We start from the raw sequence: 230,686 nt of genomic DNA, 5'->3' as shown, positions 1-230,686 counted from the left end.
GTGGCCGAACAACCCGACGCAGGACTGTGGGAATACCGCGGGCGCGTGGCCGTCCATACTTACTCGGCAGCGATGTGCTGGGCCGCCTGCGACCGGCTGGCGCACATCGCCACCGAGCTGGGCCTGGACGAGCGCGCACGCTACTGGCACGAGGAGGCGGTGCAATTGCATGGACGCATCGAGGCCCGTGCCTGGAACGGGAAACTCGGCCACTTCGTCGACGCCTACGACGGCGAGCACCTGGACGCCAGCCTGTTGCTGCTGGCCGACATCGGTTTTCTCGAAGCCACCGACCCGCGCTTCGTGGCCACGGTCGACGCGATCGGCGTGGCGCTGGGTCGCGGCGACTACCTGTTCCGCTACATCGCCCCGGACGATTTCGGCGCGCCGGAAACCAGCTTCAACATCTGCACGTTCTGGTACATCGAGGCGCTGGCCGCCACCGGACGCAGGGAACGGGCGCGGGCGCTGTTCGAGCACATGCTGAAACAGCGCAACGCACTGGGCCTGCTGTCGGAGGACCTCGCCCCGGCCACCGGCGAACACTGGGGCAACTACCCGCAGACCTATTCCCTGGTCGGCCTGATCCAGGCGGCGATGCGCCTGTCGCGGCGCTGGGAGGAGGCCCTGTGATGACGGCGCGCAAGGCTGGCGGCCGGCTGGTGGTGGTTTCCAATCGCGTCGCGCTGCCCCGCCAGGGCGCGCCCGGCGGGCTGGCGTCGGCGCTGCAGGCCGCGCTCGACGAACACGGCGGCCTGTGGTTTGGCTGGAGCGGCAAGGTGGCCGGCGAGACGGCCGCGGAACTGCATCAGCAGCAGGAGGGAAAGATCGACTACGCCACCATCGACCTTTCCCGCACCGACCACGACGACTTCTACACCGGCTTCGCCAACGGCGCGCTGTGGCCGCTGCTGCACTACCGGCCCGACGTGGTCGACTACCGGCGCAGCCATCTGGCCGGCTACCTGCGCGTCAACGAGGTGTTCGCGGAAAAACTGCAGCAGCTGATCAAGCCGGACGACGTCATCTGGGTGCATGACTACCACCTGATCCCGCTCGCCTCGATGCTGCGGCGCCGGGGCGTGCACAACCGCATCGGATTCTTCCTGCACACGCCGCTGCCCGCCGCCGGCCTGCTGATCGCCCTGCCGAATCACCGAGAACTGCTGGAAACCCTGGCCAGCTACGACCTGGTCGGCGTGCATACCCGTCGCGACCTGCGCGCGCTGGAAGACTATTTCCTGCACGAGGCCGGCGCGGTGATGCGCCTGGCCGGGCGCATGCGCATGCCGAACGGTCGCCAGTTCCGCGCCGGCGCGTTCCCGATCAGCATCGACACCCGGGGCATCGCCGACGTGGCGGCCAGGGCAGCCTCGATCCGCGAAATCACCCAGCTGCAACACAGCCTCGAAGGGCGCGCGCTGATCATCGGCGTGGATCGGCTGGATTACTCCAAGGGCCTGCCGCAACGATTCCAGGGTTATGCGCGGCTGCTGGAACGCCACCCCGAACTGCACCAGCAGGTGACCTTTCTGCAGATCGCGCCACCCTCGCGCGGCGCCGTGCTGGAGTATCGCGCGATCCGCCACGAACTCGAGCGCAGCGCCGGCCACATCAACGGGAAGTACGCCACGCCCGACTGGGCGCCGATCCGCTACATCAACAAGTCGTTTCCGCACCGATTGCTGGCCGGCTATTACCGCAGCGCCCGGGTCGGCCTGGTGACGCCGCTGCGCGACGGCATGAACCTGGTGGCCAAGGAATACGTGGCCTGCCAGGACCCGGCCGATCCCGGCGTGCTGGTGCTGTCCCGCTTCGCCGGCGCCGCGCTGGAACTGGAAGACGCCCTGCTGGTGAATCCCGCCGACACCGAGGAAGTCGCCGACGCGCTTGCACTGGCCCTGAAGATGCCGCTGGCCGAGCGTCGCCGCCGCTGGGAGGCGATGATGGACGTGCTGCGCACCAACGACATCACCCTGTGGCGCAGGAATTTTCTGGGCACGCTGCGCGCCTAGCGATCAGCCGCGGTCGAGCCAGACCAGGCTGGCGAAGCGCCCGCTGCGGGCGCCATCGCGACGGTACGAGTAGAACCGCGCATCGGCGAAGGTGTCGAACCCGCCGCCGTGGATGCGTGCCACGCCGGCCGCGGCCAGCCGCTGCCGGGCCAGGCCGGCCAGGTCGCACAGCCAGTGGCCGGGCCGCGTCGCCACGAAGCATCCGGCCGCGGCCGCATCGTGCGCCACGAAGGCGGCGCGCACCTCGGCTCCCACCTCGTACGAGGCAGCACCGATGCACGGTCCCAGCCACGCCAGCAATCGCGACGACGGCGTGATCATCTGGCCCACCGTGGCCTCCAGCACGCCGCCGGCCAGGCCACGCCAGCCCGCGTGAGCGGCACCGATCTCGCCGCCATCATCGGCACAGAACAGCACCGGCAGACAGTCGGCGGTGAGGATCGAAAGCACGGTGCCGGGGATGTGCGAAACCGCCGCGTCCGCCTGGGGTTCGGCCTTGCCGGGCAGTGGCCCCAGCTCGGCCACCTCGCAGCCGTGCACCTGCTGCAACCAGCGCGGCTCGGCCGGCAGGCGCAGCGACTGCAACAAGGCGCTGCGATTGGCGGTCACCGCGTCAAGGGCGTCACCGCTGCGCAAGCCCAGATTGAAGCGATCGAACGGCGGCGCCGAGACGCCGGGGCCAAGCCGGGTGGTGATCGCGGCCCGCACCTGGGGTGGCGCGGGCCAATCAGGGAAGATCCAGCTTTCAGTCATCAGGCCGGGTATCGGGAAATGGGGAGCCACGAAGCATCGCACACTCGTCACCCGTGTTCCCGCAGCCGGTCAATAGTGCTCCGAACCGTGCTCGGCCAGATCCTCCCGCAAGGCCTCGATCAGCACGCGCTGGTCTGCGGGACGTTCGGCGCTGAAGGACATCTCCTCGCCCGTGGCCGGGTGGATGAAGGACAGCTTCTCGGCGTGCAGTGCCTGCCGCCGAAAGCCGCGCAAGGTGCCGATCAATTCCGCGCTGGCTCCCCTGGGCAGCTTCAGGCCGCCGCCGTAAAGCGGATCGCCGATCAGCGGATGGCCGATGTGCGCCATGTGCACCCGGATCTGGTGGGTGCGACCGGTCTCCAGCTGGCATTGCAGCAGGCTGTGGGCGCGGAAGCGCTCGCGCAGCCGGTAATGGGTGACCGCCCGCTTGCCGTCTTCCTCGTCGCGCACCGCCTGGCGCAGCCGGTCACCCATGCTGCGGCCGATCGGTTCGTCCACCGTGCCGCCGGCCACCATCGTGCCCAGCACCACCGCCTCGTACTGGCGTTCCACCTCGTGCCGCGACAACAGGTCGACCAGCGCGGTGTACGTGGGCAGGGTCCTGGCCACCACCATCAGGCCGGAGGTGTCCTTGTCCAGCCGATGCACGATGCCCGCACGGGGCAACTCGGCCAGCTTCGGATCATGGTGCAGCAGGCCGTTGAGCAAGGTCCCCACCGGGTTGCCCGCGCCCGGATGGACGACCAGCCCAGCCGGCTTGTCCAGCACCAGCAGGTGTTCGTCCTCGTGCACGATCGCCAGCGCCATCGCTTCGGGGGCGCTCGACACCTCGTTCTCCAGCTCCACCTCCAGCCGCACCAGCTCGCCGCCGCGCAGCAGCTGCCGCGCGGCCACCTGCGCCCCGTCGAGGCTTACCGCGCCGGACTTGATCCAGCCGCTGAGCCGCGAGCGCGAATAATCGGGGAACATCTCGGCCAAAGCCTGGTCGAACCTGCGTCCCGCCGCGGTCAGCGGGACCTGTGCCTCGTGCCGGATCGTGGTCATGCGGGCATCCGCGGGGGACGGCCGGTTTCGGCTATCATGCCTGTTCGCTCAAACATCTGAATTCCTTCCTTATGCGCCCAACAATCGACTCGCCGAAGCTGCCGATGTCCAAAATGACTGTGATGAAATTGCTCGTGCTGCTGGTGGCCGCGATGTCGATGAGCGCATGTTCGATGTTCAAGTCGAAGCAGAACATCGACACGATGCCGCTGGAGGCGCTGTACGACAACGCGCACAACTCGCTGGAAAACGCAGATTACGCCGCAGCCACCAAGGCCTACCAGCGCCTGATCGCCCGCTTCCCGTCCGGCGAGTACAACGAACAGGCCCAGCTGGACCTGGCCTATTCGCAGTACAAGGACAACCAGCCCGATGATGCCCTGTCGACGGTGAACCGCTTCATCAAGACCTATCCGGCCAACAAACACGTCGATTATGCCTATTACCTGCGCGGTCTGATCAATTTCGATCGCACCGGCACCGTGCTGGAGCGCTGGTTCCCCCGCTCGGACAAGGATTCGCGCCGCGACCAGGGCTACAACCTGCAGTCGTTCGACGACTTCTCCGAGCTGTCGCGGCGTTTCCCGGACAGCGCCTACACCGCCGACGCGCGCCAGCGGATGATCTACCTGCGCAACATCCTGGCCCAGTACGAGATCAACGTGGCCGAGTTCTACCTGCGCAACAAGGCGTACGTCGCCTCCGCCGACCGTGCCCAGTACGTGGTCGAGCATTACCAGCAGGCGCCGCAGACCGGCGACGCCCTGGCCATCCTCACCCGCAGCTACCTGGCGCTGGACCAGAAGGCGCTGGCCGAGCAGAGCCGCCAGGTGCTGGCCATGAACTACCCGAATCACCCCTACCTCACCGACGCCAAGTGGCCGCATCCGCCGTCCACCCTGCGCAAGATGGTGCCGTTCTCGGGCCATCACTGAGTCGAGGCGAATGCAGTCAGAAAGCCGGCGAGCGATCGCCGGCTTTTTTTGTGCCCGCTCAATGCCAGCCGGAAGTGATCGGATAACGCCGCTCGCGACCAAACGCGCGGGTGGTCACGCGCGGTCCCGGCGCGGACTGGCGGCGCTTGAACTCGTTCAGCAGCACCAGCCGCACCACCCGGCGCACCGTCTCGGCCGCAAAGCCCTGCGCCACGATCTCCGCCTGCGACTGTTCGCGTTCGATGAAGCGCTCGAGGATCGCGTCCAGTTCGTCGTAGGCCGGCAGCGAATCCTGGTCGGTCTGGTTGTCGCGCAACTCGGCAGAGGGCGGGCGCTCGATGACTGCAGACGGAATCATGTCGCCACGATCCGCGGCGTCTGCCTGCGCATTGCGCCAGCGCGAGAGGCGATACACCACGGTCTTGTAGACATCCTTCAGCGGCGCATAGGCACCGCACATGTCGCCGTACAAGGTCGCGTAGCCGACCGCCATCTCGCTCTTGTTGCCGGTGGCCAGCAGCAGCCGGCCGTGCTTGTTGCTCAGCGCCATCAGCATCACGCCACGGGTGCGCGACTGCAGGTTTTCCTCGGTGGTGTCCGCGGGTTTGCCGGCGAACGCGGGAGTCAACGCGTCGACGAACGAGCGGTAGGTCGGTTCGATGTCGATCACGTGGTAGTCGACGCCGAGTTTCTCCGCCTGGGCGCGCGCACCGTCCAGCGACAACTGCGAGGTGTAGCGCGTGGGCATCATCACCGCGGTGACGCGCTCGGCGCCCAGCGCGTCCACCGCCAGCGCCAGGGTCAGCGCCGAGTCGATGCCGCCGGACAACCCCAGCAGCACGCCGGCAAAGCGGTTCTTGTCGATGTAGTCGCGGGTGCCGCGCACCAGGGCGGCGTACAGCGTGGCCTCCGGTAATTCGTCGACCGCGACCGGCCAGTCCTGCGCCGCGAGCGTGCGCGTGGCCGGATCGAATTCGGCCCACAGCAGCGCATCGACGAAGGCCGGCGCGCGCGCGGCAATCGAACCGTCGCCGTTGACCAGCATCGAACTGCCGTCGTAGACCACCTCGTCCTGGCCGCCGACCAGGTTCAGGTAGACGATCGCGCAGCCGGTTTCCCGCGCCCGTGCCTGCAGCACCGCCTCACGCTCGACCTGCTTGCGTGCATCCCACGGCGAGGCGTTGGTCACCACGATCAGCTCGGCACCCGCAGCGGCAGCCTGCGCGGCCGGCTCGGCTTGCCACACGTCCTCGCAGATCAGCAGGCCGATGCAGGTGCCATCGATCACCGTGGTGAGCGAGGCATGACCCGGGCGGAAGTAACGCTTGTCGTCGAACACGCCGTAATTCGGCAACGCCTGCTTGTGCGCGGTGCACTCGACCCTGCCGTCACGCAACACGCTGGCCGCGTTGAACACCTCGCCCTCGCTGTGCGGATGGCCGACCAGGGCCGCGATGCCATGGGTGGCTGCAGCCAGCGCCGCCAGCTCGCTGTCGCAAGCGGCGAGGAAGCTCGGCCGCAGCAGCAGATCCTCCGGCGGGTAGCCGCTCAGGGTCAGCTCGGGAAACGCCACCAGCGCGGCGCCGCCGGCGCGGGCGAGCGCAATGAGCTCGCCGACCTTGGCGGCATTCGCCGCCACCGCACCGACCGAAAAATCGTGTTGGGCCAGTGCCAGACGCAACTTTGCCATGACGGCGTGCATTCCTTGGGAGTTATCCGGGCAATGGTAATTCAAGAAGGGGAGCGTGCCCCCATCCGCCCTGTCGGGCACCTTCCCCCGCGTTGCGGGGGAAGGAAGCACGCGGCCATTTCCTTCCTCCGCTTGCGGGGGAAGGTGCCCGACAGGGCGGATGGTGGAAGCGCCCTACCCCAACGCCCCCAGAATCACCTCCAGCACCAGCTCCGTGCGATCAAGCACGTCATGATTCCAGCAGCGCACCACCGTGAATCCGTGCTGCCGCAACCAGTCATCACGCCCGACGTCGGCCACCGAATCCAGGTGCCCAGAGCCATCGACCTCGACCACCAGGTGTTTTTCCAGGCAAGCGAAATCGACGATATATGGACCGAGCGGATGCTGGCGGCGAAACCGGCAGCCGCCCAGCTGTCGCTGCCGCAGGCGCGCCCAGAGATGGTGTTCGGCCGGTGTCATGGCGCGGCGCAGCTGGCGCGCAAAGGTGGTCTTGGCATGGTCGCGCATGCAGGCTCTCGTTCGGCGGTGTTCGAGGGCCCCCAGCTTGGCGAGTACGGTCGGGTTCGGGCAGAGGAGTCTTCCACGGGGAGTGTGGGGTTGTATCGGGAGCTTGTGAGAGCGCCCCCCATCCGCCCTGTCGGGCACCTTCCCCCGCTAGCGGAGGAAGGAAACAACAGCAGCGTCACGATCTCCCTTCCCTCGCTCACGGGGGAAGGAAACAACAGCAGCACCACGATCTCCCTTCCCCCGCCAGCGGGGGAAGGTGCCCGAAGGGCGGATGGGGGCACGCACCAAAACAAAAGGCCGCGCAATGCGCGGCCTTTCATCAACATCACGCCACCAGGCTTACTTCATCAGCTTCGCGAGCGTCTTGCCCAGGTCGGCGGGTGACTTCACCGTGGTGACGCCGGCCTTCTCCAGCGCGGCGAACTTCGCCGCGGCGGTGCCCTTGCCGCCGGAGATGATCGCACCGGCATGGCCCATGCGCTTGCCGGCCGGGGCCGAAGCGCCGGCGATGAACGAGACCACCGGCTTCTTCACGTACTCGCCGATGAACTCGGCCGCGTCTTCCTCGGCGCTGCCGCCGATCTCGCCGACCATGATGATGCCTTCGGTCTGCGGGTCGTCCTGGAACAGCTTCAGGCAGTCGATGAAGTTGAGGCCGTTGATCGGGTCGCCGCCGATGCCGATCACCGTGCTCTGGCCGAGGCCTTCGTTGGTGGTCTGGAACACCGCTTCATAGGTCAGCGTGCCGGAGCGCGAGACCACGCCGACCCTGCCCTTGCTGTGGATGTGGCCGGGCATGATGCCGATCTTGCATTCGCCGGGGGTGATGATGCCGGGGCAGTTCGGCCCGATCAGCACGATCTCCGGATGTTGCTGCAGCACGTTCTTGACGCGCAACATGTCCAGTACCGGGATGCCTTCGGTGATCGCCACGATGGTCTTGATGCCGGCGTCGATCGCTTCGAGGATCGAGTCGGCCGCGAACGGCGGCGGCACGAAGATCACCGACGCATCGGCGCCGGTCTGCAGCACGGCTTCATCGACCGAGTTGAAGACCGGCAGGCCGATGTGCTCGGAGCCGCCCTTGCCCGGGGTCACGCCGCCGACGACCTGGGTGCCGTAGTCGAGGCACTGCTGTGCGTGGAAGGTGCCCTGCTGGCCGGTGAAGCCCTGCACCAGCACCTTGGTGTTCTTGTTGACGAGTACGCTCATGTTTCGATTGCTCCTCAGGCCTTGGCCGCAGCCACGGCTTTCTGCGCCGCGTCGTTGAGATCGTCCGCCGGCGTGATCGCCAGGCCGGAGTTGGCCAGCAGTTCGCGGCCCTGATCGACATTGGTGCCCTGCAGACGCACCACCACGGGGATCTTCAGGCCCACTTCCTTGACCGCGGCGATGATGCCCTCGGCGATCATGTCGCAGCGGACGATGCCGCCGAAGATGTTGACCAGGATGCAGTTGACCTTGTCCGAGGAGGTGATCAGCTTGAACGCCTCGGTCACGCGTTCCTTGGTGGCGCCGCCGCCCACGTCGAGGAAGTTGGCCGGCTCGCCGCCCGCCAGCTTGATCACGTCCATGGTCGCCATCGCCAGGCCGGCGCCGTTGACCATGCAGCCGATGTTGCCGTCCATCGTCACGTAGTTGAGGTTGCTCTGCTGCGCGGCGGCTTCGGCGGCGTCTTCCTGGGTCAGGTCGCGCATCGCGGCCAGGTTCGGGTGACGGTATTCGGCGTTGTCGTCGGAGTTGACCTTGCCGTCCAGCGCGGCGAGGTTGCCGTCTTCCAGCACGGCCAGCGGGTTCAGCTCGACCAGGGCCAGGTCCTGCTCGTTGAACAGCTTGTACAGGCCCAGCATGATCTTGGTCAGCTGGTTGACCTGCTTGTTGTTGAGGTCCATCGCGAAGCCGAGCTGGCGGCACTGGTACGGCTGCAGCCCTTCGACGAAGTCGACCACGATGGTGTGGATGTCTTCGGGGGTTTCTTTCGCCACCTGCTCGATGTCCACGCCGCCGTGCTTGGAGGCGATGAACGAGACGGCCTTGGAATCACGATCGACCAGGATCGACAGGTACAGCTCGCGGGCAATGTCGGTGGCGTCGGTGACCAGCACCAGGTTCACCGGCAGCGCGCGGCCGGCCGACTGGTAGGTTTCCATGTTGGTGCCCAGCATGCCCTTGGCGGCGGCACGCACGTCGTCGAAGCTGCGGCAGAACTTGACGCCGCCGGACTTGCCGCGGCCGCCGGCGTGGATCTGCGCCTTGACCATCCACTGGGAACCGCCGAGCGCCTTGGCGGCATCGACGGCGGCGTCGGGGGAGTTGGCGACCTTGCCCGGCGGAACGGCGATGCCGTACTGCGCGAACAGTTCTTTGGCCTGGTATTCGTGGAAATTCATTCGATACCTCGAGCGAACGGAAAAACGATGGCGGCCGCACGCGTGTCGCGATGCGTGGGTCAGGAAGGTCGGACGGCGGAGGAGCGCGCTGCCGAAGGCAGTGCGCCTGCCGGATGGAACCGGGCATACCGCGCCATGCGGCCGCCCATTTTCGCGGAAGCCGGCCCCGATGGAAAGGGCCGCCTGCCCGAAACGGCCGCGCGGCGCTCTCCCATGCGCTTTCGCGGTGGCTCACAGCGCCGATCAGCCCGTCTATACTCGCCCGGAATCGCCAGGGAATAGCCCAAGTGCCCAACAGCGCCCCGTTCGTAGCCACCCCTGCCGCCACTGCGACGATTCGCCACGAGCTGTCGTTCCTCAACGCGTTCCGGGTGGTGCAGGCGCTGGTCTACGCGGGCCTGGCCTTCAGCCCGCCCGGGCTGGGCTGGCCGCAGCTGAACGCCCCCGACCTCGCCCATGGCATGGTCACGCTGTATCTGGTGTTCGCCCTGGTCATGCTGCTGTTGAACCGGCGCAGCATGCCCCACGCGCTGGTCGTGGTGGGTGCGACGCTGGTGGTGGACATCGCCGTGGCGGTGATGGCGATCGCCGCCATGCACGATGCGCGCATCGGCATCGCGATGATGCTGGCGGTGAACCTCAGTGCCGGCGCCCTGATCCTGCCGCTGCGGCTGTCCAGCTTCTTCGCCGCGCTGGCCACGCTGGGCATTCTGGGCCACACCTTTTTCGGCGATTCGGCGAGCAATCCCGGCGACCGGGACCTGCTGGAGGCGGGACTGTTCGGCTTGGCCTATTTCGCCACCACCAGCCTGTGCAACGTGCTGGGCCGCCAGCTGCGCGCCACCGAGGCGCTGGCCGAGCAGCGCAGCACCGACCTGGCCAACCTGGCCCAGGTCAACGAGCTGATCATCCGCCGCATGAAGACCGGCGTGCTGCTGGTCGACGATGCCAACCGCATCCACCAGATCAACGAGTCCGCCTGGATGCTGATGGGCAACCCTGGCGCTGACCAGCGCGACCTGGGCCAGCTGGCGCCGGAGCTGTCACGCCGCCTGTATCACTGGATGACCTCGGGCAAGCTGGACGAAACCGCCACCCAGCTCGCCGACGGCGTGCCCGAGGTGGTGCCGCGCTTCACCCGGCTGGCGCCGAACGACGACTCGCACGTGCTGATCTTCCTCGACGACACCTCGCTGCTGTCGCGCCGCGCCGAGGAACTCACGCTGACTTCGCTGGGCCGGCTGTCCGCCTCGATCGCGCACGAGATCCGCAACCCGCTGGCGGCGATCCGCTACTCGGCGCAGCTGCTGGCCGAATCGGACAGCATGGACGCCACCGACCAGCGCATGGTCGAGATCATCAACAATCACTGCATCCGGCTCAACGAGATCATCGAGAACATCCTGCAGCTGTCGCGCCGCGAACGCTCGCGGCCGGAAACGCTGGACCTGGGCCACTGGGCCCAGGCCTTCGTCGAGGAGTACGTGCAGGGCAACGACCTGGGCGCCGATTCGCTGCGTGCGATCGCCAGCAGCGGCACGCCGGTGGCCGCGGTGGCCGACCCGCAGCAGTTGCAGCAGGTGGTGTGGAACCTGGTGCAGAACGCGCTGCGCTACGGTCGCCTGCCCGGCGAGCCGGCGCGAGTGATGGTGGTGACCCGCCAGGGCGAACACGGCGTGCCGATCCTCGAAGTGATCGACCGCGGCCCCGGCATCGCGCCCAAGGTGGCCGCGCAGATCTTCGAGCCGTTCTACACCACCCACGAATACGGCACCGGGCTGGGCCTGTATCTCGCGCGACAGATGAGTGATGCGAACCAGGCTGCACTGGAGTACGTGCGGGTGGCCGGCGGCGGCAGCTGTTTCCGGCTGGTGCTGACGCCGCCGGCACGCAGTCCGGCGGAAACCAGCGAGGCGGTGCAGACCGCCACGCGTTGACCTTTTGGCCCGCCCTAGTACCCTTCAACAGCCTGCTTCGGGAAACATGGACCTCCTATGACCGCACAGACCGTACTGGTCATCGACGATGAACGCGACATTCGCGAGCTGCTGACGATCACGCTGGGCCGCATGGACCTGCAGGTCGATGCAGTGGGTACGGTCGGTGATGCACGCCGCGCCCTGGCCGAGCGCACGTACGATCTCTGCTTCACCGACATGCGCCTGCCCGACGGCAACGGACAGGAAGTGATCGAGCTGATCGCCAGCGAACATCCGGACATGCCGGTGGCGATGATCACCGCCTACGGCAACGTCGACGCCGCGGTCAACGCACTGAAGGCTGGCGCCTTCGACTTCGTCTCCAAGCCGGTCGACATCCAGATGCTGCGCGGACTGGTCCGCACCGCCCTGCGCCTGGCCGAGGAAAAACGCAACGGCGGCGCGACTGCCACTCCCGGCGATGGCGGCAACCGGCTGATCGGCGATTCGGCGGCGATGCAGCAGGTGCGCGCCACCATCGGCAAGCTGGCACGCAACCAGGCGCCGGTGTACATCGCCGGCGAATCCGGCGTGGGCAAGGAACTGGTCGCCCGGCTGATTCACGAGCAGGGTCCCCGCGCCAGTGGACCGTTCGTGCCGGTCAACTGCGGCGCGATTCCGTCCGAGCTGATGGAAAGTGAATTCTTCGGCCATCGCAAGGGCAGCTTCACCGGCGCCGGTGCCGACAAGGAAGGCCTGTTCCAGGCCGCCCAGGGCGGCACGCTGTTCCTCGACGAAGTGGCCGAGCTGCCGCTGCACATGCAGGTGAAACTGCTGCGCGCGATCCAGGAAAAGGCGGTACGCCCGATCGGCGGCCGCGACGAGATTCCGGTCGACGTGCGCATCCTCTCGGCCACCCACAAGAACCTGGGCCAGCTGGTCGAGCAGGGCCAGTTCCGCCAGGACCTGTTCTACCGCATCAACGTGATCGAACTGCGCGTGCCGCCGCTGCGCGAGCGCCGTGGCGACGTGCCGCAACTGTCGGCCTTCATCCTCAAGGCGCTGGCCGGCAAGAGCGGCGAACCGGTGGGCCAGCTGGCGCCGGCCGCACGCGATGCACTGGCGGCCTATGACTTCCCCGGCAACGTGCGCGAGCTGGAGAACGTGCTCGAACGCGCGATGGCGATGTGCGACGGCAACACCATCGAGGCGGTCGACCTGATGCTGCCCCAGCGCAGCGCCCGCGTCGGCACCGAGCAACTGGCCGGCGCCACGGCGACGGCGCCCGCCCCGGCTGCTGCCGCCGCGGGTGCGGACGGCGGCCTGGACGACTACATCAGCAATCTCGAGCGCACCGCGATCGTCAAGGCGCTGGAAGAATCCCGTTACAACAAGACCGCGGCCGCCCGCAAACTCGGCATCACCTTCCGCGCCCTGCGCTACAAGCTGAAGAAGCTGGGCATCGACTGAAGGCTTGAGCCCGCGCGAGGGCTCGCGCGCTGCGTGACGCGCGGGTTCACTCCGCAAACGCTTCCGCAACCGTCGCTCGCGGGCACGGAAAGCGCGATCGGCCGCGCGTTCAACCGTTGCCGGAAATCACCGCATTCAGCGCCTTGCGCAAACTGCGCAACAATACCTGGGTGGTCACCGGTTTCTCGACCATGTGCAGGTGTTGCAGCGGCGGCAATTCCTGCAGGTCCGGCACCGCGCCCGGACGGGTCAGCAGGATCACCGCGCCGGCATAGCCCTGCTCGATCAGCGCCGACAACGTGCGCACGCCGGTGAACAGGTTCATGTCCGCGTCCAGCACCACCAGGTCGGGCAGGCCGCCGGCCTCGATCCACTGCAGTGCCGCCGTACCGCTCTGGCTGGCGTGCGCCTGGTAACCATAGGCGTCCAGCGTGTCGGCCAGCAGGGACAACTGACCGGCCTCCTCCACCACCACCAGCACCCGCTCGGCCGCACCTTCCAGATCGTCGTCGCCGTCAGCCCCGAGCGCGTCGGAGCCCATTTCCTCCAGCGGGATGTACAGGTCGAAGCGGGTGCCGCGACCCGGCTCGCTCTCCACCCGCATCACGCCGCCGTGGCTGCCCACGATGCGCTTGCATGACAGCAGCCCCAGGCCGGTGCCGGTTTCCTTGGTGGTGAAGAACGGCTCGAACATGTGTTCCAGCACCGCCGGCTCCATGCCGGGGCCGTCGTCCTTCACGCTGATGCACAGGTAGCGTCCATTGCGCGGCTGCTCCTCCGGCAGGAAGAAGTCATCGTCCAGCGTGGTCTGCGACGTCTCGATGTGCAGCTTGCCGCCGTCGGGCATCGCCTGGATCGCATTCAGGCAAAGGTTGAGCAGGCATTGCTGCAGCTCGGTGTGATTACCCTCGAACGACAGTTCCGGGTCGTCGATGACCAGCTCCATCGCCACGCTGCGTGGCACGCTGCCCTGCATCAGCAGGTCGAACGCGCTGAACAGGGGGCCCAGTTTCACCTGCTCCGCGCGACGGGCGCCGCGGGCGAACGACAGCATCGAGTGCACCATGTCCAGCCCGCGCCGCCCGCAATCGCGCACCAGCTTGCCCAGTCGTGCCAGGCGCGGGTCGTCCTGGTAGTCCTGCAGGCTGTCGCCGGCCAGCAGCAAGGGTTGCAACAGGTTGCGCAGGTCGTGGCTGAGGCCACCGGCGAGCATCGCCAGGCTCTCGAAGCGCTGCGCTCGGATCAGCTCCGACTCGGCGCGGCGATTGGCCCGGTGCGCCTCCGCCTCGTCCAGCGCCCGTCGCACCGCACTCGCCAGTCGCGCCGGATTCTGCTTCAGGATGTAATCCGTCGCGCCGTTGCGCAACGCGCCGATCGCCGCTTCCTCGCCCAGCGTGGCCGAGACGAAGATGAAGGGAATGTGCTCGTCGCGTCCCCGCAACAGCTCCAGCGCACGCATGCCGGAAAACCCGGGCATGCTCAGATCGGATAGCACGATGTCCGGGTGGAATTCTTCCAGCGCCGCAAGATAGCGCTTCTCGTCGTCGACCAGGCGCACCTCGTAGGCGATCGCGTCCGCATCAAGCTCGGCCAGCACCAGCTCGGCATCGAGTTCGCTGTCCTCGACCTGCAGGATGCGCACGGTCGGCATGTTTCGCAGCTGCCGGTTTGGCATGGTGTTCCTCGTTCCTTGTCCTTGGTCCTGTCCGTTCAGTCGTTTTCCGGCGCCTGGTTGAGCAAGGCCCAGAACTGGCCAAGCGTGCGCACCGCATCGAAAAACTGGTCGACGTCGACCGGCTTGATCACGTAGGCGTTCGCGCCGAGATCCCAGCTGCGGGCCAGGTCGCTTTCCTCGCGCGACGAGGACAGGATCACCACGGGGATGCGCCGCATCCGCTCATCGGCGCGCATCGCGGTCAGCACGTCCAGTCCGTTCATCCGGGGCATCTTGATGTCCAGCAACACCACCGCCGGGTTGCCGGGTTCACGCCCGGCCCACGCGCCCCGCTGGAACAGGTAGTCCATGCATTCGACGCCGTCCTCGACGTGCACCACCGGGTTGGCCAGGTGCGCCTCGCCCAGCGCATCCATCGCCATCTCGGCGTCCGCCATGCTGTCTTCGACCAGAAGAATGGTACGCAGGTCTTTCTTGTTCATGCTTCGCTCTCGATGCTTGCGCCAGCCGCGTCGGTGGCCGGCAGGGAAAAATGAAAATGGGCGCCCTGGCCCGGTTCGGCCTCGGCCCAGACCCGGCCACCGTGACGGGCCACGATGCGCCGCACGTTGGCCAGCCCGATGCCGTTACCGGGAAACTCCGAGGCGCGATGCAGGCGCTGGAACACGCCAAACAGCTTGTCCGCGTACTGCATGTCGAAGCCTGCGCCGTTGTCGCTCACGGTGAATTCGTAATTGCCGTGGCGCCCCTGCCGCACGCTCACCTCGATCTTCGCCAGCTCGCATTGTCCGGTGTATTTCACCGCGTTGCCGAGCAGGTTCTGCCATACGGTGCGCAACATGTTCTCGTCGCCGATCACCATCGGCAGCGGCGCGATCGTCCACGCGATGCGGCGCCCCTCGGCGCCCGTCTCGGCCAGCGCGCGGGCCTCGTCGACCAGCGACTGCATGTCCACTCCCTGCAGCCGCAAGGCGCCCCGGCCGAGTCGCGAGAACACCAGCAGGTCGTCGATCAGCAGCGCCATGCGCTGCGCCGAGTCGCCGATGACAGCCAGATAATGCGCCGACTTGTCGTCGATGCGTTCGCCCAGTTGCTGCTCCAGCTTGCGCGCAAAGCCGGCGATATGACGCAGCGGCGCGCGCAGGTCGTGGGAAACCGAATAACTGAACGCCTCCAGCTCGCGGTTGACGTCGGAAATCTGGCTCACCTTGCCCTCGAGCTGGCGGTTGAGCTCGTTCACCTGGTGCTCGGCCAGCGCACGGGTGGTGACATCGCTGACCGTCAGCAGCAGCGCCGGCACGTCGCTGTCCTGCTGCTGCAGGCGCCGCGCGTTGATCACCACGTTCCGCTCCATGCCGCCGGCGGTGCGCTGGACCATGTCGTAGTCCCACAGTTCGCGGTCACGCAACAGCACGTCGTTCAGGCGCTGCAGCAGCACGCTGTCGTTCCATGCACCGTCGCCGATCTCGGCCAGCGGCACGGCTCTTCCTGCCGGGTCCATTCCATACAGCTCGCCGAACGCATTGTTGACCAGCAGCGACTTGAGGTTGTCGTCGAACAGCGCGATCGGTTCGCGCACGGCCTGGAAGATCATCCGCGAGCGTTGCACGGCGCGCCCTTCGCGACTCTCCGCCAGCCGGCGCTGGCCGATCTGCCGCTCCGACATCATCACGATCACGGCGAGCAGGAACAGCTGCGCCAGCGCGGTCAACGCAAGCACCACGCCACCGTCCGTGGCCTTCTCCCGCGCGGCGGCCTCGCGGCTGGCAAGCAGGCCGTCTTCCGTATGCACGATTTCGTCGATTTCCGCGCTGATGCCGAACAGATCGCCCGCATTGCGCAACGACTGTCGCGCGCCGTCGGTATCGCCGCGGGCAATTCTCGTCCGGGCCTCCTTCATCAGGACGATGCGACCGGTCAATGCATTGTCCAGCGCGCCGATGCGGGTCTGTTGATCCGGGTTGTCCCGGGTCAGCGCCCGCAACTGGCGGATCAACGCGGGAATCTGCTGATCAGCGGCCAGCGCACGCTGTTGCGTCTGCTGGTCGGCATCACCGGCCAGCAGGCGGTAGCTGGCGCTCTCGCCATCGCGTGCCAGATAGGCCAGCTGATAGGTCACCGCCTTGATCTCGCTGGAATGGGCGACCCATGCAGCCGCCCGCTGCGTCTCCTGGATGCTGGTCCGGGTCACCACATAGGGCAGTGCCACGATGACCATCACGGCCAGCAGCAGGCCGGCCGTGCGCCAGCGCGGAAGTACATTTTTTTTCATCCGGCCAGCCACCTCGATCGAGCCACCACCGCTGGGCATTCTGGCCATTCTTGCATGTTTGCACGCTGACCAGAGCACCGTCGCGGCGCCCTGACGTGCTTCACATTGTCACGACAATCAGTGTGTTGCCGACCACGACGAGGCGGGCTGCGCCTGCATGGTGAAGTGCAATTCGCCACCGGCCACGATCTGGCCGTGACGCAACATCGGCCGGTCCAGCGGCTTGCCGTCCAGCGTCACCGAGCCCACGTACGGATGCGCGTCATCCAGCGGCGCGGCGGTGATCGTGAACGTGCGGCCGCCGTCCAGGTGGATCGCCGCGCGCGCCACGAACGGCCGGCCAAGCGCGTACTCGTCGCTGCCCGGCGCGACCGGATAGAAGCCCAGCGCGGTGAACACGTACCAGGCCGACATCTGGCCCAGGTCATCGTTGCCGGAGAGTCCGTCCGGCCGTGCCGCGTACTGGCTGTCCATGATCTGCTTCAGACGCTGCTGGGTTTTCCACGGCGCGCCGGCGTAGTCGTACAGATAGGCGATGTGATGGCTGGGTTCGTTGCCATGGGCATACCAGCCGATCAGGCCGGTGATGTCCTCGACGTGCTTGAAGTGGGCCGGGTCGACCTTCGCGTCGAACAGCGCATCGAGCTTGTCCACGAACTTCGCCTCGCCGCCCATCGCGGCGACCAGGCCAGGCACGTCCTGTGGCACGTACCACGAATACTGCCAGGCATTGCCTTCGGTGAAGTCGCTGCCATAGCCCGCCGCCGTGGGATCGAACGGCTCGCGGAACGTGCCGTCGGCGAGCCGGGCACGCATGAAGCCGGTCTTCGGGTCCCACGCGTTCTTCCAGTTGCCGGCGCGCTTCGCGAAGGCGGCCGCGATATCGGTCTTGCCCATCGCCTTCGCCATCTGCGCCAGCGACCAGTCGTCGTAGGCGTACTCCAGCGTCTTCGAGGCGCCTTCGGGTTCCTTGTCGATCGGCACGTAGCCGAGCTTCATGTAGTCGGCGAGATCCCCGTACGGCGCGTAGGTGGCACTGGCCACCATCGCCTGCAGCGCCTTGTCCGCATCGAAGCCGCGCACGCCCTTGATGTACGCGTCGGCGATCACCGGCACCGCGTGGTAGCCGATCATGCACCAGGTCTCCAGGCCCTGGTACGCCCACACCGGCAGGATGCCGAACGGGCTGGCCTCGCGCGCGGCGATCAGCGAGCGGATGAAGTCGGTGCTGCGCTGGGGATTGAGCAGGACCATCAGCGGCTGCTGCGCCCGGTAGACATCCCACAACGACCAGGTCGAGTAGAACTCGTAGCCGTCCGCCTTGTGTACGGCGTGGTCGGGGCCGCGATAGTCGCCGTTGACGTCCATGCTCAACGTGGGCGACAGCATAGCGTGATACAGCGCGGTGTAGAACTGCGTGCGGGCGGTCTTCGGCGCGTCGATGTCGACCACTGCCAGCACCTTGTCCCACGCCGCCGTGGCCTCGGCGCGACGGGCGTCGAAGTCCCAGCCGGCGCCGTCATGGTCGAGGTTGCCGATCGCGTTCGCCTCGCTCACCGTGGAGATCGCCACCTTCACTTCCAGCGGCTGCTTCAGCTTGCCGAAGTCGAACACGCCGACCAGGGCGCGGCCGTTCTGCGCGTCGTGATCCGCGGCGTGGTTGCCCGGACCGGCGAAGCCCTTGTAGGTCACGTCGGTCTCGCGGTTCAACAACTCGCGCGAGGTCATCGGCTGCGAGAAGCGCATGGCGAAACACAGCTCGCGTCCCGGCGCCCAGCCGCGGGTGGTGCGGCAGCCGGTGACGGTACCGTCGTCATGCACGCGCAGGCTGGACCACAGCACCTTGCCGGCGTAGTCGTAGATGCTCGGGCGCAGGTCCAGCAGCAGGTGCGCCGGCTTGCCGGTCGGGAAGGTGTAGCGATGCCAGCCGATCCGGCGCCCCGCGGTGAGTTCGGCGCGCACGCCGTAATCGCTCAGGGTCACCGCGTAGTAGCCGGCCTGCACCACTTCGCTGTCGTGCGAGAAGCGCGAGCGGTAGCCGCTGCCCAGTTTGGCCGGGTCGCCCGGTTCCAGCCGCACGTCGCCGGCGATCGGCATCACCAGCACGTCGCCCAGGTCCGAATGGCCGGAACCGGAGAAGTGCGTGTGCGAGAAACCCATGATGCTGCTGTCGCCGTACTGGTAGCCGGCGGCCCATTTGTACGCATGCTTGAAGTCCGGCATCGCGGTGTCCGGCGACAGCTGGATCATCCCGAACGGCACCGTGGCGCCGGGAAAAGTGTGGCCGTCGCCGCCCGTGCCGATGCGTGGATCGACCGCCGCCGCATGGCCTTGCACGGCATGCGCGCTGGCGGGTGCGAGGGCGGCGATGCCGAACGCGGCACCGAGCAGAGAGGGAAGCACAGCGCGCAAGCGGACGGTCATCTGATCTACCTTTGGAACGATTCAAGTCCGCACGCTATCATCCGGCAAGGGACATGGCATGCTGCGCTGCGACGTGCCGAACTGCTGCGATAAGCTAAATTTGGATCGTTCTAATGAGGCAAACTGCATGTCGAGTCATAGCCCGATCGGGCGCAAGGTCACCCTGAACGACATCGCCGCCGGCTGCGACGTATCGCGCGCCACGGTCTCGCTGGTGCTGCGCGGCAGCCCGCTGGTGAACAAGCACACCCGCGCCCGGGTCGAGGAAGAACTGCGCCGGCAGGGCTACGTCTACAACCGCGCCGCCGCCAACCTGCGCCGCCGCACCTCGACCAGCATCGCGCTGGTGCTGAACGACCTGGCCAACCCGTTCTTCGCCGAATTCGCCGCCGGCGTGGACGAGGCGCTGGCCGCCGCCGGCTTCGTCACCCTGCTCGGCTGCACCGGCGAATCGATCGCGCGCGAGCAGGCCGTGCTCGGTTCGCTGCTGGAACACGGCCCGGCCGGCATCATCCTGTCGCCGGCCGAGCACAGCAAGGCGCCGGACGTGCTGGCCGTGGTCGGACGGCGTGCACCGATGCTGCTGTTCAACCGCGAACTGGGCGGCACCCTGCCCGAGTTCGCGCACTGGGATCAGCTGATGCTGGACAACCAGCACGGCGCCCGCCTCGCCACCGAACACCTGATTGCCCGCGGCCACCGGCGCATCGCGTTCTTCGGCGGCCACCACGACTCCAGTTCGTGCCGGCAGCGCCATGCCGGTTACGCCGAGGCGATGCACACCGCGGGACTGCGCACCGAACCGTACTGGCGCGTCGAATGCGCGCCGACCCGGCTCGATGCCGCCCACCGGACCGAAGCCCTGTTCGCCGGCACGCTCGCACCGACCGCGGCGGTCTGCTACAACGACGCGGTCGCGCTGGGCCTGATGCTCGGCCTCAACCAGCGCGGGCTGCGCCCGGGCCACGACTTCGCGTTGACCGGCTTCGACGACATCGCCGAGGCGGCACTCGGCATGCCGCCGTTGACCACCTTGTCGGCTGCGCCGCACGAACGCGGCAAGCAGGCCGCACAATTGGTGCTGCAACGACTGCAGCAACCGCAGGCCGCCAGCCGCCGCACCGTCGCACCGGTGCGGCTGATGGTGCGCGAAAGCAGCTGCCCACCACCCGCCGCCTGACCCATCCGCTCATTCGCACAGGGGAATTCCATGGCCTTCGCTCAAGCTCCGTCACCGACGCCCGGCACACCGGCACACGGCGAGCGCTACACCGACTATCCGATGGCGCTGGGCGTGCTCACCACCATCTTCTTCATGTGGGGCTTCCTCACTTGCCTCAACGACATCCTGATCCCGCATCTGAAGTCGGTGTTCCAGCTCGGCTACTTCCAGGCGATGCTGGTGCAGTTCACCTTCTTCGGCGCGTACTTCCTGATGGCGTTGCCGGCCGGATGGATGGTCGCCGCGCTGGGCTACAAGAAGGGCATCGTGGCGGGGCTGGCGATTGCCGGCGTGGGCGCGCTGGGCTTCTGGCCCGCCGCCACGCTGCAGCTGTATCCCGCCTTCCTCGCCGCGCTGTTCGTGCTGGCCACCGGCATCACCGTGCTGCAGGTGGCGGCCAATCCCTACGTGGCGCTGCTGGGGCCGGAGCGCACCAGTTCCAGCCGGCTGACCCTGGCCCAGGCACTGAACTCGTTCGGCACCTTCCTGGCGCCGCTGTTCGGCGGCATGCTGATTCTGTCCAGCGTGGTGAAGAGTCCGGCCGAACTGGCCGCGTTGCCGCCGGCCGAACACCTGGCCTACCAGGCACAACAGGCGCAGGCCGTGCAGGGTCCGTACATCGGCCTGGCCGTGGTGCTGTTCCTGCTGGCCGTCTTCGTCTGGCTGTTCCGCCTGCCCGCGCTGAGCGAGGCCACCGACAAGGGCGACCACGACCGCCACAGCTTCGCCGAGGTGTTGCGCCACCCGCACGTGCTGTTCGGCGTGCTGGGCATCTTCTTCTACGTGGGCGCCGAGGTTTCGATCGGCAGCTTCATGGTGAACTACCTGTCGCTGCCCGAGATCGGCCACGTCAGCGAGCAGCAGGCCGCGAAGTACGTGTCGTACTACTGGCTGGGCGCGATGATCGGCCGTTTCATCGGCTCGGCGCTGATGGCGAAGTTCTCGCCGCGCAAGCTGCTGGCCGGCTTCGCCGCGATCAATGCGCTGCTGGTGCTGACCACCATGCTCACCAAGGGCGACGTTGCGATGGTCAGCATCATCGCGATCGGCCTGTTCAACTCGATCATGTTCCCGACCATCTTCGCGCTCGGCATCGAGCGGCTGGGGTCGATGACCAGCAAGGCCTCCAGCCTGCTGATCATGGCCATCGTCGGCGGCGCGATCATCCCGCCGCTGCAGGGCCTGCTCGCCGACCACATCGGCCTGCAGCACGCGTTCTTCCTGCCGCTGCTGTGCTACCTGTACATCGTGTTCTATGGCCTGAGCGGCTCGCGCATCCGGGGCCTGCCCGCCGACGCCTCGCAAAGGGGGTCGTGAGTGGCCTTCCATCCCATCCTGTGCTTCGGCGAGGCACTGATCGACCTGCACGCCGACGGCTTCGACGGCCACGGCTTCGCCGCCCGCTTCGTGCCCTTCGCGGGCGGTGCGCCGGCCAACGTCGCGGTCGCCGCGGCGCGTCTCGGCGGCGCCGCCCGTTTCGCCGGCATGCTGGGGCGCGACCGCTTCGGTGATTTCCTGCTGGACAGCCTGCAGCAGGCCAGTGTCGGCACCGACGACATCGTGCGCACCGATGCGGCGAACAGCGCGCTGGCCTTCGTCACCCTTGACGCCCGCGGTGAACGCAGCTTCAGCTTCTACCGCGACAACTCGGCCGACCTGCTGTTCCGGCCGGCGCATTTCCGCGCCGACACGTTCCGCGACGTCGCCGTGTTCCACGTCTGCTCCAACAGCATGACCGACCCCGCGCTGGCCGGAACCACCCGCGAAGGCATGCAGCGCGCACACGGCGTCGGCGCCCTGGTCAGCTTCGACCTCAACCTGCGTCCGGCGCTGTGGCCGCGCGACATCGATCCCCGCCCGCTGCTGTGGCCCGCGCTGCACCTGGCCGACGTGGTGAAGCTGTCGGCCGAGGAATTCGCCTGGCTGGCGGTCGACGGCGAACAGGCCGCGCTGGACCGCCTGTGGCTGGGCCGCACCCGGCTGGTGGTGGTGACCGACGGCGGGCAGCCGCTGCGCTGGTTCCACCCGGACGCCGAGGGCGAGCTGCCGTGCTACCCGGTCGAGGTGGTCGACAGCACCGCCGCCGGCGATGCCTTCGTCGGCGGCCTGCTGTGCTGCCTGGCCGAACTCGAAGCGGGCGCCGAACGACTCGATCACCTGGTGACCGAGCTGCCGCGCCTGCACGCGATGTTGCGCTTCGCCGCCGCCTGCGGCGCGCTGACCGTCACCCGCCAGGGTTCGTTCGCCGCGATGCCGCGCGGCGACGAAGTGCTGGCCTTCATGGAACAGCAGGCATGAACAGCAGCCCCGATTTTCCTTCCGCCGATTTCCGTTCCGCCGAGTTCCTGCGCGGACACATCGCGCAGACGATGGCGTTCTACCACCCGCGCGCGATCGACCCGCAGGGCGGCTTCTTCCACTACTTCCGCGACAACGGCACGATCTACGATCGCAGCCACCGGCACCTGGTCAGCAGCACCCGCTTCGTCTTCAACTACGCGATGGCGGCGATCGAGTTCGGCGACGACGCGACGCTTCGAGGCGAGTACCTCGACGCCGCCCGCCACGGCCTGCGCTACCTGCGCGAGGTGCATCGCGATCCGGCCAGCGGCGGCTACGCCTGGACCATCCGCGACGGCCAGCCGGAAGACCGCACCAACCATGCCTACGGCGTCGCCTTCGTGCTGCTGGCCTGCGCCAGCGCGGTGAAAGCCGGCATCGCCGAAGCCGCCGCCTGGATGGACGAGACCTGGAACCTGCTTGAACAGCGCTACTGGGATGCCGACGCCGGGCTGTACCGCGACGAGGCCGATGCCGACTGGCACTTCAGCGACTACCGCGGCCAGAACGCGAACATGCACATGTGCGAGGCGATGCTGGCCGCCTACCAGGCCAGCCGCGAGCCACGCTATCTCGATCGCGCATACACCCTCGCCGATCACATGACCCGTCGCCAGGCGGCGCTGGCCGGCGGCCTGGTGTGGGAACACTACGACCGCGACTGGGCCATCGACTGGGACTACCACCGCGACGACCCGAAGCACCTGTTTCGCCCGTGGGGCTTCCAGCCCGGCCACCAGACCGAATGGGCCAAGCTGCTGCTGATCATGGAGCCGCTGCTGCGCGAACGCGGTGCCGCGCCGGACTGGATGCTGCCCACCGCGCAGCACCTGTTCGACACCGCGCTGGCCCGCGCCTGGGACAACGAGTACGGCGGCATCTGTTACGGCTTCGCGCCGGACGGCAGCGTCTGCGACGACGACAAGTATTTCTGGGTGCAGGCCGAATCGCTGGCCGCCGCCGCCCTGCTGCACGAGCGCAGCGGACTGGCTGTCCATGACGACTGGTACGTGAAGCTGTGGGCGTACGCGTGGCAGCATTTCGTCGATCACCGCCACGGCGCCTGGTACCGCATCCTCACCCGCGACAACCGAAAGTACGACGACGAAAAGAGTCCCGCCGGCAAGACCGACTACCACACGATGGGCGCCTGCCACGAACTGCTGGCGCTGATCCGTCGCGGTGGCCAGCCGTAAAGCGTCTTCCCTTCCCCAAAGGCTTCGCATGAACAACCTCACGCTCACTCTTGCCGCCACCTTCGCCGCGCTTTCGCTGGCGCCCGCCTTCGCCGCCGACACCGCGCCTGCGCGCTTCGATCCCGCGCAGACGTTCGCGCCGTACAGCTACCCGCAACCGGCCAACGCCTACCGCTCCGCCAGCGGCAAGCCCGGCCCGATGTACTGGCAGAACCGCGCCGACTACCGGATCAAGGCCACGCTCGATCCCGCCACCCGGCTGCTGAGCGGCAGCGAGGTGATCAGCTACACCAACCACAGCCCCGACGTGCTCGACGTGCTGTGGCTGCAGCTGGACCAGAACCGCTATCGCAAGGACGCCCGTGGCGCGTTCACCAGCAAGTTCCCCACCGAGTTCACCGACGGCTACAGGATCAGCTCGGTCGAAGTCGAAGACGCGCAGGGCCACACGCAGCCGGTGAAGTGGATCGTCTCCGACACCCGCATGCAGGTGCAGCTGCCGACCGCGCTGAAAGCGAAGGACGGCCAGCTGAAACTGCACATCGCCTGGAGCTTCACCGTGCCCGGCGAGTTCGGCGGGCGGATGGACGTCAACCCGAGCAAGAACGGCGAGATCTTCGAGATCGCCCAGTGGTATCCGCGCATGGCCGTCTACGACGACCTGCGCGGGTGGGACACGGCGCCCTACCTCAACAGCGAGTTCTATCTGGAGTACGGCGATTTCGACTACGCGATCACCGTGCCGTGGGACATGATCGTGGCCGGCTCCGGCGAACTGCTGAACCCGCAGGACGTGCTGACCAGGACCGAGCAACAACGGCTGGAACAGGCGCGCCGCAGCGACAAGACCGTGATGATCCGCAGCGCGGACGAAGTCACCCAGCCGTCCAGCCGTCCAAAGCAGAGCGGCACGCTGACCTGGCACTTCGCCATGCACGACACTCGCGACGTCGCGTTCGGCGCCTCCAAGGCCTTCGTGTGGGACGCGGCGCGAATCAACCTGCCCGCAGGCAAGAGCGCGCTGGCGATGTCGGTCTATCCGGCCGAAAGCGGCGGCGACGCCGCCTGGGGCCGCGCCACCGAATACCTCAAAGCCTCCACCGAATACTTCTCGAAGCAGTGGTACCCGTACCCATGGCCGGTGGCGATCAACGAAGCCGGCACCGCCGGCGGGATGGAGTATCCCGGCATCACCTTCGACCACAAGCTGGCCAAGGGCCGCAGCCTGCACATGGTGATCGCGCACGAGATCGGGCACATCTGGTTCCCGATGATCGTGGGCAGCAACGAGCGCCGCGATGCGTGGATGGACGAAGGCTTCAACACCTTCATCGACGTCTACGAGGCCGACGCGTTCAACCATGGCGAATACGCGCCCAAGCGCGACGGCGAATACGCGCCGGGCAAGGGCAACCCGGCCGACGAGATCGCCAAGGTGCTGCAGGACCAGGACGCCCCGCCGCTGCTGCTGGGCGCCGACATGGTGCCGGAGAAATACCGCCACCCGATCAGCTACTTCAAGGGCGCGTTCGGCTTGGTGCTGCTGCGCGAGCAGATCATCGGCCCGGAACGCTTCGACCCCGCCTTCCGCCGCTACATCGCCACCTGGGCCTACAAGCACCCCAGCCCGTCCGACTTCTTCCGCTTCATGGAAAGCGAGACCGGCGAAGATCTGGGCTGGTTCTGGCGCGGCTGGTTCGACCACAACTGGCAGCTCGACCTGGCCGTGCAGAAAGCCGCCTACACCGACGGCGACTACCGCAAGGGCGTCGACGTCACCGTGGCGAACCTGGACCAGCTGGTCATGCCCGCCACCCTGCAACTGGTCTACGACGACGGCAGCAAGCAGGACGTGCGCGTGCCGGTGGAAACCTGGCAGCAACACCGCAGCTACGTGGTCCACGTGGATGGCACGCGCAAGCTGAAGTCGGTCACGATCGATCCGGCGCGGGCGTTGCCTGACGGCAATCGCGGCAACAACAGTTTCGCGATGCCGTAGGGGGAGCCATGGTGTCGGGGACAGCTTTACTCGTGGCAGCTGGCCACGAATTGTCCCTGACACCTGTTCCACGCTTTGCCATTGGCCAGGATGAGGCGACGTATCCATGCGATGCAAACCCCTGGTGCGAATGCTGTGATGCTTCAGCTGCAACACACGCCGCACTCCATCCAGCAAACGCGAACCCGCAGGACTGACCATACGGTTTATTCCTGCGTTTCCGGAGTCATAAGACATAGCACTTCACCTTGCGCGATATGCAAAGGCCGCAGCATCCGCAAGCACGCGTCAGGCCGCAGAATTTTCCTGCTTGACGCGCTGCAGGCCAAGCCTGAACATCCGTTGCATATACCCCGACGTGGGGTCCAATAAGCGTTAGGCATGCCATTCAACATTTCTGACGATGAAGCCCGAGAGATCGCCTTGACGCTTCGCCGTAGGCATAAGGATCTCGTGTGGAACGAGGAGTACCTGCTTAGTCTCATCGACGCCCAAGCGTCAAAGATGGATGTTTACTGGGCTGTGATTGGGCTGCGACACTGCGGCACCAGTCGCTGCATACCTGTTTTGAAGCGCTTAGCAACCCACCCAACTCAAGATGTAAAAGCCACGGCAATGCTAACTATTGCTCACATTGCCGGTCCGGATGAAACTCTCTATTACGCTGAGCGCCTCAACGATCCTGCGTATCGAGCGAAAGACTATGCACTATGGGCAATTGGCGATGTGGGCGACGCAAGAGCACTTGAAGCAGTTCATGCCTACATCAAGCGCAGAAAGAAATCATTGACCCAACCTCACCTAGATTGCCGGCTGCACATGGAACTGGTCGCATATATCTACCGGGCCGTGGGCGCAGCCGCCACCAAAGATTTGCTTCTCGGGCAGTATGCGTTCATTCGAGAGACTTTGGTCAGTAGCCCCACATTCAACCCATTCGCACGGGAGAATTTCTTGAAGCAGGTTCCGCAGCTTGAAGAGCTTTTTCAAGAGGGCATGCCTAACAATTCCTTCAAGCCGACGCCGCTTCGCGGCACGGCTTGAGTCAGGCGTTAGACGCCACAGGATTCGAGGCATGTCAAAAGAACCGACGGAGCAGCAGCGTTGCTTGGGTTTTTGCATCTGTATCGGTGTCGCCATCGGGTGTGGCCTCGGAATAGTCTTTGGCAATCTCGCTCTAGGTATCGGCCCTGGCATCGCAATCGGCATCGTGTTCGGAATTGCATTGGGCAAAAAGCACGCCGCAAAATCTGGCGACGGTGGCGGCAAAGATGATGCTGGCGGCGCCTACATTTCATTCGAGGCGGACGGCTGCGCCGCCGCTCAATTCCAGCGTCAGCCATGACAACAGCACTCCCCGCTCCCTACGTCTTAAGCAAATCGCGTCAGGCGCGTATGACGGAGGAGCTAGTCCATGCTCTTCGGCAAATTCCGCGAGAGCAGCTCAACTCTTGGGGTAGAGATTCTGCCGTGCTTTTTGGCAAGGTCACCTGGAGGCGTGCCAAAAATTTCGGCAGGCTTGTCGGACGGATATGCAAGGGCACTGTGGGCGAAATAACAGACGGCTACAACGCCCATCGCACCGGCAGTTTTGCGGACCACGCTAAAAGTCGCGCCCATGCAGCAAAAGAATCTATTTCCAGCGCCGGCGTCACAATTGCGGCATCAGCCAAGACGATCCAGGAAGATTTGCAATCAAATCCCCGAATCAACGCGCCAGCCCTTGTTGTGTCGACGTTGGCATTCTTGGTCGCGTCTGGAGGAGTGGACGGTGATGGCGGAGTACCCGATTTGGATCTGCTCGCAGGGATTGACGCGCATAGGTCCATCTTCACTCATTCAATTATCTCTGGCGCGGCCATTGAGACATTCTTACTGTCATCTGCTTCATTCGTAAGCATTGCTCATTCGTTTCTACCTGAGCGCCACGACCCGATCTGGGATTCAATAGCAAAGCACAAGGACCGTTACGTACTTGCTGCGTCCCAAGGTGCTTCGCTAGGTATTGCTTACCACCTATTCGTAGATAGCACCGCAGACATCGGCGCTTACCATGATTTGCCAGTGTCACTGCCTATTGAGGGGCACGAAGCAATTGCAGGCGCCAACGCAGCAGCAGAGGCCATTGACGTAAAGCACAAGGATCAAAAGCGTCATGGTTAACAGAGACTAAAGGGGACGTGGCTAATTAAGTTTGCACAGAGATCAGTGTCCGACGCGCCTGTGGGCTGCAAGCCCACGCAGACGTTTGACGCCGATCACATGCACGGTCGGGTAGTGCGGGAACGATCGCCGCGGGCCCGGGATCGACCGCACAGCGTCTGTCCATGACTCATACCAGCCTTTCGTGCGGGCGCCCACGCTCGCCATGCGTTTGCGGCTCAGCGCTGCGCAGGCCAGCCTTCGTGGAAACCGTGGCGACCAAGTCGCCGTCGATGCTCAGGCACTGGTCGGCGATCGTCGCCACGCTGGCCCGGTGCGATACCACGATGAGTATCGTGCGGGGCAATCGGCGCTTCATCGCGGCCAGTACGCGGATCTCGGCTGCAGCGTCGAGCGCGCTGGTGGCTTCGTCGAGCACGGCGAGGAACGGCTGGCGCAGAATCACCTGAGCCAGTAGCAGGCGTTGCAGTTCGCCGCCGGACAATCGGCTCGACGCGCTGTGCAGCGTGGTGTCCAGTCCATCCGGTGAATCGGCCAGCCGCTTGTCGAGGCCGACATCCAGCAGCGCGGCCTGCATCATCTCGTCGCTCGCTTCCGGCGCGGCCCAGTGCAGGCATTCGCGCACCGAGTATTGCCACGGACGCACGCTCTGGCTGACATAGGCGCCATGCCGCACCCGCTCGCGGTATTCGCCGAAGCCGATGGAATGTCCGTCGACCCGTGCCGCGAAAATCCCGGGCGGGCTCATGCCGGCCAGCACGTCGACCAGGCTGCTCTTGCCGATGCCGGAGTCGCCGGAAACCAGGGTCAGCTCGCCGGGCGCCAGGCGCAGGTGGCGGACATCGACAGCGGCCAGTGGCGGCGCCAGCTGCATCCGTTCGATGTGCAACGCTGTCCGATCCGCCGGCGCCGATGCCGCCGAAGAGCGCACCGCCTCCAGGCCCATGTAGCGCTGCCACAGCTCGAACGCGGGCGCAGCCGAACGCAATTGCTGGAAGCTCTGCCGGGTCGACACCAGGTACGGCAGCAGTCGCCCCAGCAGCAGGCAGGCCGCGATCAGCGCGGCCTGATCGACCCCGCGCCAGCGGTAGGCCAGCACGAAGACTGCCGCGATCCCGACCGCCGCCAGCAGCTCCAGCAGCAGCCGCCCGTTGGCGACGAGTTCCAGCTGGCGTCGATAGCCCTGGCCAAGCTGGGCGGAGATCGCGCCGTAGCTGTGCTTCTCGGCATCCTCGCGCTGGAACGAGCGCACGTGGCGCAGCCGTCGCGGGAAGTCCTCGCTGTGCCAGAACAGACGCGTCATGTCGGCGACGTACTGGCGACCGACCCGCGACTGTTCGCGACCGAACGCGCGCGAGGCGATCACGCCGAACACGGCAAACAGTGGCGTCGCCAGCATCAGCGGCGGACAGACCCAGAACGCCGCCGCCAGACTGACCAGCGAAGTGACGCCCGCAACCAGCAGTTGCTGCAGGGCGCTGAAACCCTGGGTAATGATTTCGACGTTGTAGGTGAGCACGTTGGCGATCTCGGCCGAGGTCGAATCCGCCAGCGCATCCAGCCGCGCGTCGAGCAGGCGCGCGTGCACCTGGCGGCGCCGGGTCATGCCGTAACGTGCGGTCAGGCGGGCGCCCAGGCGGGCGGTCGACCAGCGCAGCACGGCGAAGGCGAACGTGGCCGCCGCGAAGATCGCCGCCTGCAACTCCACGCCGCCGCGCGCGGCAAACACGCCGCCGGCGAACGTCCGCGCATGGCCGGGCTGCACCAGCGGCACCAGCAGCACGGCCGCGAGGCTGCCGGCCAGCGCGCTGGCCAGCGACAGCAGCACGTAGGCCGCGGTTTCCACCGTGTCGACGCGCGTGAATGTGCGTACCAGCGAACGCAGCATGTCGTAGCTGCGATCGCGCGTCGGCCGTGCTTCGGCGGACCGCTTCATGCGGGTGCGCCGACGGCAGGCAGCAGTTGGCGCAAGGCATCGACCGAAGAACGCGGATGGCGCCCGCGGCGCAGTTCGTGCACGCCTTGCGCGATCAGCTGCTGCTCGAAACGATGCCAGCCGGGCTGGCCGGACGCATACGGCTGATCCGTGCGCAGTCGCGCGGCGATCTCGCCGGCGGGAATCGGCGTGAGCAGGGCGGCGGGATCGTCGGCCAGCTGGCTGGACACGAACACCGCGCCGGCCAGCGCCAGCGGCTGCGGCGCCAGCCGGCCACGGGCCTGCCTCAGGTCGGCCTCGAATTTCTCGACGCCGCTGCGGCGGCGGATGACTGGCGCGCTCGCCACCCAGCGGCGGCTGCGCTCGTCATCGACGAACCGCAGCGCATCGGCCTGCACATGCAGGAAGTTGGCGACGCCGGTGGCCAGCATGCGTTCGGGCTGCACGAAGACGGCATCCTCGGCGAGGAAGTCCAGGCCGAGCAGCAGACTGTGCAAGGCCAGCGTCGACTTGCCCGCGCCGCTCGCGCCGAGCAGCAGGACGCCGCGCCCGTCGCGGCCGACGCAGGCGCCGTGCAGCGGCACCAGCCCCAGTCCACGCGTGGCCAGGGTGAACACCGCGAACTCGATGAGCTCGTAGCGCAGGTGGTAGGGGTGCAGCAGCATGTCGTCCGAGGCCACCACCAGCGCCTGCCGCTGCGCGGGGTCCAGCACCACGTAGTTCGCGGCGTCCATCACGCCGCAGATCAGGCCCGCGCCGGACTGCACCTGCACCGGCGGGGGTTCGGCCGTGGGTGATGGAGCCGGCCGCGATACCAGGCGCAGCTCGATGCGGAACGCCGCATCGGCCACCGGCAACCGCTGCGACGGCAAACCCGCGTAGGCGGCATCGACCAAGGCGAGCAGCGCCTCGCTGCCGCTCTTGAAGCGGAAACGGCCGCCCAGGATCTGTCGCTCCACCCAGGACACGGGGCCGCGCCGCTCCTCGAACGGGTCAGCAGGGATGTCGCGGACACCGGCGCAGGGAGTCAAGGTCATCGTCTCGATCAAGGTCCTGGTGGCGCGCCATGGCGAGGCCGAGGCGCCGCACGTAGCGGGCGTCTTCCTGCTGAGTGTCGCCGCGGGCGGCAAAGGTTGTGCCTGCACACCCCTGCGGACTTTTTTGCCGCGCGGGGCAACCGAAGCGGCGCGCTGGCGCACTCACCGGCAGCCAGCGCGGAAGCGGGAGCCGACGCGGCCCATGGCTGCCGTTGCTTCCCACGATGATCGAGGCCTCCAGCAGATGCTCAAGATTCAGGTCGGCCACTCCTACTTCCTGGCTTACGACCCGAAGCAGTGGGAGCGCGGCAAGCCTTATCCGCCGCTCGCCACGATCCAGGTCGCTGCCCTGCTGCGGCAGATGGGGCACCAGGTCGCGCTGTTCGACGCGATGCTGGCCGCGGGCGTGGAGGACTACCAGGCCGCGCTGCAGAGCACGCGGCCGGATGTGGTCGTCCTCTACGAGGACAACTTCAACTACCTGACCAAGATGTGCCTGGGCCGCATGCGCGAGGCGGCCTGCCAGATGATCGCCGAGGCCCGCGCCGACGGCGCGCGGGTGATCGTCGCCGGCTCCGACGCGTCCGACCACCCGGACGCCTTCCTGGCGGCGGGCGCGGATGCCGTGCTGATCGGCGAAGGCATCGCGGCCCTGATCGAACTGGTCGGGCGGCTGCAGCGCGACCCGGCCATCGACACGCCGCACTGGGTCGCGGGCATCGCCGGCGTGGCCACGCTGACCAACGGGCAGACACAGCTGACCCGCGTGGGCGTGCTGCCGCCGGACCCGCGGCTGGTCGGCCATCCCGCCTGGGACCTGGTCGACGTCGAACGCTACCGCGCGATGTGGCTCGAACGGCACGGTTACTTCAGCCTCAACATGGCGGCCTCGCGCGGCTGCCCGTTCCGCTGCAACTGGTGCGCCAAGCCGATCTGGGGCAACCACTACAACCAGCGCAGCGCCAGCGACGTGGCGGCGGAAATGACCTACCTGAAACGGACATTCCAGCCCGACCACATCTGGCTGGCGGACGACATCTTCGGCTTCCGCGTGGACTGGGTCGGCGAATTCGCCGGGCACCTGGCCGACGCCGACGGTTCGGTGCCGTTCACCATCCAGACCCGCGCCGACCTGATCAGCGAGCGGATGGCCGCGGCGCTGGAACACGCCGGCTGCGCCGAGGCGTGGATCGGCGCGGAGAGCGGCAGCCAGCGCGTGCTGGACGCGATGAACAAGGGCACCCGCGTGGCCGACCTCATCGCCGCCCGCGCACGGCTGGGCGAACACGGCATCCGGGTGGGCTTCTTCATCCAGCTCGGCTATCAGGGCGAACAACTCGTCGACCTGCTGGCGACCCGCGAGCTGATCACGCAGGCCGCGCCGGACGACATCGGCGTCAGCGTGTCGTATCCGTTGCCGGGCACGAAATTCTACGAACAGGTGAAGGCCCAGCTCGGCGCGAAGACGCATTGGCAGGACAGCGGCGACCTGGCCATGATGTTCCGCGGCGCCTACGACTCGGACTTCTATCGCCACGTGCGCGACCTGCTGCACGAGCAGGTCGTGCTGCAGCAGTCGAAAGCCGCCCAATCGCCGCAGCAGCACCGCGAAGCCCGCGCGGCGTTCGAGGCGCGATGGGCCGCGCTGATTGCCGACGAGCGCGCACACCGCAGCGAAGACGCCACCGCGCCAACACCCGCGACGACGCCCGACCATGCCGAACCGGCCCGCCATGCTGCCGCCGCTCAACATCGTTAAGGCGGGCCTGCGCCGCACCACCGAAGCGCTCGCCGTGGAGCTGGCGCTGTCGCGGCCGGGCGGCGCCACGCCGCCGTGGAGCGAAATCGAATGGCAGCTGGCCGCGGCGGTTGCCGCCGCGCACGGCGTGTCGCCGCTGCTCAGCCAGTGCTCGACCTGGCAGCGCCCGTCGTGGCGCCGCTTCCTCGACAGCCAGCGCGAGCATGTCGAACTGCGCCATCGGCGCATCGTCACCCTGCTGCAACGCATCGACGCCGCCGCGCGCGCCGCCGGGCTGGCCGTCTTGCCGTTGAAGGGTTCCGCCCTGCACGCGCTGGGACTCTACGCGCCGGGCGAACGACCGATGGCGGACATCGACCTGCTGGTGCGCGAAAGCGATGCCGCGGCGACGATCGCCCTGCTGCAGGAGCTCGGCTACGTGGAGTCGTTCGTGCAGTGGAAGCACCGCGTGTTCAAGCCGGCCGAGGGCGCGCCCGTTCCCGGGCTGGGCGAACACCGCGACACGCCGGTCAACATCGAGCTGCACACGCGCATCCAGGAGCGGCTGCCGGTCTCCACCGTCGACATCACCGGGCGGATCCATCCGCGCGTGCCGCAAGCGGGCTTGAACGACTACCCGTCGAGCGGCGCCCTGATGAGCCACCTGCTGCTGCACGCGGCGGGCAACATCTGCGGTCGCAGCCTGCGCCTGCTGCACCTGCATGACATCTCGCTGCTGGCCACGCGGATGGTCGCCGCTGACTGGGACGCCCTGTGGGAAGCCGCCGAGCCGCCCTGGTGGGCGCTGCCGCCGCTGCGGCTGGTGGCGCGCTACTACAGGAACGCGGTGCCCGAGGCGGTGTTCGCCCGGCTCGAGCGCGACTGTCCGCGCCTGCTGCGCACGGTCTCGCGGCGCCAGACCCTGACCCGGGTGTCGTGCTCGGAGCTGTGGCTGCATGCGCTGCCCGGCATCGAGTGGTCGCGCTCCGTGGGTGAAGTCGGGCGCTACGTCAGGAACCGGGTGCGACCGACGGAGGAAGCGATCCGGGAACGGGCCGACATGGTGCGGACCCAGTTGTGGCTGCAGGACCAGAGCTGGGTCACCACGAATCATGTGCGGCGCATCCTGACCTGGCTGACCCGGCCGGTGCCGCGGATGGACACCTTGTACGCGGTGCGCGCGGCGCTGGACTCCGCGGCGCCGGCGCCCTAGGCGCTTCCCGTCCATGATCGGGAAGCGAGCCGCGACGGATGCACGACGGTGGGACCTCCGGCTGCGCTGTCCCCGCTGCGGCAACGCCATCGACGCGCTGGACTGTGCGGCTTGCGGATATTCCATCGCGATGGACGATGGCATCACCCACGCGCTGCTGCCGGAATCGGCCACGCGCCTGGCCCGCTTCATCGCGGATTACGAGCGGATCAGGACGTCGGAAGGTCGCGGCAGCGAAAGCGAGGCGTTCTACCTCGCCCTGCCCTACCGCGACACCACGGCAAGGGATCGCGACCAGTGGCGGATGCGTGCGCGCAGCTACGACTACATCGTGCGGCGTCTGCTGGCAGGCAGTCGCGTGCTCGACCTCGGCGCGGGCAACGGCTGGATGAGTTATCGCCTGGCACTGGCCGGGTATCAACCGGTCGCGGTCGACCTGCTCACCAACGATCGTGACGGGCTGGGCGCGGCCCGCCATTACCGGACGCGGCTGCGGACACTGTTCCCGCGCTTCCAGGCCGAGATGCGCCACCTGCCGTTCGCCGACGCGCAGTTCGACGCCGCGGTGTTCAACGCCTCGTTCCACTACGCCGAGGACGGCGAGGCCTGCCTGCGCGAAGCACTGCGCTGCGTGAAAATCGGCGGCATGCTGATCATCGCCGACACGCCCTGGTACGCCCGCGACGAAAGCGGCCGGCAGATGCTGGCCGAGCGTCGCGAATTCTTCCTGCGCCGTCATGGCGTCGCGGCGGACGCGATCGCCAGTCTGGGCTACCTCACCGACGAGCGTCTGCGCCACATGGCGGACGCGCTGTCGATCCGCTGGGAGGTGCATCGCCCGTGGTACGGCCCGCGCTGGGCGCTGCGCCCGCTCATCGCGAAACTTCGCGGCCGCCGCGAGCCTTCAAGGTTTCGGCTCTACGTCGCCCGCAAGCCCGGCTGATGCCTGCGCCTCCATGCACACGTGGCGGTACAGCGCCTCGAACAGTCGCGCGGTGCAATCGGCGTCCTCGGCCAGCGCTCGGTGCTGCGCGGCCTCGGCCATGCGCTGGCGCCGTGGTTCGTCTGTAAGCAGCGCCCCGATCGCGTCGGCCAGCGCGCCCGCGTCACCGACCGGCACGCAGCACGCCGCCGCGGGCGACCACTCCACGAAGTGTCCGACCGCCGTGCCCACCGCCGGCACGCCGGCCACCGCGGCCTCCAGCAACACCAGCGGGCCGGCTTCATGCAGCGACGACATCACCAGCAGGTCGGCCGCCTCCAGCCACGGACGCAGTTCGCGTTGCGTCATGAAGCCGGGAAAATCCACGCAGTGTTCCAGCCCGAGCTGACGGGCCAGCTCCTGCATCTCGCCCTGCAAGGTGTCCACGCCGACGATGTCCATGTGGAACGCCAGCCCGGCGTTGCGTAAAACGGCCAAGGCCCGCAGCAGGGTCGGCTGATCCTTCACCCGGTTGAGGCTGGCGACGTGGATCAGCCGCGCCGGCCCGCCGCGCCGCGCGCGCGGTGCGAGCGGCGGCCACGCCTGCAGGTCGACGCCGAGCGGCACGCGTTGCGCCTCGATGCCGAGCGCCCGCAATGCGTCGATGATCGGCGCGCTGGCGGCCGTCACGACATCGGCGGCGCGCAGCACGCAGGCCTCGCGCAGGCGTCCCTTCCATTTTCGGCGTCCGCCGTAGTCGATCGCGTGCAGCGCGACCATCTCGCCGCCGGCGACATGCACCAGGCTGGGCAGCCGCAGCAGCCTGGCCGCGGCCACCGCGACCAGGCTGCACGAGCCGGAGAAGATCGCCTGGACCACGTCGAACGGCGCGCGGCGATGCTCGGCGCGGATCGCCGCGATCGCGCGCCACCGGGTCCAGCCGCTGCCGATGTTGTGGATGCTCGCGCCGGCGAGTTCCCAGCGACCCGGCGCAGCTTCCTGGTGCAGCGCGAAGACATGCACCTCGTGCCTGCGCGCCAGCCGCTCGATCAGCGCCAGCAAGGCCGGGATCACCCGGACCTCGCCGCTGCGATCCACCCCGCCCGGCAGCACCAGGGCGAGTTTCACGACGCGCTCCGGCGCCGCTCGGCGTGGACTTGCGCATAGGCCTCGGCCCACTGCCGGCCCACCGCGGCGAACGACAGCGCGGCGTCGAAATGCGCGCGCACCTGCGCTGGCGATGGCCGGCTGGCGGCGGCAGCGACCAGCGCTTGGGCCAGCTGCGCCGCATCACCACAGGGCCACAAGTGGCCGACGCCACTGCCGCCGAGCAGCGCGCGGAAGGAGGGAATATCCGTGACCACCGGCGTGACGCCGCAGGCCAGCGCTTCGAGCACGGCGTAGCCGCAGCTCTCGGCGCGGCTGCCCGAGACAAACAGATCCGCGGCGCGCATCAGCCCCTCGACCTGCGCGTGCGCCACCGTGCCCAGCAGATGCACGCGTCCGGCAAGTTGCGGATCACGCGCGACGCGCGCCTGCACCTCGCCGAGCAGCGGCGCGCTGCCGAAGGCGCACCACAACTGCAGGCCGGGCCGTTGTCGCGCCGCCAGCGACACGCCGTCGAGCACGCTCAACGGGTCCTTGCCGGGATTCAGGCGGCCCACCCACAGCACGCAGGGATCGCCCCGAAGACCCGTCTGCGTGCGCGCATCGGCGCGACTGCCCACGCTGAAGCGGCTGCTGGATTCGGGTATCGCGAAGTGGTGTGTGTGCGGACCGAACAGCCCGGCCCGGGTGAACGGTCGGGCCAGCTCGGGCGCGGTGAAGGCCACGCCGGCCAGCGCCGCATACCAGCGTCGCCACGGCGAACGGCGCCACCAGCGCGGCGGCCGATCGGCGTGGTCCTGCAGGATGATCGGCAGCCGCGGCAGGCATTGCGCGATCGCGAAGGCATCCTCGGCGAAGCCCAGGCTGTGCCCGTGCAGCACGTCGGCGTCGATGTCGCCGAGCAGGCTGGCGAACCGGCGGCCCCGGTTGGTCGCCGTTTCCAGTCCGCGGATGTCGACGAAGTGATAGTCGATGCCGTTGCGGGTGATCAGCTCTTCCCGCGCCGCCGCCTGGACCACCGACACCCGGGTGCCGGCGCTGGCCGCCGCCTCGGCGACGTCCACCAGCGAGTGCCATTGCTCAAGCACCTGGTTCGGCGCGAGGTCCTCGGGGGCCGGCAGGAAGTTGAGCTGCGCGACGTGCAGGGCCGCCATCGCTACGCGCCGGTGATTTGCGGCGTGCGCAGCTGCACGAAGCGATTGGCGATGTTGAGTTCCCACGGATGGTTGTAGCGCCGATGGCGATAACGCCACGACGCCATCGCGCTCAGGCTGCGCTTGGCCCAGTGGGGTGAACGCACATCCTGCACGGTGGGATAGCGGCAGCGCAGCACGGTGACGAAGTCGTAGATGCGCTGGCGCAGCTTGTCGCTGAGCCACGGCGCATCGGCATGGCAGGCGTAGTCCACCCAGCGACGTTGCGTCCATTCGTCCGGCGTGGAGGGAAACACCACCGGCTCGCCATGAAGGTCGAGCAGGGGCGCGGAAGGATGCTTGCCACGCTCCTTCTCGTGCTTGCTGCCCTCCGGCAGCGGCGTGTAGATGTAGGTGATGATTTCCGAGGCGGGATTGATGCGTTTCAATTCGCGGATGAACTCGAAGGTCAGTTCGGTTTCCTCTTCGGTGTTCACCGGCGGCGCCAGCATGAAGGAGAACTCGGGGATCACGCCGTGACGCTGACACAGCTCGGCCACCGCCAGGGTCTGGTCCGGCCGCGTGCCCTTGCGGATTTCCTTGAGCATCGCGCCGCTCGGTGACTCGGCGCCGATGTAGGCCATGCGCAACCGGCTCTTGCGCACCAGTTCCCAGGTGCTTTCGGAAAGCTTGAGCAGGGCGTCGGCGCGTGCGAAACACCACCAGGGCATTTCGAGCCGGGCCATGATCTCGAGCAGCGGGATCATGTCCTGTTCGCGGTCGAAGAAGTTGTGGTCGTAGAACAGGATGGAATCGGCACCGAGTTCGTACTTGAGGTAATTCAGTTCGCGCTCCAGCCGCTCCGCCGGCGGCAGCGCGGTCGCGCCGCCGAACATCGCCGCCACACCGCAGAACGTGCAGCGGAAGCGACAACCGATCGAGGCCTGGTGCACGGCGGTACGCCGGCCGAGAAAGGTGCTTGCCAGATACTTGTCCGGGTCGCCCAGCTTTTCATACGGCAGCACCAGCGCGGCATCGCCGTGCCGGAAGCTGCGATTGGGGTTGTGCACGACCTCGCCATCGCGGCGCCAGGACAAGCCACCGATCCTGCCCAGCGCCTCGTCGCCGCCGCCGCGGCCCAGCGCCGAGACCAGCTCGACCAGGCTTTCCTCGCCCTGCCCGCGCACCGCGTAATCCACATAGGGCGCAGCCAGCGTGGTGTCGGTATACAGCGTGGGGAAGTAGCCGCCCCAGATGATCGACATCGACGGATGATGCTCGCGGATCGCCTTCGACACGGCGATCGCCGGCGCCAGCTGCGGGCCGCCCATGATGCCGATGCCGATGGCGTCGTAATGCCGTTTCCCGGCGGCGGCCAGGGTCGCGTTCACCAGATCCCGATCGATGTTGCCGTCCACGATGTGGCTGTCGCCGAAGCGATCCAGTGCCGCGGCCAGGTTCAGCAGCGACAGCGGAAAGCGCGGACGCGTGGTGACCGTCGGGTTGATCAGCAGTGTATTGGGACGATGAGTCATCGGATGTCTCGGGTATTCAAACCGGCCGCCGCAGCCGGAACACCAGCGCCACGGGAACCTCCAGCGCGGCGCGGTCGAAGCGCGCATCGGCGGGGATGTCGGCCGGATCGAGCATCGGCTCCAGCACCTGCTCGATGCGCAGCCCGAGCGCGGCGCAGGCCGCGTGCCAGTGGCTGTACAGGTGCTGGGTGTGCTGCACGGCGTAGTGCCGGCCGTCCGACTTGAAATCGCGCAGCCAGCCCAGCGCATGCCCGATCGGATGCACGTCGCTGCACAGCAGCGTGCCGCCGGGCCGGGTCACCCGGCACAGCTCGGCCAGCGCTCGCTGCAGGTCGTCGAGATGGCCGACGACCAGGCCGCAGAGGGTCAGGTTCGCCCGCGCGTCCGGCACGGGCAGCGCCGCCAGGCTGCCCTGGATCAGGTCGACGTCTGCGGCGGCCTGCAACGCGGCCAGCTCCGCGTCGGCGCGCGCGAGCATCGGCGCCGACAGGTCCACGCCGATCACGCGCGCCGCGCCGCGGCGCAGCGCGTGCAGCATGTAGCGCCCGCTGCCGCAGCCGACGTCGAGCACGGCCGCTCCATGCAGCGTGTCCGGCATCAGCGCGAGCATGGCGCGCTCCTCCGCCCGCATCACCGGGTTGTGCGCACGGGCGGGATAGCTGGATGCCCACAGCGCATACGCCTCGGCCGGCATCAGCATCGAAGGACGCGGCCGCATGGCTAGCCGGCCTCCATGACGAGGTCGCGCGCGCGGTGCGCGGCCGCCAGTTCGAGGCCGGGTTCGAGCGCCACCAGCGCCGCTTCGGCCAGCGGTTTGGCCAGCAGTTTCGGCTTGCCGTCCAGCGTCACCGGCACGGTTTCCATGCCGGCGACGTCGAACCATTCGGCGAAATCCGGATCGGCGATGCGCGGCACGCCGTGGCGCACCACCGCACGGATCTCGCTGCGCCCGAGGCCGACCAGGCCGCAGCGTTCGTCGCCGCCGCGATCCTCGACGATCACCAGGTCCGCCGGCGTTCCCGCTGCCAGGCTGCCACTCGAAGGCAAGCGCAGGATGCGCGCGGCGTGGCTGGTGACCAGGCCGAGCAACTGGTCGGGACCCAGCTCGCCGCGAACGGCGATGCCGCGCATTTCATCGAGCAGGTCGCGCGCGCCGCTGAGCCGCGAGTCGCTGCCCAGCGCAAGCCGGCCCGCCGCGCACAGCCGTCGCGGGTCCAGCGATCGGCCGAGCAGGTTGCGATTGCTGGTCGGACACCAGACCACCGCCGCGTCGCGCTCGATCACCCGGTCGATGTCCTGCTCGCCCAGGCCGACCCCGTGGACCAGCACGCTGTTCGCCGCCAGGCAGCCCATCTCGTCGAGCCGGGCCAGTTCCGCCTGCGCGATCGCGTCGGTGCCCTCGGCCAGGTGGATCAGCCAGGGTCGGTCGGCGGGCGTGGCGGCGAAGCTCGGTTGCACCGGCGGACCGTAATCGGGCCAGCCCAGCGCGTAGCTCCAGCCGTAGTTGCGCAACAGCGTCACCGGAAAATTTGACTCGTCCAGCACCGGATGCCAGGGATCGTGATGCACCACGCAGGTGCTGCCGGCGAGCAGGTTCTTCAGCGCGCCGTGGCGCAGCCGCAAGGCTTTCGGCACCTGCAGCGCGGCGACCACCGCCGGCTCCGCGAAATGCTCACGGAAGGCGGCGATCCAGGCATAGCTGTTGGGGAACGGTGCGCGGGATGGCAGCGGCGGCACCGCGTTGACGTGCAGATGTTCGTGCGCGTTGATCAGGCCGGGAAAGACCAGGTGGTCGCGCAGATCGATCCGGTACGCCCGCGCCGCCAGCGAGGAACCGATCCGTCCGGCGCGGATCGGCAGCGGCACGCGCGAGCTGGCCTGTGCCGTGACCGAAACGGCCCGGCACAGGCTGACGTCCATCGCGGCCTGCAGGAAGTCCATGCGCTCAGCGCCGCCGCATCACGATCAGGAAATGGTCGCCCATGTCGCGCAGCAGCGGCAGCGCGCCCAGGCGGTCGTCGAGCCGGCCCAGCCGTTCATACCAGTGGCGCCGGCGACGGTAGTAGTCCACCAGGTACGGCGGCGGCATGAACAGGCTCAGCGCGCGATAGCCCTCCAGCGAAAAGTGTTCGGCAAACGCGCGATAGAACTCGCGCGGCAGGTAGTAGCGGGTCCAGATCGTGTGACGGTTCATGCCCACCGCCGTCGCGCCCCGCGCGGCGCGCACGCCGGCGCGCCGGAAGCGGCCGCGCAGCGCGTAGTGCCCCAGCTCCCACGGACAGATCCGGCCCATCACCGAAAACACCAGGCTGCCGCCGGGGCGCAGCAGGCGCGCGCATTCGGCCGCGACGGCGGCGAGGTCCGGCGCGCAGTTCAGCGGGCCGAAGTTCGAGTAGATGCCATCGAACTCGCCCTCGAGCCGATCGAGCTGCTGCACACCCAGATGCATGGCCGTGACGCGCGACTGCAGCGCCGCTGCCGCCGCCCGTGCCCGCGCCCGCTCGACCATCAGCGGCGACCAGTCGGTGGCGACGACGTGAAAGCCGCGCCGGGCGAATTCGAGTGCGTCGATGCCGGTGCCGCAGCCCAGGTCGAGCAGGCGTGCGCCTGGCGGCACCGCGCTGTGCACGGCGTCCCACAGGGTCAGCCGCATGCGCTGGATCAGCTCGTTGTTGCCGCGCGGCCCGTCGTAGTCGGCGGCCACGCTGTCGAACGCGCGCTGCGTGTCGAGCAGTTGCGCCTCGTCCGGCGGCGCGCGCCGCGGAGGCTGGCGGACACTTCCGGCAGGTGCCTCGCGCCGCCCTGTTTCCAGCTTGTGCCATCCGCGCATATCGAACCCACTCCGTTCCACCGTGATGCAGCCGTCCATTCGCCACGACATCCGCGCACCCCGTCTCGCAGCGGTCCCGGCAACTTCATGGAGCTGATCCGTGAGTGCCGGCCAGCGCCGTTTTGGTTGAATGGCGCCGGCGCCGGATGCATCGTCCGCGTCAGGCGGGCCGCCGCCTTCGTGCCATCACCACGGTCACGAAGGCGCCCAGGAACAGGCCCAACAGGAGGCCGATGCCCCAGGTCAGTTCGGGATTGGGAAACGCCTGCTTGTCGGGCACGTAGGCTGGCCACATCATCGACGTGCTGTAGGTGTAGGTGGGCCCGAGACGTTCCAGCAGATCGATCCGGCTCGCTCGCAGGCCGCGGATCTCTTCACTCTTGTTGGCCAGCAGCAGGCTGGCCAACATCGGGTTCTGCACGTCCTTGCGGTCCGCCCCGCTCTGGTTTCCCGGCATCGCCGCCTGCCGGTAGCGGGCCTGGTCGGCCAGCGCCGTCTGCAGGTCGGCCTCGAGCTGGCTGAGGCGCGCCCGCGCCGCCTTCAACGGCACCTCCTCGAGTTGCCGATGGACCTCGCTCAGCCGGGCGACCGTCGCGTTGGCCAGTTCGACCGCCTGCTGGCGCGAATACGCCCGCACCGTGAGGCGGATCAGCGGACCGGCATAGGGCATCGGCTCCAGCTTCAGGCTGTTGCGATAGAGCCTGGCCACCGGCGAGGTGTCGGCGTAGCCGGCGCTTTTCAGGATCTCGTTTTCGAACGGCACCCGTTCCAGCCGCTCGATCACCCGCAGCAGCGGCTCGACCTTTGGGTCCTGACCGGACATGACCTGCCCGACCTGGCCGATCTGGATCCACGCGGTCGCCTGCCATTGCCGTTTCACCGTGTGCGCGAAGACATAGGTGCAGGCCAGGGTCAGCAGCAGCACCCCGACGAACCACATCCAGCCACGGGTGAAGATCCGCCACAGATCGATCAGATAGATTTCGTCTTGTTCCATGGTTCTGCGCTCAGCGGGAAGAGGAAGGGAAAAGGGTGTGCGCGGCCGTCGGGGGCACCGGTTCGGGCGACCGCCGGTTCGGCAGCCACGCGGCGAAAACCTGCAGGACCAGGCACAGGCCGATGAAGCCGGCGTTCGTCCACGTGTAAGCCTGCGGCGCGAACGGCGCCATCACGCAGACGTAGGAAACCCGCAGGAAGATCAGCAGGGAAAACAGCGGCACCGTGGGCCGCAGGCGCTGCACGCTCCACAGCAGCATCGCGTACAGCCCCACGATGGAAACCACCGCGCCGAACGGACCGAGCGCCATCAGGAACGGGAAGAACTCCGTGCCCACGTTGATGTTCGACGCATCCAGCGGGATCGTCGTGCCGGCCGTCGCGACCGAACCGCTCAGCGGCACGACCTGGTGGATCAGGAAGTCGGCGTTGACGTACCCCTTGGCCAGGATCGCGCTGAAGTTGTAAGGCCCGGCGCTGACGTAGAGCAGCAGCCACTTGATTCCTTCCGGCGCCGCGCGGTACATCGCACCGAACGGCAGGGTGACGTGATCCAGCGGCCCCGAGCGCAGCATGCCGAGAACCGAGAAGACGCTGACGCCGACGACGCCCAGCAGGCCGACGGCCTTCCACGGCAGGGGCCTGGCCTCGTCCCGCCGCAGCATGATCAGCAGCGCAAACGCGAACACCGTGGCGAACACCCGGTTGCGATCGATCACCAGCACCGGGAACAGGAAGCCGACGGCGATCAGCGTGTTGCGCAGCCAGCGGTTCCTCGCGCACAGCAGCCCGATCGGCGGCAGCACCCAGCACATGTCCGACACGTGCCGGATGTGTTCGTGGCCGCCTTCCATCACCGCGTAGGCCGACGGATTATTGAACAGCGGGATCGGGAACAGCGCCAGGTCGAGCAGGCAGAAGGCGGCGACCAGTCCGGCCAAGGCCAGCGCCACGAACGCGTCGCGCGTGCCGCCGTAGCGGCGGGCGCGGAACCGCGCGGCCGGCGGAATCCTGACCCCCGCCTGCACGTCGAACAGCAGGATCGCCGCGGCCATCACCGCCAGCAGCAGCACGCCCGGCAGGTAGTCGAGCGGAAGCTCGTAGGTGAACAGCGTCACCGCGCAGGCCAGCAGCAGCGGCAGCGCGAGATAGGCCGAGGGCAGGCACACCAGGCGTTTCATGTCGCCTCCGCGCGGTGGTTCGCCGAGGGCGACGCCAGCCTCGACATCGCGGCCAGCCACGCATACGCCAGCAGATGGGCGGCCACCGGCAACGGCTGCCGTTGGAGGAACGAGATCTTGGCTCCGATGTAGTGCGACTGCGCCTGCAGCAGGGTCTTGTACGGTTCGTCGAACAGGCAGGCCCGGCGCTGCGCCACCTGCCGCGACTCGGCCAGGTTGGCGATCCGGGTCGCGGTGTGTCGCGTCTTGCTCAGGTTCGCGCCGTGGATGCGGTAGGCGCAGACGCTGACGTCGATGAAGCCCAGCGCATCGGCTGCGGCCAGGCGCAGGAACAGGTCCCAGTCCTCGATGCGCAGGCCTTCGCTCCAGCGGTCGACGGTGTCCAGCGCGCTTCTTCGCATCATCGCCACCGGCCCGCCGATGGCCCAGTGGCTGATGATGGCGCGGCGGATGCCGTCATCGGATCGATACAGCCGCTTGTCGGCACGGTGCAGCACCCGCATGCCGCTGTCGTGCATCCGGTTGCCATGCTGGTCGACGACGATCGAGTCACCGATCACCGCGCCCTTGTCCGGATGCGCCAGCAGGTAGCGCATCTGGGCGTCGAGCCCGCCGGGCAGCAGGTAGTCGTCGCTGGCGCCCGGGCGCAGGAAGTCGCCGTTGGCGCGCGCCGCCAATTCGTTCAGCGTCGCCGCGATGCCGCGGTTCTCCCGTCGCACGTACTCGATCGGGATGTCCATGCAATGCATCGCCACCCAGTCGGCGATGCGCTCGGCGGTGTGGTCGGTGGAGCCGTCGTCGATGACGATGAGCTCCTTGGCCGGATACGGATCTTCCAGCACGCTGTCCAGGCAGCGCTGCACGAAGCGCTCGTGGTTGAACGCCGGTATCAGCACGGACACCAGCGGCATCGCCGCCACGTCCATCGGCACGTCGCCGTCCATCATCGCAGCCCTCCCAGGTAGCGCCGGGCCACCAGCAGGTTGAAGCCCAGATACAGCAGGTAGTTGAGCGCGAACGCATACATCGCGCCGACCAGGCCGAAGCGCGCGGCAAGCACCCAGACCAGCACGACATAGCTGGCGGCGAACACGCATTCGGAAACGACGAACAGCTTCGTCATCGCCTTGGCCAGCATCAGGTAGGAAAGGATGAAGGAGGCGATCTTGATCACGTCGCCGACCAGCTGCGGCCCGTACAGCGCGTTGGCGGCGGCGAAGTCCGGCGTGAACAGCAGCCGCGTCACCCATTCCCGTGCCGCGTAGACCACCGCCGCCAGCACGACGACCGCCGGCAGCAGGATGCGGCAGGCGGTGCGCAGTTCGGCCAGCAGGGCCGCGCGCTCGTGCGTCGACGCCAGCCTGGGCAGGTAGTGGATGTTGATCGCCGTGGTGAAGAACAGCAGGTAGGCGTCCGACACCTTGCTCACGGCCTGCCAGTAGCCGACCGGCTCCCAGCCGAACTGCAGCGCCAGGTGATCGCGCACCGCGATGTTGACCAGCGGCGGCAGCAGGGCGGAGCTGAGCGTCATCACCGAGAACGTGGCCAGCCGCAAGCTCATCTCGCGGTCGTAGCGCAGCCGCAGCATGCCGCGGCGGAAGTACGAGCTGCGCCACCACGCCGGCAGGCCCACCAGCAGCCACGACAACTGGCCCAGCACCAGCGCCAGCAGCGCACCATCCAGGTGCTGCCAGCGCGCCAGCCAGACCATCATCACGATGCCGATGAGCGAGCCGCTGACCTGGATGAAGGCCAGCCGGCGCACGTCCATGAAGCCGTTGACCACCGCAAGGACGTAGTTGAGCAGCGCAATGCCGAGCTGCGCGACGGCGAGCACGCGGATCAGCCCGGCGTACTGCGGATCGCCCAGCAGCCATGTCGCGAGCTGCCGGCTGAGCAGCAGCGCCACGCCACCCATCAGGCAGGACGCGCAGAACGCGTAGCACAGCGCGGCGGACAGCAGGCGCGACAGCCGCTGCGGATCGTCGCGGTACTCGGCGACATGTTTCACGATGGCCGCGCCGATGCCGCCGCCGGCCAGCACCGCCAGCAGCGACATCAGGCTCATGAACTGGCCGAGCTTGCCCACGCCCTCGGGCCCGGCGAACCACGCCACCAGCTTGATTGCCACCAGCCCGGCGAGCAGCCGCGCCGCGGTGGCGATGCTGGTGTAGAAACCGGTGCGGACGATGTTCATGCGCCGCGCCCGAACGCGTTGCAGGCGTCGATCACGCGATCCACGTCGTCATCGCGCAAGGTCGGTCCCATCGGCAGGCTCAGCACTTCCCCGCACAGCCGCTCGGTCAGCGGCAGGTGGACGTGCTGCAACGACGGGTACGCAGGCTGCCGATGCACCGGCACCGGATAGTGCACCAGGGTCTGGATGCCCCGCGCGCGCAGATGCCGCTGCAACGCATCGCGCTGCGCGCAGCGCAGCACGAACAGGTGCCAGGCGTGCTGTTCCCCGCGAACCACGTGCGGCAGCCGGATCTGCGGATGGTGGATGCCATCGCGATAGCGACGCGCCACGTGGCGGCGCCACGCCACATCCGCATCGAGATGCTTCAGCTTCACCCGCAGCATGGCCGCCTGCATTTCGTCGAGTCGTGAGTTCACGCCCTGGTAGAGGTGGCGGTATTTCACGTCGGAGCCGTAGTTGCGCAGCGCCGCGATCCGTCGCGCCAGCGCGTCGTCGTCGGTCACCACCGCGCCGCCGTCGCCCAGCGCGCCAAGGTTCTTGGCCGGGAAGAAGCTGAAGGCCGCGGCATCGCCGAACGCGCCGGCCCGGCAGCCGTCGCGCATCGCGCCATGGGCCTGCGCCGCATCCTCGATCAGCAGCAGCCCGTGCTGCCTGGCCAGCGCCTGCAGCGCCGGCATGTCGGCCAGCTGGCCATACAGATGCACCGCCATGATCGCCCGCGTGCGCGGACCGATCGCCGCTGCCACGCAGGCCGGATCGATATTGAACGTCGCCGCGTCCGGCTCCACCGGCACCGGCACCAGCCGGTTCTCGCTGATCGCCAGGAAGCTGGCGATGAAGGTGTTGCCGGGCACGATGACCTCGTCGCCCTCGGCGAGCAGGCCGAGTTCCCGGTAGCCGCGCAGGATCAGCGACAACGCATCCAGCCCGTTGCCCGCGCCCACGGCATGGCGCACGCCGCACCAGGCGGCGAACTCCCGCTCGAACGCCGCCAGCTCCTCGCCCAGCACATACCAGCCCGAATCGATGACGCGCGCCGCCGCGGCCTTCAGCTCGTCGGCGTAACGCGCGTTGACCTCACCGAGATCCAGGAACGGTACGTCGACCCGGCGGGTATCCGCGATGGCGTCCATCACAGCGGCCACTCGTAGACATCGTGGACGATGGCGCGCGCGCCGAAATATTCCTTCTGCGTGACCAACCCGCCGTTGAGCACGGTGCCGGCCTGCTCGGTGGAGACACCGAAGGAAAAGTGATGCCGGTCCGCATACGTGTCGCCGATCAGCGCGGCGAGCAGGAAGCTGAGCGCATCGAGCGGCCGCCCCTGCTCCGAGGCGGCCAGATACTGGGTGTGCACCACGCGGCCAAAGTCGTAGACCAGGGCGCCGGCCAGCAGCACGCCGTTCCTGCGCGCCTCGTGCAGCACGATCTGCCCGGGGAAGCGCGCCTGCAGCAGGCGCAGCTCCTCCAGGCTGTGGGTCGGTGCGACGTGGTGCCTTTCCAGCACCTCCACCAGCAAGGCGTGGAAGTCGGCCGGGTCGGCGCCGACCTGCAGGTCGATGCCTGCCCGCGCCGCCTTCCTGACGGAACGCCGGCGCGCCTCTGTAAACCGGAACGGCTCCTGCAGCGCGATCACCGACGACAGGTCGCGACGGATCAGCCGCGCGCCCATGCGTTGGAGGGCATACAGATCCTCCTCGGCCGGATACGCATGGAACACATGGGGCACCGCCTTGTAGACGAGGCGCTCCACGCCGAGCGCGCGATAGTGCCCGGCAATCTGCCCGAACACGGCCAGCGTTGCCTCGGCGCGCAGGGTCTGACTGCTGATCAGCCCGGCATAGGTGAGGCCGCCGTGGCTGGTCGCCAGCTTGCCCGCGATGTTCGCCGGGAACACCGCCACGACTTCGCCATCGCGCTCGACCAGCACGGAGGCGTCGACGAAGCGGTCGGCGTGATAGTCCATGTAGCCGCGCCGATGCAGCAGGTTGCCGTTGCGCGAGCGCGCCACCAGCGCATCCCAGGCGCTCGCATCGGTAGGCGCATAGGGCCTGATGGTGAGCATCACGCGCCACCCTCGACAGGGGACAGGCGCGCCTCGGCCACGCCGAAGCCGTCCACGCCCATGTCGTTGCCGTTGTAGAACATCAGCAGCTTGTCGCGCTGGCGGATCAGCGCGGGATAGCAGAGGGTGCGCGAGTCCCAGCCGCTGGCAGAAAGCGTCAGCCCCAGCGACTCGTCGTGGCGTTCCCACTGGATGCCGTCGTCGCTGCAGGCCACGCCGGGAAAGTATTCGCCGGTGAGATTGCCCCGCGTGAAGTACATGAGGTATCTGCCGCCGAGCCGATAGACGCGCGGCCGCCCGATCCGGTACTCGCTGCCGCGTGGCAGCAGGCAGACCTGGTCTTCGCGGGGCATGGCGCGGAGATCATCCGTCTCCGCATGGCGGATGTGGTAACGCGGAAACGGCTGGCCGCCGATGATTTCCCAGTCGTCGCCCACGGCATACCACAGCCGCCAGCGACCGTTCTCGTGGATGGCCGCATGCACCGCGCCGATGGTGCTGCGACCCGGCGCCCGATCCAGGATCGGCGTTTCCTGCACGCGCCGAAAGTGATCGCCGCCGTCGGTCGAGACAGCCAGGCCGGTGAAGGCCAGGAACTTGGCACGCGCCACCCGCTGAAAGCCGACGTAGAACATGTGCAGGCCGCCCGGCGCGTCGACCACGTCGCCCAGGATCATCCCGTTGTCGTCGAAGCAGCCGGGGCGGCCGATGTCGAGCACCGGCTCGGCGCCGACCCGCACGATCGTCGCCGGGTCGTCCGCCTGCACGTCGACGTGGCCGATGCGACTGACGCCTTCGTCGTCGCGAAACCCCGCGTAGACGCGGATGGTCTCGTCGTCGAGGCGATACGGCGTGGGCGTGAGCGCGGAGTGGCGCATCCAGCCGCCCACGCCCTGTCGCGCGGTCTCGAACACCAGCCCCTTTTTCCTCCACGCGTACATGCGCGCTCAGAGCTTCACGTCGAAGCTGGACTTGTCCGGCACGGCACGCGCGGGCGAGCCCACGTAGATCCGCCCCGGCTCGGTATCGCGCGTCACCAGCGCACCGGCGCCGATCACGTTGTCGGTCGCCACCCTGACGTGGTCGTTGAAGGTGCTGTTCACGCCGATGAAGCTGTTCGCGCCGATCTCGCAATAGCCGGAAATGACCGAGTGCGAAGCGATGAACACGTTGTCGTGCACCACCGTGCGATGGCCCACGTGGTTGCCGCTCCACAGGATGCAGTTGTTGCCGACGCGCACGAACGGCTGGATCACGTTGCCTTCGAAGATGAAGCTGTTCTCGCCCACCTCGGCGTTGCGCCACACGAAGGCGCGCGTGCTGACATAGGTGGCCAGCCGATAGCCGCGGCGCTTCATGTCGAGGTAGAGGCGGGTGCGCAGGCGGTTGAGCTGGCTGGAGGGGACGGCGACAAACACGTCCACCTCGGCCGGCGGGTAATCCGCCTCGAGTGTCTCGAAGGCCACCACGGGACGCCCTGCCAGCGTCGGCTGCGTCAGGTAGTCGCGCTCGACACTGAAGGCCACCACGTCGTGGTCGCTGTCGTGCTCGAAGTATTCGCAGGCGATCTGCGCGAACTCGCCCGCGCCGATGAGGACTAGCGGCCCTGGCATGCCGTCATGCCCTCCAGCTGCGCGGCGCCGTTGACCTCGCGCTGGAAGTCGCCGTAGTCGGTGATGTAGTCGTCCGGGTCGTACGGATGGTCGGCCAGCACCATCAGCACGCAGTCGTCGCTGAAGTCGTACAGCTCGCGCCACACCATGCTGCCCAGCAGCAGGCCACGCGCGGGGTCGTCCAGCACGACCTCCGCCACGCCGTTGCCATCGTCCAGCAGGAAGGTCACCGATCCGCGTACCGCCACCGCCAGCTGGTTGAGGTGGCGATGCGCGTGCCGGCCACGATGCACGTCGCGCCCGGTGGCGAAGATGTAGTACACGCGGCGGATCGCGAACGGCACGTTGCCGTCCTGCTCCAGCGCGACGAGCATGCCCCGGCTGTCGCCATGTTTGTGCAACTGGACACACTGGATTTCCATGTTTCAGGCCCGGCTGCAAATCATGGGATGACGACTTACATCGCTGAGTGCCGCCTGGCCGGACAAAGGTTGCGTGGTGCATCGAAGGCGCGAACGACGACGCCTTGCCGACGCCGGCGCAACCTTTCGCGGCCGGCTCGGCACTTACCCGCATTCCTGCAGCGCGGCTGGCATGACCGGGGCGCCGGCGCTGACGGGCACATGACGCTTCGTTCATCGCCGTCCGATCACGACAAGGAAATCCCATGCTGCCTTTCCTGAACCGACCTGCGAACCGCCGTCCCCTGAACCCGTGGCTGTTGCGCGGCCTCGCGCTGTTGCTGCTGGTCGCCGGCAACAGCGCGCAGGCGACTCCCTCGTTTGCCCGGCAGACCGGCTACGTCTGCGCGGTCTGCCACGCCAGCGCCTACGGCGGCGGCGACAACGGCCCGGCGCTGACGCCGACCGGCATGCGCTTCAAGATCAACGGCTACACCGAGGCGAACATCCCCGGTGCACTGCCGCTGGCCGCGCAGCTCACGCTGGCGCATACCAACCCTGCCCGCGGCGAGGACCGGACCCGGCTGACGGAAGCCGACATCTACCTGGCCGGACGACTGACCGATCATGTCGGCGGCTTCGTCAAGATCGAGACCGACAATGTCGGCGGCGGCAAGTACAACACCAAGCTGAGCAACCTCGACCTGCGCTTCGTCGCCAAGTCGCTCAAGCTCGGCGGCAAGGACCTGACGCTCGGCGTGAGCGTCAACAACAACCCGGGCTTCAACGATCCGCTCGCCGTCCTGCCAGCTGCTTCGACGCTGGGCCCGCCGGGAGTCACCGGCACCCTGCTGAATCTTTCCAGTCCCGCCGCCCCGGCCAACCACGTGATCGGCGCCACGGTCTACGCCCTGTATGACTCGAACTGGTATGGCGAAGTCGGCACCTACAACTCGCTGCAGCCGTCGGTGCAGGATCGCCTGGGCTATTCCCTCGGCAGCGACCCGGGCCGGCTCAGCGACACCGGGTATTTCCGCTTTGCCTACATGAGGGAATTCGGGACCCAGTTCTTCTCCGCCGGCGTGGTCGGCTTGTCGACCCGCCGCCAGCGTCCGCGCCTGGGGCCGGCCGACGACATCACCGACCTGGGTTACGACCTGAGTTACCAGTACCTGGGCAACCGGCAACACATCGTGCAGCTCAGCTACGTGAACATCTTCGAGAAGCGCGATTACGGCAGCACGCCGCCCAGTCCGGTGGTGCCGGGCCTGCTGGCGCTGTCGCACGGCGACGCCCGCGACCAGATCGCCACCGCCATCTATACCTTCAAGCAGAGCTACGGCATCGCCGTGTCCCACATGGTCAGCACGGGCTCGCGCGACCCCGCCCGTTACATCCCGTATGGCAGCCCGGACACCACCAGCAATCTCGTCAGCGTGTTCTGGGTGCCTTTCGGCAAGGAGTCCTTCAACTCGCTGGCCAATCTGAGGATCTACGGGACCTGGTTCCGCTTCAGCCGGTTCAACGGCGCCGGCACGAACATCTTCGGTGCGCCGCCCGGAGCGCCGGCGACCAACGCCAGGGACCTGGACGCCTTCACGATTTCCGTGAGCGCGGCGTTCTGAAGGGCGCGGGCGACACCGGCGGGACATCCATCGCTCGCAAATCGGTTATAAGGCAGGCATGCCCCGGTGGTGCGGCAAGACCATCGGAGGCAACCCTGCCCGGTCGAGCGACTGACGAGACGATGTGGTTCAAACGCATGCAGCCCGATGCTCCTGCTGCCACGCGCCGCGACCACGCGCGTTCGCGGCACGGCCCTGCCGTCAGCGGCTCCGCCCGCAGCCGGGCGGGTCTGCTTGTCCTGGCCATCGTCGCCTGCCACCCCACGCCGGCGCATGCCGGGTCGTCCGCCACGAACGGCACGATCGCGCTCAGTTCGCAGCTGGTCGACCGCGGCCTGGCGATCACGCCGGCCACGCCCATCATCCAGGCGGCCGTTTCGTGGGCGTCGCCGGCGGGCTGGTCACTGGGCCTGTCCGGCAGTACCGAACTGCGCTCGCCACGACGCATCACCCAGAGCCTGCTGCAGGGCTCGCGCTCCTGGTCGCTTTCCGGCGACTGGCAGATGCAGGCCAGCTTGCTCTACTACCGCCACTCCGGCGACGCCCGTTCGACCGCCTACGACCGCGGGGAGGCGGGGATCAACTGGCTCTACCGCGACACCCTGACCTTCGGCGTGTCGGCCATCCGCCTCATCGGCGCGGGCGACCGCCGGACGCGTGCGGCCGCCGACCTCGATGTCCACTGGCCGCTGACGGAGCACCTGTTCCTTTCCGGCGGCGCCGGCGTGGCGCACGCTCCGCCGGTGCGTTACAGCTACAGCCGCTACCGGCACTACCGCTACCACGATCGCGAAGGCTTCTACCGCTACGGCCATGTCGGCCTGATGTGGGTTGACGGGCCATGGCGGGTCGAACTCGATCGCGTCGCCACGGACCTGGAGTCGTCGCGCTCGACGCCGGACCCCGGCGCATCGCCCTGGATGGCCACCATCTCGCGATCCTTTTGATGCGACGGCAACCTTTTGGGGCTGAAACGTCACCTACGCACTGACCGACCGGGGTCCGACCGCAAGCTGCGAAGCCATGAACGACGCTGATACCGATGCCGACACCGCCGACCGCATGCTGCTCCAGCGCATGGCGGCGGGCGACCGCGCCGCGCTGGCGGTGCTCTACCGCGGCTACCACGGCAGGTTGTGCCGCTTCCTGTCGCGTCTGACGCGGCGCGCCGATGTCATCGAGGAGGTCATCAACGACTGCTTCTGGATCGCCTGGCAGAAAGCGGACAACTTCCACGGCGACTCGCGGGTTTCCACCTGGATCATGGGCATCGCCTATCGCTGCGGCCTGAAGGCCCTGCGCCAGCATGGCGACGAACCCGTCGCGGACGACGCCGTACCGGAAGACCGCGTCCCCGCCCACAACCCGGATGAGGACCGCGAGCTGCGCGACTGGCTGGGCAAGGGACTCATCCACCTGTCGGTCGACCAGCGCGTCGTGATCGAACTGGTCTACGGCGTGGGACACTCGCTGGACGAGGTGGCCGCCATCATGCAGTGCCCGGTCGGCACGGTGAAGGCGCGGCTGTTCCATGCGCGCGTGAAGTTGCGCAACGTGTTGCCCTCCCTGGCTGGCGACTCGCCGATACATGAAGAGAGCGTGCCATGATGTTCCAGACAAATTCCGGCCGGGACTGCGCCCGCGCCTGGGAAGCCATGCCCTGGGTACTGCAGGGCAGCGCCCCGCAGGAACAGGGCGAATCACTGATGAGCCACCTGGTGCATTGCGAGGCGTGCCGCACCGAGTTTGCGCGGCAAAGCCGGCTGCAGCTGGCGCTGTCGTTGCCCTCGGACATTCCGCTGGACGCCAACGTGGGACTGAAGCACCTGCTGGGTCGCCTTGATGCGCCCGCTCCGCTGGAAGCGCCCGCCCGCTCGCGCACCGCAGGCTGGCTGACCCGCGCCCTGGTCGCCGCCGTGCTGGTCCAGGCGATCGGCCTTGGTACGCTGGGCATGCGGCTGTGGTCCGAAGACGCCAACCCCCGCTACCGCACGCTCAGCGAATCGCCCGTGCCCGGCACGCCGGGCTCGATCGCGGCGGGCTCCATCCACGTCGTGCCCGACGCCGGCATGAAGCTCGCCGACTGGGATGCGTTGCTGCATGCCCTTGGCCTGCAGGTGGTCGCCGGCCCCAATGAGGTCGGCGCCTATACGGTCGTGCCGCGAGGCCCGAACTCGACCCGGCAGCACGTGCTGCAGCAACTGCGCGCCACCCGCGGCATCCGCCTGGCCGAACCGGTGACCACCACGCCATGAAATGCGGCGTCCTGGTTCTCGCTGCCGCGATGGCCCTGAGTGCCTGCGCGCGCCTGCCGCCGGTGGCGGCAGCCGGCGATCACGCCGCGCCGGGCCGCGCCACCCTGGCCAGCGTGTCTACCATGGACAGCCAGCGCGACATCGTGCTGGCGGTGGCCAATCCGCTGGCGCCGCCTGCCACGCACGCGGGTTCCAGCCTGCTCGGTTACCTGCCATCGGCGAACTACGGGATCGGCCAGCGGGCGGCATCGACCCTCGCGGCGCTGAAGAAGATCTATGGCTGGCAGGAGGTGACCGGCTGGCCGATCAAGGCGCTGGACGTGTACTGCATCGTGCTGACGCCGCCCCCCGGCATGTCCCGCGACACGCTGCTCAAGGCGCTGGCCGCGGACGCCCGGGTGCGACTCGCCCAGCCGCTGCAAAGCTATTCGACCTACGCCGACCCGCCGCCACCGGATGCCCGTCGATACAACGATCCCTACGCCGACCTGCAGCGCGGCTTCGTCGAGACCAATGCCGCCGTTGCGCACAACCTCAGCCGCGGCGACGGGGTTCATGTCGCGATCATCGATACCGGCGCCGACCTGGCCCACCCCGACCTGCAGGGGCGCATCGGCGACACGCAGAACCTGGTCGACGCGGACCGCACGGCGTTCGACCGCGACAACCACGGCACCGAAGTCGCCGGGGTGATCGCCGCCACCGCCGACAACCACCAGGGCATCGTGGGGATCGCGCCCGGCGCGGTACTGAGCGTCTACAAGGCCTGCTGGTATCCGCCGGTGCCCGGCGCGGGCGCCCGCTGCAACACCTTCACCCTGGCCAAGGCGCTGGCGGCGGTGATCGACACCGATACGCGCATCATCAACCTGAGCCTGGGCGGCCCCGCCGATCCCCTGCTCGACGAATTGCTGAGCCGTCTGCTCGAGCAGGGCCGCATCGTGATCACGGCGATGCCGCCGGACGGCAACGTCGGCGGATTTCCCGACCGCGCGCCGGGCGTCATCGTGGTGCGCACCAGCCGTGCGACGGAGGCGCCGCCCGGCGTGCTGAGCGCCCCGGGCAGCGACATCCTCACCACCCAGCCCGGCGGCGGCTACGACTTCACCTCCGGCTCGTCGATGGCGGCGGCACATGTCAGCGGCATCACCGCCCTGCTGCTGGCGATGGCCCCCGCGCTGGATGCACGTTCGGTCCACGACCTGCTGCTGCAGAGCAGCCGCGTTTCCGACGGCATGCTCCAGGTGAATGCGGCGGCGGCCATGGCGCGCCTGCGCGAGAGGCGAAAAGCCGGCCGCTGACCCTGCCACCACATCAGCGAGGCCGTGATCTTCCGCCCCGCGCGTCGTGTCGCCCGCGGGCATCTTCGCCGGCACCCACGGAGGGACACCACGGCTCAGCCGCTGCGTATTTCCTTGTCGTTCGAACGTTCCGCCTGCTGCTCGGGCCGCGCCTTTTCGCCGCGGGCAGCGGACAGTCCGTGGGTGAGTTCGGCGCCCATCAGCACGATGGTCGAGGCGTAGTAGACCCAGGTGAGCAGCACCACCAGCGCGCCCGCCGGCCCGTAGGCGCCGCCCACGCTGGCATGGCGGATGTACAGGTCGATCGCGTACTTGCCGGCGATGAACAGCACGGTGGTCAGCAAGGCGCCGCGCCAGGCATCCGCCCACGCGATGCGCGCATCGGGCAGGACGCGATACATCGCGCCGAACGCCGCGATGAACACCAGCAGCGAAATCACCTGCTCGGCGATGCTCCAGATCCACGAATCCGTCGGCACGAAGAAACGGATCAGCGTGCTGACCACGAACGACACGATCAGCAGGAAGGTGACGCCGACCAGCAGCGCGACCGCCCGGGCGCGCGCCCACAGCCAGGCGGTGATGGCCTTGCCGGGGCGGGCCTGGACATCCCAGATGACGTTGAGCGCGCCCTGCAACTGGGCGAAAACCACCGAGGCGCTGAACAGCGTGATCAGCAGGCCCACCACCCCGGCGACGTTGCCCAGCGTCGGCCTGGACTTCGCGTTCTGCAGCACCAGGGTGATCGCGCCGGCGGCCTTTTCGCCCAGTATCCCGGCCAGCCCGTCGGTCAGCTGTTGCTGCCACTCCGGCCGCAACGCGGCCAGCAGCCACAGCAACAACACGATCAGCGGCGCGAACGACAGCGCGGAGTAGAACGCGATGGCCGCCGCACGGGTCAGCAGCGCGTCGTCGCCGATCCCTCCGATCGTCTTGCGCAGGATGCTGGCCAGTCGCGACAGCTGCATGGACTTCCCCGGTGGTTGATCGTTGGCGGCGCGTCTACGCAGAGCGCTTCTTCTTCAGCACGCTGAAGGAGCCGTCGCTTTCCAGGTACATCGCCCTGACCTCGTTGAGCCCCTCGACGTCGGACAGCCGCAACTGCGCTTCGATCTCCTGCTCGGTGAGGTTCTCGCGGCGCATGTTGCCGCGCTGCAGGCGGCCGTGGCGGACCATGAGCACCGGCGGTGCGTCGGTCAGCCGCGAGATCAGCGCGTAACGGCAACCCAGGTAATCCAGCAGATAGTTCCAGCAGACCAGGGTGGCGATCAGGGTCGCGCCGTCGGCCACCGTCTGGCCATCGCCGATCATGGCGTTCTGCGCCGCGTCGCCCAGCAGCACCACGAACAGGATGTCCGCGATCCCGGCCGATCCCGCGTTGCGGCGCAGGACGAAGCGGAAGATCACGAACAGGAACCAGTACATCAGGCTGCCCCGGACCAGGATCTCCAGGGGCGACATGCTGAACGCGAGAAAGGACATGTTCATCGGTCTGTCCACGAATGTCCGCGAGTTCGCGCGGCCCCACGCGAGCATCCGGCGGCGACGGTCACGGCCGGAAACCTGAAGCGGATGCCGGCGGGCATCGACGAATCAACCCGCACCCGTCTTGCGGCGGGACTCGCTGTCGATGTCCTGCTGGTCTTCGCGGACCTCGCGGTCGCGCTCTTTCTGGTTGGGGGCGTCCTTCTTCGCGACATCGTCGTCGTTGCGATCGCCGTCGCCATGCCTGCGGTTTCGAACCGGCTCGACCATGTCTGCGCTCTCCTGTCGAAAGCTGCACCTTGCACGCGGTCGCATCAAGAAAGGGTGACCACAAACCGCCCCCCAATCCGGTACCCGGCACCACCCGTCTTCATCATCGAACCACGGCCGGCGCGGTAGCGTCATCGCCCATCGATGACTTGTGGAAGCTCCATGGCCAGACTGCGCATCGGCATTTCCGGCTGGCGCTACGCGCCATGGCGTGGAAGGTTCTATCCGCAGGACCTGCCGCAGCGACTGGAACTCCACTACGCCTCACGCCAGCTCGACACCATCGAGATCAACGGTTCGTTCTATTCGCTGCAGCGCCCCGACAGCTGGCGCAGCTGGTATCGCGACACGCCGCCCGGTTTCGTCTTCGCCGTAAAGGCGCCGCGCTTCATCACCCACGTGCGCCGGCTGCGCGAGGTGGACAAGCCCCTGGCCAATTTCTTTGCCTCCGGTGTGCTGGAGCTGCGCCAGAAACTGGGACCGCTGCTGTGGCAGTTTCCGCCGAACCTGAAATACGACCACGGGCTGTTCGATGCCTTCCTGGCTTCGCTGCCGCGCGACAGCCAGTCCGCCCTGCGACTGGCCAGGCAGCACGACCATCACGCCCGCTACGTCGGCGACCTCTCGCCACGACGCAATCACCGCCTTCGGCACGCCATCGAAATACGCCACGACAGCTTCAGCAATCCGGCCTTCATCGCCCTGTTGCGCAGGCATCGCGTGGCCCTGGTGGTCTCCGACGCGGCCACGACGTGGCCCCAGCTGCATGACCTGACCGGAGGCTTCGTCTACATGCGCATGCATGGCGACCAGGTCCTCTATTCCAGCGGCTATTCCGATGCCGCGCTGGACGAATGGGCCCGGCGCATCCGCGCATGGATGAGCGGCGGGCAGTCCGCCGACGACGGCCACCGCGCCAGCAGCATGCCCCCGCCGCCGCGGAAGTCGCGCGACGTGTACTGCTACTTCGACAACGACGCCAAGGTGAAGGCGCCGTTCGACGCGATGAAGCTGCGCCGACGCCTGCAGGCCTGACGGCCGCCTTCAGCGCACCGTGAAGCGCTCGCCGTACTTGTCGGCGTGGGCGATCAGGTAGGCGTTGAAGAACTCCTGGTCGCTGTAGCCCTCGCCCCGTATCCGCTCCAGCAGGTCCGGGTCCATCTGGGAGCGGATTAGTGCCAGGTCGTGACGGCGTCCTTCATGGACGATGCCATGACCCTTGGTGGCGTCCGTCGCCTCGACCTCGGGCACCTTCGCCGGCACGAAGGGCGAAACCGGATCGCTGGCCGGGAAGGTTTCTTCCAGCGCCTCGTCCTGATTGTCGCTTTCCCTGGCCTTGCGTTGCGCACGCATGGCCGGCGTTTCCGGCGCGGCCGGGGTGTCCTTGCAATCGGGATGTGCCGGATCTTTGCGGTCATGGCTGGACATGGGCGTCTCTGCTGCGGGAGGGGGTCGCAGCGTGCCAGCCGGGCGGTTAAATCCCGATGTGCGTTCTGTCTAGAGCATGTGCCGACCGACCTGCGCAAACGGAAAGCCCCGCGCCGACGTGACGCCGTCTGCGCAAAACTTGCACGACCCATTCACCGGCGGGTGGGCATCGTCGGCTTTCCCCCAACCGGAGCTCCCCATGGACGCGATCACCCTGCTCAAGAACGACCACGATGCGGTGGAAAAGCTGCTTGAGGAACTGGCACAAAGCACGCCCCGCGGCGTCAAGAAGCGCACCGAACTGCTGGAGAAGATTCGGGTGGAGCTGAAGGCCCACACCACCATCGAGGAAGAGATCTTCTATCCCGCGTTCAAGGCCCGCGGCGACCAGTCCGATGACGACAAGATGTACTTCGAGGCGCTGGAGGAACACCGGGCCGCCGGCGACCTGGTGCTGCCCGATCTGCTGGCCACGCCCGTGGGCAACGAGAAGTTCTCCGGACGCGCCAAGGTCCTCAAGGAGCTGGTGACCCACCACGGGGACGAGGAAGAGAAGGAGATGTTCCCCCGTGCGAAGAAGTTGCTCGACAAGGCGACCCTGGCGTCGCTTGGCGAAAAGATGGCGATGCGCAAGGCCGAGCTGGTCAAGCAGTTGAAGTCGGATCGGGGATGAACCCTTCCCACCGCGTCTGATGGATCGCGTGGTGCCGTCGATGGCCTTCAGCACCGTTCGTCCGCTTTCCCCTGGCTACCCGACGACCCGATGACCGCGCCGATGACCGCAGCGGCGCGAACCCATCGCGCAATTCCGCCCGGCATGATCAGCATTCCGTTTTCCTCGGGAAGGCTTACACTCGTCAGGAAATGCACGAGCGCTGGGGCCGGGGATGATGTCGTTCGAAAAAGGAAAGCGGATCCTCGTGGTCGAGGACGATCCCGTCGTTGCCATGGTGGTGGAAGACAGCTTGCGCGACATGGGGCTGGAGGTGTTCGTCGACCTCTCGCTCATCGACGCGCTGGGCGACATCGAGAGCACCGACTTCGATGCGGCGCTGCTCGACGTGGGGCTGCGTGGCGAGACCGCGCATCCGGTGATGCTCGCGCTGCAGCAGCGGAGCGTGCCATTCATGGTGATGTCGGGCGGCGACCTGCAGGCACTGGCGGTGGAGTTCCCCGGCGTCCGGATGATGTCGAAGCCGCTGGACATGAAGTCGCTGTGCAAGGCCGTAGGTGATCTGCTGGCCTGACGTCGGCTTGGGCCGCCGGCGGTTCGCTGACCGACCGCGCGTTTCACGCGCTCAGGACAAGTCTCGCGCCCGGGAATCCCCCAGCATCCTGCGCAGCCGGCTGGCCAGCGCCTCGACGGTGAACGGCTTGGTGATCAGCTCCATCCCCGCGGCAAACCCTTCGGATGCCGAGGCATCGGACGCGTAGCCGGTCATCAGCAGGACCTTGAGGTCGGGCCGCAGGGCCCGCGACGCATCGGCCAGGGCCCGACCGTTCATGCCGGGCAGGCCGATGTCGGAAATCAGCAGGTGGACGTCTTCGCAGGACCTCAGCGCGGCCAGCCCTGCTTCGCCGTCGGCGGCCTCCAGCACCATGTAGCCCAGTTGATGCAGCACCTCGACCACCACGTGGCGCACCACCTCTTCATCCTCCACCACCAGCACGATCTCGCCATGGCCGGGCGTGGCCGGCGCGTGCCGTGTCGCCGGTGAGGTTTCCTGCCCGGCCTCGTCCAGGTGATACGGCAGATACAGCACCACGGTGCTGCCCTGGCCCGGCGTACTGCGGATGTCGCAGTAGCCGTTTGACTGCCGCGCAAACCCGTACACCATCGACAGGCCCAGTCCCGTACCCTGGCCCACCGCCTTGGTGGTGAAGAAGGGCTCGAACGCGCGGTCGATCACCTCGGGGCTCATGCCGGCGCCGGTGTCGACGACCTCGATGCAGATGTAGCGGTCGCTGTTCACTTCGTGCCACTGGCGCGTCTTGACGTCATCGACGGTCACGTTGCGCGAGCGGATGATCAGCCGGCCACCCTCGGGCATCGCGTCGCGGGCATTGATCGACAGGTTCAGTACGGCGCTTTCGAGCTGGTTGGGGTCGCACAGCGTCGGCCACAGGTCGGGCGCCAGATCGAATTCCAGGCCGATTTGTTCACCCAGAGTGCGTTGCAGCAGGTCGGCCATCGACAGCATCAGCGGATTGGCCTGTACGGGTCGCGGGTCCAGTGGCTGGCGGCGCGAAAAGGCCAGCAGCCGATGGGTCATTGCCGCCGCGCGGTTGGCCGAGTTCAACGCGCCATCGACGAAACGCGTCACCTCGCCCGTCCTGCCCGCATCCACCCGCAGCTGGATCAGGTCGAGCGAACCGATGATCCCCTGCAGAAGATTGTTGAAGTCGTGGGCAAGCCCGCCGGTCAGCTGGCCCACCGCCTCCATCTTCTGCGCCTGGCGCAGTTGCGCCTCGATCAGCACCTTCTCGCTGAGGTCGCGGATGAAGATGTTGGTGCGGTAGCCCTGGTGCAGGGACAGCGAGCTGACGCTGATCTCCACCGGAATCCTGCGACCATCACGACTGATCATCTCGATCGGCCGCACGGCCGCGCCCGAGGCACCACGCGCGGACGGCGAGCGCAGGCTGTCCTCGAAACGCTGGCGGTCCGGCTCCGCCACCACCAGGGCGGACAGTGGCTGACCGATGGCCTGTTCCCGCTGCCAGCCGAACAGGCTTTCCGCGCGCGGATTCCAGCGGACGATCAGGCCGCCCTCGTCCAGTTGCGCGAAGCCGTCCAGCGCGGTGTCGATCACGCCGCGAGCCAGGTATTCGCTTTCCACCAGCGCCGTCTCGGCCTGCATCCGCTCGGTGACGTCGCGGGTGATCTTGGCAAAACCGATCAGTCTGCCGCCGTCGTGGATCGGATCGACCACCACGTTGGCCCAGAAGCGGCTGCCATCCTTGCGCACGCGCCACCCTTCCGCGTTGTAGCGTCCTTCGCGGCGGGCGGTCTCCAGGGCGGCCGCCGGCATGCCCCTGGCGCAATCCTCGGGCGTGTAGAAGCGGGAGAAATGCGTGCCGATGACCTCTTCGGCGGTGTATCCCTTGATGCGTTCGGCGCCGGCGTTCCAGTTGGTGATCACGCCCTGCGGATCGAGCATGTAGATCGCGTAGTCGATCACGCTGCCCACCAGCAGGGCGAAATTGCGCTCGCTGCGATGCAGGTTCATCGACGTCGTTTCCGCCACCCGGATGCGTTCGGACACGCGCTGTTCCAGCCGGGCGTTGCGCCCCTGCAGGGCTTGCTCGGCTTCCTTTTGTCCGGTGACGTCGAGCAGCATGTTCACGCCGCCGCTGAGGCTGCCGTCGTCATCGAACAGCGGCGTGGGGTAAGTCGCCAGCGTGAGCCGGCTGCCATCGGACCGTTCGGCCACCACCATCTCGCCGTGCAACGGCCGTGCCTCGCGGAGCGCGATGGCCATCGGATACTGCTCTTGAGGCAGCGGCGTACCGTCCAGTCCGGACAGTTTCCACGAGGCCGCCCAGTTCTCGCCCAGCGAGGGGCGCCATCCGGCGAGATCGATCGCCGCCTCGTTGAAGAAGGTGAGCCTGCCTGCGGCATCGGTGGTGTAGACCGCCACCGGCAGGGCCTGCAGCACCTGGCCGGAAAACTGCTCGCGCTTGCGGATCGTCCGGCTCAGTTGCTCCTGCCCGGAGACGTCGACGGTGAAGCAGCGCGAGTGGACGAACTGGCCATCGGCAAAGCGGCCGCTGGAGCTGATCTGCACGTGCCGCACGCGACCGTCCGCACCCACCAGCCGGGCCGGATACCGGTCCACCGATTCACCCGCGCGAACCCGTTCGAGCAGCCGGGCCAGGTGGTCGCCGTCGGCATCGAACTCGCCCAGCTTGTGGCCCACGTATTCGTCGCGCCGGTAGCCAAGCAGGTCCAGTTCCGTCCGGTTCGCGCGCAGTATCGTGCCGTCCGCCGCCACCAGCCGCAACCCCACCGCGCCGTTCTCGAAAAGGTCTTCCGCGTCGTCGCTGGCACGAGCCAGCTGGAAGCACTTCAGCAGAACGCCGGAAGGAAGCTCGCCGCCCGTCACGGCCGAGACGCTGAGCGAAGCGCGCAGTCGCTCGCCGGCGGCGGCTTCCAGCACGATGTCGATGTCATCCGCAACATCGCTGGCCTGTGCTGCATGCGGCGATGCCCCGGCCGCGGTCCACAACGCGTGGTCGCTGCCGCCGATCCGCAGGGCATCGCCCCACAGCCGGGCGGCCTTCGCATTGCAGGCAAGCACCACGCCGCTGCCATCGCACAGATAGGCAGGCATCGGCATCGCCTCCAGCAATGCCTGGAAAGATCCGGTGAAATCCCCGCCCGCGGCAACCGTCCCAGCCATTCGGATAACCCCATGCCCATGTTTCATGCTTGTCGATCCGATTCGAAGACTCACCCACGGCGTGGTGTCGCCGGGTCGCGTGAGGCATTCACGACCCTCTCACGCGGCGTCTTCAATCTTCGATCTTCAACTATAACGCCCGCCCTTCCCGCCCCGCCAAGCATGCTGCCGTGACTGTTCACACGATGTGTCGACCCGAGCTGTTGATCGGCTGCGCCGGCTGGTCGATCCCTGCCGCCCACGCCGATCGCTTCCCCGCGGGAAGCAGCCATCTCGAACGCTATGCGCAGCGCTTCAACTGTGTGGAGATCAATTCGTCGTTCTATCGCCCGCATCGACCGGCCACATGGCGGCGCTGGGCGGCCAGCGTGCCGCGGGATTTCCGTTTCGCGGTGAAGATGCCCCGCACCATCAGCCATGAAGCCCGCCTGCGCCACGCCGAACCGGCATTGCGGGATTTTCTGGCTCAGGTCGATGAGCTCGGCGTGAAGCTGGGTTGTCTGCTGCTGCAATTGCCGCCAAGCCTCGTCTACAAGCCGCTGGAGGTGCTGCCGTTCCTCGATCAGCTGCTGCGCCTGCACGCAGGTCCGGTGGCCTGCGAGCCGCGGCATCCGTCGTGGTTCCATCCTGCCGTGAGCCGCGCCTTGCGCGAACGCGGCGTCGCGCGGGTGGCCGCCGATCCCGCCCGGCGCCCTCGCGCTGCCGTGCCGGCGGGCGATCGCCGTCTGCAGTACTTCCGTCTGCACGGTTCGCCGCGGATCTATTACGACACGTACTCCGAAGCGGCCCTGCGCCGGATCGAGCGCCGCCTGGGACGCCCCGACCCGGAGCCCTGCCGGCACTGGTGCATCTTCGACAACACGGCACTGGGTCACGCGGTAGCCAACGCGCTGGAGCTGAGGTCGCGACTGGGCGATGCCACGGACGTGAGCACGTCCGGGCGCGTACCGGACGTGCGATAGAAGAAAACCACAGGAAGCGGTTTTCTTCACAGGCTCTGAGCGCTTCACCTTTCCTGCTCGTTGCCCGTTGCACGATGGCCATCCTCATGTGCGGAAGCATCGATGCCGGAAGGCCCTTCCATCGTCATCCTGCGCGAACAGGCAGCCGCGTTCGCCGGGCGCACCATCCGGCGCGCCACCGGCAACGCGAAGATCGACCTGCAGCGCCTGCCCGGTCGCCGGGTGCTGGCCTTGCGCAGCTTCGGCAAGCAGTTCCTCATCGAGCTGTCCGGCGAGCTGAACGTGCGCGTCCACCTGCTGATGTTCGGCAGCTACCGCATCGACGAAGAACGGGACATCGCGCCGCGACTCGGCCTCGGTTTCGACGAGGGCGAGCTGAACTTCTACAACTGCTCGGTGCGCCTGCTGGAAGGCAGGCTCGACGAGTTGTACGACTGGCGCGGCGACGTGATGTCGGAGCACTGGGACCCGAAACTGGCCAGGGCGAAGCTGCGCGCCATGCCGCATACCCTGGTGTGCGACGCCCTGCTCGACCAGACCGTGTTCGCCGGCGTCGGCAACATCATCAAGAACGAGGTGCTGTTCCGCATCCGCGTCCACCCGCTTTCCACCATCGGCGCGCTGTCGCCGTACAAGCTGGCCCAGCTGGTGGAGCAGGCCCGCGTCTACGCGTTCGAATTCCTGGCCTGGAAAAAGGCCTTCGTGCTGGCCAGGCACTGGCTGGTGCACAACCGCGGGCGTTGCCCGCGCCACGACATTCCGCTGCAGCGCGCGTACCTGGGCAAGACCCATCGTCGCAGTTTCTTCTGCCTGCGCTGCCAGAAGCTGTACACGGACGACTGACCGGTGCCCGCGTCCGGCTCGCACAAGGTGGTCCTTGTCGCCCTGGGCGGCAACCTGATGATCGCGATCGCCAAGTTCGTGGCTGCCGGAATCACCGGCAGCTCGGCGATGCTCAGCGAAGGCGTGCATTCGCTGGTCGACACGGTCAACGAATTGCTGCTCCTCTACGGCTTGCGCCGCGCGGCGCGGCCACCGGATCGCACCCACCCGTTCGGTTATGGCAGGGAGCTGTATTTCTGGAGTTTCATCGTGGCCCTGCTGGTGCTGGCGATGGGCGCGGGCGTGTCGTTCTACGAGGGCGTGATGCACATCCGCCAGCCCGAACCGGTCGCACGGCCGCTGATGAATTACCTGGTGCTGGCGGTGTCGTTCGTGTTCGAAGGCAGCTCGTGGTGGGTGGCGCTGCGCGAGTTCCGCGCGCGCAAGGGCAGGCTGGGTTACTTCGAGGCGTTCCGCCTCAGCAAGGACCCCGCCACGTTCACCGTGCTGCTGGAAGACAGCGCGGCCTTGCTGGGTCTGCTGGTGGCGCTGGCCGGGCTGGTCAGCGCGCAACTGCTCGCCCAGCCCGTGCTGGATGGCGTCGCCTCGATCGGCATTGCCGCCGTGCTGTCGCTGTCGGCGCTGCTGCTGGCCCGCGAGACCAAGGGACTGCTGATCGGCGAACCCGCCCATCCGGTGGTGGGCGAGGCGATTCTCGCCATCGCGGCGGGCGACGCCGGCGTGCGTTGCGCCAACGGCGTGCTGACCGTGCAGATGGGGCCGAGCCAGGTGGTCGCCACGCTGAGCGCCGAGTTCGAGGATGCGCTGACCACGCCGCAGATCGAGGCCTGCATCAACCGCATCGAGAAGCAGGCCAAGCAGGCCCACCCGGAAATCGTCTCGCTGTTCATCAAGCCGCAGACCGCCGAAACCTGGCGCACGCGGCGCCACATGATCGAGGCCGAAGGCCGGCACCGGGCCCCGTGAAGCAAGCACCACGCCGATAGCACCAACGCACGCCCTGCCGTTTCTTCACACTGCCTGGCGCCATCGCGGCGGTAGCCTCGTGCACCCGTGGCCCGCAGGAGTCGGTTCGATGAATTCGCTGATGCACTTGTCCATGCCGTGGTGGCATTTCGCGCTGCGTGGCGCGGCGGTCTATCTCATCCTGCTGTGCCTGCTGCGCCTGGCCGGCAAGCGCTCGTTCGGCGAGATGTCGGCTTTCGACGTGGTGGTGCTGATCCTCGTCGGCGGAACGATGCGCACTTCCATCATCGGTTCGGATACCTCCTTCCTCGGCGGCATCATCGCGGTGGCCAGCATCCTGGCGGTCGATCGCGGCCTGGCCTGGATCTGCACGCGCAGCGCCCCGCTCAATCGCCTGGTCGAAGGCTGGCCGTCGATCCTTGCCCGCAACGGCCAGCGCAGCCCGGAAGCCCTGCGCCGCTGCAATTTGCCCGAAGCGGCGTTCGAACGGGCACTGCATGCCGCGGGGCTGGAGAACGAAGCCACCGTCATCACCGCGCGACTCGAACCCAATGGGCGGATCACCCTGATCCGCGAGCACCAGTCGTGATCACCGGACTAGCGAGCACGCCGTCATGGCGCAACTGAGCCTGTTCGACCGTGGCCCGCAACGGCTGCTGGACGACGCCAGCGGTCGCATCGTGCTCACCCCGGAGCTGGTGGATGGGGAGACTGCGGGGCGCTGGTTCGAGCAACTGCAGACCGGCGTGCAGTGGAAGGGCGGGACGCGACTGATGTACGAGCGCGAGGTGGACGTACCGCGCCTGCGAGCCCATTTCCGGCTGAACGATCCCGCACTGCCCAAGGCGCTGCAGGAGGCTCGCGACGTGACGACCGCCGCGATCGGCGCGCCGTTCGACAGCGTGGGACTCAACCTCTATCGCGATGAACGCGACAGCGTCGCGCCGCACAACGACAAGCTGGCCGACCTGGTGCGCGGCGAGCCGATCGCCCTGCTCTCGCTGGGCGCCACGCGCCGCCTGACCGTGCGGGCCAGGCAGCCGCCGCGCCGGGTGCTGCACATCGACCTGGAAGCCGGCAGCCTGCTGGTGATGAGCTGGGACACCCAACTGCACTATGACCACGCGATTCCCAAGCAGCGCACGCCGGTGGGTCCGCGCATCAGCCTGGCTTTCCGCGTGCGCGGCGAGCACCTCGCGTGAGGCGCCATCCGCCAGCGCCCGCGTCTAGCGTTCTCCTTGCTTCGCGCGTTCGCCTTGCTTCGCGGCTGGTTGCTTCGTGGCCGGGCGCCGCCGCGGGATGCGGCGCGAGGCGTCCGGGTCCGCTGCGTCGGGCAGGTGTTTCTGCCATTCGAGCGGCTCGGGAATCGGTGGATGACGGCCGTCCAGCACCGGCGGCACCGAGGACGGCGAATGGCTGCATGTGGGGTCGGCTTTCATGTCGATACTCCGCGTGGCAAGGTTTCGAAACCATCGATGCGCGGCCGCGGCGGAACAGCGCCCGGAGCGCGGGGACCGGATCACGCACGGGTGGGCGGTTGCGGCGGATCGGCCGGTGGATCAGGCGGCGGCACTTCGGGCTCGGCCGGGGCCTGGGGCGAGGGTTCGCCGGGATCGGGATAGGTGGGCGGCGGCGGATCGGGCGGCCGGTACTCGGGATCGCCTGGTGTGTTGGCGGCCACGGCTGCGGCTGGACGGTATGGATGCATGACCGGTCTCCCGTGCGAGGTGCTGCCGATCCTCGCCTCTTGCGCGCCCAGCCCGCGTGATATTCATGCAATGCCTTCGTGAGTGCCGTCGCCCGGGCCGGCCTCGCGGCTGGATCGAAACTCGGGCATCCGCCACGAGGACTCGCCGATGACTCCGCTGAACAAACTGCTGCGACGCGAACTGGCGATCGACGATCGCCGTTACACGCTGAGCATCGATCCCGCCGGGCTGAAGCTGGTGGAAAAGGGACACCGCAAGGGCGTGACGCTCGCCTGGAAGGATCTGCTCAACGGGGACGCCGCGCTCGCGGCGGCGCTGAAGGCGTCGCTGTCGTAGCGGCGGCTTGCTCTTCGCGCCCGCGTTTGCCGCGAATTTCATGGCGGGGAAGACATGCTCGTGCAGCACCCTCGAACGGCCGCTCCATGAACCTGCTTGGCTGGACCGCATCCATCGGATTCCTCCTGTTGCTGATGTCGCTGGCGTCGGGCTGGATCAGGCATCTGCCGGTGACCACCTTCAGCCTGTACCTCGCCGCCGGCATCGTGGCCGGCCCCTGGTGCCTGAAGCTGCTGGACATCGAGCTCACCGCGCACGCGCACGGCATCGCCCGGCTGACCGAGATCGCGCTGGTGGTGTCGTTGTTCATGACCGGGCTGAAGCTGCGCCTGGGCTTTTCCGATCCGTCCTGGCGCACCGCCGCGCGACTGGCCTTGCCCGCGATGGTGCTGACCGTGGCAGGCGTAGGCGTGGTGGCGCACTGGCTGTTCGCGCTACCGTGGCCACTGGCCATGCTGATTGGCGCGATCCTCGCGCCCACCGATCCGGTGCTGGCCAGCATGGTCGCGGTTGACGACGCCAGCGATCGCGATCGCCTGCGCCTCGCGCTGTCCGGAGAGGCCGGCCTGAACGACGGCACCGCCCTGCCCTTCGTGGTGCTGGCCTTGCTGTTGCTGGGCGACCATGGCTCGGCCACCGCGCTGGGAAAATGGCTGGGTCTGGACTTTGCCTGGCCGCTGGCCGGCGGCCTGAGCATCGGTTTTGCGCTGGGCTGGCTCATCGGCTGGATCGGCGTGCGGATGAAGACCGCCAGCGCGGATGTCACGCCGAATGATGTTCTGGCGCTGGCCCTGATGGCGCTTTCGTATGCCGCGGCCACGGCGCTGTCAGCCTCGGGTTTCCTGGCCGCCTTCGCCGCGGGACTCGGCCTGCGCCACGTGGAGCTGCACGTGGTCAGGCGCCACCCGCATCCGGATCCCGGCAAGGACGACGATCGCGGGACGGCAACCCATCCGCCAGCCGAAGTGCTCATCGATCCCCGCCGCCGCAACCCGGAACAGGCACGCAAGCCGGTGGCGTCGATGGGCATGGTGGTATCGGATGCGCTCTCCTTCGGCGATACGCTTGAGCGGCTGATCGCTGCCGCGCTGGTCTTCCTGCTCGGCGCCGCGTTCGCCAACCACTGGCACCCCGCCGCCGCGCTGCTGGCGCTGCTGCTGTTTGCCGTGGTGCGACCGCTGGCGACCTGGCTCGCCACAATCGGTTCGCAGGTCCCCCGTTCGCGACGCCTGCTGATCGGATGGATCGGCATCCGTGGCATCGGCAGCCTGAACTACCTGGCCTACGCCGCCACGCATGGCCTGGGGTCGACTGCGACATCGGTGGTGGCGGAATTCGTGATCACCACGGTGGTGCTGAGCATCGTCCTGCATGGCATCACCACGCCGCCGCTGATGGCGTGGCGGCAAGCCGGCGTGCATGGGCGTTGCGCATCGACGTCTTCCGTGAACATCTCGCGCGAGTCCTGAACGCGGGTGTTTCATCCACGTTCCGGCGACGCTTTGATTGCGATGCAATCTTCATGCGAGCTTGACAATCAGGGGTCAGCTCCATGCTCGCCAGCCGGGTTCTTCTGGTCGAAGACGACGCCGACATTCGCGAGCTCGCTGTGCTGTCGCTGGATCACGCCGCCTATGAGGTGATCGTGGCGGCAGCCGGATGTCGGCGTCCTGATGAGCGACATGCACCTGGGTCGCGGCAAGATGGAAACTTCGTTCATCCGCACGCTGCGCGACGATGGCCTGCGCAGGTCCATCGTGCCCACCTCGGCCAACAGCGAGCCTTCGCCGAAGCGCGCGAGCTGAACGCGACATTCTGCCCAAGCCCTGCGGTCGACAGACTCTGCTGTCGGTGGTGGCCATGGCCAGCGCCAGTGGTATTCGAGGCGCCGCCCGTCATCGTCATTGCACGCAGGCATCACGCCCGCTTCCCGTGGCAAGCGGTTTCATCAACGCTCCCCATGCAAACGAGGAAGCCCATCATGTTGATGCGACCCTTCATGCGAGCGGCGGCTGGCCTGCTGCTGTGCGGCCTTGCCTTCGCCGCCTGCGCCCAGTCCGGCCGCGACAAGACCCCACTGGGGGCCAACGCCGCGGACAGCAAGTTCATGACTAGCGCCGCCAGCGATGGCATGGCCGAAGTCGCGATGGGGCAGCTTGCGCTGGAAAAGTCCTCCCAGGCCAGCGTGAAACAGCTGGCCCAACGCATCGTGGACGACCACACCATGGCCAATGACAAGCTGCGGGCGTTGGCGCAGGCCAAACAGGTCGCCCTGCCCGCGGCGCCGGGCGACGAGGCGCAACAATCGGCCAGCGCCATGAAGGCGCTCGACGCGAAGAAGTTCGACAAGGCATGGGCCGCGACGATGGTCAAGGATCATCAGAAAGCCGTTGCGCTGTTCACCGCCGAAGCCGGGCGAACGCAGGACCCCGAGGTGCGCGCGTTTGCCCAGGCCACCCTGCCCACGCTGAAGACGCACCTGGAGCTGGCGCGTCAGCTGCAGGATCAGCTGGACATGCCTGCCGCACGGGACGATGCGATGAGCCACCGCGCCGCCATGGACGCCAGCTTCGACCACACTCGCCCGGCTGGCGCCACCACGGCCGCCACCCCCGCGGCGGCCGGCTCGACATCAACCGGGAGCCACTGAATGAACACGACCGACAAGCAGCGTTGCGCCCATCCCGCCTGCACCTGCGCGATTCCCGCCGGTGACGCCTATTGCAGCGAACACTGCCGCAAGCGGGTGGAATCGCCCACCTCCGACCAGTCCTCGGGCTGCCACTGCGGCCACGCCGAATGCCGGGGCAACCAGGCGACGCCGTCGGCTCAGCGCGAGCCGAAATAGTCGGCGCTGCGATACCAGTCCAGCACTTCGACAGGCACCAGCGCGGACAGATCCATGCCAAGCGCTGCGCAGGTGTCCAGCGTATCGCGCAGCGCCGCGGCGCCGCGGCCGCTTCCCGCCATGGCCGGCGCGTTGAAGTATTCGTACTCCAGCGCGTCGAGCATGCGCGCGGACCAACCGAACAGCGCCTCGGCGCGTTCGTCCTGGCGTGCCCGCAGCCACGTGGCCAGCGGCGCGTGCAAGGTGTAGCCCTGCTCGTCGCGCAGCCGGTGCGCCAATGCCTCGGCTTCGGGTGCGATGCCGCGAAACCATTCGGTATACCCCGCCGCGGCCTGGCGCACCACCAGCGGCGCCGGCGCCCGCTGTTCGGCGAACGTGGTGATGAACAGGCGCTCGACCTGGCGGGCCTCGCGCAGGCGTTCGGTGTCGATCAGCAGGCCGCGATCCAGGTCGAAGAACTCGAAGAAGCGCCGATGCAGGGTGCGGAAGCGCTCCAGCGGATCGCGCGAGTAGCCGACCTTGAGGATGTCCTCGTAGCGGCACGGCAGCACGTAAACGAAGGTGCGTCCGCGGCTGACATGACGGGTGGGAGGCGCTTCATCTTCCAAGGGATGTCCTGCTCGCGCGTTCATCGGAGCGTGACAACGCCCGCCCTAGTCTCGGTCGTCATCCCCCAGGCTGCAAGGCAACGATCATGGAAAAACGCGGCGAATCCGCAGCGTCCGGTCTCCGTGCATTCGGCATGAACTGCACGCTCAAGCGTGGTCCGGAAACCTCGTCGACCCAGAAGATCCTCGACCAGGTTCTGCAGGACCTGCACTCGTTCGGCGTCGACATATCCGATACCCGCGTCGTCGACCACGACGTCAGGCCGGGCGTGAAGACCGACGAAGGCGACGGCGACGCGTGGCCTGCGCTGCGCCGCAAGGTGCTGGACGCCAACATCCTGGTGCTCGCCACGCCGATCTGGATGGGCCAGCCTTCCAGCGTGGCCAAGCGCGTGCTGGAACGGATGGACGCGTTCCTGGGCGAAATCGATGAACAGGGGCGCTATCCCACCTTCGGCCGCGTCGCGGTGGTCGCCGTGGTGGGTAACGAGGACGGCGCGCATCATGTGACCGCGGAGCTCTACCAGGCGCTGGCCGACGTGGGTTTCACGATCCCCGGCGGCAGCTCCGCCTACTGGGTCGGCGAGGCGATGGGCAGCGTCAACTACGTCGATCTCGAGAAGACGCCGCCGAAACTCGCCGACACGATCCGCACGCTGGCCTGCAATGCCGCGCATCTGGCGGGCTTGTTGAAGCAACATCCCTACCCGGCACCGTGACGGCTTTGGCGCGCGGCAGCGGCGGCGTTTCTCAGGTGGCATCCGACGGGGAATGACCCGTGTTGGCGTGACCCGTATAAGCGGCCATGTCTGCGTCCCTGCCCGCTTTCACGGGCGGGTCTTTCGGCCGGTCCGGGGGCGTGAGCTCCTGTCCGTCATCGCCTTCCCTGCGCTGCCGCTCCGTGAGCTGGTCCGCTCCGCCCAGGGTATCCCTGCTGTTGCCGGTGTCCGCAGCGCCGGCCTGTGGCAGATTCGTGTTGCCCATGGTGTTTCTCCGTGAGACTGAAAACCAGGGCAAACAGTATGGCGCTCCCGTCGTTGCCGAAGCGTGCATGTCGAGGATGCTTCTGCCGGATGGATCGACGCGTCGTCGGCATGCCCGCACGAACGCTCAACCTGCCTTGCGGGTGGCCGCGCGCTTTTTGGCAGGCGTTTTTTTAGCGGCGGACTTCTTCCCTGCCGTCGACTTGCCCGCCGGCTTGTCCGTGCTCTTGCCGCGGGCGGTTTTGCCGGCGGATTTCGCCGCGGTCTTCTTCGCGGGCGTGCGCTTGTTGCTTGCCAGGCTCTTCTGCAGCAGCGACATGAAGTCGACCACGTTGGTGGTGGCGTTCTCCGGCATGTCGGCTTCGTCTTCCGATTCGGTGGTCACCACACCCTTCGACTTCATCCGCTTCTCGATCACCTTGCGCAGGCGGTCGCGGAATTCGTCGCGGTACTCGGCCGGATTCCACTCGTCGCTCATCGATTCGATCAGCTGTTCGGCCATCTGGATCTCCCTGGGCGAGATCCGGTATTGCGACGCGGCGCCTTCGGGAATCTTGTAATCCTCCGCGTCGACCAGCTCCTGCGGATAGCGCAGCAGCATCAGCACCAGCGCATTGCCGCGCGGCATCACCGCGGAAAGATATTCGCGGGTGCGGATCACCACCCGCGCGATGCCGATGCGGCCGGTGCGCTTGAGCACTTCGCGCAGCAGCACGTAGCCCTTCTCCGCCTTCTTGCCGGGCACCAGGAAGTACGGCTTCTCGAAATACTCGGGGCCGATCGAATCGGCCTCGACGAAGGCCTTCACGTCGACCACCTCGCGTCCGTCGGCGGCGGCGGACTTGATGTCCTCCGGCTCCAGCACGACGTAGCTTCCCTTGGCGTATTCGAAGGCCTTGACGATCTCCTTCCACGGCACCTCTTCGCCGGTTTCGGCATTGACGCGCTCGTAGCGCACCGGCGTGTTGCTGCGGCTGTCCAGCATGCGGAAATGCAGGTCGACGCTGCGCTCGCCGGACATCAGCGACACGGGGACGTTGAGCAGGCCGAACGAAAGGGTTCCGGTCCAGATGGGACGTGCCATGCGGGCGCTCTCCGGCGAGGGTTGGTTGGACCAGAACGCCGGCGCGTCGCGTTCCCACGCCGACGGCGGCACAACCTGGCGTTGAGCGCGGACTATCGCGGGGCGCGCGTGGACGCGCTGTCAAATGCGCCCTGACCCTTGCTTCACCTGTGGCGTACGCCGTAGCCGCTAGCGTGGTTTCCATCCCCACGCAACGGAGTACCGAACCATGGCAGCAACCACGCGCACCGCCAAAGCGGCCAGGGCGACGGTGGAGCGCCAGCGTGCGATCCAGGCCGCGACCGATCGCGACGACCAGCGCAAGAAGGCGTCCAAGGGTCCGGCGTCGAAGAAGGCAGCTCCGCAAAAGCCGACGGCCACAACGAAGAAGCCGGCAAACCCGCTGCCGCGGCAGCACCAGAAAAAGCCTGGCAGCGAACAGGACCTCGACCCGCGCCCCCAGTTCATGGCGCCCAACTACGCCGGCTCGGGCAAGCTGGCCGGCATGTCCGCCCTGATCACCGGCGGCGACTCCGGCATCGGGCGGGCGGTGGCGGTGCTGTTCGCCCGCGAAGGCGCCGACGTGGCCATCGTCTACCTGAGCGAGCATGCCGATGCCGAGGAAACCCGTGACTACGTCGAGGGCGAAGGCCAGCGTTGCCTGCTGATTCCGGGCGACGTCAGGGACCCGGCGTTCTGCCGCAAGGCGGTGGCGAAGACGGTGAAGGCGTTCGGCAAGCTGTCCGTGCTGGTCAACAACGCCGCGTTCCAGGAACACGCCGATTCGATCGAGGACATCACCGACGCGCATTTCGACGAGACCCTGCGCACCAATCTGTACGGCTATTTCCAGATGGCCAGGGCCGCCTCGCCGCACCTGGGCAGCGGCTGCTCGATCATCAACACCGGTTCGGAGACCGGGCTGTTCGGCAATGACAAGCTGCTCGACTATTCGATGACCAAGGGCGGCATCCACGCGTTCACCAAAGCGCTGGCCTCGAACATGGTGTCGCGCGGCATCCGGGTGAACGCCGTCGCGCCCGGCCCGGTGTGGACGCCGCTGAATCCCGCCGACCAGCCGGCCGAACGCGTGCGCGAGTTCGGCAAGTCCAGCGCGATGGGTCGCCCCGCGCAACCGGAGGAACTCGCCCCCGCCTACGTCTTTCTCGCCGCGCCCTCGTGCGCCAGCTACATCTCCGGCGCAGTGCTGCCGGTGATGGGCGGACCGACCAGCTGACCCGGAGCGATCATGGGCAACCTGCGGGATTACCAGCGCAAGCGTGACTTTTCGAAGACGCGCGAACCGGCCGACAACGCACCGGGCAAGGCCAACGGCCGGGCCATCTTCGTGGTGCAACTGCATCACGCCAGCCGCCGCCATTTCGACTTCCGCCTGCAGGTCGGCGATACGCTGAAGAGCTGGGCGGTGCCCAAGGGCCCCAGCTACGACCCCGAGGTGAAACGCCTGGCGGTGGAGGTGGAGGATCACCCGATTTCCTACGCGGGTTTCGAGGGCGACATCGAACACGGCTACGGCAAGGGCCACGTCGACCAGTTCGATCTGGGCGTGTGGACCACCGAGGGCGACGCCGAGGCGCAGTTGCTGAAGGGTCACCTGCGCTTCGAGCTGTTCGGCAAGCGGCTCAAGGGTGGCTGGCACCTGGTGCGAAGCGGGCGCAAGGAGCGCCAGCCCGCGTGGTTCCTGATCAAGGCGAAAGACGCGTTCGCCGGCGACGTGGAAGCGGACGACCTGCTCGACGCGAAGATGACCCGCAGCACCCGCGCCGCCGCGAAAACGCCGGCCACCCGGGCGGCAGCGAAAAAGTCCACCGCGCGCAGGAAGGCCGTGCCGAAAGGAAGGAAGTTGCCGCGGCTGCGCCTGGCGAAGGCCGCCGCCGCGCTGGACGGCGCGCGCCCGGCCACGCCCGGCGCGGAGTTCTTTAAGCCCGAGCTGGCGCGCCTGCGCGAGTTTCCGCCCGAGGGCGAGCAATGGCTGCACGAGGTGAAGTGGGACGGCTACCGCATCCTTGCCGCGATCGCCGACGGCGAGGTGAGGCTGTGGTCGCGCAATGCGCTGGCGTGGAACGATCGCCTGCCCGACATCGTGCAGGCGCTGGAATCACTGGGGCTGCAATCCGCCCGGCTCGACGGCGAACTGATCGCGCTCGATCCGCGCGGGCACAGCGACTTCAACGGCCTGCAGGCGACGCTGTCCGGCGAGGCGCAGTTGCCGCTGGTCTACATGCTGTTCGACCTGCCCCACCTCGAAGGCAGCGACCTGTCGCGGGTAAGCCTGCTGGAGCGCAAGGAGCTGCTGCAGCAGCTGCTGGCCCACGCACCGAAACACCTGGCCTTCAGCAGCCATGCGATCGGTGACGGCGAAGGCGCGTTCCGGATGGCCACCGAGCAGCAGCTGGAAGGGATCATCTCCAAGCGCGTGGATTCATCTTACCGGCCCGGCCGCGGCGACGACTGGCTGAAGATCAAGCGGCTGGAAAGCGACGAGTTCGCGGTGGTCGGCTACACGCCGCCCAAGGGCAGCCGCAGCGGTTTCGGCTCGCTGCTGCTGGCCAGGCCCGACCCGTCGGTGAAGGACGGCTGGGTGTACGTGGGCCGCGTGGGCACCGGCTTCAGCGACGAACAACTGCGGCAACTGGGCAAGACGCTTGCCGACAAGGGCAGCAGGAAGCCCACCGTGAAACTCGCCGCGATCGACCCGTTGCTGCGCGACGCGCACTGGGTCGAGCCGAAGGCCGTGGCCGAGGTGTATTACCGCGGCATCGGCAACAAGAACCTGTTGCGCCAACCGAGCCTGAAGACCATGCGTACCGACAAGACCGCCGCCGACCTGACCGACTCCGACCGCACCCCTTCCGCGCCCGCCGCCAGGACGTCCACTCGTCGCAAGCGCGCCAGGGCCGCCGACATCACCATCACCCACCCCGATCGCGTGGTGTATCCCGAGGACGGCATCACCAAGCAGGACGTGGCCGACTACTACGCCAGCGTGATGAGATGGTTCCTGCCCGGCGTGGTGGATCGGCCCACCTCGGTGATCCGTTGCCCGGAAGGCACCGAGAAGGCCTGCTTCTTCCAGAAGCACATGATCCAGGGACTGAAGCACGTGGGCAGCGCGAAGCTGAAGGAAGAGTCCGGCGCCCAGGCCACCTACATCTATCCGCGCGATGCCGATTCGGTGATCGAACTGGTGCAGTTCGGCGCGCTGGAATTCCATCCCTGGGGCGCGACCATCGCGCAGCCGGACAAGGCCGACCGCGTGGTGTTCGATCTCGACCCCGGCGAGGACGTGGCCTGGGATCGCGTGGTGGCCGCCGCGCGGCTGGTGCACAAGCTGCTGGCGCAACTGGGGCTGGAATCGTTCCTGCGCACCACCGGCGGCAAGGGCCTGCACGTGGTGGTGCCGCTCAACCCCGGTTGTCCATGGCCGCAGGCAAAGGGCTTCGCCCAGGCCTTCGCCAGCTCGCTGGCGCAGGCCCATCCGCTGGAGTTCATCGCCACCGCCAGCAAGGCGCGGCGGGGCGGCCTGATCTACATCGACTACCTGCGCAACAGCCGCGGCGCCACCAGCGTGGCCTCGTACTCGCTGCGCGCGCGAACCGGCGCGCCGGTGGCGATGCCGCTGCGCTGGAACGAACTGGGCAAGCTGAAAAGCGGCCATGACTTCGACATCCACTCCACGCCGAAACGGCTGGCGCGGCTGCGCAGCGATCCGTGGGAAAGCATCGACGAGCTGCGGCAGAACCTCGACGAAGTGATGGACAAGCTCGGCTGAATCCCGCCTTCGGCAATGGCCCTACGCGGTGGCGCTCAGTGCGTCGATGATGGCGTCGGCGAAGGCCGGGATGTCACCGGGCTTGCGGCTGGTGATCAGCTGGCCATCGCGCACGACTTCGCTGTCCTGCCAGTGCGCGCCGGCATTTTCCAGGTCCTTGCGCAGCGAGGGCCACGAGGTGACCTGGCGGTTCCTGACCAGGCCGGCGTCGATCAGCGTCCACGGCCCATGGCAGATCGCCGCCACCGGCTTGCCCGCGTCGTCGAAGGCCTTGATCAGGGCGATGGCGGCCGGTTCCAGCCGCAGCTTGTCCGGGTTCATCACGCCGCCGGGCAGCACGATCGCGTCGTACGGTTCGGGCGTGGCGTCTTTCAGCGCCACGTCCACGGCCACCTGCTCGCCCCAGTCGCCCTTGCTCCAGCCCTTGATCCGGCTGGCGCCACCGGGCGCGATCACGTCGGTCTGCGCGCCGGCCTGTTCCAGCAGGCGCTTCGGCTCGGTCAGTTCGGACTGCTCGAAGCCGTCGGTGGCGAGGATGGCGATGCGGCGACCGGTGAGATTGAAAGACATGACGTGCTCCATGATCGAAAGCCGCAGCATGTTCGACGGGCCGTACAGTCGATGTCGCCTTGCCGTGAGCAGCACGTGACCGGTGCAGGCGCCGAGCGCGTTGACAGCCCATGCACCGGTGGCCTGCGATGGTGCGGACGCGCCGCGGCGACCGTGGCGCGGAAGCTTCGTATCCCCGACCTGCACGGGCACAGCGACATGTCGATCTCACTGCCGATGGGGTTCCGCTCGTGATTGCGCTGGCAAAACCCGTCGAGCACGTGCCCACGGGCCGCCTGGCGACCTTGCGTCGCAAGGCGGCGGATTGCCGCGACTGTCCGCTGTGGCGCCATGCCACGCAGACCGTGTTCGGCCAGGGGCCGGCCCGCGCGCCAGCCATGCTGATCGGCGAACAGCCCGGCGCACAGGAGGACCTGGCCGGCGCACCGTTCGTGGGGCCGGCAGGGCAACTGCTCGACCGGGCGATGGCCGAGGCGGGGCTCGATCGCCGGGCGCTCTATCTCACCAACACCGTCAAGCATTTCAAGTACGAGCTGCGCGGCAAGGCGCGCCTGCACAAGCGCGCGAACGCCGCCGAGCAGGCCGCATGTCGCCAATGGCTGGCGGCGGAACTGGACCGGGTGCAGCCGCGCCTGGTCGTGGGCCTGGGCGCGATGGCGGCGCAGACGCTGTTCGGCAATGCGTTCCGCATCAGCACGCAGCGGGGGCAATGGCGCGACCTGGCCTCGCCGGTGCGCGGACTGGCCACCTGGCATCCGTCGGCGGTGCTGCGGATGCCGCGCGAGGAGCGCCGCCACGCGGCCTACCTCGAACTGGTCGCCGACCTGCACCAGGTGGCGCTGGCCCTGGCCGCGCTGGCCCGGCAAACCGGAGCGACGCGATGAATCGCCGGCGAGTGGCCTTGCGGGTGTTGCTGCTGGGCCTGATCGCGGTGCTGGCTGCCGGGTTCTACCTGGCCATCACCCACCAGGAGGCGCGTCCGGACGACCGTTCGCCGACGAGCCCCAGCCCGCAGCCCTGAGCCGCCAACGGCGCGGCTTCAACGCGTCGACCGTGCGAGCCCCTGTTGGAAGCCGAAGCTAACCGGCACGCAGGAAGCGCAGCACCCGCTGCTCCAGCTGGCGCGGATGCGCCGCGACGGCCGGCGGAATCGCCCGTTGCAGGCTGCCGTCCAGCCACCCTTCCAGTACGCGCGGATGGATGTAGGAACCGCGGCACACGGCCGGCGTGTTGCCCAGGATCGCGGCGACCTCGGCGACGGCTTTCGCCAGTGCGCTGCGGCGCGCCTGCTCGCCACCCTTGCGCGGCACAGGCGTGCCGGCGAGGATGCGCGCCGCGTGCACGGTGCCGCCCCAGGTGCGGAAATCCTTGGCGCTGAATTCATGCTCCTGGCCATTGCCGCAGGCCGCATGCAGATAGTCGTTGACCATCCCCGAATCCACCGGCTGGCGCTGGCCATCGTCATCGATGTACTGGAACAGTCGCTGCCCGGGCAGTTGCTGCACGCGGCGCACGATCCGCACCAGTCGCCGGTCACCCAGCTCCACCTCGCGCTCCTGCCCGCTCTTGCCCCGGAACGCGAAGCGCAGCCGCCCGCGCTGCGCGCGCACGTGGCGCGTGCGCAAGGTGGTGAGCCCGTAGCTGCGGTTGTCGCGGGTGTAGCAGTCGTTGCCGATGCGGATCAGGGTGTCGTCGAGCAGGCGCACCAGCAGGGCCAGCAGCTTGTCGCGGGGCAGGCCGTCCACGGCCAGGTCCCGCCGCACGCGCCGGCGCAACGCGGGCAGCACCTTGCCGAAGGCCATGATCCGGTCGAACTTGCCCAGGTCGCGGTACTCGCGCCAGCGCGGGTGATAGCGATACTGCTTGCGCCCGCGGGCGTCGTAGCCGGTGGCCTGCAGGTGGCCGCGCGGATGGCTGCAGATCCACACGCGGGTATACGCCGGCGGTATCGCCAGCGCGCGGATGCGTACCAGCTCGTCGCGATCCGTCACCGGCCGGCCATCCGCATCGTGGTAACTGAAACCCTTACCCCGCCGTCGCCGGCTCAGGCCCGGCTGCGCATCGCTGACATGGACCAGACCCATCGCACGCGTTTCGATTCGCGGGTCGGGAACGTTCGCATGCGCAGGATCTGTGGCCATTCGCGCCGAGTATGCGCAGGCCGGGTCAACGACAGGTGAGCCGCGCCGCGCAAAGAAAAAGCCCATGCAGTGCATGGGCTTTCCGGCTTGCCGCAGGGTGGCGCGGATCAGAACGGAATTTCGTCGTCCGCAAAACCGCTGTCGGCCGGAGCCGGCGCCTGCCGCGACTGGTTGCCGTAGTTGTCGCCACCGCGCGACTGCGACTGGCCGCCACCGTAGTTGCCGCCGCCCTGGCGCTGGCCGCCGCTCTGCGGACGCTCGCGCTGGTAGCCACCGCCACCGCCGCCGCCTTCGTTGCTGCCCAGCATCTGCATCTCGCTGGCGATGATGTCGGTGAAGTATTTCTCGACGCCGTCCTTGCCGGTGAACTTGTCGGTGCGGATCGAGCCTTCGATGTAGACCTGGCGACCCTTCTTCAGGTACTCGGCGGCGATTTCGCCGAGGCGGCCGAAGATCTTGATCCGGTGCCACTCGGTGCGTTCCTGCTTCTCGCCGGACTGCTTGTCGGTCCAGGATTCGGAAGTGGCCAGGCTGAAGCTGCAGATGCTGGTGCCGCTGCCGGTGCTGCGCAGTTCGGGGTCGGAGCCCAGGTTGCCGACCAGGATGACCTTGTTGACGCCACGTGCCATGGATGTGTCCTCGGTTGAGCCGGCCGCAAATTTTTCGATGGGTTGCGGGCGGAGTGATGAAACTGGCTGGCCATGATACCTGCGCCGCGGGACGAATCCACCGCCCCGGCCCGGAAATCCGTACGCCCGCGCCGGGGCGGGCTGTCTGCCCCGGGCGGAAGTTCAGGCCGGCAGATCGGCCGTCTGCGGGTCGGCCATCCCGGACGGCGGCGGCAGCCGCTCGATGCCGTAGCCGGCCGCGTCCCAGGCCTCCAGCCCGCCCAGCAGCGGACGCACCCGCCGGTAGCCCTGGCCGATCAGCACCTTGGCCACGCGGGCGGCGGAGACCTCGTTGGGGCAATTGCAGTAGACCACCAGTTCGTGGTCGAACGGGATGTCGTTCACGCTGCGGTCGATGCCGTGCTCGTCCAGCAGCAGGGCGCCGGGCAGCATCCGGGTATCGAGCAGGCGCGAGCCCGGCGCCCGCACGTCCAGCACCACCGGCGCCCGGGCGGACTGCATCGCCTGATGCAGTTCGTCCACCGAGATGCGCGCCATGCGCAGCGTGCGCAGCAACTGCCGGCGCTGCCACCAGCGCGCCAGCACGTACAGCGCCAGCAGCACCAGCATCGCCTCCAGCGCCAGCGTGCCGGCGTTGGCGATCGCGGCCAGCAGGTCGTCGATCTGGGCCGCGAACGCATAGCCCAGCCCGATCGCCACCGCGGCCCACAGCGCCGAGCCGATGCCGTCGAACAGCAGGAACCTGGAAAGCGGCAGGCCCATCGCACCGGTCAGCGGCGGCGCCACCGTGGCCAGCCCGGGAACGAACTTGGCGATCAGCAGGATCTGTCCGCGCCAGCGCTGGAAGTGCAGCTCGGAGCGCTCCACGCAGGAATCGGGCGACAGCGAAATGCGGCACAGCAGGCGCATCACGCCGCCGCCGTAACGCCGCCCCGCGGCAAACCACACCGCGTCGCTGAGCAGCGCGGCGGCCACCGCGACCGGCAACACCGCAGCCACGCTCAGCTGCCCGCCGGCCACCAGCGCACCGGCCACCACCAGGGTCGGCACCGCCGGCAGCGGCGCGCCCAGTTGGGTCACCAGCACATTGAGGAACACCAGCAGCACGCCGTATTGCGCCATCAGCGCGATGATTTCATGAGCCATCGGAGCGGTACTCCATGCAGCGAAGTCGCCGTGGCAACATCATTGGGCCGCCGATCCGTCATTGCAAACCCGGCGCAGTCCGAACGCCGGCGGTGCCGGGATGGCCGCTACGCGGGTTGGGCTTCGCCTGCGGCCTGGCGGCCCATCCGGCGCGCGCCGGCGATCACCAGCGGCAGCCACAGCACGGTGAACGCCGCGGCGCAGACGAACACGCCATCCGGCCCGAGCCGGCCCAGCGCCATGCCGCCCAGGGTGCCGCCCACGAAGGCGCCGATGAACTGGCTGGTCGAGTACGCGCCCATCGCGGCGCCGCGCAAATGCTCCGGCGCCAGCCGCGAGACCAGGCTGGGCAGTGCGGCCTCCAGCAGGTTGAAGGCAGAGAAGAACACCGCGGCGGCCACGCCGAACGCGGCCAGGTGGCTGCCCGAGAACGCGAAACCCAGCAGGGCCAGCCCGATCGCCACCACGCAGACCATCACGATGCGCAGGCTTTGGGCCACCTCGCGCATGTGGTGCAGGCTCGCGCCCATCACGAAGGCCGCCACCGTCATCACCGGCAGGTACAACTCCCAGTGCCGGCTCACCGGCAGGTGCAAGGTGTTCGCCAGCAGCAGCGGCAGGCCCACGAAGCTGGCGGTGAGCAGCGCATGCAGGAAGAACACCGAGCCGTTCAGCACCAGCATGCGGCCATCGCGCAGCATCGCCAGCACGGCGCCGAAGCCCGCCGCGGCGGGCGCCCGCGCACGTTCCGGCGTGGGCACGATCAGCCACAGCAGGATCAGCGACAGCAAGGCCAGCATCGAAGTGGCGCCGAACAGGCCGGGCAGCCCGGCGATCGCCTCCAGCGGCGGCCCCAGGATCAGCGCCAGCAGGAAGGCCAGCCCGATCGACACGCCGATGATGCCCATCGCCTTGCCGCGGTTCTCCTCGGCGGTGAGGTCGGCCACCAGGGCGATGCCGGCGCCCGCCACCGCACCCATGCCCTGCACCGCGCGACCGATCACGATGCCGGTGAGCGTGTGCGACATCGCCGCGATCAGTCCACCGATGGCGAACAGGATCAGGCCCAGGGTGATCGCCGGCTTGCGTCCGATGCGGTCGGACAGCAGCCCCAGCGGGATCTGCAGCAGCACCTGGCCGATGCCGTAGACGCCCAGCGCCAGTCCGATCATGAAGCCGGTGGAGCCGGGCATCGTCTTCGCGTACAGCGAGAACACCGGCATGATCAGGAACAGCCCGAACAGGCGCAGGCTGATCACGCAGGCCAGGGTCAGCGCGCTGCGCAGTTCGGGACGCGAGAGTTTGCTCACCGGAAGTCGGACATCGAGAAAGTCATGGCCGGCATTATAAGGGGAGGCCTTGTCACCCGTTTGCGGCGACATGTCGCGGCGCAGGTTCCTGCAGCCCGTATAATCGCGGTCTACGCCGCTGTGATGCCTCCATGAATTCGATGCCCGCCGACGCTCCCCGACCCGCCGACTTCGCCCAGGTGCGCGACCTCGCCGCCGCCGACATGCAGCGGGTCGACGCGTTGATCCGCCAGCGGCTGTCCTCCGACGTGGTGCTGATCAACCAGATCGCCGACCACATCATCGCCTCCGGCGGCAAGCGGCTGCGCCCGATGCTGCACGTGCTGGCCGCCGGCGCTGCCGGCTACCGCGGCGAGCACCACACCAAGCTCGCCGCGATCATCGAGTTCATCCACACCTCCACCTTGCTGCACGACGACGTGGTCGACGAATCCGACCTGCGCCGCGGCCGCAAGACCGCCAACGCGCTGTGGGGCAACGCCGCCAGCGTGCTGGTCGGCGACTTCCTGTACTCGCGCTCGTTCCAGCTGATGGTGGAACTGGACGACATGCGCATCATGCGCATCCTTGCCGACACCACCAACACCATCGCCGAAGGCGAAGTGCTGCAGCTGCTCAACATCGGCAACGCCGACGTCAGCGAGGCGGCGTATCTCGCCGTGATCGAACGCAAGACCGCCGTGCTGTTCGCCGCCGCCACCGAACTGGGCGGCATCCTCGGCGGCCTGCCGGAAAACCAGATCGCCGCGCTGCGCCGCTACGGCATGGAGCTGGGCTACGCCTTCCAGATCGCCGACGACCTGCTCGACTACACCAGCGACGCCGGCACCCTGGGCAAGAACATCGGCGACGACCTCGCCGAAGGCAAGCCGACCCTGCCGCTGATCTACGCACTGGAAAGAGCCAGCCCGGAACAGGCGCAATCGCTGCGTCACGCGATCGAACACGGCGGTCTCGATTCGCTGGACCGCATCATCGCCGCCATCGGCGAATCGGGGGCGCTGGAGCGCACCCGCGAGCGCGCCCTGCAGCATGCCGACGCAGCGCGTGACGCGCTGGCCATCCTCGCGCCTTCGGCGCACCGCGACGCGCTGGCCACCCTGGCCGACTACTCGGTGCAGCGCACGTTCTGAGTCGCCATCGGGGCGCTGCGCGTTTGCACGATGCCTGTTCGCAAGCTCGCACTTTTTGCGCCGCCACTGCGCACCGCATCTGGCCGAATATCTGCTCGCACATCTTTGGGGGCGCACCTCCACCCTAGTCATTCTGGCGAAGGCCGGAATGCAAGAGCTCAAGTGCAGAGCGGTCGATCGCCTGCGGCGACCGAGTCACTTTTCTCTTGTGTGGCCAAGAGAAAAGTAACCCAAAGAGAAGGCCACCCCGATGGCGCGCCTTCCGGGCATCCTGCCCTCCAGGTGCGCGGGCGGGCTACGGGGGTTCGCCGACAGTCCATCCATGGACTGACGTCGAACTGGCCGGCATCCCTGCCGGCCACCCCTGCGGGGCCTTTCCTCCGCCCGCCCGCCGCGCCATAGGGGCCCCGGGTAAAGCAGCGCGCTCCAAGCGCGCACTCGGTGATGAAGCTGAAAAGCAAAGGCAAAAACCAGAGCCTAGGCAAAAGCTCCGGGTCGCCGCAGCTCTGCTCTTGATCCGGCTCTTCTGAAAAGTACGCGCAGGATGCGCGTCGCTCTACCCGGGGCCCCTCTGCAGCGGCGAGGCGGGGGCGACAGGCCGCGTAGCGGGCTTGCGGACAGGATGTCCGCAAGGCGCGGAAGCGGGGTGGCCTTTCTCTTGGGTTACTTTCTCTTTGGCCACTCAAAGAGAAAGTGACTCGCCCTCCGTAGGAGGACGAAAGCTCTGCTCTGATGCACAAGGGCGCGGAAAAGCATCAAGCGCAATTCCCACCTTCGTCGGAATGAGGAACGCGCGGGGCGCCGTTACAAGGGGGCAGCAGGCATCGCCTCGTTCCAACCGAAGCCGGGCGCAGGATACGCCCCTCACCCGCCTCCGTGGGATCACCAGAGAAACCCACCGTTCACCCCCTGATGCTGGCAGCCGCGCCGCCGATCGGCCAGACTTCGCCCCATGTCCTGCTTGCGCCCAACCCGCTGGCTGTGGTGCCTTGCGGCAATGCTGTTGCCGCTGGCGGCGGCGCGTGCCGCGGAAAATACCTGGCGTTATGACACTGTGCACAGCCAGGTCGTCTTCAGCATCAGCCACAACGGCTACTCGCGGCCGTTCGGACGGCTGCACATCGCGCGCGGCTGGCTGCGTTTCGATCCGCAGGACTGGAGCAGCGCCGCGACCGAGCTTGATATCGACCTGGCTGGTGTCGACATGGGCGATGCCGACTGGAACAAGGCCGTGTGCAAGTCGTCCCTGCTGGATTGCGCGCGCCGGCGCCAGGCGCATTTCGTCAGCACCGGTGTCGAGCGCAAGGATGAGCGGCACGGCGTGCTGCATGGCCAGTTGACCCTGCACGGCGTCACCCGGCCGCTGGACCTGGCGTTCACCTTCAACCGGGCGGCCAGGACGATTTACGAAACCCATGAAGTCATCGGCTTCTCGGCCACCGCGATGCTCGACCGCAACGACTACGGCATCACCGCCAACCCCAACTCGATCGGCGCGCAGGTCAGCGTGTGGCTGGAGCTGGAGGCCGTCCGTGATGACCACGCCATGCCATCCAACAAGGAGAATCCATGAGCCTGCGCAGCAACGAACGCCAATGGGGCTCGGTCGCGAAGTTCTTCCACTGGACCATCGCGCTGGCGATCCTCGGCAACGGCACGTTCGGCCTGCTGATGGACCTGGCCCACTCGCCGATGCAGAAGATCAACTGGCTGGCCCTGCACAAGTCGATCGGCCTCACCGTGCTGGCCTTGGTGCTGCTGCGCGTGCTCTGGCGCTGGCGCGACGGTCGCCCACTGGAAGAGGCGGCGCCGCGCTGGCAGCAATGGAGCGCGCGCATCGTGCACGCGCTGTTGTACCTGCTGATCGTGGCGATTCCGCTCAGCGGCTGGTGGTTCAACTCGGTCACCGGCAAGCCGCTGCAATGGTTCAAGCAGTTCAACCTGCCCGCGCTGGCGGCGAAGAACGACGAGTTGCGCCACTTCGCGCATGGCGTGCACGAGTACCTGTTCTGGTTCCTCATCCTGGTGCTGGTGGCACACGTCGGCGCCGCGCTGAAGCATCATGTGTTCGACAACGACAACGTGCTGCGCCGGATGCTGCCATTTGGCCGTCCGACTTCCGAAGGAGACCGCTCATGAAACGATTCGCCATCCTGCTCGCCCTCGCCCTGCCCGGCATCGCCGCGGCCACCGACTACACCGTGCAGCCGGCGTCCAGCACGCTCGGCTTCAGCAACACCTTCCAGGGCGAATCATTCGACGGCCGCTTCGGCCAGTGGACCGCCGCAATCAGCTACGACGCCGCGAACCTCGCCAGCTCGAAGTTCGACGTCGAGGTGGACCTGGCCAGCGTGAAGACCGGCGACAGCGATCGCGACAGCGCCCTGCCCGGCTCGGATTTCTTCGACGTGGCGAAATTCCCCAAGGCACACTTCGTCACCACCGGCTTCCGCCAGGTCGGCAGCAAGGTGATTGCCGATGGCACGCTCACCCTGCACGGTATCAGCAAGCCGGTGAGCCTGGACGTGACGTTCAAGCCGCAGGCCAGCGGCGCCACGCTGGACGTGGCCGGCACGGTGAAGCGGCTGGACTTCGGCGTGGGCACCGGTGATTACGCCGACACCTCGGTGATCGGCGGCGACGTGAAGGTCACCGCGCATCTGCAGCTGGCGGCGAAGTAAGCCGCACGATGCCGAACGACAGCCTGTGGCGGCGCTTGCGCGGATGGGTCGGCAGCGGCCGTGCCGAACGGGCCACCACGCCGCCTGCGCGCGCGAACGCCGGCTCCGCCCAGGTGGCCGACAGCCTGCGCGCCCTGCTGGATGACCCGGGCATTCCGGCGTCGGTACGCAGCGAACTGGCCGCGGATTTCAGCCGCATCGAGCAGATGCTGGACAAGCTCCAGCGCGGCGAACTGCACGTGGCCGTGTTCGGCCGCGTCTCCGCGGGCAAGTCGGCGCTGGGCAATGCCTTGCTGGGCCGCGAGGCGTTCACCGTGGGCGTCCTGCACGGCACCACCACCGATGCCGAGCACGCCCTGCTCGATGAGGCCCAGCACGACGGCCTGGTGCTGATCGACACGCCCGGCATCAACGAACTCGACGGCGAGGCCCGCGAAAAACTCGCGTTCGAGGTGGCCGAGGTCAGCGACCTGGTGATCTTCGTCTGCGATGGCGACCTTACCCGCGAAGAACTCGACGCGCTGAAAAATCTCGCCGCGACCCAGCGCCCGCTGCTGCTGGCGCTGAACAAGGCCGACCGCTACGGCCGCGACGAACTGGACGGCCTGCTCGAACACCTGCGCCTGCGCGTGGCCGGGCTGGTGCGCGCCGAAGACGTGCTGGCGGTAGCGGCCCACCCGGCCCCGCAACGCGTGGTCGAAGTCGACGCCCGCGGCCACGAACAGCAACGCGAGCAAGCGCGCACGCCGGACGTCGCCGCGCTGCGCGAGCGCCTGCTGGCGATCGCCGCCCGCGAAGGCAAGACGCTGTCGGCGATCAACGCCGGCCTGTACGCCGGCCGGCTCACCGACCAGGTCAGCGCGCGCATCGCCGAAACCCGCAAGGCGGTGGCGGCAAAACTGATCCATCACTACTGCATCGCCAAGGGCGTCGCGGTCGCGCTGAACCCGATCCCGGTCGCCGACCTGCTGGCCGCCGCGGGACTGGATGCGGCGATGGTGGTGCAACTGTCACGCGTCTACGGCCTGCCGCTGACCCGCGCCGAATCCGGCCGGCTGGTCGCGGTGATCTCCGCCCAGCTGGCTGCCCTGATGGGCGCGATCTGGGGCATGCAACTGGTCGCCTCGGCCTTGAAAGGCGTCAGCGCCGGTCTGTCCGTCGTGGTCACCGCCGCGGCGCAGGGCGCGCTAGGCTGGTACGCCACCGTGCTGATCGGCCGCGCCGCGGAGCGTTATCTGGTCGGCGGAAAGTCCTGGGGCGAAGCGGGCGCCAAACGCGCCGTCGCCGACATCGTGGCCAGCCTAGATCGCGATTCGATCTTGCGCGAGGCGCGCGAGGAAATCCTGAAGCGCTTGAAAAGCCGGCGCGGGTAGCCGCTTTGCTCCTCCCCCTGCTTGCAGGGGGAGGTTGGGAGGGGGTTAGGCTTTTGACTTTGCAACCACGATCAAGAGCGAACCCCACCCCTACCCTCCCCTGCTGCGCAGGGGAGGGAGCTCACTTCGCCAGGAACGTGCGCACCGCGGCCGCATCGAACGGCCAGTCCAGCTCGCGCCCGTCGCGCGTATCGCGCAGCACCGGCACGCGGGTGCCATAGCGCTGCTCCAGTTCGGCCGAATCGTCCACCCATTCGCTGTCGAACTCCGGCGCGCGCGCCTCGGCCATCACCGCCAGGGCGAGGTCGCACAAGTGACAATAATCACGCTGGTACAGGATCAGGTCAGACATGCGGCTGCGAATGGCTGGGGACGCCGCGTAGAATAACCGGTCAACCCACACCCAAGCAGCGCACTTATGGCCGTCAGCGTATTCGACCTGTTCAAGATCGGCATCGGACCCTCCTCCTCGCACACCGTGGGCCCGATGCGTGCCGCCGCGCGTTTTGCCGAGCGCTGGCTGGACGAGAAGGGCGTACTCGACCGCGTGACCCGGGTACGCGCCGAGCTGTACGGCTCGCTGGCGATGACCGGCCGCGGCCACGGCACCGACAAGGCCGTGCTGCTGGGCTTCGAGGGCCAGCATCCGGACACCGTCGACGCCGACCAGATCCCCGCGGCGCTGGAGCGCATCCGCGGCACCGGTCGCATCCGCCTGCTCGGCAGCCACGAGATCGCGTTCGACGAGAAATCCGACCTGGTCTTCAACAAGCGCCAGAAGCTGCCGTTCCACACCAACGGCATGCGCTTCTCCGCCTACGACGCCGACGGCAACGAACTGGCCAGCCGCGACTACTACTCCGTCGGCGGCGGCTTCGTGGTCAACACCGACGAGGCGGCCGAAGACCGCATCGTGGCGGACACCACCGCCCAGCCCTACCCGTTCACCAGCGGCGACGAAATGCTGGCGCTGTGCAAGCAGCACAAGCTCACCATCGCCCAACTGATGATGGCGAACGAAAGCGTGTGGCGCCCGGAGGCGGAAACCCGCGCCGGCCTGCTGACCATCTGGCAGGCGATGAAGGACTGCGTCGAACGCGGCCTGCGCTCACCCGGCACCCTGCCCGGCGGCCTGAAAGTGACCCGTCGCGCACCGGCGATGCTGGAAGACCTGCGCAACCAGCCCGAGGCCGCGCTGAAAGATCCGCTGACCATCCTCGACTGGGTCAACCTCTACGCACTGGCCGTCAACGAGGAAAACGCCGCCGGCGGCCGCGTGGTCACCGCACCCACCAATGGCGCGGCCGGCATCATCCCCGCGGTCGGCCACTACTACCTGCGCTTCTGCCCCAAGGCCGACGACGAAGGCATCATCGAATACCTGCTCACCGCCGCCGCCATCGGCATCCTGTACAAGGAAAACGCCTCGATCTCCGGCGCCGAAGTCGGCTGCCAGGGCGAAGTCGGCGTCGCCTGCTCGATGGCCGCCGGCGGCCTCACCGCCGCGCTCGGCGGCAACGTGATGCAGGTCGAGAACGCCGCCGAAATCGGCATGGAACACAACCTCGGCCTCACCTGCGACCCGATCGGCGGCCTGGTGCAGATCCCCTGCATCGAACGCAACGCGATGGGCTCGGTAAAAGCCATCAACGCCAGCCGCATGGCGCTGAAGAGCGACGGCAAGCACCGCGTGTCGCTGGACAAGGTGATCAAGACCATGCGCGATACGGGGCGCGACATGAAGGACAAGTACAAGGAAACCTCGCGCGGCGGGTTGGCGGTCAACGTCATCGAGTGCTGAGGCTGAGTCGCGGAATTTCCGCCGACAAAAGCGAAGGGCTTTCGGGTGCCGCAGGCACCCGAAAGCTTCGGCTCTCGATCATTGCGATAACAACCGACGCGCAGCGGCTCAAGAAGCCGGATCAAGAGCCTTCCTTTCCCCCAGGAAAGGGAGCAAAACAGGCTTCATGACCACCGACAGGTGACATCCGCCGCCCGATTCTGCAACCATCGCCCCCTTTACGGCGTGCTCCGCGCCGCCACGGGAACCCTTCATGACCCAAGAACGCGCGATCCGCCGCGACGTCGGCCCATTCGCCCTGATGCTTACCGGCCTGGGCTCCATCATCGGTTCGGGCTGGTTGTTCGGCGCCTGGCGCGCCGCGCAGATCGCCGGCCCCGGCGCGATCTGGGCGTGGGTGCTGGGCGCGGCGATCATCATGACGATTGCGCTGACCTATGCCGAGCTGGGCGCGATGTTCCCCGAGTCCGGTGGCATGGTGCGCTACGGTCATTACTCGCACGGCTCGCTGGTCGGCTTCATCGCGGCGTGGGCGAACTGGATCGCGATCGTCTCGGTGATCTCGGTGGAGGCCGAGGCGTCGGCGCAGTACATGTCGTCGTGGAAGTGGCAGTGGGCGAAGGATCTGTATCACTCGGTGCCCGGTGGTCACGGTGAGTTGAGCACCAATGGCCTGCTGATCGCCGCCGCGCTGGTGGTGATGTATTTCCTATTCAACTTCTGGAGCGTGAAGCTGTTCGCCCGCTCGAACACGGCGATCACGCTGTTCAAGCTGGTCATCCCCGCGCTCACCGCGGTGCTGCTGATGATGACCGGCTTCCACCCGGAGAACTTCAGCGTCGGCATCCACGGCGAGCTGCACAAGACCGATTTCCCGTCGATCCTCACCGCGGTGGCGATCGCCGGCATCGTGTTCAGCTTCAACGGTTTCCAGAGCCCGGTGAACCTGGCCGGCGAAGCGCGCAACCCGGGTCGCAGCATTCCGTTCGCGATCGTCTGCTCGATCGCGCTGGCCACCGTGGTCTACGTGCTGCTGCAGGTCTCGTTCATCGGCGCGGTGCCGCGCGAGATGCTGGCCAACGTGGGCTGGCACGGCATCGACTTCTCGTCGCCGTTCGCGGATCTGGCGATCATCCTGGGCCTGCAGTGGCTGGCAACCTTGCTGTTCATCGACGCGGTGATCAGCCCCAGCGGCACCGGCATGACCTACACCGCCACCACCGCGCGCATGCTCTACGGCATGGAGCGCAACGGCACGCTGCCGAAGATCCTGGGCCGGGTGCATCCGAAGTGGGGCGTGCCGCGCCCGGCGATGTGGGTAAACCTGGCGGTGTCGTTCCTGTTCCTGTTCTTCTTCCGCGGCTGGGGTTCGCTGGCGGCGGTGATCTCGGTGGCCACGATCATCTCCTACCTCACCGGTCCGGTCAGCGTGATGACGCTGCGGCGCACCGCACCGGAACTGCACCGTCCGTTCCGGCTGTCCGGCCTGCCGATCCTGGCCGGCATCGCCTTCATCATGTCGACCGAGCTGCTGTACTGGGCGAAGTGGCCGCTGACCGGCGAGATCATCCTGCTGATGGTGGTCGCGCTGCCGGTGTACTTCTACTACCAGGCCAAGGCCGGCTGGCACGACTTCGGCCGCCAGATGAAGGGCGCCTGGTGGCTGGTCTGCTACCTGCCCGCGCTGGCCGCGGTGTCGTGGGCCGGCAGCACCACCTTCGGCGGCAAGGGTTACCTGCCGTACGGCTGGGACCTGCTGCTGGTCGCGGTGATCGGCCTGGCGTTCTACCTGTGGGGCGTGAAGTCCGGCTGGCGCACGCCGTCGGTGGAGGCGGCGCGGATGGAAGCGCATGACGATCCGGATGCGCCGCTGGTGCCGCCGGACGAGGAAACCGCCGAGCGGGTCACCGGGCACTGAAAACGGCCCCTTCGTTCCACCACAGCGCGCAGCCATCGGCTGCGCGTTTTTGTTTTTGTGCCGCGCCCATGTCGAAAATGCCCGTGGCCATTCGTCGCCATGGCAGACCCGCGCAAACCGCCACGCCGCCCAACCCGAGGAATCACCCATGTCACCCAAGGCCTGTCGTTCGCTCAACACGCTGTGCTTCGCCGCCCTGCTCGCCTTCGGCTCGGCGGTCAGCGCCGCCACGGTCAAGTACAACATCGATCCCGATCACACCTATCCCAGCTTCGAGGCCGACCACATGGGCGGGTTGTCGGTGTGGCGCGGCAAGTTCAACCACAGCAGCGGCACGGTGATGCTGGACAAGGCCGCCGGCACCGGCACGGTGGACGTCACCGTCGACATGAAGAGCGCCGACTTCGGCCAGGACCGGCTCAACGCCGGCACCCAGGGCGAGGAACTGTTCGACACGGCGAAGTACCCGCAGGCGCACTACACCGGCAAGCTGGTCGACTTCGTCAACGGCGCGCCGACCCGGGTCAGCGGTCAGCTGACCCTGCACGGTGTCACCCATCCGCTGGACCTGAAGATCAACAGCTTCAAGTGCATGCCGCACCCGATGTTCAAGCGCGAGGTCTGCGGTGCCGATGCGCTGGCCACGTTCAAGCGCGACGCGTACGGCATGGACGCAGGCAAGGCCTACGGTTTCGACATGACGGTGACCTTGCGCATCCAGGTCGAGGCAATCGCCGCACCGGCAAGCTGAGCGACCTCAACCCAGCGCCAGCACGTCCCCCAGCAAGGCCTGCGCGGTTACTTCCGGGCCGGCGCCCGGGCCTTGGATCACCAGCGGCTGGGTGTTGTAGCGGGTGGTGGTGAGGGCGAACTGGTTGTCGGTGCCGTACAGGCGCGCGGCGGGATGGGTGAGCGGCACTTCGGTCAGGCCGACGCGGGCCTGGCCGCGCTGGTTCAGGCGGGCGAGGAAGCGCAGCACGCAGCCGTGCGAGCTGGCCTCGGCACAGCGCGTGGCGAGTGCGGCGTCCAGTTCGTCCAGCCGCGCCATGAACGCCTCGGTGTCCAGCGCGCACAAGGACGGCGGCACCAGGCCTTCCACCTGCACCTCGTCGGTGCCCAGGGCGTAGCCCGCGTTGCGGGCGATGATCAGCAGCTTGCGCGCCACGTCTTCGCCGGACAGGTCCGAGCGCGGGTCGGGTTCGGTATAGCCAAGCTGGCGCGCCTCGCGCAGCAGTTCGGAGAACGGGCGGCTGCCGTCGTACTGGTTGAACAGCCACGACAGCGAGCCTGAGAAGACGCCTTCCAGGGTCAGCAAGGCGTCGCCGCAATGGCGCAGCCGGCGCAAGGTCGACAGCACCGGCAGGCCGGCGCCCACGGTGGCCGAGTCGCCGTAGCGCCCCCCCTGCGCCAGCGCGGTCTGCAGCGCGCGCCAGCCGGACAGCTCGCCGCCGGCCAGCGCCTTGTTGGCGGTGACCACGTGGTAACCCTGCGCCAGCCATTCGGCATGGCGCGTGGCCAGGGTCGCGCTGGCAGTGGCGTCGATGATCACCCTGACCGGCGCGCCGCTGGCGTCCAGCGCCGCCAGCAGGCCGGCATCGTCGCGTGGTGCGCCGTGCTGGTTCAGCTGTTCGCGCAGGTTGCGCTGGGCCAGCCGGGTCGGCTCGGTCTGCTGGCGCCGCGAATTGGCCGCGCCGACCAGCCGCAGGGCACTGGCCGACGAGGTGTTCAGCAGCTTCAGCAAGGCGCCGCCGACCACGCCGGTGCCCAGCAGGACGACAGCGATCGCAGGCGCGGACTCCGGCCGCGGATGCAGGGCCGGCTCGGCCAGCACGGCGCTCATGCAGGCACCCGGCGTTTGGACGTCTTTACGGCGATGGCGCGCTGCAGCCCCGCGTCCAGATCGCGCAGCAGGTCGTCGCCATCTTCGATGCCCACCGACAGCCGCAGCAGGCTGTCGGAAATGCCGGCGGTGCGGCGCGCCTCCGGCGCCATCGAGGCGTGGGTCATGCTGGCCGGATGGGCGACCAGGCTCTCGACGCCGCCCAGCGATTCGGCCAGCGAGAAATACTGCAGGCCATCGACGAAGGCCTCGACCTGGGCCACGTCGCCGTCCAGCTCGAAGCTCAGCATGGCGCCGAAGCCCTGTTGCTGGCGCCCCGCCAGCACGTGGCCGGCATGGCTGGCCAGGCCCGGGTAATAGACGGTGCGCACGGCCACGTTGGCCTCCAGCCGCTCGGCGATGCGGGCGGCGCTTTCCTGGTGCTGGCGCAGGCGCACGCCCAGCGTGCGCAGGCCGCGCAGGGTGAGGTAGCTGTCGAACGGCGCGCCGGTGAGGCCGTTGCAGTTGGCCCACCATTTCAGCTGGTCGAACACCGCCGCATCACGCGCCACCACGGCGCCGCCGACCACGTCGCTGTGCCCGTTGATGTACTTGGTGGTCGAATGCACCACCACGTCCGCACCGAGCAATAGCGGCTGCTGCAGCGCCGGCGAGAGGAAGGTGTTGTCTACCACCAGCAGCGCACCGACCGCATGTGCGGCCTGCGCCACGTGGCGGATGTCGGTGATCCGCAGCAGCGGGTTGGACGGGGTTTCCACCCACACCAGCGCCGGCTTGCGCGCCAGGCCGGCGGCCAGTGACACCGGATCGGTGAGGTCGGCGAACTCGACGGTGAAGCGGCCCTTCTTCGCCCACGCATCGAGCAGGCGCCAGGTGCCGCCATAGCAGTCATGCGCCGCCAGCACGGTGGCGCCGGCCGGCACCAGTTCCAGCGCCAGCGCCACCGCCGACATCCCGCTGGAAGTCACCACCGCGCCCACGCCCTGCTCCAGGTCGGCCAGAGCGTCGCCGAGCAGGTCGCGGGTGGGGTTGCCGCTGCGCGAGTAGTCATAGGCGCGCTTGCGACCGAAGCCGGCGAAGCTGTAGTTGGTCGACAGATGCAGGGCCGGCACCACGGCGCCGTGCTGGGTGTCGCTTTCGATGCCGGCGCGCACGGCGCGGGTACAGGGGGCGGTGGTATCGCTCATGACAATCTCCGGATCGTGTGCGTGGTGTTCTTGTTGCAGGGCGGGCGATGCCCATCGGCGCGTTGAGGAGCGAGCAATGTCCGCCGCTACAGGGCCAGCGCTTCGCGCAGCAGGGGGGCGAGTTGTTCGGGTTCTTTCAGGAAGGCGTCGTGGCCGTATGGCGATTCGACCACTTCCAGCGTGGCCGGGCCGCGCAGGCGACGCTGCAGTTCGCACAGGTCGGCCAGTGGCACCAGCCGGTCGGACGGAAAACCAATCAAGGTGGTCGGCGTCGGCACCTGCTCGGGCGCCACGTCGTGCAGGTCGATCGACTCGGACAGCGCAAGAAAGCGATCTGCGTCGAAGCGCTCGACGAAGCGGCGCCCCTGATGTTCCAGGTAATCCTCGACCGGGAAGTGGAAGCGGTCGTCGCGGAATGCCGGCGCGCCGGCAAAACGGCGGCCGAACTCGGCGCTGCCGCGGTAGGTGGTGATCGCCAGCTGCCGTGACAGCGCCAGCGCCTCATCGACGTTGCCGCTGGCTTGGCCCAGCCGCACGATGCCACGCTGCACGCTGCGCTGGGCGGTGCTGAGCGGATGGGCGCGGTGGGCGCCGGCCAGCAGCACCAGCCGTTCCAGCTGGCGCGGATGGCGGGCGGCGAAAGCCAGCCCCACCATCGCGCCATAGGACGAGCCGACGAAGGCATGCACCTGGGTCAGGCCCAGCTCGCGCAGCAGCGCGGCCAGCGCGTCAGCCTGGTCTTCGCTGGAGATGGACGCGGTGCCCAGTTGCGCCGGAGTCAGCCAGTCGATCGCCAGCACCCGGCAGCGGGTCAGGTCGATCGCCGCACCGTCGCCGACCAGCTCCTGCCACCAGCCCGGGGCCGCCGCGCCGGCCGGGCCGCTGACGTCGCGATCGGCCGAGATGCCGCCCTGCACGATCACCGTGGGCGCGCCCGCCGCGCCGTGCCACGCATAGCTCACCTCGACCGCGCGCGCGCCGGCACCGTACTTCGGGCTGAGCTGCAGCCGGCGCGTGCCGCGCTGGGCGGTGAGGCGGGCGCGCGGCTCGATGGAAGACGGGGACGCGCTGTCGGCGGCGCCGCTACAGCGCGTCTCGATACAGCGGGCTTCGGGCAGAAGGGTCATCTCGCGCTCTCCGGTCGACATCGCCCTGCGAGCTACCGGAAAGGTCGTCATCCATGGCACGACGGCAGCACGCCGCGAACCGGATCACGCCCATCTACCGGTGGATGCCGAAGCATCCCCGCAGGAGTTGGCACCGTGGCGGAAACGTTCCGCAGGTTGCCCCGGCTTCAAAGGGCCTGTCCCTCAGCCGGTCTCGATGAGTGAGGCGGATCTTGAGGCCTTGCCGATCACCTGTCAATAGACGTCTAAACATCTAGACGTATATATGGATACATTTAGCAAAAGACATAAAGAGCGCCTTTCGACCCAACATCCGGCCCGCTGAACCGCCTCGCAACCGCAGCCGCCCCGGGCGGTGCAAGGCCGTCGCCGCGACTTCCGTGTCCTGCTAACGTATGCCGATGACTCCCCACCCCGACACGTCCGCCCTGCATGCCCGGCTGCAGCGCGACGGCTTTGCCTTCGTCACCGCCGACATCATGCGCGACCTGCTGCCCGCCTCGGCGCTGACCGACTGGCCCACCTTCGTCACCAGCTGGAACGACCTGGCGCCGGACAGCTACCTGGCCGCCAGCGGTCGCCATCGCCGGCGCCGGCATGCCACCTTCTCCGCCGACGCCGGATACGGCGTGCGCGCCGAAGCGCACCAGCCGCACTACCAGAGCCTCCACTACAACCCGCTGCAGGGCGACATCCTGCGCTGGTTCGAGCCGGTGCTGCCGGCGATCGCCGACGGCGCCAGCCTGCGCCGGATCCTCGCGTTCTGCCACGAGCGTTTCGGCGCGCTGGCGCCGCACGTGCGCCACTGGCATGTCGAGGTGCACCAGTTCCGCATCGAGGCCCGCGCGGACGAGGCCGGCGAACCCACCCCCGAAGGCGTGCACCGCGACGGCGTCGACTACGTGCTGGTGCTGCTGATCGACCGCGAGAACATCGAGCGCGGCACCACCACCATCCATGCAGCCGATCGCAGCGAGGTCGGCCAGTTCACCCTGACCCACCCGCTGGATGCCGCCCTGGTCGACGACCACCGCGTCTTCCACGGCGTGACCGCGGTGACCCCGCTCGATCCCGCGCAAGCGGCACATCGCGACGTGCTGGTGGTGACCTTCCGGCGCGACGCCGCACCGGCCTGAGGGTCGCGATTGCGGGCAACCGGCTCGACTGCAACACTGCGGGCCAGCCATTCCTCTCGCCAGCCAGGGAACCCGCCATGTCCGTTGCCGCCAACATCGTGATCGCGCTGATTGCGCTGCTGCACCTGTGGTTCCTGGTGCTGGAGATGTTCCTGTGGACGCGGCCGTCCGGGCGCCGCGCATTCGGCACCACGGCGGAGTTCGCCGAACAGTCCAAGGCGCTCGCGGCGAACCAGGGGCTCTACAACGGCTTCCTCGCTGCCGGACTGGTATGGGGATTGCTGCTGGGCAACGGCGGCGCCAGCTTCAGCGTGAAGCTTTTCTTCCTCGTCTGCGTGCTGATCGCCGGCATCTACGGCGGACTGACCGCGGCGCGGAAGATCCTGTGGTTCCAGGCGCTGCCCGCGCTGGTCGCGCTGGTGTTGATCCACCTGGTCTGATGGTCCGTCACCCATGACTTCACTCCCCCGCGAAGCGGTCGGCCAGCGCTACGACCCGGCATTGATGCAGCGCGCCCGCGAGCGCAGCTGGGACGCCCTGCACGGCATCCGCCAGCGCATGCGTCCGGGCATCAGCGAGGACGAGGCCAGGGCCGAGGCGATGGAGGTGTTCCGCGAACTGGGCTGCGAGCGGCTGTGGCATCCGGTGCTGGTACGCATCGGCACGAATACCACCAAGGCCTACCGACAAGCCTCCGATCCGGACGTGCGGCTGGGCGAAAACGACAGCTATTTCATCGACCTGGGCCTGGTCTTCGACGGCCACGAAGGCGACGTCGGCGACACCTTCGTGATCGGGGATGCCCCGCAACAGCAGGCCTGCGCCGAGGCGGCGCGCGCGCTGTTCCACGAGGTAGCCGACGCCTGGCGTGGCCAGGGGCTGAGCGGCCAGGCGCTGTATGCGTTCGCCGAGGCGCGCGCCGCCGCGATGGGCTGGCGCTTCAACCAGGCCACCAAGGGCCACCGGGTGGGCGACTTCCCGCACGCGATCCACAAGGGCGGCGACCTGGCCGACCTGGGCGCGCCGCCGTCACGCGACCTGTGGATACTGGAGATCCAGATCGCGCACCCCACCGAACCGTTCGGCGCGTTCTACGAGGACCTGCTGTCCGGCTGACGGCGTGGCCGTCGCACCGCCTGCATTGAAAATCCCTGCAACAGACGGCATCTGAGCCGTCTGTTCCCGACACGTCATCGTGCCGCCCTATGGAGTTCTGCCCGTGGCCCGCAACAAACCCCTGAATCTGTACCGCAACATCGGCATCATCGCGCACATCGACGCGGGCAAGACCACGACCACCGAGCGCGTGCTGTATTACACCGGCAAGAAGCACCAGATCGTCGACGTGCACGACACCAAGGAAGGCAAGGGTTCCACCACCACCGACTACATGGAGCAGGAGCGCAAGCGCGGCATCACGATCCAGTCGGCCGCGGTGTCGGCGGTGTGGAAGGGCCACCAGATCAACGTCATCGACACGCCGGGACACGTCGACTTCACCATCGAGGTGAACCGCTCGCTGCGCGTGCTGGACGGCGCCGTGGTGGTGTTCGACGGCGTCGCCGGCGTGGAGCCGCAGACCGAGACCAACTGGCGCCTGGCCGACCAGTACAAGGTGCCGCGGCTGTGCTACGTCAACAAGATGGATCGCATCGGCGCCAACTTCGCGCATTGCGTGAAGGGCATCCGCGAGCGCCTGGGCGCCAACGCCCTGCTGTGCCAGGTGCCGCTGGGCAGCAGCGACGAATTCGTGGGCATGGCCGATCTGGTCGCCGGCGTGGGCTACATCTGGGCCTCCGACGACAAGGACAGCGTGTGGGAGAGCGTGCCGCTGGAACAGCTGAAAGACCGCCTGAAGTTCGGCTCCGACGCCGACAACGCGTGGATCGCCGACCTGCCCAAGCTGCGCGAGGACCTGCTGGAAAGCGCGCTGGCGCTGGACGACAACGCGTTCGAACACCTGATCAACACCGGCGAATTCGACCCGGCCGTGCTCAAGCGCTGCATCCGCAAGGGCACCGTCACCGGTGAACTGGTGCCGGTGCTGTGCGGCTCGTCGTACAAGAACAAGGGTGTGCAGCAGTTGCTGGATGCCGTGGTCGACTACCTGCCCTACCCCGGCGAGAACGGCGGCATCGCGATGGTCGACGAGGACGGCAACGTCGTCGGCGAACAGGCGGTGACCGACGACGCGCCGGCGCGCGCGCTGGCGTTCAAGGTGATCAACGACCAGTTCGGCACGCTGACCTTCTGCCGCATCTACTCCGGCGTGATCAGGAAGGGCGACACCCTGCTCAACGTGACGCGGGGCAAGAAGGAGCGCGTGGGCCGCATCGTCGAAGTGCAGGCCGACGACACGAAAGAGATCGACGAGGTCCGCGCGGGCGACATCTGCGCCTTCGTCTCGATGAAGGACACCGAGACCGGCGACTCGCTGAGCGACCCGGCGCACCCGGCGCTGCTCGAGCGCATGCGCTTCCCCGACCCGGTGATCAGCGTGTCGGTCGAGCCGAAGAGCCGCAACGACGTCGACAAGCTGTCCACCGCGCTCTACAAGATGGTCAAAGCCGATCCCTCGCTGCGCATGGAAGTGGACCAGGAAACCGGCCAGACCGTGCTCAAGGGCATGGGCGAGCTGCACCTGGAAATCACCATCGACCGCATGCGCACCGAACTGGGCGTGGAAGCGAGCATGGGCAAGCCGCGGGTAAGCTTCCGGGAGGCGTTCGGCCAGACCGTCGAGCACACCTATACGCACAAGAAGCAGAGCGGCGGCTCGGGCCAGTTCGCCGAGGTGAAGATGATCTTCGAGCCGGGCGAACCGGGCTCGGGCGTGGTGTTCTCCGACGAGGTGGTCGGCGGCCGCGTGCCCCGCGAATACATCCCCGCGGTAGAACATGCGATCAAGACCGAATCGCGCGAAGGCCAGGTCGCCGGCTACGAGGTGGTCGACTTCAAGGCGCGGCTGATCGACGGCAAGTTCCATGACGTCGACTCCTCCGCGCTGGCCTTCGAGATCGCCACCCGCCAGTGCTTCCGCGAGGCGCAGAAGCTCAGCAAGCCGAAGCTGCTGGAGCCGATCATGAGCCTGGAAGTGGTCACCGAGGCGACCTACCTGGGCGACGTGATCGGCGACATCAACCGCCGCCGCGGCACCATCACCGACCAGGGCCAGAAGGGTACGTCGGCCTTCGTGCAGGGCTTCGTGCCTCTGTCGGAAATGTTCGGCTACATCAACTTCCTGCGCTCGGCCACCAGCGGCCGCGGCAACTTCTCGATGATCTTCGATCACTACCAGGAAGTGCCGGCCAGCATGGTCGACAAGCTGATGGAGAAGGAGGCGAAGTAAGGCTTCGTTCTCAACCGCCACCTGATCCTGCCTCAGTGTCAAATGCGGAAGCCCGGGAGTTGCTCCCGGGCTTTCGTGTTCGTGTCGAAGGATGATGGCGATCCGGTACCGGCCAACGGATCAAGACGGCACAGGTGCACACATGGCCAACGGGAACTTCAACCGGCGCCGAGATGAGCCAGTTCAAAGCCGGTCAGGCCATTCGCGGCGATACTCGCCTCCAGCACCTGCCTGGCTTCGTCATTGACATAGATTCGGATGCGCGCCGTTCGCGGATCCTTGAAGACCGTTGGCCCGACCGGCAATGCATCGGCTCTGAAGGCCTCCTTGACGATAGACCCGGAGGAGCGTCGCTCGGAGCGATCAGGATCGATGCAGTCGATCACCCGCGTGACGTTGTAGAAATACTCGACCTTGTCGTCCACCTTTGCTTCAAGCAATTGCCCGAATTGCGCCAGAAAGGGCCCCAGCGCGTCGGCGGCTTTCTGGCTGAGCACCAAAGAGCCGGCCAGCAGCAGGCTGACATCGCCGCGAGGCAGGTGATTCTTCTTCCGGCCCTCCTGGTAAACCTCGACGACTGGCCGCCGCTTCCATTGCCTGGGCGTGCCGTCAAATTCGAAGACCCCCGAATTTACCTGCGCGTCGCTGGGCACGAGCGGAGCGAATTTGTCCGGAGACTGTGTCCTCAATTCCCAAATCGACATGTTCAAGCCCTTCTGTACGGGAGTTCCCGCGATCATGTCCGCACGCATACTCTGCAGCTCGGCCCGGCCGGCAGCCGCCCCGTCAGTGCGTCGACCAAGCAGGCGCGCCGCGACCGTGGCGTGATAGAGCTTGCTGTGAATGGGATCATGTGCGTTCGCCTTTTCCAAGCCTGCAATGTTGGCACCAGGCGCCCTCGGCAGGAATACGCGATTGTCCGCCACGCGGGCCTCACGCCGGCAATGTTCCGGCGCAAGCAAAGGCATGTGTGAAAACGTGCCGGGAATCTTTCCGGAAGTGACGTTCGCACTCGTCGCGTTTCGGTCTTCCGGAACCCCGAGCGGCGGCACGGGGCATGGAGCCCGGCACGGAGGGTCCTGTGTGACAGCTTGACCAACGGGGATGCGCGCAGCGCCGGAGCAGGCATCATCCGGCGTGAACCCGGACAGGGCCGCTGCTCCCCTACATCTCGATCTCTTCGCCGCCAAGGTCCGTGATCATCCGCTCGGCCTGCCGCACCAGGACCTGCGATGACTCCTTGTAGCGGTTCGCGATCTCGCGGATGCCGTCCGCGCAGCCGAGGAAGGCATCGACGATGTCCGGGTCGAAGTGCGTTCCGCGTCCTTCGCGGATGACCTGCACCGCCTCTTCATGGGATATCGCCCGTTTGTAGACGCGCTTGTTGATCAGTGCGTCGTACACGTCCGCCACGGCCATCAGCCTTGCCGAAATGGGTATCTCGTCTCCCTTCAGGCCCTTCGGATAGCCACTGCCATCCCACCATTCCTGGTGGCTGTAGGCGATCTCCTTGGCATAACGCAGGAAGCCGATCTCCTCGCCGATGGCGAGTTCGGCGTTGGCAATGGCGTTGCCGCCCAGCGTGGTGTGCATCTTCATGATTTCGAATTCGTCCGGCGTCAGCTTGCCCGCCTTGAGCAGAATCCGGTCGGGAATGCCGATCTTGCCGATGTCGTGCAGCGGTGCCGACTTGAACAGCAGGTCGATCGTGCCTTCGGTCAGGAAGGCGGCGAAACGCGGATGACGGGCGAGCTTCTGCGCCAGCAGCTTCACGTAATGCTGGGTGCGCAGGATGTGGTTGCCGGTATCGTTGTCGCGGGTTTCGGCCAGCGATGCCAGGGCGCGGATCGTCACCTCCTGGATCATCGTGACTTCCCGCGTGCGCCGCTGCACCTCGCGCTCCAGAAATTCGCTCTTGTACTTCAGGAAGTCGCGCGCCGCCTTGAGCTGCAGATGGTTGCGCACGCGCGACTGCACCAGCGGCGGACTGATCGGCTTGGTGATGTAGTCGACGGCGCCCAGCTCCAGGCCGCGGCGCTCTTCCTCGACCGAGCTCATCGCGGTCAGGAAGATCACCGGGATGTCCCGTGTCCGCGGGTCAGCCCGAAGCTGCCGCAGCACTTCGTAGCCATCCATCTCCGGCATCATGATGTCGAGCAGGATCAGATCCGGTGGCGTCGACGCCTGCGCCAGCTGCAATCCGCGCGCACCACCAGGGGCGACCTTCACCTTGAACTCCCCGCGCAACACCTCGCTGATCAGGGCGAGGTTTTCCGCAGTATCGTCGATGGCCAGCACGACTTCCCGGGTTTCCGATTCGCTCATTGCCTGTCTCCGTTGCTTCGCGGCTACATTCCCTGAGAACCTGTCTAACATACACGCATGGGTTCCGGGCAAAAAATCCGTGATCGGCGCGTTACTGCGAAAGCGCATCGAGCGCCGTCAGCGCTGCCTCAAAATCGAAAGCCGATATGGCACGCGCCACGTCATGAAAAGCGGATGCATGCGAAGTCCCTCCGGTGAGCCGGAGGATCTCCTCGATCACCGCGGCAGCCTCCGCGTCGCCATCGAGCAGCAGGATGCGCAGGCGCTGGACCAGTCCCTGCAGGTACTCCGGGTCCGCGCTGGCAGGCACGGCGAGCGCCTCCGGCTCATGCGTGGTCAGGGCGGCGAGGCCAGCCATGACCTTGTCCAGTTCGACGCAGGTACGCTGAAGCAAATCGACGATGCGGTCCGCGCCCGCACTGTTGATGCAGGCAAGTTCCAGTGCGGCGGCGCACGTCTCCAGCGCCCGTGCACCCAGGGTGCCGGCCAGGCCTTTCAGGGTATGCGCCGCACGCTGTCGATCGGCCGGATCGCCCTGCCCCGACATCTTCAGGAAGCGTGTTTCGAAATCGCGCTGACTGTCGCGGAACATCGTCAGCAGGCGCGTGTACAGCGCCACGTCGTCCATCGCCGCGGCGAGGCCGATCTTCGCGTCGATGCCCGGCAACGGCGGCAGCGAGCTGGCAGTCGGGCCGGTGATGCCGGACGACGGGATTTCCTGCGCCGGCATGGCGCTCTTCTGGACGACAGCAGATGACAAAGCGGAAGGCCTGATCCATTTCGCCAGCGTCGCGAACATGTCGGCGACGCGCAGCGGTTTGGCAATGTGGTCGACCATGCCGGCATCGATGACCTTCTCACGGTCGCCGATCATCGCGTTGGCGGTCATCGCGATGATCGGCAATCCCGCCAGCGCAGGCTGGGCGCGGATCGCCCGACTGGCTTCGTAGCCGTCCATCACCGGCATCTGGCAGTCCATCAGCACCGCGTCGAAATGGCTGTCCCGGCCGAGGATGTCGAGCGCCTCCTGGCCGTGACCGGCGACCATCACCTCCATCCCGGCCTGGGTCAGGATCTCCCTGGCCAGCTCCTGGTTGACGTCGTTGTCCTCCACCAGCAACACGCGGGCGCCACGCAGCCGACGCAAGGCCTCGCTGTTGCGTTCGGCCTTGCGATGGACGCGGGAGTCGACAACCTTGCCCTTGCCCAGCGCCTCGACCACGGCGTCGAACAACGACGAGAAGGTCACCGGCTTGGTCAGCACGGCCTGGACCCGGACGCCGCTTCTTGCCGCTGCATCGAGTGCTTCATCGCGACCATGGGCGGTCACCATGATCACCGCGGGGAAAGACGTCATGGCGGTGTATTCCTGCAGGCGGCGAATGGTTTCCACACCATCCATCGTCGGCATTTTCCAGTCCGTCAGCACCACGTCGTAGGGATGACCACCGGTCGCCGCCGCGGCCTCGGCAATCATCACCAGTGCCTGGCCACCGCCGCTGGCGGTATCGACGTCCACGCCGAACTCGGTGGCTATCGTCGCCAGGATTTCGCGTGCCACGGGGTTGTCATCGACGATCAGCAAGCGCAATCCGTTGAGATCGTCGGCATACAGCTCGGGGCGAAGCGAAGGCATGGCCTGTACGCCCAGCAGCGCATGAAAGTGGAAGGTCGAGCCCTGGCCCGGCTCGCTGTCGACCCATATCTCGCCACCCATCATGCCAACCAGCCGGCGCGAAATGGCCAGGCCCAGGCCGCTGCCGCCGTACTTGCGCGTGGTCGAACTGTCGGCCTGGGAGAACGACCGGAACAGCGCGGAGACCTGTTCGCCGGTCATGCCGATTCCCGAATCGCGCACCTGGAAATGCAGCTGGACCTGGTCGCCTTTCATGGCAACCCTCTCGACGCTGACCACCACCGCGCCCTTCTCGGTGAACTTGACGGCGTTGTTGCCCAGGTTGACCAGGACCTGCCCCAGTCGCAGCGGGTCGCCGACCAGCGCGGTGGGCACGTCCGGAGCGATTTCGAACAGCAGTTCGAGGTTGCGCTGTTCGGCCTTCAGGCCGACGAGGTTGGCAAGGTTGTCCATCACGTCTTCCAGACGGAAGTCGACCGATTCCATGGCCATCTTGCCTGCCTCGATCTTCGAGAAGTCGAGGATGTCGTTGATCACCCCCAGCAGGTTCTCGGCGGCGCGGTGGACTTTCTCGATGTAGTTGCGCTGGCGCGGGTCCAGCGCGGTCTGCAGGGCGAGGTAGGACATGCCGATGATCGCGTTCATCGGCGTGCGTATCTCGTGGCTCATGTTGGCCAGGAAGTCGCTCTTGGCGCGAGTCGCCTCCTCGGCAATGTCCCTCGCCCGCAGCACCTCGCCCTGGACACGCTTGCGCTCGGTAACGTCGACCAGCCAGCCGATGATGCCGTCCTCGCCATCGAACGACAGCGGAACGTAGGTGCCCTGCATGTCGCGAACGCTGCCATCGCGGACCAGCAGGTGGGTTTCCGCGTTCCTGGCGAATCCGTCGCGCCGGATGATCTCCATCAGGTCTTCGCGTTCGCGCAAGTCCACGTACAGACGACGCCAGTCGTCGCCCGGCCCCATTCCGAAGGTCTTCATGAACCGGGGATTGGCGAACTTGATCTTCCCGTCCACCGAGAAGTCGATATTGATCGGACTGGTATCCAGGATCATCTGGAGGCGCTCACGCTCGCCGGCCAGCTTGACGGTCTGCTCGCCGACCTTGGCCTCGAGTTCGTCGGCAAAGCGCCGCAGCGCCTCGCTGGCGCGAACCTCGGTGGTGTTGTCCACGCCGACGGTGGCCACGCCCACCGGCGCCTTCTCACCCGACACCTCGATGGGAAACCGCACCAACTGGTGGTGTCTGGTCTGGCCCTGGGCGTCGATGAAGCTGGTGTCGAATCGCGCGGGCTCGCGCGTCCGCAGCACTTCGTCACGCTGCCGCTCGCGTTGAGCCCGACCCTCCGACTCGGTGGTTTCGTAGCCCGCGGCATCGACGAAGACACCGATCAGTGGTGCTATCGAATCAAATCGGGAGTTGGTCTGCACATACCTCCCATCGGCGGCCTGGATGCACATGTAGGCGGGCGCGTTGCTGAAGAAGCTGACAAGCCGTGCCTCACTGCGCTGCATGTCGCGACGCAAACGTGCGTCGCGGTACGACAGCAGCAACAACAAGGTCACCGCGGTCGCCGCCAGGGCGTAGACCCAGAACGCGGCGAATCGGGAAGGTCGATAAGCCTCGGACTCGTCGATTTCCACGATCAGGCCAAGATTCATGCCCTGCAGCCATTGGCCCGCGCCCACCACCGGCACCCGGCGGTAGTCGAGGTAGTCGTCCATGAACCAGCTTTCGCCGCCGTTCGAAGCCAGCACTGCCTGCGCCAGCCGCGTCGGCGGATCGCTGCCCAACGGAAGCGGCAGCTTGTCCGATGTCGCCGAATGGCTCGATGGCACGCGGGCGTACAGGCGGCTGACATGATTGCCCTGCGGCGTCGACGGATTTCCTTCGAAAGCCGATTCGAAGCGGCTCGGCGTGCGCAGGCGCGCATCGCGCCCTATCAGCATCGCCTCGCCGGTTTCTCCCTGCCAGCCGGCCGCAAGCAGGGGGAACAGCAACTTGCGCGGGTTGGACCCGATGCAGAAGTAGCCCAGTACCTGCGCCCCGTCAGCCACGGTGCGGCAGGCCAATTGCACGAAGTCGCGGTCACCCTCTGCCTTCGCCCGACGTGACAGCTTGGTTGCGCGGAACGGTGCGGAAACCGCATAGCCGTCGGTGTCGAGCCTGGGCAGCATCGCGGTCAGTACTTGCGAAGTGTCGCCGACATGCACCGGATCATCCACGGCGAGGATCGTGCCCGCGGGGCTGTAGAGCACGTAGATCCTGAAGCCGTACTGGGCCTGGCGCTGGGCCGCCCACGCGGTCATCCTCGAACGCGCCCCGGCGTCTGCCGGACTCAGCGAAAACGCCCGGGTGAGGTCGATCAACTCGGGGTCTTTCACGATGGCGGCGGTAGCCTCGATCTGGTTCCTGTACAGCACCTGCAGGAGATCGGCGGCGGCATCGAGGCTGGCCTTGAGCTGGGAACGCACCGACTGCTGGTCGAGCACGCGAATCCGGTTCGCCGCGACGACGCTGAACAACACGATGACGATCGCGCTCGACGCGGCGACCAGGGGCAGCCAGTTGCGGAAGGGAGTGACGCCACCGCCACGCCCTTGAACGAACGAGATCAGGCTCGACACGAACTTCATTGGTGGCCCAGGCCGATGAGAACGGCCGCTGCCGGATTCCCGGCTGCCGTGCCGGGCATGGGCACCCACACGGGGCCGGCGCTGCCAGGGATGATCCGCGTCAGCGCGACGCCGTCCATCGACAGGATCGGGACGCTCTTTCCTTGCAGTCTCTGGCCCATATGGCCTCCCCGCAACGCGACAGAGATGGCATGCGCGATGGTGTCACTCGCGCCTCCACTCCACGTTCACATGCGCGGCGTGCATGTGCCATGAAGGTGCTGCGCGCGTGCCCCGCGCCGGCGTGACCTCAAGCCGACAGGTGCTCGTACACGATCACCGCGCCTACGCCGATCAGGATGATGCCGCCAATCACCTCGGCGCGTCGACCCACCATCGCACCAAGCACGCGGCCCAGCATGATGCCCAGCGTGACCATGCTGAACGTGCACAGGCCAATCACCACGGCAACCACGGCGATCGGCGTATCGACGAAGGCCAGGCCCACGCCCACCGCCAGCGCATCGATGCTGGTGGACAGGCCGGTCAGTGCAAGGCCGATGAAGCCATGCTTCTTCGTCTCGTCGGCCGGTTCGTCCGACTCCGGCTTCACGCCGTTCCAGATCATGTGCAGACCCAGCGCCAGCAGCAGGGCGAACGCGGCCCAGTGATCCCAGGCCTGGATATAGCGCGAAGCGCCCCTGCCCAGCAGCCAGCCGACCACCGGCGTGATCGCCTCGATGACACCGAAGATCAGCCCGGCGCGCATGGCCTGGGACAGCCGCGGGCGCGTCATGCCCGCACCCTTGCCGATCGCCGCGGCGAACGCGTCGGTGGACATGGCGAAGCCGAGCAACAGGATGGAAACAGGATTCATGCAATGCCTTGTGGTCGGGCCAGGCGCAACGGCAGCACGGCGCGCCCGACCTCCGTGGCGCCGTGAACCGCTGGTCTCGCCAACCGGAATCGGTGTCTTCGCCACGGCGGATGGACGCCGAGCATGTTGACGAAGACGCCTCGTCGCAACGAGGCAGGCTACTCCCCAAGGGGTGTGGTCGAGCCGGCCAAGCCGGCACAACCGGGGCAAGCGTAACACGGCGTCCGGGGCCATCGGCATTCCACGCTACAATTGCCGGTTCGCGTCCCCATTGACACACCTCCATGTCCAGCCATCTCCAGGAAACCCGCCGTCGCCGTACCTTCGCCATCGTCAGCCACCCTGACGCGGGCAAGACGACGCTGACCGAAAAACTGCTGCTGTTCGGCGGCGCGATCCAGCTGGCGGGCTCGGTGAAGAGCCGCAAGACGTCGCGCAGCGCCACTTCGGACTGGATGGCGCTGGAGAAGGAGCGCGGGATTTCGGTGACCTCGTCGGTGATGCAGTTCCCGTACGAAGGCAAGATCGTCAACCTGCTCGACACGCCGGGACACGCGGACTTTTCCGAGGACACTTACCGCGTGCTGACCGCGGTGGACTCGGCGCTGATGGTGATCGACTGCGCCAAGGGCGTGGAGGAACGGACGATCAAGCTGATGGAGGTGTGCCGGCTGCGCGATACGCCGATCATGACCTTCATCAACAAGCTCGACCGCGAGGGTCGCTCGCCGATCGAGCTGCTCGACGAGGTGGAGTCGGTGCTGGGCATCGCCTGCGCCCCGCTGACCTGGCCGATCGGCATGGGCAAGCGTCTGAAGGGCGTGTACCACCTGGCGCTGGACGAGGTGCACGTGTTCGAGCAGGGCAAGAATTTCACCCGGCAGGACTCCACCATCTTCAAGGGCCTGGAGGCCCCGGGCCTGGTCGAACGGATCGGCGAGGAGGCCATGCGCGAACTGCGCGAGGAACTCGAACTGGTGCAGGGCGCGGCGCCCTCGTTCGACCTCGACGAGTACCTGGCCGGTCGGCAGACGCCGGTGTTCTTCGGCTCGGCGGTGAACAATTTCGGCGTACAGCTGCTGCTGGACTTCTTTGTCGAGCACGCGCCGTCGCCGCAGCCGCGCGACACGACCTCGCGGGCGATCGAGCCGGAAGAGGAAAAGCTGTCCGGCTTCGTGTTCAAGATCCAGGCCAACATGGACCCCGCGCACCGCGACCGCGTGGCCTTCATGCGCGTGTGTTCGGGCACCTACAACGCCGGCATGAAGATGGTGCAGACGCGCACCGGCAAGGAAGTGCGCATCGCCAATGCGTTGACCTTCATGGCCAGCGATCGCGAGATCGTCGAGACGGCCTACCCCGGCGACGTGATCGGCCTGCACAACCACGGCACCATCACCATCGGCGACACCTTCACCGAGGGCGAACAGGTTTCCTTCACCGGCATCCCGAACTTCGCGCCCGAACTGTTCCGCCGAGCGCGGCTGCGCGATCCGCTGAAGATGAAGGCGCTGCAGAAGGGCCTGGCGCAGCTGTCCGAGGAAGGCGCCACCCAGTTCTTCCGCCCGCTGATGTCGAACGACCTGATCCTGGGCGCGGTCGGCGTGCTGCAGTTCGAGGTGGTCGCCTATCGGCTGAAGGACGAGTACAACGTCGACGCCAGCTTCGAGCCGGTCACCGTCAGCACCGCGCGCTGGGTGCACTGCGACGACGAGAAGAAGCTGGAGGAGTTCCGCGAGAAGAACGCGATGAACCTGGCCATCGACGGTGCCGGCGAGCTGGTCTACATCGCGCCGACCCGAGTCAACTTGCAGCTGGCGCAGGAGCGCTGGCCGCAGGTGCGCTTCGCCAACACGCGCGAGCATGCGGCGGCCGTCGACGTCTAGATCCCGGCGGCATGACGGTCGTCACTGGGCAACCCGGCGCCCGACCGCTAACCTGCGCTGATTCCAACCGGGGGAAACCAGCACATGCCGCAGCCAGCCATCGCCTTCGTCACGCCCGCCGATGCACCCGCGTGGAAACGCTGGCTGGTGTATTCGGCCGGGGCGCGCATCGTGATTTTCATCGCGCTCTTCATTGCGCTGAGTTTTGCCGCTGGCGCCGTGCTGCACCTGCTGGGTCTGGGCAAGGCCTCACCGCCGCTGGAACGCGCTTTCGGCCAGTTTGTCATCCGCGCCCTGATCCCGCTGCTGGTTTATCTGATCCTGGTGAAATGGATCGAGCGCCGGCGCATGAGCGAACTGGCGCCAGCCACGCTGCTGCCGCAAGGCCTGCTGGGCGTGGCGTTCGGCGTGGTGCTTTTCAGCATCATCGTCGGCGTGATGTACCTGCTGGGCAGCTACCAGGTGACCGGCACCAACCCGGATGCGGCATGGCTGCCGGCCTTGCTGGTGGTGGGGCTGGGCGCGGGCATCGGCGAGGAGATCATGTTCCGCGGCGTGCTGTTCCGCATCGTCGAGGAAGGCATGGGCACCTGGGCCGCGCTGATCATCTCGGCGCTGTTCTTCGGTGCGGTGCACCTGGGCAATCCCGGCGCCACGCTGTGGAGTTCGCTGGCGATCGCGATCGAGGCCGGCCTGTTGTTCGGCCTGCTGTACCACGTGACTCGCTCGCTGCCGCTGTGCATGGGCCTGCACGCGGCGTGGAATTTTACCCAGGGCACGATCTATGGCATCCCCGTTTCGGGCACTGACGCCGACGGCTGGCTGGTGTCCACCCGCAGCGGGCCGGACTGGCTCAGCGGCGGCGTGTTCGGGGCGGAGGCTTCGGTGGTCGCGCTCGCGCTGTGCTCCCTGTGCACGTTGGGCCTGCTGGTGATGGCACTGCGTCGGGGTTCGATCGTCCCGTTGCGCTCACGCCGCTGAGCGGCAGGCGATGGAACCGGTGGCTGGCCCGGGGCTGAATTCGCCATGGCACGCGGTTGGGGTTTGGTCGGCGTAGCAGCTACCCTGAGGACGGGTCGCCGACCGGCGACCCCACCTCGCCGGTATCGGACACCGCCATGGCCACCCACAATTCGCAGCAGCCCGGTTACCGCAGGAAGATCTCGTGGCTGGCCAACCAGCCACTGACGCGCAAGATGATGCTGGCCATCGGCCTGCTGCTGGGCGTGTTCCTGATCGCCAACGTGGTTACCCTGCACTCCCTGCAGACGCAGGAAAACAACCGGCACTGGGCCAGCCATACCTATCAGGTGCTGCTGCAGATCGACACGGTGCAACGCGCCGCGCAGACCGGCCAGGTGGGCGCGCGCGGCTATCTGCTGGCGGGTTCGGCCAACGAGCTCGAATTGTTCCAGAAGTCCACGCGCGAGCTGGACCTGCGCATTCGCGGATTGCGCCAGTTGGTGGCAGACAACCCCTTGCAACAGGGCCGGCTCGATGCCGTGGCCGCCATGGCCAGCCGCTGGCAACGCGAGGTGGTCGACCTGGGCATCACCCCGTTGAAGCGGTTGGACCTGGGCGCCCCGGACGCCGCCCTGGAGCGTCAGCGCATCCAGACCGGATACATTGCCGGGCGCACCGTGCGCGTCGAGGACATGTCCGCGGCGCTGGATCAGATGGCCGGCGAAGAAAACCACCTGCTGGCCCTGCGCAACCAGCAGCTGGACCAGACCCTGCGCAACACCAAGGCGCTCAACGCGCTTTCCATCCTGCTCGGCATCCTGCTCGGCATCACGGTCATCCGGCTGACCTCGCAACTGGTGATCCGCCCGCTGCGCCGGCTCACCGACCAGATGACCCAGCTCTCCCATCACAACCACGACTTCGAGATACGCCGGCTGGATCGCCGCGACGAGGTCGGCGAGATCGCCCGCGCGCTGCAGGTGTTCAAGCAGATGTCGCTGGATACCGATGCGCGGTCGTGGATTCGCTCCAGGGTGGCGGACATTTCCCAAGTGCTGTTGCAGGCCACCACGCACAAGGACTTCGCCCATTGGCTGACCAGCGAAGTGGTGCCGCTGTGCAACGCGGGGCTGGGCCTGTTCTACTCGTTCGACGACGCGCGTCATCGACTGGACCTGCTGGGCAGCTACGGCCTGCGCCTCAGCAACCGGTCCGCCGACCAGTACATGCCCGGCGAGGGGCTGGTCGGTCAGTGCGCGGTGGATCGCAAGGCGATCATCCTGGACCAGGTACCGGCCGATTACCTGCGCATCGATTCGGGCAGCGGCGAGGCGGTGCCCACCCATGTCGCGATCCTGCCGGTGATCTATCGCGAGACCCTGATCGGCGTGCTGGAGCTGGGCAGCTTCACCGCGCTGACCGCCCTGCAGCGGCAGCTGCTGGACGAACTGTTGCCGATCGTGGCGCTGGCGCTGGAGAACCTCAACCAGGCCGTGCATACCCAGGGCCTGCTGCAGCAGACGCAGGAACAGGCGGACGAACTGCGCCTGTCCGAACTGGTGATGCGCCAGCAGAAGGAGGTGCTGCACGAGAGCAACACCACGCTGCAGACGAAGACCGCCGAGCTGGAAGAGCAGTCGCAGCGCCTGATCGCGTCGGAGGAGGAGCAGCGCGTGCAGGCCGAGGAGCTGCGCTCCTCCAACGAAGAGCTGCGCGAAATGACCGAGAGCCTGAACAGGCAGAAGGTCGTGCTGGAAGAGCTGCAGCAGGAAACCGAGGAAAAGGCCGTCGAGCTGGCGCGGGCCAGCCAGTACAAATCCGAATTCCTGGCCAACATGTCGCATGAGCTGCGCACGCCGCTGAACAGCCTGCTGATCCTGTCGCGCAGCCTCGCCGACAACGACACCGGCAACCTCGACGACGAGCAGATTGAATCGGCGCAGATCATCCATGACGCCGGCAACAGCCTGCTGCACTTGATCAACGACATCCTGGACCTGTCCAAGGTCGAGGCCGGCAAGATGGAGCTGATGGTCGAGGAGGTTTCGCTCGCCGAGCTCGGCAGGCGCTTGCAGCGCAACTTCGCCCACGTCGCCAGCGGCAAGCATCTGGACTTCGAGCTGGCGATCGACACGGGGCTGCCCGACGTCATTGCCACCGATGGCGGCAAGGTCGAACAGATCGCCAACAACCTGCTCAGCAACGCGTTCAAGTTCACCGCCAGCGGAGCGGTGAACCTGCACATCGGTCGCCCGCGGACCGACCTGGAAATTCCTGCGGCGCTGTCCGGCCAGCCGCTGCTGGCGATCACCGTGAGCGACACCGGCATCGGCATTCCGCCGGACAAGCTGGAGCGCATCTTCAACGCCTTCGAGCAGGTCGACGCCAGCACCAGCCGCCAGTTTGGCGGCACCGGCCTGGGCCTGGCGATCTCGCGCCGGATGGCGCAACTGCTGGGCGGCGACGTGGTACTGCACAGCGAAGCCGGACGCGGTAGCCAGTTCTCTTTGTTGCTGCCGGAAACACCGCCGGCCACCGCCACGCCGGTCGTCGAGGCGGAAGCCGCCCGCGGCACGCAGACCCGGCGCATCGCTTCGCCGGCACTGCTGCCCGCCGCCATCGAGGACGACCGTCAATCGTTGCTGCAGGGCCAGATCACCATCCTGGTGATCGAGGATGACCCCGCCTTCGTACGTATCCTGATCGACCTGATCCACCGCCGGGGCTATCGGGCGCTGGCTGCGATGGACGGTGAATCCGGCCTGCAACTGGCGCGCGAGCATCATCCGTCGGGCATCCTGCTGGATGTGTCGCTGCCGGTGATGGACGGCTGGACGGTGCTGGACCGGCTCAAGGTGGATGAGGCCACGCGCTCGATCCCGGTCCACTTCGTGTCGGTCAGCGACGTCGGCAGGCGCGGCATGGAACGGGGCGCGGTCGGCTTCCTGACCAAGCCGGTCAGTCGCGAGGCGATTGCCGAAGCACTCGACCGCCTGCTGCGCTTCAGCGAGGGCAAGCGGCGCCGGCTGCTGGTGGTGGAAGATGACACCGCCTCGCGCAAGGCCATCCGCACCGCGCTGCGCGCCCACCACGTGGAGGTCGACGAAGCCGAGTCGGCCGAGGATGCGCTGCCGAAGATCGCCGACGTCAGCTACGACTGCATCGTGCTGGACCTGGGCTTGCCGGGCATGTCGGGCCTGGAATTGATGGAGCACCTGTCGGCCCGGCCGAAGGCGATGCCACCGGTGGTGGTGTACTCGGGGCGCGAACTGGACCCGGCCGAACAACTGAAACTGCGTCAGTACGCCGAAGCCGTCGTGCTCAAGGGCGCGCGTTCCAGCGAGCGCCTGCTGCAGGAAGTGGGAGCGTTCCTGCAGGACATTCCGCGACCCGCGGCGACGCCCGCAACGATGGAGGCGGCTCCCACAGCCACGCTGGCCGGTCACCGCGTGCTGCTGGTGGACGACGACATGCGCAACCTGTTCGCGCTGTCCAAGGTGCTGCGCGGCTGGGGTCTGCAGGTCGACATGGCCCAGGATGGCTACAAGGCGCTGGCCGCCTTGCAGACCGGCGAGCGGCCCGACCTGATCCTGATGGACATCATGATGCCGGGCATGGACGGCTACACGACGATACGCAACATCCGCGACATGGCTGACTTCAGCACCCTGCCGATCATCGCCGTGACGGCCAAGGCGATGACCGGTGACCGCGAGTTGTGCCTGCAGATGGGCGCCAGCGACTACCTCTCCAAGCCGATCGACATCGACAAGCTCGCCGTCATGTTGCGCCATTGGCTGCCGGACGCGCAGTCGTGAGCACTGTGCCGCAACGGGCGCTGACCTGCAGCGTCGCGTCGGTGGAAGCGGACCGGGTTCACGCCGCAAGACGGCCGCATCGGCTACGGTGGCTTCCCGGAAGCAGGGAGCAGCGGGCATGACCAGCGAATCGATGAAGCCGAAGATCCTGATCGTCGACGACACGCCGGCGAACCTGGTGGCGATGCGCCGCCTGCTCGCGCACAGCGGCGCGCAACTGTTCGAGGCGACCAGCGGCAACCAGGCGCTGGCGCTGTGCCTGGATCACGAGTTCGCGCTGATCCTGCTCGACGTCAACATGCCGGACATGGACGGTTTCGAAGTGGCCAGCCTGCTCGGCGACGCCGAGCACCTCAGCGGGACGCCGATCATCTTCGTCACCGCCGCCTACGCCGACGACATGAACCGGCTCAAGGGCTACCACTCCGGCGCGGTGGATTACATCGCCAAGCCGATCAACGACGTGATCCTGCAGTCCAAGGTGCGCGTGTTCCTGGAGCTCCATTCGGCGCGCATGGAACTGCGCGAGGCGATGGCCGAGCTGGCCGAGCGCAACGAGGAACTGCAACGCGAGATCGCCGAGCGCAAGCTGATCGAAACCATGGTGCGCCACCAGGCCAGCCACGACCCACTGACCGGCCTGCCGAACCGGATCCTGTTCCGCGACCGCCTGCAGGGAGCGATCCAGCGCGCCAACCGGCATCACAGCCGCTTCGCCCTTGCCTGCATCGACATCGACGGCTTCAAGGGCGTCAACGACCGCCACGGCCACGCCGCCGGCGATGCGCTGCTGCAGGAAATCGCCAGCCGCCTGCCCACGCACCTGCGCAGCAACGACACCGTGGCCCGCCTGGGCGGCGACGAATTCGCGCTGGTGCTGGAGGAAATCGACGACCCGCAGATGGCGCTGCAGCTGTGCGAGAAACTCTGCGCCGCGCTGGGCGAGCCCTACAGCCTGCGCATCAACAGCGAGCGGGTCGAGGTGCGCGTCGGCGCCAGCATCGGCGTCGCGCCATACACGCCGAGCGGACACGCCGATGCCGAAGAGCAGCTGATGCACGCGGCGGACAACGCGATGTACGAGGCCAAGCGCAACGGCAAGAACTGCTGCGTGCTGGCAAGGACGTGAAACGGGCCGCGCCACCCGTCAGGTGGCGCGGCGATCCTTCGAACTTACTGGCCGGCCGAATTCTGCGGACGGATCTTGAATGCGCGCAGTTCGTCGGTGTCGAAGTCATCCACCGAGATGAACTCGAACACGCCCTCGCGCACGCGGCGCAGCAAGTCCGTTTCGGCCTCGGAGATCACCCCGGCCTGCTGTGCCTCGGCGAGCTGGCCTAGGTAGTCATGTGACTTGAACTGGCCCGACTTCAGCGCCTTGCCGAACTTGCGGTCGACCGGCTCGGCGGCGATCACGTCGGGCAGCAGCGCCTTCATGCGGCCGATCGTGTTGTTCGCCGTGGGCGTGGTGTAGACCCAGTCGGTGAGGCGATCGAGCGCCTCGTTCGGCGCGGTGAGCAGCGCCGCCACGCGGCGACCCAGCCGATCGGACGGCGGCACTTCGCGACGACCCAGCGGGAACACCAGCACGCGCAGCAGCCACGCCACCGGGCGCACCGGGAAGTTGCGGATCGCGCCATCCAGCGCGTTCTGGATCAGCCACATGCACTGGTGGAAACCCCAGGCCAGGAACGGGCGATCCGCTTCCGGCCGGCCGTTGTCCTCGTACTGCTTGAGCATGGCGCTGGCGATGTACAGGTAGCTGAGCACGTCACCCAGGCGCGCGGACAGCTTCTCCTTGAACTTCAGCTTGCCGCCGAGCACGCCCATGAACACGTCGGCGCACAGCGCCAGCGCGGCGGAGTAACGGTCGAGCTTGCGGTAGTAGCGGCGCGTATAAGCGTCACCTGCGGTCTCGCCGATGCTCGCGCCACTGAGGCCCATCGCCAGGCTGCGCACCGCGTTGGAGATGCCGAATCCGATGTGGCTGAACAGCAGGCGATCGAACACTTTCAGCTGCTCGCCGCGATCGGCGATCGACAGCGCCTGCATTTCCTTCAGCACGTACGGATGGCAGCGGATCGCGCCCTGACCGAAGATCATCAGGCTGCGTGTCATGATGTTGGCGCCTTCCACCGTGATCGCGATCGGCACCGCCGACCAGCCACGCCCGGCATAGTTGCTCGGCCCCAGCTGCACCGCCTTGCCGCCGTGCACGTCCATGGTGTCGCTGGCGATCTGCCGCGCCCATTCGGTGGCGTGGTACTTGGCGATCGCCGACGGCACCGCCGGCTTCTCGCCGCGATCAACCGCGGCCGCGGTGGCGCGCGACAGCGCCGCAGTGGCATAGGTCAGGCCGCCGATGCGCGCCAGCGCCTCCTCGACACCCTCGAAGCGGGCCACGGCCAGGCCAAACTGCTTGCGCATGCGCGCGTACGCGCCGGTGGCCAGCGCCGAGGCGCGCATGCCGCCGGTGGCGTTGGACGGCAGCGAGATCGCGCGACCCACCGACAGGCACTCGACCAGCATGCGCCAGCCGTGGCCGGCCATCTGCGGGCCGCCGATCAGCACCGACAGCGGCGCGAAGACGTCCTTGCCGCGCACCGGTCCGTTCTGGAACGGGACGTTCAGCGGGAAGTGGCGACGGCCGATTTCCAGCCCCGGCGTCGAGCGCGGCAGCAGCGCCAGGGTGATGCCGAGGTCTTCCTTGTCGCCCAACAGGTGCTCCGGGTCGAACATGCGGAAGGCCAGGCCGACTACGGTGGCCACCGGCGCCAGCGTGATGTAGCGCTTGTCGAAGGTGAGCTTGATGCCCAGCGTCTCGACGCCGTCGACGACCTGCTTGCAGACGATGCCGGTGTCCGGGATCGAGGTGGCATCCGAACCGGCGTACGGGCCAGTCAGCGCGAAACACGGGATTTCCTCGCCCACCGCCAGGCGCGGCAGGTAGTGGTTCTTCTGCTCGTCGCTGCCGTAGTGCAGCAGCAGCTCGGCTGGCCCCAGCGAGTTGGGCACCGCCACCGTCGAGGCGACCGTGGCCGACATGCTGTTGAGCTTCTGCAGCACCGCCGAATGCGCCAGCGCGGAGAACTGCAGGCCGCCATACTGCTTCGGGATGATCATGCCGAAGAAGCGGTTCTTCTTGATGAAGTCCCACACGTTCGGCGGCAGGTCGGCCAGCTCGTGGGTGATCTGCCAGTCGTCGATCATGCCGCACAGCTCTTCCACCGGGCCGTCCATGAAGGCCTGCTCCTCCACGCTGAGTTCCGGCCTCGGCTGCTTCAGCAGCTCGTGCCAGTCCGGCTTGCCAGAGAACAGCTCGCCCTCGAAGCCCACCGTGCCCGCTTCCAGCGCGGTCTGCTCGGTCTCGGACAGTTTCGGCGTGACCCTGGCGAACATTTTCAGCAGCGGCGCGCTGACCTGCTTGCGGCGGAAGTCGACCAGCAGCAGCGGTACGGCGATCGCCAGTTCGATGATCAGCAAGATCGCCGTGGTCCACGGCGCATGCACCAGCAGGCCGACCACCAGGGTGGTGACGATGGTGGCGATCGCCCACGTGCGCAGGCTGGTGCGATGGTAGGCGCAGGCGCCGGTGGCAATCAGCGCCGCCAGCAGGGTCAGTAGCACGGACATCTCAACACCTCATTGCGATTGAACGGCGGCGGCGAGCCGGCCGACGGGTAATGAATCAAGACTCTGCACGAAGCGCACGACCTCGCGCGTGAAGGCATCGTTCGCGTCACCGGCCACCATGTGCGTGGCGTGCGGCAACTCGACGTGTTCGGCGTGCGGCACCAGTTGCAGGAACTCGTCGACCGTGGCGCGCGACACCACGTCGCTGCGGGCGCCGGACAGCAGCATCACGGGCACGGAAATCTTCATCGCGGCGGCCTGCAGGCGCGGCTGGTAGCGCTCGCTTTCCTGCACCAGGTCGCCCGCCAGCAGGGCCGGGTCCCAGTGCCAGCGCAGCCGGCCGTCGACGCCATCGCGCAACAACGGGCGCAGCTGCTGTTCGCTCTTGCGCTCGCGTCGCTGCGGCAGGTACGCGGCGATCTGCTCGGCCGCGTCGGCGTAGTTGTCGAAGCCGTCCGGGTGCGCCTGCATGAAGGCCAGGATGCGTTCCACGCCGGCGGTTTCCCAGCGCGGGGTGATGTCGACCAGCACCAGGGCGCGAAACGGCGAAGGATGGATCTCGCCAGCCAGCACCATGCCGAGCAGGCCGCCCATCGACGCGCCCACCAGGATCGGCGGCTGCGGTTGTGCATGGGCCAGGCGCAGCAGGTCATCGGCGAACTGGTCCATGTGATAGCCGACACCGTGGGGAACCCGGTCGCTTTCGCCATGACCACGGCTGTCGAATGTCACGCAGCGACAGCCCGCATCGGCCAGCGCCGTCGCCGCGCCCGTCCAGGCATGGCGGGTCTGGCCGAAGCCATGGGCAAACAGCAGGCCGGGATCGCCATCGGCATGGCGTGTCTCCACCGCCAGATCCAGGTCGGCGACGGAGAAGCGGGAGCGGGCAGCGGGGTGGCGATCACTCTGAACCATACGTAAGAGTATGGATTGCCTCGACGAACCTCGTCAACCGTGCCGCCAGCGCGAGTTGGTCGCCGCGCGCCCGGGTTCGGCGCCCACACACATTACAAATGCACGGCGTCTGGCTACCATACGGACATGAATGTCAGCAGCAAGCCAGAACGTACCCGGCTGTCAGCCGAAGATTGGGAACTTGCCGCCCTGCAGCTGATCGCCGAGCAGGGCGTGGGCGCGCTGGCGGTGGAGGCTCTCGCCCGCCAGCTCGGCGTCACCAAGGGCAGTTTCTACTGGCATTTCCGCACCCGTGAAGCGCTGCTGCATGCGGCGCTGGAACGCTGGGAACAGTACGGCGAGCGCGAGGTGCTGGGCCAGATCGAACAGATCAGCGACCCGCGCAAGCGTCTGCCTGAACTGTTCCGCCGGGTTGCCCACGAATTGCAGCCGCACCGCGTGTATGCCGCGTTGCTGAAGGCGCTGGATCACCCCCAGGTGGTACCGGTGATGGCGCGCGTGTCGCAGCGGCGGATGGAGTTCCTCAACACGGCCTACCGCGAGTCCGGCCTGCCGCCGCCGCAGGCCTTGAACCGGGCCCGGCTGACTTACGCCGCCTATGTCGGTTTCCTGCAGCTCAACTTCACCCTGGGGCTGCCGCGGCTGAACCTGGAGGAGTTCGACGCCTATGTCGAACACATGATCGCGACCCTGATTCCGGCCTGAACAGGAAGCCGCGGAAAGCCCCGAACGGCGCCATCTGGCGCCGTTTTTGTTGCATGAAACCTTGCAATACCAGTGCCTGCAAACTACCGTTTCAGATCACTTTTTGAAAAAACCTCAAGAGGACACGATGGCCAGCAAGCTGGAAGCGCTCGCGCAGTGGGTCGATGAAGTTGCCGCCCTGACCCGCCCCGCGGAGATTCACTGGTGCGACGGCTCGGATGCCGAATATCAATCCCTGGTGCAGCAGATGCTGGCCGACGGCACGCTGATCGAGCTGAACCAGCAAACCCATCCAGGCTGCTACCTGCATCGCTCCCACCCCAAGGACGTGGCTCGCGTCGAGCACCTCACCCTGGTCTGCCACCCGAACCAGGAAGACGCCGGCCCGAACAACCACTGGATGGACCCGGCCGAGGCGCACGCGAAGATCGACGCCCTGTTCGACGGCTGCATGGCAGGCCGCACCATGTACGTGATCCCGTACTGCATGGGCCCGATCGACTCGCCGCTGTCGCGCTGCGGCGTGGAGATCACCGACAGCCCGTACGTGGTCGCCAACATGAAGATCATGACCCGCATGGGCGCCGCCGCGCAGGCGCGCATCGAGCGCGAGGGCAGCTTCGTCAAGGGCCTGCACTCGAAGGGTGAACTCGACCCCGAGCGTCGCTGGATCATGCATTTCCCGGCCGAGCTGTCGATCAAGTCCTACGGCTCGGGCTACGGCGGCAACGCCCTGCTGGGCAAGAAGTGCCACGCACTGCGCATCGCCTCGAACCAGGCCCGCACGGAAGGCTGGCTGGCCGAGCACATGCTGATCGTGGGCATCGAGAACCCGCGGGGCGAAACGCACTACGTCGCCGCCGCGTTCCCCTCCGCCTGCGGCAAGACCAACCTCGCCATGCTGATTCCGCCGGAAGGCTACCGCCAAGCCGGCTGGAAGGTGTGGACCGTGGGCGACGACATCTGCTGGATGCGTCCCGGGGCGGATGGACGGCTATATGCGATCAACCCGGAAGCGGGTTTCTTCGGCGTGGCGCCGGGCACCAGCAACGCCACCAACCCGAATGCGCTGAAGAGCATTTCGCACGACACCATCTTCACCAACGTGGCCGTCACCGCCGACAACCAGCCGTGGTGGGAAGGCCTGCCCGGCACGCCGGTCACCGACTGGCAGGGGCGTCCGCATGACCCGGCCAATGGCCCGGCCGCGCATCCCAACTCCCGCTTCACGGTCAGCGCGAAGCAATGCCCGACCTGGTCGGAAATGGCCGAGGCGCCCCAGGGCGTGCCGATCAGCGCGATCGTGTTCGGCGGTCGTCGCCCCTCGCTGCTGCCGCTGGTGATGGAATCGCGCGACTGGACGCACGGCGTGCTGATGGGCGCCGCAATGGGTTCGGAAACCACCGCCGCCGCCACCGGCGCGGTCGGCGTGCTGCGCCGCGACTCGATGGCGATGAAGCCGTTTGCCGGCTATCACTACGGTGACTATTTCGCGCACTGGCTGTCGTTCGACCAGCCAGGCGCGAAGCTGCCGAAGGTGTTCCACGTCAACTGGTTCCGCAAGGGCGCCGACGGCAAGTTCCTGTGGCCAGGCTTCGGCGACAACCTGCGCGTGCTGGAATGGATGATCGATCGCGCCGAAGGTCGGGTCAGCGGTGTGGAGACGCCGATCGGCATCCTGCCGGCCGAGGGCGAGCTGAAGCTGGACGGCCTCAAGCTCGACCAGGCGCAACTGGACGAACTGCTCGACGTGGACCAGGCCGGCTGGCAGGCCGAACTGGCCGCCATCGGCGACTACCTGCAGACCTTCGCCCCGCGCCTGCCCGAGTCGTTGCAGCGGGAGCAGCAGCGGGTTGCCGACGCACTGGACAGCGCCGCTGACCAGCCGCGCCGCGAAGCAGCGGCGTCCTGAACTGACCGATCGCGGGCGGGCCGCCACGGCCTGCCCGCGCGGCTTCAAACCCTTTCGCGCGGTGGCGCATCCAAGCTGGCAAGATGAACGCCGCCTGCCCCGCTCTCGGAAGCACCATGTCGCCTGCCCCAGCGGGAACCAACGACAGCGATGACGTGCGCGCCGCGGCTGCCGGCGACCGCCGCGCGTTTCAACGGCTGTACCAGTTGCACGTGGGGCGGGTGCACGGCGCGGTATACCGGCTCGCCGGCTACGACCATGCGCGCGCCGAGGATCTCACCCAGGATGCCTTCATCCGCGCGTGGCAGAAACTGCCAGGCTTCCGCCATGAAAGCGCGTTCGGCACCTGGTTGTACCGGCTGGCGGTGAACGTGGCGCTGATGGACATCCGCGCCCGCGGCGCCGATCCGGTCAGCATGATGGACGAGGAAGACCTGCCCGACGCCGGCAGCACGCCGTTCTGCGCCGCCGAGCGCGAGGAGCTGGAACATGCCGTGGGCAAGCTGCCGCCGCGGGCCCGTGCGGTGCTGGTGCTGCACGACGTCGAAGGCTGGAAGCACGAGGAAATCGGTGCCGAACTGGGCATGGCGGTGGGCACCTCGAAGGCGCAGTTGCACCGCGCCCGCGGCCTGCTGCGCAAGGTATTGGGAGAAAGCTCATGAATGAATTCGAATGGCGTCGACAGATGCGCGAACTGCGCCAGCCGGTGTCGCCATCGCGCGACCTCTGGGCGGGCATCGACTCGGCGCTCGATCAGGCCGAACACCGCGAAGGAAGCGCAGGCAGCCATGCCCTCGCGCATCGGCGACGCTGGCTGTTCGGCGCGGCACTCGCCGCATCGCTGCTGCTGGCCGCCGGCATCGGCTGGCACGCCACCCGCGGCCCGGCCGACATCGTCACCACCCGGGTCGCCACGAATACCACCTCGTGGAAGCCGTCCGACCCACGGCTCAGCGGCGCCGCCATCGAACTGGATGCCGCCCGCATGGAACTGCAACTGGCGATCCGGCAGGCGCCTGACTCGCTCGCGCTGCAACGTCTGCTCGGCCGCACCGAACAGCAACAATCCCAACTTCGCCAACTGGCCAACCAGTCCGGCTGATACATCAAGGAACAAGCATGAAAACCGCACGCTATCTTCCGTTGCTGCTGTGCTTCTGCATCGGCCAGGCCCTGGCCGACACGCCGATCAACCTGCACCACGATGCCTCGGCTAACGCCAGGGTCAGCATCAGCAATGTCGCCGGCACGGTGAACGTGATCGCCTGGGATCGCAATGAGGTGCAGGTCAGCGGCCGCCTCGGCGAGGGCGCCAAGCCATTGGCGATCACCGGCAGCAAGGACCACCTGGAAATCAAGGTGGAACCCAAGGGAAGCTCCGGCGGCTGGTTCAACTGGGGCGGCGACAACAACATGTCCGCCACCACGCTGGAACTGCACGTGCCCAGGGCCGCCTCGCTCGAGGTCGACGTGATCAGCGCACCGCTGGTGATCGACGGCATGGACGGCGGCAGCATCGAGGTCAACACCGTGAGTGGCAAGGCGCGCATCAATGCCCGCACGCCCTCGCTGACGGTGGACAGCGTCAGCGGCGGCATCGAGCAGGCCGGGCATGCGGACAAGGTCGAACTGCAGACCGTCAGCGGCGACATCCTTGCTCCCTCGCTCGGCAACCAGGTCGAGCTGCAAACCATCTCCGGACGCATCCAGGCCAGCGGGGGCCCGTGGCAGAAACTCACGCTCAGCACCGTGTCGGGCAATGTGCAATTGAACGGCGGGCTGACCGCCGGCGGCAGCATCGATATCGACAGCATGAGCGGCGACGTGCAGCTGCAGGTCCCCGCCAGCACGGACGCCAGCCTGCACGCCACCAGCTTCAGCGGCAATCTGCGCAGCGACTTCGGCACGGCGACGCAGCCCGAACACGGCCCGGGCAGTTCGCTCGATGCCCGCCTGGGCAACGGCCAGGGCAAGATCAACGTCGAGACCTTCAGCGGTGACCTGCGCGTGCGTCGGCAGGACTGAACAGGCCGGGCGTGGCCCAGCCCGCCACGCCCACATGAAAACGCCGTCGCGCAAGCGACGGCGTTTCTGTTCTGGCTGCGACGAGCGCTGCCGCGCCGCTCAGAGATCCTGGTGGTACTGCACGTACGGCGTACGCGACTGGTCCGGCTCGGGACCCACCGGCGTGTTGGCCGGCGTACCGGAGGACCACAGGTTCTGCGCGCCGACGCTCAGCGAGCCGCGCCACGGCAGGCGCCAGGTCACGCCCAGATCGATGCTGTTCCAGCGGCGATCGGCGTTGAGGTCGCCGGGAATGGCCACTTGCGGCTGCATCGTGCGACCCGTCAGCACACCGCTCAACGAGCCGTGGTCGACACCGAAACTCAGCACCTTCTGGTCCAGCGTATCGACGCCGAGCAGATTGCCGGGAAGCAGGTGGATGCGGCCGACGCTGGCACCCAGATCGATGCCACTCTTGCTGCCCAGTGCGAGCCGGCCGCGGGCATTGAGCTGCGCGCTGTTGTCAAAACTGGAAAGGCCATCCACGCCCGGCGCCGCGCCCGGCAGGACGCGCGGCAACACATTGCCCGCGTTCGGTGCGCTGTTGGTGCCCACGCTGACGCCCACGCTGTAGCGGCCGGTCGCATAGGTGGCGCCCACTTCGCTGCCGCGCAGACGCTGCCCCGGATGGGTCCAGGAAAGCTCGCTCACCTCGGCATGCGCCTGCAAGCGGGGGCCGAGGCCGTATTCCACGCCGGTGCTGGTCACACTGGAGCCGTCCAGCACACGCAAGGCCAGCGGAGAATGACTGGCCATGGTTTCGGCCGTGCTGCTGCGATCGGTCTTCAGCGACAGCACGTGGCCATCGGCCGTGCGCCACAGCGGCACCAGCATGCCCGCTTCCGCCTGGGTGGCGGAGGCCGCCGGCTGCGCCAGCAGATCATCGGCCATCCTGTTGTCGGCACCCACGGACTGACCGGCCGCGGCAAGCGGCAACGCAACGGTCAGCAGGAGGGCGGAGAGGCGGCGCATGGTCGGAAACCGGTAACTCACTCGAGCGAAAGCGTGATTGGGTGCAAGTGTACCCCGTTTTACGTTTTACTAACACCCTGAAAAGCTGCCGAAACGCACATATTGGGACTCGGCGAGGACATTCGACCCCTGACCCGCGCCGGGGTTCCCCGGCTCGGCGCTAGCGGCGAAGCGGGCTTACACGATATAAAGGCGTGTCGTCCCGGCTCAACCAGGTCGTCCCGGAAGCAGCCTTTAGCCTCATGAGCGCCACACCGACGATCCGCCCCTCTTCGTCACCACCGGTGTCGCGAGACGCTGCGGCCCTGCACGCGGCGGTCGAACGCCTGTTCGAGGCGGCGGATGCCGCCGGCGTGATGGAGATTTGCGAGCTGGTGCTGACCCATTTCGGTGTCCAGGGACATCTGCGCTGGCGGCGGCGGGACGAACAGGTCGCGCACCTGGCCGGCCAGCTGGACCTCGCCGAAGATCCGCAAGGTTCGCGCACCCTGATCCTGGAATGGGCCGACCTGCCGCTGGCCGATGTCACGCGCGACCAGTTGGAGTGGCTGGGTCGGCTGGCCGACATCCGCCTGCGCCAGCTTGCCGAAACCAGCCGCCTGTACGAGGCCATTTCGCGCCTGGCCCTGGCCGAGCGCCTGCAACGCGCGCTCTACGCCATCGCCGAACAGGCCGGCGCAGGGCACGACATGCCCGAGATGATGCGCTCGCTGCATGCCATCGTCAGCAGCCTGATGTACGCGGAAAACTTCTACATCGTGCTGTACGACGCGGCGACCGACACGGTCCGCTTCCCCTATTACGTCGACATCGCCGACACCGATCCGCCGCCGCCGGACCAGAGCGTGCCGATGCACGAGCTGCTGCACAGCCTGACCTGGAACCTGTTGCAGGAAGGCCGGCCGCTGATGGGTTCCATCGACGAACTGAGGCAGCAGTTCGGCGACCGCTTCGTGCTGGTCGGCCCCAGCTGCGAGCACTGGCTCGGTGCCCCGCTGCTGCGTGCCGGTCGCGTGGTCGGCGGCATCGTGATGCAGAGCTACCGGCCGGATACGCATTATTCGCGGCACGACCTGGACCTGCTCAACTACGTAGCCCAGCACGTGCAGACGGCGCTGGAGCGACGCGAGGCGCACATCGAACTGGGCCGCCGCGTCACCGACCGCACGGCGGCGCTGCGCGAGGCCAACCGTGTGCTGCGCCAGCAGGTGCTGCAGCGGCAGCGCGGGGAACGCCTGCAGGCGGCGCTGTTCCGCATCGCGGAACTGGCCAACACCGCCGAAAGCCTGGAGAAGTTCTACGCCGCAACCCACCAGGTGATCAGCGGCCTGCTGTACGCGCGCAATTTCTACATCGCCCTGGTCGATGAGGAAAGCGGGCAGCTCACCTTCCCGTATTCGGTGGACGACATCGACAACGTGCGCCCACCACGGGCGCATGGTCGCGGCGCGACGGAATACGTGCTGCGCCACGCGAAGCCGCTGCTGGCATCGCCGGCCGAGATCGAGCGACTCAGCGCGCTCGGCGAGATCAGCCATTTCGGCACCCGCTCGGTGTGCTGGCTTGGCGTGCCGCTGATCTGGGGCGGCAAGGCGACCGGCGTGCTGGCGCTGCAAAGCTACTCGCCCGAACACACCTACAACGAGCGCGACCAGGAACTGCTGACCTTCGTCAGCTACCACATCGCCAACGCGCTGCAACGCAAGCAGGCGGCAACCTCGCTGAAGCAGGCCTACGCCGGGCTGGAACGCCGCGTCACCGAGCGTACCCGCGCCCTTGCACTGGCCAATCGCGACCTGCGTGAACAGATCGCCGAGCGCGAGCGCGTCGAGCGCCGGCTGAAGTACGAGACGCTGCACGACTCGCTGACCGGCCTGCCGAACCGCACCCTGCTGCTGCAGCGCCTCGAACAGGCAATGCAGCGCTACATCGCCAGTCCGAACGAACAGTTCGCGGTGCTGTTCATCGATCTGGACCGCTTCAAGGTGATCAACGATTCGGTCGGGCACCTGGTCGGCGACGACCTGCTGTTCCAGGTGGGTGGCCGGATTCGCGCCTGCCTGAAAACGCGCGACGTGGTGGCGCGGCTGGGCGGCGACGAGTTCGCCGTGCTGCTGGAGGGCATCGTGGACACCGCCAAGCCGATGCTGATCGCCGATCGCATCATCAGCGAACTGCAGACGCCGTTCCGGCTCGGCACCAAGGAGATCTTCACCTCGGCATCGATCGGCATCGCACTGTCCAGCCCGCATTACCGCCAGCCCGAGGAGCTGCTGCGCGACGCCGACGCGGCGATGTACAACGCGAAGGATGGCGGCCGTCACCGCGCGGCGATGTTCGACGACCGCCTGCGCCGCGAGGCGCTGTCGCTGCTGGACATGGAAAGCGACCTGCGCCACGCGCTCAGCCGCAACGAATTCGAGCCGTTCTATCAGCCGATCGTGGAACTCTCCGACGGGCGCGTCACCGGTTACGAGGCGCTGCTGCGCTGGCATCATCCCGAACGCGGCCTGCTGTCGCCGGGCGATTTCCTGCTGATCGCCGAGGAATGCGGCTGCGCCGAGGCAATCGACTGGCAGATCTTCGAGCAGGTGTGCACCCAGGCCGTGCGCCTGATCGGCACCGAAGGCTTCATCAGCATCAACGTGTCCGGCCGGCACTTCCGGGTGGCCGATCTCGACCAGCGCCTGCTGGCGCTGTTCAACCAGTACGCCGTGCCCACCCGCTGCATCCGCATCGAGGTCACCGAGCATGCGCTGCTGGAGAATCCGACCCAGGTCAAGCAGATGCTGCAGAACCTGCGCAGCCACGGCGTCGGCATCGCGCTGGACGACTTCGGCACCGGCTATTCCTCGCTCAGCTATCTCCACCAGTATCCGTTCGAGACGCTGAAGATCGATCGCTCCTTCATCACCGAGCTGCCGCCGGACGACACCGAAACCCAGGGCCTGGCACTGGTGCGCGCGATCCAGGTGCTGGCCGACTCGCTGCAGATGAAGGTGATCGCCGAAGGCATCGAGGAAGAGTCGCAACGCCAGGCGCTGATGCGCGTGGGTTGCCGCTACGGCCAGGGATTCCTGTTCGCCCGGCCGCAACCGGCCAGTACGTGGCTCAGTGCGGACAAGCCCCTGCTGCTGGCCTGAAGCAGTTCACTGGGCGGTATCCGGCGCCGCCGGCGCCGCACTTTCACTGAGCAGATGCTCGGCATCGATGCGGTCGAAGTGGTAGCGCTGCGCACAAAACTCGCAGATCACCTCGATCTCGTTGTCGCGGGCCAGCAGGGCCGCTTCCACTTCCTCGCGACCCAGCGAACGCAGCATCGCCGTCACCCGTTCGCGGCTGCAGCTGCACCCGAATGCCAGTGGCCGGGGTTCGAACAGGCGCACCGACTCCTCGTGATAGAGGCGGTACAGCAGCTGCTCCGGCGCAACGCCCAGCAACTCCTCCACGCCCAGGGTCGCGGTGAGCTGCCGCACGCGGTTCCACGCATCCTCGTCGTGCACGGCGTCGATGCCACCCTCACCGGGCATCTTCTGCAGCATCAGCCCGACGGCGTGTTCGCCATCGGCGACCAGCACGATGCGCGCCGGCAACTGTTCGGACTTCACGAAATAGTCTTCCAGCGAATCGGCCAGACCGGCGTGCCGCAATTCGACCAGGCCCTGGTAACGCTGGCCGCGATCCACGTTGCCGATGGTGATCGCCATGATCGCGTCGGACAATGCGTCCAGTGCCAGCGGAGCAGGCAGGGGTTCGTTCCAGCGTGCCAGTCCGCGCAGGTGTCCCTGATCGTTGCACTCGGCAAACAGCAGGCGCAGCGCGCCGGAGCTCTTCAGTTCCAGCGACAGCGCGCCATCGAGCTTGATGTTGCCGGTAAGCAGCGCGCTGGCCGCCAGCGCCTCGCCAAGCAGGCTGCGTAATGGCAGCGGATACTCCGCGCGCGTGGCCACTTCGCGCCAGGCCGGTCCGAGCCGGACCAGCGCCCCGCGCACGCCGGCGCGTTCCAGCAGGAAGCGATGCAACACGTCTTCGACAGGCAGGTTTTCCACAGGCGGTGATTCCGTTTCGATTCAATCGGCCGAGATGGGGTCGCCATGGCGCCCGCACAACGCCCCTTATACTGCCAGTCATGCCCGCCTTGTTCAGCCATCCCCTGCTTCGTCGCCTGCTGCGATCGCTCGCCATTCTGCTGCTCGGCTGGCTGGCGCTGAGCTGGCTGCTGGTGCTGGTGCTGCGCTTCGTGCCGCCATGGACCTCGGCCGTCATGCTGGAACGGCAGCTCGGTGCCCTGATCCATGGCGAGAAGGACTTCCACCTGCGCCATCACTGGGTGCCGTGGAGGCAGGTTTCGCCATGGGTGCCGCTGGCGATGGTAGCCGGCGAGGACCAGAAGTTTCCCTATCACCACGGCTTCGACCTCGACTCGATCCAGGACGCCCTCGATGCCGCCGATGACGGCAAGCGCCTGCGCGGCGCCAGCACGATCAGCCAGCAGACCGCCAAGAACCTGTTCCTGTGGAATGGCCGCAGCTTCGTGCGCAAGGGGCTTGAGGCGTACTTCACCGTGCTGATCGAGCTGACCTGGCCCAAGCAGCGCATCCTCGAGGTGTACGTGAACATCGCCGAGTTCGGTGATGGCGTCTACGGTGTCGGTGCCGCCAGCGATGTCTATTTCCACACTACGCCGGCACGACTGGGGCCGGCCCAGGCCGCGCGCCTGGCTGCGGTCCTGCCCAGCCCTCGCCGCATGCACGCGGACCGGCCAAGCGCCTACGTGCAACGCCGGACGAACTGGATCCAGCAACAGATGATGCAGCTGGGCGGAACCGGCTACGTCGAGGGCCAGGCCCCTGCACATCCGCCACGCCGGGGCCGCTGAATCCGGCGGCGGCCACGGGCTTCCTGCTGCGCGCCGCGATTCACAACTTCACTACACGCGCGAACGAAGGCGGCGCTAGACTCGGCACCGGACAGCCCGTCCGTAGCCGAATGGGGATCCGCGCATGAGTCAGGTCAAACATCTGCTGCAAGGCAAGGGCAATGCGATCTACCGCGTTGCACCGGAAACCCCCGTACTCGAAGCGATCAAGCACATGGCCGAACATCGCGTCGGCGCGCTGCTGGTGATGCATGGCGAGAAGCTGGTCGGCGTGATGTCCGAGCGCGACTACGCGCGCAAGGTGATCCTGCAGGGCCGCTCCTCTTCGCAGACCGCGGTGTCCGACATCATGACCGGCACCCCGCTCACCGTCGGCCCCGACACCGACGTATTCGACTGCATGCGCCTGTGCACCGACAGCCGCATCCGCCACCTGCCGGTGGTCGAAGGCGACACGGTGGTCGGGGTGATCTCCATCGGTGACCTGGTCAAGGCGGTGATCGATGCGCAGGCCGAGCAGATCGAGCATCTGGAGCGCTACATCACCAGCTGAGATTCGGGAGAGCACCGCCTCAAAGCGATGCTTTCGCATCCGCGTTCGCGCGCACTTTTTCTTCCGGCTCCAGGTCGGGCGACCAGCCCGCACGGCGGGACACCAGCGTCGCCAGCGCCGCCACACCCGCGCCGGCGAGGGCCAGTCCGCCGATGCCCCAGCCCAGCATTCGCAACCAGCTCACCGCGCTGGTCACCACCAGGTCGCCGAAGCGCCACACCGCGGTTTCGACGAAGTTCTTGCCCTTGTAGCGCATCTCGCGGGGCACCCGCGTATACAACGCATCCACCGCGGGCTTGGTCATGCCATAGGCAAAGCCGCGCGTGATCACCAGCATCACCGCCAGCAGCAAGGGCACGCTGTAGCCGAAGAACGAAACGCTGCCGCTGCCGATCAGCGCCACCGCAGCGAGCAAAACCAGATTCACCAGCGACGGCACGACCAGCCCCCAGCCGGCGCCGCGACGCACCAGCAGCCACGGCGTGATGCTCAGCTGCAAGGCTGCGCCAAGCAGGTTGGTGGCCAGATCCAGATTGTTGTAGAACGCCGTACGCGCCACGGCATCGGCGAAATTCGCCTTGGCGTAATCGGCCACCATCGCATACGCCAGCGTGCCGATGCCGTCACCAAACAGCATCAGCAAGGCCATGTAGCGCAGGAAGGGATGCGACCACAGCTGCTTGATTCCGGCCCACAACGAGCCGCCGATCACCTCGTCGCCCCGGCTGCCGGGCTGCCGATCGTGATTGGCGGAAAGACGCAGCAACAGGATCATCGACGCGGTCAACGATACCGACGACACCAGCAGCAGTGGCGCGACGCCGATCAGGTGCACCAGCAGCTTGGTCACCAGCGGCCCGAAGATCGCACCGGCCATGCCCCCCAGCGCGATCAGCGAGAACACGCGCCGCGCCTGGCCGCTGGAGAAGATGTCCGCCATGAAGCTCCAGAACAGCGACACCACGAACAGGTTGAACACGCTGACCCAGACGAAGAACACCACGCCCAGTTCGCGCGCACCGATCCGGTCCTGCGCCATGAAGGCCGGCACGAACCCGAGCAGGCACACGATGAAGAAGCTGTAGCTCCAGCCCAGCAGCTGGCGACGCGGGAAGCGCGCCACCAGGGCACCGAACAGCGGCGTCATCAGCAGCATCACCACGAACACCGCGCCGTAGAACAACGGCAGCGACTGCGAGCCGACCGCGCCGCTCAACTGGTCACGCACCGGCCGGATGATGTAATACGAAGTCATCACGAAGAAGAACGCCAATGCGGAGAGCATCGGCGCTGCAGCTTGTTTCACCATGGTCCGACGATACAGACTCACTTCGCACATCCGGCGTGGGGCGCGGCAAGCCTAGCACGCGACCATGTCCACTCTTCGGGGGCAGCAGATTGATGAATCGCCATGACTACATCATCGTCGGCGCCGGCTCGGCCGGCTGCGTGCTGGCCAACCGGCTCAGCGCCAATCCGGCCACGCGCGTGCTGCTGCTGGAGGCGGGCCCGACCGACTGGAACCCGTTGATCCACATGCCCGCCGGCATCGCGCGGCTGGCCAACAATCGCCGCCTCAACTGGAACTACCGCACCGAAGCGGAGCCTGCGCTCAACCAGCGCCGACTGTGGTGGCCGCGCGGCAGGACGCTGGGCGGTTCCAGCTCGATCAACGCGATGTGCTACATCCGCGGGGTCGCCGCCGATTACGACGAATGGGTCCGGGTCACTGGCGACCCGCGCTGGTCGTGGAACGAGGTGCTGCCCTGGTTCGTGCGCAGCGAAGACAACAGCCGCGGCGAAAGCCCGTTGCACGGCATGCACGGTCCGCTCGGCGTATCCGATCTTCGCCACGTCAACCCGTTGTCACGGGTGCTGATCGAGGCGACCGCCAGTGCGGGGCATCCGCGCAACGACGATTTCAATGGTGTCGGCCAGGCCGGCTTCGGCTTGTACCAGGTCACCCAGCGTGACGGCGCCCGCTGCTCGACGGCGGCGGCGTTCCTGAAACCGGTGCGCAGTCGCGCCAATCTGCAGGTACGCACGGGCGCGCTGGTCGAGCGCGTGCTGATCGAAAATGGCCGCGCCGTCGGCGTGCAGTTGCGCCGCGGCCGGCACGGAACGGAACGGATCGAGGGCGGCGAGGTGATCCTCGCCGCGGGCGCGATCAACTCGTCGCAATTACTGATGCTGTCGGGACTGGGCCCGGCCGATCACCTGCGCGACCACGGCATCGCGGTGCAGGCGGACCTGCCCGGCGTCGGCGGCAACCTGCAGGACCATCTGGACATCTGCACGCTCGATGGCAATGCGACCCGGATCAGCTACGACCACCTCAACGAACTGTCCGCGGGCCTGCGCTGGCTGCGCCACCGCGACGGACCGGGCAGCTCCAACGTGGCCGAGGCCGGCGGTTTCGTGCGCAGCCGCTTCGCCGGCGACGAGCGTTGCGACCTGCAGTTCCATTTCGTGCCGGCACTGCTCGACGATCACGGCCGCCACCGCCTGCCCGGCTATGGCTATACGCTGCACGCCTGTTACTTGCACCCGCGCAGCCGCGGCCGGTTGCGCCTGCACTCGGCTGATCCGGCGCAACCGATCGCGATCCACGCGAACTACCTGGGCGACCCGGAAGGCCATGACCTGAAGCTGATGATCGAGGCCGCGCGGCTGTCGCGCGAGATCCTGGACCAGCCCGCGTTCGCGCCCCATCGTGGCGCCCCGGTGTTTCCCGAACGCCGCATCGACACCGACGCCGAATACACCGACTTCATCCGGCGCAAGGCGGAGACCATCTATCACCCGGTCGGTACCTGCCGCATGGGCAACGACGATCACGCGGTGGTCGACAGCGAATTGCGCGTGCGCGGGATCGACGGCCTGCGCGTGGTCGATGCCTCGGTGATGCCGGCGCTTCCCACCGGCAACACCAATGCGCCCACGATCATGATCGCTGAGCGGGCAAGTGCGTTGTTGGCGGGAAGCGGCGCGAATCAGACAGCGGCCTGATTCACCTCGTCACCGAGCGGCACCGGACAGTGCAGGCTGGCGCAGATCACGCGCAGCAGTTCGGCTTCTTCCACGCTGACCAGGTCGTCGGCGTTGATTGCCGCCACGAGAGCCTGGATCACCAGCTCCTTGGCGATCGGCAGGAGGTCGTCCAGATCATCCAGCGCGCGCTCGAACGGCGCCTGCCAGGCCGCTGGCGGCGGCGTCCATTCGATCGCCTCGCCGGGGAAAACGCTCTGCATCGCCACCAGCCAGGCGCGCCGCGCGCCGGCTTCGTCGGAACAACCGCCCGCAGCAACCACGGCGCAAACCATGATCACGCTGGCGCGGCAAGCCGGCAGCTTCTTCGCACCATAGACCGGCGCTCGTCGGGGCTGCTGCGCCTCGCGCAACTGCAGACGCAGGAGCCGGGCCAGACAATACTCGTTGAGGTCAACCCGGCCATCGGCATTGACCACCGCATTAAGCGTGTTCTGCAAGGTCTGCTGACGCGCCGGCGGCAGCTGCTTCAGCGCGGGAAAGGCCAGCGAGGCCAGCGGCAGCCGGGCAATCGGCGGCAGCTTCGCCACTTCGGCGGCGAAGTTCCGCACCGCCTGATGCACGTCGTCGCCAAAGGCATCGGCAATGATGCGCCGTTGCGACGGCTGCGGTTCGGCCGCCGAGGCGGCCAGCGCCAGCACCACGGCAAGCGCCGGCTCGGGCTGCCGCACGGCTTCCCGCAAGCGGACGGGCAGCGCCTGATGCAATGCGGCGGCGCGCTGGAACTGTCCGCTGGCCGGCATGCCCGCGCTCGCCGGCGCGCCAGCCAGCAGCGCCGGCACGACGGGAGGAATCGCCACTCCGGGAATGACCCCGGCACGCATCGCTGCCACAGCCGGTGCCGATGCCGACAAGGGGCTGGCCGCGGCTCGCATGGCCGCGCGCTGCATCGCCACGCCAATCCGGACCAGTTCCTCTTCGCGAAAGCCCGGCTCCAGTGCACGAATGCGCTGCAGCAGCGGCGGGTGGGTGGCGAACAGCGCATTGAAACGGCCGGCCTCGCCGAACAGCATGTGTGCCACCTCCTGCTTGTTCGCCATCTGCAGGCGCGAGCCATCGCCGAGCGCCGCGATCTTCTTCAGCGCGCCGGCAATGCCGTCGGTCTGGCGGGTGAACTGCACGGCCGAGGCATCGGCCAGCGCCTCGCGCGAACGCGACACCGCAGCCTGGATCAACCGCGCGAAGAAGTAGCCGATGTAGCCGACCACGATCAGCGCCAGCCCGATCAGCACCACCTGCCCGCCACCGCCACGGCGACTGCTGCGGCCGCCGCCGAACCCGATCACCCGACGCCCTGCGATCGCCAGCACCAGGATGCCGAACAGCAGGCCCATCAGCCGGATGTTCAGTCGCATGTCGCCGTTCAGCACATGGCTGAACTCGTGCGCGATTACGCCCTGCAATTCATCGCGGGTGAGCTGGTCCAGGCAACCGCGGGTCACGCACACCGCGGCGTCCGATGCCGAATAGCCCGCGGCAAACGCATTGATGCCGAGCTCGTCCGCCAGCAGGTAGATGTCCGGCACCGGCACGCCGGCTGCAATCGCCACTTCCTCGATCACGTTGCGCAGCTGGCGCAATGCCGGGTCGCGGGCATTGGCGGGGACCACCACCGCACCCACGCGTTCGGCAACCGTCCTCCCGCCGCCGGACAGGCTCCTGATGCGGAACAACGAACTGAGGCCAATGCCGGCGACCACCGCCAGGCTACTGCCTAACAGCAGCGGCAGGTTCGATCGCGCCGACTCGCCGTTCGCCGGATGATGACCCAGCACCAACCACACCACGGCGTCGATCGCCGCCACGATGGCGGCCACCGCCAGCACGAACAGCACGACCAGGCGCCGGCTGCTGCTGCGCACGCGAGCCTGCTGCGCAAAGAAATCCATGGAGACTCCCGGATCTGCGCCGTGGCGTGCGCCACGACGCAGCAGCGATCAGCTGAAGGAAACCTTCGGCACGTCGCGCACGGCGGGGTTCTCGATCTTCAACGATTCGGCGGCAGCGAAACCGAAACTGTTGGCCACGAACGAGGCGGGAAACACTTCACGCTTGTTGTTGTAGGTCAGCACGGAATCGTTGTACGCCTGCCGCGCGAAGGCCACCCGGTTCTCGGTCGAGGTGAGCTCCTCGGATAGCTGCATCATGGTCTGGTTCGCCTTCAGGTCGGGATAGGCCTCCTGCAGCGCGAACAAATGACCCAAAGTCTGTGTCAAAGCATTTTCACTGCTGGCCAGCTGCTGCATCGCAGCCGCGTCACCCGGCTTGGCCTTGGCACCGGCCAGCCCGTTCACCGCCGCGTTGCGCGCCTGCACCACGGCCTCGAGGGTACCCCGCTCGTGGGCGAGGTAACCCTTGGCCGTCTCGACCAGGTTCGGTATCAGGTCATGTCGGCGCGTCAGTTGCACGTCAATCTGCGCGAACGCGTTCTTGTAGCCGTTGCGCGAAGTCACCAGTCCGTTGTAGATCGCCACGAAGTACAAGACAATCAGAACGACGACAATCAGAACAATGATCAGACCCATAGACAAATTCCCCACCCTGAGGCGCATCCCCACGCCGGAACCAGATCAGAATACCATGCAGTTTCATAAGCTCTTCCTGCTGGTCGCAGGCGCTCTCGGGTTGGCCTGTGCGCCGCTTTGCGCGAAGGCAGCGCCCTCTTCCGCCGCACCGGCGCCAGCGCCCACCAGCGTGGGTCAGACGCCGCAGAAGTTGCCGGCGGCACGCGTCAAGCAGACCCTTGCGGACTACCAGCGCTGGCTCAATCGCGTCGCGCAGCGCGATGCGGTAGCCGGACTCGCCACCGCGGTGGTGATCGACGGCAGGGTGGCCTACGAGGGCACGATCGGCTACACCGATGCCACCACGAAGGACCCGGTCACGCCGCAGACCGTGTTCCGCCTGGCATCGCTGTCCAAGGCCTTCGCCACCGCGATGACCGGCCTGCTGGTCGATGACGGCAAGCTCGGCTGGGACACGAAACTGCTCGACGTGCTGCCGTACTTCAAGCTGAAGGACATGCAGGCTGCCGCACGGGCCACCGTCGGCGACATCCTGGGGCAGCGACTGGGGCTGCCGCGAAACACCTACGACAACATGCTCGAAGGCGATACGTCCTACGAGGAGCTGGTGCGCAAGCTGGACGAGGTCGACATGGTCTGCGGCGTCGGTCAGTGCTACGGCTACCAGAACGTCGCCTTCAGCATGATCGGCGACGTGGTACTCGCGCGCACCGGCGACTTCTTCTATCACCAGGTCGACAAGCGCATCTTCTACCCGTTGGGCATGACCACTGCGAGCTATGGACGCGCCGCCCTGGAATCCAGCAAGAGCTGGGCACGGCCGCATCGTGGCAGCAGCCGCGGCTGGATCCCGTTCGATCCGAACGAGACCTACTACCGCGTGGCGCCCGCCGCCGGCGTCAACGCCAGCATCCGCGACATGGAGAAATGGCTGATCGCGCAGATGGGCGGACGCCAGGACGTATTGCCGACCTCGCTGCTCGACGTCCTGCATGCTCCGGGCGTATCCACGCCCAGCGAACTGCACGCCACGCCCTGGCGTCGCGCCCGGCTCACCGATGCCCACTACGCGCTGGGCTGGCGCGTGTACGAATACGGCGGTGAAACCCTGATCTATCACGCCGGCGCCGTAGCCGGTTACCGCACCATGATCGGTTTCTTCCCGAAGTACCGCGCCGGCGTGGTCACCTTGTGGAACTCCACCGGGCCCACGCCAAGCGGACTGATGCCGATGGTGCTGGACGGCCTGCTCGGCCTGCCACACGTCGACTGGGCCGAAATCGAAGGGCCGGCAAAGGCCGCCGCGCCAACCAGGGCCAGGAAACCGAAGCACAAGCCACGCGCGCGCCATCGGCCGGCACGCAAGCACTGAGAGGTTGTGATTTTTTCAACCTCGAAGCCCGGCCACCGCGAGGGCATGGATGCCCGAGTTGAGGCAACGCAGGAGCGGTTGCGCGATGGCCGGACGCGGATCGGTCACGCAAGTGACTGATTCGCGTGAGCACGTCCGGGCGCGTACCGGACGTGCGATAGAAGAAAACCACAGGAAGTGGTTTTCTTCACAGGCTCTGAGGGCTTGCGGCTTTCGCGGAGGGCGGTACCCGCTCACGCCGTGACCGTGCCCGCCGCGCGAGTGCGCACACCGACTGACTCGCGATGGAAGAAGGCGCGCGCAGCCGCCTTCTTCACGGCCCCGGATTTTTGCTGGTCGAAAAAAAGGCGGCGCGTGCAGAACATGCGCCGCCAGTCCATCGGTCACTTCCGGATCAGAGCTTGAACTCGATCCGCTGCTGCTTGATGCTGGACACCGCCTCACCGTTCTTCATCGCCGGCGTGAAGCGGTAGCGCTCCACGGCATCGATGGCCGCACGGTCGAACACATGGCGCGGCTGCGACTCGAGCACCTTCACGTCACTGGTCTTGCCGTCGGGGTCGACGGTGAACGTGACCACGACCCAACCCTGCTGGCGTGTGCGCATGGCCGCGGTGGGATAGCGTGCCGGAGCGGCCTTCACCAGCACGGCGGCGGTGTTGGCACCGCTCGCGCCGGACTGGTCCGCGCCTGCTGCCGCAGCGCCGGTCGAGTCGGCGGCGTTGGCCGTCGTCGAGGTCGGCTGACTGGCCTGTTGCGCCGTGCGTGCCTGCTGCGCCTTCTGCTGTTCGGCGGCCAGCGCCCTCTGCTGTTCGGCCAGCTGATCGGCCGCAGCCTTGTCCGCCGCCGCCTTCTGCGCAGCGAGCTGCGCCGCCTTCTCCTGGTCGAGGGCCAACTGCTGCTGCTTGTCCAGGGTCTTGCGCTGGGCATCCAGCTTCGAGCGCAGGATGGTCAGCGTGAAGTTCGCCGGATCCGCCTTGGCCAGCAGATCGATCTGGCGCTGGGCTTCGTTGAAGTCACGCGAGTTGATCGCCTGCTCCGCCGAATTGGCAGCGAACGGGAATGTCTCGCGCAAGGCATCCGACGCCACCTTGTTGCCCGGCTCCTTCTCCAGCACGCGCAGGTAGAACTCGAAGGCATTGTTGCCGGCCGGCGCCAGATAGCGCTGCTCGTTCATGGCCGTGCGAGCCTCGGCGAGCAACTGGTTCAAATCCATCGCCGCCACGTTGGCCGGTGGCGGCGCCGCCCGCGTTGCGGTGGAAACCGGCGTGGACGGATGGCCACCCGAGTCGGCCATCACCAGATCCTGGTGCGGCTTGATGATGAGGAACCACGCGCCTACGGCAAGCAGGACAACGATGGCGATGATGGCAATCATGGTGGGGCGAATGGCCCCGCGCGCATGCCGGCGCGTATCTAGTATGTATCGGGTATCCATGGTCTCTCACTGAGTGTCGACAGATACCCGCGCTTTTTCCCCCTGTACACCCAGGAGCGACGAATCCCCCGGATTCACCGCGGCGCGGATGTGCAGAAGGTAACTCCAATGGGACAGCACGGCAAATGGCGCGAATTCCGGACCGCCGGGGAAAGACGCCTCACCCGCCGGCGACTCGCCGGGCGCGGACTCGATGCGGGCCAGCTGGCCCCGCGCCTCCCGCCGGAAACTTTTCCGTCGCCGGAAACGAAGCGTCCCGGCCAGGCCGGGACGAATCTTTCGAAGTGCTCTCCCCGCGCTGGGCACCGCGGGGAGAGAAGTCGATTGCTTGTCTTATTGTTGGGTAACGCGGGTCGGCTTACTTCTTCGCTTTGGCTTTGGCGGTCTTGGTGGCCTTCACCACCTTGGCCGGTGCAGCTTTCTTGGCGGCAGCCTTCTTCGGCGCAGCCTTCTTCGCAACCTTCTTCACGGCAGCTTTCTTGGCAGCAGCCGGCTTCTTGGCAGCAGCCTTCTTGGCGGCCGGCTTCTTGGCGGCAACCTTCTTGGCTGCCGGCTTCTTCGCTACCGGCTTCTTGGCGGCAGCCTTCTTGGCGGCAACCTTCTTCACGGCGGGCTTCTTGGCGGCGGCCTTCTTGGCGGCCGGTTTCTTTGCAGCGGGTTTCTTGGCAGTGGCCATGGTTCGTCTCAGCTCCTCATCAGTTGGCAGTGGTTGCCCAGTAAAAGCGTGCAGGAACGCTTCGACCAACACGTCACTGTTGGTAGCGTGCCGAAGATTGTTCACTTGACGATGCGTGCGCAAATCAGAAAGCCGCCGCAATACATGCAGCGGAATCGAGACAGTGATCTTGCGTACTGCATTCGCCTTTTCACCGTGTTCGACGTACGGCTTGATGAATTTGGTTGTTGCCATAAAACGCATTCCCCGTGATCTGTTGCGAAAGCTATCCCTGAAGATTTCTGGTGTCAATTGATTTCAATCATGAAATCAACCCGCCCGACCGGCCGCGATCCGCCCGGAACCACCGCGCGACGCGGCCTGCGGGGTTTGCATGCATCTTTCAATTGGACGTCCATACTTCCAAACGGATTTTGATCAGAATTTGACCAACACCTTGAAAGCCTTGTCCTGCAAGGCTTTCGCCATTCGCGACGAAAAAATGTTGAAAATCTTCCGCGCGAAAGCGATTCTCTGGCGCGATGCAAAATGGCCACCGCAACACCGTCGCCGACAGATGAACGGAACGCGACTGAAATCATTTTTCCGACTAGCCGAAAGATGGCCCGATCCCGGGTCGGGCAGGCCCGGAATGCATCGTCGACCAGATGATGCGTCCCGACTTCTCCAGGAAGGACGACGTGCGAGCACGCGCTCGCGGACCGATCGATCGTCGCCGCGCTCCGTTCGAAGACTGCGTGACGGAAAATTGCCGGGGAAGATTGCAGCGAAAAATCCACGCGAACTTCCCGACGATTTATCACTGATCCTGCGCTACCCGTCCCGGGAAAGTGCAGCGCGATTGCCTTGCGAAAAGAAGGCTCCGACGCAGCACGGCGAACCATCCCGAGCGGGCAAACCGCTATCGCAAAAACGGCGCCGGCCGCAAAAGCGGCCGGCGGAACATCACTCGACGAGCGAAAGACTCAGTGGTCTTCGTTCTCGACCACATCCTGGTAGTCATTCGCATCCAGCAGTTCGTCGAGCTCGGCACGATCGCTGGGACGCACCAGGAAGATCCAGCCTTCACCGAAGGCATCCTCGTTGATGGTTTCCGGCTTGTCATTGAGCAGCTCGTTGACCTCGACAACCTCGCCCGAGACCGGGGAGTAGATGTCCGAGGCCGCCTTCACCGACTCCACCACGGCAGCGCCGGCGCCAGCCTTCACCGCCGAACCGACTTCGGGCAGCTCGACGTAGACGAGGTCGCCAAGCTGGCCCTGCGCGTGATCGGAGATGCCCACCCGTACCAGGCCGTCGTCTTCGACGCGGGCCCACTCGTGGGATTTGAGAAATTTCAGATCGCCGGGAATCTCGCTCATGATCGGGGTCCACTCGTTGGGTTGGGTTGCAGGCGGTGATTCTAGCCACATCCGCCTGCGGGAAGAATGTGCCGCGAGCGGCACGTGCATGACGACAACCTAGATCCCTTCGCAGGGTTTGCCGTCGCGCACGAAGGGATATTTCACCAGACGCACCGGCACCTCGCGACCGCGGATGTCGACGCGCACGTCACCCGGCGCGCCGGCCGGGATGCGTGCGAACGCCACCGCCTTGTTCAGGGTGGGCGCAAAGCTGCCCGAAAGGATCTCGCCCTCGCCGTTCGCGGTCAGCACCTTCTGGCCGTGACGCAGCACGCCCTTGTCATCCAGCACCAGCCCGACCATTACGCGCGGCACGCCCGCAGCCTTCTGCTGCTCCAGCGCGGCGCGACCGATGAAGTCGCGTCCCTCGTCCAGCGCGATGGTCCAGGCCAGGTTCGCCTCCCACGGCGTGACGGTCTCGTCCATGTCCTGGCCATACAGGTTCATGCCTGCCTCCAGGCGCAAGGTGTCACGCGCGCCGAGGCCGGCCGGCGCGACACCCGCCGCAGCCAGCGCTTCCCACAGGGCGACGGCATGCTCAGCGGGAACCACGATCTCGAAACCGTCCTCGCCGGTGTAACCGGTGCGCGCCACGAACAGTGGCATGCCGTGCGGCCCCTGCGCCGCGGCAGCGGCAAACTTGCCGAGCTTCTCGATGCGCGCGCGATCCACTTCATGCAACAGCCCCAGCACCTTGGCGCGGGCGGCCGGGCCTTGTACCGCGATCATCGCGAACTCGGGACGCTCCTTCACCTGCACCTCGAACGCCTGCGCCTGAAGCTCGATCCAGGCCAGGTCCTTGGCGCGGGTGCCGGCATTGACCACCAGCCGGTAGAACTCGTCGCCCAGGTAATACACGATCAGGTCGTCGATCACGCCGCCACGCTCGTCGAGCATGCAGGAATACAGCGCCTTGCCTTGCACCTTCAGCTTGTCGATGCTGTTGGCCAGCAGGTGGCGAAGGAAGTCGCGGACGCGCGCACCATGCAGATCGATCACGGTCATGTGCGAAACGTCGAACATGCCGGCCTCGCGGCGTACCGCGTGATGCTCCTCGATCTGCGAGCCGTAGTTGATCGGCATGTCCCAGCCACCGAAATCGACCATGCGTGCACCGAGTGCGCGATGGGTGGCATTGAGTACGGTCTTCTCGGTCATTGCGACGCAGCCTTGCGGAGGGGGTGGGCCATTATCCCCGCCAGCACCCGGCAATCCAAGCCGAGTCCCCGTCCCCGCCCGCTCAGTCCAGACCGGGCAGGCTGGCGATGACCTGTTCGGCCAGTGCCTCGGCGCGCCGACCGTCGGCCAGCAGGTGGACTTCCGCCGCCTCGGGTCTTTCGTAGGGTGCATCGATGCCGGTGAAATTGCGGATCGCGCCGGACCGTGCCTTGCGGTACAGGCCCTTGGGGTCGCGTCGCTCACATTCCTCCAGTGAGGCATCCACGAACACCTCGATGAACTCGCCCGGCTCGAACATGTCGCGCGCGGAACGTCGCTCGCCGCGATACGGCGAGATCGCGCTGACCAGCACGATCAGGCCCGCGTCCACCATCAGGTGCGCCACCTCGGCGATGCGCCGGATGTTCTCGACGCGATCTTCCGGGGTGAAACCCAGATCCTTGTTGATGCCATGGCGCACATTGTCGCCGTCGAGCAGATAGGTGTGGCAACCCAATGCATGCAGCCTGCGCTCGACCAGGTTCGCGACGGTCGACTTGCCCGCGCCGGACAGGCCGGTGAACCACAGGCACAACGGCTGCTGCCCCTTGCTGGAGGCGCGCACCTGCTTGTCGATGTCGACATGCTGCCAGTGCACGTTGGCCGAGCGCCGCAGCGCGAAGTCCAGCATGCCGCAGGCCACCGTGGCATTGTTCTGGCGGTCGATCAGGATGAAGCCGCCCAGGGTGCGGTTGTCGGCATAGGTCTCGAACGCGATTTCCTCGTCGAGTCCCAGCGTGCAGCTGCCCACTTCGTTCAACAGCAGCTGTCGCGCCGCCAGTTTCGCCTGGCTGTTGACGTCCACCTTGTGCCTGATCGACATCACCCGGGCACTGACCGTGCGCGTACCGAGCTTCAGCCAATAGTCGCGGTTGGGCAGCAATGGCGCATCGCCCACCCACAGCAGGTGGCAGGCGAACTGGTCGGCCACCTGCGCCGGATGCAGCGCGTCGGCCAGCACGTCACCGCGGATGATGTCGATCTCGCGATCCAGGCACAGCGTCACCGCCTGCCCTTCGCCTGCCTGGGCCAGGTCGCCATCTGCGGTGACGATGCGCGCGACGCGCGCACGCTGCCCGCCGGGCTGCACCACGATCTCGTCGTCGCAGGACACGCGGCCACCGCAGATCGTGCCGGCGTAACCGCGAAAGCTGTGATCCGGCCGGCTCACCCATTGCACCGGCATGCGGAAATCGGCGGCGCGAACGGGCGTGACGTCGGCGAATTCCAGCAAGCCGAGCAGGCTGTCACCGGCATACCAGGGCATGCGCGTCGAACGCGTACCCACGTTGTCGCCACTCAGCGCCGCCACCGGCAGGCAATGCACCTGGTCGATGCCCAGCTCGGCAGCAAGCTCGCGGTAGCTGGCGGCAATCGCCTCGAAGGCTGCCTGGTCGAAGTCGACCAAGTCCATCTTGTTCACCGCCAGCACCAGTTGGCGGATACCCAGCAGCGCGCATATGTAGGTATGTCGCCGGGTCTGCGTCAGCACGCCCTTGCGTGCGTCGACCAGCACCACGGCAAGCTCCGCGTTGGACGCGCCGGTGGCCATGTTGCGGGTGTACTGCTCGTGCCCGGGGCAGTCGGCCACGATGAAGTTGCGCCGCGCGGTATGGAAATAGCGGTAGGCCACATCGATGGTGATGCCCTGCTCGCGCTCCGCATCCAGGCCGTCGGTCAGCAGGGCGAAATCGAGCATGTCGCTGCCGACGCCATGCTGGCGACGGCTGTCCCGTTCCAGCGCGGCCAGCTGGTCGTCCGGCAGCATGCCGGCATCGTAGAGCAGGCGCCCGAGCAGGCTGCTCTTGCCGTCATCGACGCTGCCGCAGGTAATGAAGCGGAGCAGTCCCGGTACGCTGGGCACGGTCATCAGAAATAGCCTTCCTGTTTCTTGCGCTCCATCGAGGCGGAAGCATCCTGGTCGATCACGCGGCCCTGTCGCTCCGAACTGCGCGAATGCGCCATCTCGTCGATGATCTTCGCCAGCGTGTCGGCCAAGGACTCAACCGCACCGGTCAGCGGATAACAGCCGAGCGTGCGGAAGCGCACCTCGCGCATCTGCACCGACTCGCCCTCGCGCAACACGAAGCGTTCGTCGTCGACCATGATCAGCGCGCCATCGCGCTCGACCACCGGCCGGGGTTTGGCGAAATACAGCGGTACGACCTCGATGCCTTCGCGCTCGATGTAATGCCACACGTCCATTTCGGTCCAGTTCGACAGCGGGAACACCCGCACGCTTTCACCCTTGTGGATGTGCGTGTTGAAGGTGTGCCAGAACTCCGGCCGCTGGCTGCGCGGGTCCCAGCGATGCTGGGCGTTGCGGAACGAGAAGATGCGTTCCTTCGCGCGGGATTTCTCCTCGTCGCGGCGGGCGCCGCCGATCGCCGCATCGAAGCCGTGCTGGTTCAGCGCCTGCTTCAGCGCCTGGGTCTTCATCACGTCGGTGTGCACGGTGGCGCCGTGGGTCAGTGGCGAAATGCCCTGGCGCACGCCGTCCTGGTTGATGTGCACCAGCAGGTCGATCTCGCCGGTCGCGGCCAGGCGGTCGCGGAAGGCGATCATCTCGCGGAACTTCCAGGTCGTGTCGACGTGCAGCAACGGCATCGGCGGGCGGCCCGGATGGAACGCCTTGCGCAGCAGGTGCAGCAGCACCGAGGAATCCTTGCCGATCGAATACAGCATCACCGGGTGCCGGAAGGCCGCCTGCACTTCGCGCAGGATGTGGATGCTTTCGGCCTCGAGTTCGTCGAGATGGGATGCGGATGGAGCCGGTACGGATGTCATGCCATCAGACACTGGAGTTTCGCGATGTGGGATCAGGGGCCGCGTCGATGCGACAAGCACCGCATGTTATCCGATCCTCAGGCAAGCACCGGATAGGCCGGGTCGGCATCCAGCGTCGCTGCGCATACTGCCGCCAGTTCCAGCAGGCGCAGATCCGAACCACGCGCACCGACCAGTTGCAGTCCCACCGGCATGCCGTTGGGCAGCGTTCCCATCGGCAGGCTCACCGCGGGGCAACCGGCCAGGCTGGCGAAGCTGGTGAGGTCGGCCTGCGAATCGGGCACCGGGCCGTCCAGCGGGAACGCACCCTGGGGCGTGGTCGGCATGACCAGCACGTCGACCCGGGAAAATAGCCGGCGCATTTTCAGCGTGGCCGCATCCAGCACGCGGTCGGCCGCCGCATAATCCGCCGCGCTCTTGCGGCCGGCGTAGCCGAGCATCTGACGGAAGCGCTCCGATACCGGACGCTCGGTGTTGGCCAGGTCGGCGGCGAAGGTGCCGAGCATCTCCGCCTCCATCAGCAGCAGGCCGGCGCGGCGCGTGCGGGCGAAATCCCAGTCGGCGAAATCCACCGTGCGCCGATCACCCAGCGCATGCGGGAGTTTCGCCAGCGCCGACTCGAACACCTCGATCACCTCCGGCTGCACGCCCACGCCAGCGAGATCCGGCAGCAGGCCGGCGCGCAGGTTGCCCGGCTCCCAGTCCGGCAGGGCGAACGCGACACGCCGACGGCGCGAACGCGCATCGTCGGCGTCGTAGCCGGCCAACACCTGCAGCAGGACGGTCAGGTCGTCGGCGCTGCGCGCCAGCAGGCCGACGGCATCCAGTCGCCGCGCCGCCGGCACCAGGCCACGGGCGGAAATTTCGCCGTGCGTCGGCTTCAATGCATACAGGCCGCAGTAGCTCGCCGGGATGCGGATCGAGCCGAGGCTGTCCGAACCCACCGCGGCCACCGCCAGGCCCGCGGCGACGGCTGCCGCCGCACCGCCGGAAGAGCCGCCGGCGGTGTAGCCGTGCCGATGCGGATTGTGGGTGGCGCCGAAGTGCGGATTGTCGGTGGTGGCACCCAGCGCGCCTTCGTCCATGTTGGTCTTGCCCACCAGCAGCGCGCCGGAAGCACGCAGCCGCGCCACCACGTGGGCATCCTCCTGCACCGGTTTGCCGCGACCGGGGAGACCGACCCGTGTAGGCCAGCCGGCGATGTCGAAGTTGTCCTTCACCGCCAGCGGAATGCCGTCCAGCCGTCCGATCACGCCGTCGCGACGACGCCGGTCGGCCAGGTCCGCCTGATCCTGCAGCAGGCCCGAACGCTGGTCGACATAAGCATGCAGTTCGGGGTCCAGCCGTTCGATCGCCTGCTGGTAGACATCGGCCAGCACCCGCGGCTGCACCCGGCCGGTGGCCAGCCAGTGCAGCAATTGGCAAAGCGAGGCACGACGCAAGTCGAGATCGGCGATCGGCGGCATCGAATTCATGAAGACTCCCTGAGAATGCCCCGATTATCACCGCGTCCCGTGAAGTGAATGCAAGCGGTGGCGCAGCACGCGTTGCCGCGCGGCGCCCGAAACCGGACAATGGTCGCCTGATCCATACCCCGACGCACGGCAACCGCCTGCGCCCACACCTCGCATCCCGGAGTCCGCCATGAGCGAACGCGAAACCATGGAATACGACGTCGTCGTCGTCGGCGCCGGTCCGGCGGGACTGTCATTCGCGATACGACTCAAGCAACTGAAGCCCGACGTGAACGTCTGCGTGATCGAGAAAGCCTCGACCATCGGCGCGCAGATCCTCTCCGGCGCGGTGATCGAGCCGCAGCCGCTGGACGCCCTGCTGCCCGGTTGGCGCGACCGGCCACCACCTATTTGCGTGCCTGCTGGCGACGACGAATTCTGGCTGCTCGGCAAGGACGGCGGCCACAAGCTGCCGGTGCCGCCGGGCATGCGCAACCACGGCAATTTCATCGTGTCGCTGGGCGCGATGTGCGCATGGCTGGCGCCCCAGGCCGAGGCGCTGGGCGTGGACGTGTTCCCCGGTTTCGCCGCTGCCGACAACATCTACAACGAAGACGGCTCGGTCGCCGGCGTGCGCATCGGCGACATGGGCGTGGCGAAGGACGGCACGCACAAGCCCGGTTACACCGAAGGCATCGACATCAGGGCGAAAGTCACCGTACTGGCCGAGGGTGCCCGCGGCAGCCTCACCAAGCAGTTGATCAAGCGCTTCAAGCTCGACGCCGACAGCGATCCGCAAGGCTATTCCATCGGCATCAAGGAGCTGTGGCAGCTGCCCGCCGGCCGCGTCACGCCGGGCAAGATCGTGCACAGCTTCGGCTGGCCCGCCGACACGCATACCTATGGCGGCAGCTTCATGTACCACCTGGACAAGGATCGCATCGCGCTCGGCTACATCAGCGGGCTCGACTACAGCGACCCGGAATACAAGCCGTGGGAGGCCTTCCAGCAGTGGAAGAACCATCCGATGGTGAAGCCGGTGCTGGAGGACGGCACGATCCTGTCGGCCGGCGCGCGCGCCATCGTCACCGGTGGCTGGCAGTCGCTGCCGAAGTGCGAGATGCCCGGCGCGATCCTGATCGGCGACACCGCCGGCCTGCTCAACGTGCCCAAGGTGAAAGGCACCCATCAGGCGCTGAAGAGCGGCATGCTGGCGGCCGAGCATCTCGCCGCGAACGGCCTGGACGCCGCCGGCTTCGACGCGAAGCTGCGCGGCTCGGACGTGATGGCCGAACTGAAAAAGGTGCGCAACATCAAGCCCGCGTTCAAGAAGGGCCTGTGGTTCGGACTGCTCAATGCGGCGTGGGAAACCGTCACCGTCGGCCTGTCGCCGTGGACGCTGAAGAACAAGGCCGACTGGTCCTCGCTGCACAAGCTCGGCGCCCAGGAAGAGCCGAAGCGCGACTACGTGCAGCGCACGCTGGCCCCGCGCGATCGCCTGGCCGGCGTCTACTTCGCCGCCACCGAGCACGACGAGGACCAGCCGATCCACCTGCACGTGGCCGACACCGACATCTGCGCCACGAAGTGCGTCGAGGAATACGACAATCCCTGCACCCGCTTCTGTCCCGCCAACGTCTACGAGATGGTGGCCGACGAAAGCCAGCCGCACGGCAAGCGCTTGCAAGTCAACGCGGCCAACTGCGTGCACTGCAAGACCTGCGACATCAAGGACCCGTACGAGATCATCACCTGGGTCACGCCGGAAGGCGGTTCCGGACCGAATTACCAGAACCTCTGACCGATCGAGGGCAGTCCGCTGACCGGCAACCTGCACTGGCGCCTGAAACGCCTCGGCTATCTGTGGCAACGCACGCGTTCCAGCATCGCGTTGCGCGGCTGGAGCGGCACGCTGGCGCGCATGCGCCAGGAGTTCCAGGCGCGTCCCGCGTTCGACGAGGCGCTGGCGCTGTTGCCGCTGGACGAGCCGTTCGCACCCTTTGCGTTGCCCGTCAGCGGGCAGCCTCGTGTCTCGGTGATCATCCCGATCCACGGCAAGCTTGCCTATACCCTCGCCTGCCTGCGTTCGCTGGCGCGACATGGAGCACGGACGGCTTTCGAAGTGATCGTGGTGGATGACGCGTCGCCGGACGACAGCGCCGCGACACTCGCCCGGATCGCCGGCCTGCATCTGGTGCGCAACGCGGACAACCTCGGCTTCGTCGGCAGCTGCAACGCCGGTGCGGCCGCCGCCCGCGGCGAGTTCCTGCTGTTCCTCAACAACGACACCCAGGTCACGCCGGGCTGGCTGGATGCGCTGCTGCAGTGCTTCGCCGATCATCCCGACTGCGGCATCGCGGGCAGCAAGCTGGTGTATCCGGACGGCCGCCTGCAGGAAGCCGGCGCGCTGGTGTTCGCCGACGGCAGTTGCTGGACCACCGGTCGCTTCGAGCCGCGCCAGGCCGCGACGTTCCGCTGGCGTCGCGAAGTCGACTACGTCTCCGGCGCGGCCTTGCTGATCCGCCGCGAGGTCTTCCGACAGGTTGGCGGTTTCGACCTGCGTTACGCCCCGGCCTACTACGAGGATGTCGACCTGGCCTTCGCCGTGCGCCGGCTCGGCCTGCGCGTGTACTACGAGCCGGCCAGCACGGTGATCCATTGCGAAGGCATCAGCGCGGGTACCGATCTCGATCGCGGCATGAAACGCCACCAGCGCCTCAACCAGCTGACCTTCGTCGACAAATGGGCCACCGAACTGACAGCCCAGCCACCGGTTGGCACGGCGGTGGAACGGGCGATCCGCTGGCGCCAGCGCGGCCTCGTGCTGGTGGTGGATGCGATGACGCCGGAACCGGCGCGCGATTCGGGCTCGCTGCGGCTGTGCGCGATCCTGGGCCTGCTCGACGGACAAGGCTGGGGCACCGTCTTCCTGCCCGACGACGGCCGCGCCAGTCCCGCGGAGATGGATGCGCTGGGCGCGCTGGGCTGCGAGGTGCTGTGCCGGCCCGCAGTGGCCGACCTGCCGCATTGGCTGCGCCGGCACGGCCACGAGCTGCATGCGGTGATCCTGTGCCGCCACACGGTGGCAGGCCAGTACGCCGCCGCCGTCCGTCGCCACGCGCCGCAGGCCCGGCTGATCTTCGACACCGTGGACCTGCACTTCCTGCGCGAGGGCCGCGCTGCCGAAGTGGGTGGCAGCGCAGCGATGGCCCGCCAGGCGGAAGCGGCACGCCGCAGCGAACTGGCCCTGATCGAACAGTCCGACGTCAGCCTGGTGGTCAGTCCGCACGAACAGGACTTGCTGGCGCAGCTGCTGCCCCGGGCGCGGGTGGAGCTGCTGTCGAACATCCATACCGTGCAGGCTTGCCGGCGCGCTAACCACCAGCGGCGCGACCTGGTCTTCATCGGCGGCTACGGCCACCCACCGAACAGCGACGCGCTGCGCTGGATTGCCACGGAAATCCTGCCGAAACTGCGCGAGTTCTCACCGGAGATTACCGTGCACGTGCTCGGCGACATGCCCGACACCGCGCGGCGCGAACTGGCCGTGCCCGGCATGGAACTGCACGGGCGCGTCGCCGAGCTGACGCCGTGGCTGGATGCCTGCCTGGCGTCCCTCGCACCGCTGCGCTTCGGTGCCGGCGTGAAGGGGAAGATCAACATGGCGATGAGCCATGGCGTACCGGTGATCGCCACGCCGGTGGCGGTCGAAGGCATGCAACTTGTCGATGGTCGCGACGTGCTGGTGGCCAGCGACGCCGCCGGTTTCGTCGACGCGGTCCTGCGACTGCAACGCGACGAGGCGCTCTGGCGGCAACTGTCAGCGGGCGGCCAGGACAACGTGCGCCAGCACTTCTCGCCCGAGGCCGCCGACGCCACCCTGCGCCGGGTGCTGGATTGACCACCGGTCTCCCAGCGCCGATGCTTCGGCATTGCCCCTGATCCTCCGTCATGCCCTCCTCTCATTTCGCCAAGCGACTTCTGTTCACCGCACTGCGTACCGGCTTCCGCCTGACGCCGATGCCGGCGACCACGCGTGACCGGCTGCGCCAGCGATTTCTGGACCGCCACGCCGACCTGCTGCCGCCCGGTCCGCGCGGACAGGCGGGCAGCGGCTCGCAGGTCGAACACCGGCTGCGCACCAGCGCGGACGCGCGTGCCATCGGCTTTGCGCCGCATCGCGCCGGCAACCTGCCGGCATCGCTGCCCGCCACCGTGGTCGCGTTCTACCTGCCGCAGTTCCACCCGATTCCGGAGAACGACGCCTGGTGGGGCGCCGGCTTCACCGAGTGGCACAACGTGACCCGCGCCCTGCCGCAATTCGAAGGACACGCGCAGCCACGCCTGCCCGGCGAACTGGGCTTTTATGACCTGCGCCAGCCCGACGTCATGCGCCAGCAGATGACGCTGGCCCGCGAGTACGGCCTTGGCGCGTTCTGCAGCTATTTCTACTGGTTCGCCGGCAAGACCCTGCTGGAGCAGCCGCTGCAACAATGGCTGGCCGATCCCACGCTCGATCTGCCGCTGTGCCTGTGCTGGGCCAACGAGAACTGGTCACGCCGCTGGGACGGTCGTGCGGACGATGTCCTGATCGGCCAGCGCCACGACCATGCCGATGACCACGCCTTCATCGCGCACGTCGCGCGTTACCTCACCGACCCGCGCTACCTGCGCGTCGACGGCAAGCCGCTGTTGCTGGTCTATCGACCCGGCCTGCTGCCGGACGCGAAGGCCACCGCCGCGCGCTGGCGCGAGTGGTGCCGGGGCAACGGCATCGGCGAGATCCAGCTGGCCTATGTGCAGAGCTTCGATCGCGTCGATCCACGCACGATCGGCTTCGATGCCGCGGTCGAATTCCCGCCGAACAACACCACGCTCGACCCGATCACGGCCAGGCAGCGCCTGCTCAATCCGGACTATCACGGCGACGTGCATGACTGGCGCGAACTGGCCCGGCAGTCGATGGCGCAAGCCGATCCGCCCTATCCGCGCTATCCCGCGGTCAACCCGGGCTGGGACAACGAGCCGCGGCGCAGCGGGCGCGGCCGGGTGTTCGCGCATGCCTCGCCACGCGGCTACCGCGACTGGTTGCGTCATGCGGTGGCCACCGCGCGACGGCGCTTTCCGGCGCAACCGCTGGTCTTCGTCAACGCCTGGAACGAATGGGCCGAAGGCGCGGTGCTCGAACCGGACAGGCGGCTCGGCCACGCCTGGCTCGAAGCCACCCGCAACGCACTGCAGGCCGAAGCGACCCCGGACGCGCGACCCTGCGCGGTGATCCACATCTGGTACCCCGAACTGCTGGACGAGCTGGTCGCCGCGCTGCGCGCCAGCAATATCGACTGGCGCATCGTGATCACCACCGCGCACGAGCGCGAACAGGCAGTGCGCGAGCGCGCCGGGCAACTTGGCCTGGACGCCGAGATCGACGTGTTCGAGAACCGCGGGCGCGACATCCTGCCGTTCCTGCACGTGGCCAACCGCCTGCTCGACGAAGGCGTGACCACGGTGCTCAAGCTGCACGGCAAGCGCTCCACCCACCGCCAGGACGGCGAGGCCTGGCGCCGCGAACTGCTCGACAAGCTGCTTGCGCCGGAACGGGCCAGTCGCATCGCCGCCGCCTTCCGCGACGACGCGGGGCTGGGGCTGGTGCATGCCGAGGGGCATCTGCAGGTGCAGAAGGACTACTGGGGTGGCAACCAGGACAACATCGAGTATCTCACCCGCTGCCTGGGTATCCCGCCGCCGGCGGAGAGCGACAGCTTTATCGCAGGCAGCATGTTGTGGCTGCGTCCGGCGGCACTGCGCCCCCTGCTGGACGCGCATCTCGTGGTGGCAGGCTTCGAGGCCGAGTCGGGCCAGCTTGACGGCACGCTGGCCCATGCTGTCGAGCGGGTGCTTTGCCTAGCGGCCCGGAGCAGCGGGTTCGTCACGACGAGCGCAACCACGCTGCTGGGCCTCAAGGACACTACCTCCGGACCCTACCCGTACGCGACACGCAGCGGATGAACGCTGTACAAAATGTCGCGGAGCGCCACTTTCGTACGAATGTTTGAAGCCGGTTAGAATGGCGGCTCCCGCGCCCCCGCAGGGGTGGTCCATGAGGTCAAGGAATCGCGAATGAAAATTCTGGTCGGCTACAAGCGCGTCGTTGATTACAACGTGCGCATCCAGGTCAAACCCGACGGCAGTGGCGTGGTCACCGACGGCGTGAAGCTCTCGGCCAACCCGTTCGACGACATCGCACTGGAAGAGGCGCTGCGCCTGCGCGAGAAGGGCGTCGCCGACGAGGTGATCGTGGTCGGCATCGGTCCGGCCGATCTCACCGCGCATCTGCGCAACGGCCTGGCGATGGGTGCGAATCGCGCCATCCACGTGACCACCGACGATGCCGTGCAGCCGCTGACAGCCGCCCGCGTGTTCCTGAAGCTGGTCGAGAAGGAACAGCCGGGCCTGGTGATCCTGGGCAAGCAGGCGATCGACGACGATGCCAACCAGACCGGCCAGATGCTGGCCGCGCTGTGGGACCGCCCCCAGGCCACCTTCGCCAGCCAGGTCGAGATTGCCGACGGCAAGGCCACGGTGACGCGCGAAGTGGACGCTGGCCTAGAAGTGATCGAGGCCGAGCTTCCCGCGGTGATCACCACCGACCTGCGCCTCAACGAGCCGCGCTTCATCAAGCTTCCCGACATCATGAAGGCCAAGAGCAAGCCGATCGACACGATCGAGTTCGGCTCGCTCGGCGTCGAGGCGCACGACCACCTCAAGACCACCCACCATGCCGCGCCGGCCAAGCGCAGCAAGGGCGTGATGATGAAGGACGCGGCCGAACTGGTCGCCGCGCTGAAGCAGAAAGGGCTTTTGTGATCGTCCCTGATCAGGCCCCGGCCATCCATGGCCGGACTTTCGAATAAAGCTCCCCACGCTCCAAGTTTGAGGAAACCCCATGAGCAAGATCCTGGTCATCGCCGAACATCTCGGCGGCAAACTCAACTCCGCCACCGCACGCGCCGTGAGCGCCGCGATCGCCATCAAGGGCGAGGCGATCGACGTGCTGGTGCTGTCGGACGCGCCCGATGCGATCGCTGCCGAGGCCGCGCAGATCGACGGCGTGAGCCGCGTGTTCACCGTCGCAAGGCCCGAGAACGCGCATCCGCTGGCCGCCGTGCTGGCGCCGCAGGTCGCCAAGGCCGCGGCCGGTTACAGCCACGTGTTCGTGCCGTCCACCACGTTCGGCAAGGACGTCGCCCCGCGCGTCGCCGCCCTGCTGGGCGTAGCCCAGGTCAGCGACGTGATGAGCGTCGAGGCCGCACACACCTTCAAGCGCCCGATCTACGCCGGCAACGCCATCATCACGGTCGAGGCCGATGCCGCCCACACCGTCGTGGCGACCATCCGCTCGGCCTCGTGGCCGGCCGCCGCCACCGGCACCAGCAGCGCGCCGGTCGAGGCACTGGCCCTCGACGTCGCTCTGCCCACCCATACGCGCTTCATCGAACTGAAGCAGGGCAGCAGCGACCGCCCCGATCTGCAGAGCGCGAGCAAGGTCGTCTCTGGCGGCCGCGGCGTGGGCTCGAAGGAAAACTTCGACATCATCTTCAAGTTCGCCGACCGGATCGGCGCGGCCGTGGGTGCCTCGCGCGCCGCCGTCGACGCCGGCTACGTGCCCAGCGACCTGCAGGTCGGCCAGACCGGCAAGATCATCGCGCCCGAGCTGTACATGGCGATCGGCATCTCCGGCGCCATCCAGCACCTCACCGGCATCAAGGACGCCGGCACCATCGTGGCGATCAACAAGGATGCCGAGGCGCCGATCTTCGAAATCGCCGACTTCGGTCTGGTGGGTGACCTCTTCAAACTGTTGCCCGAAATCGCGCAAGAACTGACATAAGTTGCGCGCGCTCATGCGCATAACAGTTTAGCTGTCTGGTGTAGTCATCGACTTGAGAAGGCCTCGCCGCGCGCACATCGGTGCGCCCGGCGTCTGCACTCGCCTACACGAAAATGGGAGAGATTACCGCCTGGGGCGCATTACGGCACGGGGTGGAATATCTGATTCTCACTTTCCAGAGAATAGTATTTCTTCACCAAATCCACCTGATCATTAAATTCTTTCTGATACTTTGGTGGTATCTGATTCTCGTAGTACACCGCTTCCGGATCTGTCGCAAAGAACTGGTCGCCCAAGGCCGAAACACCAAACGGCAAGCCATTCGGCTCGAACAGCGATGTGCCAAGGAAGCTGTTGTAGTCCTTCTTGATACCCAAGAGCTGCAGCAATGTCGGCGCAAAATCCACAGACGTCCGCCCATGAGCATCGTAAACGGCGGGCAGTTCAAGACCAGGGTCGTATACGAGGAGGGGGATCTCACCAACAAAATAGGGCCGATAGTATGGACTGACCACCTTGCGAAAGTATTGGTCAGGATAGGTGGAATGGTCCGCGGTGAATACCAGAATCGTATTGTTTGCATAAACGCTCGCAAAGAAGTAGCGAAGGAACTTGCCGAGCTGATAATCGTAATTATGCATCCTGTTGAGTACTGGATTGCTTCCGTCACCATACTTCTTGTCGGCAGCGTCAACGTCAAGAAACGCATGCGTTCCGATATTGTAGGTTCCCACAAAAAATGACTTCTTCGAAGCCTGGAATGCAGGGGTGGAAAGAAGATTCTTCAGTGCGTTGAAAAGTCCCTCGTCACTCAGCGAACCAGCGGTCATGTGAGCAGAATTCGGGTGTAGCTCCTGCGTGATGGATTCATAGGAATAGACCTTGTCGAACGCCAGGGAACGCAGGAGGGTATTCAGCGCAACCGAATCGTGATGAGGCGACATGAAATAGGTCCTGTAATTCATGTCGCGCAAGATCATCGGGACAGATTTATAGTGTATTTTCGACAGCACGTCGCTGCGATTGCCGCTCTCCCACGCGGAACTGCTTCCGCTTCCACCCGACCGGGGATATCCTGAAATCATCTGACCCTGCAAGCCACGATAGGTTGCCGCAGTGTGGTTGTAGTAATTCACGATACGCATGGATCTTTTAGCTAGGGCATCGATGTTCGGGGTGATTCCCGGGTGACTACTGCCGTAAGATCCAAGCAATGCAGCAGACATGCCTTCGGTGAATATCACGATTACATTTTTTACCTTGGGCGCTGCATCCGTTTTGGAAAAGGGCAAGACACTCGAATAGATATTTTTCTTTTCGAGCGGAAATTTGTCCGTACTGCGGACAATGTCTTCGGATCGTCGACTGGGATAGGAGCTTTTTGACTTCAGATATTCGACATAGTTGTAGGAGAGCGAAGAAATCGGCACCTGTCTGTAGCTCGCACCTATCAAGCCGTAGCTCTGCTGCGTCGAAAACAGATATATCTGCCCCATGAGCAGGATTGCGGTGACCGCGGCAAGCGCCTTGATGGACGACTGCTTGCCGCCAGCTCCGTTACTCACAACGGGGGAAACCGGCTTCGTCTCGCAGCAAACTGCATACAACAGCCACCACGTCGCTGCGGCAGCCAGCAACGGATAGAGCGACGCCTTGTCGATGAGGCGACTTTCCGCACTGTTCTCGATCGCCAGTATGCTGATGAAATTATCGGATACATGGAGCGAATACACCTGCACCGAATATATCGCGGCCACGAGCAGCGGTATCAGCAAGTAGAGTATTTTACAGGTGACGTTTCCGTATCGCTCCCATACTTTGAACAGCAGACGACACAGAAACAGATAAAACCCCAGCTCCATGGCCGGGCCAAGGATCTTTGCGAGAAGTATCCCCGCGCCTTCATTTTGGCCAGAATCGCCCGGAAATATAATCAGCACATAGGCAAGATACGCAAAGTACGTTCCGACAAAAAACAGAACCTGACAGTTCCTTGTAGCGAACTTATGGAGCCTGTTTGACATCATTCAGCTACTCTCAATTTGAACCTGCGACCCTTTTATTAGTTAGTCCATCTGTCACAAATTTGCAACCTGCTCCAGAACACACCTTCCATGGGAAGGACACTCAGATGCTCCAATCCGCCCCATGAACTGATGAAGCGCGCTATGAGGAAGCGCTTTCCAACGGCCGCCCATCAGCTTTCCCCGGGACCCGCTTCGTCGACCCGCCTCACTTCCACGAGATCGGACAGACCCGTCTCACGGCACGCCCATGAGCAGGGTACCGGCCTGCTGAGCGCAGCGCCTTCAGCGCGTCCCGCGCAACGACAACCGCAAGCCCCGAAGGAGGGCCGTGGAAAGGCCTGGCGTGCCAAATCCCGCCGAGGCTTTCGCAACGGCTGGTAGCGGGAGCATACGGATAGGGTCCAGCCCTGAAGCGACCGATGACGCTACACGGAGCGGGCCGGGTGAATCCCGGGCGACCGCGGCACCTTTCGTACCGCGATGTAACTGCCAGTCGGTCTGATGGGAGTCATCGTCCGCTTACATGGCGCAACAACGATGCCGGAATAACCTTCTTCACCATCGCAGCAAACCCCGGCCGGCGACGGACGAATCTCTCCAACGTCGACATACCGGGATCCACCGGGATCTGTCTCGGCGAGCTGTCAAAATGCGCAATCACTTCGCCGAATTGCTCGAACGGATGCGGGATCATCGCCTTGAGTGCGGGATGACTCCGGTAGTAGCGACGCCAATCGGCGGGAATTGCCCGTCCATTCGGAAAATGGTCGTATTTCCCCAGAACGTCTCCAGGATTGGCCAGACGCTTGAGCTCGGAGGAATACCAGTCCGTCATCTCGCGAAGACACGCGTTGCCCGCATCATGCTTTGTCAGCATGTGTTCGTGGGTGCCAAGATCGAACCCCGAGAAGTGATAGAAACGCAGCGGAAAGTCGTGATTGACGACGATTTCTCCCAACGGAGACCTGCTGACTTGGCGGTAGTAAAGGTTCCACGTCGCGACGTTGTAGGACGGCAGACGGAAGATCTTCAGAGTCTGGAAAAAGCACGGCGCCAGGTCGATCCACTTCTGATCGGTAAACAAGCCACGCTGGTTGTCGTCAAAGCAGTATTCACGACAACGATCAAGCCACCATTGCAAAAACAGCGGCCCCTCACCTTCCTGCGTCAACGCGGCAAAACCCAGGTTGAATACGCCGTGGCGCAGACAACCGAGCATCTCCCCGTCGAGCAGGTCATCCGTATCCACTGCCGGCGTCGTGACATGGGGCGTCAGAACGATCGGATGCCGCTCCAGTTCCTGCTCCAACTCGGTGAGGCGGGAATAGAGCACCGTGTCCGGGTCCTGATAGACGATGCTGCGGTAGCCGTAGGTGTCGAACAGGTGCTTGAAAGCGAACGGCTTGACCGCCGTGCAAAGCTCTACAACGGTGTGCTCGAAAATCCAGGCGTCCAGGTTGGCCACCCCTTTGACCACGTCGGCAGGGCCAAGAACCAGATCGAAGTCGCCATAGTCGAGCCCAGGTGCACGCTCGTCACTCAGCATCAGCACCATTTTTGCTTCTGGGTGATGCTTGCGTACCGATGCGGCGAGAATGCGCGCCTTGGGAAGGTAGCCGTTGTTGATGGAAGTAAAGATGCAATCAATCATTTCATTCGTCTCAATTTTTCACGTATCTGCTGTGTAAGTGTCAACAGGCCCACGGTGTCCAGACCTGTTTTGGCGGCCCTCTTCCAACTTGAAGCACCGGGTTCGACTCTTCCTCTGAGCGCGGCAATTTCGCGCTTCAAGGCAGCAATCTGGTGCTGCAACTCGGTGTTCTGGTTCTTCAGAAGAACAGGATCCGTAATGCTCCACTGGCTGGAAATGCCGGCTACAGCACGCTGATAGTATGCGTCTTCGGGAGTGATGTTCGCCGTATTCTGATACCAGGGCAGATGGACGGCGGAATACGGCGGTGCAGTGCGAATGGACCTCCACCAACGGTCCTCATCACAATGTATCCCTGGCCGATACAGTGCAAAGGTCGTGTCGATGGCCGCTTCATAATGTCCGTCAGGAAGCTTCGTTTCCCAAAACGGCTTCTCCCAAGCCAGTACTTGATCCTTGAATGCATAGAAGTCCGGCAGATCATCTATGCGGAGCGAGAGACCAGCCTTCGTGTGGCGTGGGTAGCGCTCGAGTACTTCATCAAGCATTCCGGTGATGTCGACAGGGCAATTGGCTGCTGGCGCCACATCGCTGTCGTTCAGGATGAACTTCTCATGGTCGATGATTTTGGAGAACCGTTCGCTACGCCAAAGTGCGAGGTGGCCAAAATTCTGCGAAAGCCGAACCACCCTGTGCGGGCTTTTGTCGAGGTAGTCGAGCAATGGCTCATACGTCGAAGCGTTGTCGACAATCGTGAGGTTCTGAAATCCAAAGCCTTCCAGCGCATGGATAACCTCCCGGATGTAACTGACCCGATTGAACGAGATGATGAAAACAGGGACGCTTTCATTGGTTAGAGCACTCATGACTCCACCTTGAGCAGGTCAAAACCCCTTGCGAGCACCAGAGCACCGAAAAGTCTCTCCATGACGTGTTCCAGTCCGCCCTCCACCGAATGGCTGTTGATTTCGAAGTCATCCAGGCCTACGAACCCATCAAGCAGGGGCGCAAGCAATGAACTCCGCACCCAAAACATCGTACCCGCCACGAAAGGCATTCCAAGAGGAACGCCAAACTTCATGCATATTTCCTGATACAGCGCGACGTTTGCATCCGGAGCGCTGGTAACGAACGGAGCGGCGCCCACCATGCCCAGAGTCGGATCGCTATTCAGCCAGTGAAGGATGTTGGAGACCCGCTCTCGACTCCCGGCCAACGGTTCAATCAGCGCCCCTCTCCACTGATCGCCGTTCTCTATGTGAAGTCCAAAAAGCTCGGAAATCGCAGCGAAGTATGTCGCCGGATTGTGGCTCTTCTTGGAATGGATCTTCAACAAATAGTCGGAATCGAGCAACTCGTGTCGTTCGATCGCACGAATGAGCCCGCCTACATCCTTTCCCCGATTCGGCACCTGCTCGACACGTACGTCCGGACAGACTTCCTTGAGAGGTTCAAGGCTTGCCTCGAGGGCAGCGAGATCCCATGGCCCGGTGATCACGACCTTCTGCAGTCCAGAAACGTGCTGAAGGTAGCCAACAAGCTCAGGAGCAAGCTCCTTGTAATACAAGTGAACGTGGGCGGCGACGCGGGGAGTTCGATTGGTCGCCAGCTCCGACTCGCACACAACGCTGCGAAGTTGTCCGCAGCCCCGAACGACCTCCTTCAGTCGAAGCGGATCGGGGAACAGGGGACTTTCGACAGGGCGCAAGATCTCCATTGCACGGTCTCTCCATCCGCGCAACCGATGACGCTTCCACCTGTCCGCTTCCGCCTGATAGAGCGCGGCAAGTCCCTCGATTCTGGCCGCCCGGCACGCCGCCATATCCTTCTCCAGCACCGTGCATACGTGACGCCGATAAGATTGCGCGCGATGCAGTTCTTGCTCCAGACGCTCTCTCTCGATGGCCGCCTGCCTGGAGGTCAGAAGTGCCTCGAATTCGTTCCTGCTCGATTCGATTGCCAGGATGTCGGCGGTCAGGCCTTCAACACGATGCGCCGCCGCCTTGCGCTCGACTTCAATGAGTCCCTGGCGCTCCTCCAGCAGACTTGTGAGTCGATCCCGATCGGCCGTCAGTTCCGCGTACGAGACTTCCAGGCGCTTCGCGCGCCCGCTCAGATACCTGCGCAGCAAGCGGTCATTCCTACGCTGGCTCAAAACCAGGCTCTGCGGCACGCCGAAATGCGCGTGGCAAATCCGGCGTATTATCGATTGCGCCTCGATGGCCGCCACCGGCATTCCACCGAGAATGGTGTTCTTTCCGTGCAGTCGGTATTGCAGCAACTTCTGCTGGACGAACTGGACGTTCACGTCTTTGGCGAATACGCAGCGCAGCACAAAATCCCAGTCCAGGTTGTAACGATAATTTCTGAACGGACCGACCTTGGAGAACACCTCCCTGCGTAGGAGGAAATTTGACGTTGACACGGTGAGGTTGCCGTAAAGCAATCCGTCGTCCACACCGTGTTCGACAACCCGTTGACGAATCCGCGCAAGACTCGCATTCCACCAGAAAGCCTCATCGACGATCTCTGCTCCCTCCCCGTCGACAAGAATCGTGTCACTGAAAAGAAAGTCCCCGCCACCTCTTTTTGCATCCGCGAGCATCACTTCCAGTCGATCAACGGCCCATGCATCGTCCGAATTCAGGATCGCAATCCACGGGGCATTTGAAAGCTGCACGCCACGATTGATCGTGGCATGCGACCCTGCGTTGTCCTGCCGAAGAACTTTCAATCGTTCGTCGCCACGCGCCAAGCTCTCCAGCAGAGCGAACGAGCCATCCACGGATCCATCGTCAATGGCGATCACTTCGATGTCGCCAAAGGTCTGGCCCAGAACGCTGGTCACAGCCTCCGTGATGAACTTCTCGTGGTTGTACGAAGGGATGACAACACTAACTTCGGGTAAGCGCATATGTTTCTTCACGGCATGAGATATGAACGCAGTCAAGTCTATGGCTACTGCGCGGACTTATTGAGCCATGAATGCAACCTTGCTTCGTCGCCCAGCGGCAATATACGCGGATTCGCCGCTGGCCGAGCTGTCAACACATACTGAAAAACGTTTGCCGTGGGATGGCTGTCAAGCAACGCCCTTACATTGGCAGGCAGCTTGATCCAGCATTCATGGAACTGTTCATGCGAGCCCCCCGCGTCGACTGTTTCGCGATGGGTAACCTCCCAACCGGCCGAATTGAGCATCGATTCCAGGGAGTTCCATGTAAAGAATCGCAGATGTGTCTCGTCCAGAATGCCCGTGGCCTTATAGTCAAATCGACCGCACAACAATTCCGCGATGACCCCGGCATGCCCAACGTTCGGCACGGACAGGACGAGATATCCGTCTTCTCCGAGCATGCCGCGCAGCTCGCGCAACAACCTCAGGGGATCGCGCAAATGCTCGATGACATCAGCGGCGAGAACCACATCGAACGGGGGCGGGATATCCGTGGCCCACGAGGCATCCTCAAGGTCTCCGACGACCAGTTGGTCAAGCCAGGGCCGGGCGTGTTCAGCGCTGGCCGCATCGTATTCCACTCCGGTGACCGCGCATCCCTGCTCGACGGCAAGCTGGCGGGTGATGACCCCATAACCACAGCCCAGTTCCAGCACCCGGCGATCGGATCCCACGAGACGCGACAAGCGCGCCGCCGTACTCAGCCCGTCCGGATCGAAACTGTAGTCGTAAGGCGATATACGGGAATCATCCGTCATTGCCGTCGACCTCGATCTTCACATCCAGCATCGGAACGCCGACCAGACCGGTGGAAACGCTGCTGGACACTGAGCGAATCACAAGGACGTCATGCGCCCACAGCAACTGCTGATGGTCCATCTGCGTGCCATCCGCAATGGCGACGTCGAAACTGTAGTCTCCCACCGGCATGATGGGCATCGGAAACGTGAACTGCGCCCGCAACACGTTTCCCTTGATGGCAGTCGGCGGCGAATCTATATAGGTCAGGTACGTGTTGTCGCCAAAGAGGGTCTGCCCCAGCTTGTCCTTCAGGAAAAATCCGATGATGGGTTGGCGTATCGCCTCCAGACATCGTGCGTGAACCAGCAATGAAACCATTTCGCCGCCGACGACCCACGACAGGGGATTATCGTCTTCCCCGAGCAAGGCCACGTCCGCCAAGGTGACCCCTCCCTGGCCAAACGATTTGACATTCGGATTGAACTTGAAAACCTCAAGATCATTTCTGATTGACGAACGCATTACCAGGTCGCGACGCTGATCCCTCCATTCACGGGCGCCAAGCACCTTCTGCACGGCGTGATGATCGAGCCGCTCATCCTTTTGCGCCTGATTGAACAGGGACGCCAGGTACTTTTCCGTAACAGACTTGGCGTCACCTATGGCGCGCATTTCGCCCTTGTCGATCCACATCGCCCTGTCGCACAGACTCCGCACGGCCCCTGTGTCGTGACTTACGAAGATCAGGGTACCCGTCTCCTTGAAGTCGCGCAGAAACCTCATGCACTTTTGCGTGAATTGTGCATCGCCAACGGCGAGCGCCTCGTCAATCACCATGATTTCCGCATCGACATGCGCAATGACCGCAAACGCGAGGCGAACGAACATGCCACTTGAATACGTCTTCACTGGCCGATCTATGAAATCGCCTATCTCGGCGAATTCAATGATTTTTGGCAGTCTTGCCGTGATGTCGGCCGTAGAGAGCCCGTAGATGCCACCACTGAGAACGGCGTTCTGTCGGCCGGTGAACTCCGGATTGAAACCGGCTCCCAGTTCCAGAAGTGCAGCTACCTTGCCGGTGCAAGCGACCGTACCTGACGTGGCGGCCAAGGTGCCGCAGACAATCTGCAGGAGCGTGGACTTCCCGGATCCGTTCTTGCCAATGACGCCGAATGTCTGCCCCTTCTCGACCTCAAAGCTGATGTCTTTGAGCGCCCAGAATTCACGATACAGCCTTTTTCGGCCGCGCAGAAAGGACTGCCACAGCCGATGCACCGGCGCGTCGTACATCTGGTAGCACTTGGACAGACCGTGGGCACGAATGGAGACGTCAGAGGACATCAGGGAATCCCTTGCGCGCCTTTTGAAAGAAGACAAACCCCAACGCGGCCATTACCAGGGATATGCCGAGATAGACGGCCAGCACCTCGAAGTCCGGAAGCTCTCCAAACATCAACGCCCCGCGCGCCTCCTCCATTGGTATGGTCAACGGGTTCAACCTGATATAGGGCCTCGCCTTTTCCGGCAAGGTCGATATCTGGTAGAAGAGCGGCGACAGGAACATCGTGGCGCTGATGACCAAGGCGACCACCTGATTGACGTCCCTGACATAAGTCCCCAAGGCCGCAAGAAACCAGCTCAAGCCCAATATCATGATCAACAAGGGAAGTATGATGACCGGGATCCAAAGCCCCTGCCAATGCATCGGCGCATTGAGGAAAATGGCCATTGCCACGAGTACAAATATGGCAATGATGGCATTGAACACGGCCGTGACGAGTTGGATCACCGGCAATATTTCAAGGGGAAATACCACCTTTTTGACGTAATTCGCATTACTCAGTATCAAGGTAGGTGCACGATTGATGCATTCGGCAAAAATATTAAACAATATAAGCCCGGTAAATAGCGCAATAGTGTAGTTGCCCTGCACGTGTTCCCCCTGCGCCCATCGGCTCTTGAACAAGCTCCCGAACACAAACGAATAGAGCGCCAAAAGGAGCAGGTTTTGAATGACGTACCAGGACAAGCCGCCGTAGGATCCCTTGAAGCGCGCAGCAATTTCGCGTTTTGACAAGGCCCACAGAAGCTCCCTGTTTCTAACCAAGGCAGATATCATTCAATTAACTCCGTGATGCAGCGTTGTTGGCTCTGCAACTTGTTCTCCTCACGCTGTCAGCGCCAATGACGTCTCGCGTTCAAGTGGCGTGTCTAGCCATCCTGTCGATCACGCTTGCCTGGATGCTCAGGCCAGCGAGTTCTTCAGCTCAGCCATCAGATCGGTTACGTCCTCCACCCCGACCGACAGCCGGATCAGCCCGTCGCTGATGCCCAGCCGCTTGCGATTGGCTGCCGGCACCGAGGCGTGGGTCATGATCGCCGGATGCTCGATCAGGCTTTCGACGCCGCCCAGCGACTCGGCCAGCGCGAACAGTTCGCAGCGCTCCAGCATGCGCCGGGCCTTCTTCAGGCCACCCTTCACCTCGATCGTGATGATGCCGCCGAAACCGTGCATCTGGCGCTTCGCCAGCGCGTGCTGCGGATGGCTTTTCAGGCCCGGATAGATCACCCGCTCCACGGCGGGATGCTTTTCCAGCCACTTGGCCAGCTCCAGCGCGCTGTCGCAATGCGCCTTCATGCGCAGGTGCAGGGTCTTCAGGCCACGCATGGCGAGGAACGCATCGAACGGGCCGGCCACCGCACCGACCGAGTTCTGCAGGAAGCCCATCTGCGTGGCCAGTTCCTTGTTGCTGGCGACCACGATGCCGCCGACCATGTCTGAATGGCCGTTGAGGTACTTGGTGGCCGAATGCAGCACCAGGTCGGCGCCGTATTCCAGCGGTCGCTGCACCATCGGCGAGCAGAACGTGTTGTCGACCACCAGGATCAGACCGTGCTTCTTGGCGAACGCGGCAACCTTGCCCAGGTCGACCAGCTTCAGCATCGGGTTGGTCGGCGTTTCCGCCCAGATCATCCTGGTGTTCGGCTTCAGCGCCGCCTTCATCGCGGCGGTGTCATTCAGGTCGACGAAGCTGAAGTCCAGCCCCGCCGAGCGCCGGCGTACCTTCTCGAACAGGCGGTAGGTGCCGCCGTACAGGTCGTCCATCGCGATCACGTGGCTGCCCGAATCGAGCAGGTCCAGCACGGTCGCCGCGGCGGCCAGTCCCGACGCGAAGGCGAAGCCGGCGACGCCGCCTTCCAGATCCGCCACGCAGCGCTCGTAGGCCATCCGGGTCGGGTTCTGCGTGCGCGAATACTCGTAACCCTGGTGCACGCCGGGACTCTTCTGCACGTAGGTCGAGGTCGCGTAGATCGGCGTCATGATCGCGCCGGTGCTGGGATCAGGATGCTGGCCGGCGTGGATGGCGCGGGTGCCGAGGCCGTGGGGAACGCTGGAGTTCGACTTTTTCATTCGCGGATCATCCGGACTTGGTCAGGGCAAGTCATAAAAGACTGTTATCTTACTCGTTTGCCCCGTACCACCGAAACGCGGAAGCTACGCCTGTTCATTTTTCCTGACCCCCGGTCGACCCGCGGCCGTCGGATGTTCCACCTGGGCCGATAGTGCGGCAACATGCAGGGAATGGCATTCGTGACTGGCATGGGCCACCGCCGTTGACCGGAACCAGATGAAATTCCTTCTCCACGCTAAAGTCGATCAGCTCACCATCCAGGAACGGCTTGGCACTCCCGACTACAGCTACTTTTTCCTGCTGCGCGCCTTCAGCGGTGTGCTTTCACAGTTGGGTGAAGTGATCCATCTGCAGTATCCCGAACAGGCGGATCCGATCCACGCACAATGCCTCGATAACGGCGAAGCTTGCGTACTGCTGTCGTTTGCCCCGCCGCACAAGACTCCGCTGGATCTTGAATGCCCCACGATTCCGGTTTTTGCGTGGGAGTATCCCGACATTCCGGGGCGGATCGAGGAAAACTGCTGGCAGGGTGACCCCAGGCACGACTGGCGACAGGTGCTGGCCCGAACGGGCCGAGCCATCACGTTGTCCAACCACACGGTGGACGCGGTCAAGCGCAGCATGGGGCGTGACTATCCGATCGTGGCGATTCCCTCGCCACTGGCGATCGCGCAGGTCAGCGAACGGTCGTTGCCGAGTCCGGAGGATACCCTGCTGAGAGTTCACGCCAGCGTGGCCGATAGCGCCAAAATGGGGCTCAATCCGAATGGCCTGCTTTGCCTCGAAGAGGAAGACGGAACCCCTTTCGATCCAGGTGACGACGCTGCGTTGCCCGGATCCCTGGCCTGCCAGAACGGCAACGCCACTGACATGCCAGCGCCAGCGGCCGTGCCGTGCGCGCCGGATGAATCGGAGCCTGCCATTTGTGGCTGGGACTTGCCTGCCGCCGCACAGATACGCATGCGCCTGCGCGGCGTGGTCTACACCTCGGTGCTGACCCCCTCCGCCGGGCGCAAGAACTGGGAAGATCTGCTCACCGCGTTCTGCTGGGCGTTCCGGGATACCGCGGACGCCACCCTCATCCTCAAGCTGGCCGGCACCGAGCTGACCTTCCACCATCACCAGCTCCTGATGCTGCTCAGCAAGTTGTCGCCCTTCCGGTGCCGGGTCATCGCCATCAACGGTTACCTGTCAGACCAGGACTATGCCGCCCTGCTGGATGCCACCAACTATTACGTGAACGCGTCATTGTGCGAAGGCTTGTGTCTTCCGTTAATGGAGTTTCTCGCTGCCGGAGTGCCAGCCATTGCCCCCGACAACACAGCGATGGCGGACTATATCCAGGATGATCTGGCGTTTGTGGTGGCGAGCTATCCCGGCCTGCCCAAGCCATGGCCGCACGGTGACAACGAATCCCACCGCACCAGTTGCCATCAGCTGGATTGGCACTCGCTGATGCAGGCCTATCGCCAGAGTCACCAGATTGCCATGCATGACCCGGGACGTTACCGGCAGATGTCACGTCGCGCGCGGGAGGCGATGCTGGCGTATTGCGGCGAGGACGCGGTGAAGTCGCAGCTGCGCGGGTTCCTGTGTCCTTGGCTGCCCACGCAGGAGCGGTCCGGAACCTCCGCGCCCAGCGTATTGAAAAAGCCGACGCCGATCGAATCGTGATCATCATCATCCATACCAGCACGCCCGGCGGTGACCTGCGCCACCAACTCGGGCGCCCCGAGTACAGCTACCGTTTCGTGGTGGAGGAATTCCGGCCGCTGCTGCAGGAACTGGGCACGATCATCGAAGTGACCTATCCGGAACACGAGGTCGACGCCATCTACGCGGACTGCCAGCGGGACGGCGAGTCGTGCGTTTTCCTGTGCTTCCTGCCGCCAAACAAAGTGCCGTTCGGGCTGGCCTGCCCCACCATCCCGGTGTTCGCGTGGGAATACGATACGCCGCCGAATGAGGCCTTCGGCGGCAAACCGCGCAACGATTGGACACGGGTACTGGGTAAACTTGGATCCGCCCTGACCCACTCAAGTTTCACCGTCGAGCGCGTGCATGACGCACTCGGACCGGATTTTCCCGTGTGTTCGGTGCCCGCACCGCTGTGGAATCGCATGCAGACACTGCGCGCCGGCAGTGCGGGACAGTTGCGATTACCCGCGAACAGTCTGCTGGTGGACAGTCGCCACACCGATCTCGGCGCGTATCGGATGAGCCTGATCGAGGCGGCCCTGCCAGACCTCCTGCCGATGCCCGAGCGTGCCGGTGGGCAGGATCTTGTCCTGGACGGCGTGATCTATACGTCCATCTACAACCCGCACGACGGGCGCAAGAACTGGATGGAGATGATCACCGGCTTCTGCGACGCCCTGCGCGACAAGGCGGATGCCACCTTGTTGATCAAGTTGACCCATCATGATCCGCGTGACCTGATCCCGAACATGCTCGAGGCGATCTACAAGATGGGATCGCTCGCGTGTCGCGTGGTGCTGCTCCATGCCTACCTCCCGACTGAGGAATACAACACCTTGTTGCGTTCTAGCACATATGCGGTGAACACGTCCCACGGTGAAGGTCAGTGTCTGCCGTTGATGGAATACATGTCCGCCGGCAAGCCTGCGGTGGCCCCCCGCCATACCGCCATGCTCGACTATCTCACGCCGGAAAATGCCTTCATCGTCGATTCGAGCTCCGAACCGGGAACCTGGCCACATGACCAACGCCAGGTATTTCGCACACTACGCCAGCGCGTCCACTACCAAGCCCTGGTCCGTGCCTACCGTTGCAGTTACCAAGTCGCGCGCCACGAGCCGGAGGTCTACGCCGCGATGAGTGCTGCGGCCACGATGGCGCTGCAGCATTACTGCTCGATGGAAGTGGTGCGAACGCGACTGCAACAATTCGTCAATGCGCGACTTTCGGCCACGCTGGTGAACACTCCGGATGCGCGCCATGTCGATTCCGTCTGAGCGCCAAGTGCTTGGTGCGCGGCGCAACCTGGACATCGAATGCCTGCGCGCGGTCGCGGTCATCGGCGTGGTCTTCCACCACATGCAGGGAAATTTGTTCCATCCGGGACTGGCGTGGATCGACAAACTCTTCCATCGCGCGGATTTCTGGTTCGGCGTGGATCTTTTCCTGGCCATTTCCGGGTTCGTCATTGCCCGCAGCTTTTTGCCCCAGATGAGCACCAGCCGCGGCGACCGGGACGAACAGGTCGGCGTGATCGGTGCGTTCTGGATCCGCCGTTTCTGGCGCCTGCTGCCGTCCGCGTGGCTATGGCTTGGCCTGATCATGCTGGCTGTGGTCGCGTTCAATCACAGCGGGGCGTTCGGCAGCGTCCATGCCAATCTGATGGCGACCCTGGCCGGCATCTTCAACGTCGCGAATTTCCGCTTTGCCGATGCATTCTTCCGCTACGAATACGGCACCAGCTTCGTCTACTGGAGCCTGTCGCTGGAAGAGCAGTTCTATCTGCTGCTGCCATTGCTGGCGCTTGCGCTGCATCGACGCATTGGCCTGCTCATGGTCTGCATCGTCCTGCTGCAGTTGTGCCTGTTTCGCACCCCCATGCTGATGTCCGTGCGTACCGACGCACTGGCGCTCGGCGTATTGCTGGCAATCGCCGCGCCCCGCGCCGGCTATGAAAAATTGAGCCCGCGTTTCCTGCTGCGCCTGCACTGGCTGCGCAGCGTGCTGCCGCTCGTGCTGCTGGCGACCATGGCGATGCTCGCCTCGGGCGATCTTGGCGACTGGCGCTTCCGCATCAGTGCCATTGCCGTACTCTCCGCCGCGCTGGTCTGGCTGGCCTCGTACGACCGCGACTATCTGCTGCCAACCGGCTGGTGCAAGAATCTGCTGGTATGGATCGGAGCCCGCTCCTATGCGATCTATCTGATTCACGTTCCCGTGTATTTCCTGCTGCGTGAAATCTGCTTTCGGCTGGGCACGGCGCAAGGCTCACCCGTGCATCCGTCCGCATGGCTGATGACCGTGCTGGCATGCGGCCTGATTGCCTTGCTGGCCGATCTGAATTACCGCTACCTTGAACAGCCACTGCGCCTGCGCGGCAGACGCATCGCGGATCGCTTCAGGCAGCGCCGGACCAGTCGCCAGGCCCTGGTGGTTTCGCGGGCCTACCCAGACAGCAGCAACATCGATCCCGGTGCATGAGCCGTATTGCCTGCAACGGTTGACCCACCCGCTGACAAGCTTGATACGTCCACCACACGCCACCATCGACGGAGTAACCATGTCCGATCTCACCAAAAAGCTGCTAGGCCTGGCGCCACCTCCGGAGCAGGCCGGAGCGCCTGCACCTGCTGGTCAGCCAGTGGAGGTCGTCGACTTGTCCGGCGCCGCCGGCGTTGGCCTGCATGATGCGGTGCTCAGCGGCTGGTTCCAGAACAGCACCAACGAGGTTTTTCGCGGCATTCCGATCGGACCCGGTGATTCGGTGGTCGACGTGGGCTGCGGCGACGGCGGTGCCAGCATGTTCTGTGCGCGGCGCGGGGCCCACGTCACCGTGGTCGACATCGACCCGCAAGTGATCGCCGCGATCGAGTCGCGCCTGGCGGAAGGCTGCCCGGGCGGCCATGCCAGCCATGTCAGCAACGGCAATCCGCTGCCGCTGGCCAACGCGGTGGCCAACCGAGTGCTGTGCACCGAGGTACTCGAACACGTGGACGATCCTCGGCAATTGCTGTCCGAGCTCGTACGCATCGGCAAGCCGGGCGCGCTCTATCTGCTGACCGTACCGGGCGCCTTGCAGGAGAACCTGCAGAAGCATGTGGCACCGTCGAGTTACTTCCAGAAGCCGAACCACGTCCGTATCATCGAGCGCTCCGAGTTTGCCGACATGGTGACGCATGCCGGGCTGATCATCGAGGAACACACCCAATACGGGTTTTTCTGGTCGATCTGGTGGGCGCTGTTCTGGGCCTGCGAGGTGGATCTGGGCAAACCCAGCCATCCGGCGCTGGATCACTGGACCGAGTCCTGGCGTGCCATTCTGGCGCTGCCGCAAGGCGCCCAGCTCAAACAGCAACTGGATCAATTCATGCCCAAGAGCCAGGTTATCGTTGCGCGCAAGCCATGATCCAGATCCGGCCCTCCCACGTCCGCCAGCAACCGATTGACCGCGTGGCCGCCTCATGAGCCTCGCCCTCACCCGCACCCTGTGGCGCTATCGCGGCTTCATCATGGGCAGCGTCAAGCGCGAGTTCCAGGCGCGCTATCGCAACTCGCTGCTGGGCGCAGCATGGACCGTGTTGCAGCCGCTGGCCATGATCACGGTCTATACCGTGGTGTTCTCCGAACTGATGCGCACGCGCCTGCCCGGCATCGACAGTCCCTACGCGTACAGCATCTTCCTGTGCGCCGGTCTGCTGACCTGGGGGCTGTTCGGCGAGATCCTGCAACGTGGGCAGACGGTGTTCCTGGACAACGGGAACATGATCAAGAAGCTGAACTTCCCGCGCATCTGTCTGCCCGCGATCACGGTGATCAACGCCGTGGTGAACTTCGCGATCACCTTCTCGATCTTCCTGGCTTTTCTGGCAGTCACCCACAGCCTTCCGGGCTGGGTCATCCTGTACGCGATACCGGTCCTGCTGGTGCAGATTGCATTTGCCACCGGGCTGGGCATCATCGCCGGCGTGCTCAATGTCTTTTTTCGGGACGTCGGCCAGTTCGTCAACATCCTGCTGCAATTCTGGTTCTGGTTCACCCCGATCATCTATTCCACCGCTACCTTGCCAGCGTCGGTCAGACCATGGATGAAGCTCAACCCGATGACCCCGCTGGCGCAGGCCTACCAGGGCATCTTCGTATATGGACTGGCTCCATCGTGGTCCACGATCTGGCCCGTTGCCGTTCTGGCCGCGGGACTGTGCGTGGTGGCACTCACGCTGTTCCGCCGTCGGGCGGGTGAAATGGTGGACGAACTCTGATGGGCGACGTCCGCGTCAGTGGCCTGGGCAAGGCCTACAAGCAATATCCGGGGCAGTGGTCGCGATTGGCCGAGTGGATTTTGCCTGCCGGCAAGCCGCGCCACATCGAGCACTGGGTGCTGAAGGACGTCGACTTCCATCTGCACGCCGGCGAGGCGGTGGGTATCGTCGGCGCTAACGGTGCCGGCAAGAGCACTCTGCTGAAGATGCTCGCCGGCACCGTGCGCCCCAGTTGCGGCGAGATCACGATTGGCGGGCGCGTGGCTGCCATGCTGGAGCTTGGCATGGGTTTCCATCCCGATTTCACAGGACGGCAGAACGCGGTGATGGGTGGCCAGTTGCTGGGGCTGTCGCTGGAAGAGATTGCCCAGCTGATGCCGCACATCGAGGCCTTTGCCGAGATCGGCGAATACATCGACCAGCCGGTGCGCACTTATTCCAGCGGCATGCAAATGCGGCTGGCCTTCAGCGTGGCGACCGCCCAGCGACCGGATATCCTGATTGTCGATGAGGCACTCTCGGTGGGTGACTCGTACTTCCAGCACAAGAGTTTCGAGCGCATCCGCGAATTCCGGCGCGAGGGCACCACCTTGCTGATCGTTTCGCACGATCGCTATGCCATCCAGACTGTCTGCGACCGCGCCATCCTGATGGACGCTGGTCGCATCCGCATGCAGGGATCACCCGTCGACGTACTGGACTACTACAACGCCATGATGGCCGAACAAAACCACCACAGGATCCAGCAGAAAACTCTCGCCGACGGCCGGGTTACCACCATATCCGGATCGGGTGAGGCCAGCATTGTCGATGTGCGCCTGCTCAACCAGCACGATCGTCCCGCCGATACCGTGGAGGTTGGCGAACCACTTCGTCTGCAAGTTCGTGTAAGAGTGAACTCCGCATTGCCGCGGTTGGTACTCGGTTTCCTGGTCAAGGATCGCCTCGGCCAAGCGATCTATGGAATCAACACGCACCGCCTCGAACAGCCCCTGGAAGATCTGGCCGCGGGGGAGGAAGCCACTTACTGCTTCAGCTTTCCGGCGCGGCTTGGCAAGGGCAGTTATTCCGTTTCATTGTCGCTGTCTCGTGAGGACTCTCATGTGGACAAGAACTTCGAGTGGCGCGACAACGCATTGATCTTTCATGTATTCAATACGGACATGGAGGACTTCGTGGGCAGCAGCTGGCTTGGCGCTGACGTGACGATCACACGCCATGGCATGGCATCAGGCTCCATACATCCAGTGCAAAGTCTCCCGTAAAACCCGCTGCGAAAATGGGCCAATGCGCCTCTGCAACCGGGCTGGATCGCCAACAAGACATTGCACCTCGTTGGCGCGCACGAAGGCCGGATTCACCCGGACCTCGATTGCATGACCGGCGATGTCCTCCATCATCGCGACCACCTCGCGCAACGAATGGCTGTTGCCCGTGCAGATGTTGAAGGTGTCGCCTTCGCCGCATGTTTCCAGCAAACGGCGGTACGTCCAGGCCACCGTCCGCACGTCCATGAACTCCCGCCAGACGTCGAGGTTGCCCAGTTCGATGATCCCTTCGCCACGACGGAAATGGGCGACGATTTTCGGAATCAGAAAACGTTCGTCCTGGCCCACGCCGGTGTAGTTGAAGGGTCGGGTAAACACCAAGGGAAGGCGGTCGGACCAGGTTCGCGCCATGTATTCCATCGCCAGCTTGCTCACCGCGTAATCATTCGCCGGCGCCGCCGGCACGCTTTCATCGAGCTTGTCGGTCTGCCCCGCGGCCTGGCCGTACACGTTGGCGCTGCTGGCCAGTACCACGATCGATGGCGCAGCCGGCAGCTCGGCCAGCGCGGCGAGCAAATGGCGCGTGCCGACGATGTTGGTCCGGTAGAGCGAATCCACGTCGCCGTGGGCGACAAACGCGATCGCCGCCAGGTGGATCACCGCCCACGGGCGGATTCCCGCCACCGCCGCCTGCACCGCCGCGGCATCGAGCAGGTCGACACGCCTGCCGTGGGCATTCAGGCCGCAGACCTCGTAGCCGGCACGTTCGAGCTCCTCCGCCACGTAGCGGCCGGTGAAGCCGTCGCGGCCGGTGACCAGCACCCGCCGCGGCACTGTCTCAGAAGGAGAAGCCATGCTGGTTCCTGCGCAGATCGGCCTCGACCATCATCCGACACAGTGATTCGAGCGACGTCTGCGCCGACCAGCCCAATGCGGCACGGGCCTTGCTCGCATCGCCGATCAGCAGGTCGACCTCTGCCGGCCGGTAGTGACGCGGATTGATCCGCACCAGGGTCTTCCCGGTTCGTGCATCCACGCCGTGCTCATCGGCTTCCGTACCCTCCCATGCCAGTTCGATGTCCACGGCCGCAAACGCCATGGTGGCGAAATTGCGTACCGTTTCGGTACGCCCGGTGGCCAGCACGCAGGTTTCGGGGGTCTCGGCCTGCAACATGCGCCACATGCCGTCGACATACTCCTTTGCATAGCCCCAGTCGCGCTGCGCGTGCAGGTTGCCGAGTTCCAGCACGTCGAGCTTGCCGAGTCGTATCTTCGCCACCGCATCGGTGATCTTGCGCGTGACGAACTCGCGTCCGCGCAGCGGCGATTCATGATTGAACAGGATGCCGCTGGCGCCGAACAGACCGTAGGATTCGCGATAATTCACCGTGATCCAGTGCGCATACAGCTTGGCCACGCCGTATGGGCTGCGCGGATGGAACGCCGTGTCCTCGGATTGCGGAACCGCCTGCACCTTGCCGAACATTTCCGAAGTGGACGCCTGATAGAAGCGGATCGACGGATCGACCACCCGGATCGCCTCCAGCAAGTGCAGTGCACCCACGCCCGTGATCTGCGTCGTCGTCAACGGCTGGTCGAACGACACGCCCACAAAACTCTGTGCGGCGAGGTTGTAGACCTCGCTGACCTGATACTTCTGCAGCAATCGAATCGCCGCACCCATGTCGGTAAGGTCGAACTCCACCAGCTCCAGCTGCGGGTGGCCGAGGATGCCCAGTTCCTCGATGCGCCAGAAATTGGTCGAACTGGTGCGACGGTAGGCTCCCACCACCCGGTAGCCCTTATGCAGCAGAAGCTCCGCCAGATAGGCACCGTCCTGTCCGGTGATGCCCGTGATCAACGCTGCCTTCATGCGGTTTCCTGCGTACGGTTGAGTACGGACATGCTACGGGCAAGCCGGCGTCTGTCCAAGCGGCGAATCACCATCTCGTGAGTTGCCTCAACTGTCGACAGGCTGCGTGTCCGGCCGCCAGGGTGGCAACCATTGCGCATGGGCGCCATCGAACAGCATGTTCCAGAGGCGGGCGGTCGTGTCCTGCCAGCCAAGCACGGCGTCGGCCTTCGGGGCGTGCCTGGCGCGGTCCGTGGCCGCCGCCTGCCGCAATGCCTCGACCAGACTTTCCACGCGCCCGCCATCGAAATAGCTGGCAAACGCCGAAGACACTTCGCGGAATACCGGGATGTCTCGCGCCATGACCGGCAGGCCGCGGCGTGCCGCCTCCACCAGCGGCAGGCCGAAGCCCTCGGCCTCGGAGGCCGCCACCAGCGCGCGAGCACCGTCATATATCTGTTCGAGATATTCGTCGCTGGCCTGTTCCAGCCAGATCATTCGGGTCCCCGCTTCCGCATGCGAACGCATCCGTGCCGCCAGTGCGTCGGACATCCAGCCTTGTCGACCGACCACCACCAGGACCGCATCGACGCCTTCGGCCCACAGCTGTTCGAACGCGTCCAGCACTAGGGCATGCCCCTTGCGTGGTTCGATCGTGCCGACCATCAGGAAAGCCGGCGACCCGCGCAAGCGCGCCAGCACCTGGCCGGCGTCCGGTGGCAACCCCATGCTCGGCCGCGCCGCACCCGGGTCGTTGCCCGGGTAGAAATAGCCCAGAGGCAGTGCGTCATGTCGCAATGGCGGATGTTCGTCGAACCACTGGCGCACGTCGTCGGCGACAAACCGGGAAATGCACAGCAGGGCATCGGCGTATCGACCAATGCACTGCAGCCAGCGCCCGTGCATCCGGGCGATGCCGTCTGGGAACCATGCCGGCTGGCGAACCGGCAGCAGGTCGTACACCACGAACAGCATGCACACGCCGCGCACGCGCCAGGCATCGAGCAGGGCCGTGTTTTCCGGCAGCGCGTCGGCCACCCAGTCCAGTCCGAGCAGGATGTCGCCCGCCCGCGGCTGCACCACCTCTTCCGGCAGTTCGAACGACGGATGCCCGAGCACCTTCAGGGCGTAACTGCCAGCGTAGCGGTAACTGCCATTTACGAGCCGCACCGGCTCGATCCGGTACTGCGCCTGCGGATGCTGCAGCAGCGCCGACAGCACGCCGTGCACCACGCGCTCGATACCCGTGTGCAGGTCGTTGCCGGCAGTGGCGGTAACGTCGACATACAGCCGCGGTCGATCCACCAAGGGCTGGTTCGCAACCAGGGCCTGTTGCAATTCCCGTCGAGCCGGAGCGTCCATGGCAAATCCGGCGTCCGTGCGCGCCAGGCCTTCCAGCAGGCGCTGTTGTCCGGCCCCCGGCGAGCGCTGGTGGAAGGCCTCGATCGCCTCGCGATAGCGTCCTGCCACTTCGGCCGGATGGTGCTGCTGCCCGATCACGTGGGCCGCTTCGGCGGCGAGCCGCGCACGTGATTCGGCCTCGTCCCTCAGCTCCTGCAGGGCGGAGACCAGCTCGGCATCACTGAACTGGTCGGCAAGTCGAAGCACCGCGGCTTCGGGCAACTCCGTCGCTGTGCCGTGGGCGTTGACGATCAGCGGCAAGCCATGGGCAAGCGCATCGAAAACCGCGGCCGAAGTCTCGCCGCGCGAGTCGGTACGCAGCTGCACCACGATGTCGGTGGCGGCCAGATAGTCGGCATAGCTGTCGGCGCTGACAAAGCCGGTGATGTGGATACGCTCGCCGCCAGCGGCAGCGCTGATGGCCGAAGTCAGCGCCTGACCATACTCACCGCCGTGGTTCTCTCCGACAAAAATCAGCCGGCAGCGGTTGTCGTTTGTCAGCGCGGATTGCAGCCATGCCTCCAGCAGACGATGGTTCAATTTCGTCGGTGCCAGCATGCCGAAGCTGCAGACCACGAAGTCATCCGGCCCGATGCCGAGAAGGCGCCGCGCCAGCCGGCGATCGCCGTAGGTACGCTGTTTCGGAAATGGCACCACCACGAACTTGTCCGCGGCCGCCGCGCCATAGTGCAGACGCGCCTGTTTCACGGCGTAGTGCGAGTGCACGATCACGCCAAGCGCCCGCTCGATCACGTCCCGGTTGACTGGCCAAGTATCGAGCGTCGAAGGGCGGCCATGACGCAGGTCGTGCAGCAAGGCGGCATGACCGTGATTGTCGTACAGCAGGCGCAGGAACGCCGAAGGCTCGCCGGCGGCGTGCGCTATCCAGTTTCTCGCTGCGCCCAGCCACGAATCGTGCAACACCACTACGCCGGGGTGCCGCTGCAGCATGCCGAACATGTGCGCGTGAAACGGCGAATTGCCGAAGTGGTACAGCACTCGATCCTCGGCCGCATGGTCCACAAACCATTGCAGCGAACGAACAGGGAAACTGGCCAGCACCCACGGATCGGTCACCTCGGCCTGATCGACCACCACGTCGATCTCGTAATGGCAGGCCAGCTCACGCAGCAGACGGGCGCTGTAATCGGCGATACCCGACCGCACCGGCGGCAACGGCGACACGTAGATCAGCCGCGGTCGGGCGCACCGCCCGCCCCGCGACTTCGCCTTGTTCCCCACATGACTCTCGATGGCCGCCAGTGCCTTGCGCGCACTGACCGGCCAGCTGAACTGACGCGCCTGCACGCGGGCGTGCGCCCGCAGGCTCTGGACATGGCCATCCCCGCTCAGCACGGCCTGCAACCTGGCCGCAATCGAACTGCGGCTGCGCGGATCGAACAATGCATCCTCGCGCCCGATCACCTCCGGCAGGCTGGCGGCGTTCGAGCCGATCACCGCGGCACCGCACGCCATCGCCTCCAGCGGGGGCAGGCCCAGCCCCTCGTGCAGCGATGGCGCCACGAACAGGGTGCAGCCTGAATACAGTCGCGCCAGCTCCTCATCCGCCAGGGTCCCGGTGAAAACCAGCCGATCGGCAGCCAGGCGATGCCGGTGTGCCACCTGGCGCAGCTGAGCTGCCGTCACCGGATCGCATCGACCGGCAAGCACCAGTTGATGCCGCTGCACGACGCTGGCAGGAAGTTCGGCGAACGCGGCGATCAATGTGTCCACATTCTTGTGCGCGTCGTAACCTCCCGCATACAGCACGAAATCCGGACGCAGGCCCCAGTCCTGCTGCCAGTGGGCCCGGCAGGCGGCATCGATCGGCATGGGCCGGAACACCGGATCGGGGGCACCGGATACCACGGCCACATCCTCCGCCCGCAACTGCAACGCGTCGATGGCCTCACGCCGCGACGATTCGGAAATCGCCAGCAGCAAACCGCAACGCTTGAGCAGGCCCAGCCGCTGGTAGTACCAGCGCCGGTAGGCGGCGTCGTGCAGGTGCCGCGCGGGATTCAGCAGCGGGATCAGGTCGTACAGGGTGGCGACATGCCGATGGTCGTCGATACCGCTGCCCAGCGCCGCCGTCGAATCATCGCCCCAGCCTTCGAACAGGCTGCTGTGCCAGATGCAATCCGCATGCAATCCGCCGAGAAAGCCCGCGTGGGCGACCCTGGCCATCTGCATGCGCCGCTGATTGCCTGGCTGACAGGCCGCAATGCCGGAGGGCAGTTCGTTGACCAGCATGCGCTCGCGCGGAATCAGCCCGTCGAACTGCTCGATGATGCCGAGCGAACTTTCATCCTGCCGCCCGTTCAGCGCCAGCCACACCTCGTGCCGGCCCGCCTCGACCGCGAAAGCCTTCGCCATCGACAGCGTATAGCGCCCGATGCCCCGATGCCGACTGTGCGATTGCGCGCCCTGGAGATCCAGCACGATCTTCATCGCGGCGTTCCGTATCCGTTCAATGGACGTTTCCGTGGTCGTTACCGGCGGCCTGCGGATACAGGCGTGAACGCAGGCGCGCATGCAGACCGGGAACCATACGCACGACCCGCCTGGCGGCACGCCGGAAAAGCGGCACGCGCAACATCGCGCGAACGAGGTTCCCGGGGCGATGGCGCCCTTCCCGGCGCCACGTGGACAACAGTCGCAGTGGCTTTGTCAGGCGCCAGGAGCGGCTCTCGACGAAGGACGCATGCATGCGTGCGTGTTCCCTCGCCAGTTCGGCCAGACGCCGCTCCAGTTCCACGCGCTCCCGATCCTGCTCGGCCAGACGCCGCAGCCGCTGATCACTGGCGACGAGCATTTCGCGATAGTCCACCTGCAGCAAGGCCAATCGATCACGCATGACGCTGTGGTCATGTTCGATCTCCACCAGCCGCGTCAGCCGCTGGTCCGCCAGCAGCCGCCAGTCGATGCCCGCGGCCGGTACCGATGCATCAGTGCGAATGGCACTGGCCGGCGACAGGCCTTCCGTCTTGTTCGTCATGTCAAAAAATCCGTCGGAGTCGCGGAAGCAAACGGCATCATCATGCAGTGCCCTGCAGTTCGTCATCGATCTGGCGCAAGCGCCGGGTCAGCACCGACATGCAGGCCTCGATCGAGAAATTGCTGGCCATGTCGCGTTTCGCCTGTGCCCCCAGACGGTTGCCCAGCGCACGGTCCTGATAGAGCGCGCGCATGTGTTGCGCAGCATGTCGCGGGTCGGGATCGGCCCATTGCTGACCGTCCGCGTAGGGGTACTGGCCCCGCTGCACGGGAATCATCCTGTAATCCACCAAACAGCTGTTCGCCGGCGTCATGAACTCCAGGTTGCCCGAATAGCCTGTCGCCACCACGGCCTTGCCCAGGCACATCGCCTCGGCCATGCCCAGTCCGAAGCCCTCGCAACGATGCAGCGAAACATAGACGTCGATGCAGCGATGCAATGACTGAAGGTGATGGCGCTCGAGCAGGTCGTCGCGCAGCTGGATGCGCGCATCGCGTGCCGCAGCCCCCAGCAACTGGATCAGCAGGGCGGTGTTGCGGTTCCCATTGCTGGACTTGATCAGCAATGAGACCTTCTCGTCCCCGCGTGGGAACGCCTTGCAAAAGGCATCAATGACCGCTTGCGGATTCTTTCTGGCGACGGTCGAATTGAAATCGAAAGAACAGAAAAAGACGTAATCGTCGTCACGCAAGCCGAAATGGTGGCGCTGCAGGCTGCTGTCACTCGTCCCCGGCACCAACGGCAGCGGCACGCGCGTCACCGGCTTGTTGCAGATCCGCCGCATCGCCTGTTCGACGAAGGCGGACGAAACCATGATTTCATCGACCTGATCGATGGCCAGTCGCCAGTCTTCGGGAAAGTTCTCCAGCTCCCAGAACCAGTAGCCGATCACATAACGGCCCCGAGCTGTCGAGATGCCGGCGCTCAGCAAGGTGTCCGCCCAATGATCCGGATTGACAAAGATCAGATCACACCGGTACGGAGAAGCCGTGCCCAGATGGGCGGCCAGCGTGCGGTCATGCCGGGGATGCGGGATATCGATGTCCACGTCGTACAACGAAACCGGATACTTCGTGGCAAGCATGGCATTCGCATAGAGTCGCGCGCATTCCCCAAGACCCAGCCAGCGGGAAAGGTACCCATGGAGATTGACTCCATGCGCCGCCGCGACGTTCGGCGGCTCATGACTGGACCCCACGTCGGGAACCGTCGGCGTGTCGCTGCCCCATTCGCTGGTTCGCCTGAAGCCCAGGTCATGCCTGATCGGCCTTTCCAACCTGCCACGGACCCATTGCCGGATCGGCAACGGAATTCCGTGACGGATTCCGGCCCAGCGCGGACTTGACAAGGTCCGCATGAGAAAACCTCTCAACATCGGATGAAGTGCTTTCAGGGAACGTACCGACACAACCACCTCAGGTATGCCTGGAACAACCATCTCATCGCGACGCGACGTGCATAAAACCGGACCAACACACTTCGGCTTCAGGCGCTCGGCATACGTGACATGAACGCCCGCAGCAGGCCGGAACCATGGGGCCATGCCACTTCACACCCCTGTATGACAGAATACTTGGGATCAAATTGGAGTGATACATGAAGATATTGCTGGTCACCGGCGGAGCCGGTTTCATCGGTGCCAACTTCGTCCTGCAGGCCATCGCCGATGGTCTGCGCGTGGTGAACCTGGACAAGCTCACCTACGCCGGCAACCCCGACACGCTGGCTTCGCTGGACGGGAACGAGCGGCACCTGTTCGTGCAGGGCGACATCGGCGATCGTGAACTGGTGGCGAAACTGCTGGCCGAGCACCGGCCCGACGCCATCGTCAATTTCGCCGCCGAATCGCACGTGGACCGCTCGATCGACGGTCCGGCCGAGTTCGTGCAGACCAATGTGGTGGGCACGCTGGGCCTGCTCGAATGCGCCCGCGACTACTGGCGCGGCCTCGACGGCGCCGCCCGCGACGGCTTCCGCTTCCTGCACGTGTCGACCGACGAGGTCTACGGCTCGCTGGGCGCCGAGGGCAAGTTCACCGAGACCACGCCGTATGCGCCGAACTCGCCGTACTCCGCGTCCAAGGCCGCCTCCGACCACCTGGTGCGGGCGTTCCACCACACCTACGGCCTGCCGGTGCTGACCACCAACTGCTCGAACAATTACGGGCCGTACCAGTTCCCCGAGAAGCTGATCCCGCTGGTGATCCAGAAGGCCCTGGCCGGCGAGCCGCTGCCGGTCTACGGCGATGGACTCAACATCCGCGACTGGCTGTTCGTGGGCGATCATTGCAGCGCGATCCGCCGCGTGCTGGACGCCGGTCGCGTGGGCGAAACCTACAACGTGGGCGGCAATGCCGAGCGCGAGAACATCACCGTGGTGAAGACCATCTGCGCCCTGCTCGACGCGCGCCAGCCACTGGCCGACGGGCGCCCCCGCGAATCGCTGATCACCTACGTCAAGGATCGGCCCGGCCACGATCGCCGCTATGCGATCGATTCGAGCAAGCTGCAGGACGAACTGGGCTGGCGGCCGACCCACACCTTCGAGACCGGCATCGCGCAGACGGTGGACTGGTATCTCGCCCATCAGTCGTGGAGCCAGCGCGTGCTCGACGGCAGCTATCGCATGGAGCGCCTCGGCTCATGAGCACGACGCAGAAAGGCATCATCCTCGCCGGCGGTTCCGGTACCCGGCTGCATCCGATCACCCGCGCGATCAGCAAGCAGCTGCTGCCGGTGTACGACAAGCCGATGATCTACTACCCGTTGGCCACGCTGATGCTGGCCGGTATCCGCGAGATCCTGATCATCAACACACCGCACGAGCAGGCGATGTTCCAGCGCCTGCTGGGCGACGGCTCGCAGTGGGGCCTGGACATCCGCTACGCGGTGCAACCCTCGCCGGACGGGCTGGCGCAAGCCTTCACCATCGGCCGCGATTTCGTCGACGGCAAGCCGAGCTGCCTGGTGCTGGGCGACAACATCTTCTACGGCCACGGTTTCACCGAGCGCCTCAAGCGTGCCGCGGCGCGCGAACACGGCGCCACCGTGTTCGGCTACTGGGTGAAGGACCCGCAGCGTTACGGCGTGGCGGAATTCGACGCCGACGGAAAAGTGGTCGGGCTGGAGGAAAAGCCCGCCACACCGAAGTCCCACTACGCCGTCACCGGACTGTATTTCTACGACGCCCGCGTCTGCGACTACGCCGCGGCATTGCAGCCGTCGCCGCGCGGCGAGCTGGAGATCACCGACCTCAACCGCTGCTACCTCGACGACGGTTCGCTGCACCTGGAGCAGCTCGGCCGCGGCTTTGCCTGGCTCGACACCGGCACCCACGAATCGCTGATGGAAGCGGGCAACTACATCGAGACGATCGAGAACCGGCAAGGCCTGAAGGTCTGCTGCCCGGAGGAGATCGCCCACCTCAACGGCTGGATCGACGACGAGCAGCTGCTGGGCCTGGCCGCGCCGCTGGCCAAGACCGGCTACGGCCAGTACCTGCAGGGCCTGGTGCGCGAGGGACACGCCCGATGAAGGTGATCCAGACCAGCCTGCCCGGCGCGCTGATCCTCGAACCGCAGGTGTTCGGCGATGCCCGCGGGTTCTTCTACGAAAGCTACAACGAGGCGAAGTACCAGGAGGCCGGCGTCGATCACCGCTTCGTGCAGTCCAACGTGTCGCGCTCGGCGCGCGGCGTGTTGCGCGGCCTGCATTACCAGTGGCCGAATCCGCAGGGCAAGCTGGTCAGCGTGCTCGAAGGCGAGGTCTACGACGTGGCGGTGGACATCCGCCGCGGCTCGCCCACCTTCGGTCAGTCGATCGGCGTGATGCTGACGGCCGACAACCATCGCCATTTCTGGGTGCCTGAAGGCTTCGCGCACGGCTTCTGCGTGTTGTCCGAGTTCGCCACCTTCAGCTACCAGTGCACCGCGCTGTATGACCCCAGGGCCGACGCCGGCATCCGCTGGAACGACGCCGCGCTCGGCATCGACTGGCCGATCAGCGCGCCGCTGCTGTCCGACAAGGACGGCAAGACGCCCCTGCTCGCGGACGTGCCAGCGGAGCGCCTGCCGGTCTACGTGGCATGAAGATCCTGCTGCTCGGGGCCAACGGCCAACTCGGCCGCAGCCTGCTCGATCACGGCGGCCTCGCCGCGCGCGGCGAGCTGGTCGCCGCCAGTCGTGATGGCGTGCTGGCCGGCGGCGGGCACGGCGAGCTCGCCGACCTGTCGAACCCCGCATCCCTGCCCGCCCTGCTCGACCGCCTGCAACCCGACCTGATCGTCAACGCCGCCGCCTATACCGCAGTCGATCGCGCCGAGCAGGAGGAGGCCCTGGCCACCCGCGTCAACGGCGAGGCGGTGGGCGTGCTCGGCCACTGGGCCGCGGCACGTGGCGCGCTGGTGATCCACTACTCCACCGACTACGTGTTCGACGGTCGGCAGTCGCAGCCGTACGTGGTCGACGCAGCCACCGGTCCGCTCGGCGCCTATGGCCGCAGCAAGCTGGCCGGCGAACTCGCGCTGCGCGACAGCGGCGCCGACCATTTCATCTTCCGCACCGCCTGGGTCTACGCGGCGCACGGCCACAACTTCCTGCGCACCATGCTGCGCCTGGGCGCCGAACGCGACGAGCTGCGCGTGGTGGCCGACCAGCACGGCGCACCCACCGACACCGGCTTGATCGTGGACGGAACGCTCGCCGCACTCGATCGCTGGTTGTCGTCGGATCGTGTGCAACGCGATGCACTGGCCGGCACCCATCACCTGGTTGCCAGCGGCGCGACGACCTGGCACGGCTTTGCCGGCGCGATCTTCGCCGAGGCCGCCACCCAGGGCCTGCTGGCGCGCGTGCCCCGCGTGCTCGTGATCGACAGCAGCGAATTCCCCACGCCGGCCGTGCGTCCGGCCTGGTCGCTGCTGGACAATGGCGGTTTCCAGCGGCATTTTGGCCTTGCCCTGCCCGTCTGGACGCGGGGCTTGCGCGATGTCGTGCGCCAGCTTGCCTCATCCATGCATTGAACGAGATCCTGCCACCATGTTGATCCCCCTCATCCTCAGCGGTGGCAGCGGCACCCGGCTCTGGCCCGTCTCGCGCAAGAACCTGCCCAAGCAGTTCCTCGCGCTCGCCGGCAAGGGCACGCTATTCCAGCAGACCATCGCGCGCACCCGCCAGTTGCCCGACGTCGTCGCGCCGATCGTGGTGGCCAGCGAGGATCACCGCTTCCTCGCCGCCGACCAGTTGCTGGAGGCCGGCATCAGGGACGCCAGCATCGTGCTGGAACCGCTGGCCCGCAACACCGCGCCGGCGATCGCGCTGGGTGCGTTGCAGGCCTTGCAGCGCGACCCCGAGGCCATGCTGCTGGTGCTGCCGGCCGATCACCTGATCGGCGACACCGACGCCTTCGTCGAGGCCGTGAGACAGGCGCAGCCGCTGGCGGCGCAGGACTGGCTGGTGACGTTCGGCATCCGCCCGGACCGGCCGGAAACCGGCTTTGGCTACATCCGCCGCGCCGACCCGATCGACCGCCACGGCTATCGCGTCGAGCAGTTCGTCGAGAAGCCCGACCTGGCCACCGCCCAGTCCTACCTGGCCGACGGCGGCTACGACTGGAACTCCGGCATGTTCCTGTTCAAGGCCGCGCGCTACCTGGAAGAACTGGCCGCGCACGCGCCGGCGATGCTGGAAGCGGTGCGCATGGCGCACGCGAAAGCCACGGTCGATCTGGACTTCGTGCGCATCGACCGCGACGCGTTCGCCCAAGTGCCCGACGACTCGATCGACTACGCCGTGATGGAGAAGACCCGCCGCGCCGCGGTGATCCCGGTCAGTTGCGCATGGAGCGACATCGGTTCGTGGTCGGCGCTGTGGCTGACCGGCGACAAGGACGCCGACGGCAACCTGCGCGAAGGCGACACCCTGGCGGTGGACACGCATCGTTCGCTGCTGCGCTCGCACGACCGCCACCTGCTGGCCACCGTGGGCGTCGACGACCTGATCGTGGTGACCACGCCGGACGCGACCCTGGTGGCCCACCGCGACGCCGCGCAGGACGTGAAGAAGATCGTCGAGCAACTGAAGGCCGCCGGCCGTAGCGAACACTCGCTGCATCGCGTGGTGCACCGCCCCTGGGGCAATTACGACTCCCTGGAGGAAGGCGAGCGCTTCCAGGTCAAGCGGATCCAGGTCAAGCCGGGCGCTTCGCTCAGCCTGCAGAAGCACCATCATCGCGCCGAGCACTGGATCGTGGTCTCCGGCACCGCCGAGGTCACCTGCGACGACAAGGTGTTCCTGCTCGGCGAGAACCAGAGCACGTACATCCCGCTGGGCAGCAAGCACCGCCTGCGCAACCCCGGCAAGGTCGTGCTGGAACTGATCGAGGTGCAGTCCGGCAGCTATCTGGGTGAGGACGACATCGTGCGTTTCGACGATGTCTACGGCCGCGTCTGAGCGCGACGGCCGCTGCCGCAGCGGGCCACGGATTCGCTGAAACGGGAACCTCGATTCGCCCCATGGCTGCCGACCGCCACGTCGTTCAGGCCGTCTGCGCGCACTTCGCCGACGCGGGCCAGGAGCCCGTCCCGGCGGTGCGCAGCACGGCTTGGGCCGCCCATTCGCCGGTCTCGCAGCCACCTTCCATGAAGCCCTGGTTGTCGAACGCGCAATGCTCGCCGGCAAAGTGCAGGTTGCCCACGCGCTCGCCGATGGCGCCACGGATGCCGGTCCATTGGCCTGGCAGGAAGCACGCGTAGCTGCCCAGGGTCCACGGGAACGTGGGCCAGTGCATGCGCGCCTCGCGCGCCCCGTCCCTCGCCCCGGACAGTCCCGGGAAGACCGCTTCCAGTTGTTGCACGGCGGCGGCAGCCTGCTGCTTCGCGCTGCCGCTTCCCAGCTCGACGCCATGCCGTCCGCCGGTGAAGTTGGTCAGGATGCCGGCCGTACCAGGCTGCATGCGGCTGGTTTCCCAGGTGGTCTGCAGCGGCAGGTCGGTATAGATGGCGCCACCGCTCTGGTGGCGCGTGTGCCAGACCCGCTCGTTGAAGCCGATCATCAGCTTGGCGTTGGTGCCATAACCGAGTTCGGCGATCGCACGGCGTTTCAGCGCCGGCAACGCCGCGTCGATGCGTACGCGGCGCAACGTGGTGAAGGGCAAGGCCAACACCACCTGTTGCGCGCGCACCTCGAATGCGCCGGCATCGCGCTTGAAGCCCAGCACGTAGCGGCCATCGGCACCCTGGCCGAGCGACTCCAGCACGCTGCCAGTGTGGATGGCGTCGGCCAGTCCCGCGCCCAACCGCTGCACGATCAGGTCGTTGCCGCCGCGCGCGTGGAAGCGCTCGTCGCTTTCGCCGAAAATGCGGAAATGGTCCCGACCCGGATCAATGAAGGTGAGGAAATTCAGCGCGGACTGTTCGTCGCAGTCCAGACCCATCTCCGTCGTGTAGGCCACCTCGATCAGGGTGCGCAGCCAGCCGCTGGCGCCCTGGCGATCCAGCCATTGCGTGATCGTTTCGCGATCCAGTCGCTGCGCGCCGCCGGGCGTGGCCGCGGTGATTTCTTCCTCCGGCAAGGTCGCCGCGTCGCGGGCGATCGCCGCGGCCAGCGGCGCGAATTCGCGCAGGATGTCGTCCTCGCCGTAACGCCGACCGTTGCAGAACCAGATGTCGCCGAACGCAGCCGTGGGATCGCGCGACAGGTCGTCCAGTTCGATGCCCAGCTCACAGGCCAGCGCGCGGATATGCGCGTGGCCGGTGTCGATCAGCTCGCCGCCCAGTTCGCACACCTGGTTGTCGGCGAAGTGGCCGCGCAGGCTGAGCATGCGCCCGCCGATGCGCTCCTGTGCCTCGTACACACGCACCGGCACGCCGGCCTGGCGCAACCGGTGCGCGCAGGTCAACCCGGCCACGCCGGCGCCGACCACCACCACTTCATCCGTGCCGGTGGCGCGAAGGGGCATCGGCACGCGTGCGCAGGCGCCCAGCATCAGCGCCGCGGAAGCCACCGCCGATTGCCGCAGGAATCGGCGCCGCGCATGATCCACCCGCAAGCTGCGTTCGCGCGCAATCGCCTCATCCAGCGGTTCGCCCGTACTCCGGGACACGGCCGCAATCGCCGCAGCCCGCCGCAACACATCGACCAGAGCCGTCCGAGCCATCGTCTTACCCCCAGTCGGTACACCCCCGCGCACGGGCGCAGCCTACGCCGAATCTGCCACCGCATCGATTGCAACGACAGGTATCCCGGGGCTACTCCCGACGGCGACCGCGCTGCGCCCGTGAGCCTGGGCGATCGTCACTCGATGTGGAAATGGCGTTTGAACGGGACGCCGACGGCGGCGGGCTCTTCCAGTTCGCGCGCATAGCGATGCCCCGCATACACCGCGTGGGCGATCAGACCCGGCGCCTCGGCGTCGCCGATGCAGCGCAGTGATTGCAGGCCCGCAGCGGACCACTCGGGCTCGCGCCGCAACAGCTCCTGGTACAGCGCTTCGTCGGGCAGGCGGGCGGTGACCGTGACGACAGCGTCGCAGGCCAGCTCGCGACGCTGGTGGTCCCACACGTTTTCGATGGCGAGCGTGCTGCCGGCATAGCCGACGATGTCGTGCGACACGACCGCCTCGATGCCAAGCTTGGCCATCCGCTTGCGGATGTGCCGGTAGTCCAGCGTGTGCTGGCTCCACGGCGCGACGCTGTCCTCCGGCGTCAGATACGCCACTTCGCAACCGCGCAGGCGCAAGGCTTCGGCTGCGATGCCCGCGTGGTAGAAACCGTCATCGTCGAACACCACCACGCGGCCCTCGGGCAGACGGCCATCCATCAGGTCGTCGGGCGTATAGATGCGCGCGCCGTCGGCGAAGCCGTCGATGGCCGCGCCGTGGCTGCGGCCGTAGCCGTCGCGGCGCCAGTGGCAGCCGGTGGCGATCACCACGTGCTCGGCGCCGAAGTCCAGCACGTCCTGCGCGGTGAGTTCGGAATCGAGATAGACGGCTATATTCGCCAGCTTGCGGATCTGGCCGACGCGCCAGTCGCGCACGCGCGCCCATTCGGCCAGGCCCGGCAGGCGCGCTTCGCGAGTGACGCGGCCGCCGAGTTCCTTGCGCGCCTCGGCCAGGCTCACCTCGTAGCCGCGCTGGCCCAGCGCGCGCGCCGCTTCCAGTCCGGCCGGGCCGGCGCCGACCACCAGCACGCGCGCCGCCGAGCGCTTCGGCGCGATGCGCTCCGGGTGCCAGCCCTTGCGCCACTCCTCGCCCATGGTCGGGTTCTGCGTGCAGCGGATCGGCGAGATCGTCATGTCGCCGGAAACGCAGATGTTGCAGCCGATGCATTCGCGGATGTCGTCGCTGCGGCCTTCTTCGATCTTCTTCGGCAGGAACGGATCGGCGATCGACGGACGCGCGCAGCCGATCATGTCGAGCACGCCGCGCTTGAGTTGCGAGACCATGGTGTCGGGCGAGGTGAAGCGGCCCACGCCGACCACCGGCTTGCTGGTGGTCTTCTTCACGAAGTCGATGAACGGCTCCTGCGCGCCTTCGGCGGCAAAGCGCGAGGGCACCGAGTCGTTGTACCAGGCGGCCACGTTCACGTCCCACAGGTCGGGCAGCTCGGCCAGCATGGCGACGATTTCCTTCGCCTCGGCCAGCTCGACGCCGCACGGCCCCAGCAGCTCCTCGGTGGCGAAGCGCAGCGCCACGGCGCAGGTGTCGCCCACCGCATCCTTGGTGTCTTCGAGCACCTCGCGCAGCAGCCGCACGCGATTCTCCAGCGAGCCGCCGTACTCATCGCTGCGCTGGTTGCGCCGGCGCTGCAGGAAGTGCATCGCCAGCGACAGGTCGTGCGCGGCGTAGACGTAGATGATGTCCATGCCCGCGCGCCTGCCGCGGACGGCTGCTTCGCGATGCCAGCGGCGGTATTCGCGGATGTCGTGCTTCGTCATTGCCCGCGCCTGGTGCGGGTAGCCGTACTTGGTCGGCTGGTGCGACGGCGCGATCAGCACTTCGCGCGAATACAGGTTCGACGCGGTGGGGCCGTTATGGGTGAGTTCCAAGGCGGCCAGCGCGCCGTGCGCGTGCACCTTGTCGCACATCAGCGCCAGCGCGGGGATGTCGCGATCGTCCCACAGCCGCGCCTCCACGTACGGCGTGAGATCGCCGCTGGGGTGGATCTCGCACTCCTCGGTGGAGACCACCGCCCAGCCGCCCTCGGCCTTCATCTCGCGCATCGCCGCATGGGCCAGCGGCATCGCGTGGCCCATGCCGTTGCAGTGCGGCACCTGGAAGAAGCGGTTCTTCGCGGTGACCGGGCCGATCTTCACCGGTTCGAACAGGATGTCGTAGCGGGGGTCGCGCATGGTGCTCAGGCCTCGGTGGCGGCGACCGGCTTGCGCCGCCACCGCATGAAGACATACAGCGGCAGGCCCGCGGCGATCAGCCCCAGCGCATACACGAACGGCCCGCCGCCGATGCCGACGAAGGCGAACACCACATACGCCGTGCCGATGCCCGCCACCAGCAGCACGCCGCGCCCGCTGCAGCCCGGCGCGCCGCGCCGCCACAGCACCGCCAGCGCCAGCGCGCAGGCCAGGTACAGGGGCAGGTTCGCCGCCGTCACCACCAGGGTGATGAAGGTGAACGCCGCCACCAGCGAACTGCTGTAGCTCATCCACACCATCACCGAGGCCAGCGTCGCGGTGATCAGCAGGGCGGCAACCGGCGCGCCATGACGGTTGCTGCGCGCAAGCAACGGTGGCAGCACGCCGTTGTCCGCCATGGTGCGGGTCAGTTGTCCGGCCAGCAGGGTCCAGCCATTCAGGGCGCCGAGTCCGCTGATCACCACGAACAGCGCCAGCCAGCGACCCGACCCGGCATGGCCGAACGTGTCCATCAACAGCGCGAATGGCGCGCTGGCGCTGGCCAGCACGTCCTGCCGCAGCAACAGCAGCGGCACGGTCGACACCACGACGTAGATCAGCGCGACCACCACCGCGCCCGTCATCGTGGCGCGCGGAATGGTGCGGCCGGGGTTGTCCACGCGGCTGGCCGGAATGCTGGCCGATTCGATGCCCAGCATCGCGAACAACGCGATGGTGGAGGCCGCCATCACGCCGGCAAGCGTCACCGGGGTGGTCGGCGGATGGGCCGCATAGCTGCCCGGCGAGTTCAGCAACACCCAGCCGCCAAGCACGGCGATCGCCAGCATCGGCAGCAGCTTCAGCGTGGTGGTGACGATCTGCACGATGCCGCCGGTACGCACGCCGAGCAGGTTGACCAGGGTGAACAGCCACACCAGCACCAGGGCAAACCACACCGGTGGAATGACGCCGAGTGCCGGCATCACCACGGTGACGTAGCCCACCACGCCGGTGGCCAGCGCCGCGTTGGTCAGCCACAGCGACACCCAGTACGCCCACATCGACATGTAGGCCGGCAGCTCGCCCAGCGTGTCGCGGACATAGCCGTAAGGGCCATCGGCGGCAGGCAGCGCCGCGGACAGATGCGCGAACACCCGCGCCAGGGTGAGGCAGCCGAACAGGGTGATGCCCCAGCCGATCAGCGCGTTGAAACCGAACGGCGCCAGCGACGAGGGCAGCAGGAAGATGCCCATGCCGATCACGTTGCCGACCACCAGCGCGGTGCAGGTCCAGAAGCCGATCAGGCTGCGGTCACGCATCTCGACGCGCACCTGTCCGCTTCGGTGGCAGCGCATGCGGCGACGAGTTCATGCAGATTTGCCGGCCGGCCCCGCATAGGCCGCGCGCAACAGGTTCTGGAAATGCCATACGCCGCTTTCGCGCTTCGGGTTGAGCCGGCCGGGCATGTATGCGCCGGAGGCCAGCCCGCGCTGCACCGCCTCGCAGATGCCGATGTCCTCGTTCTGCACCTCGTCGCTGAAGCTGCGGTCGGCCTCCATGCGCGCCTGCGCCGCGGCGTCCTGCGCGTAGTAGTAGTCGAACACGATGCGGCAGCGGCCCGGGCCCAGCGGCAGGATGCGGTTGGTCTGCAACCTCCCCGGCATGATGTTGAGCATCACGTTGGGATAGATGAAGTAGTAGAACGCCTCGCCGTCGCCGTAGATGTCGGTGCTGTTGCGCAGCGGCGAGGACTGCAGCGAGTGCCAGGCGAACAGCTCGGTGTCGTAGGCGCGGTAGTCGAGCACCTTCGACAGGCCCGGATGCACGTGCGGCAGGTGGTAGCCCTCGAGGTAATTGTCGACGTAGACCTTCCAGTTGCAGTCGATGTCGTAGGTGTCGCGGCGCAGGTAGCGCATCGCCGCCAAGTCGATCGGCGCGATGCGTTCGGCGATGCCGCCATAGACCTCCTCGAACGGCGGCACGGCAGCGTCCAGCGCCACGAACACCAGCCCCTGCCATTCGTGCACGCGCAGCGGCGGCAGGCGGATGTCCTCCACCCGGAAGTCGGCGGCGTCCTGCATCTCCGGCGCGCTGCGCAGCTGGCCTTCCAGCGTGTAGGTCCAGCCGTGGTACTTGCAGTGCAGCGCCCGCGCGCCCTTGCCGTCGCACAGCGCCAGCGGACCGGCGCGGTGGCGACAGACATTGGGAAAGGCCCGCAGCACGCCATCCTGGCCGCGCACCAGCAGCAGGGGCACGCCGCCGACCTGATCAACCACGTGATCGCCCGGCTCGGCCAGCTGCTCCCGATGGGCCACCAGTTGCCAACTGCGTGCGAACACCGCGCGCTGCTCCATCGCCAGCATCGCCTCCCCCGCGTAGTAGCGCGCCGGCAAGGCGTGTGCCCGGTCGAGCGGTTCGACGACGGTGTCGGTGTGCATGGATTGCTGTCCCCCGGTTGGATGGCCGCGAACAACCCGGCCGATGCGACCCGCCCAGCCCGGCGGAGGCGTCCGGCTGAGCCTAGCGCTTGTGTCGAACCGGCGGCAACCGCAGCTGCGCCGCGCCGGCCGGCGCCACTATCTCCCAGCCGGATTCGGTTGTAGATTGCGGCGAACCCCGCGAGAGGCCGCTACCTTCCATGTCAGGCGCCGCACCGCTGTCGTCACTCCGGCCCGTCGCCCCGCGTGGGGCGTTCCCGTCGCCAGCACGAGGCGGCGCATGATCGCCGCTTCGGCCAGCGGCACGCTGGAGCAGGCGTTGGCGCACGCGGAGCGGTTGCTGCAACGCGACCCGGCGCTGGCGGTGGAACAGCTCGAAGAAATTTTGCAGGCGGTCGGCGCGCATCCGTTGGCGCTGCAATTGCTGGCGGCCGCGCGCTTGCGCCAGGGCGATGCGCAGGCCGCGCTCGACATCCTGCTTCCGCTGGCGCCGTCGCAACCGGCATGGGCTGCGCTGCAGTTCGACCTGGGCGTGGTGCTGGGTCGGCTCGGCCGCGGCGAAGACGCGATCGCCGCGCTGCGCCGCGCGGTCGCACTGCAACCCGACCTGCCGCAAGCCTGGCGCGAACTCGGCGACCACCTGATGGCAGCCGGCGAGCAGGACGCGGCGGACGCCGCCTATGCCCGGCACGTGTTGCACTCCACCCATGACCCGCGCCTGATGGGCGCGGCCGTGGCGCTCGCCGAAGGCCGCGTTCCGCAGGCCGAGGCGCTGCTGCGCGAGCATCTGAAACAGGCGCCCACCGACGTGGCGGCGATCCGCATGTTCGCCGAAGTCGCCGCCCGCGTGGGCCGCAACGAGGATGCGCTGAACCTGCTGGCGCGCTGCCTCGAACTGGCCCCCGGCTTCGACGCCGCGCGCCAGCACTACGCCATGGTCCTGCATCGCAGCAACCAGCCCGAACAGGCGCTGGCGCAGATCGAACACCTGCTGGCCAACGATCCGCAACACCCGGCCTACCGCAACCTCAAGGCGGTGGTGCTGTGCCGCATCGGCGATTACGAGCCGGCCCTCGCGATCTACGCCGACCTGGTGCAACGCTACCCGGACAACCCGCGGGTGTGGATGAGCTATGGCCACGCGCTGAAGACCGCCGGCTTCGGCGAACGCGCGATCGCCGCCTACCGGCACAGCCTGGAGCGCCTGCCCTCGTTCGGCGAAGTCTGGTGGAGCCTGGCCAACCTCAAGACCTTCCGCTTCAGCGCGGCCGACCTCGCCACGATGAGCGACCAGCTGGCGCGCAGCGACCTGTCGGACGAAGACCGCCTGCACATGGAGTTCGCGATGGGCAAGGCGCGCGAGGATGCCGACGCCTGCGCGGATTCGTTCGCCCACTACGCACGCGGCAACGCGATCCGCCGCGCGCAACTGCACTACAGCGCGGACGCGACCAGCGCGCGGGTGGACCGCGCCTGCGCGCACTACACCGGCGAGTTCTTCGGCGCGCGCGCGGGCGTGGGCTGCCCGGCGCGCGATCCGATCTTCGTCGTTGGCCTGCCGCGCGCCGGTTCCACCCTGATCGAGCAGATCCTGTCCAGCCACAGCCAGGTCGAGGGCACGATGGAGCTGCCCGAAGTCGCCTCGATCACCCGCGGCCTGCGCCGGCAGGGCGAGGGTGAAGGCGCGACGCCCTACCACGACGCGCTGGCCGCGCTCGACGCCGACGCGCTGCGCGCGCTCGGCGAGCGCTACCTCGCGCACACGCGCATCCATCGCAAGACCTCGGCACCGCTGTTCATCGACAAGATGCCGAACAACTTCATGCACATCGGCCTGATCCAGCTGATGCTGCCGAACGCCCGAATCATCGACGCGCGCCGGCATCCGCTGGCGTGCTGCTTCTCGGCGTTCAAGCAGCACTTCGCGCGCGGGCAGAGCTTCAGCTACGACCTGGAAGACGTCGGGCGCTACTACCACGACTACGTCCGCCTGATGGCGCACTTCGACACGGTGCTGCCCGGGTGCATCCACCGCGTGTTCTACGAGCGCATGGTGGCCGACACCGAGGGCGAGGTTCGTCGCCTGCTGGATTATTGCGGCCTGCCATTCGAGGACGCGTGCCTGCGCTTCTTCGAGAACCCGCGACCGGTGCACACCGCCAGTTCGGAGCAGGTGCGCCGCCCGATCTATCGCGAGGGCGTGGATCACTGGCGCCACTTTGCGCCGTGGCTGGGGCCGCTGGAACAGGCACTCGGGCCGGTGCTGGACAGCTATCCCGAGGTGCCAGGGTTCATCTGAAAGTTGGGGGTTGGGTTGGTTTGCCGTTCACCGGATGAGGGGAAATCGCATGCATGCAAGCAGTTCCAGACAGGCCATGAACGCCCGACGGGCGACGTTGATCCGGTTGCCGCTGGCGGCCGCCATCTGTCTCGCCATGGCGGCGCCCGCCATGGCGCAGGACACCGGACAGTCCACGCCGCCCGACACCACGTCGTCGACAAAGAAAGCCACCACGCTCAGCGTGGTCACGGTGACCGCGCAGAAACGCACGGAGAACCTGCAGAAGGTGCCGATCAGCATGGACGTGCTGGCCACCGACCAGCTCGAAGCGCTGCACGTGAAGAGTTTCGACGACTACGTGAAATACCTGCCCAGCGTGACGTTCCAGCAGGGCGGTGGCGGCATCGCCACCGGCCCCGGCTTCGTCTCGATCTACATGCGCGGCGTGACCAGTGGCGGCAACACCAACCACTCCGGTTCGCAGCCGAGCGTGGGCGTGTACCTCGACGACCAGCCGGTGACGACGATCCAGGGCCCGCTCGACATCCACATGTACGACATTGCCCGCATCGAAGTGCTGGCCGGCCCGCAGGGCACGTTGTACGGCGCCAGCGCCGAGGCCGGCGCCCTGCGCATCATCACCAACAAGCCCGACCCCAGCGGCTACGCGGCCAGCTACAGCCTGGGCGTGGACACGCTCGCCCACGGCGGCATCGGCTACACGGGCGAGGGCATGCTCAACCTGCCGATCAACTCGACGGCCGCGATCCGCCTGGTCGGCTGGCGCGAGCACGACGCCGGCTACATCGACAACAAGGCCGGCTCGCGTACTTTCCCCACCTCGGGCATCACCATCAGCAACGCGCCTGGCTGCACGGCGAGCGGAACCGCGCCCTCGTCGGCATCCCAGTGCGTCGGCCATGCAAAAGACAACTACAACGACGCCAACATCACCGGCGCGCGCGCCGCGCTGAAGGTCGACCTCGACGACAACTGGTCGATCACGCCGATGCTGATGGGGCAGCAGACCATCTCGCACGGCAACTTCGCCAGCGACCCGGCGGTGGGCGACCTGGCCGTCACGCATTTCTATCCCGAGCGCGTCAACGATCGCTGGTGGCAGGGCGCGCTGACCGTGCAGGGCAAGATCGGCAACTTCGACCTGACCTATGCCTACGCGCACCTCAAGCGCAATCAGGAGGAGCAGACCGACTACAGCGACTACGGCTTCTGGTACGACGCGCTGTACGGTTCCGGCGCGTATTTCTACGACAACAGCGGCGCGCTGATCAATCCGTCGCAACACATCAGCGATCGCGACGGCTACACCAACAGCAGCCACGAGCTGCGCCTGGTCTCGCCGGCGGACGATCGCCTGCGCCTGGTCGCCGGCGCGTTCTGGCAGAAGCAGAAACACGACATCATGCAGAACTACCAGGTCGACGGCCTGGCCGACGCGCTCTCCGTCAGCGGCTGGAGCGACACCATCTGGCTGACCCGGCAGATGCGCTACGACCGCGACGAGGCGCTGTTCGGCGAACTGTCGTGGGATTTCATCCCCGACGTGCTCACCGGCACCTTCGGCGAGCGCTACTACCGCACCAGCAACCAGCTGTACGGCTACTTCGGCTACGGCGCGGGCTTCTCCTCCAGCCAGGGCGAGGCCGCCTGCGTGTCGCCCGAGCCGTTCATGGGCGCGCCGTGCCTGGACTTCAACAAGAAGGTGAAGGAGAGCGGCAACCTCACCAAGTTCAACCTGACCTGGAACATCAGCGACACCAAGATGATCTACGCCACCCGCTCCGAGGGCTTCCGCCCTGGCGGCGTCAATCGGCGCGGCACCTTGCTGCCGTACCACGCCGACTTCCTGATCAACCAGGAGCTGGGCTGGAAGACCTCATGGCTGAACAACCGGGTGTCCTTCAACGGCGCGGTGTTCCGCGAAACCTGGAACGACTTCCAGTTCCCGATCCTCGGCGCGAACGGCCTCACCGAAATCAAGAACGCCAACTCCGCCCGCATCGAGGGCCTCGAATCGCAACTGAACTGGCAGGCCACCTACAACCTGCAACTGACCGCCGGCTGGGCGCTGTATCGCGCGCGGCTGACCGCCAACTACTGCGGCTTCACCGACGCGAGCGGGCGCCCGATCACCGACTGCCCGCCCGGCTCGCTCAATCCGCAGGATGGCAGCGTGGTGTCCGGGCCGCTGGCGCCCAGGGGTACCCAGCTGCCGATCACGCCGAAGTTCAAGGGCAACCTGATCGCGCACTACAGCTTCAACATCGGTGACAGCGACGCGTTCGTGCAGGCGGCCCTGGTCCACGTCGGCAAGCGCACCACCGACCTGCGCCTGAGCGAGCGGGCGCTGCTCGGCGACCTGCCCGCCTACACCACGCTGGACCTGTCCGCCGGCGTGCAGAAAGGCAGCTGGTCGGCCGACGTCTACATCAACAACGCGTTCGACAAGCGCTCGGCGCAATACAAGTACACCGAGTGCGGCGTCGACGTCTGCGGCGCGCACGGCGTGGTGGCGCCATACCCGAACGGTCAGGTCTACACCGGCTACAGCCTGCCGCGCACCATCGGCATCCGCTTCAAGCAGGAGTTCTAGTCGTCCGCGACACGCCGCCGCCCCGCACGAATGGGGCGGCGGCGTGTCGTCGTGCGCGCGATGTGACGCCGGATCGAGTCCGCTGGTCCATCAGGGGTCAGGCGATCGCCAAATAATATTCACACTCATGATAGTTAATATTGACGAGTGGTGAATTTGTCCGCATGATGCAACGGCAAGGGCCTTTCCCGGCACCACGCGTAAAAGGTGGCTGCAGGGGCGGAACGGGAAGGCGTGCCGGACGCACGATTCGAGTCAGGCAGAGCGGGTAGTTCGGCAAGTCCGGGGAAACTGGAACTCCTTCAGTGAGGTGAGTCCGTGCGAGCGAAACTTCGTCTTTGGCGGTTCCCCCGGTATCCATGCCGGAATGCATTGCCGCCCGGGGGTATCCGGCGGCTGCGAATTCTCGCGCACGACGGCGCCCGTGACGATCATGCACGGTAACGAGTCCGCGATTCCGGTTTCCCAAGCATCGACCATGCCCGGCGTGCGGGCCTGGCTCGCGCTGGGCGTCCTGTGTTTCGTGTACGTCCTGAACTTTCTGGACCGGCAACTGCTGGCCATCCTCGCCAAGCCCATCCAGGACGCGCTGGATCTTTCCGACGGCCAGCTGGGGCTGATCGGCGGCCTCTACTTCGCGTTGTTCTACACGTTCATATCGATCCCGATCGGCTGGCTGGCCGACAAGACGAATCGCGTCAGGGTGTTGTCGCTGGCTTGCGCCGTCTGGAGCGCCGCCACCATGGCGTGTGGCCTGGCCCGCACCTATCCCGAGCTGGCCATTGCACGCATGACGACCGGCTTCGGGGAGGCCGGCGGCGTCCCGCCGTCCTACGCGATCATTTCCGACTACTTCCCGCCTGGCTGGCGTGGCCGGGCACTGGGCATCTACAACCTCGGTCCGCCGATCGGCGCTGCCCTGGGCGTGGCGTTTGGCGCATCCATCGCGGTCGTGTTCGGCTGGCGATATGCGTTCATCGTTCTCGGCGGCGTGGGCGTGTTGACGGCGGGCGTCCTCAGCCTCGCGGTACGCGAACCGCGAAAGGGAGGCCTGGACGACGTCTGCCCGGGCGACATCCGCCCATCGGGATTCATCGAGACCCTGAAGATGTTCGTTTCGCATCCCGCGCTGATGCTTGCCGCGTTCGGAAGCGCCGCGACGCAGATGATCACCTATGGCATGGGCAACTTCACCACCCTGTTCCTGATGCGCGAGAAAGGCATGACCCTGGATGAGGTCGCGGTGTACTACGCGCTGGTCATCGCCATCGGGATGGGCGGGGGCATGATGGTCTCCGGGAGGATGCTGGATCACTTCACCCGACGCAGCCGGACCGCCTATGGCCTGCTCCCCGCCATCTCCCTGGTGGTCGCCCTGCCGCTTTACGTGGGCTTCGTATGGGCGCCTGGATGGGCGCTATCGCTCTGGTTCCTGCTCGGCGTGGCGTTTCTCAACTACTTCTATCTCACCGCGTCGGTGACGCTGGTCCAGCAGGAAGTCCGTCCGGACCAGCGCGTCATGTCGGGCGCATTGCTGCTGCTGGTCATGAACTTCATCGGCCTGGGCCTGGGCCCGACCTACGTGGGATTGCTCAGCGACTACTTCCACGCCAGCGACCCGATGCATTCGTTGCAGACCGCCCTGTACCTGCTGATACCTTTCTACATCGTTGCCATCGTGCTGTTTCTGTTTCTGGCGCGGGTGCTGCGTCGCCAGGATCGTGCCATCAAGAACGGAGGAATCATGTCGTGATGCCGCTACGCACGGGCGCCCTGGGCGTCCTGATCGTTTGCATTGCCTGCCTGGCTCCGTCTTATTCGCACGAAGGTCCCGCCATGTCGTCCACCTCGAAGACCCAGTCCGCGCCCGTGGTGGACACCTCCACCGGCCGCGTGCAGGGACTGGCTGCCGGCGCGCTGAACGTGTTCAAGGGCATACCGTATGCCGCGCCACCGGTCGGCGCGCTGCGCTGGAAGGCACCGGTGGCGATGCCGGCGTGGTCGGGCATCCGGGAAGCCACGGAGTTCGGCGCCGCCTGCCTGCAGCCCAAGCCCAAACTCTCGAACATCTACGAAGGCAAGCCGGTTCCGATGAGCGAGGACTGCCTGACGCTGAACGTCTGGGCACCCAGGGACACGCGGAACGCGCCCGTGTTTGTCTGGATCTACGGTGGCGCCTTGTGGGGCGGCTCGAACCGCGACCCGCTTTACGACGGGGCACGTCTGGCCGAGCGCGGCATCATCGTGGTCTCCATCAATTACCGCCTGGGGCCGCTCGGCTGGCTCGCGCTTCCGGCGCTGAGCGCCGAGTCTCCGCTCGGCGTTTCCGGCAACTACGGCCTGCTCGACCAGATTGCCGCGCTGCGCTGGGTCAAGGAGAACATCGGCGCCTTCGGCGGCGATTCCGCGAACGTCACGATCGCGGGCGAATCCGCGGGCGGCTTGAGCGTCATGTATCTCATGGCTTCGCCGCAGGCGCGCGGCCTGTTCGCGAAAGCCATCGCGGAAAGCGCGTACATGATCTCCATGCCGGAACTGAAAAGGAACAGCCACGGCATGCCGGCTGCGGAAGAAGGCGGCACCAGACTGGCCGCCGCGCTGCATGCGCCTGATCTTGCCGCACTGCGCGCCATGGACGCGGGCAAGCTGACCGAAGCCGCGGCAGCGGCCGGATTCGCGCCGTGGGTGACTGTCGACGGCCACCTGGTACCGGATCAGCTGGTCGACATTTTCGAGAAGGGCGAACAGGCGCGAGTCCCGCTGCTGGCCGGCTTCAACAGCGGTGAAATCCGTTCGCTGCGGGTCCTGGCGCCGCCTCCGCCAGCCAGCGCCGCGGAGTACGAGCGCAGCATCCGTGAGCGCTACGGCGATCTTGCGGATGACTTCCTGCGCCTGTATCCCGGTGACAACCTGGAAGAGAGCATCCTCGCCACGACCAGGGACGCGCTGTACGGGTGGACCGCGGAGAAACTGGTGCGGGCGCAGACGAAGTTTGGCCAGCCGGGCTATCTCTACTACTTCGATCATGGCTATCCGGCAGCCGATGCCGCCCACCTGCATGGCTTCCATGCCAGCGAACTGCCTTACGTGTTCGGCAATTTCGACGGCACCCCGCCACGGTGGCCGAAGGTGCCCGAGACGCTGCCGCAACGCAGGCTTTCCGATGCGATGGCCGGTTACTGGACCAGCTTCGCGCGCACGGGAAAGCCGATGGCCAGGGGAGGACCCGAGTGGCCGGCATTCGGCTCGAACCGGGCCTACATGGCGTTCACCGATGGCCCGCAGCCCTCGAAGGATCTGCTGCCGGGCATGTACCAGCTGGTCAACGAGGTCGTCTGTCGGCGCCGGGCCAGCGGCGATCAGCCGTGGAACTGGAACGTGGGCATCGTGGCGCCGCCACTGCCCGCCGTTGACGCCAAGTGCGCGCCACGCTGAACGGCCTGCGCCCCACGGCAGGAAGCTCCGGAAACAACATGAAGAGGTGTGGCGCCCAGTTCGATCTGCGCGCCGCGACTTGCTCAGTGTCCCAACGCGAGAAACCCGGCCGCCATGAACCGGGTAATCCGTTGCTTGACGGCCGGGAAGTCATCCGAGCGACAGACCCCACCAGATAACCGATCGATGCGGCCGGTGCGGGCGAGCGTGTTCATCAGGGCACCGGTCACGAAGTGGTAGCCCCAGAAGATGTCCTCCGCCGAATAGTCGGGCAGCGCACGCTTCAGGATACCCACCAGCTTGAGCACCACCGGATCAAAATGGACATCCATCAGCGCGGCCCCTTCGGGCGTGTTGCTGACTCGCGCGCTGAAGGCCCCGTAGTTCATCCAGTGCTCGCCTCCCTCGTAGTAGAGGTCGAGATCGGTGTCGAGAAAGGCGTGAAGCGCGCCCTCGACGGTGGGCGAGTCTCCCGCCTCTGCCTCGTATTCTTCCAGCGCCGTCATGCGCCGGCTGCTGGTGACGCCGGCGCGCCGGGCAAATACCGCCTCGAACAAGGTCTGCTTGTCCTGGAAGTAGTAGTGGACGAGTGTCGTGTGGATGCCGACGCGTTTGGCGACATCGCTCAAGGTGACGCCATACAGTCCGTTCCTGGAAAACAGGAACTCCGCAGCGTCGAGGATCTGCTCCATGCTCTCGGCGCGCTGCTCGGCCTTCCGGCGAGGAGCGCGCTTTTTGGTTTCCCTTGGCATCTCGATACGGCAACCACTTTGAAGAGCGTTGATCAGTCTATGCACCGCTGCCGCGGGGCGTCAACAATCCGGGTTCTCGTCATCCAGGTCGATGCCGCCGAACGTCGAACGAAGCCGCAGCTTGTCGATTTTGCCGGTAGCCGCCAGCGGCATGGCGCTGACGAGTTCGACCCGATCGGGGATCCACCAATCCGCGACCTTGCCCTTCAACCAGGCAAGCAACTCAGCGGATTCAAGCGCCATTCCTCCGCGCGGCTCGACCACGAGCACCGGACGCTCGCCCCATTTTTCGTCGGCCCTGCCGATGACCGCCACCAGACTGACAGCCGCGTGCTGACCCACGATGTCCTCGATTTCCGACGGGTTGATCCATTCACCACCGGACTTGATCAGATCCTTCGACCGCCCGCGAATGGCGAGATTTCCGTCTTCATCGATGCTGGCCAGGTCGCCGGTCTCGAAGTAGCCATCGTCATCGAGCACATCCACATCGCTCCTGTAGTAGCGATCGATGACGCTGGCGCCCTTGATCCTGAGGTGCCCGGTCACGCCGCGCTGGCGGGACAGCGTCTTTCCATCGGCATCCGTCAGCCTGATGTCGACACCCATCACGGGGCGGCCGGAAGTCTGGTTTCCGAGTGACCGACGGGCGGGCGAAGCCATGGTGCCGGTGGGGTACAACTCGGTCATGCCCCAACTGGTCTGTATCCGGACACCGAGCCGCTCCTCCATTCGTCGGATCAGCGTCTCCGGACAACTCGAGCCGCCGATGAGGATGCGTTCGAGGTCGGGCAGTTCGCCTCCGACGGCACCGAGATGATCGATCACGCCCAGCCAGAGCGTATGGACACCGACGGCGACGGTAACCTTTTCATCGCGCAACAGTGCGGCCAGGCTGGCGCCGTCCGCATGCCGGCCCGGCAGCACGAGCTTCGCGCCCACCGCAGGTACGGCGAAAGGCAGACCCCACCCATTGGCATGGAACATGGGAACCGCTGCCAGCACCACGTCGCGGTCGGTCAGTGCGATGGCATCGGCCTGGAGTACCCGCAGCGTGTGCAGGTAGTTGCCACGATGGGTGTAGAGCACGCCCTTGGGTGGCCCGGTCGTGCCGGAGGTGTAGCAAAGCCCGGCGGGCACCTCTTCGTCAAACTCGCCCCATGCGACCGGCGTACCGCGCTGGTCGAGCAGCGTTTCAAGAAGCCATGATCTGGCCGTCCATTCCTGAGCGGAAGAATCGCCGGGAAGCTCGCCGTCCATGACCACCACATGCTCGATCGTGGGACAAAGCGGCAGCAGCGCATCCAGGAAGGTGGCCAGGCTCGACGTCACAGCGAGCGCACGATCCCCTGCCTCGTTGATGATCGCGGCCAGGTGCTCGACGGTGTAGCGCGGATTCAGCGTATGGCAGACGAAGCCCGCTCCCATGGTCGCGTAATACATCTCGAAATGGTGCCGGGTATTCCAGCCGAGGGTGCCGACGCGATCACCGGGATGCAGGCCCAGCGAGCGCAAGGCGCCTGAAAGGCAGTTGCTGCGGTCTCTCAGTGCGGCATAACCGATGTGGTCCGTACCGCCCGCCTGTGCAGACACGACTTCGCGCTGCCCCCACCATTTGGCGGCGTGCTCCAGAAATTTGTCGACGGTCAGAGAATAGGATGGCATGCGGAAGAGACACCTTGCGCGGCCTCGCCGTGTCGCCGCACGGCAACACGGCGAGGCCGCTGCGCGATCATTGGAAGAAGTACGTGGCACGTATGCCGTATTGACGCGGGAACCCGGCAAACCGAAGCCCCGAATTGATGGCGCCGATGTAGTGCTGGTTGGTCAGGTTCGAGCCGTACAGGGTCGTGAGCCAGCTGCCGTGCGACCAGTCGATCTGGGCACCGAGCAGGTTGCGGCTTCCGATGCGGTCGCCGAGCGCCTCGTTCTCGAACAAGGTGGCCCACTGCCCCGCAATGTGCGCGTAGTTGATGCGGGGGGTGACCGTGTCGCTGCCGACATGGATGGTCCGCTGCAGACCCGTGTTGAACGTCAGCTTCGGCGCATAGGTTTGCTCGGTTCCGCCCAAGTTGCGGCAGGTGGCGCTTTGCGGGCCGCTGGCCGGATCGCAGAACGCGACCGAGGGAAGCCTGGGGTCGGTGGCGTAGAACTCGCCCACGTCGCTGTGCAGCCAGCCGAGATTGCCGTACACCGACCAGTCGCCGAAGGCCGCCTGGAGCTGTGCTTCAAACCCGTAGATCCTGGTGGGATGGGGCGTATTGAGCTCGATGCCGAAGGTGGGAAAGTCCGGGTAGCCGATGGTCACCTGGAAATTCTTGTAGTCGTTGTGGAACACATTGACCTGGGTGCGCAGGTGATCGTCCAGCCAGGCCGCCTTCCAGCCGGCTTCCAGGCTGGTCACCGTCTCGGCCTTGAACGGATCGGGCAAGCCGAGGCCCACCGGCACATTCAGACCGCCCGGGCGGTAGCCGCTGGCGGCAAAGGCATAGAGGAAGTTTCTTTCGCTGAGCGTCCAGTCCAGCGACACCTTGCCGGAGAAGTTCGAGTATCGGGCGGACTGGTCATCGATCAGCGGCAGACCGTACTGGACAACGGTCACGTGGTTGGTCGTGCGGTCCTTCGAATAGCGCCCGCCAACCGTGAGCTTGAGCCCGTCGGTGAGCTGGTATCCGACCTGGCCAAACACCGCGGTGTTCTTCTTGGGATTGGTTCCCTGCAGCGCGTACTCGGTGGCCGGGAAGCCTTCCGGCACGCCGATCAGGAATTGGCCGGGAGGAAACGTGTAGGTGTCCTTCTGCCAGTAGGCGCCGAGTACCCAGGTCAGCGGGCCGCTGTCGGGCGAAATCAGATTGAGTTCCTGGGAATAGATGGTTTCGTACACCAGGTCCCGGAACGTGCTGTTGCCCAGTTCGGTGCCATCCAGGTCGGCCTTGTACGCCGTGCTGCCATGCTGATAACCGGAGGTCGCCCGGAATTTCACCCCGTTGGCGAACTGGTAATCGATCTTCAGCACCGTGCGCGAAAATTGATCCAGCGCCTTCAGCGGAGCGTTGGCCGTGATGTTGAACGGGTCGTTGGGCGAGTTCACCGGATCGGCCGGATAGGCGCCCATGTCGATGTGGTTGTAGTCGGTCTTGAGCAGGGCCGAGAAGCTGTCACTGGGCTTCCAGAGCAGGCCGACGCGGGCACTGCGCGAGCGCAAACGGGCGTCGGATCCGCTGTACGGGCCGGAGATGTTCCAGAAGCTGCTCCGGTTGTCGCTGTTGACCGCGACGCGCGCCGCGAACGTGTTGCTGATGGGCAGGTTCACGGCGCCCTGCAGGGCCACGTCGCTGTAGTTGCCGGCCTGGCCCGACACGTAGCCCTGGTAACCGCCATTGATGACCGGGTCGTTCGAGCTGACCAGCACCGCGCCGCCGACCGCGTTCTGGCCGCCGAACGTACCTTGCGGACCGCGCAGGATCTGCACCGAGGCAATGTCGTAGTACGGCTCCTCGGCGAAGTAGCCGGGGAATGTCGGCACGCCGTCGCGGTAGACGATGACGCCCGTGCCGGTCTGCGTGTTGTGCTCCGCCTTGCCGATCCCGCGGATGTCGAAATCGATGCCCTGGCCGAAATTGTTCACGGTGGCCGAAGGGCTGGTGAACTGGAGCTGGTCAACCACGTTCACGCCGCGATTGAGCAAGTCGTCGCCGGTCAGCACCGTCGCCGCGATCGGCGTGGTCTGCAGGGATTCATCTCGCCGCTCCGCCGAAACGGTGACCGTTTTCAGCGTCGTGGCCTTGTCCTTGGCTTTCGATGGGGCCTGGTCGGACCCGGTATCGGATGATGCCGCCGTGGCTTGCGCCATCGCCCCACACCACGGCAAGGTCAGGAGCGCGAGCCCCAACCAGCGTGCGCGGCTCTTTCCAGAATTGATCTTCATCTCTCCCCTCCCATTGATCGGCTTGCGTGGTAAGTCGGCGACTTTGATGGCGCCGTCATGGATCAGCACATCCCCGAGCGCAATTTGGCGCTGTTTTTGATCCATAGTCAATATTAACTAAGTTTATAGTGAATATCTTTACCAGGGCTTTTCGGGGTGCTAGGGTGCGCGTTCGGCGCCCTCCTCCGGCGAGTGTCGCCGGACCCGAATTCTGGCCAGAGCGCCCGTCAGCAGGGCAACAGGAGGCTCCAATGATTGATCTGAAAGGGCGCGTGGCGATCGTGACCGGCGCAGGCGGCGGCCTCGGCCGCTCCCATGCGCTGCTGCTCGCCAGGCACGGCGCCCGCGTCGTGGTCAACGACCTGGGCGCCGGCGGCGCGGCGGTGGCCCGTGAGATCAACGAGAATGGCGGGGAAGCGTATTCCGCCGAAGGCTCGGTCACCGATGTCGCCTTCGTTCAACAGATGGTGGACACGGCGCTGGCCACCTGGGAACGCGTCGACATCCTGGTCAACAACGCGGGAATCCTGCGCGACAAGTCGTTCGCGAAGATGAGCCTCGACGATTTCCGCCTGGTGGTCGAAGTCCACCTGATGGGCGCCGCGCATTGCAGCAAGGCGGTCTGGGAGACGATGCGGACCCAGGGCTACGGGCGCATCGTGATGACCACCTCGTCTTCGGGCCTGTATGGCAATTTCGGACAGGCGAACTACGCCGCCGCGAAGATGGGCCTGGTCGGGTTGATGCAGACGCTTGCACTCGAGGGAGTCAAGCACGGCATCCGGGTCAATTGCGTTGCGCCGACCGCGGCCACCCGGATGATGGAAGACATCCTGCCGGAGGAACAACTGGCCTTGCTGCGACCCGAGCTGGTCAGCCCGGCCGTGCTTGCGCTGGTGTCCGAAGCCGCGCCGACGCGGGCCATCGTCTGCGCCGGCGCTGGCGGCTTCGAGCTGGCGAATGTCAGCCTGACCCAGGGGATCCACCTTGCGGGCGCGACGCTTTCTGCCGAGAACCTGCTCGCGCAATGGGCGCAGGTTGCGGACAGGAACGGAGAATTCATTCCCGAGCAGGGTTTCGATCAGAGTCGTCACGAATTGCGCAAGGCCGGCTACGTCCCCACCGAGGCGACCGGGGCCTGAGGCAGCTGGACGATCTCGGTCTTCCGCCGATCCTTTCCCCCTGACCGTTCGAAGGCGAAACGCGGGGCACACTGATGAACACGTTTGCAGGCAAGGTCGCGCTGGTGACGGGCGCAAGCTCCGGCCTGGGTGAGGCGACCGCCCGGAAATTCGCGCAGGAGGGTGCGAAGGTCGTCATCGCCGCCCGGCGCACGGAGCAAGGCACTCAGGTCGCGCAACAGATCATCGCCCTGGGTGGCGAGGCGCATTTTGTCCGTGCCGACGTCAGCTGCGCGGCGGACGTCGAGCGCATGGTCAACGAGACGGTGGAGAGGTTTGGCCGTCTGGACTGTGCCGTCAACAACGCGGGAATCGCCGGGCCCAGGTTCACGCCGGCAGCCGAAGTGACCGAGGCAGAATGGGACGAGGTCATGGGCGTCAACCTGAAGGGCGTGTGGCTCTGCATGAAGCATGAAATACGCACCATGCTGGCGAACGGGGGCGGCGCCATCGTCAATGTCGCTTCGATCTACGGCTGCAAGCCGAGCGACATCGGCCATGCGCCCTACTCGACCAGCAAGTTCGGCGTCGTCGGCCTCACCCGGTCCGCGGCGGCCGACTATGGGCAGATGGGCATTCGCATCAACGCGGTCGCGCCCGGCTTCACGGCGAGCGAGATGGTCAATCCCGACCGGCCCGGCGCAGCAGAGCGGTACAAGGCGCTTGTCGCCCGTCATTCGGGCATGAACCGTTTGGGCAAGGCCGAAGAAACCGCGAACGCGATCCTCTGGCTGTGCTCCGGGAGCGCGAGCTACGTCAGCGGAACCGTGCTCACCATCGACGGCGGCAGCGCCACACGGCTCTACTGAAGTCACCTGCGATATGCGGTGCCCGGGCTCCCCATTATTCGGCGGCCCCAGTCACCCGGGGCGACCGGCGCATCATTCCACAGTGACCGACTTGGCCAGGTTGCGCGGCTGGTCGACGTCGGTGCCGCGCAGCACGGCGACGTGATAGGCCAGCAGTTGCAGCGGCACGGTGAACACCGCCGGTGCGATGAAGCTGCCGCCGGATTCCACGCGCAGCATCGTGCCGTGGGCGGCCATGTCGTCCATGCCGGCAGCACCGTCGGCGAACACGATCAGGCGACCGCCGCGGGCACGCACTTCCTGCAGGTTGGACTTCAGCTTGTCCAGCAGCGGGCCGTTCGGCGCCACGGCCACGATCGGCATATGCTCGTCGACCAGGGCCAGCGGCCCGTGCTTGAGCTCGCCCGCGGGATAGGCTTCGGCGTGGATGTAGGAGATTTCCTTGAGCTTCAGTGCGCCTTCCAGCGCGACCGGATATTGCGCGCCGCGACCCAGGAACAGGGCGTGCTGGCGGTGGATGAATTCGGCAGACAGCTCGATGATCGCCGGCTCCAGCTTCAGCGCATCCTCGATCGCGCGCGGAAGATGCTGCAGCTCGGTGCACAGCGCGGCGTAGCGATCCTCGGCGAGGCCGTTGCGACGCGCCAGTTCCAGCGCCAGCAGGGCCAGCCCGGCCAGCTGGGTGGTGAACGCCTTGGTCGAGGCCACGCCGATCTCGGGGCCGGCGCGGGTCATCAGTTTCAGGTCGGCTTCGCGCACCAGCGAGGATTCGGGCGAATTGCAGATGACCAGGGTGCCCAGATAACCGCGGCGGCGCGATTCGCGCATCGCGGCCAGCGTGTCGGCGGTTTCGCCGGACTGCGAGATGGCGACAAACAGCGTGCCGTCCGGCACCACCGCCTCGCGATAGCGGAATTCGCTGGCCACTTCCACGCTGACCGGCAGGCGCGCGAATTCCTCGATCCAGTACTTGGCCACGAGGCCGGCGTGATAGCTGGTGCCGCAGGCGATGATGTGCACGCCGCGCGTAGCTTGCAGCAACGCGTCGCTGTCGATCCCGAAGATGTTCGGCAGCACGCCATGCGGGCCGATGCGCGCCTCCAGCGTGTCGGCCACCGCGCGCGGCTGCTCGAAGATTTCCTTCTGCATGTAGTGGCGGTATTCGCCGCGCTCGACCGCGTCCCTGGACAGCTCGCTCTCGTGCATGTCCCGCTGCACCGGCGTGCCGTCCAGGCCGAACACCTGCACGCCGTCGCGGGTGATCTCGACCACGTCATCCTCGTCGAGGTAGAGCATCTTGTTGGTGACCTGGATCAGCGCCTGCGCGTCGGAGCCCAGGAAGTTCTCGCCGATGCCGAGGCCAACCAGCAGCGGCGCGCCGCGGCGCGCGCCGACCACGCGATCGGGCTCGTCACTGCTGAGCACGGCGATGGCATAGGCACCTTCCAGTTCGCGCACCGTGGCCAGCACCGCCTCGCGCAGGCTCACGCCCGCCGTGTAGCGCCGGTCGATCAGCGCCGCCATCACTTCGGTGTCCGTTTCCGAGGTGAATACGTGGCCCTCCGCCTGCAACTCGGCGCGCAGGCCGGCGTAGTTCTCGATGATGCCGTTGTGCACGATGGAGATGCGCCCGGCCATGTGCGGATGCGCGTTCGCCTCGCTGGGCACGCCGTGGGTGGCCCAGCGCGTATGCGCGATGCCGGTGCCGCCGGGCAGCGGATCGGCGAGGTACAGCGCCTCCATTTCGCGCACCTTGCCCTTGGCACGCGCCCGGCGGATCTCGCCACGATCGATCACGGCCACGCCGGACGAGTCGTAACCCCGGTATTCGAGCGCCTTCAGGCCGGCGATCAGCAGCGGCGCGACATCACGCTGGGCAACGGCAGCAACAATTCCACACATCGTTCGGATTTCCTTGGAGAAGCAGGGCCTCCGGCCCTGCATGGACGGGCGATTATGCCCGTTCATTCATGACTGTTCGCTGCCCGAACCGGGTGCGTCCGGCGATGGCCGCGAGTTTCATTCAGCCTGTTCAGTTCACCTTGCGACGCAGCCAGTTCAGCAGGTCGATGCGGGTGATCAGGCCGAGGAAGTCGTCGCCGTCGACCACGATGGCCACGTGGCCGCGCTCGAACACCGGCAGCAGCGATTCGACCGGCGAGCGCACATCGAGCTTCTGCAGGCTGGTGATCATGGCGCTCGACACCGAATCGCGGAAACGCGACTCGTCGGCGTGCACGTGCATCAGCACGTCCGATTCGTCGACGATGCCCACCAGCTTGCGGCCGTCCATCACCGGCAGCTGCGACACGTCGTACAGCTTCATGCGGTTGTAAGCGGTGATCAGCAATTCGTTGGGGCCGACCACCACGGTGTCGCGCTGGGCGAACGGGCGCAGCAGCAGGTCGCGCAGGTCGCCGTGCTGCTCGCGCTCGATGAAGCCGTTGTCGAGCATCCAGTAGTCGTTGTACAGCTTGGACAGATACTTGTTGCCGGTGTCGCAGACCAGGGTCACCACGCGCTTCGACGTGGTCTGCTCGCGGCAGTAGCGCAGCGCCGCGGCCAGCAGGGTGCCGGTGGACGAGCCGCCCAGGATGCCCTCCTTCGCCAGCAGCTCGCGGGCGGTGAGGAAGCTCTCCTTGTCCGGGATCGCGTAGGCCTTCTTCACCCGGGTGAAGTCGCTGATGCCCGGCAGGAAATCCTCGCCGATGCCTTCGACCATCCAGCTGGCCGACTTGGTCGAGAGCGTGCCCTCGTTGATGTATTCGGCGAGGATGGAACCGACCGGATCGGCCAGCACCAGTTCGGTCTGCGGCGAGTGTTCGGCGAAGAATTTCGACAGGCCGCTCAGCGTGCCGGACGAACCGCAGCCGAGCACGATCGCGTCGACCTGGCCGTCCATCTGCTCGAGGATTTCCGGCCCGGTGGTGGCGATGTGCGCGGCCGGGTTGTCGGGGTTGCCGAACTGGTTGATGAAGTACGCGCCGGGCGTCTCGCGAGCGATCCGCTCGGCCATGTCCTGGTAATACTCGGGATGGCCCTTGGCCACGTCGGAACGGGTCAGCACCACTTCGGCGCCCATCGCCTTCAAGTTGAAGATCTTCTCGCGACTCATCTTGTCCGGCACCACCAGGATCAGGCGGTAACCCTTGGCCTGCGCCACCAGGGCCAGGCCCAGGCCGGTGTTGCCGGCGGTGCCTTCGACCAGGATGTCGCCCGGGCGGATGCGGCCGTCCTTCTCGGCGCCCTCGATCATCGACAGGCCGATGCGGTCCTTGATCGAGCCGCCGGGGTTGGCGCTTTCCAGCTTGAGGAACAGTTCGCACAGGCCGGTGTCCAGGCGCTGGGTGCGGACCATCGGCGTGTGGCCGATCAATTCAAGAACGCTCTGGTGGACCGTCATGGGGGCTCCGTGATGTGGCTGCGACGCGATGAGGACCGTCGCGACAAGAGGGCCATGATACCCGAGCGCTCGAAGCGGGCAGCGCAAACGCGGCGGCCCCGGCACCCTTTCCGTCTGGCGGAAAGGGCCCGGGGCCGCGTTCGCGAACAGCCGAGGTCAGTGGACGAGATGCGCCCGATCTGCCCACATGCGTTCGAGTCGGGACTTGGCCAGCAATTTTTCCTTCTTCATGCTGGCCAGGGTCATGTCGTCGATGGGCAGTACGCCGATGTCGGCGTCGTGCACCTTGCTGTCGAGTTCCCTGTGATGCTGGTAGAGCCGCCGGAATTCCGCATCAGCCTTCATCAATGCCTCGACATCATCACGCTGCTGGTTTTCAAACATGGTCCGACCTCCTCGCGAGTTGACGTGCGGACGCAACAGGCCGTCCGCAGACGGTGAACCGGGGCGCGCACCCTCGATCCGCGCCGGAACACCGGATGCGGAGGAAGCTTTCGAAGCGAGAAATGCGTGCATGGTTCGGTCAGTGACCCACGGGACCGGGATGCCCCGTGGGACTTTGACCCTACTCCCCCACCGGAGGGGGTGCAAGCGTTTCGAGGGCACTTTCGGGAGGCGTGGAAAGTTCCGTAAAAAACTGTCAAAACAGCCTTTTACATCCGCTCAACGACTTTCTTCCGCGACCGTAACGGGGGCCGGAAACGACCCGGTCAGCGATGCTGGCCGGACGGCTTGGTATCGGTCCCGGAGGGCTTGTCCGCGCCTTCCATCTGCGAACGCATCGCCTTGGCCGCCTGCGCCGCCAACTCGGCCTGCCGCTTGGCGGCGCGTGCCACCTTGCTCTGGGCCGCGGCCAGCTTCTTTGCCCGATCCGCTTCCGCCCGGGCCTGGTCGGCCGCCTGCGAGTACTCCAGGCCCTGCGCCTGCAGCCGGGCCGCCTCCTCCTGCGCCAGCTGGTATTGCAGGCGCTGGCGCTCCAGCTCGCGCCGGGCCAGCTCCGCATCGCGGCGGCTGTTGTCCAGCAGGATCTGGTCGTGTTCGCGATCGAGCTGGGTCAGCTTGACCTGGGCGTCCTGCACCTGCGCGGCGGTCTTGGCCAGGTCGACGCGACGCTCGGCCAGATACAGCGCATGCGGCCGCTCACGCGAGCCGGCCTGGGCCAGCCGGTTGATGGCGTCACGGGCACGGGCCTGTTCGGCCTGGGCGTAGGCGCCCAGGCCGGGATCGCTGGCGAGCTGGTTGAGGCTGCCGGTCAGGCGGTTGATGTCGATGTCGTCCTGGCGGGCATGAGCCGAACCCAGCGTGCCCAACGCCAGCGCGAGGGTGGCAAGGATGATGGCGGAACGCTTCATGGCTGACCTCCCGCGGGGTCCACCGCAGGCTGTTGTGCGTTGTCCGGCACGGTCTGGAAACCGTCACCGGCCGGTGAGGACAGCGCCGAGGACGGCGGAGCCGGCATGTCTTCGGTGGGCTGGGCGTTGCTGGCCGGTGGCGCCGGTGCAGGCGTAGGCGCCTGCGCCGCGGCGGCCGCAGCCTCACCCTGGGCCCGCAGACGGCTGTTTTCCTGCATCTTGCTCTGGATCTGGGCGCGCGCTGCGCCCAGGCGGGCTTTGGCCTGGGCCAGTTCCGCGTCGGCGCGGGATTCCTCGGCCAGGCTCGCCGCGTCAGCGTACTTGCGTTCGGCCATCGCCGACTGCGCCAGCTGGAACTTGTCCTGGGCAAAACCGAGGTCCACCGGCGCATAATCGGCCGCGCCGGCGTCGCGAGCCATCTGCAGCTGGGTCTGGGCCATGTTCATCGAGTCATTGGGCGGCGGCACCGAGGCGCAGCCAGCCACGAACAGGGCCAGGACCAGGGCGATCAGGACGGTGCGGCCGGGCCGGAAATGTCCGGCCGGCAGGGAAAAGATGTGCATCACATTCCTCATGGTGTGTCGCAGCGTATTGTGGGCGGGCATAATCCATCATTGCAACGCGCATTTCGCAAACTAGGGGTTTTTCGTGGACATCGGTTACTTCCTGAAGCTTATGGTAGACAAGGGCGCGTCGGACATGTTCCTGTCCACGGGCGCCCCGGTGAATATCAAGGTCGAGGGCAAACTGTATCCGCTGGGCAATACCGGCCTTCCCAGCGGCATGGTCAAGAAGATCGCCTACTCGCTGATGGACGAAGGCCAGGTGCCCCAGTTCGAGCGCGACCTTGAATTGAACATGGCGCTGGCGGTGAAGGAAGCCGGCCGCTTCCGCATCAACGTGTTCAAGCAGCGCGGCGAAGTGGGCATGGTGATCCGCGCGATCAAGAGCGAGATCCCCAGCATCGAGCAGCTGCAGCTGCCGAAGATCTTCCGCGACCTGATCATGGAGCCGCGCGGCCTGATCCTGGTGGTCGGCGCCACCGGTTCGGGCAAGTCGACCACGCTGGCGGCGATGCTCGACCACCGCAACACGAATTCCTCCGGCCACATCCTCACCATCGAGGATCCGATCGAATACCTGCACCGGCACAAGAAGTCGATCGTCAACCAGCGCGAGGTGGGCCTGGACACCCACACCTATCATGAGGCCCTGAAGAACGCGATGCGCGAGGCGCCGGACGTGATCATGATCGGCGAGATCCGCGACACCGACACCATGGAAGCGGCGATCGCCTTCTCCGAGACCGGCCACCTGTGCTTGGCCACGCTGCACTCGAACAACGCCGACCAGACGCTGGAACGCATCCTCAACTTCTTCCCCGAATCGGCGCACAAGAACGTGCTGATGAACCTGGCGCTGAACCTGCGCGCGGTGATCAGCCAGCGCCTGGTGATCGGCAAGGACGGCCGGCGCATTCCCGCCGCCGAGGTGCTGCTGAACACCCCGCTGATCCGCGACATGATCCGCCGTGGCCAGACCCACGAGATCAAGGAGGCGATGGACCGCAGCCTGCAGGAAGGCATGCAGACCTTCGACCAGTCGCTCTACCGCCTGTACAAGGAAGGCCGCGTGGACCTGGACGAAGCGCTCAACAAGTCCGACTCGCGCGACGGCCTGGCCCTGAAGATCCGCCTGGCCGAAGGCGGCACCAGCGACGAGGAACTGGCCGGCAACGACCCGTACGGGATGGGCTTCTAGAAAAGCGGCCCATGGCCGCCGCAAAACCCCTTCTCCCCGCCGGGGAGACAAATCGGCAGGATTGCCGATTTGCACGGCGACAGCCGCCCGAAGGGTGAGGGCCAAGGATGGCCCGAATGCAGGTGGCCCGAAGGGTCGGATGAGGGGTCACGGTTGCGACAGATCCCCACCCCGACAAAAGCGATCGCGCACAAGGTGCGCTCCTGCACGTTCTCAAGGCGCGTCCGGCTGAGCCTCCGGAGCGGCACGCTGGAACGCTTCCAGTTCGTTGCAGGCGCGGTGGATGCGCGCGATGGTGGGGTAATCGTCCATCGGCAGTTTCCAGCGCAGCGCGTTGTAGACCTGCGGAATCAGGCAGGCGTCGGCCATGCTCGGCGTCTCGCCGTGGCAATAGCGACCCGTCGCGGCGCTGTCGGACAGCTGCTCCTCGATCGCCCTGAAACCCGCCGCCATCCAGTGTCGCGACCAGGCCGCGCGCTGTTCCTCGCTGGCGCCAAATTCAGCCTCCAGCTGTTGCAGGACACGCAGGTTGCCCAGCGGATGGATGTCGCAGGTGACCGCCATCGCCAGCGCCCTGACCTGGGCGCGACCGCGGGCGTCCACCGGCAGCAGGGCCGTTTCCAGTTCCGGGTGCATCTCGTCCAGGTATTCCATGATCGCCAGTGACTGGGTGATCACCCGATCGCCATCGAGCAGGCACGGCACCATTTCCTGTGGGTTGAGTGCCTTGTAGGCCGGCGCATGCTGCTGACCGCCGTCCTGCACCAGATGCACCGGCCGGGTTTCGTACTCCAACCCCTTGAGGTTCAGCGCGATGCGCACGCGATAGGCAGCGCTGGAGCGCCAGTAGCTGTAAAGCACCAGACCGGTGGCCATGAGCAGTCCCCCTCTGCACGATGATGGCAAGCAGGCGACAGTGTGGCCCGGGCCGGTCCGGGCCGCAACGCCCCGTCGAACGGCGGCCGGTTTGCATCGACACGACCGGGACCGGACAATAGTAGGCTGCCGCCCGTTCGCGGTGAATCCCGACCACCACTGGAGTCCTGCCGTGTCCGTCACCCGCATGAGCGACCTCGATTTGCGCGACCAGCGCGTGCTGATCCGCGAAGACCTGAACGTGCCGTTCGACGACCACGGCCAGATCACCTCGACCCAGCGCCTCGACGCCGCCCTGCCGACCATCCGGGCCGCCCGCGATGCCAGCGCCCGCGTCATGGTGATGTCGCACCTGGGCCGCCCCAAGGAAGGCCAGTTCGACGCCGAATCCTCACTGGCGCCGGTGGCACTCTGGCTCGGCGGCAAGCTGGATCAGCCGGTGCGGCTGGTTTCCGACTATCTGGCTGACGGCGTCGAGGTCGGCCCGGGCGAAGTCGTGCTGCTGGAAAACTGCCGCATGAATGTCGGCGAGGGCAAGGACGACGAGGTGCTGGCAAAGAAATATGCGGCGCTGTGCGACATCTTCGTGATGGACGCCTTCGGCACCGCGCACCGCGCCCAGGCCTCGACCCACGGCGTGATCAGGTACGCCCCGGTCGCCGCCGCCGGCCCGCTGCTGTGCGCCGAGCTCGACGCGCTGGGCAAGGCGCTGGAACATCCGGCCCACCCGCTGCTGGCGATCGTGGCCGGTTCGAAGGTGTCGACCAAGCTGACCCTGCTGGACAACCTGATCGGCAAGGTCGACCAGCTGATCGTGGGCGGCGGCATCGCCAATACCTTCATCGCGGCGATGGGCCACTCGGTCGGCAACTCGCTGGTGGAGATGGACCTGCTCGACGCGGCGAAGAAGGTGCTGGCCGACGCAAAGCGACGTGGCGCCGAAGTGCCGATGCCGGTCGACGTGGTGGTGGCACCGACCTTCTCCGCCCAGGCGCCGGCCACGGTGAAACCGGTCGATCAGGTCGGGCCGGACGAAATGATCCTCGACATCGGCCCGCAAACCGCGGAGATCTACGCCGCGCTGATCGCCAGGGCCGGCACCGTGGTGTGGAACGGTCCGGTCGGCGTGTTCGAGTTCGACGCCTTCGGCAAGGGCACCGAGACCCTGGCCCGCGCGATCGCCGCGTCGGACGCATTCTCGATCGCCGGCGGCGGCGACACCCTGGCGGCCGTCGACAAGTACGGCATCGCCGACCAGGTTTCCTACATCTCCACCGGCGGCGGCGCCTTCCTCGAATTCCTCGAAGGCAAGGAACTGCCCGCGGTCACCGCATTGAAGGCGCGGGCCGCGAAGTAATGCTCTGCCTGTTCGACCTCGACGGCACCCTGATCGATTCCGAGCATGGCATCACCGCCTGCGTGAGACACGCTCTGGCCCGGCTCGACGTGTCGGCGCCCGCGCACGAGGAACTGCGCCGCTGGATCGGTCCGCCGCTGCGGCACAGCTTTGCGCCCTTGCTGGATCACGATCCCGAGCGGATCGAGGCGGCGGTGGATTACTACCACGAGCGTTTCAACACGCTGGGCTGGCGGGAACACGAGGTCTATCCGGGCATCGAGGCGCTGATCGAACGGCTGCTCGGCGCCGGCCACCGACTCGCCGTGGTCACCAGCAAGCCGCACCGCCACGCCGCGCCGATCATCGCCCACCTGCCCTTCGGCGACGCCTTCCTGCGCCTGTACGGCCCGCATCCGGACAGCCCACACAGCGAGAAGGCCTCGATGATCGCCGAGGCGCTGGCGGATTTCGACAGCGACCCGGCAGACGCCGTGATGATCGGCGACCGCCACTTCGACATCGACGGCGCAGTGGCCAACCGCGTGCGCGGTTTCGGCGTGCTGTGGGGCTTCGGCAACCGCGAGGAACTGGAGCAGGCCGGGGCCAGCGCGATCGCGGCGACACCGGACGAACTGGCTGGCCTGCTGCTCGCCTGAGTTTGCCAGCGCGTAAAAAAAGCCGCGGCATGCCGCGGCTTTTTTGTGGATGAAGAAACCCGCGCTCAGCGCACGACGCGCTTCACCGCATCGATCACGTGCGCCACGGTGAAGCCGAAGTGTTCGAACAGCTGCGGTGCGGGTGCGGAGGCACCGAACGTGGTCATGCCGATGACCTCGCCGTCGAGGCCCACGTACTTGCACCAGAAGTCGGCAGTCGCCGCTTCCACCGCCACGCGGGCGCGGCACCAGCCCGGCAACACGCCTTCGCGGTATTCCAGCGGCTGCGCGTCGAACACCTCGGTGCAAGGCATCGACACCACGCGCACCGCCACGTCCTGCTGGGCCAGCGCGCGCGAGGCTTCCATCGCCAGTTCCACTTCCGAGCCGGTGGCGATCAGGATGGCCTGGAACTTCGTGTCCAGCGGATCGGACAGCACGTAACCGCCGCGCATGATGTCGGCGACCTGCTGCTCGCTGCGCTGCTGATGCTTGAGGTTCTGCCGCGAGAAGATCAGGCACGACGGCGCGCCCTTGCGCTCGATCGCCGCCTTCCACGACGCCGCCGATTCCACGGCGTCGCATGGACGCCACAGCTGGTTGTTCGGGATGTAGCGCAGGCTGGCCATGTGCTCGACCGGCTGGTGGGTCGGACCGTCCTCGCCCAGGCCGATCGAGTCGTGCGTGTAGACGTGGATCGCGTGCGCCGGAATCAGCGCGCTCATGCGCACCGCATTGCGGGCATAGTCGGAGAACACCAGGAAGGTCGCGTCGTACGGGATGAAGCCGCCGTGCAGGGCCACGCCGTTGGCGATCGCGGTCATGCCGAACTCGCGCACGCCGTAGTAGACGTAGTTGCCCTGGCCGCCCGCGCTGTCGCCGGTGGCGGCGTCGAGGCTGCCCTTCCACTTGGTGAGGTTGGAGCCGGCCAGGTCGGCCGAGCCGCCGATCAGTTCGGGCAGCAGCGGGCCGAACGCGTCCAGCGTCATCTGCGAGGCCTTGCGCGAGGCCACTTCCGGGCCCTCGGCCTGCAACTTCGCGATATACGCCTGCGACTTCTCCGCCCAGTCGGCGGGCAGCTCGCCGGCGAGGCGCCGCTTGAACTCGGCAGCCAGCTCCGGATGCGCGGCGGCGTATTTCGCGAACGCGTCGTTCCAGGCCTGCTCGGCTTCATTACCTGACTTTTTGTGATCCCAGGCGGCGTAGATCTCGGCCGGGATTTCGAACGGCGCGTACTTCCAGCCCAGCTGTTCGCGGGCGGCGGCGATCTCGTCCTTGCCCAGCGGGGCGCCGTGGCTTTCTTCCTTGCCCTGCTTGTGCGGCGCGCCGAAACCGATGATGGTCTTGGCGCAGATCAGGGTGGGCTTGTCGTGCTGCGCCGTAGCGGCAGCAATCGCCTTCCTGATCGCCTCGGCGTCGTGCCCGTCGATGCCGCGGATCACGTTCCAGCCATAGGCCTCGAAGCGCGCCGGCGTGTCGTCGGTGAACCAGCCGTGCACTTCGCCGTCGATGGAGATGCCGTTGTCGTCGTAGATCGCGACCAGCTTGCCCAGCTGCCAGGTGCCGGCCAGCGAGGCGACTTCGTGCGAGATGCCTTCCATCAGGCAGCCGTCGCCGAGGAAGACGTAGGTGTGGTGATCGACTACTTCGTGGCCGTCACGGTTGAAATGCGCCGCCAGCACCTTCTCCGCCAGCGCGAAGCCGACGGCGTTGGCCAGGCCCTGGCCCAGCGGGCCGGTGGTGGTTTCCACTCCCGGCGTTTCACTGGCTTCCGGGTGGCCGGCGGTCTTCGAATGCAGCTGGCGGAAGCGCTTCAGCTGATCCATCGGCAGGTCGAAGCCGGTCAGGTGCAGCAGCGCGTACTGCAGCATCGAGCCGTGGCCGTTGGACAGCACGAAGCGATCGCGGTTGAACCACTTGGGGTTGGCCGGATTGAACTTCAGGAAATCGTTCCACAGCACCTCGGCGAGATCGGCCATGCCCATCGGCATGCCCGGATGGCCGGACTTGGCCGCTTCCACGGCATCCATGGCAAGGGCTCGCACGGCGTTGGCGAGTTCGCGGCGGGTGGTCATCGGGCAGTCTCCGGCGGGTGCAAAACGTCTATTGTCGCCGATCGACCGTGCGCTGTCGTCTGCGGCTTTTCGATTAATCACCGCTTAACCCCGACATCCCACGGTTCGGCGAGCTTCAGTCTCGACCCACTATCAATGTGCCCGCAGCGCCATCCCCGAGCGCTGCCCGACCCGTGCGTTCCGCGGAATGCGCCGTGGTCCGGATCAAAGAAGAGGACTCCCCATGAACAAGCATCTATTCGCACTCGCCATCGCCACCACCGGACTGTGCACGGTTCCGGCCTTTGCCCAGGACACCCAGTCCACGGCCGGCACGACCGAAGCCGCCACGAGCGGCAACTTCCAGCCCGGCCAGCCGATCGGCAGCGGCAACTGGTTCCTCAACGGCAGTGTCGGCCAGGCGCACATGCGCGTCGGCCCCTACAACGACCACCCGACGACCTACGCCATCAACGGCGGCTACCGCTGGAAGGTCGGCCCGGATGTCGGCCTCGGCGTGGAGGTCGGCTACAACGACCTGGGCAACTTCAAGCTGAAGAACGCCTTCAACAGCAACGACGTCAACCTGACCGACCGCCGCAACGCGCTGCGCGGCTGGACCGCCGGCGTCAACGGCAAGATCAACGTGTGGCAGGGGCTGTATGTCAGCGGCCGGGCCGGCGTGTATGGCTGGAAGGGCCACGGCTACGCCAACCAGGACATCAACCGGCATGACCTCGACCAGGTCGACTGGTATGCCGGCGTGGGCACGGGCTACGACTTCAATCCGCATTTCAGCCTGGGCCTGTCGTACGACTACTACCGCGCCAACAAGGATCGGGTCGGCCTGACCTCGGACACGGCTTCGCTGACGGCCGAGTACCGTTTCTGATCCGTCCGAGCCGTTTTCGTTAACGCCGGCTTAATACTGAACTAATCGGTATTGAATCTTTCCCGGCCCGACCCATCTAAGTCTCCGTGTCGCCGACCACCTTGGACAGCGCACCACCAGCAGCGGCCACTCCCCCATCGGGCCGACTGCCATGACAACAAACTGGAGAAGCTCCATGAAAATGAACAAGACCCTGATTGCCCTCGCCCTGGCCACCGCTGGCGTGTTCGCCGGCCCCGCCGTGTTCGCGCAGAGCGCACCCACGCACAATGACGGCTGGTTCATCAACGGCAACGTCGGCCAGACCTCGATCAACCATGGTGCGTATGACGACAACGACACCGGCTATGGCATCAACGGCGGTTACCGTTGGGCGGTGAGCCCGTCGGTCGCGCTGGGCGCCGAGGTCGGTTACAACGATCTGGGCAACATCCACGCCAAGAACATCTTCAACAGCCAGCCGGTGGTCGAGGATGGCAAATCGCAGCTGCACGGCTGGACCGCCGGCGTGAACGGCCACTTCAACGTCACCCCGAACTGGTACGTTAGCGCCCGCGGCGGCATCTACGGCTGGAAGGGCCACGGCCTCAGCAACGACGCCAACCCGGTTCGCAAGGGCTTGGACGACACCAGCTGGTACGCCGGTGCCGGCGTGGGTTACGACTTCAGCAACAACGTCAGTGTCGGCCTGAACTACGACTACTACGACGCGAAGAAGGACCGCGTGGATCTCAGCACCGACATGGTTTCGGTCAGCGCCGAATATCGCTTCTGATCGGTTGTCGGCTCAAGCAAGGTAAAAAAACGGGCGCCGCGAGGCGCCCGTTCTTTTTGTAGCGTGCAACTTCCCGCGATCACCGACGACCGCGGGAATTCAACCTCAGCCCTTCCACTGACCCAGCGCCGCCAGGCCGTTGTCACGGGCGCGGGCGTGCACGGTCTTCTGGGCGTCGGCATAGTTCGCCTTCATGTCCTTCGACCACAGCTTCAGCGCCGCCTGCTGCATGGCGCGACCGTAGGAGAACGACAGCGGCCACGGATGCGGACCGATCTGGTTCATCGCGTTCAGATGGGCGGTGGACTGCTCGTCGGTCTGGCCGCCGGAAAGGAACACGATGCCCGGCAGCGAGGCCGGCACGGTGGACTTCAACACGCGCACGGTGGCCTCGGCCACTTCCTCGACGTCGACCTGCTCGTCCGAGTCCTTGCCCGGGATGACCATGCTGATCTTCAGGATGGTGCCTTCCAGCATCACGTTCTGCTCGTACAGCGCGTTGAACAGGCTGCGCAGCACGGCCTCGTGCACTTCGTAGCTGACTTCGATGCTGTGGTCGCCGTCCATGATCACTTCGGGCTCGACCATCGGCACCAGGCCCGCTTCCTGGCACAGCGCCGCATAGCGCGCCAGCACGTGGCAGTTCGCCTCGATCGCGGTGGAGCTGGGGTTCTCTTCGGTGATGTTGATCACCGCGCGCCACTTGGCGAACTGCGCGCCGAGCTTGGCGTATTCCTGCAGGCGTTCACGCAGGCCGTCGAGGCCTTCGGTGACCACGTCACCGGGGAAGCCGGCCAGCGGCTGCGGGCCCTTGTCGACCTTGATGCCGGGGATGATGCCCAGCTTCTTCATGACCTGGGTGAACGGCACGCCGTCCTTGGTCGACTGGCGGATCGTCTCGTCGTACAGGATCGCACCGGAGATGTGCTCGTTCAGGCCCGGCGTGGTCAGTAGCAGCTCACGGTAGGCGCGGCGGTTTTCCTCGGTGTTCTCGATGCCGACGGCCTCGAAACGCTTCTTGATGGTGTTGGTCGACTCGTCGATGGCGATGATGCCCTTGCCGGGCGCGACCATCGCCAGGGCGATGCTTTCGAGATCTTCAATACTCATGACGACTCCGTGGTGCGGCCGGCTTCACGCCCGCACATGGTTGAAGCCGCCTCGAAGACGAAGCGGCATGGTTCAAAACGGCAATTATAGGCCAGATTCACCGGCGGGCGCGCCGGGCCGCCCCGCGGCGGCCCGCGACCGCCTCAGGGCGTGTAGCCAGGCAGCTTGCAGGCATCCATCAGCTGCTGGCGCTGAGCCGGGTCCTTGGGCGCGTTGAACGGCACGATGTAATAGGTGGCCACCGGCTCACCGATGCGATTGCTCAGCGACGGGCCGTAGCGGAAGTTGGAAACCGCGCTGCGCGCCACCGGTCCCAGGTCGCTCTTGGGCACCACCTTGGCCACCTGCACGTTCATCGGCACGCCGTCCGAACCGACCGTATAAGTCACCGCCGCGCAACCGGGCTTGTCCAGGTTCAGTCCCGTATTGGGCACATCCATCTGCACCTGGGTGTTGAGCAGGATCCAGTAGCGATAGAGGTCTTGCTGGTCGATCTTGCGCGCTTGGCCCTGGGCGAACACCGGGGCGACGACGCCAAGCGCCAATGCCAGCAACAGTCCGCGACGAAGTGGGCGAATCGTGGTTTTCATGACGAACTCCTGGAGGACATGGACGAAATCCTTGTGCCGGCAGTTTAACCGTCCTGTGCGAAGTCAGCGTTATCGTCGCTCGCCGTGATGGCCTGCGGGTAGCCGCGCAGGCGCTGCAGCAACCCCGCCAGACCACGCGCGCCGAGGGTCAGCGCCGCGCCGGTCAACAGCATCGTTCCGAAATAGACCATCGAGCGCCATTCACTGGCGGGAATCATGCCGGAAGCATCACCCACCACCGCGGCTTGCTTGACGAACAGGACCACCGCGCCGTGCGCGACAAGACCGCTCAGGCCACCGATCAGCGCCCATATCCCCACGACGGACATCGCCACGTATTGCAGTTGCGCCGGGGTGATCGCCAGTTCCAGCATTTCATGCCGGTTGCGCCCCACCGCCCACCATGCCAGCAGGTTCGGCCACAGCCACAGCGCAAAAGCCAGCAGCAGGCCGGCGCCATGCAGCGACAACGCTGCCCACACGAGGTGGCCGTCCTGCGTGGGATAAAGCACAAGTCCCGGTATCTGTTCAAGAATACCTACCGCCATGAGCACGGCGCCAAGCCGAATGGCCACGCACAGCACGGTATGCAACGTCGTCTTCATGACTTTGTCCCCAGTGAAACGCCTGTTGCCAGGAAGTCGCGCCTTGTTCGACCCGTCACAGGTCGCGCAGGCACTCCACCATGCCGTCGCTGCCGACCGAAAGCAGCTTCAGCGTATTGGTGCCGCCGCCCTGGCCGACGTGGTCGCCCTGGGTCAGCACCACGCGATCGCCTTCCTGCAGACGTCCCTGGGCGAACAACTGCTGCACCGCCGAGCGTGCGGTGGCGACCGAAGTCAGGCCCTCGTGGGAGAACGCCACCGGCTGCACGTCGCGCAACAGCAGCATGCGCCGACGCGAGCCGGCCATCGGCGACAGGGCAAAGATGGGTACGGCGCTGCCGTAGCGCGACAGCCATTGCGCGGTGGCGCCGGATTCGGTCAGCGCCACGATCGCCCGCACGTCGAGCTGGCTGGCCAGCATCATCGCCGCCAGCGCGATCGCCTGGTCGGTGCGATCGAGCATGTGGCCGGTGGCGGTCAGGTCCTCCTTCGGCTCGAACTGGCGTTCGGCGCCCAGGCAGATCCGGCGCATCGCGGCCACCGCCTTGTCCGGATGCGCACCGGCGGCGGTTTCCTCCGACAGCATCACCGCGTCGGTGCCGTCGATCACCGCGTTCGCCACGTCGAGCACTTCGGCCCGGGTCGGGATCGGCGAGCGCACCATCGACTGCAGCATCTGGGTGGCGGTGATCACCGCGCGGTTGCGCTGCACCGACTCGCGGATGATCTTCTTCTGCAGGCCGGGCAGCTCGGCGTCGCCGATCTCCACGCCCAGATCGCCGCGCGCCACCATCACCACGTCGGACGCGTCGATGATTTCGCCCAGCACGGGGATCGCATCGGCGCGCTCGATCTTCGCCACCAGCGCGGCGTTGCCACCGGCCTCGTGCAGCAGGCGCCGCGCCTGGTGCATGTCTTCGGCCGAACGGACGAACGAGATGGCCAGGAAATCGGCGCCGATCTCGGCGGCCAGCTTGATGTCGGACTTGTCCTTGTCCGACAGCGCCGTCACCGAGAGTCCGCCGCCCTGGCGGTTGAGTCCCTTGCGGTTGGACAGCCTGCCGCCGATCAGCACCTGGCAACGCACCTCGGCACCGACCACGTCCAGCACGGTCAGCGCGACCAGCCCGTCATCCAGCAGCAGCACGTCTCCGGCATGCACGTCGCCGGGCAGGCCGTAATAGCTCACGCCCACGCGCGAGGCATCGCCGGGCGGCGCATCGGGCCGGCAATCCAGCACGAAGGGTGCGCCGTCGACCAGCTCCACCGGCCCGTTGGCGAACGTCTCGATGCGGATCTTCGGTCCCTGCAGGTCGGCCAGGATGCCCACTTCGCAACCGGCCTCGCTGGCCGCGGCACGCACCGCATTGGCGCGCGCCCGATGATCGTCGGGCTGGCCGTGCGAAAGATTCAGGCGAACCACGTTGACGCCTTCGGCGATGATCCGCGCCAGCATGCCCGGCGCATCGGTGGCAGGGCCCAGGGTGGCGACGATCTTGGTACGGCGCAGCGGATTTTCGTTCATGGGTCGAGGCTAGCAGATGAAGGAGGGCACGCCATCCCCATGCATTCGTATGCATAGGCGATGACACGGACGGCTATTTGCCCAGGGCGAGGTTCAATACCGCCGCCAGCCGACGACCGGCCTGGCGCAGGCGCAGCTCCGCCTCGGGCAGCTCGGCCTTGACGTAGGCCTTGTCGATCGTGTGCCCGGACGGATAGAAACCCGGCTCGGCGGTGATCCGGCAGGATTCCTCGGCCCACTGGGCGTAGGGGTTGTCCAGCGGGGCGATTGGCGCGGGCAGCGCGACCGGCACGGCGGAATCCAGCCGTTGCGCGTACTGCTGCCAGTCCAGGTCGCGGCTGTAGAGCATGCTCGAATCCCACACCTTGTGCAGGTTGCTGCCCTTGCCGTCGAACTGCACCTGGAAGGTGTTGCCACCCTTGTCGTCGCGATAGCCGGCATGCAGCGGCTGGTGGATGTCGCCGACAAAATGCACCACGAACTTCAGCGCATTGCGCCGCGCCTTGTCGCTCTGGCTGCGATCACCCAGCACGCCGACGTAATACTGCAGGGCCGACACCACGCAATTGCCGTTGCGACAGTCGCGCGGCGGCACGTAGTCGCAGGCGCTGCCGCCGCGGAAGTTGATGTAATGCTGGCCGCGGGTCTGCTTCCACAAGGCCGTCATCGCCGGATCGTTCTGCATCTGGTCCGGCCAGTTGGCGATGTCGGCCAGCGAGCTCGTGTGCTCCGGCGCCAGCAGGCGTACGACCTCGGCTTCGGCGGCGGGACTCAGATGGCGCTGCGCCAGTTCGGCCACCACGCTGTGACCCAGCGGCCCCCATGCCTGCGCCGGCGCGATGACGAGACAGGCCAGCAGGACGGCGGCGCGGCGGGTGAAACTCATGACGGTTGATCCAGCGGAATGATGTCCGCAGCATGCCACAGACGGCTGCGGCTTTTTGCCGCTCGCCGTGCCCTGTGCACGGCGGCAGCCGGTGCCATGCCATCCGGCTTCGCCCGGCTTGCCGCGCCGGTCGGGCAACCCGGGCGGATTGGCTGTAAAATGGCCGTTTCCCGGCCGCTGCCGCGGCCTTGCCTGCCATCCCCTAAGGAGGACGTTCACTCATGACCATCAAGGTCGGCATCAACGGCTTCGGCCGCATCGGTCGCAACGTGCTGCGCTCTGCCGTGCAGAACTTCGGCAACGACATCGAGATCGTGGCGATCAACGACCTGCTGGAGCCGGACTACCTTGCCTACATGCTGAACTACGACTCCGTGCACGGCCGCTTCAAGGGCGACGTGAAGATCGTGGACGGTCAGCTGGTGATCAACGGCAAGTCCATCCGCCTGACCCAGGAACGCGACCCGGCCAACCTGAAGTGGAATGAAGTGAACGCCGACGTGGTGATCGAGTCCACCGGCCTGTTCCTGACCAAGGAAACCGCGCAGAAGCACATCGACGCGGGCGCGAAGAAGGTGATCCTGTCCGCGCCGTCCAAGGACGACACGCCGATGTTCGTCTACGGCGTCAACGACAAGACCTACAAGGGCGAGGCGATCATCTCCAACGCCAGCTGCACCACCAACTGCCTGGCGCCGATCGCCAAGGTGCTCAACGACAAGTGGGGCATCAAGCGCGGCCTGATGACCACCGTGCACGCGGCCACCGCCACCCAGAAGACCGTGGACGGCCCGAGCAACAAGGACTGGCGCGGCGGCCGCGGCATCCTGGAAAACATCATCCCGTCCTCCACCGGCGCGGCCAAGGCGGTCGGCGTGGTGATCCCCGAGCTCAACAAGAAGCTCACCGGCATGAGCTTCCGCGTGCCGACCTCGGACGTCTCGGTGGTCGACCTCACCGTCGAGCTGGAAAAGGACGCCAGCTACGCCGAGATCTGCGCCGAGATGAAGGCGCAGAGCGAAGGCCCGCTGAAGGGCATCCTCGGCTATACCGAAGACAAGGTCGTGGCCACCGATTTCCGCGGCGAAACCTGCACCTCGGTGTTCGACGCCGACGCCGGCATCGCGCTGGACAGCACCTTCGTCAAGCTGGTCAGCTGGTACGACAACGAGTGGGGCTACTCGAACAAGTGCCTGGAAATGGTGCGCGTCATCGCGAAGTAATCCGCAGATTCGCAGACACCGAAGCCCGCGCCGATCCTGGTCGGCGTGGGCTTTTTCATGCGCGATCGAAAATCAGCGCGCCTCCGCCCGCGCATCCGCGCGGACGCCCAGCCAACCCTTGATCGAAGCAATCACCAGCGGGATGGCGCCGAAGCCGATGAAGATCAGGTCACCGGGCAGGCGCAGCCATTCGACCAGGTGCGAACGCGGCATCGCCACGTACTCGGCGCTGCGCGCATGCCAGTAGCCGTGCTTCAGCACGTCCCACAACTGCATCACGCCACTGGGAAACAGGCTCATCAGGATCATCAGCATCAGTCCGATGTTGGTGCCCCAGAACGCCACCCTGACGTACTTCTCGATGCCGGGCCACCGCGCGTCGCTGCTGGCCTGGCGAAGGCAGAACACCATCAGCGCGACGGCCAGCATCCCGAACACGCCCATCAGCGCCGCATGGCCATGGGTCGGCGTGATCTGCGTGCCCACTTCGTAGTAGCTGACGATCGGCAGGTTGAGAAAGAAGCCGAACATGCCCGCGCCGACGAAGTTCCAGAAGCCCACCGCCATGAGGAAGTAGAACGTCCACTTGTGCGGCACCGCCACGGCCTTGCCGCACACGTCGCAATCGCCGCGGGTGGTGCGCACGAAGTCCCAGGCGTCCAGCGTCAGCAAGGTCAGCGGCACCACTTCGAGTACCGAGAACAGCGCCGAAAGCGACATGTTGAAGTTCGTGTGGCCGGTGAAATACCAGTGGTGCCCGGTGCCGATCAGGCCGCCCAGGAAATACAGGATGGCGTCCAGGTAGATCACGCGCAAAGCCACGTTGCGCCGGGTCAGGCCCAGTTGATAGAAGGTCAGCGCCACGATGGTCGTGGCGAAGAACTCGAAGAAGCCCTCGACCCACAGATGGATGATCCAGAAGCGCCACGTATCGACCACCGTGTAATTGGTCTTGGCACCAAAAAACAACGCCGGCACGTAGAACACCGGAATGGCGACGGCGGCGAACATGAACATTTTCGCCAGCGGTCGGGCGGCCACGTTGGCCACTGCGCGCGGTCGCGCCAGCACCCACAGGATGGCGAACCAGACCAGCAGACCAACCACCAGCAGGTATTGCCATACGCGTCCGAGCTCGAGGTACTCCCAGCCCTGGTCGCCAAGCCAGAACCACAGATTGCCCAGCTTCTGCTCGATACCGGCCCAGACCCCGAGCAGGCTGCCGCCGATGACCACCACGAAGGCCGCAAACAGCACGTGCACCCAGCCGGCCAGCCAGCGCGGCTCGTCATCCGGCGCGCGCAACGAGCGGCCAAGGAACAGGGCGGCAGCCACATACGCCGTGGCGATCCAGAAGATCGCGGTTTGCAGATGCCAGGTGCGCAGCAGGTTGCTGGGGAAAATGTTCTCCAGCTGGAAGCCGTAGAAGCTGCCCGGATCGGCGCGAAAGTGCGCCACGCCGCCACCGACCAGGGTCTGCATCAGGAACAGCAACGCCACCACCACGAAGAACTTCACCAGTGCACGCTGGCCCCGGCTGGACTGCCCCGGCAGCAGTTGCGGATGAACGTGATGGCCGCGGCTGATCCAGCCCAGATAATCGAACTTGCCGAATGCCAGCAGCACGGTCGCGATACCAGCCAACAGCACCAGCAGGCTGAGCGCGCTCCACAACAGCGCGCTTCCGGTGGCGACATTGCCCACGCTGGGGTCGTAGGGAAAGTTGTTGGTATACGACGCGTCCGTGCCGGGCCGCATCGCCACCGAAGCCCACGCCGCCCAGGTCACGAAGGCAGTGAACTGGTGCAGCTCCGCAGGGTCAGTGATCAGGCTCGGCTTGAGCCCGCCATTCTTCGTAGGGTCCTTGAAATAGTCGGTCCAATAACCGATCTGCTGCCGGTAGGCGACGGCTTCGGGTTCGATCAATTGCAACACGCCACTCTGCGCGTCGTAGCGATTGGTCTTCAGGGTCACCGCCGTTTCAGCGTGCACTGCGGCCTGCTGCCGTGCATCCAGCGCAGCCACGGGCTTGCCGTACTGCGTGCCTGCAATGGCCGCAGCGGTGTCTTCGCCCAGACGATGCAGCGCCTCGGCGGAATAATCCGGCCCCAGATAGGCGCCATGTCCCCAGATGCTGCCGTTGTCCATCAGGCCGTACTTGAGGAACACCGCCTGGCCATCACGAATATCGTCGCCACTGAACAGCACGGCGCCTTGGGCGTCGACCACCTTTGCGGGAATCGGCGGCGCATTGCGGTAGGCGAGCAAGGTGACGGCAAGCAATCCGGCGAAGCCGATCACCATCACCAGCGCCACCGTTCGCAGCCACCACGGCGACAACTCGGTATCGTCGTCGGTCAAGGGTTGTGCGGCTTCATTCATCGCTACTTCCTCCGGCAAGGCGAGAGAATGCGGGCCGATGCGACGAAAGATCGCATGATCATGAGCATGACCATGCCGGTTGGGCCCGCGCGCAAGCATCGATGCGACGACCCCACTCCCCTGCCGTCGCGCCGAGCCGTCCCACCATAAACCTTTTCTTTTCGCGTCGCCCGTATCGGCGCGGAGCCAATGAGGTCAGCGCTGCAGCAGCGGCAGCTTGTCAGGCACGCCGTCCCACTTCGCTGCATCTTCCATCGCCGGGATCTTGCTGGTCAGCACTGGCCATTCGCGCGCCAGCTCGGCGTTGATCGACATGAAGATCTCCTGGCCCGCCGGCACGTCGAGCTCGGGGAAGATCGCGCCGACCGGGCACTCCTCCACGCACAGCGTGCAGTCGATGCATTCGTCGGGGTCGATCACCAGGAAATTGGGACCGGCGTGGAAGCAGTCCACCGGACACACCTCGACGCAATCGGTGTGCTTGCAGTTGATGCAGTTTTCGGTGACGACGTGCGTCATCTTGCCTCCTTCCGACGCCTGCCGGTGTGTCGCTAGAGTGTCCGGGACGGATAGTGCGAAAGCCATGATCCAGGTCAGTGCCGATGACGCACCACCATCGCAGAATTCACTCGTTCCCCAACTTCCCCAAGGAGCAACCCATGATGCGCAAACTGATTGCCATTGCCCTGCTCGGCCTGCTTTCCACTCCGCTGATGGCCGCCGAATGCGCGACCACGGTCGAGGCCAACGACGCCATGCAGTTCAACACCAAGACGATCACCGTACCCAAGACCTGCAAGTCGTTCAAGGTCACCCTGAAGCACACCGGCAAGCTGCCGGCCACCGCGATGGGGCACAACTGGGTGCTGTCGCACGCCAGCGATGAGGCGGGCGTGATTTCCGACGGCATGAAGGCCGGCGCGGCCAGCAGCTACGAAAAGCCGGGTGACGCGCGCATCATCGCCCACACCAAGTTGATCGGCGGCGGCGAATCCGATGTCGCCACGATCAACGTGGCCAAGCTGAAGGCAGGCGAGCAGTACGCGTTCTTCTGCACCTTCCCCGGCCACGCCGCGCTGATGAAGGGCACCTTGAGCCTGGGCCAGTAAGCTCCTTGGACCAGCGACGCATCCGGCCGTCATGGCCGGATGCGTTTTTTGTTGGTGCCGGCATCACACATCGTTCCACGCACGGATCCACAATGTCCCGCATGAACCCGCAGTCACCCCTCGATGAAACCGCGCTGGCCAGGCTGGTCGACCATTTCTACGAGAAGGTGCGTCGCGACGCACAGATCGGTCCGATCTTCAACGCGGCCGTGCATGACTGGGATGAACACAAGCGCCTGCTCACCTCGTTCTGGGCTTCGGTGGCGCTGCGCGCCGGCAGCTATCGCGGCAATCCGATGGGTGCGCACCGGCCCCATCCGATCCGTGCCGAACACTTCGACCGCTGGCTGGCGCTGTGGCGCGAAACCTGCGCGGAAGAACTGGACGAAACCGCGGCCGCCACGATGCTGGAATACGCCGAGCGCATCGGTCGCAGCCTGAAATACGGACTAGGTCTCCATCCGCAGGCCCAGCCGTTCGGCGTGCCGATCGTCGGCATCGAGCGCCCGTAGGAGCGCACAGGGTGCGCTCCTACAATAGTCGCGATCAGGCCAGCGCTTTCAACGCCGCGTCATAGTTCGGCTCGTGGCCGATCTCGCTGACCAGCTCGGCATGGATGACCTTGTCATGTTCGTCCAATACCACCACCGCACGCGCAGCCAACCCCGCCAACGGGCCGCTGGCGATCGCCACGCCGTAGTCGTTGAGGAACTGGCGGCCGCGCATCAGCGACAGGTTGATCACCTTGTCCAGTCCTTCGGCGCCGCAGAAACGCGCCTGCGCGAACGGCAGGTCGGCCGAGATGCACAGCACCACGGTGTTGTCGAGCTGGCCGGCCAGCTCGTTGAAGCGGCGCACCGAGGTGGCGCACACGCCGGTGTCGATGCTGGGAAAGATGTTCAGCACCTTGCGCTTGCCGGCATGGCTCGACAGCGTCACGTCGGACAGATCGGCGCCGACCAGGCTGAAGGCCGGCGCGGTCGAACCCGGCGCGGGAAACTGGCCGTCGACGCTGATCGGCTGGCCCTTGAATGTGACTGTGGACATCGTGCACCTCGTTGCTGGATGGATGGCTACAAGTAGAACATGGTCTTGGCCAGGAACACGATGCCGACCATCAAGCCCAGCACGATGCGATGGGTGTGCCTGAACCGGCAGACGTCCATCTTGCCGCTGCGCATCGCCCACATCGCGTTGACGAATACCCCGAGCACGCCAAACGCCAACAGCACCTTGAGCAGCAGCCAGTTGCCGAAGCGGCTGCCGACGCATTCGAGCCCGCCGCAGCGGATCTCGAACAACACGCCGCCGCTGACGAACAGCAGGATCACCACCACCGGCATGAACCGGCGCACCCGCGCCATCACGGCCTTCTCGATGCGCTGCATGGTGGCGATGTCGAAATGCCGGTGCAGCGCTTCGAGCACCACCACCTCGAAGGTCACCGCGCCGACGAACACGATCGCGCAGGACAGGTGCAGCAGCACGATCCACGGATACCAGGCACTCATGCGCACTCTCCGGAAGCATGCGCCCAAGTCTGCGCGCGACCGCCGCATGTCGCGCTGACATGGATCAACCCGGGTTGCGTCCTGCGCTCAACCCTGCGGCGTGGCAGCCACCAGCTTGCGGATCGCCTCGACGAAGGCCGGGTCGAGCTTGCCGATGCGGGTGGTGCGCGCGGCGATGCGACCGTCGCTGTCCAGCAGGATCAGTTCGCTGCTGTGGTTGAATTCCTTGTCCGGCAGCTGACGGTACTGCAGGCCCAGCACGCCGGACAGCTGGCGCACCTGTGCAGGCTCGGCCCGCGCCAGGGTCCAGATGCGCGAATCCAGCTTGCGCTTGTCGGCGTAGGTGCGCAGCGTGGCCACGTCGTCACGCACGGGGTCGAAGCTCACCGCCAGCAGGTCGATCCGGGCACGGGTGGCCGGGTCCAGTGCATTGCGGGTCAGCCGCATGCTGTCGATGATCATCGGGCAGACCATCTGGCACGAGGTGTAGAACATGGTGACCAGCTGCGGCCGGCCGCGCCGCTCGGCCAGCTTCTGCTGATGACCGTCCTGGTCGGTCAACTGCACCGACAGGTTGTAGACCGAATTGCCGGGCAGCGGCGTGGCCGCCCGCGCGCTGCCGAGCAGCAGGAGCATCGCAAGCAGGGACAACAGACGTTTCATGGCGCATGCCTCATTCGGACTTCGCGCAACGGAAGCCCATGTTGTTGGTGGTGTTGGCGGCCTTGAGCGCGGACAGCATCGCTATGCGCATCAGCACCGCGTAGTTTTCCTTCTCCTGCAAGCTGATCGCGCCCGCGCCGCAGAATTTCAGCAGGTCCGGATCGCCCTGCTCGCGGCTGTCGCTGGCGACCATCAAGGCGTTGAAGTCGTCC

At 66.4% G+C, this 230,686-nt stretch carries 200 protein-coding genes and 2 riboswitches (2 of these 202 running past the window's edge); of the genes, 95 read left to right on the top strand and 105 right to left on the bottom strand.

All coding sequences use genetic code 11. The features are described from left to right. Nucleotides 1-633, top strand: partial view of a glycoside hydrolase family 15 protein gene (locus ASD55_RS13825; protein ID WP_056766927.1) — the final stretch only. 1,173 nt of this gene lie to the left of the window's left edge; only the last 633 of its 1,806 coding nucleotides appear in the window; its start codon lies off the left edge, out of view; it ends in the stop codon at nt 631-633. Next, complete coding sequence (gene otsA, locus ASD55_RS13820) at nt 633-2,015, top strand: alpha,alpha-trehalose-phosphate synthase (UDP-forming) (RefSeq protein ID WP_056766925.1); 1,383 nt, start codon at nt 633-635, stop codon at nt 2,013-2,015. The genes ASD55_RS13825 and otsA overlap by 1 nt, the downstream gene beginning before the upstream one ends. Before the next feature lie 3 nt (nt 2,016-2,018). Here otsA and pgeF read toward each other — a convergent pair whose 3' ends face one another. After that, entirely contained in the window at nt 2,019-2,768 is a 750-nt protein-coding gene (pgeF, locus tag ASD55_RS13815) for a peptidoglycan editing factor PgeF (RefSeq protein ID WP_056766923.1), read from the bottom strand. 69 nt (nt 2,769-2,837) lie between these two features. Beyond that, complete coding sequence (gene rluD, locus ASD55_RS13810; RefSeq protein WP_056766922.1) at nt 2,838-3,812, bottom strand: 23S rRNA pseudouridine(1911/1915/1917) synthase RluD; 975 nt, start codon at nt 3,810-3,812, stop codon at nt 2,838-2,840. Between the two features lie 104 nt (nt 3,813-3,916). Here rluD and ASD55_RS13805 point away from each other — a divergent pair, with 104 nt between their 5' ends. Continuing rightward, nucleotides 3,917-4,747, top strand: coding sequence for an outer membrane protein assembly factor BamD (locus tag ASD55_RS13805; protein WP_235577822.1), 831 nt, complete (start codon nt 3,917-3,919; stop codon nt 4,745-4,747). Between the two features lie 58 nt (nt 4,748-4,805). On the opposite strand, the gene ASD55_RS13800 is transcribed toward ASD55_RS13805, so the two are convergent. From ASD55_RS13800 to sucC, 4 genes are all read right to left on the bottom strand, one after another. Further along, nucleotides 4,806-6,437 carry an NAD+ synthase gene (locus tag ASD55_RS13800; RefSeq protein WP_056767011.1) on the bottom strand — a complete coding sequence of 544 codons (1,632 nt, stop codon included), beginning with the start codon at nt 6,435-6,437 and terminating at the stop codon, nt 4,806-4,808. Between the two features lie 174 nt (nt 6,438-6,611). Further along, nucleotides 6,612-6,947, bottom strand: a complete 336-nt coding sequence (locus ASD55_RS13795; RefSeq protein ID WP_056717279.1) for an endonuclease domain-containing protein — start codon at nt 6,945-6,947, stop codon at nt 6,612-6,614. 339 nt (nt 6,948-7,286) lie between these two features. Next, nucleotides 7,287-8,159 carry a succinate--CoA ligase subunit alpha gene (sucD, locus tag ASD55_RS13790; protein WP_056766918.1) on the bottom strand — a complete coding sequence of 291 codons (873 nt, stop codon included), beginning with the start codon at nt 8,157-8,159 and terminating at the stop codon, nt 7,287-7,289. Between the two features lie 14 nt (nt 8,160-8,173). After that, nucleotides 8,174-9,400 (bottom strand): ADP-forming succinate--CoA ligase subunit beta, encoded by a 1,227-nt coding sequence (gene sucC, locus ASD55_RS13785; protein WP_255357486.1) that lies wholly within the window; start codon nt 9,398-9,400, stop codon nt 8,174-8,176. A 224-nt stretch (nt 9,401-9,624) separates the two neighbouring features. Here sucC and ASD55_RS13780 point away from each other — a divergent pair, with 224 nt between their 5' ends. Both ASD55_RS13780 and ASD55_RS13775 read left to right on the top strand, forming a co-directional pair. Further along, nucleotides 9,625-11,274 carry a HAMP domain-containing sensor histidine kinase gene (locus ASD55_RS13780; protein WP_056766915.1) on the top strand — a complete coding sequence of 550 codons (1,650 nt, stop codon included), beginning with the start codon at nt 9,625-9,627 and terminating at the stop codon, nt 11,272-11,274. 57 nt (nt 11,275-11,331) lie between these two features. Continuing rightward, nucleotides 11,332-12,726: a sigma-54 dependent transcriptional regulator gene (locus ASD55_RS13775; RefSeq protein WP_056766913.1), complete on the top strand. Its 1,395-nt coding sequence runs from the start codon at nt 11,332-11,334 to the stop codon at nt 12,724-12,726. Nucleotides 12,727-12,835: 109 nt separating this feature from the next. Here ASD55_RS13775 and ASD55_RS13770 read toward each other — a convergent pair whose 3' ends face one another. The 4 genes from ASD55_RS13770 to ASD55_RS13755 all read right to left on the bottom strand — a co-directional run bounded on the left by ASD55_RS13770 (nt 12,836) and on the right by ASD55_RS13755 (nt 19,097). After that, complete coding sequence (locus ASD55_RS13770) at nt 12,836-14,401, bottom strand: response regulator (protein ID WP_235577821.1); 1,566 nt, start codon at nt 14,399-14,401, stop codon at nt 12,836-12,838. A gap of 35 nt (nt 14,402-14,436) precedes the next feature. After that, entirely contained in the window at nt 14,437-14,883 is a 447-nt protein-coding gene (locus ASD55_RS13765; RefSeq protein ID WP_056717285.1) for a response regulator, read from the bottom strand. Continuing rightward, nucleotides 14,880-16,673 (bottom strand): ATP-binding protein, encoded by a 1,794-nt coding sequence (locus ASD55_RS13760; protein ID WP_056767009.1) that lies wholly within the window; start codon nt 16,671-16,673, stop codon nt 14,880-14,882. The genes ASD55_RS13765 and ASD55_RS13760 overlap by 4 nt, the downstream gene beginning before the upstream one ends. Nucleotides 16,674-16,790: 117 nt before the next feature. Next, nucleotides 16,791-19,097, bottom strand: coding sequence for a GH92 family glycosyl hydrolase (locus tag ASD55_RS13755; protein WP_056766910.1), 2,307 nt, complete (start codon nt 19,095-19,097; stop codon nt 16,791-16,793). A gap of 127 nt (nt 19,098-19,224) precedes the next feature. Here ASD55_RS13755 and ASD55_RS13750 point away from each other — a divergent pair, with 127 nt between their 5' ends. From ASD55_RS13750 to ASD55_RS18510, 8 genes are all read left to right on the top strand, one after another. Next, entirely contained in the window at nt 19,225-20,277 is a 1,053-nt protein-coding gene (locus tag ASD55_RS13750; protein WP_056766908.1) for a LacI family DNA-binding transcriptional regulator, read from the top strand. Between the two features lie 102 nt (nt 20,278-20,379). Then, a complete protein-coding gene (gene fucP, locus ASD55_RS13745) occupies nt 20,380-21,636 on the top strand; it encodes an L-fucose:H+ symporter permease (protein ID WP_200946201.1) in 1,257 nt (418 codons plus the stop codon). Continuing rightward, entirely contained in the window at nt 21,637-22,617 is a 981-nt protein-coding gene (locus tag ASD55_RS13740; RefSeq protein WP_056766904.1) for a carbohydrate kinase, read from the top strand. Beyond that, a complete protein-coding gene (locus ASD55_RS13735; protein WP_056766902.1) occupies nt 22,614-23,855 on the top strand; it encodes an AGE family epimerase/isomerase in 1,242 nt (413 codons plus the stop codon). The genes ASD55_RS13740 and ASD55_RS13735 overlap by 4 nt, the downstream gene beginning before the upstream one ends. Before the next feature lie 28 nt (nt 23,856-23,883). Further along, nucleotides 23,884-25,854 (top strand): M1 family metallopeptidase, encoded by a 1,971-nt coding sequence (locus tag ASD55_RS13730; RefSeq protein WP_056766900.1) that lies wholly within the window; start codon nt 23,884-23,886, stop codon nt 25,852-25,854. 381 nt (nt 25,855-26,235) lie between these two features. Next, the gene (locus ASD55_RS18520; RefSeq protein ID WP_157599013.1) at nt 26,236-26,898 is read left to right on the top strand and encodes a hypothetical protein; all 663 of its coding nucleotides are present in this window, start codon (nt 26,236-26,238) and stop codon (nt 26,896-26,898) included. 31 nt (nt 26,899-26,929) lie between these two features. Further along, entirely contained in the window at nt 26,930-27,199 is a 270-nt protein-coding gene (locus ASD55_RS18515) for a hypothetical protein (protein ID WP_157599012.1), read from the top strand. 125 nt (nt 27,200-27,324) lie between these two features. Next, a complete protein-coding gene (locus tag ASD55_RS18510) occupies nt 27,325-28,017 on the top strand; it encodes a hypothetical protein (protein WP_157599011.1) in 693 nt (230 codons plus the stop codon). Nucleotides 28,018-28,186: 169 nt separating this feature from the next. On the opposite strand, the gene ASD55_RS13720 is transcribed toward ASD55_RS18510, so the two are convergent. Together ASD55_RS13720 and ASD55_RS13715 are read right to left on the bottom strand one after the other, a co-directional pair. Then, on the bottom strand, nt 28,187-29,953 hold the full coding sequence (locus tag ASD55_RS13720) for an ABC transporter ATP-binding protein (RefSeq protein ID WP_056766896.1): 1,767 nt from the start codon (nt 29,951-29,953) through the stop codon (nt 28,187-28,189). Further along, nucleotides 29,950-30,990, bottom strand: a complete 1,041-nt coding sequence (locus tag ASD55_RS13715) for a serine kinase (protein WP_056766895.1) — start codon at nt 30,988-30,990, stop codon at nt 29,950-29,952. The genes ASD55_RS13720 and ASD55_RS13715 overlap by 4 nt, the downstream gene beginning before the upstream one ends. Nucleotides 30,991-31,234: 244 nt before the next feature. Here ASD55_RS13715 and ASD55_RS13710 point away from each other — a divergent pair, with 244 nt between their 5' ends. The 3 genes from ASD55_RS13710 (at nt 31,235) to ASD55_RS13700 (ending at nt 34,884) form a co-directional block, all read left to right on the top strand. Further along, complete coding sequence (locus tag ASD55_RS13710) at nt 31,235-32,749, top strand: radical SAM protein (protein ID WP_056766893.1); 1,515 nt, start codon at nt 31,235-31,237, stop codon at nt 32,747-32,749. After that, on the top strand, nt 32,724-33,941 hold the full coding sequence (locus ASD55_RS13705) for a nucleotidyltransferase family protein (RefSeq protein ID WP_056766891.1): 1,218 nt from the start codon (nt 32,724-32,726) through the stop codon (nt 33,939-33,941). Before ASD55_RS13710 ends, ASD55_RS13705 begins: the two co-directional genes overlap by 26 nt. 130 nt (nt 33,942-34,071) lie before the next feature. Next, the gene (locus tag ASD55_RS13700; RefSeq protein WP_235577820.1) at nt 34,072-34,884 is read left to right on the top strand and encodes a class I SAM-dependent methyltransferase; all 813 of its coding nucleotides are present in this window, start codon (nt 34,072-34,074) and stop codon (nt 34,882-34,884) included. Here ASD55_RS13700 and ASD55_RS13695 read toward each other — a convergent pair. The 15 genes from ASD55_RS13695 to ASD55_RS13625 form a co-directional block, all read right to left on the bottom strand. Next, nucleotides 34,846-35,991 (bottom strand): glycosyltransferase family 4 protein, encoded by a 1,146-nt coding sequence (locus tag ASD55_RS13695; RefSeq protein WP_056766889.1) that lies wholly within the window; start codon nt 35,989-35,991, stop codon nt 34,846-34,848. The two genes, ASD55_RS13700 and ASD55_RS13695, sit on opposite strands and share 39 nt — an antisense overlap. Then, a complete protein-coding gene (locus tag ASD55_RS13690) occupies nt 35,988-37,124 on the bottom strand; it encodes a glycosyltransferase family 4 protein (protein ID WP_157599010.1) in 1,137 nt (378 codons plus the stop codon). Before ASD55_RS13690 ends, ASD55_RS13695 begins: the two co-directional genes overlap by 4 nt. A gap of 2 nt (nt 37,125-37,126) precedes the next feature. Then, a complete protein-coding gene (locus ASD55_RS13685; protein ID WP_056766887.1) occupies nt 37,127-38,638 on the bottom strand; it encodes a radical SAM protein in 1,512 nt (503 codons plus the stop codon). Between the two features lie 16 nt (nt 38,639-38,654). Next, nucleotides 38,655-39,356 (bottom strand): class I SAM-dependent methyltransferase, encoded by a 702-nt coding sequence (locus ASD55_RS13680; protein ID WP_056766885.1) that lies wholly within the window; start codon nt 39,354-39,356, stop codon nt 38,655-38,657. 2 nt (nt 39,357-39,358) lie between these two features. Then, nucleotides 39,359-40,558, bottom strand: a complete 1,200-nt coding sequence (locus ASD55_RS13675; RefSeq protein ID WP_235577830.1) for an amidohydrolase family protein — start codon at nt 40,556-40,558, stop codon at nt 39,359-39,361. A gap of 25 nt (nt 40,559-40,583) precedes the next feature. Next, nucleotides 40,584-41,468, bottom strand: coding sequence for a class I SAM-dependent methyltransferase (locus ASD55_RS13670; RefSeq protein ID WP_082542789.1), 885 nt, complete (start codon nt 41,466-41,468; stop codon nt 40,584-40,586). A 160-nt stretch (nt 41,469-41,628) separates the two neighbouring features. Further along, nucleotides 41,629-42,465: a Wzz/FepE/Etk N-terminal domain-containing protein gene (locus ASD55_RS13665; RefSeq protein ID WP_056766884.1), complete on the bottom strand. Its 837-nt coding sequence runs from the start codon at nt 42,463-42,465 to the stop codon at nt 41,629-41,631. A gap of 10 nt (nt 42,466-42,475) precedes the next feature. Next, nucleotides 42,476-43,645, bottom strand: a complete 1,170-nt coding sequence (locus ASD55_RS13660; RefSeq protein ID WP_056766882.1) for a hypothetical protein — start codon at nt 43,643-43,645, stop codon at nt 42,476-42,478. Next, complete coding sequence (locus ASD55_RS13655) at nt 43,642-44,589, bottom strand: glycosyltransferase (protein ID WP_056767005.1); 948 nt, start codon at nt 44,587-44,589, stop codon at nt 43,642-43,644. The genes ASD55_RS13660 and ASD55_RS13655 overlap by 4 nt, the downstream gene beginning before the upstream one ends. Then, nucleotides 44,589-45,842, bottom strand: coding sequence for an O-antigen translocase (locus ASD55_RS13650; protein ID WP_056766880.1), 1,254 nt, complete (start codon nt 45,840-45,842; stop codon nt 44,589-44,591). Before ASD55_RS13650 ends, ASD55_RS13655 begins: the two co-directional genes overlap by 1 nt. Next, nucleotides 45,839-46,978 carry a DegT/DnrJ/EryC1/StrS family aminotransferase gene (locus ASD55_RS13645; RefSeq protein ID WP_056766879.1) on the bottom strand — a complete coding sequence of 380 codons (1,140 nt, stop codon included), beginning with the start codon at nt 46,976-46,978 and terminating at the stop codon, nt 45,839-45,841. The genes ASD55_RS13650 and ASD55_RS13645 overlap by 4 nt, the downstream gene beginning before the upstream one ends. Then, nucleotides 46,978-47,910: a GNAT family N-acetyltransferase gene (locus ASD55_RS13640; RefSeq protein ID WP_056766877.1), complete on the bottom strand. Its 933-nt coding sequence runs from the start codon at nt 47,908-47,910 to the stop codon at nt 46,978-46,980. The genes ASD55_RS13645 and ASD55_RS13640 overlap by 1 nt, the downstream gene beginning before the upstream one ends. Further along, complete coding sequence (locus tag ASD55_RS13635; RefSeq protein WP_056766875.1) at nt 47,910-48,851, bottom strand: hypothetical protein; 942 nt, start codon at nt 48,849-48,851, stop codon at nt 47,910-47,912. The genes ASD55_RS13640 and ASD55_RS13635 overlap by 1 nt, the downstream gene beginning before the upstream one ends. 6 nt (nt 48,852-48,857) lie before the next feature. After that, nucleotides 48,858-49,523 carry an acetyltransferase gene (locus ASD55_RS13630; protein ID WP_056766873.1) on the bottom strand — a complete coding sequence of 222 codons (666 nt, stop codon included), beginning with the start codon at nt 49,521-49,523 and terminating at the stop codon, nt 48,858-48,860. Beyond that, nucleotides 49,508-49,945, bottom strand: coding sequence for an FdtA/QdtA family cupin domain-containing protein (locus tag ASD55_RS13625; protein WP_056715508.1), 438 nt, complete (start codon nt 49,943-49,945; stop codon nt 49,508-49,510). The genes ASD55_RS13630 and ASD55_RS13625 overlap by 16 nt, the downstream gene beginning before the upstream one ends. Nucleotides 49,946-50,190: 245 nt before the next feature. Between ASD55_RS13625 and ASD55_RS13620 the strand changes: the two genes are divergently transcribed. The 5 genes from ASD55_RS13620 to ASD55_RS13600 all read left to right on the top strand — a co-directional run bounded on the left by ASD55_RS13620 (nt 50,191) and on the right by ASD55_RS13600 (nt 55,105). Beyond that, entirely contained in the window at nt 50,191-51,549 is a 1,359-nt protein-coding gene (locus ASD55_RS13620; protein ID WP_056766871.1) for a hypothetical protein, read from the top strand. Between the two features lie 122 nt (nt 51,550-51,671). Next, on the top strand, nt 51,672-52,496 hold the full coding sequence (locus tag ASD55_RS13615) for a hypothetical protein (RefSeq protein ID WP_235577819.1): 825 nt from the start codon (nt 51,672-51,674) through the stop codon (nt 52,494-52,496). Nucleotides 52,497-52,572: 76 nt separating this feature from the next. Then, nucleotides 52,573-53,157, top strand: coding sequence for a sigma-70 family RNA polymerase sigma factor (locus ASD55_RS13610; protein ID WP_056766869.1), 585 nt, complete (start codon nt 52,573-52,575; stop codon nt 53,155-53,157). Next, nucleotides 53,154-53,804, top strand: a complete 651-nt coding sequence (locus tag ASD55_RS13605) for a hypothetical protein (RefSeq protein WP_056766867.1) — start codon at nt 53,154-53,156, stop codon at nt 53,802-53,804. Before ASD55_RS13610 ends, ASD55_RS13605 begins: the two co-directional genes overlap by 4 nt. Beyond that, nucleotides 53,801-55,105, top strand: coding sequence for a S8 family serine peptidase (locus tag ASD55_RS13600; RefSeq protein WP_056766866.1), 1,305 nt, complete (start codon nt 53,801-53,803; stop codon nt 55,103-55,105). The genes ASD55_RS13605 and ASD55_RS13600 overlap by 4 nt, the downstream gene beginning before the upstream one ends. A gap of 95 nt (nt 55,106-55,200) precedes the next feature. Here ASD55_RS13600 and ASD55_RS13595 read toward each other — a convergent pair whose 3' ends face one another. From ASD55_RS13595 to ASD55_RS18505, 3 genes are all read right to left on the bottom strand, one after another. Continuing rightward, a complete protein-coding gene (locus ASD55_RS13595) occupies nt 55,201-56,073 on the bottom strand; it encodes a YihY/virulence factor BrkB family protein (RefSeq protein ID WP_056766864.1) in 873 nt (290 codons plus the stop codon). A 34-nt stretch (nt 56,074-56,107) separates the two neighbouring features. After that, nucleotides 56,108-56,593: a YetF domain-containing protein gene (locus ASD55_RS13590; protein ID WP_056766862.1), complete on the bottom strand. Its 486-nt coding sequence runs from the start codon at nt 56,591-56,593 to the stop codon at nt 56,108-56,110. A gap of 105 nt (nt 56,594-56,698) precedes the next feature. Further along, a complete protein-coding gene (locus ASD55_RS18505; protein ID WP_157599009.1) occupies nt 56,699-56,860 on the bottom strand; it encodes a hypothetical protein in 162 nt (53 codons plus the stop codon). A 162-nt stretch (nt 56,861-57,022) separates the two neighbouring features. Between ASD55_RS18505 and ASD55_RS13585 the strand changes: the two genes are divergently transcribed. Beyond that, entirely contained in the window at nt 57,023-57,895 is an 873-nt protein-coding gene (locus ASD55_RS13585) for a DUF72 domain-containing protein (RefSeq protein ID WP_056766860.1), read from the top strand. Nucleotides 57,896-57,904: 9 nt separating this feature from the next. On the opposite strand, the gene ASD55_RS13580 is transcribed toward ASD55_RS13585, so the two are convergent. Next, nucleotides 57,905-58,288, bottom strand: a complete 384-nt coding sequence (locus ASD55_RS13580) for a hypothetical protein (protein ID WP_056766858.1) — start codon at nt 58,286-58,288, stop codon at nt 57,905-57,907. A 199-nt stretch (nt 58,289-58,487) separates the two neighbouring features. Here ASD55_RS13580 and ASD55_RS13575 point away from each other — a divergent pair, with 199 nt between their 5' ends. Both ASD55_RS13575 and ASD55_RS13570 read left to right on the top strand, forming a co-directional pair. Further along, nucleotides 58,488-58,961: a hemerythrin domain-containing protein gene (locus tag ASD55_RS13575; protein ID WP_056766856.1), complete on the top strand. Its 474-nt coding sequence runs from the start codon at nt 58,488-58,490 to the stop codon at nt 58,959-58,961. Nucleotides 58,962-59,178: 217 nt separating this feature from the next. Continuing rightward, nucleotides 59,179-59,535 carry a response regulator gene (locus ASD55_RS13570; protein ID WP_082542793.1) on the top strand — a complete coding sequence of 119 codons (357 nt, stop codon included), beginning with the start codon at nt 59,179-59,181 and terminating at the stop codon, nt 59,533-59,535. A 51-nt stretch (nt 59,536-59,586) separates the two neighbouring features. Here ASD55_RS13570 and ASD55_RS13565 read toward each other — a convergent pair whose 3' ends face one another. Continuing rightward, nucleotides 59,587-62,691: a PAS domain S-box protein gene (locus ASD55_RS13565; protein WP_255357484.1), complete on the bottom strand. Its 3,105-nt coding sequence runs from the start codon at nt 62,689-62,691 to the stop codon at nt 59,587-59,589. A gap of 185 nt (nt 62,692-62,876) precedes the next feature. On the opposite strand from ASD55_RS13565, the gene ASD55_RS13560 reads away from it, so the two are divergent. From ASD55_RS13560 to ASD55_RS13540, 5 genes are all read left to right on the top strand, one after another. Further along, nucleotides 62,877-63,653: a DUF72 domain-containing protein gene (locus tag ASD55_RS13560; protein ID WP_056766851.1), complete on the top strand. Its 777-nt coding sequence runs from the start codon at nt 62,877-62,879 to the stop codon at nt 63,651-63,653. Nucleotides 63,654-63,755: 102 nt separating this feature from the next. After that, entirely contained in the window at nt 63,756-64,496 is a 741-nt protein-coding gene (locus tag ASD55_RS13555; RefSeq protein ID WP_056766849.1) for a DNA-formamidopyrimidine glycosylase family protein, read from the top strand. 57 nt (nt 64,497-64,553) lie between these two features. Then, nucleotides 64,554-65,462, top strand: coding sequence for a cation diffusion facilitator family transporter (locus ASD55_RS13550; protein ID WP_235577829.1), 909 nt, complete (start codon nt 64,554-64,556; stop codon nt 65,460-65,462). Nucleotides 65,463-65,571: 109 nt separating this feature from the next. Further along, nucleotides 65,572-66,051: a YetF domain-containing protein gene (locus tag ASD55_RS13545; RefSeq protein ID WP_056715552.1), complete on the top strand. Its 480-nt coding sequence runs from the start codon at nt 65,572-65,574 to the stop codon at nt 66,049-66,051. Nucleotides 66,052-66,076: 25 nt separating this feature from the next. Then, complete coding sequence (locus ASD55_RS13540; RefSeq protein ID WP_056766847.1) at nt 66,077-66,664, top strand: alpha-ketoglutarate-dependent dioxygenase AlkB; 588 nt, start codon at nt 66,077-66,079, stop codon at nt 66,662-66,664. Between the two features lie 24 nt (nt 66,665-66,688). Here ASD55_RS13540 and ASD55_RS13535 read toward each other — a convergent pair whose 3' ends face one another. Next, nucleotides 66,689-66,901 (bottom strand): hypothetical protein, encoded by a 213-nt coding sequence (locus ASD55_RS13535; RefSeq protein ID WP_056766846.1) that lies wholly within the window; start codon nt 66,899-66,901, stop codon nt 66,689-66,691. Nucleotides 66,902-66,981: 80 nt separating this feature from the next. Beyond that, nucleotides 66,982-67,170 carry a hypothetical protein gene (locus ASD55_RS18500; RefSeq protein ID WP_157599008.1) on the bottom strand — a complete coding sequence of 63 codons (189 nt, stop codon included), beginning with the start codon at nt 67,168-67,170 and terminating at the stop codon, nt 66,982-66,984. 148 nt (nt 67,171-67,318) lie between these two features. Between ASD55_RS18500 and ASD55_RS13530 the strand changes: the two genes are divergently transcribed. The 5 genes from ASD55_RS13530 (at nt 67,319) to ASD55_RS13515 (ending at nt 70,355) form a co-directional block, all read left to right on the top strand. Further along, nucleotides 67,319-67,507, top strand: coding sequence for a hypothetical protein (locus tag ASD55_RS13530; protein WP_056715608.1), 189 nt, complete (start codon nt 67,319-67,321; stop codon nt 67,505-67,507). An 86-nt stretch (nt 67,508-67,593) separates the two neighbouring features. Continuing rightward, entirely contained in the window at nt 67,594-68,976 is a 1,383-nt protein-coding gene (locus ASD55_RS13525; protein ID WP_056766844.1) for a cation:proton antiporter, read from the top strand. Between the two features lie 204 nt (nt 68,977-69,180). Next, nucleotides 69,181-69,312 carry a hypothetical protein gene (locus ASD55_RS18945; RefSeq protein WP_255357483.1) on the top strand — a complete coding sequence of 44 codons (132 nt, stop codon included), beginning with the start codon at nt 69,181-69,183 and terminating at the stop codon, nt 69,310-69,312. A 176-nt stretch (nt 69,313-69,488) separates the two neighbouring features. Continuing rightward, the gene (locus ASD55_RS13520) at nt 69,489-70,157 is read left to right on the top strand and encodes a DUF4142 domain-containing protein (protein ID WP_056766842.1); all 669 of its coding nucleotides are present in this window, start codon (nt 69,489-69,491) and stop codon (nt 70,155-70,157) included. After that, nucleotides 70,158-70,355 carry a hypothetical protein gene (locus ASD55_RS13515; protein WP_056715563.1) on the top strand — a complete coding sequence of 66 codons (198 nt, stop codon included), beginning with the start codon at nt 70,158-70,160 and terminating at the stop codon, nt 70,353-70,355. It abuts the gene before it with no gap. Here the strand turns inward: ASD55_RS13515 and ASD55_RS13510 are convergent. Beyond that, nucleotides 70,337-70,963 (bottom strand): GIY-YIG nuclease family protein, encoded by a 627-nt coding sequence (locus tag ASD55_RS13510; protein WP_056715566.1) that lies wholly within the window; start codon nt 70,961-70,963, stop codon nt 70,337-70,339. The genes ASD55_RS13515 and ASD55_RS13510 overlap by 19 nt on opposite strands. A 134-nt stretch (nt 70,964-71,097) precedes the next feature. On the opposite strand from ASD55_RS13510, the gene ASD55_RS13505 reads away from it, so the two are divergent. Further along, nucleotides 71,098-71,682, top strand: a complete 585-nt coding sequence (locus tag ASD55_RS13505; protein WP_235577817.1) for an NAD(P)H-dependent oxidoreductase — start codon at nt 71,098-71,100, stop codon at nt 71,680-71,682. 31 nt (nt 71,683-71,713) lie between these two features. Here the strand turns inward: ASD55_RS13505 and ASD55_RS13500 are convergent, their stop codons facing one another. Both ASD55_RS13500 and ASD55_RS13495 read right to left on the bottom strand, forming a co-directional pair. Beyond that, on the bottom strand, nt 71,714-71,947 hold the full coding sequence (locus ASD55_RS13500) for a hypothetical protein (RefSeq protein WP_056766840.1): 234 nt from the start codon (nt 71,945-71,947) through the stop codon (nt 71,714-71,716). A gap of 126 nt (nt 71,948-72,073) precedes the next feature. Then, nucleotides 72,074-73,030, bottom strand: a complete 957-nt coding sequence (locus tag ASD55_RS13495) for a Ku protein (RefSeq protein WP_056715577.1) — start codon at nt 73,028-73,030, stop codon at nt 72,074-72,076. Nucleotides 73,031-73,238: 208 nt separating this feature from the next. Here ASD55_RS13495 and ASD55_RS13490 point away from each other — a divergent pair, with 208 nt between their 5' ends. Together ASD55_RS13490 and ligD are read left to right on the top strand one after the other, a co-directional pair. Next, on the top strand, nt 73,239-74,246 hold the full coding sequence (locus ASD55_RS13490) for an SDR family oxidoreductase (RefSeq protein ID WP_056766838.1): 1,008 nt from the start codon (nt 73,239-73,241) through the stop codon (nt 74,244-74,246). A gap of 12 nt (nt 74,247-74,258) precedes the next feature. Further along, entirely contained in the window at nt 74,259-76,802 is a 2,544-nt protein-coding gene (ligD, locus tag ASD55_RS13485) for a DNA ligase D (RefSeq protein ID WP_056766836.1), read from the top strand. Between the two features lie 21 nt (nt 76,803-76,823). Here the strand turns inward: ligD and ASD55_RS13480 are convergent, their stop codons facing one another. Next, a complete protein-coding gene (locus ASD55_RS13480) occupies nt 76,824-77,372 on the bottom strand; it encodes a type 1 glutamine amidotransferase domain-containing protein (RefSeq protein WP_056767000.1) in 549 nt (182 codons plus the stop codon). 230 nt (nt 77,373-77,602) lie between these two features. Here ASD55_RS13480 and ASD55_RS13475 point away from each other — a divergent pair, with 230 nt between their 5' ends. Next, nucleotides 77,603-78,256 (top strand): UdgX family uracil-DNA binding protein, encoded by a 654-nt coding sequence (locus ASD55_RS13475; RefSeq protein ID WP_056766834.1) that lies wholly within the window; start codon nt 77,603-77,605, stop codon nt 78,254-78,256. Continuing rightward, nucleotides 78,253-78,393: a hypothetical protein gene (locus tag ASD55_RS18495; RefSeq protein WP_157599006.1), complete on the top strand. Its 141-nt coding sequence runs from the start codon at nt 78,253-78,255 to the stop codon at nt 78,391-78,393. Before ASD55_RS13475 ends, ASD55_RS18495 begins: the two co-directional genes overlap by 4 nt. Before the next feature lie 58 nt (nt 78,394-78,451). Here the strand turns inward: ASD55_RS18495 and ASD55_RS13470 are convergent, their stop codons facing one another. The 4 genes from ASD55_RS13470 to ASD55_RS13455 form a co-directional block, all read right to left on the bottom strand. After that, on the bottom strand, nt 78,452-79,513 hold the full coding sequence (locus ASD55_RS13470; protein ID WP_056766832.1) for a DNA topoisomerase IB: 1,062 nt from the start codon (nt 79,511-79,513) through the stop codon (nt 78,452-78,454). 107 nt (nt 79,514-79,620) lie between these two features. After that, nucleotides 79,621-80,142 (bottom strand): single-stranded DNA-binding protein, encoded by a 522-nt coding sequence (gene ssb, locus ASD55_RS13465; RefSeq protein ID WP_056766831.1) that lies wholly within the window; start codon nt 80,140-80,142, stop codon nt 79,621-79,623. 162 nt (nt 80,143-80,304) lie between these two features. After that, on the bottom strand, nt 80,305-81,288 hold the full coding sequence (locus tag ASD55_RS13460; protein ID WP_056766829.1) for a DedA family protein/thiosulfate sulfurtransferase GlpE: 984 nt from the start codon (nt 81,286-81,288) through the stop codon (nt 80,305-80,307). A gap of 107 nt (nt 81,289-81,395) precedes the next feature. Continuing rightward, nucleotides 81,396-82,598 (bottom strand): MFS transporter, encoded by a 1,203-nt coding sequence (locus tag ASD55_RS13455; RefSeq protein WP_056766827.1) that lies wholly within the window; start codon nt 82,596-82,598, stop codon nt 81,396-81,398. A 131-nt stretch (nt 82,599-82,729) separates the two neighbouring features. On the opposite strand from ASD55_RS13455, the gene ASD55_RS13450 reads away from it, so the two are divergent. From ASD55_RS13450 to ASD55_RS13430, 5 genes are all read left to right on the top strand, one after another. After that, entirely contained in the window at nt 82,730-83,731 is a 1,002-nt protein-coding gene (locus ASD55_RS13450) for a polyprenyl synthetase family protein (protein ID WP_056766825.1), read from the top strand. A gap of 952 nt (nt 83,732-84,683) precedes the next feature. Next, complete coding sequence (locus ASD55_RS13445; RefSeq protein WP_056766824.1) at nt 84,684-85,304, top strand: YceI family protein; 621 nt, start codon at nt 84,684-84,686, stop codon at nt 85,302-85,304. Further along, on the top strand, nt 85,301-85,870 hold the full coding sequence (locus ASD55_RS13440; protein ID WP_056713855.1) for a cytochrome b: 570 nt from the start codon (nt 85,301-85,303) through the stop codon (nt 85,868-85,870). Before ASD55_RS13445 ends, ASD55_RS13440 begins: the two co-directional genes overlap by 4 nt. Next, nucleotides 85,867-86,412 (top strand): YceI family protein, encoded by a 546-nt coding sequence (locus ASD55_RS13435; RefSeq protein ID WP_056766822.1) that lies wholly within the window; start codon nt 85,867-85,869, stop codon nt 86,410-86,412. The genes ASD55_RS13440 and ASD55_RS13435 overlap by 4 nt, the downstream gene beginning before the upstream one ends. Before the next feature lie 8 nt (nt 86,413-86,420). Continuing rightward, on the top strand, nt 86,421-87,785 hold the full coding sequence (locus tag ASD55_RS13430; protein ID WP_056766820.1) for a GTP-binding protein: 1,365 nt from the start codon (nt 86,421-86,423) through the stop codon (nt 87,783-87,785). A gap of 121 nt (nt 87,786-87,906) precedes the next feature. Here the strand turns inward: ASD55_RS13430 and ASD55_RS13425 are convergent, their stop codons facing one another. Then, a complete protein-coding gene (locus tag ASD55_RS13425) occupies nt 87,907-88,137 on the bottom strand; it encodes a glutaredoxin family protein (RefSeq protein ID WP_056713862.1) in 231 nt (76 codons plus the stop codon). A gap of 66 nt (nt 88,138-88,203) precedes the next feature. On the opposite strand from ASD55_RS13425, the gene ASD55_RS13420 reads away from it, so the two are divergent. The 3 genes from ASD55_RS13420 to ASD55_RS13410 all read left to right on the top strand — a co-directional run bounded on the left by ASD55_RS13420 (nt 88,204) and on the right by ASD55_RS13410 (nt 92,255). Then, complete coding sequence (locus ASD55_RS13420; RefSeq protein WP_007807684.1) at nt 88,204-89,586, top strand: L-serine ammonia-lyase; 1,383 nt, start codon at nt 88,204-88,206, stop codon at nt 89,584-89,586. 253 nt (nt 89,587-89,839) lie between these two features. After that, nucleotides 89,840-91,504, top strand: a complete 1,665-nt coding sequence (locus ASD55_RS13415; protein ID WP_056766818.1) for an APC family permease — start codon at nt 89,840-89,842, stop codon at nt 91,502-91,504. A 148-nt stretch (nt 91,505-91,652) separates the two neighbouring features. After that, nucleotides 91,653-92,255, top strand: coding sequence for a YceI family protein (locus ASD55_RS13410; RefSeq protein ID WP_082542783.1), 603 nt, complete (start codon nt 91,653-91,655; stop codon nt 92,253-92,255). Nucleotides 92,256-92,261: 6 nt separating this feature from the next. Here the strand turns inward: ASD55_RS13410 and ASD55_RS13405 are convergent, their stop codons facing one another. The 3 genes from ASD55_RS13405 to ASD55_RS13395 all read right to left on the bottom strand — a co-directional run bounded on the left by ASD55_RS13405 (nt 92,262) and on the right by ASD55_RS13395 (nt 95,658). Beyond that, a complete protein-coding gene (locus tag ASD55_RS13405; protein WP_056766817.1) occupies nt 92,262-93,344 on the bottom strand; it encodes a homoserine dehydrogenase in 1,083 nt (360 codons plus the stop codon). Next, the gene (metB, locus tag ASD55_RS13400; RefSeq protein WP_056766815.1) at nt 93,341-94,531 is read right to left on the bottom strand and encodes a cystathionine gamma-synthase; all 1,191 of its coding nucleotides are present in this window, start codon (nt 94,529-94,531) and stop codon (nt 93,341-93,343) included. The genes ASD55_RS13405 and metB overlap by 4 nt, the downstream gene beginning before the upstream one ends. 86 nt (nt 94,532-94,617) lie before the next feature. Further along, entirely contained in the window at nt 94,618-95,658 is a 1,041-nt protein-coding gene (locus ASD55_RS13395; protein WP_056766996.1) for a homoserine O-succinyltransferase, read from the bottom strand. 87 nt (nt 95,659-95,745) lie between these two features. Further along, nucleotides 95,746-95,861, bottom strand: a riboswitch (SAM riboswitch). 198 nt (nt 95,862-96,059) lie between these two features. On the opposite strand from ASD55_RS13395, the gene ASD55_RS13390 reads away from it, so the two are divergent. The 4 genes from ASD55_RS13390 (at nt 96,060) to fusA (ending at nt 100,143) form a co-directional block, all read left to right on the top strand. Further along, complete coding sequence (locus ASD55_RS13390) at nt 96,060-96,794, top strand: 2OG-Fe dioxygenase family protein (protein ID WP_056766994.1); 735 nt, start codon at nt 96,060-96,062, stop codon at nt 96,792-96,794. Between the two features lie 77 nt (nt 96,795-96,871). After that, nucleotides 96,872-97,234 (top strand): DUF1304 domain-containing protein, encoded by a 363-nt coding sequence (locus ASD55_RS13385; protein WP_056766813.1) that lies wholly within the window; start codon nt 96,872-96,874, stop codon nt 97,232-97,234. A 13-nt stretch (nt 97,235-97,247) separates the two neighbouring features. Continuing rightward, complete coding sequence (locus tag ASD55_RS13380; protein ID WP_056766811.1) at nt 97,248-97,910, top strand: M24 family metallopeptidase; 663 nt, start codon at nt 97,248-97,250, stop codon at nt 97,908-97,910. Nucleotides 97,911-98,013: 103 nt separating this feature from the next. Beyond that, complete coding sequence (fusA, locus tag ASD55_RS13375; RefSeq protein ID WP_056766810.1) at nt 98,014-100,143, top strand: elongation factor G; 2,130 nt, start codon at nt 98,014-98,016, stop codon at nt 100,141-100,143. 158 nt (nt 100,144-100,301) lie between these two features. Here fusA and ASD55_RS13370 read toward each other — a convergent pair whose 3' ends face one another. The 5 genes from ASD55_RS13370 to ASD55_RS13355 all read right to left on the bottom strand — a co-directional run bounded on the left by ASD55_RS13370 (nt 100,302) and on the right by ASD55_RS13355 (nt 107,597). After that, nucleotides 100,302-101,111, bottom strand: coding sequence for a hypothetical protein (locus tag ASD55_RS13370; protein WP_056766808.1), 810 nt, complete (start codon nt 101,109-101,111; stop codon nt 100,302-100,304). Between the two features lie 196 nt (nt 101,112-101,307). Beyond that, nucleotides 101,308-102,468, bottom strand: a complete 1,161-nt coding sequence (locus tag ASD55_RS13365; RefSeq protein ID WP_056766806.1) for a two-component system response regulator — start codon at nt 102,466-102,468, stop codon at nt 101,308-101,310. A 91-nt stretch (nt 102,469-102,559) separates the two neighbouring features. Continuing rightward, nucleotides 102,560-106,732, bottom strand: a complete 4,173-nt coding sequence (locus tag ASD55_RS13360) for a response regulator (RefSeq protein WP_235577816.1) — start codon at nt 106,730-106,732, stop codon at nt 102,560-102,562. Between the two features lie 5 nt (nt 106,733-106,737). Then, the gene (locus ASD55_RS18490; protein ID WP_157599005.1) at nt 106,738-106,902 is read right to left on the bottom strand and encodes a hypothetical protein; all 165 of its coding nucleotides are present in this window, start codon (nt 106,900-106,902) and stop codon (nt 106,738-106,740) included. Nucleotides 106,903-107,030: 128 nt separating this feature from the next. Then, on the bottom strand, nt 107,031-107,597 hold the full coding sequence (locus tag ASD55_RS13355; protein WP_056716225.1) for a manganese efflux pump MntP family protein: 567 nt from the start codon (nt 107,595-107,597) through the stop codon (nt 107,031-107,033). 2 nt (nt 107,598-107,599) lie between these two features. Then, nucleotides 107,600-107,776, bottom strand: a riboswitch (yybP-ykoY riboswitch). 105 nt (nt 107,777-107,881) lie between these two features. On the opposite strand from ASD55_RS13355, the gene ASD55_RS13350 reads away from it, so the two are divergent. The 4 genes from ASD55_RS13350 to ASD55_RS13335 all read left to right on the top strand — a co-directional run bounded on the left by ASD55_RS13350 (nt 107,882) and on the right by ASD55_RS13335 (nt 115,393). Continuing rightward, on the top strand, nt 107,882-109,483 hold the full coding sequence (locus tag ASD55_RS13350) for a peptide chain release factor 3 (protein ID WP_056766803.1): 1,602 nt from the start codon (nt 107,882-107,884) through the stop codon (nt 109,481-109,483). Nucleotides 109,484-109,567: 84 nt separating this feature from the next. Continuing rightward, nucleotides 109,568-110,464, top strand: a complete 897-nt coding sequence (locus ASD55_RS13345; protein ID WP_056766802.1) for a type II CAAX endopeptidase family protein — start codon at nt 109,568-109,570, stop codon at nt 110,462-110,464. 137 nt (nt 110,465-110,601) lie between these two features. Then, the gene (locus ASD55_RS13340; RefSeq protein WP_056766800.1) at nt 110,602-114,264 is read left to right on the top strand and encodes a response regulator; all 3,663 of its coding nucleotides are present in this window, start codon (nt 110,602-110,604) and stop codon (nt 114,262-114,264) included. Between the two features lie 118 nt (nt 114,265-114,382). Then, nucleotides 114,383-115,393, top strand: a complete 1,011-nt coding sequence (locus ASD55_RS13335) for a diguanylate cyclase (protein ID WP_235577815.1) — start codon at nt 114,383-114,385, stop codon at nt 115,391-115,393. A gap of 44 nt (nt 115,394-115,437) precedes the next feature. Here ASD55_RS13335 and ASD55_RS13330 read toward each other — a convergent pair whose 3' ends face one another. Then, entirely contained in the window at nt 115,438-117,897 is a 2,460-nt protein-coding gene (locus tag ASD55_RS13330) for an acyl-CoA dehydrogenase (protein ID WP_056766798.1), read from the bottom strand. A gap of 9 nt (nt 117,898-117,906) precedes the next feature. Then, nucleotides 117,907-118,812, bottom strand: coding sequence for an alpha/beta hydrolase (locus ASD55_RS13325; protein WP_056766796.1), 906 nt, complete (start codon nt 118,810-118,812; stop codon nt 117,907-117,909). A gap of 126 nt (nt 118,813-118,938) precedes the next feature. Between ASD55_RS13325 and ASD55_RS13320 the strand changes: the two genes are divergently transcribed. From ASD55_RS13320 to ASD55_RS13300, 5 genes are all read left to right on the top strand, one after another. Beyond that, nucleotides 118,939-119,517: a TetR/AcrR family transcriptional regulator gene (locus tag ASD55_RS13320; RefSeq protein ID WP_056716244.1), complete on the top strand. Its 579-nt coding sequence runs from the start codon at nt 118,939-118,941 to the stop codon at nt 119,515-119,517. 103 nt (nt 119,518-119,620) lie between these two features. Continuing rightward, nucleotides 119,621-121,429, top strand: a complete 1,809-nt coding sequence (locus tag ASD55_RS13315; RefSeq protein WP_255357482.1) for a phosphoenolpyruvate carboxykinase (GTP) — start codon at nt 119,621-119,623, stop codon at nt 121,427-121,429. Between the two features lie 116 nt (nt 121,430-121,545). After that, a complete protein-coding gene (locus tag ASD55_RS13310) occupies nt 121,546-122,091 on the top strand; it encodes an RNA polymerase sigma factor (protein WP_056716249.1) in 546 nt (181 codons plus the stop codon). Then, the gene (locus ASD55_RS13305) at nt 122,088-122,531 is read left to right on the top strand and encodes a hypothetical protein (protein WP_056766793.1); all 444 of its coding nucleotides are present in this window, start codon (nt 122,088-122,090) and stop codon (nt 122,529-122,531) included. The genes ASD55_RS13310 and ASD55_RS13305 overlap by 4 nt, the downstream gene beginning before the upstream one ends. Nucleotides 122,532-122,548: 17 nt before the next feature. After that, on the top strand, nt 122,549-123,454 hold the full coding sequence (locus ASD55_RS13300) for a DUF4097 family beta strand repeat-containing protein (protein WP_056766791.1): 906 nt from the start codon (nt 122,549-122,551) through the stop codon (nt 123,452-123,454). A 99-nt stretch (nt 123,455-123,553) separates the two neighbouring features. On the opposite strand, the gene ASD55_RS13295 is transcribed toward ASD55_RS13300, so the two are convergent. Then, a complete protein-coding gene (locus tag ASD55_RS13295) occupies nt 123,554-124,465 on the bottom strand; it encodes a hypothetical protein (protein ID WP_056766789.1) in 912 nt (303 codons plus the stop codon). A gap of 242 nt (nt 124,466-124,707) precedes the next feature. On the opposite strand from ASD55_RS13295, the gene ASD55_RS13290 reads away from it, so the two are divergent. Further along, nucleotides 124,708-127,608 (top strand): EAL domain-containing protein, encoded by a 2,901-nt coding sequence (locus ASD55_RS13290; protein WP_056766787.1) that lies wholly within the window; start codon nt 124,708-124,710, stop codon nt 127,606-127,608. A gap of 6 nt (nt 127,609-127,614) precedes the next feature. Here the strand turns inward: ASD55_RS13290 and ASD55_RS13285 are convergent, their stop codons facing one another. Beyond that, nucleotides 127,615-128,514 (bottom strand): Hsp33 family molecular chaperone HslO, encoded by a 900-nt coding sequence (locus ASD55_RS13285; protein ID WP_082542782.1) that lies wholly within the window; start codon nt 128,512-128,514, stop codon nt 127,615-127,617. An 80-nt stretch (nt 128,515-128,594) separates the two neighbouring features. Here ASD55_RS13285 and mtgA point away from each other — a divergent pair, with 80 nt between their 5' ends. Together mtgA and ASD55_RS13275 are read left to right on the top strand one after the other, a co-directional pair. Next, nucleotides 128,595-129,344, top strand: coding sequence for a monofunctional biosynthetic peptidoglycan transglycosylase (mtgA, locus tag ASD55_RS13280; protein WP_056766783.1), 750 nt, complete (start codon nt 128,595-128,597; stop codon nt 129,342-129,344). 124 nt (nt 129,345-129,468) lie between these two features. Then, nucleotides 129,469-129,897 (top strand): CBS domain-containing protein, encoded by a 429-nt coding sequence (locus ASD55_RS13275; protein ID WP_007807618.1) that lies wholly within the window; start codon nt 129,469-129,471, stop codon nt 129,895-129,897. 19 nt (nt 129,898-129,916) lie between these two features. On the opposite strand, the gene ASD55_RS13270 is transcribed toward ASD55_RS13275, so the two are convergent. After that, nucleotides 129,917-131,182 (bottom strand): MFS transporter, encoded by a 1,266-nt coding sequence (locus tag ASD55_RS13270; RefSeq protein ID WP_056766781.1) that lies wholly within the window; start codon nt 131,180-131,182, stop codon nt 129,917-129,919. A gap of 116 nt (nt 131,183-131,298) precedes the next feature. On the opposite strand from ASD55_RS13270, the gene ASD55_RS13265 reads away from it, so the two are divergent. Next, nucleotides 131,299-132,906, top strand: a complete 1,608-nt coding sequence (locus tag ASD55_RS13265; protein WP_056766780.1) for a choline dehydrogenase — start codon at nt 131,299-131,301, stop codon at nt 132,904-132,906. Here the strand turns inward: ASD55_RS13265 and ASD55_RS13260 are convergent. Both ASD55_RS13260 and ASD55_RS13255 read right to left on the bottom strand, forming a co-directional pair. Beyond that, nucleotides 132,891-134,834: a M48 family metallopeptidase gene (locus tag ASD55_RS13260; RefSeq protein ID WP_056766779.1), complete on the bottom strand. Its 1,944-nt coding sequence runs from the start codon at nt 134,832-134,834 to the stop codon at nt 132,891-132,893. The two genes, ASD55_RS13265 and ASD55_RS13260, sit on opposite strands and share 16 nt — an antisense overlap. A 48-nt stretch (nt 134,835-134,882) precedes the next feature. Then, entirely contained in the window at nt 134,883-135,470 is a 588-nt protein-coding gene (locus ASD55_RS13255; protein WP_056716280.1) for a LemA family protein, read from the bottom strand. A 55-nt stretch (nt 135,471-135,525) separates the two neighbouring features. Here ASD55_RS13255 and ASD55_RS13250 point away from each other — a divergent pair, with 55 nt between their 5' ends. Continuing rightward, complete coding sequence (locus ASD55_RS13250; protein ID WP_056766777.1) at nt 135,526-136,842, top strand: serine hydrolase domain-containing protein; 1,317 nt, start codon at nt 135,526-135,528, stop codon at nt 136,840-136,842. Between the two features lie 233 nt (nt 136,843-137,075). Here the strand turns inward: ASD55_RS13250 and ASD55_RS18485 are convergent, their stop codons facing one another. From ASD55_RS18485 to ASD55_RS13215, 9 genes are all read right to left on the bottom strand, one after another. Beyond that, complete coding sequence (locus tag ASD55_RS18485) at nt 137,076-137,222, bottom strand: hypothetical protein (protein ID WP_157599004.1); 147 nt, start codon at nt 137,220-137,222, stop codon at nt 137,076-137,078. Nucleotides 137,223-137,236: 14 nt separating this feature from the next. Continuing rightward, nucleotides 137,237-138,280: an energy transducer TonB gene (locus tag ASD55_RS13245; protein WP_056766775.1), complete on the bottom strand. Its 1,044-nt coding sequence runs from the start codon at nt 138,278-138,280 to the stop codon at nt 137,237-137,239. 358 nt (nt 138,281-138,638) lie between these two features. Continuing rightward, the gene (gene metJ / locus ASD55_RS18940) at nt 138,639-139,190 is read right to left on the bottom strand and encodes a met regulon transcriptional regulator MetJ (RefSeq protein WP_082542781.1); all 552 of its coding nucleotides are present in this window, start codon (nt 139,188-139,190) and stop codon (nt 138,639-138,641) included. A gap of 53 nt (nt 139,191-139,243) precedes the next feature. Continuing rightward, the gene (locus tag ASD55_RS18480; RefSeq protein WP_157599003.1) at nt 139,244-139,735 is read right to left on the bottom strand and encodes a hypothetical protein; all 492 of its coding nucleotides are present in this window, start codon (nt 139,733-139,735) and stop codon (nt 139,244-139,246) included. Nucleotides 139,736-139,921: 186 nt separating this feature from the next. After that, entirely contained in the window at nt 139,922-140,317 is a 396-nt protein-coding gene (gene gcvH / locus ASD55_RS13235; protein WP_056717402.1) for a glycine cleavage system protein GcvH, read from the bottom strand. Nucleotides 140,318-140,416: 99 nt separating this feature from the next. Next, a complete protein-coding gene (gene gcvT / locus ASD55_RS13230) occupies nt 140,417-141,517 on the bottom strand; it encodes a glycine cleavage system aminomethyltransferase GcvT (RefSeq protein ID WP_056717401.1) in 1,101 nt (366 codons plus the stop codon). A gap of 82 nt (nt 141,518-141,599) precedes the next feature. Beyond that, nucleotides 141,600-143,447 carry an adenylyl-sulfate kinase gene (gene cysC, locus ASD55_RS13225; RefSeq protein WP_056766773.1) on the bottom strand — a complete coding sequence of 616 codons (1,848 nt, stop codon included), beginning with the start codon at nt 143,445-143,447 and terminating at the stop codon, nt 141,600-141,602. Then, nucleotides 143,447-144,364, bottom strand: coding sequence for a sulfate adenylyltransferase subunit CysD (cysD, locus tag ASD55_RS13220; RefSeq protein WP_056766772.1), 918 nt, complete (start codon nt 144,362-144,364; stop codon nt 143,447-143,449). The genes cysC and cysD overlap by 1 nt, the downstream gene beginning before the upstream one ends. A gap of 77 nt (nt 144,365-144,441) precedes the next feature. Next, nucleotides 144,442-145,839 (bottom strand): amidase, encoded by a 1,398-nt coding sequence (locus ASD55_RS13215; RefSeq protein WP_056717398.1) that lies wholly within the window; start codon nt 145,837-145,839, stop codon nt 144,442-144,444. 169 nt (nt 145,840-146,008) lie between these two features. Here ASD55_RS13215 and ASD55_RS13210 point away from each other — a divergent pair, with 169 nt between their 5' ends. The 5 genes from ASD55_RS13210 to ASD55_RS13190 all read left to right on the top strand — a co-directional run bounded on the left by ASD55_RS13210 (nt 146,009) and on the right by ASD55_RS13190 (nt 153,709). Next, complete coding sequence (locus tag ASD55_RS13210; RefSeq protein ID WP_056717397.1) at nt 146,009-147,619, top strand: electron transfer flavoprotein-ubiquinone oxidoreductase; 1,611 nt, start codon at nt 146,009-146,011, stop codon at nt 147,617-147,619. A gap of 90 nt (nt 147,620-147,709) precedes the next feature. Then, nucleotides 147,710-149,719, top strand: coding sequence for a glycosyltransferase (locus tag ASD55_RS13205; protein WP_235577814.1), 2,010 nt, complete (start codon nt 147,710-147,712; stop codon nt 149,717-149,719). 50 nt (nt 149,720-149,769) lie between these two features. Beyond that, nucleotides 149,770-151,827 carry a glycoside hydrolase family 99-like domain-containing protein gene (locus ASD55_RS13200; protein WP_056766769.1) on the top strand — a complete coding sequence of 686 codons (2,058 nt, stop codon included), beginning with the start codon at nt 149,770-149,772 and terminating at the stop codon, nt 151,825-151,827. A gap of 111 nt (nt 151,828-151,938) precedes the next feature. Next, the gene (locus ASD55_RS13195) at nt 151,939-152,685 is read left to right on the top strand and encodes an electron transfer flavoprotein subunit beta/FixA family protein (RefSeq protein WP_056766767.1); all 747 of its coding nucleotides are present in this window, start codon (nt 151,939-151,941) and stop codon (nt 152,683-152,685) included. A gap of 79 nt (nt 152,686-152,764) precedes the next feature. Continuing rightward, nucleotides 152,765-153,709: an FAD-binding protein gene (locus ASD55_RS13190; protein ID WP_056766765.1), complete on the top strand. Its 945-nt coding sequence runs from the start codon at nt 152,765-152,767 to the stop codon at nt 153,707-153,709. Nucleotides 153,710-153,849: 140 nt separating this feature from the next. On the opposite strand, the gene ASD55_RS13185 is transcribed toward ASD55_RS13190, so the two are convergent. The 8 genes from ASD55_RS13185 to ASD55_RS13150 all read right to left on the bottom strand — a co-directional run bounded on the left by ASD55_RS13185 (nt 153,850) and on the right by ASD55_RS13150 (nt 164,499). After that, the gene (locus ASD55_RS13185) at nt 153,850-155,736 is read right to left on the bottom strand and encodes a sulfatase-like hydrolase/transferase (RefSeq protein WP_056766763.1); all 1,887 of its coding nucleotides are present in this window, start codon (nt 155,734-155,736) and stop codon (nt 153,850-153,852) included. A gap of 508 nt (nt 155,737-156,244) precedes the next feature. Further along, on the bottom strand, nt 156,245-157,387 hold the full coding sequence (locus ASD55_RS13180) for a hypothetical protein (RefSeq protein WP_056766761.1): 1,143 nt from the start codon (nt 157,385-157,387) through the stop codon (nt 156,245-156,247). Further along, complete coding sequence (locus tag ASD55_RS13175; RefSeq protein WP_056766759.1) at nt 157,384-158,253, bottom strand: glycosyltransferase family 2 protein; 870 nt, start codon at nt 158,251-158,253, stop codon at nt 157,384-157,386. The genes ASD55_RS13180 and ASD55_RS13175 overlap by 4 nt, the downstream gene beginning before the upstream one ends. Next, nucleotides 158,250-160,301 (bottom strand): glycosyltransferase, encoded by a 2,052-nt coding sequence (locus tag ASD55_RS13170; RefSeq protein WP_056766757.1) that lies wholly within the window; start codon nt 160,299-160,301, stop codon nt 158,250-158,252. The genes ASD55_RS13175 and ASD55_RS13170 overlap by 4 nt, the downstream gene beginning before the upstream one ends. A gap of 44 nt (nt 160,302-160,345) precedes the next feature. Beyond that, nucleotides 160,346-161,101: a class I SAM-dependent methyltransferase gene (locus tag ASD55_RS13165; protein WP_056766755.1), complete on the bottom strand. Its 756-nt coding sequence runs from the start codon at nt 161,099-161,101 to the stop codon at nt 160,346-160,348. Further along, entirely contained in the window at nt 161,091-162,428 is a 1,338-nt protein-coding gene (locus ASD55_RS13160) for an ABC transporter ATP-binding protein (RefSeq protein WP_056766753.1), read from the bottom strand. The genes ASD55_RS13165 and ASD55_RS13160 overlap by 11 nt, the downstream gene beginning before the upstream one ends. Beyond that, a complete protein-coding gene (locus tag ASD55_RS13155) occupies nt 162,418-163,206 on the bottom strand; it encodes an ABC transporter permease (protein ID WP_056717388.1) in 789 nt (262 codons plus the stop codon). The genes ASD55_RS13160 and ASD55_RS13155 overlap by 11 nt, the downstream gene beginning before the upstream one ends. A 126-nt stretch (nt 163,207-163,332) precedes the next feature. Then, complete coding sequence (locus ASD55_RS13150; protein WP_056766751.1) at nt 163,333-164,499, bottom strand: PLP-dependent aspartate aminotransferase family protein; 1,167 nt, start codon at nt 164,497-164,499, stop codon at nt 163,333-163,335. Between the two features lie 217 nt (nt 164,500-164,716). Between ASD55_RS13150 and ASD55_RS13145 the strand changes: the two genes are divergently transcribed. The 6 genes from ASD55_RS13145 to ASD55_RS13120 are packed head-to-tail and all read left to right on the top strand — an operon-like array spanning nt 164,717 to nt 171,725. Beyond that, nucleotides 164,717-166,177, top strand: a complete 1,461-nt coding sequence (locus tag ASD55_RS13145) for a glycosyltransferase (RefSeq protein ID WP_056717386.1) — start codon at nt 164,717-164,719, stop codon at nt 166,175-166,177. Next, nucleotides 166,174-167,478, top strand: coding sequence for a glycosyltransferase (locus tag ASD55_RS13140; RefSeq protein ID WP_056766749.1), 1,305 nt, complete (start codon nt 166,174-166,176; stop codon nt 167,476-167,478). The genes ASD55_RS13145 and ASD55_RS13140 overlap by 4 nt, the downstream gene beginning before the upstream one ends. Continuing rightward, on the top strand, nt 167,462-168,682 hold the full coding sequence (locus ASD55_RS13135; RefSeq protein WP_056717407.1) for an acyltransferase: 1,221 nt from the start codon (nt 167,462-167,464) through the stop codon (nt 168,680-168,682). The genes ASD55_RS13140 and ASD55_RS13135 overlap by 17 nt, the downstream gene beginning before the upstream one ends. 19 nt (nt 168,683-168,701) lie before the next feature. Then, nucleotides 168,702-169,607 carry a class I SAM-dependent methyltransferase gene (locus ASD55_RS13130; protein WP_235577813.1) on the top strand — a complete coding sequence of 302 codons (906 nt, stop codon included), beginning with the start codon at nt 168,702-168,704 and terminating at the stop codon, nt 169,605-169,607. A gap of 55 nt (nt 169,608-169,662) precedes the next feature. Continuing rightward, nucleotides 169,663-170,460 carry an ABC transporter permease gene (locus ASD55_RS13125; protein ID WP_056766746.1) on the top strand — a complete coding sequence of 266 codons (798 nt, stop codon included), beginning with the start codon at nt 169,663-169,665 and terminating at the stop codon, nt 170,458-170,460. Continuing rightward, nucleotides 170,460-171,725, top strand: coding sequence for an ABC transporter ATP-binding protein (locus ASD55_RS13120; protein ID WP_056766744.1), 1,266 nt, complete (start codon nt 170,460-170,462; stop codon nt 171,723-171,725). The genes ASD55_RS13125 and ASD55_RS13120 overlap by 1 nt, the downstream gene beginning before the upstream one ends. On the opposite strand, the gene ASD55_RS13115 is transcribed toward ASD55_RS13120, so the two are convergent. The 5 genes from ASD55_RS13115 to ASD55_RS13095 all read right to left on the bottom strand — a co-directional run bounded on the left by ASD55_RS13115 (nt 171,690) and on the right by ASD55_RS13095 (nt 179,522). Beyond that, nucleotides 171,690-172,583 carry a GDP-mannose 4,6-dehydratase gene (locus ASD55_RS13115; protein WP_056766743.1) on the bottom strand — a complete coding sequence of 298 codons (894 nt, stop codon included), beginning with the start codon at nt 172,581-172,583 and terminating at the stop codon, nt 171,690-171,692. The two genes, ASD55_RS13120 and ASD55_RS13115, sit on opposite strands and share 36 nt — an antisense overlap. Continuing rightward, complete coding sequence (gmd, locus tag ASD55_RS13110) at nt 172,567-173,601, bottom strand: GDP-mannose 4,6-dehydratase (RefSeq protein WP_056717380.1); 1,035 nt, start codon at nt 173,599-173,601, stop codon at nt 172,567-172,569. The genes ASD55_RS13115 and gmd overlap by 17 nt, the downstream gene beginning before the upstream one ends. Before the next feature lie 87 nt (nt 173,602-173,688). Beyond that, on the bottom strand, nt 173,689-177,432 hold the full coding sequence (locus tag ASD55_RS13105; RefSeq protein WP_056766741.1) for a glycosyltransferase: 3,744 nt from the start codon (nt 177,430-177,432) through the stop codon (nt 173,689-173,691). Between the two features lie 19 nt (nt 177,433-177,451). Beyond that, complete coding sequence (locus tag ASD55_RS18475; RefSeq protein ID WP_056766740.1) at nt 177,452-177,979, bottom strand: hypothetical protein; 528 nt, start codon at nt 177,977-177,979, stop codon at nt 177,452-177,454. Between the two features lie 40 nt (nt 177,980-178,019). Continuing rightward, nucleotides 178,020-179,522 (bottom strand): glycosyltransferase, encoded by a 1,503-nt coding sequence (locus ASD55_RS13095; protein WP_082542779.1) that lies wholly within the window; start codon nt 179,520-179,522, stop codon nt 178,020-178,022. Between the two features lie 53 nt (nt 179,523-179,575). Here ASD55_RS13095 and rfbB point away from each other — a divergent pair, with 53 nt between their 5' ends. The 5 genes from rfbB to ASD55_RS13070 are packed head-to-tail and all read left to right on the top strand — an operon-like array spanning nt 179,576 to nt 184,427. Next, on the top strand, nt 179,576-180,625 hold the full coding sequence (gene rfbB / locus ASD55_RS13090) for a dTDP-glucose 4,6-dehydratase (RefSeq protein ID WP_056766736.1): 1,050 nt from the start codon (nt 179,576-179,578) through the stop codon (nt 180,623-180,625). After that, a complete protein-coding gene (gene rfbA / locus ASD55_RS13085) occupies nt 180,622-181,512 on the top strand; it encodes a glucose-1-phosphate thymidylyltransferase RfbA (RefSeq protein WP_056717375.1) in 891 nt (296 codons plus the stop codon). Before rfbB ends, rfbA begins: the two co-directional genes overlap by 4 nt. Continuing rightward, complete coding sequence (rfbC, locus tag ASD55_RS13080; protein ID WP_056717374.1) at nt 181,509-182,066, top strand: dTDP-4-dehydrorhamnose 3,5-epimerase; 558 nt, start codon at nt 181,509-181,511, stop codon at nt 182,064-182,066. The genes rfbA and rfbC overlap by 4 nt, the downstream gene beginning before the upstream one ends. Next, nucleotides 182,063-182,998: a dTDP-4-dehydrorhamnose reductase gene (rfbD, locus tag ASD55_RS13075; protein ID WP_056766734.1), complete on the top strand. Its 936-nt coding sequence runs from the start codon at nt 182,063-182,065 to the stop codon at nt 182,996-182,998. Before rfbC ends, rfbD begins: the two co-directional genes overlap by 4 nt. Nucleotides 182,999-183,014: 16 nt before the next feature. Beyond that, nucleotides 183,015-184,427 carry a mannose-1-phosphate guanylyltransferase/mannose-6-phosphate isomerase gene (locus ASD55_RS13070; RefSeq protein ID WP_056766732.1) on the top strand — a complete coding sequence of 471 codons (1,413 nt, stop codon included), beginning with the start codon at nt 183,015-183,017 and terminating at the stop codon, nt 184,425-184,427. A gap of 85 nt (nt 184,428-184,512) precedes the next feature. Here ASD55_RS13070 and ASD55_RS13065 read toward each other — a convergent pair whose 3' ends face one another. The 4 genes from ASD55_RS13065 to ASD55_RS13050 all read right to left on the bottom strand — a co-directional run bounded on the left by ASD55_RS13065 (nt 184,513) and on the right by ASD55_RS13050 (nt 190,762). Then, on the bottom strand, nt 184,513-186,078 hold the full coding sequence (locus ASD55_RS13065; protein ID WP_235577812.1) for an NAD(P)/FAD-dependent oxidoreductase: 1,566 nt from the start codon (nt 186,076-186,078) through the stop codon (nt 184,513-184,515). A gap of 191 nt (nt 186,079-186,269) precedes the next feature. Then, entirely contained in the window at nt 186,270-188,324 is a 2,055-nt protein-coding gene (locus ASD55_RS13060) for an FAD-dependent oxidoreductase (RefSeq protein ID WP_056766988.1), read from the bottom strand. Between the two features lie 5 nt (nt 188,325-188,329). Then, the gene (locus ASD55_RS13055) at nt 188,330-189,679 is read right to left on the bottom strand and encodes an amino acid permease (protein WP_235577811.1); all 1,350 of its coding nucleotides are present in this window, start codon (nt 189,677-189,679) and stop codon (nt 188,330-188,332) included. A gap of 12 nt (nt 189,680-189,691) precedes the next feature. Next, nucleotides 189,692-190,762, bottom strand: a complete 1,071-nt coding sequence (locus tag ASD55_RS13050) for an aromatic ring-hydroxylating dioxygenase subunit alpha (RefSeq protein WP_056766728.1) — start codon at nt 190,760-190,762, stop codon at nt 189,692-189,694. Between the two features lie 280 nt (nt 190,763-191,042). On the opposite strand from ASD55_RS13050, the gene ASD55_RS13045 reads away from it, so the two are divergent. From ASD55_RS13045 to ASD55_RS13030, 4 genes are all read left to right on the top strand, one after another. Continuing rightward, nucleotides 191,043-193,061, top strand: coding sequence for a tetratricopeptide repeat-containing sulfotransferase family protein (locus tag ASD55_RS13045; RefSeq protein ID WP_056766726.1), 2,019 nt, complete (start codon nt 191,043-191,045; stop codon nt 193,059-193,061). Between the two features lie 76 nt (nt 193,062-193,137). Continuing rightward, entirely contained in the window at nt 193,138-195,657 is a 2,520-nt protein-coding gene (locus ASD55_RS13040; RefSeq protein WP_200946193.1) for a TonB-dependent receptor, read from the top strand. Nucleotides 195,658-196,090: 433 nt separating this feature from the next. Continuing rightward, on the top strand, nt 196,091-197,410 hold the full coding sequence (locus ASD55_RS13035; protein WP_056766982.1) for an MFS transporter: 1,320 nt from the start codon (nt 196,091-196,093) through the stop codon (nt 197,408-197,410). Nucleotides 197,411-197,493: 83 nt separating this feature from the next. Beyond that, nucleotides 197,494-199,092, top strand: a complete 1,599-nt coding sequence (locus ASD55_RS13030) for a carboxylesterase family protein (RefSeq protein ID WP_157599002.1) — start codon at nt 197,494-197,496, stop codon at nt 199,090-199,092. An 83-nt stretch (nt 199,093-199,175) separates the two neighbouring features. Here ASD55_RS13030 and ASD55_RS13025 read toward each other — a convergent pair whose 3' ends face one another. The 3 genes from ASD55_RS13025 to ASD55_RS13015 form a co-directional block, all read right to left on the bottom strand. Then, a complete protein-coding gene (locus ASD55_RS13025; protein WP_200946191.1) occupies nt 199,176-199,784 on the bottom strand; it encodes a TetR/AcrR family transcriptional regulator in 609 nt (202 codons plus the stop codon). A 120-nt stretch (nt 199,785-199,904) separates the two neighbouring features. Then, a complete protein-coding gene (locus tag ASD55_RS13020) occupies nt 199,905-201,509 on the bottom strand; it encodes an AMP-binding protein (protein ID WP_056766723.1) in 1,605 nt (534 codons plus the stop codon). A gap of 67 nt (nt 201,510-201,576) precedes the next feature. After that, on the bottom strand, nt 201,577-203,772 hold the full coding sequence (locus tag ASD55_RS13015; protein WP_200946189.1) for a TonB-dependent receptor: 2,196 nt from the start codon (nt 203,770-203,772) through the stop codon (nt 201,577-201,579). A gap of 272 nt (nt 203,773-204,044) precedes the next feature. Between ASD55_RS13015 and ASD55_RS13010 the strand changes: the two genes are divergently transcribed. Then, nucleotides 204,045-204,914 carry an SDR family NAD(P)-dependent oxidoreductase gene (locus ASD55_RS13010; RefSeq protein WP_235577810.1) on the top strand — a complete coding sequence of 290 codons (870 nt, stop codon included), beginning with the start codon at nt 204,045-204,047 and terminating at the stop codon, nt 204,912-204,914. Between the two features lie 74 nt (nt 204,915-204,988). Then, a complete protein-coding gene (locus tag ASD55_RS13005) occupies nt 204,989-205,762 on the top strand; it encodes a glucose 1-dehydrogenase (protein WP_056766720.1) in 774 nt (257 codons plus the stop codon). 72 nt (nt 205,763-205,834) lie between these two features. On the opposite strand, the gene glmS is transcribed toward ASD55_RS13005, so the two are convergent. The 5 genes from glmS to ASD55_RS12980 all read right to left on the bottom strand — a co-directional run bounded on the left by glmS (nt 205,835) and on the right by ASD55_RS12980 (nt 211,080). Continuing rightward, nucleotides 205,835-207,664: a glutamine--fructose-6-phosphate transaminase (isomerizing) gene (glmS, locus tag ASD55_RS13000; RefSeq protein ID WP_056766718.1), complete on the bottom strand. Its 1,830-nt coding sequence runs from the start codon at nt 207,662-207,664 to the stop codon at nt 205,835-205,837. 130 nt (nt 207,665-207,794) lie between these two features. Beyond that, a complete protein-coding gene (locus tag ASD55_RS12995) occupies nt 207,795-209,165 on the bottom strand; it encodes a pyridoxal-phosphate dependent enzyme (RefSeq protein ID WP_056766717.1) in 1,371 nt (456 codons plus the stop codon). A gap of 156 nt (nt 209,166-209,321) precedes the next feature. After that, entirely contained in the window at nt 209,322-209,549 is a 228-nt protein-coding gene (locus ASD55_RS12990) for a YdcH family protein (protein WP_056717360.1), read from the bottom strand. A 326-nt stretch (nt 209,550-209,875) separates the two neighbouring features. Further along, entirely contained in the window at nt 209,876-210,517 is a 642-nt protein-coding gene (locus ASD55_RS12985) for a hypothetical protein (protein ID WP_056766715.1), read from the bottom strand. After that, complete coding sequence (locus ASD55_RS12980) at nt 210,514-211,080, bottom strand: DUF4398 domain-containing protein (protein WP_056766713.1); 567 nt, start codon at nt 211,078-211,080, stop codon at nt 210,514-210,516. The genes ASD55_RS12985 and ASD55_RS12980 overlap by 4 nt, the downstream gene beginning before the upstream one ends. An 85-nt stretch (nt 211,081-211,165) precedes the next feature. On the opposite strand from ASD55_RS12980, the gene ASD55_RS12975 reads away from it, so the two are divergent. Continuing rightward, nucleotides 211,166-212,278 (top strand): PilT/PilU family type 4a pilus ATPase, encoded by a 1,113-nt coding sequence (locus ASD55_RS12975; RefSeq protein WP_007807540.1) that lies wholly within the window; start codon nt 211,166-211,168, stop codon nt 212,276-212,278. Between the two features lie 213 nt (nt 212,279-212,491). On the opposite strand, the gene maiA is transcribed toward ASD55_RS12975, so the two are convergent. Continuing rightward, on the bottom strand, nt 212,492-213,154 hold the full coding sequence (gene maiA, locus ASD55_RS12970; protein WP_056766711.1) for a maleylacetoacetate isomerase: 663 nt from the start codon (nt 213,152-213,154) through the stop codon (nt 212,492-212,494). 172 nt (nt 213,155-213,326) lie between these two features. Here maiA and ASD55_RS12965 point away from each other — a divergent pair, with 172 nt between their 5' ends. Together ASD55_RS12965 and ASD55_RS12960 are read left to right on the top strand one after the other, a co-directional pair. Beyond that, entirely contained in the window at nt 213,327-214,511 is a 1,185-nt protein-coding gene (locus ASD55_RS12965) for a phosphoglycerate kinase (RefSeq protein WP_056766709.1), read from the top strand. Then, a complete protein-coding gene (locus tag ASD55_RS12960; protein WP_056766707.1) occupies nt 214,511-215,149 on the top strand; it encodes an HAD hydrolase-like protein in 639 nt (212 codons plus the stop codon). The genes ASD55_RS12965 and ASD55_RS12960 overlap by 1 nt, the downstream gene beginning before the upstream one ends. A gap of 65 nt (nt 215,150-215,214) precedes the next feature. On the opposite strand, the gene tkt is transcribed toward ASD55_RS12960, so the two are convergent. After that, a complete protein-coding gene (tkt, locus tag ASD55_RS12955) occupies nt 215,215-217,224 on the bottom strand; it encodes a transketolase (protein ID WP_056766705.1) in 2,010 nt (669 codons plus the stop codon). 223 nt (nt 217,225-217,447) lie between these two features. On the opposite strand from tkt, the gene ASD55_RS12950 reads away from it, so the two are divergent. Then, entirely contained in the window at nt 217,448-218,095 is a 648-nt protein-coding gene (locus ASD55_RS12950; protein ID WP_056766704.1) for an outer membrane beta-barrel protein, read from the top strand. 175 nt (nt 218,096-218,270) lie between these two features. After that, nucleotides 218,271-218,870, top strand: a complete 600-nt coding sequence (locus ASD55_RS12945) for a porin family protein (protein WP_007807528.1) — start codon at nt 218,271-218,273, stop codon at nt 218,868-218,870. Between the two features lie 105 nt (nt 218,871-218,975). Here ASD55_RS12945 and ASD55_RS12940 read toward each other — a convergent pair whose 3' ends face one another. The 5 genes from ASD55_RS12940 to ASD55_RS12920 form a co-directional block, all read right to left on the bottom strand. Further along, on the bottom strand, nt 218,976-219,980 hold the full coding sequence (locus ASD55_RS12940; protein ID WP_056713977.1) for a class I fructose-bisphosphate aldolase: 1,005 nt from the start codon (nt 219,978-219,980) through the stop codon (nt 218,976-218,978). A 143-nt stretch (nt 219,981-220,123) separates the two neighbouring features. Then, nucleotides 220,124-220,570: an energy transducer TonB gene (locus tag ASD55_RS12935; RefSeq protein ID WP_056713974.1), complete on the bottom strand. Its 447-nt coding sequence runs from the start codon at nt 220,568-220,570 to the stop codon at nt 220,124-220,126. 44 nt (nt 220,571-220,614) lie between these two features. After that, the gene (locus tag ASD55_RS12930) at nt 220,615-221,175 is read right to left on the bottom strand and encodes a hypothetical protein (protein WP_157599001.1); all 561 of its coding nucleotides are present in this window, start codon (nt 221,173-221,175) and stop codon (nt 220,615-220,617) included. 55 nt (nt 221,176-221,230) lie between these two features. Further along, entirely contained in the window at nt 221,231-222,700 is a 1,470-nt protein-coding gene (gene pyk / locus ASD55_RS12925; RefSeq protein WP_056713969.1) for a pyruvate kinase, read from the bottom strand. Nucleotides 222,701-222,773: 73 nt separating this feature from the next. Next, complete coding sequence (locus ASD55_RS12920; protein ID WP_056766702.1) at nt 222,774-223,586, bottom strand: S1/P1 nuclease; 813 nt, start codon at nt 223,584-223,586, stop codon at nt 222,774-222,776. 221 nt (nt 223,587-223,807) lie between these two features. On the opposite strand from ASD55_RS12920, the gene gap reads away from it, so the two are divergent. Continuing rightward, the gene (gap, locus tag ASD55_RS12915; protein WP_056766700.1) at nt 223,808-224,809 is read left to right on the top strand and encodes a type I glyceraldehyde-3-phosphate dehydrogenase; all 1,002 of its coding nucleotides are present in this window, start codon (nt 223,808-223,810) and stop codon (nt 224,807-224,809) included. 72 nt (nt 224,810-224,881) lie between these two features. Here the strand turns inward: gap and ASD55_RS12910 are convergent, their stop codons facing one another. Further along, nucleotides 224,882-227,191 carry a cbb3-type cytochrome c oxidase subunit I gene (locus tag ASD55_RS12910; RefSeq protein ID WP_056766698.1) on the bottom strand — a complete coding sequence of 770 codons (2,310 nt, stop codon included), beginning with the start codon at nt 227,189-227,191 and terminating at the stop codon, nt 224,882-224,884. A 195-nt stretch (nt 227,192-227,386) separates the two neighbouring features. Beyond that, complete coding sequence (gene fdxA / locus ASD55_RS12905; RefSeq protein ID WP_056713957.1) at nt 227,387-227,710, bottom strand: ferredoxin FdxA; 324 nt, start codon at nt 227,708-227,710, stop codon at nt 227,387-227,389. 143 nt (nt 227,711-227,853) lie between these two features. Between fdxA and azu the strand changes: the two genes are divergently transcribed. Together azu and ASD55_RS12895 are read left to right on the top strand one after the other, a co-directional pair. Then, the gene (azu, locus tag ASD55_RS12900) at nt 227,854-228,300 is read left to right on the top strand and encodes an azurin (RefSeq protein ID WP_056713982.1); all 447 of its coding nucleotides are present in this window, start codon (nt 227,854-227,856) and stop codon (nt 228,298-228,300) included. A 101-nt stretch (nt 228,301-228,401) separates the two neighbouring features. After that, entirely contained in the window at nt 228,402-228,812 is a 411-nt protein-coding gene (locus ASD55_RS12895) for a group III truncated hemoglobin (RefSeq protein ID WP_056713954.1), read from the top strand. Nucleotides 228,813-228,846: 34 nt separating this feature from the next. Here the strand turns inward: ASD55_RS12895 and tpx are convergent, their stop codons facing one another. The 4 genes from tpx to ASD55_RS12875 form a co-directional block, all read right to left on the bottom strand. After that, nucleotides 228,847-229,347, bottom strand: a complete 501-nt coding sequence (gene tpx, locus ASD55_RS12890; protein WP_056713951.1) for a thiol peroxidase — start codon at nt 229,345-229,347, stop codon at nt 228,847-228,849. A gap of 26 nt (nt 229,348-229,373) precedes the next feature. Next, complete coding sequence (locus ASD55_RS12885) at nt 229,374-229,811, bottom strand: hypothetical protein (RefSeq protein ID WP_056766696.1); 438 nt, start codon at nt 229,809-229,811, stop codon at nt 229,374-229,376. 87 nt (nt 229,812-229,898) lie between these two features. Beyond that, entirely contained in the window at nt 229,899-230,474 is a 576-nt protein-coding gene (locus ASD55_RS12880) for an SCO family protein (RefSeq protein WP_056766694.1), read from the bottom strand. 10 nt (nt 230,475-230,484) lie between these two features. Further along, nucleotides 230,485-230,686, bottom strand: partial view of a formylglycine-generating enzyme family protein gene (locus ASD55_RS12875; protein ID WP_056766692.1) — the end only. Its footprint extends 560 nt past the window's final position; the window shows 202 of its 762 coding nt (coding positions 561-762); the start codon falls outside the window, past its right edge; it ends in the stop codon at nt 230,485-230,487.

The sequence above is a fragment of the Rhodanobacter sp. Root561 genome (assembly GCF_001427365.1).
Classification (GTDB): Bacteria; Pseudomonadota; Gammaproteobacteria; order Xanthomonadales; family Rhodanobacteraceae; genus Rhodanobacter.
The sequence above is the reverse complement of the archived record's forward strand: the minus strand, read 5'-3'. Positions and strand labels throughout refer to the sequence as shown.

Excerpts from the sequence above, each read along its gene's own strand:
- fdxA (WP_056713957.1), bottom strand. The coding sequence starts at position 227,710 with ATGACGCACGTCGTCACCGAAAACTGCATCAACTGCAAGCACACCGAT.
- ASD55_RS13420 (WP_007807684.1), top strand. The coding sequence starts at position 88,204 with ATGGCCGTCAGCGTATTCGACCTGTTCAAGATCGGCATCGGACCCTCC.
- ASD55_RS13410 (WP_082542783.1), top strand. The coding sequence starts at position 91,653 with ATGTCACCCAAGGCCTGTCGTTCGCTCAACACGCTGTGCTTCGCCGCC.
- ASD55_RS13460 (WP_056766829.1), bottom strand. The coding sequence starts at position 81,288 with ATGGCTCATGAAATCATCGCGCTGATGGCGCAATACGGCGTGCTGCTG.
- ASD55_RS13555 (WP_056766849.1), top strand. The coding sequence starts at position 63,756 with ATGCCGGAAGGCCCTTCCATCGTCATCCTGCGCGAACAGGCAGCCGCG.
- ASD55_RS13040 (WP_200946193.1), top strand. The coding sequence starts at position 193,138 with ATGAACGCCCGACGGGCGACGTTGATCCGGTTGCCGCTGGCGGCCGCC.
- ASD55_RS13680 (WP_056766885.1), bottom strand. The coding sequence starts at position 39,356 with ATGCGGCCGCGTCCTTCGATGCTGATGCCGGCCGAGGCGTATGCGCTG.
- ASD55_RS13450 (WP_056766825.1), top strand. The coding sequence starts at position 82,730 with ATGAATTCGATGCCCGCCGACGCTCCCCGACCCGCCGACTTCGCCCAG.
- ASD55_RS13150 (WP_056766751.1), bottom strand. The coding sequence starts at position 164,499 with ATGAAAAAGTCGAACTCCAGCGTTCCCCACGGCCTCGGCACCCGCGCC.
- glmS (WP_056766718.1), bottom strand. The coding sequence starts at position 207,664 with ATGTGTGGAATTGTTGCTGCCGTTGCCCAGCGTGATGTCGCGCCGCTG.
- metB (WP_056766815.1), bottom strand. The coding sequence starts at position 94,531 with ATGAGCGATACCACCGCCCCCTGTACCCGCGCCGTGCGCGCCGGCATC.
- ASD55_RS13590 (WP_056766862.1), bottom strand. The coding sequence starts at position 56,593 with ATGAACATGTCCTTTCTCGCGTTCAGCATGTCGCCCCTGGAGATCCTG.
- ASD55_RS13415 (WP_056766818.1), top strand. The coding sequence starts at position 89,840 with ATGACCCAAGAACGCGCGATCCGCCGCGACGTCGGCCCATTCGCCCTG.
- ASD55_RS13470 (WP_056766832.1), bottom strand. The coding sequence starts at position 79,513 with ATGGCCACAGATCCTGCGCATGCGAACGTTCCCGACCCGCGAATCGAA.
- ASD55_RS18945 (WP_255357483.1), top strand. The coding sequence starts at position 69,181 with ATGAGCGACATGCACCTGGGTCGCGGCAAGATGGAAACTTCGTTCATC.
- ASD55_RS13575 (WP_056766856.1), top strand. The coding sequence starts at position 58,488 with ATGGACGCGATCACCCTGCTCAAGAACGACCACGATGCGGTGGAAAAG.
- ASD55_RS13320 (WP_056716244.1), top strand. The coding sequence starts at position 118,939 with ATGAATGTCAGCAGCAAGCCAGAACGTACCCGGCTGTCAGCCGAAGAT.
- ASD55_RS13525 (WP_056766844.1), top strand. The coding sequence starts at position 67,594 with ATGAACCTGCTTGGCTGGACCGCATCCATCGGATTCCTCCTGTTGCTG.
- ASD55_RS13120 (WP_056766744.1), top strand. The coding sequence starts at position 170,460 with ATGGGCGACGTCCGCGTCAGTGGCCTGGGCAAGGCCTACAAGCAATAT.
- gcvH (WP_056717402.1), bottom strand. The coding sequence starts at position 140,317 with ATGAGCGAGATTCCCGGCGATCTGAAATTTCTCAAATCCCACGAGTGG.
- ASD55_RS13310 (WP_056716249.1), top strand. The coding sequence starts at position 121,546 with ATGTCGCCTGCCCCAGCGGGAACCAACGACAGCGATGACGTGCGCGCC.
- ASD55_RS13435 (WP_056766822.1), top strand. The coding sequence starts at position 85,867 with ATGAAACGATTCGCCATCCTGCTCGCCCTCGCCCTGCCCGGCATCGCC.
- ASD55_RS13020 (WP_056766723.1), bottom strand. The coding sequence starts at position 201,509 with ATGCCATCCTATTCTCTGACCGTCGACAAATTTCTGGAGCACGCCGCC.
- ASD55_RS13405 (WP_056766817.1), bottom strand. The coding sequence starts at position 93,344 with ATGAGCGCCGTGCTGGCCGAGCCGGCCCTGCATCCGCGGCCGGAGTCC.
- ASD55_RS13105 (WP_056766741.1), bottom strand. The coding sequence starts at position 177,432 with ATGAAGATCGTGCTGGATCTCCAGGGCGCGCAATCGCACAGTCGGCAT.
- ASD55_RS13515 (WP_056715563.1), top strand. The coding sequence starts at position 70,158 with ATGAACACGACCGACAAGCAGCGTTGCGCCCATCCCGCCTGCACCTGC.
- ASD55_RS13705 (WP_056766891.1), top strand. The coding sequence starts at position 32,724 with ATGCTGCCGCCGCTCAACATCGTTAAGGCGGGCCTGCGCCGCACCACC.
- mtgA (WP_056766783.1), top strand. The coding sequence starts at position 128,595 with ATGCCCGCCTTGTTCAGCCATCCCCTGCTTCGTCGCCTGCTGCGATCG.
- ASD55_RS13395 (WP_056766996.1), bottom strand. The coding sequence starts at position 95,658 with ATGACCCTTCTGCCCGAAGCCCGCTGTATCGAGACGCGCTGTAGCGGC.
- ASD55_RS12910 (WP_056766698.1), bottom strand. The coding sequence starts at position 227,191 with ATGAATGAAGCCGCACAACCCTTGACCGACGACGATACCGAGTTGTCG.
- ASD55_RS13440 (WP_056713855.1), top strand. The coding sequence starts at position 85,301 with ATGAGCCTGCGCAGCAACGAACGCCAATGGGGCTCGGTCGCGAAGTTC.
- ASD55_RS13700 (WP_235577820.1), top strand. The coding sequence starts at position 34,072 with ATGGACGATGGCATCACCCACGCGCTGCTGCCGGAATCGGCCACGCGC.
- ASD55_RS13425 (WP_056713862.1), bottom strand. The coding sequence starts at position 88,137 with ATGTCTGACCTGATCCTGTACCAGCGTGATTATTGTCACTTGTGCGAC.
- ASD55_RS13570 (WP_082542793.1), top strand. The coding sequence starts at position 59,179 with ATGTCGTTCGAAAAAGGAAAGCGGATCCTCGTGGTCGAGGACGATCCC.
- ASD55_RS13615 (WP_235577819.1), top strand. The coding sequence starts at position 51,672 with ATGTGGTTCAAACGCATGCAGCCCGATGCTCCTGCTGCCACGCGCCGC.
- ASD55_RS13645 (WP_056766879.1), bottom strand. The coding sequence starts at position 46,978 with ATGGACGCCATCGCGGATACCCGCCGGGTCGACGTACCGTTCCTGGAT.
- ASD55_RS13145 (WP_056717386.1), top strand. The coding sequence starts at position 164,717 with ATGAAATTCCTTCTCCACGCTAAAGTCGATCAGCTCACCATCCAGGAA.
- ASD55_RS18485 (WP_157599004.1), bottom strand. The coding sequence starts at position 137,222 with ATGGACTGGCGGCGCATGTTCTGCACGCGCCGCCTTTTTTTCGACCAG.
- ASD55_RS13270 (WP_056766781.1), bottom strand. The coding sequence starts at position 131,182 with ATGCTCTCCGCATTGGCGTTCTTCTTCGTGATGACTTCGTATTACATC.
- ASD55_RS13505 (WP_235577817.1), top strand. The coding sequence starts at position 71,098 with ATGAACTGCACGCTCAAGCGTGGTCCGGAAACCTCGTCGACCCAGAAG.
- rfbD (WP_056766734.1), top strand. The coding sequence starts at position 182,063 with ATGAAGATCCTGCTGCTCGGGGCCAACGGCCAACTCGGCCGCAGCCTG.
- ASD55_RS13305 (WP_056766793.1), top strand. The coding sequence starts at position 122,088 with ATGAATGAATTCGAATGGCGTCGACAGATGCGCGAACTGCGCCAGCCG.
- ASD55_RS12920 (WP_056766702.1), bottom strand. The coding sequence starts at position 223,586 with ATGAGTTTCACCCGCCGCGCCGCCGTCCTGCTGGCCTGTCTCGTCATC.
- ASD55_RS13185 (WP_056766763.1), bottom strand. The coding sequence starts at position 155,736 with ATGATGTCAAACAGGCTCCATAAGTTCGCTACAAGGAACTGTCAGGTT.
- ASD55_RS13095 (WP_082542779.1), bottom strand. The coding sequence starts at position 179,522 with ATGGCCCCATGGTTCCGGCCTGCTGCGGGCGTTCATGTCACGTATGCC.
- ASD55_RS13365 (WP_056766806.1), bottom strand. The coding sequence starts at position 102,468 with ATGAGCGAATCGGAAACCCGGGAAGTCGTGCTGGCCATCGACGATACT.
- ASD55_RS13190 (WP_056766765.1), top strand. The coding sequence starts at position 152,765 with ATGAGCAAGATCCTGGTCATCGCCGAACATCTCGGCGGCAAACTCAAC.
- fucP (WP_200946201.1), top strand. The coding sequence starts at position 20,380 with ATGGCGCTGGGCGTGCTCACCACCATCTTCTTCATGTGGGGCTTCCTC.
- ASD55_RS13610 (WP_056766869.1), top strand. The coding sequence starts at position 52,573 with ATGAACGACGCTGATACCGATGCCGACACCGCCGACCGCATGCTGCTC.
- ASD55_RS13350 (WP_056766803.1), top strand. The coding sequence starts at position 107,882 with ATGTCCAGCCATCTCCAGGAAACCCGCCGTCGCCGTACCTTCGCCATC.
- ASD55_RS12960 (WP_056766707.1), top strand. The coding sequence starts at position 214,511 with ATGCTCTGCCTGTTCGACCTCGACGGCACCCTGATCGATTCCGAGCAT.
- ASD55_RS13540 (WP_056766847.1), top strand. The coding sequence starts at position 66,077 with ATGGCGCAACTGAGCCTGTTCGACCGTGGCCCGCAACGGCTGCTGGAC.
- ASD55_RS13155 (WP_056717388.1), bottom strand. The coding sequence starts at position 163,206 with ATGATATCTGCCTTGGTTAGAAACAGGGAGCTTCTGTGGGCCTTGTCA.
- ASD55_RS18475 (WP_056766740.1), bottom strand. The coding sequence starts at position 177,979 with ATGACGAACAAGACGGAAGGCCTGTCGCCGGCCAGTGCCATTCGCACT.
- ASD55_RS13755 (WP_056766910.1), bottom strand. The coding sequence starts at position 19,097 with ATGACCGTCCGCTTGCGCGCTGTGCTTCCCTCTCTGCTCGGTGCCGCG.
- ASD55_RS13730 (WP_056766900.1), top strand. The coding sequence starts at position 23,884 with ATGAACAACCTCACGCTCACTCTTGCCGCCACCTTCGCCGCGCTTTCG.
- ASD55_RS13665 (WP_056766884.1), bottom strand. The coding sequence starts at position 42,465 with ATGGAACAAGACGAAATCTATCTGATCGATCTGTGGCGGATCTTCACC.
- ASD55_RS13255 (WP_056716280.1), bottom strand. The coding sequence starts at position 135,470 with ATGGGTCTGATCATTGTTCTGATTGTCGTCGTTCTGATTGTCTTGTAC.
- maiA (WP_056766711.1), bottom strand. The coding sequence starts at position 213,154 with ATGGCCACCGGTCTGGTGCTTTACAGCTACTGGCGCTCCAGCGCTGCC.
- ASD55_RS13295 (WP_056766789.1), bottom strand. The coding sequence starts at position 124,465 with ATGCGCCGCCTCTCCGCCCTCCTGCTGACCGTTGCGTTGCCGCTTGCC.
- ASD55_RS13605 (WP_056766867.1), top strand. The coding sequence starts at position 53,154 with ATGATGTTCCAGACAAATTCCGGCCGGGACTGCGCCCGCGCCTGGGAA.
- ASD55_RS13005 (WP_056766720.1), top strand. The coding sequence starts at position 204,989 with ATGAACACGTTTGCAGGCAAGGTCGCGCTGGTGACGGGCGCAAGCTCC.
- ASD55_RS13340 (WP_056766800.1), top strand. The coding sequence starts at position 110,602 with ATGGCCACCCACAATTCGCAGCAGCCCGGTTACCGCAGGAAGATCTCG.
- ASD55_RS13565 (WP_255357484.1), bottom strand. The coding sequence starts at position 62,691 with ATGGCTGGGACGGTTGCCGCGGGCGGGGATTTCACCGGATCTTTCCAG.
- ASD55_RS13025 (WP_200946191.1), bottom strand. The coding sequence starts at position 199,784 with ATGGAGCAGATCCTCGACGCTGCGGAGTTCCTGTTTTCCAGGAACGGA.
- ASD55_RS13050 (WP_056766728.1), bottom strand. The coding sequence starts at position 190,762 with ATGCACACCGACACCGTCGTCGAACCGCTCGACCGGGCACACGCCTTG.
- ASD55_RS13170 (WP_056766757.1), bottom strand. The coding sequence starts at position 160,301 with ATGCGCTTACCCGAAGTTAGTGTTGTCATCCCTTCGTACAACCACGAG.
- ASD55_RS13490 (WP_056766838.1), top strand. The coding sequence starts at position 73,239 with ATGGCAGCAACCACGCGCACCGCCAAAGCGGCCAGGGCGACGGTGGAG.
- pyk (WP_056713969.1), bottom strand. The coding sequence starts at position 222,700 with ATGAACGAAAATCCGCTGCGCCGTACCAAGATCGTCGCCACCCTGGGC.
- ASD55_RS13160 (WP_056766753.1), bottom strand. The coding sequence starts at position 162,428 with ATGTCCTCTGACGTCTCCATTCGTGCCCACGGTCTGTCCAAGTGCTAC.
- ASD55_RS18495 (WP_157599006.1), top strand. The coding sequence starts at position 78,253 with ATGAATCGCCGGCGAGTGGCCTTGCGGGTGTTGCTGCTGGGCCTGATC.
- ASD55_RS13520 (WP_056766842.1), top strand. The coding sequence starts at position 69,489 with ATGTTGATGCGACCCTTCATGCGAGCGGCGGCTGGCCTGCTGCTGTGC.
- ASD55_RS13335 (WP_235577815.1), top strand. The coding sequence starts at position 114,383 with ATGACCAGCGAATCGATGAAGCCGAAGATCCTGATCGTCGACGACACG.
- ASD55_RS12935 (WP_056713974.1), bottom strand. The coding sequence starts at position 220,570 with ATGAAAACCACGATTCGCCCACTTCGTCGCGGACTGTTGCTGGCATTG.
- rfbC (WP_056717374.1), top strand. The coding sequence starts at position 181,509 with ATGAAGGTGATCCAGACCAGCCTGCCCGGCGCGCTGATCCTCGAACCG.
- tkt (WP_056766705.1), bottom strand. The coding sequence starts at position 217,224 with ATGACCACCCGCCGCGAACTCGCCAACGCCGTGCGAGCCCTTGCCATG.
- ASD55_RS18520 (WP_157599013.1), top strand. The coding sequence starts at position 26,236 with ATGCCATTCAACATTTCTGACGATGAAGCCCGAGAGATCGCCTTGACG.
- ASD55_RS13630 (WP_056766873.1), bottom strand. The coding sequence starts at position 49,523 with ATGCCAGGGCCGCTAGTCCTCATCGGCGCGGGCGAGTTCGCGCAGATC.
- ASD55_RS13500 (WP_056766840.1), bottom strand. The coding sequence starts at position 71,947 with ATGGGCAACACGAATCTGCCACAGGCCGGCGCTGCGGACACCGGCAAC.
- ASD55_RS13215 (WP_056717398.1), bottom strand. The coding sequence starts at position 145,839 with ATGAATTCGATGCCGCCGATCGCCGATCTCGACTTGCGTCGTGCCTCG.
- ASD55_RS12880 (WP_056766694.1), bottom strand. The coding sequence starts at position 230,474 with ATGAAACGTCTGTTGTCCCTGCTTGCGATGCTCCTGCTGCTCGGCAGC.
- ligD (WP_056766836.1), top strand. The coding sequence starts at position 74,259 with ATGGGCAACCTGCGGGATTACCAGCGCAAGCGTGACTTTTCGAAGACG.
- ASD55_RS13545 (WP_056715552.1), top strand. The coding sequence starts at position 65,572 with ATGAATTCGCTGATGCACTTGTCCATGCCGTGGTGGCATTTCGCGCTG.
- ASD55_RS12895 (WP_056713954.1), top strand. The coding sequence starts at position 228,402 with ATGAACCCGCAGTCACCCCTCGATGAAACCGCGCTGGCCAGGCTGGTC.
- ASD55_RS13620 (WP_056766871.1), top strand. The coding sequence starts at position 50,191 with ATGCTGCCTTTCCTGAACCGACCTGCGAACCGCCGTCCCCTGAACCCG.
- ASD55_RS13135 (WP_056717407.1), top strand. The coding sequence starts at position 167,462 with ATGTCGATTCCGTCTGAGCGCCAAGTGCTTGGTGCGCGGCGCAACCTG.
- ASD55_RS12885 (WP_056766696.1), bottom strand. The coding sequence starts at position 229,811 with ATGAGTGCCTGGTATCCGTGGATCGTGCTGCTGCACCTGTCCTGCGCG.
- ASD55_RS12945 (WP_007807528.1), top strand. The coding sequence starts at position 218,271 with ATGAAAATGAACAAGACCCTGATTGCCCTCGCCCTGGCCACCGCTGGC.
- ASD55_RS13060 (WP_056766988.1), bottom strand. The coding sequence starts at position 188,324 with ATGCGCGACCCCCGCTACGACATCCTGTTCGAACCGGTGAAGATCGGC.
- ASD55_RS13765 (WP_056717285.1), bottom strand. The coding sequence starts at position 14,883 with ATGAACAAGAAAGACCTGCGTACCATTCTTCTGGTCGAAGACAGCATG.
- ASD55_RS12985 (WP_056766715.1), bottom strand. The coding sequence starts at position 210,517 with ATGAAGCGTTCCGCCATCATCCTTGCCACCCTCGCGCTGGCGTTGGGC.
- ASD55_RS13715 (WP_056766895.1), bottom strand. The coding sequence starts at position 30,990 with ATGACCTTGACTCCCTGCGCCGGTGTCCGCGACATCCCTGCTGACCCG.
- ASD55_RS13385 (WP_056766813.1), top strand. The coding sequence starts at position 96,872 with ATGTCCGTTGCCGCCAACATCGTGATCGCGCTGATTGCGCTGCTGCAC.
- ASD55_RS13115 (WP_056766743.1), bottom strand. The coding sequence starts at position 172,583 with ATGGCTTCTCCTTCTGAGACAGTGCCGCGGCGGGTGCTGGTCACCGGC.
- gap (WP_056766700.1), top strand. The coding sequence starts at position 223,808 with ATGACCATCAAGGTCGGCATCAACGGCTTCGGCCGCATCGGTCGCAAC.
- ASD55_RS13685 (WP_056766887.1), bottom strand. The coding sequence starts at position 38,638 with ATGACTCATCGTCCCAATACACTGCTGATCAACCCGACGGTCACCACG.
- cysD (WP_056766772.1), bottom strand. The coding sequence starts at position 144,364 with ATGACATCCGTACCGGCTCCATCCGCATCCCATCTCGACGAACTCGAG.
- ASD55_RS13055 (WP_235577811.1), bottom strand. The coding sequence starts at position 189,679 with ATGCGCTGCCACCGAAGCGGACAGGTGCGCGTCGAGATGCGTGACCGC.
- ASD55_RS13595 (WP_056766864.1), bottom strand. The coding sequence starts at position 56,073 with ATGCAGCTGTCGCGACTGGCCAGCATCCTGCGCAAGACGATCGGAGGG.
- ASD55_RS13640 (WP_056766877.1), bottom strand. The coding sequence starts at position 47,910 with ATGCTCACCATCAGGCCCTATGCGCCTACCGATGCGAGCGCCTGGGAT.
- ASD55_RS13275 (WP_007807618.1), top strand. The coding sequence starts at position 129,469 with ATGAGTCAGGTCAAACATCTGCTGCAAGGCAAGGGCAATGCGATCTAC.
- ASD55_RS13495 (WP_056715577.1), bottom strand. The coding sequence starts at position 73,030 with ATGGCACGTCCCATCTGGACCGGAACCCTTTCGTTCGGCCTGCTCAAC.
- ASD55_RS18490 (WP_157599005.1), bottom strand. The coding sequence starts at position 106,902 with ATGGGCCAGAGACTGCAAGGAAAGAGCGTCCCGATCCTGTCGATGGAC.
- ASD55_RS12950 (WP_056766704.1), top strand. The coding sequence starts at position 217,448 with ATGAACAAGCATCTATTCGCACTCGCCATCGCCACCACCGGACTGTGC.
- cysC (WP_056766773.1), bottom strand. The coding sequence starts at position 143,447 with ATGACCGTGCCCAGCGTACCGGGACTGCTCCGCTTCATTACCTGCGGC.
- ASD55_RS13370 (WP_056766808.1), bottom strand. The coding sequence starts at position 101,111 with ATGCCTTTGCTTGCGCCGGAACATTGCCGGCGTGAGGCCCGCGTGGCG.
- ASD55_RS13720 (WP_056766896.1), bottom strand. The coding sequence starts at position 29,953 with ATGAAGCGGTCCGCCGAAGCACGGCCGACGCGCGATCGCAGCTACGAC.
- ASD55_RS12930 (WP_157599001.1), bottom strand. The coding sequence starts at position 221,175 with ATGAAGACGACGTTGCATACCGTGCTGTGCGTGGCCATTCGGCTTGGC.
- ASD55_RS13290 (WP_056766787.1), top strand. The coding sequence starts at position 124,708 with ATGAGCGCCACACCGACGATCCGCCCCTCTTCGTCACCACCGGTGTCG.
- ASD55_RS13380 (WP_056766811.1), top strand. The coding sequence starts at position 97,248 with ATGACTTCACTCCCCCGCGAAGCGGTCGGCCAGCGCTACGACCCGGCA.
- ASD55_RS13585 (WP_056766860.1), top strand. The coding sequence starts at position 57,023 with ATGGCCAGACTGCGCATCGGCATTTCCGGCTGGCGCTACGCGCCATGG.
- ASD55_RS13670 (WP_082542789.1), bottom strand. The coding sequence starts at position 41,468 with ATGCGCGGATGGCACAAGCTGGAAACAGGGCGGCGCGAGGCACCTGCC.
- ASD55_RS12995 (WP_056766717.1), bottom strand. The coding sequence starts at position 209,165 with ATGACGGTCCACCAGAGCGTTCTTGAATTGATCGGCCACACGCCGATG.
- ASD55_RS13580 (WP_056766858.1), bottom strand. The coding sequence starts at position 58,288 with ATGTCCAGCCATGACCGCAAAGATCCGGCACATCCCGATTGCAAGGAC.
- rluD (WP_056766922.1), bottom strand. The coding sequence starts at position 3,812 with ATGACCACGATCCGGCACGAGGCACAGGTCCCGCTGACCGCGGCGGGA.
- ASD55_RS13635 (WP_056766875.1), bottom strand. The coding sequence starts at position 48,851 with ATGTACGCGTGGAGGAAAAAGGGGCTGGTGTTCGAGACCGCGCGACAG.
- ASD55_RS13195 (WP_056766767.1), top strand. The coding sequence starts at position 151,939 with ATGAAAATTCTGGTCGGCTACAAGCGCGTCGTTGATTACAACGTGCGC.
- ASD55_RS13265 (WP_056766780.1), top strand. The coding sequence starts at position 131,299 with ATGAATCGCCATGACTACATCATCGTCGGCGCCGGCTCGGCCGGCTGC.
- gcvT (WP_056717401.1), bottom strand. The coding sequence starts at position 141,517 with ATGACCGAGAAGACCGTACTCAATGCCACCCATCGCGCACTCGGTGCA.
- ASD55_RS13260 (WP_056766779.1), bottom strand. The coding sequence starts at position 134,834 with ATGGATTTCTTTGCGCAGCAGGCTCGCGTGCGCAGCAGCAGCCGGCGC.
- azu (WP_056713982.1), top strand. The coding sequence starts at position 227,854 with ATGCGCAAACTGATTGCCATTGCCCTGCTCGGCCTGCTTTCCACTCCG.
- ASD55_RS13675 (WP_235577830.1), bottom strand. The coding sequence starts at position 40,558 with ATGGACGTCAGCCTGTGCCGGGCCGTTTCGGTCACGGCACAGGCCAGC.
- ASD55_RS13625 (WP_056715508.1), bottom strand. The coding sequence starts at position 49,945 with ATGGAAATCCAGTGTGTCCAGTTGCACAAACATGGCGACAGCCGGGGC.
- ASD55_RS13430 (WP_056766820.1), top strand. The coding sequence starts at position 86,421 with ATGCCGAACGACAGCCTGTGGCGGCGCTTGCGCGGATGGGTCGGCAGC.
- ASD55_RS13550 (WP_235577829.1), top strand. The coding sequence starts at position 64,554 with ATGATCGCGATCGCCAAGTTCGTGGCTGCCGGAATCACCGGCAGCTCG.
- ASD55_RS13800 (WP_056767011.1), bottom strand. The coding sequence starts at position 6,437 with ATGGCAAAGTTGCGTCTGGCACTGGCCCAACACGATTTTTCGGTCGGT.
- ASD55_RS13070 (WP_056766732.1), top strand. The coding sequence starts at position 183,015 with ATGTTGATCCCCCTCATCCTCAGCGGTGGCAGCGGCACCCGGCTCTGG.
- ASD55_RS13655 (WP_056767005.1), bottom strand. The coding sequence starts at position 44,589 with ATGGACGGCGACGTGCCGATGGACGTGGCGGCGATGCCGCTGGTGTCC.
- ASD55_RS13445 (WP_056766824.1), top strand. The coding sequence starts at position 84,684 with ATGTCCTGCTTGCGCCCAACCCGCTGGCTGTGGTGCCTTGCGGCAATG.
- ASD55_RS13300 (WP_056766791.1), top strand. The coding sequence starts at position 122,549 with ATGAAAACCGCACGCTATCTTCCGTTGCTGCTGTGCTTCTGCATCGGC.
- ASD55_RS13770 (WP_235577821.1), bottom strand. The coding sequence starts at position 14,401 with ATGCCAAACCGGCAGCTGCGAAACATGCCGACCGTGCGCATCCTGCAG.
- ASD55_RS13390 (WP_056766994.1), top strand. The coding sequence starts at position 96,060 with ATGACTCCCCACCCCGACACGTCCGCCCTGCATGCCCGGCTGCAGCGC.
- metJ (WP_082542781.1), bottom strand. The coding sequence starts at position 139,190 with ATGGCAACAACCAAATTCATCAAGCCGTACGTCGAACACGGTGAAAAG.
- ASD55_RS13330 (WP_056766798.1), bottom strand. The coding sequence starts at position 117,897 with ATGTCCGTGCTACTGACCCTGCTGGCGGCGCTGATTGCCACCGGCGCC.
- ASD55_RS13650 (WP_056766880.1), bottom strand. The coding sequence starts at position 45,842 with ATGAACATCGTCCGCACCGGTTTCTACACCAGCATCGCCACCGCGGCG.
- ASD55_RS13125 (WP_056766746.1), top strand. The coding sequence starts at position 169,663 with ATGAGCCTCGCCCTCACCCGCACCCTGTGGCGCTATCGCGGCTTCATC.
- ASD55_RS13345 (WP_056766802.1), top strand. The coding sequence starts at position 109,568 with ATGCCGCAGCCAGCCATCGCCTTCGTCACGCCCGCCGATGCACCCGCG.
- sucD (WP_056766918.1), bottom strand. The coding sequence starts at position 8,159 with ATGAGCGTACTCGTCAACAAGAACACCAAGGTGCTGGTGCAGGGCTTC.
- ASD55_RS13180 (WP_056766761.1), bottom strand. The coding sequence starts at position 157,387 with ATGATTGATTGCATCTTTACTTCCATCAACAACGGCTACCTTCCCAAG.
- ASD55_RS13560 (WP_056766851.1), top strand. The coding sequence starts at position 62,877 with ATGTGTCGACCCGAGCTGTTGATCGGCTGCGCCGGCTGGTCGATCCCT.
- ASD55_RS13710 (WP_056766893.1), top strand. The coding sequence starts at position 31,235 with ATGCTCAAGATTCAGGTCGGCCACTCCTACTTCCTGGCTTACGACCCG.
- ASD55_RS13530 (WP_056715608.1), top strand. The coding sequence starts at position 67,319 with ATGACTCCGCTGAACAAACTGCTGCGACGCGAACTGGCGATCGACGAT.
- ASD55_RS12980 (WP_056766713.1), bottom strand. The coding sequence starts at position 211,080 with ATGCACATCTTTTCCCTGCCGGCCGGACATTTCCGGCCCGGCCGCACC.
- ASD55_RS13760 (WP_056767009.1), bottom strand. The coding sequence starts at position 16,673 with ATGAAAAAAAATGTACTTCCGCGCTGGCGCACGGCCGGCCTGCTGCTG.
- pgeF (WP_056766923.1), bottom strand. The coding sequence starts at position 2,768 with ATGACTGAAAGCTGGATCTTCCCTGATTGGCCCGCGCCACCCCAGGTG.
- ASD55_RS18500 (WP_157599008.1), bottom strand. The coding sequence starts at position 67,170 with ATGCATCCATACCGTCCAGCCGCAGCCGTGGCCGCCAACACACCAGGC.
- gmd (WP_056717380.1), bottom strand. The coding sequence starts at position 173,601 with ATGAAGGCAGCGTTGATCACGGGCATCACCGGACAGGACGGTGCCTAT.
- ASD55_RS13325 (WP_056766796.1), bottom strand. The coding sequence starts at position 118,812 with ATGGTTCAGAGTGATCGCCACCCCGCTGCCCGCTCCCGCTTCTCCGTC.
- ssb (WP_056766831.1), bottom strand. The coding sequence starts at position 80,142 with ATGGCACGTGGCGTCAACAAGGTCATCCTGGTCGGCAACCTGGGCTCC.
- tpx (WP_056713951.1), bottom strand. The coding sequence starts at position 229,347 with ATGTCCACAGTCACATTCAAGGGCCAGCCGATCAGCGTCGACGGCCAG.
- ASD55_RS12990 (WP_056717360.1), bottom strand. The coding sequence starts at position 209,549 with ATGTTTGAAAACCAGCAGCGTGATGATGTCGAGGCATTGATGAAGGCT.
- ASD55_RS13045 (WP_056766726.1), top strand. The coding sequence starts at position 191,043 with ATGATCGCCGCTTCGGCCAGCGGCACGCTGGAGCAGGCGTTGGCGCAC.
- ASD55_RS13250 (WP_056766777.1), top strand. The coding sequence starts at position 135,526 with ATGCAGTTTCATAAGCTCTTCCTGCTGGTCGCAGGCGCTCTCGGGTTG.
- ASD55_RS13750 (WP_056766908.1), top strand. The coding sequence starts at position 19,225 with ATGTCGAGTCATAGCCCGATCGGGCGCAAGGTCACCCTGAACGACATC.
- ASD55_RS13805 (WP_235577822.1), top strand. The coding sequence starts at position 3,917 with ATGTCCAAAATGACTGTGATGAAATTGCTCGTGCTGCTGGTGGCCGCG.
- ASD55_RS13355 (WP_056716225.1), bottom strand. The coding sequence starts at position 107,597 with ATGAATCCTGTTTCCATCCTGTTGCTCGGCTTCGCCATGTCCACCGAC.
- ASD55_RS13015 (WP_200946189.1), bottom strand. The coding sequence starts at position 203,772 with ATGAAGATCAATTCTGGAAAGAGCCGCGCACGCTGGTTGGGGCTCGCG.
- rfbA (WP_056717375.1), top strand. The coding sequence starts at position 180,622 with ATGAGCACGACGCAGAAAGGCATCATCCTCGCCGGCGGTTCCGGTACC.
- ASD55_RS13690 (WP_157599010.1), bottom strand. The coding sequence starts at position 37,124 with ATGGCGGCCCTGCACGTCGCGCAGCTCAACTTCCTGCCGGCCCCCGAG.
- otsA (WP_056766925.1), top strand. The coding sequence starts at position 633 with ATGACGGCGCGCAAGGCTGGCGGCCGGCTGGTGGTGGTTTCCAATCGC.
- ASD55_RS13210 (WP_056717397.1), top strand. The coding sequence starts at position 146,009 with ATGAGCGAACGCGAAACCATGGAATACGACGTCGTCGTCGTCGGCGCC.
- ASD55_RS13200 (WP_056766769.1), top strand. The coding sequence starts at position 149,770 with ATGCCCTCCTCTCATTTCGCCAAGCGACTTCTGTTCACCGCACTGCGT.
- ASD55_RS13775 (WP_056766913.1), top strand. The coding sequence starts at position 11,332 with ATGACCGCACAGACCGTACTGGTCATCGACGATGAACGCGACATTCGC.
- ASD55_RS13165 (WP_056766755.1), bottom strand. The coding sequence starts at position 161,101 with ATGACGGATGATTCCCGTATATCGCCTTACGACTACAGTTTCGATCCG.
- ASD55_RS18505 (WP_157599009.1), bottom strand. The coding sequence starts at position 56,860 with ATGGTCGAGCCGGTTCGAAACCGCAGGCATGGCGACGGCGATCGCAAC.
- ASD55_RS13660 (WP_056766882.1), bottom strand. The coding sequence starts at position 43,645 with ATGAAACGCCTGGTGTGCCTGCCCTCGGCCTATCTCGCGCTGCCGCTG.
- ASD55_RS13035 (WP_056766982.1), top strand. The coding sequence starts at position 196,091 with ATGCACGGTAACGAGTCCGCGATTCCGGTTTCCCAAGCATCGACCATG.
- ASD55_RS13735 (WP_056766902.1), top strand. The coding sequence starts at position 22,614 with ATGAACAGCAGCCCCGATTTTCCTTCCGCCGATTTCCGTTCCGCCGAG.
- ASD55_RS13480 (WP_056767000.1), bottom strand. The coding sequence starts at position 77,372 with ATGTCTTTCAATCTCACCGGTCGCCGCATCGCCATCCTCGCCACCGAC.
- ASD55_RS12940 (WP_056713977.1), bottom strand. The coding sequence starts at position 219,980 with ATGAGTATTGAAGATCTCGAAAGCATCGCCCTGGCGATGGTCGCGCCC.
- ASD55_RS13245 (WP_056766775.1), bottom strand. The coding sequence starts at position 138,280 with ATGGATACCCGATACATACTAGATACGCGCCGGCATGCGCGCGGGGCC.
- ASD55_RS13795 (WP_056717279.1), bottom strand. The coding sequence starts at position 6,947 with ATGCGCGACCATGCCAAGACCACCTTTGCGCGCCAGCTGCGCCGCGCC.
- ASD55_RS13175 (WP_056766759.1), bottom strand. The coding sequence starts at position 158,253 with ATGAGTGCTCTAACCAATGAAAGCGTCCCTGTTTTCATCATCTCGTTC.
- ASD55_RS18515 (WP_157599012.1), top strand. The coding sequence starts at position 26,930 with ATGTCAAAAGAACCGACGGAGCAGCAGCGTTGCTTGGGTTTTTGCATC.
- ASD55_RS13030 (WP_157599002.1), top strand. The coding sequence starts at position 197,494 with ATGTCGTCCACCTCGAAGACCCAGTCCGCGCCCGTGGTGGACACCTCC.
- ASD55_RS13535 (WP_056766846.1), bottom strand. The coding sequence starts at position 66,901 with ATGAAAGCCGACCCCACATGCAGCCATTCGCCGTCCTCGGTGCCGCCG.
- ASD55_RS13600 (WP_056766866.1), top strand. The coding sequence starts at position 53,801 with ATGAAATGCGGCGTCCTGGTTCTCGCTGCCGCGATGGCCCTGAGTGCC.
- rfbB (WP_056766736.1), top strand. The coding sequence starts at position 179,576 with ATGAAGATATTGCTGGTCACCGGCGGAGCCGGTTTCATCGGTGCCAAC.